We start from the raw sequence: 204,689 nt of genomic DNA, 5'->3' as shown, positions 1-204,689 counted from the left end.
GGATCGCCCACCGGTGCGAGCGGTGGTACCAGTACTGGGGCCGCATCGAGACGCCGCTCCCACCGGAAGGATCCGGTGGGGCGCCGCCGTATGGGCGTACGTGTACGAAGGCGTACGTGCGTGCGCCTTACGTCAGTGACCGGCCTCGTGGGACGCCGAGGCGGAGTCCGACGGCGTCGCCTGACCCTCGGCCTCACCCTCGCCCGAGTCCGCGGCGTCACCCTCGCCCGAGCCCTCGTGCTCACCCGCGGCCTCGCCCTCGCCGCCGTGCTGGCCCTCCGCAGGTGCGGTCGCGCTGCCGGTCGGGCTCGCCGTGGGCGTGGCCGACGGGGGCTGCGGCACGACGGACGGACCGAAGTCCTTGAAGTAGGTGTCCGCCGGCACCACGAAGGCCTGGATCTTCACGTCGCCCGTCTCGCTGAAGCGGAAGACGACCTCCTGCACATTGCCGCTCTTCCCGGCCTCGCGGCCGTTCTCGATGACGGCCGACGCGTTGCCCTTGCCGCCGATGACGACCGAGCCCAGGGACGGAATGGTGACCGGGCCGCCGCCGGTGGCCGCGCTCAGCTTCACCGTCGCGTTGGTGCCGGGCAGCGTGATGGCGTCGAGCGTCTGCGGCTCCTGGCCGTTGTTGAACAGCGTCGCCGAGACGACCGCCGGGCCCTCCGCGCCCGCTACGGGCTGCGAGATCACCGTCGCGTTCTGGATCTTGATGTCGCCGACCGAGGTGGCGGCGTTGTCCGGCTTCACGCCGAGCGTCTGCGCGTCCATGCCTGCGGAGCAGGCGGAGAGCGAGGCGATCGAGATCACGAGGGCACTGGCGGCGATGGCGCCGCGTCGAAGGCTGCGGCTCACGGCGGCGGCAACTCCTTGGACGTACGGACGGGCTGAGGTGGTACATGGCCTTGCGGGTCTTACAGCGGGCTCAGGTTACCGAGCCCGGGTCGGAGCCCCGCACCCGACCCGCCCCCGACACGGCCCGACCTCACCGGCCGACGCCCCGACGACACTCCCGACGACACCCCGGCCGGATCGGGGCGCGCCCGGCCGATGGGATTTGGTCAGCTGTTCACATAACCCGGGTGATCAATTCCGCAGGCCATCACACATTCCTTACGGAAATCCGCGCCGGATCCCTTGGTGATCAATTCCGGATTCCTTCTCGCCGACCCCTCCGAGCGGGTGACCGCGCCTCGAACGGAGTACGGGAAGTAGACTGCTGTGAACCAGGCAAATCGGGACGTTCGTCCGCATGGGTGCGGGTTGTGGTGCGTGTAACGTGCGCGTTTCTGTGCGCCCGTGCAGCCGCTCCGACCTGCGAATACCCCCTTCCGGAAGCCGTCCGCAGCACGTCCGGGTTGCTGTTGTCAAGCCCCGAGATATGCCCTGACCTGCGAAAACGCCATTCAGAAGAAGCCGTTCTCGTGTTACCCTGGATAGCCACGGAAGGGGTACCTGTCACATGACGTTCAAGGTTGGCGACACCGTGGTCTATCCCCATCACGGGGCCGCGCTGATCGAGGCCATCGAAACTCGCCAGATCAAAGGCGTGGACAAGACCTACTTGGTGCTCAAGGTCGCTCAGGGCGACTTGACGGTTCGTGTGCCGGCGGACAATGCGGATCTCGTTGGCGTGCGAGATGTGGTCGGTCAGGACGGGCTGGACCGGGTCTTCGACGTGCTGCGCGCGCCGTACGCGGAGGAGCCCACGAACTGGTCCCGTCGCTACAAGGCAAATCTCGAGAAGCTCGCCTCCGGCGATGTCATCAAGGTCGCCGAAGTGGTGCGTGACCTGTGGCGCCGCGAGCGTGAGCGCGGTCTCTCCGCAGGTGAGAAGCGCATGCTGGCCAAGGCACGCCAGATTCTGGTGAGTGAACTGGCCCTCGCGGAGAACACGAACGAGGACAAGGCCGAGGCTCTGCTCGACGAGGTCCTCGCGTCCTGACGCCAGGCGTCGGCGCCTTCACGCGCCATGCGTCCACGGTGCAGAACTGAATGCCGCGGTGCCCGCTGACCAGCTAAAGGGTTGTGTCGCCGGGCACTGCGGCATGTCCGCACGATCACATCCCCACGATCACATCCCGGCGTCGGGTCGACTCCCGGCGTCCCCGACCATCCCGACGTCCCCCGTCCCCGAGCTTCCCCGACCTCTTGGCGTGCCGGGCCCGGGCAGCTGGCGCAGCTCGCTCAACCAGGTGTCACGGAAAGAGTCCGGTCAAGGCGTCGCGCCCGGCACGCTGTGGCCATACCCAAATGAGCCGAGGACACAAACCTGGCCAAGGGCAATTCGGTCCTGGCCATGCCAAAGCGGGGCCGTCACCGACCTCCGGAGTGGAACCGATGTCAGAACAGACGCGCACCGGCCGCACCGCCGTGGTGATCCCCGCGGCAGGCCGGGGCGTACGGCTCGGCCCGGGCGCCCCCAAGGCGCTCCGCGCGCTCAACGGCACCCCCATGCTGATCCACGCGGTACGAGCCATGGCGGCCTCCCGGGCCGTCTCGCTCGTCGTCGTGGTCGCCCCGCCCGACGGCGCCCCCGAGGTCAAGAACCTGCTCGACGAGCACGCCCTGCCCGAGCGCACCGACTACCTGGTCGTCCCCGGCGGCGACACCCGCCAGGAGTCCGTGCGCCTCGGCCTCGAAGCGCTCCCCGAGACGGTCGGCACCGTCCTCGTCCACGACGCGGCCCGCCCGCTGGTCCCCGTCGACACCGTCGACGCCGTCGTCGAGGCCGTACGCAACGGAGCACCCGCCGTCGTCCCCGCCCTGCCGCTCGCCGACACCGTCAAGCAGGTCGAGCCGCGCGAGAAGGGCGAACCCGAGCTGGTCGTCGCCACCCCCGAGCGGGCCCGGCTGCGCGCCGTGCAGACCCCGCAGGGCTTCGACCGCGACACGCTCGTACGCGCCCACGAGACGGTCGCCGTGAACGGCGACGGCGCCACCGACGACGCCGGGATGGTCGAGCAGCTCGGCGCGCCCGTCGTGGTCGTACCCGGCCATGAGGAGGCGTTCAAGGTGACCCGCCCGCTGGACCTCGTCCTCGCCGAGGCCGTACTCGCCCGCAGGAGGGCCAACGATGGCTTCTGAAGCATCTGATTTCCGGCTACCGCCGGGTGGCATCCCCCTCGTCGGCATCGGCACCGACGTCCACGCCTTCGAACGGGGCCGTGAGCTGTGGTGCGCGGGCCTGCTCTGGCCCGACGAGGAGTACGGACTCGCCGGCCACTCCGACGGTGACGTCGCCGCCCACGCCGCCTGCGACGCCCTCTTCTCCGCCGCCGACGTCGGCGACCTCGGCGCCCACTTCGGCACCGGCCGCCCCGAGTGGTCCGGCGCCTCCGGAGTCACCCTCCTCGCCGAGGCCGCCAGGATCGTCCGCGCCGAGGGCTTCGAGATCGGCAACATCGCCGTGCAGGTCATCGGCGTACGGCCGAAGATCGGCAAGCGGCGCGACGAGGCCCGGAAGGCACTCAGCGCGGCGGCCGGCGCGCCCGTGTCCGTGTCCGGCACGACGACGGACGGTCTCGGGCTCACCGGCAGGGCCGAAGGGCTGGCAGCGATCGCGACGGCGCTGGTTTTCCGGCCGGGGGTCCGGGGGTTGTCCCCCAGATAGGTACAGTCGCGCGTCCTGACCCGTGCGGCCCCCTGGGTGGGGTAGATGCGGTTGTGGAGTCAACGAATTCCTGCGCACCGAGTGAACGAGTTCAGGAGGACCGCAACCGTGACCGCCCCCCTCAGCGACAAGCTCAAGGAACTGCTCGACACGCCCGTGTTCGTCAACCTCGCCACCATCCAGCCCGACGGAAGCCCCCAGGTGTCTCCCGTCTGGGTGAAGCGTGACGGCGACGACCTGCTGATCTCGACCACCGTCGGGCGGCGCAAGGAGCAGAACATCCGGCGCGACCCCCGGGTGACCGTGCTCGTCCAGCCCTTCGACGAGCCGTACACGTACGGCGAGATCCGCGGCACCGCCACCCTGACCACCGAGGGCGGCCAGGAGCTGATCGACGCGCTGTCCGTGAAGTACACCGGCAAGAGGTACGCGGAGTTCAACCCGGAGTCCGACAAGGACGACCCGCGCGTGGTCGTCCGGGTCACCCCGCGGAAGGTCGTCGGCGCGCTCGCCTGACCGCTCCCCGGCCGCCCGTGGTCACAATCCAGTCCCCGCGCCCCCAAGGGGCGCGGGGCACTGCCGCAGGGCCACTACTCTTGAGTGGTGACTATTCGGCTGTACGACACCAGCGCCCGGCAGATCCGTGACTTCGTCCCGCTCACGCCGGGCTGTGTCTCGATCTACCTGTGTGGCGCGACCGTGCAGTCCGCCCCGCACATCGGGCACATCAGGTCCGGACTCAACTTCGACATCATGCGCCGCTGGTTCGAGTACCGCGGCTACGACGTCACGTTCGTGCGCAACGTGACGGACATCGACGACAAGATCATCGCCAAGTCGGCCGTCCAGAACCGCCCCTGGTGGGAGATCGGCTACGAGAACGAGCGCGCGTTCAACGCGGGCTACGACGCGCTGGGCTGCCTGCCCCCGTCGTACGAGCCGCGCGCCACCGGCCACATCACCGAGATGGTCGAGATGATGCGCGGCCTCATCGAGCGCGGCCACGCCTACGAGGCCGACGGCAACGTCTACTTCGACGTGCGCTCCTTCCCCGGCTACCTGGAGCTGTCCAACCAGGAGCTGGACAACCTGCTCCAGCCCTCCGGCGAGGGCGAGACCGGCAAGCGCGACCCGCGCGACTTCGCCATGTGGAAGGCGGCCAAGCCGGGTGAGCCGTCGTGGGAAACCCCCTGGGGACGGGGGCGTCCGGGCTGGCACCTGGAGTGCTCGGCCATGGCGCACAAGTACCTGGGCTCCGCCTTCGACATCCACGGCGGCGGCATCGACCTGATCTTCCCGCACCACGAGAACGAGATCGCGCAGGCCAAGGCCTTCGGCGACGACTTCGCGTCGTACTGGGTGCACAACGCCTGGGTGACGATCGCCGGCGAGAAGATGGCGAAGTCGCTCGGCAACTCGGTCCTCGTCAGTGAGATGGTCAAGCAGTGGCGGCCCATCGTCCTCCGCTACTACCTGGGCACCCCGCACTACCGCTCGATGATCGAGTACAGCGAGGACGCCCTGCGCGAGGCCGAGTCGGCGTTCGCGCGCATCGAGGGCTTCGTGCAGCGGGTCACCGAAAAGGCAGGAGAGGCGGTGGCCCCCGCCGCCGACGTGCCACCGGCCTTCGCCGAGGCCATGGACGACGACCTGGGCGTCCCGCAGGCCCTCGCGATCGTCCACACCACGGTCCGGCAGGGCAACAGCGCACTGGCCGCCGACGACAAGGAAGCCGCCGTCGCGCGCCTCGCCGAGGTGCGGGCCATGCTCGGCGTCCTCGGCCTGGACCCGCTCGACCCCCACTGGGCGGGCGAGGCGGACCGCGGCGAGGACCTCCACGGCGTCGTCGACACGCTCGTACGGCTCGTGCTGCAGCAGCGCGAGGCGGCGCGGGCCCGCAAGGACTGGGCGACCGCGGACGCGATCCGCGACCAGCTCAACCAGTCCGGCCTCGCCATCGAGGACAGCCCCGACGGCCCCCGCTGGACGCTCGGACCGCGCTGACCGGCAGCGATGTGCCGCCCGGCCGCCCGGGCGGCACACTTTGTCTTAACGACACACGCGATCCGCACGCACCGGGATCGCAGAAGCAGAGGAACAGGAAGGTCATGGCCGGGAACAGCCAGCGCAGGAACCGCCGTACGTCCAACAAGAAGGGCGCGACGGTCGGCAGCGGTGGCAAGCGACGCCGCGGCCTCGAGGGGAAGGGCCCCACGCCGCCTGCCTCCGCCCGCAAGGGCCACGTGAAGAACCGTCTCGCCAATGCCAAGGCCAAGAAGGCCGCGCGGCGCCCCGTCGCCCGGCGCGGCGGCAAGGGCTCGTCCGAGATGGTCGTCGGCCGCAACCCCGTCTTCGAGGCGCTGCGCGACGGCGTGCCCGCGACGACGCTGTACATCCAGCAGTTCATCGACAACGACGAGCGGGTGCGCGAGGCGATCCAGCTCGCCACCGGCCGCGGCAACATCAACATCATGGAGGCGCCGCGCCCCGAGCTGGACCGGATGACGAACGGGCTCAACCACCAGGGGCTCGTCCTCCAGGTCCCGCCGTACGAGTACGCGCACCCGGAGGACCTCGCGGCCGCCGCCTTCGACGACGGCGAGGACCCCCTGATCGTCGCCCTCGACGGCGTCACCGACCCCCGCAACCTCGGCGCGGTCGTCCGCTCCGTCGCGGCCTTCGGCGGCCACGGCGTGGTCGTCCCCGAGCGCCGCGCCGCCGGCATGACCGCCGGCGCCTGGAAGACCTCCGCCGGCACCGCGGCCCGCACCCCGGTGGCCCGCGCCACCAACCTCACCCGCGCCCTGGAGGCCTACCAGAAGGCCGGCATCACCGTCGTCGGCCTCGCCGCCGACGGCGAGGTCGAGGTCGGTGAGCTCGACGCCCTCGACGGCCCCGTCGTCATCGTCGTCGGCAGCGAGGGCAAGGGCCTGTCCCGTCTGGTCGGCGAAACCTGCGACTTCCGCGTCCGCATCCCGATGCCCGGAGGCGCCGAGTCCCTGAACGCGGGCGTCGCGGCGGGCGTGGTCCTGTACGAGGCGGCGCGCCGCAGGGGCTGATCCCGCAGCACGGGGGGTCCCGGGCCGACGGCCCGGGACCCCCGGCGCTCAGGAGGGCGGAAGGCTCAGGACGTCAACCCCGCCAGCCTGGCGCGGGTCAGTACGGCGATGGTGAAGGCGTCGGTCACGCGGCCGTCGGCGATCATCGCGTCGGCTTCCGCCGGCGGGACCGTGCGCGAGCTGCGGATGCCCTCGCCCGTGGCGAGGCTGCCGATGCCGTCGATACGGGCCGCGAAGAGCAGCACGTGGTCGGCGACCATGCCGGTGTCCGGGTGGACCGCGCCGAGGGCGGTCAGTTCGAGGACGTTCGCCCCGATCTCCTCGCTCAGTTCCTTCGCCGCGTTGGCCTCCGCGCCGAGACCGCGCGTGCCGAAGCCGCGCGGCACCTCCCACTGCCAGGAGCGGGTCGCGTGGCGGTAGTGCTCGACGAGCACGACGCCGCCGTCCAGGAGCGGCAGCACCACACAGCCCGGCTCCGTGTTCGGGCTGACCGAGCGGATGTACGTACCCGTACGGCCGTCCGGGAAGCGCACCGGATCGCGCAGGAGCATCACGTACGGATCCGCGTACAGCACACCGCCGGCCGCCGCGACCGCCTCCGGGTCGGAGAGGATCTCGATGCCACCCGGCACGTTCAGGAACAGCTCGGGGCGCTCGGCGCGCAATCGTTCGTAGAGCTCCATCCCGAAACGACCTCCTGAGCGCCGGCTGACTGATGATCAAGCGTCGGGCGACTGCTGGTCGGCCTGCCTCCCGCGGGGCTCGGCGCCGGTTTCGGCGACCCGGCCCCCGTACACCCGCAGAATCGTTCCCCAGTCCTTCTTCAGATTGCCCAACCTGAGCGTCGGCAATGTCACGGAATGGCTGAGTCCGGACCGTCCGCCCTTTCCGCCCCGCTCCCGGAACTCCAGTCGGATCGCCACCGCCCCCGCCGCGGCCGTCGCCAGCTGGATCGAGCCGCCGAGCAGCGAGACCTCCTCACCACCGGTGATCTGGAGACTGATCCCCGCCGCCTCGAGCACCACCGCCGCCACGATCTCCCGCTGGAAACCCTGCTGCGACCTGCTCACCTTCCGCGCCGTACGGAGCATCCGCGCATGCCGCCGCGCGATGTCGGACGTCGCCGAGCCGAACTCCTCCGCCGACGGCAGCCGCCCGTCCCGGAAGCCGCCGCGCACGAACGCGTCCAGCGCGTTCACATAGCCCCGCCACTCCTCCTCCCGGCGCAGCCGAGTGATGTCCGCAAGAGACAGCGAGCCGTACGAATTCGGCCCGTCCACCGCCCGGTGCAGGGAATCCGCGAACAGATCCCGCAGCAGCAGCCCGATCGCCTCCGGATCGTCGTCCCGCGCCCGGTCCTCCAACCGCAGCTCCTCCAGCGTGGAGCGCGGCGGCGAGTCGGGCGGGGTCAGCGCGATCAGCCTGCTCGCCTTGGGGATTCCCAGGTTGTAGAGGAGGTCGATCAGCTGCTTGGCGGGGACGACGTGGTCGCCGTCCCGCAGGATGTTCTCGTACGGCTCCGTCCCCGGCCTGGTCAGGAACTCGCGGTAGACATCGCTCCGGGTGATGTTCCGGTCGACGTCCTGCTCGCCCGCCCAGACGTAGATGTCCTTGAGGATGCCCTCCCGCATCGCCCGGGCCTGCTCGACCGGTATCCCGAGGTTCTTCGCGAGCTGCGGCGCCCGCAGCCGCCGCAGCCCCGAGAGCTCGCGCGAGAAGAAGTTCCCCACCGCGTCCGCCCGCTCGCGGTTCGCCTCGTCGTCCCAGTCGAACCGTACGAACGCCGGATCCGCCTCGTCCGCGAGCAGCCGCTGCCAGTCGCGGTGCACGGCCCTGTCGTATCCCCATGTGTACTCGCCCGCCGGATCGCGCTCGGTCAGCAGATACGGCACGAGCGCACGCTCGTTCAGCAGCCGGACGAACGCCTCCCGCTCGGCCGGCTCCGCCGAGGCGCGGTAATGGGCGCTGAGCGCCTCATTGTTGAGGAAGTACGCGCGGTTCACGACCAGCGTGCCGCTGTTCACCAGCGCGCGGCGCAGCTCGGCCGAGGCGGCCGCCACGGTCTCGGCGCTCGGCCGGGACGGGGCGTCCGCACTCTGGCGCGCGGCGGCGAGACCGGCGGGAAGCCACTGGTTGTCGAGCGCCTGCGCCATCACGGGATAGTCGGTGAGGTCCCCGAAGACGAGCTGACCTGCGCTTCGGACGCCGCTCTCGCCGGTGCCGGTGCCGATACCGCCGCCGTTGCCCCTGCCGTCGGACATGAATCCGCCTTCCCCCTCGGTCAGCCTCGGTCAACTTCCGTGATTCTAGAGGCGATTGATGTGGCGTTACCGGTCGTCGGTTCACCGACTCGGAAGGCTTGGCGGATCTTGACGGGCCTCGGACATTTCGGCGCCGTCAAGGCAGTGTCCTAAACACAGGTCACTCGGTTAGATGAGTGTGGACACCAGAACGCCCCGGCCCGGGTTCGACGAGCAGAGCTTCCTGAGCATGGTCAAGGTGAACTGCGATCCCGCGCAGGTCATCGTGAACCACGCCAGCTTCCGAGTGAAGCTCGGCCCCAGCCAGACCGCGCACCCCGTGCGAGGCATGGCGGACTCCGCCAGGATCCCCGTCGCCGCGGGCGCCGGTGCGGCGGCGCGCCGTCGCGCGCCCGTCGTGTGGAGCGGGCGGTCCGCCCCGGGTGACCCCGGCGCAACCGGTCTGCTGCAGGCCGTGCGGACCACCAACACCGTCGGTACCGTCCCGAAGTACGACGGCGGCGCCACCCAGGTCCTGCCCCGCGTCGACCTGGCCCCCGGACCTTCCGGCCGGTCCGGCCCTTCCGACCCCGACACCGTGCCCACGCCGGTCATCGGACGACAGGGCGGCCCCGGCCCACTGCTGCCGCCCATGCGGCAGGCGGAGGGCGCGTACGACACCTACGACGCATACGAGCCGTACGGTCAAGAGGCCGAGGAAGAGCCGGACTTCGGGCGCGAGCCCGTCTTCGGCCACGGGACCGGCGCCGGCGAGCGCCGCCACGCCGCCGACGCGGGCGTACGGCACGCCTACTACCCCGGGCGCCGTATGAACCTCGGCGTCGTGCTGCTCCCGCTCCGCGTCTTCCTCGGCTTCATCTCCATCTACGCCGGCATGGGCAAGCTCTGCGACCCCGTCTACTTCGACGGCGGCGAACGCGGCTCCATGGTCAAGTGGCTCAACTCGCTGGACCCCTGGGTGCTCGCCGAGCCCCTGCGCGACTTCGCGCTCTCGCACCCCGTCGGCTCCGGCCTCACCGTCGCCTTCCTGCAGGTCGTCGTCGGCGTACTCACCGTCCTCGGCCTCTGGCAGCGGGTTGCGGCCGTCGTCGGCGCGATGCTCTCCGCCGCGCTGATCATGACCGTGAGCTGGCGGACCGTCGCGGTGTACGACGCGCCGGACATCGTCTACCTCGCCGCCTGGTCCCCGCTGATCATCGCGGGCGCCCCGGTCTACTCGGTCGACGGCCGCCTCGCGGGCGAGGCCTGGCGCAAGCTCGGCCCCCGCTCGGAACTGTGGGAGCTGCGGCGCCGGGTGCTGCGGCGCGGCGGGATGCTCGCCGCGGTGGTCGTCGGCCTGACCCTGCTGATCGGCTCGATCCTCGGCGGAGCCGTACGCTCCACCGAGCTCGTCACCGTGCCGGGACCGAACGTCGACCCCACCAACCACCTCCCCGGCTCCCCCCTCCCGCAGGAATCGGGCGAGCGCAGCCCCTCCCGCCAGGCGGAGCAGCGGCCCGAGCCGTCCAAGAGCGAGGCGAACAGCCCCGCTGCGGAGAAGGCCGAACCGTCCGAGACGGTCCGCGAGTCCGGCCGCGTCGGCGAGGCGAGCAGCCCCAGCCAGTCGCAGGGCGCGGGCGGCGGACAGTCCCCGACCCAGTCGCAGCCGGTCCAGCCGCCGTCCAGCGGCTCCGGCCCCTCGTCCACCGGCGGCGGAGCCTCGGGCGGCAGCACGACGGGAGGCGGCAGCACGGGCGGCGGAACCGGCGACGGCGGCTCCGGCGGCAGCAGCGGTGGCAACCGCAACCCGATCGGCGGCCTCCTGGGCTGACCCCACACAAACGGGAAGGGCGGTCACGGCGTCGTACCGACGCGGTGACCGCCCTTCCGGCTGCTCAGTGGGAGTGCGCCGAGAGTTCCCTCGCCGCCTCCGTCAGGTCCTTCGCCGTGTCGATGGCCCGCCAGTACGCCCCCTGCGGCAGCGGGAACCCCGCCAGCGAGCGCTCACGGGCCAGTCGGGGAAACGTCGTGCGCTCGTGGTCACCGCGGTCCGGCAGCAGGTCGGCGAAGGCCGCCGAGAAGACGTACACGCCCGCGTTGATGAGATACGGCGACGGTGGGGACTCGATGAAGTCGAGCACGTGCCCGAACTCGTCGGTCTCCACAGCCCCCCACGGAATACGGGGACGGGCAAGGGCGAGCGTCGCGGTGGCATCCCGCTCCGCGTGGAACTCGGCCATCTCGCGCAGCGAGAAACGCGTCCAGATGTCACCGTTGGTCGCGTACCAGGGCTCATCCGGGTGCGGGAGGCTCTTGGCGGCGTACTTGAGGCCGCCGCCCCGCCCCAGCGGCTCCTCCTCGACCACGGTCGTGACGCGCAGCGGCAGCACGGCGCTGTCCAGCCACTCCTGCAGGACATCGGCGAGATGCCCGCAGGAGACCACGACGTCGGTCACGCCCTCGTCGGCCAGCCAGGCAAGCTGATGGCCGATGATCGGGGTCCCCGTCCCGGGGATCTCGACCATCGGCTTGGGGCGATCGTCGGTGTACGGGCGCAGCCGCGAACCCTGGCCGCCGGCCAGGACCACCGCCTGCGTCGGATACGTATGCATACGGGCACGATAAGCGGTGCCGCGGCACGGGCAGCGAGGCCCGTGGGGAACGGGCCTGGGGAACGCAGCGGTCGAGCGCGGCGGTCGAGCGCGGCGGGGAAGATCGGCGGCGCCGCGGGGAGCGCGGTGCGGAACGTGCTCGGGAACGCTCCGGGGAACGCGGTGCGGAACGGCCTCAGCTGCCCTGCGCCTGCTGGTACACGCCGGCGGCGAACGAGGTGTCGCAGACGGGCCGCGAGTAGGACTGCGCGCGCGTGGGGCCGTAGTACGCCACGGCGGCGCGCCCCAGGGACTTGGCGATCGACATGCAGTGCCTGGCGAGCGACGGGCGCTCCTCGACCTCACGCTGGAGGTGGGTGAGGGCGGTGCCCGGGTCCTTCTCCTGCAGCTCGGCGAGAAGCCTGTCGCGGAGAACCTCGTGCGGCGCACTGGACTTGGCGCGAACCGATACATTCTCCGACGACGCGGTGAGCATCCGGGCCTCGGAGTTGCGCCCTGCCCACGGGACGCTGGTGACCGCGAGAGTTCCGGAGAGCACCAGGACGACGGGCAGGACGAGGGCGAGAGTGCGGCCGATACGGCGGGCTGTGTGGGTCACGCAGGCGAGCGTAGCGCCCGGTAGTGATTTGGCGACATTTAGTCACCCTTGCGAGGGATGGTTCGAGAGGGCTTTTCGAATCAGGCGTTGACGCACAGATTCGAAATGGCCAATATGCCGGGGTATTTGTCGACACGCGAAAACGGCCCTCTCGCCGGAGCGAGAGGGCCGTTCGTTGTCCACGAGCCCGACGACGTCAGTCGCTGAGGCGCTCGCCGGTGGAGGTCGAGAAGACGTGCGTCTCGCCCGGCCGCGGCACGACGTGCAGCTCGGCACCCTTCTCCGGCACGGAACGGCCGTTCACCCGGACCACCAGGTCCTTCTGCTCGCCGCCGACCCCGGCAGTGCCGTACACGTAACCGTCCGCGCCGAGCTCCTCGACGACGTTCACGGTCACGGCCAGACCGGCAGGCGCGTCCGCGCTGCCCTTCGACAGCGACTGGGCGGCCGCGCCGTTCAGCTCGACGACGTCGAAGTGCTCGGGCCGGACGCCGACCGTCACGGTCCGGTCGCCCCTGCTCGCGGCGGCGGCCAGCGCCTCGCGCGACACCGGGACGACGCTGTTGCCGAACCTCACACCACCGTCGGTGATCGGGACCTCCACCAGGTTCATGGCGGGGGAGCCGATGAAGCCCGCGACGAAGAGGTTCGCCGGACGGTCGTACATGTTCCGCGGCGAGTCGATCTGCTGCAGCAGACCGTCCTTCAGCACGGCGACCCGGTCGCCCATCGTCATGGCCTCGACCTGGTCGTGCGTGACGTACACCGTGGTGATGCCGAGACGGCGCTGCAGCGACGCGATCTGCGTACGCGTCGAGACACGGAGCTTCGCGTCGAGGTTCGACAGCGGCTCGTCCATGAGGAACACCTGCGGCTCACGCACGATGGCCCGACCCATCGCCACACGCTGCCGCTGACCACCGGAGAGCGCCTTCGGCTTGCGGTCCAGATACTCGGTCAGGTCGAGGATCTTCGCCGCCTCCTCGACCTTCTGCCGGATGGTGGCCTTGTTGACGCCGGCGATCTTGAGCGCGAAGCCCATGTTGTCGGCGACGGTCATGTGCGGGTACAGCGCGTAGTTCTGGAACACCATGGCGATGTCCCGGTCCTTCGGCGGCAGGTGGGTGACATCGCGGTCACCGATGCGGATGGATCCGCCGTTGACGTCCTCGAGGCCCGCGAGCATGCGCAGGGAGGTGGACTTTCCGCAGCCGGAGGGGCCGACGAGTACGAGGAACTCGCCGTCCTCGATCTGGATGTCGAGCCCGTCGACGGCGGGCTTCGTGGAGCCCGGGTAGATCCGGGTCGCCTTGTCGAACGTGACAGTGGCCATGGTGATGGGTCCCTTCACCGGCAGGAACGTGCCGGACGATCCGAGTAAAGGAAGGATGGGTCTAGTCCACCAGAGTGAACTTCGGGTGACGGTACCTGGCGATTCGGCATCTGTCAGTAAGGCAGAGCACCCCTCTTTTGACCTGCGCCTCGAGGAATGGATCCTGAGAAGCTTCCTGCTTCACCGCCCCCGGCCGACAGCAAGGCGGGAAACCCCCAACCAAGCCGGTCATCGGAACAGCGCGTCAGTGCTCGCAACGAACAGGTGGGCGGAAGGTCACGAATCTCGTGGTCGGTGCAGAGTGCGGCTGTGTAAAGTGAGGGGGCTTTCGCGTGCGGCTTTGAAGTGCGCGATGCCTCCTTAGCTCAGCTGGCCAGAGCAACGCACTTGTAATGCGTAGGTCGTCGGTTCGAATCCGACAGGGGGCTCCACCAAAACTGTGTCCCGGATCACTCTGATCCGGGACACTTGCGTTTTGCGGGGGTATGGCGGGGTGCTCCCAGGGGAGGGGTGCGTCGGATGGCGGGCAGCCCGTGGTGATGCCGGATCCCGCCCGGTACCAGCCGCAGGGTGGGTGGACCCTTGCCGGGCGGGCGCAGGCGCAGCGGGAGGCGCAGGCCGATCAGCGGCGGAGGGCTTCGGCGGGCTGGATCCGGCTGGCCCGCCAGGCGGGGTAGAGCCCGGCGACCAGGCCGGTCGCCAGGCCGATGGCGGGGGCCGCGGCGACCGTGCCCGGGTGGATGACGGGCGTCCATTCGCGGGCGACGGCGACCGCGACCACGGTGATGACGCCGAGGGAGGTGCCGATCAGGCCCCCGAGCCCGCCGAGGGCGCCCGATTCGGCGAGGAACTGGACGCTGATGTGCCGGCTGCGGGCGCCCAGCGCCCGGCGCAGCCCGATCTCGGAGGTGCGTTCCAGGACGGCCACCAGTGTGGTGTTGGCGATACCCACCGCACCGATGATCAGGCAGATTCCGGCCAGCAGGAGGAAGAGCTGATCGAGGTCCGAGGTGACACGGGAGCGCAGGGTCTTCGGCTCGGGCGGAGGGACCGCCTGGAGGTACTCGGGGTGGTCCGGACGGAGGGCGGTCGGTGCCAGCCTGGCGATCTGCTGGGCCGCGCCGATCTCCGTGGAGATCAGCATGGACGCGTTGGAGTCCGTGGGCGGCCCCCAGAGACGTTCCGCGGTGGTGCGCGGGACGACGACGGAGAGCAGCAGGTCTGCCTTGCGTTGGACGTCGTCGACTATGCCGGTGACGGTGAACGGCTCGTCGCCGATGAAGATCGCCGGTCGGGTTTCCAGGGTCGTGATGCCGAGGCGGGCGGCGGTGGCGGAGCTGATGACGGCTACGGGCTGGGCGGTGTCGGACAGGTAGTCGTCATAGATCCGGCCCTGGGACAGCCGGGGCACGGCCGCCTGCAGAACTCCCGGGGACGCGGCGACCACGTCGATCCTCGAGCCTTCGGCGCCGCGGCCGACGGGGGACGAGCGCACCGTGATGTCACCGTCGAGTTGGACCGTCCAGTACACCCCGGCGTGCTCGACCCCGTTGAGCTTCTCGATGCGTTCATCAGCGTCTTCCGGGAAGGCCGGGCCGGCGAACTCGTTGCGCTCCCGTGCGACGTCCCCGACGGTCACCTCCGTCGCCGACAGGACGTTGAACCGGGCGTCGATCTGGGAGGACGTGGTGGCGGTCAGGCCGAGGATGGCGACGAACGTGCCCACACCCAGGACCGTGCCCAGAGCCGTCAGTGCCGATCGGGCCGGCCGCTGGAGCATTCCGGCGAGGGATTCCGACAGCATGTCGGGCCAGGCGAAGCGCGACGGCTCGACGGGGCGCTCCCGGCGGGTCCGGCGGGTCCGGCGAAGGACTCTCGCGAGTCCCCGCACCTTGACGAGTCCGCGAGTCTTCACGTGACCACCTGTTCATGGAGCACGCCGTCTTCATGGAGCACCCCGTCCCGGATCGCCACGGTTCGCGCGCCGCGCGCCGCGGTCTGCGGATCATGGGTGATCACCACCACGGTCATCCCGTCGGCGTGCAATTCGTCGAGGAGCGCCAGGATCGTGTCGGCGTTCTGTGTATCCAGGTTTCCGGTCGGTTCGTCGCACAGCAGCAGCGAGGGCCTGGCCACCAGGGCCCGTGCAATCGCGACGCGTTGGCGCTCGCCACCCGACAGGGTCGTGGGCACGGCGTCCATGCGGTGCTCCAGGCCGACACGGACCAGTGCCTCGTGGGCGCGCTCCCGGCGTTCGGACCGGGGCACGCCGTTGTAGACCATGGCGAGGCTGACGTTCTCGAGGGAGCTGCGGTGCGGCAGGAGATGGAAGGACTGGAAGACGAAGCCGATCCGGCGGCCCCGAAGGCTCGTGCGGTCGGCGTCGCCCAGGGTCCCGGTGTCGACGTCGTCGAGCAGATACGTTCCGGTCGTCGGTACGTCCAGCAGTCCCACGATGTTCAGGAACGTGGACTTGCCGGATCCGGAAGGGCCCACCACGGTGACGAACTCACCGCGACGGATGAGGAGATCACACGGTCTCAGGGCCTCCACCGGCGGTGGCCCCGGGTACACCAGGCCCACCTGCCTCAGCTCGATCACCGGCGGGGCGGCTGCGTCCTGAACGCCGGTCGACCCGGTGGCCAGCGGCGCGGTCACCGCGCGGTCCGCAGATCGACGCCCGTCACGACGGTGTCACCCTCGCTCAGCGCGCCGGAACCCACCGGGACGATTTCCACGTAGCCGTCCCCTGTGGTCCCTGGCCGCACCTCCACCCGCCGGGTCCCGCCGCCCGCGGTGACCACGGTGACGGTGCTCTTGCCATCGGCTCCCGCCGAAATCGCGGTGATGGGCACGACGAGTGCCTTGCCGTCCGTCGATGCCGCCTCGATCGTCAAGCGGACGTCCTGGCCTGCGAGTTTCGCGTCCAAGGGTTGGTCCGGCCGGACCACGAGGGCGTAACCCGGCCGGCCGGTGGCGCTGCCCTCATCGCCGGCGTCCTGGCTGCGGGCCCGGTCGCGGCCGGTGTCCATGCTCTCGGCGACCGACTGCACCTTTGCCGTGGCGGTGACGCCACTGAGCTCCGAGAGGATCTGCACCTTCTGGCCGGCTCGTACCATGCCCTTCTGATGCTGCTGGAGCAGGCCTTCCACCACGAGGGCACCGGCGGAGACCGTCATGACGGGACCTGACACGGGTGAGCCGACGCCGCCCGAGACACTGTCCACACGCGCCGGAAAGCCCTTCAGGAACACGACTTCTCCGGCCGGCAGCATCGGGCCGTCGGCGGCCTGTGCCGCAGCGAGGGATTCCTGGGCCTCGGCCAGGTCCTCCTCCGCCCGGTCAACAGCCTTGCGGAGATCACTGCCCGTGGTCCCGGCCTTTGTCCCTTCACCGTCCGTCCCTTCACCGTCCGACCCGGCGGTGGATGACCCGGCGGTGGTTGCCCCGGCTGTGGATGACCCGGCGGTGGTTGCCCCGGCGGCGGCCGGCCCCTGGTCGTGCGCGGCGCCTTCCCGCAGCGCATCGCGGGCGTCCTCCAGTGCCCTTCGGGCTCCCGTCACGGACTCCTGCGCCGCCTTGACCGCGGCACCGCCGTCGGCCTGGGCCGGCAGGGGGTCGTAACCGATCGATGCGTAGAAGGCGTTGAGCGCCGTCTTCGTGCCGGTGCCGAAGCTTCCCGCCGGGTCGGATCCCGTGCCGTGCCCCAGCTTCCGGAGCGCCTGCTGCAGCTGGGCGACGTCGTCGCCCTCTGCCCCCGGCTTGAGGTCCCGGTACACCGGCAGCCCGCCTTCCAGTACGAACACGGGCCGTCCCGACACCTCCAGCAGGACGTTGCCCGCGGAGACCACGTCCCTGGAGCCGACGGCGAGCTTGGTCACCACAGGTGTACCGGCTCCCTCGCCGCCACTGACCGTGGGGGTGATCGCAACGGTCTGGCCGGCCGTCACCGTGCCGCGAAGGATCACGGTCTCCTGCAGCACACGGTTCTCCACCACGGCTGTCAGCACATCCGCGGGCGGTGGCCCGGCCTCGGCGGCGGCCTGCGCCGGTGACTTGATCACCATTGAGGCGGCCACGCCCGCCACCGCCGCAAGGGCCGCGCCCACGGTCATCGCGGCCACCCACCTTCGTCGCCGCGACAAACTGCTCCGGACCGCTCCGGCCTCGTCGGCCGGCCCGGAGACCGTGAGTTCAGGGGGCACGATGTACTCCTCGTCGAATGCGGTCCCTCGGACTGCCGGCGGGTTCGGCATTCGCGTCAGCTGCGGCCGAGGGCGTCCGCGGCATTGCGAAGCCGCGTTTCGTTGGTCTTCTTCGCCGCTTCGAGACCCTCCGCGTTCGCCTCCAGGGTGCGCTGCTGGTAGGCCGTTTCGACCGCCAGCCACACTCCGGCGAGATTGGTCTTGATCTTGCACTTGGCATCCGCCGTGGCGACCGCTCGCTCACGGTCCGTGGCCGTTGCGGACTTTCCCCACTCGGGATCGTTGTTCGCATCCCAGGGGCCCGCGTAGGAGTAGCCGGCTTCGTCCATGCAGTCGCTCCACTTGGCGAAGACCGCGCGGACCTGCGGATCCTTCTCGGCCCTGGCCGCGTCCTCCATGACGAGCTGTTCGATGAATTCGTCGGGTCCGGTCGCGGCCTTGTCCGCCTTCTGCTGGCCGTTGAGCTTCGCCTTCTCGGCGACGACACATGCGCCCGCGGCCTGCTGTGCGGCCTGGGAGTCGTCCTGCCCGGTCTCGTTCCCCTTGGCGCCCGTTCCGGTGGAGGCAGCCCCGTGATAGCCGGTCAGGCTGCCTTCCTCGGGGTCGAGAAGGCCGTACCGCCGGGCATTGCGAGTGCCGTCGCGCATCGGAGGGCGCTGAGGAGGGGCCCAGGTGAAGCCCTGCTTCGTCATGCAGTCGGCCACGAGGACGTCGAGTGCCTCCTCGATCTTCCGGGACTCCTGCCGGCTCAGCTGATAGGCGTCCAGGGGGAACGTCAGTTGCTCGGCGCTGGAGACGACGCTCACCTTGCCGATCGCTATCGGCTCACCGGCAGCACCCTGGCTCCCGTCTCCGCCCAGGGCCGCTGAGGTGCATCCGGTCAGGAGGACCGCGGCCGAAGCGAACATGCCCACAGGTACGGGCAACGGGAATCGGGAACTACGGCGTTCTGCGTCGGCCACGATGATGACTTCCGTTCAGGGTTTCGCTGACGAGTGGGAACCCGTTCCCGTCCTGACCGGGGGCCAGGACGGGAACGGGTGGGGATGGATCAGCTCTCAGAAGTCACACTGGGCATAGCCCTGAACACCGCCGTCGTTCCAGCAGTGGGAGCTGTACTGGTCGTTGTGGGGGACCGTGTAAGCGCGCCCGTAGACGCCGAGCGTGTACCAGTTTCCGCCGTAGTAGGAGTTGGTGAAGAAGCGCACCTTCCAGTTGGTGTCCCAACTGTCGAGCGAAGAAGCCCGGTCATTGGTGCTCTCCTCGGGGAGAGACACCGTCCACGTGTTGTTGGCGTAGTTGGGATCGGCGTACTGGTGGTCGATCCAGGGGCCGCCAAGGTTCGTATCCTTGTAGATGCAGACTTCCTTGGCCTGGCATATCGAGTCGAACTGGGCCGCGTTCGCCGGACCCGTACCGGAGAAGACCATCGCTGCGGCGGCCGCACCGATGGCCGCTGTGCGCAGAGCGCGCGAGACTGCCGTGTTCATATCCCACACCTTTCGTCGAAATCGTCTGTCGAGATGACAGCCCGATGCATGTGGGGGGATTTGATGGAACGTCAAGAAAGCGCGCACTGGCTGGAATCCGCCTGTTGGTGGCCGCCCCTTGGCTCGCCTGCCGACGAGCTGCGCCGGATACTAGGGCCGCGAACGATCTTTGGGCAAGGGATCTTCTGTGCGACTTCGACGCCGTGTGAGCTGGAGTTATCCGCGTGGCGCGGCCGCGCTGGCCCGGTGACGACGAGTGCGGCGGAGGCGGCTGGAGGCGGGTGCGTCCAGCGCTGTTTGCGGCAGCATCGAGCCGTATGGCTGGCCGAAACGGTGGGGCCGGGTTGGCGGAAGGTGTCGTTCCGCCTTTGCCTCGTCCGGCTTGGCATTCGCACAGCCGTCAGTACGGCATCGCCAGGCGCCGGCGCATGGCCGCGATCCCCGGCCGCAGGGTGCGCCGGCGCGCATGGAGGGGCCGGGCCCCGAGCATGTCGATCGGTTCAGTGGCGGCCCGAGATCTTGTCCGCGAGGGTGGCGATGCGGTCCGTTTCGGCGCTGTGGGCCGCGAGTTCGCGGCGGTCGGCGGCCCGGTAGGCGGCGTAGAGGGTGTGGACGCCGAGCCAGCGGAAGGGCTCGGGTTCCCACTTGCGGACCTTGTGGTTGACCCAGGGGAGGGTCGTGAGGTCGGTGGGGCCGGACTGGCCGGAGTCCTGCTGGATGAGGTCGCGCAGGGTGCGGGCGGCGAGGTTGGTGGTGGCGACGCCGGAGCCGACGTAGCCGCCGGCCCAGCCGAGGCCGGTGGAGCGGTCGAGGGTGACGGTGGCGCACCAGTCGCGGGGGACGCCGAGGACGCCGGACCAGGCGTGTTCGACGCCGACTCCTGCGAGCTGGGGGAAGAAGCGGGTGAGGACGGCGCGGAGGGCGTCGATGGTGGCGGGCTGGGTGCTTCCGTCGTTGTCGGTGCGGGAGCCGTAGCGGTAGGGGACGCCGCGGCCGCCGATGGCGATGCGGTTGTCGGCGGTGCGCTGGGCGTACATGTAGGCGTGGGCCATGTCGCCGAGGGTTTCGCGGCCCTCCCAGCCGATCGTGTCCCATACGTCCGCGGGGAGCGGCTCGGTGACGATCATGGAGGAGTTCATGGGGAGCCAGGTGCGGCGCTGGTGTGCGAGGGATGCGGTGAATCCCTCCGTGCAGCGGAGGATGTAGGGGGCGCGGACCGTGCCGTACGGCGTGACCGCGTGCTTGGGCTTGATCTCGGTGACGGGCGTCGACTCGTGGATCGTCACGCCGAGTGCCTCGACGGCCGCCGCGAGGCCCTTGACCAGCTTGACGGGGTGGAGGCGGGCGCCGTGCGGGGTCCAGGTGGAGCCGACGGCTCCGGCGACGCGGATGCGGTTGGCGGTGTCGCGGGCGCCGTAGAGTTCTCGGTCCTTCTCGCCGAAGGCGATTTCGACGGTGTGGAAGTTCTTGAGCCGGGTGAGCTGGGCCGGGGTGTAGGCGACTTCGAGGACGCCGCCCTGGTGGATGTCGGCGTCGATGTGTTCTTCGGCGGCGACGCGGATGACCTCGGCGACGGTGTCGTTCATGGCCTGCTGGAGGCGTACGGCGGCGTCGTGGCCGTGCAGTTGGGCGTAGCGGTCGCGGCCGGCGATGCCGTTGTAGAGCCAGCCGCCGTTGCGTCCGGAGGCGCCGTATCCGCAGAACCTGGCTTCGAGGACCGTGATGTTGAGGAAGGGGACGGCTTTCTTGAGGTAGTACGCCGTCCACAGTCCGGTGTATCCGCCGCCGACGATGCATACGTCGGCGGACGCGTCACCGGGCAGGGGCTCTCGGGGGGCCGGGATGCCGTCGTCCGCGTACCAGTAGGAGATGCCGCCGTTGATCGTGCTGGTCATGGGGGTGTTCGTACACCGGCGGTTGTCGAGCTGTCCAGGGCGGGGCCGGATCGTACGATCCGGGGATGGTCGAGATCCCGGACGAGCTGGTCGCGACCGGGACGGGCTCGACGAGGAGCATGTGGCCGTCGCCCGGAAACTGCTGGCGCGCTGAGCCGTTCTGCGTGCAGGGTGCATCCATGATTCGTACTGCCACACCTGCCGATGTCCCCGTGATCCACGCGATGATCCGCGAGCTCGCCGAGTACGAGAAGGCCCTGCATGAGGCGAACGCCACCGAGGAACAGCTGCGTGAGGCGCTGTTCGGGGAGCGGCCGGCGGCCTTCGCGCACATCGCGGAGACGGAGGACGGTGAGGTCGCCGGGTTCGCGCTGTGGTTCCTGAACTTCTCGACGTGGCGCGGGGTGCACGGGATCTATCTGGAGGATCTGTACGTACGGCCGGAGCTGCGCGGCGGCGGGTACGGCAAGGCGCTGCTGACGGAGCTGGCGCGGATCTGTGTGGAGCGCGGTTACGAGCGCCTCGAATGGTCCGTCCTGGACTGGAACACTCCCTCGATCGCCTTCTACGAGGCGCTGGGCGCGCGGCCGCAGGACGAGTGGACGGTGTACCGGCTGACCGACGGGGCGCTGGCGGCGCTGGGCGGCGGGACTGCGACGGGCGGGGCCGCGCTGGGCGGAGCCGTCTCCGGGTGCGGGGCGGGCGGGGCTGTGTGACCCTGGCCGCGGAAGCGGGGGCCGGGGGCGCTGACGAGGGAGATGGTCATGGACCAGCTCGGAGACAAGCCCGAGAGCATCCGCAGGCGGCTGGAGGAGGAGAAGCGGCACGCCCGGAAGGAGGAGCGGGAGTCCTCCGACCGGGGTGCCGAGTCGCGGGAGGCGGCGGCGTCCGGCGACGAGCTGGACGCGGATGAGGCGCTCGGCGATTTGGGTGACGTGTACCGGGACGAGCTGTACAGGGGTGGTCCGAGCAGCGCTTAGCGTCCGGGCAGCACCTGGACGACGCCGGGGCGGCAAGGGCTGCCGGGCGCTGGACGTCGGGGCACCGGGAACGCCGCGGATGCCGGGAGAGCCGGGAACGCCTGGGCGCCGGGGCTGCTAGGCCCTGTCCGGTCGATCAGGCCGGATCAGTGAGCGGGGTCTGGTGCCGTACATCGCAAGGCGGAGGTGGGGGTCCCCCCGCCGAAGGCAGGGGGAGAAATCGACGCGGAGCGTCGGTGACCGACGACAACGCAGCGAGGTGCGGTGCCAGGGCACGCGAGCCCGGCAAGATCGGCCGGACAGGACCTAGGGGATGAGGACGACCTTGCCGATCGTGCCGCGCGTCTCCAGGGCGCGGTGGGCCGCCGCGGCCTCGGCGAGCGGGAAGCGCTGGACGGCGGGGCGCAGGCGGCCGGCGGCGGCTTCGGCGAGGGAGCGGGTCTCCAGCGCGCGCAGGCCGCCGGCCTTGTCGAGCATGGCCGGGCCGAGGACGCTCTCGGAGGTGATGCCGCGAGCGGCGAGCTCCTCGTCGGTGAAGGTGAGCGGGGAGCCTTCGCGGATGCCTTGACTGGACCAGCCGAAGACGATGTGCCGTCCGCCCTTGCCGAGCAGGTCGACGGCGGCGCGGCCGGTGTCTCCGCCGACGGAGTCGAAGACGACGGTGGCGCGGCGTTCGCCGAGGTGGGCGCGGACGCGCTCGGGCCAGTCGGGGAGCGTGTAGTCGACGGCGAGGTCGGCGCCGTTCCCGGTGACGCGGGCGACCTTTTCGGGGCCGCCGGCGAGGCCGATGACGGTGGCGCCCGCGTTCTTGGCGTACTGGACGAGAAGGGTGCCGATGCCGCCGGCCGCCGCGGGGACGATCGCGACGGCGTCGGGCCCGAGGTCGGCGAACTGGAGGATGCCCAGCGCCGTGCGGCCGGTGCCGATCATGGCGACGGCCTCGGCCTCGTCGACGCCGGCCGGGATCTCGTGGAGCCTGCCGGGATCGGTGACGGCGAGCTCGGCGTAGCCTCCGGGCGCCATGCCGAGGTGGGCGACGACGCGCTTGCCGAGCCAGTTCTCGTCGGTGCCTTCGCCGATGCGGTCGACGGTGCCGGCGACTTCGCGGCCGGGGATGGTGGGCAGGTCGAGGGGGGCGGGGTACGGGCCCGTGTCGCCCTCGCGCAGGGCGGCATCGAGGAGGTGCACACCGGCGGCGGCGACGGCGATGCGGACCTGGCCGGGGCCGGGCTCGGGGTCGTCGACGGTCTCGTACGTGAGGTTCTCGGCGGGGCCGAAGGCGTGGAGGCGGACGGCGTGCATGGTGGGCTCCCCTGTGCTGTGTGCTGCCGTTGGTGAGCCCACTCTTCAACCTCGAGCAAGGTTGAGGTCAAGGCTTCCGGGCAGGGCCGGACGTGACATCGGCGCCCGGGCGCTGTCAGTGGTGTGCGTCACTATGGGGGTCATGGCGCGGAAGACCAGGAACACGCAGGTGACGGCGGCCCGGCGGCCGGAGGTGCGGCTGCCGCCGCTGCGGCCGTACGGCGACGGGCGGCTGGAGCCGGACGGGGACTACGACGGCCTGGAGCTGGCCGGGCTTGATCTGGCGGGGCAGGAGGGGGCCGGGGCGCGGTTCCTGGACTGTGCGCTGCGGGAGTGCGGGCTGGACGGGACGTCGCTGGCGGGCGCGCGGTTCATCGACTCGGTGCTGACGGCCGTGCGGGGTGTGGGGACGGATCTCGCCGGGGCGTCGCTGCGGGACGTGGAGGTCGTGGACGCGCGGATGGGCGGGGTGCAGCTGCACGGGGCGGTGCTGGAGCGGGTGGTGGTGCGGGGCGGAAAGATCGACTACCTGAATCTGCGGAACGGGAAGCTGAAGGACGTGGTGTTCGAGGGCTGCGTGCTGGCCGAGCCCGACTTCGGCGGGGCGGAGCTGGTGCGGGTGGAGTTCCGCGACTGCGCGCTGCGGCGGGCGGACTTCAGCGGTGCCCGGATGACGGACGTGGACCTGCGGGGGGCGGCGGAGCTGGACATCGCGCGGGGGGTCGAGCGGCTGGCGGGGGCGGTGATCAGCGCGGCCCAACTGCTGGATCTGGCGCCGGTGTTCGCGGCGCAGATAGGGGTGCGGGTGGAGGGCTGACACCCCCTGTGGGGTCTGGGCTGCGGGGCGCTGGGGGTTACGGGGTCCGGGGGAAGCGGGCCTGGAGGTCCCAGACGACCGGGTTGTCGGCGAGGCCGTCGTGCATGTCGGTGAGGTCGGCGATCAGATCGTGCAGGAAGTCACGGGCCTCGCGACGCAGCTCGGCGTGGCTGAAGGTGAGCGGAGGTTCGTCGCCGGGCATCCAGTCGGCCTCGACGTCCACCCAGCCGAAGCGCCGCTCGAAGAGCATGCGGTCGGCCGACTCGGTGAAGTCGAGCTCGGCGTACTGCGGCTGGGATGCCCGGCTCCCGCGCGGGTCCCGGTCGAGCTGCTCGACGATGTCGCACAGCGCCCACGCGAAGTCGAGCACCGGCACCCATCCCCAGGCTGTGGACACCTCGCGGTCCGCCTTGGTGTCCGCGAGATACACGTCCCCGCAGAAGAGGTCGTGCCGCAGGGCGTGGACGTCCGCGTGGCGGTAGTCGGTCTGCGGGGGGTCCGGGAAGCGGCGGGAGAGGGAGTAGCCGATGTCGAGCACGGGTCGATGGTGTCATGCGCGTGCACCCGGCCCGGGGGCACGGTCCTGCGGCCTGCGGAATCGTTACCGCGCGCACGTTCGAGTGAACGATCTCGTGATGCGCCTCGGCGACCAGGCCTGCGCCGGCAGCGTCGCTCTGCGCGAAGGAGGTCCCCCGTGGCACTGCCCGTTCCTCATGACGGGTTCGAGTACGACTACGAGACGGATGAGGTCAAGCCGGTTCAGCCTGTGCCGCCTGCGCCCGAGGAGCTCCAGCCGTGCGGGCCTTCGGACGAAGGGGCCGACTCCGGCTCCGGCTCCGGCTCCTGCTGAGGACTCTCAGAGGGCGAGTGCCGGCCATGGATGTGAAGGGTGCCTTCGGCGCGTTCAGTGCGGTCGCCCCACTGACCGTGCCCGGCCCGGCTCACGGCAGCAGCCGCTGCTCCTTCGCCACCGCCACCGCGCCCGCCCGTGTGTCGACGCCCAACTTGGCGTAGATCCGGCCCAGATGGGTCTTCACCGTCGCCTCGCTGATGAACAGCGCCCGAGCGATCTCCCGGTTGCCGAGTCCGCGCGCGAGCTGCCCCAGGATGTCCAGCTCGCGGTCCGTCAGGGCCGGGCGGGCCGCACCCCGCATCCGGTCCATGACGCGACTCGCGACCGGCGGGGAGAGGGTGGTGCGGCCCTGGGCGGCGGAGTGGATCGCCGCGAACAGCTCCTCCGGTCGCTCGGCCTTCAGCAGATAGCCGGTCGCGCCCGCCTCGATGGCACGGGTGATGTCGGCGTCCGTGTCGTACGTCGTCAGGACGAGCACATGCACGTCGGGAGAGGCGATCCGGCGCGTGGCCTCGACCCCGTCGATGCCGGGCCCCAGCTGGAGGTCCATCAGCACGACGTCCGGCCTCAGCTTGGCGGCCATCGCGACCGCCTCCTCGCCGCTGCCCGCCTCGCCGACGACCTCGATGCCCGGCTCGCTGCCGAGGAGGGCGAGGAGCCCCGCGCGTACGACGGCATGGTCGTCACAGAGCAGGATCCGTACGGTCATGGCGTCTCCAGCGGGATCGCGGCCGAGAGCACCGTGCCCTCGCCGGGCGCGGACTCGACCGTCAGGGTGCCGCCCAGCTGCCGGACCCGCGCCCGCATCGCGGGCAGGCCGTGGCCCCGAACGCCCCGAACGCCCCGAACGCCCCGGACGCCCTGGACGCCCGGCGGCGCCTCACCCGGTGCGAAGCCGCGGCCGTCGTCCGTGATGTCCAGCACGATCCGGTCGTCGAGGTAGGTCAGCGTCAGGGCGGCGGAAGTGGCTCCGGCATGCTCACGGACGTTGGCCAGGGCACCCTGGGCGATGCGCAGCAGCGCCGACTGCACCCGGTCGGGCAGCGGGACCGGTGTGCCGTCGACCTGGAAGCCTGCGGACTCGCGCGCGGCGAGGGCGCGCAGCGCCTGCTCCAGGCCGCCGCCCTCCGCCAGATCGGCCGGCGCCAGGTCGTGGACGAAACGGCGGGCCTCGGCGAGGCTGCGCTCCGCGATCGACTCCGCCGTACGGACATGGCGGCGCGCGGTCGCCGGATCCGCGTCCCAGATGCGGTCCGCGGCCTGCAGCAGCATCTGCTGGCTGGACAGGTTCTGCGCGAGGGTGTCGTGGATCTCCATGGACAGCCGCTGGCGCTCGGCAAGGGTGCCCTCGCGGCGCTCGGTGGCGGCAAGTTCGCGCCGGGTCCTGATCAGGTCGTCGATCAGTGCCCGCTGGCGGGCGGCGAGGCGCTCCGCCTGGATGAAGACGGCGGTCGCGATCGCCGCGACGGCGGGCGGTGCGATCACCAGGTTCGGGTCGAAGCCGCCGGACGAGAGCTTGAGCTGAGCGGCCACGACGAAGGCCGTGAGCAGCGCGACCAGGACGAGCGCGGCACGCGGCGGGAGCGTGCGCAGGCCGGTGTAGAAGAGCGGCACCGCGCACCAGGCGAAGCTGGGCGCGAGGACCACGAGCACCATCCAGACGGCGACGACCGTGCCGAGCCAGGCCGGCAGGCGGGGTGTGCCGCGGGAGCCGAGGGCCGGGCCGAGTACGTACAGGGCGGCGAGCGCGGCCGACAGGCCGATGATCCACGGGGAGCGGCCCTCCCAGGGGTGCCGCAGCAGATAGCGCACGAGCGAGGCGCCGAGGAGCAGGAAGAACGCGGCGTGCATGACGGGGGCGAGTCGGCGGGCATCGGGGTCGCGGGCGTCGTGGTCCTGCTCGTACCGCCGCTCCACCGTCCACCACTCCTCGCTGACCTGCACAGATGTCCCCATGGTGACCCGGCGGGACCACGGGCGCATCAACCGATCGGCTGACACCCCCGTCATCCATCATGCGCGCCGGAGGCATCCGCTCCGTGGACCGTACGGGACCGGTGGCGGCCCGAGGATCGACGGCAGAGCGAGTCACTGCCGAGTCCCGGCGCCTATCGAGGAGTTGTCCCATGAATCCCAGGAAGAAGATGTCGCTGCGTGCCCGTGTCCTGGCCGGCGCCGCCGTCGCCGCCGCGCTGGGAGCCGGCACCATCGGCGCGGTCTCCGCGAACGCCTCCGCCCCGGCCGCCGCCGCGCCCACCACGGTCGAGGCCGACACCGCGAACCGCAATCTGCACCGGACCAGCCACCTGACCGTCGAGGCGGCGACCAAGGCGGCCCAGGCCGCGCTGCAGGCGGCGCAGGACGAGAACCAGCGCGTGACGGTCGCCGTCGTCGACCGCAACGGCAACACCATCGTCACCCTCCGCGGCGACGGCGCGGGGCCGCAGTCGTACGAGTCGGCGCAGCGCAAGGCGTTCACCGCGGTCTCCTGGAATGCGCCGACCTCGGAGCTGGCCAAGCGGCTCCAGCAGGCCCCGAACCTGAAGGACATCCCGGGCACGCTGTTCCTCGCGGGCGGCGCCCCGGTGCAGGCGAAGGGCGCGCCCGTCGCGGGCATCGGTGTCGCGGGTGCTCCGAGCGGGGACCTCGACGAGAAGTTCGCGCAGGCGGGCGTTGCCGCGCTCGGCGAGTAGCAGGAGCGCGAGCAGGAGCCGGGCCGGCACCAGCGGCACCAGCGGCACCAGCGGCACCAGCGGTACGGGGTGCCGGTGGTGCCGAGTGCGCGTGGTGCCGGGTGCCAGGTGCCGGGTGCCGGTGATGCCGTGGTGCCGGGGGGTTCCGTCTTCCCCCGGGTACCACCGGCTGTCTCGTACATCACCTCGACCCAGCCCAGGAAGCGGACATTCCGCGCATAGGATCATTGGCGTGGACCAGCGATCCCTCCGCCGCGCCCTGGCGCCGGCCGCAGCCCTCCTGACCCTCCTCGCGGGCGCGGGCTGCACGGCCGATGCAGTCACGGGAGCCCAGGGCACCCCCGGCGCCGCCGGTCTGCGCGACCCGTACTTCCCCAAGCTCGGCAACGGCGGCTACGACGTACGGCACTACGCCCTCACGCTCGACTACGCCCCGAAGACGGGCAACCTCACCGGTACCGCCGAGATCACCGCCCGCGCCACCCAGAACCTCAGCGCCTTCAACCTCGACCTCCACGGCCTGACCGTCCACAGCGCGACCGTCGACGGCGCCCCCGCCGCCGTCAACCGCGCGGGCGACGAGCTGACCCTGCGCCCGCGCGACGACCTCGAAAAGGGCAGTACCTTCCGCACCGTCGTCCGCTACTCCGGCTCCCCGCGCACCATCACGGACGCCGACCGCTCCGAGGAGGGCTGGCTGCGGACCGCCGACGGCGCGCTCGCGCTCGGCGAGCCTGCGGGCTCGATGGCGTGGTTCCCGGGCAACCACCACCCCGGCGACAAGGCGACGTACGACATCAGCGTCACCGTCCCCAAGGGCCTCGCCGCCGTCGCCAACGGGGAGCTGCGCTCCCAGCGGCCCACCGCCGACGGCGGGCGCACGACCTTCTCGTGGCACGCCGCGCAGCCGATGGCGAGTTACGTCGCCACCGTCGCCATCGGCGCGTACCGCATCAAGACGTCCGGCCCGGCGGACGGCCGGGGCGTGCCCGTGTACACCGCCGCCGACACGACCGTCGCCGCGCGCAGCGAGAAGCTGCTGGCCCGGATCCCCGAGTTCATGGACTGGGCGAAGGACTACTTCGGCCCCTACCCCTTCACCTCCACCGGCGCGATCGTCGAGCGCGCGGGGGACGTCGGTTACGCCCTGGAGACCCAGAACCGGCCCGTCCTCCCGGAGACCTCCTTCAACGCCCCGACCCTCGTCCACGAGCTCGCCCACCAGTGGTACGGCGACTCGGTCACGCCGAAGACCTGGCAGGACATGTGGCTCAACGAGGGCTTCGCGACATACGCGGAGTGGCTGTACTTCGAGGACTTCGAGGACATCCCCGTCCAGGAGAGCTTCGAGACGGCCTTCGACACCGAGGCGAACTGGGCCTTCCCGCCCGCCGAGCAGCCGAGCGCCGAGGACATCTCCGGGCCGCCGGTGTACGACCGGGGCGCGATGGTGCTCCACAAGATCCGCCAGGCCGTCGGCGACGACACGTTCTTCGCCGTCATGGAGGGCTGGGCGCAGACGCACCGTCACGGCAACGTCTCCACCGACGACTTCATCACCTACGTCGAGGAGGAGTCGGGCGAGGATCTCACCGAGCTGTGGGACGTCTGGCTGTACGGCGAGGGCAAGCCCGCGAAGCCTTAGAGCCGGTGCCTGAAGCCTTAGAGCCGGTGCCTAGAGCGGCTTGCGCATCACGAGGCAGGGGCGCCCTGCCTGCGCGTCCCTGCGGCGGTCGATCTCCTCGTACCCGAGCGCCGTCCAGAAGGCGAGCGCCTTCGGATTGTTCTCCAGTACGGCCAGCCGCACGGCCGACCGCCCCGCGGCCCGGAACCGCTCCTCGACCAGCCCCGCCAACGTTCGTCCGTAACCGGCCCCGTGGTGCCGGCCGTGCACCATCAGCAGGCCGATCCAGGGGTCGGGGTCGGCCGGGTCCGGGTGGTGCGCCAGGGTCACCGCGATGCCGATCAGCCGCCCCTCCGAGCGGGCCAGCAGCACCTGCGCCGAAGGCTGGGCCAGCTCGTCGGCGAGCGCGGCCGCGACCTGCTCGGGCCGGATGTCGTCCGGGTCCGGGAAGTCCCCGCTGAGCTGCTGGAACGCGCGGTTCGATGCATAGAGCGCAGTGAGTTCGGTGAGCAGGGGCCCGGGCAGGGCGCCCGGCTCCTTCAGTGCCGGCGTTTCGAGGATCACGCCTCGCAGGCTAGGCCTTGTCCGGCCGAAGGGCCCGTCTTCCCCCTGCGGATACGCCGAGACCCCGGCCGGGACGGCGGCCGGGGCCCTCGGTCCGTACAGGAACGGACCTCCGTCAGACGTTCACACCGAAGTCCTGGGCGATGCCGACCAGGCCCGAGGCGTAACCCTGGCCGACGGCGCGGAACTTCCACTCCGCGCCGTTGCGGTACAGCTCGCCGAAGACCATCGCGGTCTCGGTGGCGGCGTCCTCGCTCAGGTCGTAGCGGGCGATCTCGGCGCCGCCTGCCTGGTTGACGATGCGGATGTACGCGTTGCGCACCTGGCCGAAGTTCTGGGAGCGGTTCTCGGCCTCGTAGATGGAGACCGGGAAGACGATCTTGTCGACGTCGGCCGGCAGGCCCGCCAGGTTGACGTTGATCTGCTCGTCGTCGCCGCCGCCCTCACCCGTGCGGTTGTCACCCGTGTGGACGATGGTCTGGTCCGGCGTGGACTTGTTGTTGAAGAAGACGAAGTGGCCGTCGGAGACGACCTTGCCGCCGGGGTTGACCGCGATCGCCGATGCGTCGAGGTCGAAGTCGGTGCCGGTGGTGGTACGGACGTCCCAGCCGAGGCCCACCGTGACGGCGGTCAGGCCCGGTGCCTCCTTGGTGAGCGAGACGTTGCCGCCCTTGGACAGGCTTACAGCCATGGGGAGGTCCCTTTCCTGGTCGAGTGCAGTCACCCTCCATAACGCGGACAGGGGACCATCGGGTTCCCCGGACCACCGTCGGTTCCCCGGGATCCTCCGAAAAGAGGGTGACGGGAGTCGTGCGCGGACGCGACCATGGGACACATGTCCGGGCCCTATCTCATCCGCGGCTCCGTCTCCCTCCCGGAGGCCGAGCTCATGTGGCGTTTCTCGCGCTCGTCGGGCCCAGGCGGCCAGCACGTCAACACGAGCGACTCGCAGGTGGAGCTCCGCTTCGACCTCGCGGCGACGGAGGCGCTGCCCGCGGTCTGGAAGGCCCGCGCCCTGGAGCGCCTCGCGTCCCGGCTCGTCGGGGGCGTGATCTCCGTACGGGCGTCGGAGCACCGCTCCCAGTGGCGCAACCGTGAAACGGCGGCGGTGCGCCTGACGGCACTCCTGGCGGAAGCGACGGCTCCGCCGCCTCGTCCGCGCCGCCCCACGAAGATCCCCCGGGGCATCAACGAGCGGCGTCTGCGCGAGAAGAAGCAGCGAGCGGAAACCAAACGCGGCCGCAGCGGCCGCGATTGGTGAGCTTGGGCTCTTCGCCCCCCGGGGCGGCCCTCACCGAATCGGCACCGGCGGTTGTGCCCACCCGTCCCTCCCCTGGGACTTCGCTCCGGGCCCCCAGCGGAAACGTCTGCCCACAACGGCTGGGTTGAGGGGGCTGCGTCAGCCCAGGTGGCGGTACCGGCCGCGGAAGTACATGAGCGGGCTGCCGTCCCCGCTCGGCAGTCCGACCTTCAGCACGCGGCCGACGACCAGCGTGTGGTCACCCGCCTCCATCCGCTGCTCCGTGCTGCATTCCAGGACCGCCAGCGCACCCCCCACCAGCGGCGCCCCGCACACCTCGCCGCGCGTGTAGGCGATGTCCTCGAAGAGGAGCCGGTCGCTGATCCGCCCCTTCATCGAGAACCGGCCCGCGATGTGCCGCTGACTCTCGGAGAGCACCGACACCCCCCACAGCGGCTGCTCGGCCAGCAGGTCGTCCATCCGTGAGCCGTTGCGCAGGCTCACGAGCACCAGCGGCGGGTCGAGCGACACCGACATGAAAGCCGTCGCGGTCATGCCGGCGTCGTCGCCGCGCGGGCCGTCGTCGCTCAGCTCGGGCTCGTGCGCCGTCACCAGCACCACCCCCGCCGCCAGGCGGGACATGGCGGCACGGAACTCGTCGTTGCTCACCCCCTCAGGATGGGGGATGGCCTCGGTGCGGGGAGCGGGAGTCGTCTGAAGCACAACCGGAACGCTAACCTCGTCCCCGCAACCGCCGCATCGGGCGAGAGGACCAGGCGAAGGCCCGTAGGGTCCTAGGACTCCGGACCCGCTTCGGTCCCGGCCCGGTCCGGATTTGCGTTCAAGAAGCCGACGGAACGGCCCCGAGTCACCCATCTGACCCTTCATCACCTGATGTGACTTGAGTCACAGAGCGCGGTATTTGTTGACCCTGTGTACCGAGTGGGCAGCGCGCTGTGATTCAGTGGCGTGGACAGTCCACCAAAGGGATCGATGAGAAGCCTGGAGTCACGTTAGCTGTCGAGGTCTCGGGGAGAGCGAGCAATGGAGACCGAGTCGGAGCCGTACGTCCGTCTTGCGACCCTGCGGCAGCTGCATCAGGCCGTGGCGGACCTCAACACGGCCCGTAGCCTGGCCGACACGCTGCAGGCCGTCGCCGACGGCATCGTCGCGGGTCTGGGTTACGAGCTGGCATGCGTCAATCTCGTGCGCCCGGACGGGGATCTCGTCGTCGCCGCCTTCGCCGGAAACAGCGCGGCCGAGGCCCTGATCACCGGCCGCGTCGGCTCCCGCACCTCCTGGGAGCGGAGACTGTCCATGGGCGAGGCCTGGGGCGAGCTCCGCTTCATTCCGCACACCGAGGGCTGGGTGCTGCTGGAGGACGATGTTCCGCAGTGGTACACGGAGGGCCCCGAGCCCCGCTTCGAGGACGAGTGGCACCCCCAGGACCGGCTCTACGCGCCCATGTACGCATCGGGCGGCGGACGTGAGCTCCTCGGCGTGATCTCGGTCGACAAACCCCGCAACGGCCGTCGGCCGGGCGCCTGGGGCCAGGAAGCGCTCCAGATGTATGCGTCGCAGTCCGCGATTGCGATCAGCAACGCCCGGCTCCGAGCAAACATGCAACGCGCGCTGGTGCGTCTGGAGCGCGAGCAGCAGGCTCTGCGCGCCAGTGAGGAGTCGTTCCGGCAGGCCTTCGAGTACGCGCCGAGCGGCATGGCCATCGCCGAGATGGGCGGCGATCAGCACGGCCGGCTGCTGCGCACCAACGACGCCCTGTGCCGCCTCCTCGGGCGGCCCGCCTCCGCGATGCGCCGGTACTCCTTCGCCGACCTCGTCCACCCCGAGGACATCGGCACGCTCCTGCGCACGTCCGCCGAGGGCGGCCGGGCCGAGCTGCGTCTGGGCCGCCGCGACGGGACGTACGTCTGGGTCTCGCTGCGGAACTCCGTGGTCGCGGACACCGCCGACGGCCCGCGTTTCCTGCTGACGCACGTCGAGGACATCGAGGAGCGCAAGCGCCACGAGCTGCAGCTCGCGCACCGGGCCAGCCATGACTCGCTGACCGGCCTGCCCAACAGCGCGGAGCTGCGCGCCCGCCTCAGCGCCCGGATCTGCGAGCGGCCGCAGCTGTCGGAGCGGGCGAGCGCGGTGGAGGCGCTGGACGCGGCGTATTCCGCACACCCCGCGCACTCCGTCCGCCCGGCGCACTCCGCGCACTCCGCGCATTCCGCGTACGACAACGGCGGCGCCGACGAGCAGGGCCTCAGGTCCGACCGTTTCGACTTCGACCCGCCCGTGCCCGGCGGACCCTTCGATCACCATGTGCACGCCATCGCGCCGGACGGCGAGTACGACGACGGCACCAAGGGGCTCGCGGTCCTCTTCTGCGACCTGGACGGCTTCAAGTCGATCAACGACCGGTTCGGGCACAACACCGGCGACGCCGTCCTCATCGAGGTCGCGCGCCGGCTCACGACGGGCGTGCGCGACGGGGACACCGTCGCCCGGCTCGGAGGTGACGAATTCGTCGTTCTCGCCGACGGGCTCGGTGCGGCGGACGCCGCCGACCTGGCCGTACGCCTGCGGAACGCGATCATCCCGCCGATCCGCGTGGACGGGCGGGCCGTCCGGGTCGGGGCGAGCTTCGGGATCGGCTGGGCGGTCTGCGGTATGTCCGTAGAAGAGGTACTTCAATCCGCTGACCAGCGGATGTACATCGAGAAGCGGTCCCGGTCGAAGGTTCACCGCCGGGCCGGATAGCCTCCGCCGGGGAACCGGACGGGAATCAGGGATCGTCCTTGGATTTGCTCGAACGGGGTAGGCTCGGCCGGTCGGCGACGGCTGGCGAGCATGGATAGGAGTGACCCAGGGATGACGGCCGGGAACAGCGGCGCGAGCACGCCCGAGGACGAGGATCCGTTCGGCTACCTGTACGCGGACGGGCAGCAGTCGGGCGCCACGACTCCCCGCCAGGGGGGCTACGGCTACCCCGGTCCGGCCGCGGCGCAGCCCGGTGTGCCCAGGACGTCGTACAACCAGGTCAGAACGGTCGGCGAGCGCCAGTACGGGCAGGTCCCGCAGCAGCAGGCCTACGGCCAGCAGCAGGCCCAGCAGCAGTACGCGCACCAGCCGTCCCCCCAGTACGCGGCCCCCGAGACGTACCCCGGCGGTGCTCCCACCCGCCAGGTGCCGACGGCGGGCCATGGCCACGGCGGCGGCCGTGGGCGCGGCCCCAACACCAAGGGCCTGCTCATCGGTGCCGTGGCGGTCGTCGCGGTGGTCGTGATCGGCATCGCGGCGGCGCTCGCCACCAGCGGCGACGACGACAAGGACCCCCAGGCCTCCCGGAGCACCGCTCCCGCGGACCAGGTGAAGCCGAGCGACGACCCGAGCAAGGGCAGTGGCGAGGACAAGCCCGCCGAGCTGCCGAAGCAGGACGCTGCGACGCTCCAGCTCGGGCCGCCTGCCGCACTGGCGAAGGACGTCAAGGGCGCCGAGGGCGCGGACGGCGCGTATGTGACCTTCAATGCGGTCGGCTCGTCGGTGACCTGGAAGGCCACGATCGAGGAGGCGGGCACGTACCGGCTCTACGTCCGGTACGCGATTCCCGCCACGGACGCCAACGCGACCCTGACGGTCAACGGCAAGCCGAACACCAACCCGATCGGACTGAAGAACTTCATCGGCTCCTCGGACCCGAACCTGGAGAAGAACTGGCAGACCACCTGGGCTCCGGTCAACCTCAAGCAGGGCGAGAACGAGCTCAAGCTGTCCTGCGAGCCGGGCAACCAGTGCAACGCCATCCTCGACTGGCTCGAGGTCAAGCGGGCCTGAGCCGAGGGGAGCGGATCCCCTCCAGAATTCCGTCATCGTCCCGGCCGCGCCCAGCGCGCCGGGACGCGGCGTTTCCGGGGCCGGCACGCCGCGCCGGTCACGCCGCCGGTGCGTGCTCCGTCACGTTGATCCGGGCCAGGAGGTCCTCGTACGCACCCCGGTCGAAGTCGCCCGCCGTCGGGGCCAGGACCGTCGCCGTCGCCAGGGCCACCGCGCGGGTCAGCCGGTCCGGCCAGGGGAGGGACTCCACCAGGCCCGACAGGAGGCCCGCGACGGCGGAGTCGCCCGCGCCCGTCGGGTTGCCCAGAACCTTCGCCGGTGGGGTCGCCTGCCAGGTGCCGTCGGGGGTGGCGGCGAGGATGCCGTCGGGGCCGAGGGAGGAGACCACCGTGCGGGCGCCGCGGCGGCGGGCGTCATGGGTGGCGCGCAGGGGCTCCCGGGAGCCGGTGAGCCGGGCGAGCTCGTCCGCGTTCGGCTTGACCACGTCGGGGCGGGCCGCGATGCCGCGGCGCAGCGGCTCACCGCTGGTGTCCAGCAGGGCGGGGACGCCGGCCGCCCGGGCCCGGCGCACCAGTTCGGCGTACGCGCCGACGTGGATGCCCGGCGGCAGGCTGCCGCACAGAGCCACCGCGGCGGCGTCCCGCAGGAGCCTCTCGTACGTGGTGAGGAAGGCGGCCCACTCGTCGGCGGTGACGGTCGGTCCCGGCTCGTTCAGCTGGGTGGTGTCGCCGGTCGCACCGTCGACGACGGCGAGCGTGCGGCGCGTGTTCCCGGCGACCGGAACCAGTTCGTCGCGCACCGGCAGGGGCGCCAGCAGCTCGCGCAGGACCGCGCCCGTCGGGCCGCCCGCGAAGCCGGTGACGACCGCCTCGTGGCCGAGCGCCGCGAGGACGCGGGCGACGTTGAGGCCCTTGCCGCCGGGGCGTTCGGTGACCTCGGTGACGCGGTGGGAGGCGTGCGGGACGAGCGCGGGGACCCGGTAGGTGAGGTCGAGTGCGGTGTTCAGCGTGACCGTCAGGATCACTTCTGACACCCCCGGAAATGCGCTGCTCATGGTGCTTGCCATGGACTCGCCACGGCCGGACGGGTCCTGATCATGCCAAAAAGAAGGCGGTTGGCCCAGACCCCCGTCGGCCAACCGCCCCGCGCACCGGGCTGTCCTACGGCTCGATCAGCCACGCGCCCTTGCGCATCACTCCCTTGAGCGCGAAGTCCGCGTCCAGCACCACCAGGTCCGCGTCCTTGCCCGGCTCGAGCGAGCCGACCTTGTCGTACACGCCGAGCAGCCGCGCCGGATTCGCCGAGATCGCCTGCACGATGTCCTCGACCGGCAGCCGGTCGACGGTCGCCGCCCGCCGGAACGCGGTGTCCAGCGTGAGCGTGGACCCGGCGATCGAGCCGCCCTCCACAAGCCGCGCGACCCCGTCCTTGACCTCGACCTCCAGCGGCCCGAGATGGTAGACCCCGTCGCCGAAGCCCGCCGCGTCCATCGCGTCCGTGATGAACGCGACCCGGCCCGCGCCCGCGCGGTGGAACGCCAGCTCCAGCGCCGCCGGATGCAGATGCGTACCGTCGTTGATCAGCTCGACCGTGATCCGCTCGTCCTCGAGCAGCGCGGCGATCGGCCCGGGCGCGCGGTGCCCGAGGGCCGGCATCGCGTTGAAGAGGTGGGTCGCGACGGTAGCGCCCGCGTCGATCGCCTCCACCGTCTGCTCGTACGTCGCGTCCGTGTGCCCGATCGCCGCGATCACACCGTGCTCGGCGAGCAGCCGTACGGAGTCGATGCCGCCCGGCAGTTCGGTGGCGAGGGTGACCATCTTCGCCGTGCCGCGCGCCGCGTCGAGCAGCTTGCGCACCTCCGCCGGGTCGGGGTCGCGCAGCAGCTTCTCACTGTGCGCGCCCTTGCGGCAGGGGGAGATGAAGGGGCCCTCGAAGTGGATGCCGGCGAGGTCGCCCTGCTCGACGAGCTCGGACAGGAACCCGGCCCGGTGGGTCAGGAAGTCCATGTCGCCGGTGACGGTGGAGGCGAGCATCGTGGTCGTGCCGTGCTGCTGGTGGGTCCGTACGCCCGTGAGGACATCGTCGACGGTTCCGGAGGTGAAGGACGCGCCGCCGCCGCCGTGGTTGTGCATGTCCACGAAGCCGGGGACCAGCCAGTGGCCGGAGAGGTCGGTCGAGGGCGTGTCGGCGGGGGCGTGCCCGGTGAACCGGGTCCCGTCGACGATCACCCGCCCGTTCTCGACGACGCCGGTGGGCAGCACCACGCGGGCACCCGTGAGAACCATCCGGTCGGCCATCAGGCGGTTACCTCCGTGTCGAGAGCGTCCGTTGAATGTGAAGGTGAGCCCGAGCCCGAGCCCGAACCCGAACCCGAGCCCGAACCCGAACCCGAACCCGGGCCCGAGTCGCGTGAAGCGTGTGCCGAGTCGCGTGAATCGAGCAGGTCCCAGGCGAGGAGCCCCGCGCCCAGGCAGCCGGCGGTGTCCCCGAGAGCGGCCGGGACGATCGCGGGCAGCTTCTGGAAGGTGACCCGTGCCTCCACCGCTGCCCGCAGCGGTGTGAACAAGGTTTCTCCTGCCTCGGCGAGACCGCCACCGATGATCAGGGTGCGGGGGTCCAGCAGGGTGAGCGCGGTGACCAGCCCGGCGGCGAGCGCGTCGACCGCGTCCTGCCAGACACGTGCGGCACTCGGATCGCCGGACTCGACGGCTTTGGCGCAGTCGGCGGCGTCCGCGCCCGGGTCGCCGCTCGCGGTGGCCCAGGCCCGGGACACGGCGGATGCCGATGCGAGGGTCTCCAGGCAGCCGCGTTGCCCGCAGCCGCACTCCGGCCCGCCGGGCCGGACGACGACATGGCCGATCTCGCCGGCGTATCCGTGTGCGCCGGCCTCGATGGCGCCGCCGATGCCGATGGCCCCGGCGATGCCGGTGCCGAGCGGCACGAACAGGAACCGGTCGGCGCCCTTGCCCGCGCCGATCCGCCCCTCGGCAAGGCCGCCGGTGCGGACGTCGTGGCCGAGGGCGACGGGGACGCCGCCGAGCCGCTCGCCGAGCAGGTCGCGCATCGGGACGTCACGCCAGCCGAGGTTCGCCGCATAGACGGCGATGCCGCCCTCGGCGTCGACGATGCCGGGTACGGCGACTCCGGCGGCGACGGCGCTCTCGCCGTACCGCTCCCGGCCGTACGCGCGTAGCTCGGCGGCGAAGCCGAGGATCGTCTCGACGACCGCATCGGGGCCGCGCTCCCGGCCGGTCGCGCGCCGCGCCTCGTGGAGCAGTGCCCCGTCCGCCCCCACGAGGGCGGCTTTCATCCCGGTGCCGCCCACATCGAGGGCGATGACGTGTCTCACGCGTACAGTCTCGCCCGCGGACCCAAGAAAGGTCTAGTCCACTGCTCGGAGCTTCGCGTGTTTTGCCGAAGCGTGGCCGTGTGGTGTAGACCTCTATGTCGCAGTGACGGAAAACCAGATGGTGGGGGAACGAGCGGTGCAGCGGCGCTACTTCGGTCTGACCGCGGCCGCAGCCGCACTCGGTATGACGGCCGTGCTCGCGGGGTGCGGGGACTCCGGCGGCGACGGCGACGACGGCGACGTGACACTCAAGCTGGTCGCCGCCGACTACGGGACCGGTGCGGACGACTCCTCCCAGACGTACTGGGACGACCTGGCGCGGGACTTCGAGGCGAAGAACGCGGGCATCAAGGTCGACGTCGACGTGTACTCGTGGAAGGACGTCGACCGCAAGGTCGCCGAGATGGTCGCGAACGGCGACGCCCCCGACGTCGCGCAGATCGGGGCCTACGCCGACTACGTCAAGCAGGACAAGCTCTACCGCACCGAAGAGCTGGTCTCCGTCCCCACCCAGGCGAACTTCCTGCCGCTGCTCAGCGAGGCGGGCCAGGTGGACCGCGTCCAGTACGGCATGCCCTTCGCGGCCAGCACGCGCCTGCTGTTCTTCAACAAGGAGCTCTTCACGGACGCGGGCATCGAGGCCCCGACCACCTGGAAGGAGATCCGCACGGCGGCGCGGAAGCTGAAGGCACGCGGCGTGAAGTACCCCTTCGCGCTGCCGCTCGGCTCCGAGGAGTCCCAGGCCGAGACCATGATCTGGCTGCTCAGCGGCGGTGGCGGCTACATGGCCGGCGGCAGCGGTGCGTACGACATCGACTCGGCCGCGAACGTCAGGACCTTCCGCTGGCTGAAGGACAACCTTGTCACCCCGGGACTGACGGGCCCCGTCGCCCCGGGGGAGCTGGACCGCGCCCAGGCCTTCGCGGCCTTCACACGCGGCGAGGTCGGCATGCTCAACGGCCACCCGACACTGATGCAGACCGCCGAAAAGGCGGGCATCGAGGTCGGCAAGGTCCCGCTGCCGGGCATGGACGGCGAGGCCAAGGCGTCGATGGGCGTCGCCGACTGGATGATGGCCTTCAAGGAGAACGGTCACCGCAAGGAGATCGGCCGCTTCCTCGACTTCGCGTACAACGACACGAACGTCCTCGCGTTCTCCGACCGCTACGACATTCTGCCGGTGACGGTCACCGCCAGTCAGGCGATGGCGGCGGACGACCGCCACAAGGACCTCCGGGAGTTCCTGGAGGCGCTGCCGACGTCCGAGCTCTACCCCTTCGGCAAGACGTCCTGGGCCAAGGTCAGCGTCAGCGTCAAGAAGAACATCGGCGAGGCTGTGGCCCCGGGCGGCGACCCGTCGGTGGTGCTGACCCGCATCGCGGCGGAGGCGGCGGACGCGGAGTCGGCCGAATAGCGCAGTAGGGCGGACAACGGTGGCTGCGGCGGCCCCGTGCTCCCTCCCGGGGGACAGCCCGTTACCGGCGGGTGGGGCCCGCGTGACCGCCCTCGAACGGCGGACGGGCTGAGCGTGTGCCCGGGACCCCATTATGTTGCTCATATGACCGATGGTGAGGAGCTGCCCGAGCGGGATCGGGCCGTGCTCGGGGTGGAGCGCGCCGACTGGGCCGGGCCCGGGGCCAAGGAGCGGGTGATCCGGGAGCGGCTGGGGATGTCGCCGACGCGCTACTACCAGGTGCTGAACGCGCTCCTGGACGACCCCCGTGCGCTGGCGCACGACCCCGTGACCGTCAACCGGCTGCGGCGAGTGCGGGACGCCCGGCGCGAGCGCCGATAGGGTCGGAGCATGGGCAGCCATTCGGACCATGCACTGCCGGAGCCGATCACGTCCGCCGGACGTGAAGGGCTCGCCGCGATTCTCGAGAGGCCGCAGGAGACCGTGGTCGCGCTCGACTTCGACGGGACGCTCGCGGAGATCGTGCCCGACCCCGAGCAGGCCCGCGCCCACCCCGGCGTCGTCCCCGCGCTCGCCGACCTCGCGCCGCAGGTGGCATCCGTCGCCGTCGTGACGGGGCGCCCGGCCGGGGTCGCCGTGCGGTACGGCGGATTCGCCGGCGTGCCGGGCCTGGAGCACCTCGTCGTGCTCGGGCACTACGGCGCCGAGCGCTGGGACGCGCTCAGCGGCACGGTGCACGCGCCGGCCCCGCACCCCGGCGTCGCGGCCGTACGGGCCGAGCTGCCCGGGTTCCTCGACGCCATCGGCGCCTGGCAGGGCACCTGGATCGAGGAGAAGGGGCGCGCGGTCGCCGTCCACACGCGCCGCGCCGAGGACCCTCAGGCCGCCTTCGAGGCGCTGCGCGAGCCCATCGCCGAGCTGGCCGCACGGCACGGCCTGATCGTCGAGCCGGGCCGGCTCGTCCTGGAGGTGCGCCCGCCGGGCGTCGACAAGGGCATCGCGCTCTCCGAGTTCGTACGGGACCAGCAGGCGGGCGCCGTCCTGTACGCGGGCGACGACCTCGGTGATCTCGCCGCCTACGCCACCGTCGAGAAGCTCCGCTCCGACGGGGTGCCCGGACTGCTCCTGTGCAGCGGGACCGAGGTCCCCGAACTCGCCGAGCGCGCAGACGTCCTGCTGTCAGGCCCGGCCGAGGTCGTCGAATTCCTGGCCGCCCTCGCCGAGCGCCTGAAGCGCGTGTAGCTGGTCCAGGAACCACTGCTGCGGCGTCAGCGCCGTCGCCGCCGCGGCCAGCCGCTTGCTGCGCTCGGCCCGCTCGCCGTCCGGCATGATCAGCGCCTGGTGGAGCGCGGCGGCCGTGCCGGTGACGTCGTACGGGTTCACCCCGATGGCCTCCTCGTGGAGCTCCTCGTACGCCCCCGCCTCCCGCGACAGCACCAGCGCGCAGCCCGTGTCCGTGACGACCGGGATCTCCTTGGCGACGAGGTTCATGCCGTCCCGGATCGGGTTGACCAGCGCCACGTCCGCCATCCGGTACGCGGCCAGCGACCGTGCGAAGTCGTCCTTGACGTGCAGGACGACGGGCGTCCAGCCGGGCGTTCCGTACTGCGCGTTGATCTCCTCGGCCAGCCGCGAGACCTCCGCCGTGTAGTCGCGGTAGACGGCGAGATCCTGCCGCGACGGGTAGGCGAAGGCCAGGTGCACGACCCGCTCCCGCCACTCGGGGTGCTCGTCGAGCAGCGCCCGGTACGCCAGCAGCCCGCGCACGATGTTCTTGGACAGCTCGGTCCTGTCGACCCGCACGATCGTCTTCCGCCCGGGGCCGACCTGCTCGCGCAGCGCCACCATCCGCTCGGCGACGTCCGTCTCATGCGAGCGCCGCCGCAGGAACTCGGCGTCCGCCCCGAGCCCGTGCACCCCGATCCACGTCCTGCCGCGGGCCGGGCCGGGGCCGCGGACCGTGATGCTCGGCGCCTGGTCCTTCGGCCAGGACGGCACGACGTCGTAGGGCCCCAGCACCGACGGGCAGGTGCGCATGAACGTCCGCGCCCACCGCTCGGTCAGGAACCCCAGCCGGTCCGCGCCCAGCATCCCGAGGAGCAGCTCCTCAGCGATGTCGTCGGGCAGCATCCGGAAGTACTCCGGCGGCGCCCACGGCGTGTGCGAGAAGTGCCCGATCCGCAGGTCGGGGCGGTGCTCGCGGAGCATCCCCGGCGCGAGCGCCAGGTGGTAGTCCTGGATCAGCACGACCGCGCCGGGCGCCGCCTCCGCCGCCAGCACCTCCGCGAAGGCCCGGTTGTACGTGCGGTACGCGACCCACTGCCGCCGGAACTCCGCGTCGAAGACCGGCTCGAGCGGGGTCTGGTACAGCATGTGGTTGACGAACCACAGCACCGAGTTCGCGATGCCGTTGTACGCGTCCGCGTGGATGGCCGGGTCGATGTCGAGCATTCGCACGCCCGGCTCGCCGACGCCGCGCCGCACCGCCTCCCGGTCGCCGTCGCCGAGCGCCGCGCACACCCACAGGGCGTCCGCTTCGGGGCCGATCGCCGACAGACCGGAGACCAGTCCGCCGCCGCCGCGCCTGGCGTCGAGCGTGCCGTCCTCGCGGAAGGCATACGTGATCGGCCCGCGGTTGGAGGCGACGAGTACCTGCGCCGCGTGCTCGGAGGCAGCGTGCTCGGAGACCATGTCGCGAACCTAGCCCGTCTCGTATCCGCTCAAACGTGCGTCCGGTCTCCATTGGCGAAGTCCGGCCGCAGGGTCACCCGGATCGCTCACCGGAACGCCCGCCCGCCCGGTCACTGGTTCCGGCGCCGGCCGCGGGTCGCGGCGAGCGCGATCGCCCCGGCGGCGGTCAGGGAGAGTGCGACACCGCCGAGCAGCCACAGCCGCTCGCCGTTGCCGCCGGTCGTGGCGATCTCGGGCAGGCTGCCGTGGGTGCCGGTGCCGGCGACCTCGGGGTTCCCGGCAGTCTCAGGATTCCCGGCAGTCTCGGAATTCCCGGCCGCCTCCGGGGTCCCGGCTGCCTCCGGGTTCCCGGCGGTATCGGGGGCCCGCGGCGCCTCGCCCGGGGTTCCGCCCGCCTCCGCGGATGCGGGCTCCTCCTGCTGCGTGACGTCCTCCTGCTCCGCGACCGCGACCTCGTCGCCCGTGATGCCTTCCGTCATGCCTTCCGTGATGCCGCCCGTGACGCCGGCCGAGTTGCCGCCGGAGTCGTCGGCGGCCTCATCGCTCGGGTCCGCCGTGGCCTCCGCTTCCTCCTGCGCCGTCGCCTGGACGACGACCACCGGCGTCACCACGCACCTCGCGTCGGCGCTGCCCGCCTCGCAGTTGGACCGCACCGACTCCGTCGCCACGCTGTTGCGCATGGACCCGTCCCCGGAGCCGGCCGCGCCGACGGTGACCGAATACGTCACGGTCGCCGACCGCCCGGCCGGGATGTCGCCGACGTACGAGAGCTCGGGCTCCGCGTAGCCGACCTTCCCGGCCGTCGCCTCGGCGTCGCCGTCGTACACGGCGTCGTCGAGGTTGTCGGTCAGGTCGTCGGTGAACCTGACGCCCGGCAGGTCGACGGTGCCGGCGTTCTTCACCGTGACCGTGTACGTCACCGTGTCCCCGGGCTCGACGGACGTCGTCGACGCCGTCTTGGTGATCTCCAGATCGGGCACCGGGATCGACAGGGCGAGTCCGGAAGCGACGTACGTGTCCACCGTGTCGCTGTCCGCCTCGAACGTGAACGTCGCCGACGTGGCGCCCCGCGCGATCGCCCCCTCGGGTACGTCGAACTCCCTCACGCCGGCCACGCGGCCGCCCGGCGCGACCTTTTCGCCGTTGACGAGGAAGCGGCCCCCCGTGGTGTTCCCGGCGCCCCCGTACGCCGTCACGGCCGCCCGGACCTGCCCGCCGGAGCGGTGGAAGCCGCTCACCGGGACGGTCGTCACGGGCGCGGCGGGACGCTGCACGGCGTGCCCGCCGTAGATGCGGACGTTGCGCCGTACGGGGGCGTGGGCCTTGTCCGGGCCGTCGTACGCGTACACGACGGTCAGCGACCAGCCGGCGGAGCAGCCGCGGTCGGCAGGGGCCCGGATGCCGCCGACGGCGACGGGCAGCGGGGTGCCGGAGCCGGTGACGCCCTTGAAGGCGGCGGTGACGTCGGCCTCGCCCGAGTAGTAGCCCCCGCCGGGCGCCGGCCGCGGGTCCCGGACGACGTGCGCGGCGCCGACCGCGACCGGCTCGTTTCCGCCGACCGTGAGCGAGGGGGCGGCGGAGGCGAGCGGGGCGCACGCGTTCCCGCCCCAGAACAGTCGCGCGTACGCGACCCGCGCACCCTGAGGGATCCTGACCCGGCCGGTGCCGGATCCTTGGCCGAACGTGCTGCCGGTGGTCGTGAAGTCGCCGTACAGGGAGGCGTCGTACCGCTCCTCGAAGGGGGGTGCGACGGGGTCGGCGGCTACGGCGGTCGGGGCGAGCGTTCCGGTCGAGACGGCGGCGGAGACGGCGGCGAGGACCGTCAGGGTCCAGAGGAGGCGGGGCGACCTGGAATTCTGGCGCCGAGCGCCCATAAGTCTCGTATAGCCCATAAGTCAGAAATCTAGACAATATGCCCACGGTTGACGCGCTGCGCCGCGCCGCATTACGCCACCTGGGGTGCCGTGCCCGGTGCCGTCCGGGCGACCCGGTTGTCCGCCCTCGAACGCCGGGCGGGCTTCAAAGGACCCGGGTGTCCGTCCTCACGCCGCCCAGCGCCGTGCATACTCCGCGATGTCTCGCATCGGCGGCCGCTCCTCCGTGTCCACCGCATGCGTCCGCGGGACGAAACCCTCCTCGCGCCGCTCGAACTGCGTCAGCGCCGGCCGCACCAAATGTCCCCGGGACAAGCGCAGTTGGGCCGTACGGTAGATCGCCGCCGCCATCCGGCCCAGCGCCTGGCCGTCCTGGTGCCGGTGCAGCCGTACGCCCACGTCCACCTGCGCCAGCGCGTCGAGCCCGACCGTGTGCAGCGCGTCGACGAGGAGGCCGAGCTCCACCCCGTACCCGACGGGGAACGGCAGCCGCTCCAGCAGCGAGCGCCGCGCCGCGTACTCGCCGCCCAGCGGCTGGACGAAGCCGGCCAGCTGCGGCCAGTGCAGATTCAGCAGCGGCCGGGCCACCAGCTCCGTCACCCGGCCGCCCTGCCCCGTCCTGCCGGAGGCGAGCGCATCGAGATCGGCGGTTCCCAGCGGCCGGTCGTACATCGCCTTCACGAACTGCACGTCCGGCTCGGTCAGCAGCGGGCCGACGATCCCGGACACGAAGTCGGCGGAGAACTCCCTCAGGTCCGCGTCCACGAAACAGACGATGTCGCCGGTCGTCACCAGCAGCGACCGCCACAGCACCTCGCCCTTGCCGGGCAGGGCCGGTATCCGCGGGAGTATCGCGTCCCGGTGCACGACCCGCGCGCCCGCCTCGGCCGCCACCTCGGACGTACGGTCCGTGGAGCCCGAGTCGACGACCACGAGCTCGTCCACGAGCGGCACCGCGTCCGTCATCAGCTCACGGCGGATCACGGAGACGATCTCGCCGACGGTCGCCTCCTCGTTCAGCGCAGGCAGCACCACGCTGACCGTGGTTCCGCGCTTCGCGGCGACGAGCTGGTCGAGCGGGCGGTCTGCCACGGACCAGGACCGCCGGGCCAGCCAGCGCTCCACCTCTTCCAGCACCTGATCTCCATCTCGCGGATCGGACGACCATCTCAGACGTCCGGGGGTTCGGTTACAGTCTTGAACAACGCGGACGACCCTCGCATGCCGGGGTCGTCACGCCGACAATCACATACCGCTCATCCAGAGGGGCAGAGGGAAACGGCCCGTTGAAGCCCCGGCAACCCTCCAGCCGGCCACGACGCGATCATCGCGCGCGAGGCTCCCGGCTAGGGAAGGTGCCAAATCCGTCTCATGGCGAGATGCGCCATGAGGAAGATGAGGAGAAAGGGCCTCGCCTCCATGGCTGTACAGACAGTTGCACCCTCCACCGACACCGTCGATCTGGGCCCGGCCTCCGGCCTTTCGTGCCGTGAATGCGGCGAGCGTTTCGCGCTCGGTCCGATCTTCGCCTGCGAGCTGTGTTTCGGGCCGCTCGAAGTCGCGTACGACCTGCCGAGCGGCGATCCCGAGGGCCTGCGCAAGCAGATCGAGAACGGCCCCGCCAACATCTGGCGCTATGCGCCGCTCCTGCCCGTCCCCGCCGACGTGGCGAGCAAGCCGAACCTGAACCCGGGCTGGACCCAGCTCGTCCAGGCCGACAACCTCGCCCACGAGCTGGGTGTCGAGCCGGGCAAGCTCTTCGTCAAGGACGACTCCGGCAACCCGACGCACTCCTTCAAGGACCGAGTCGTCGCCCAGGCCCTGGAGGCCGCCCGCGCCTTCGGCTTCACCACGCTCTCCTGCTCCTCCACCGGCAACCTCGCGGGCGCGGTCGGCGCCGCGGCCGCCCGCGCCGGCTTCCGCTCCTGCGTGTTCATCCCGCACGACCTGGAGCAGGGCAAGGTCGTCATGGCCGCGGTCTACGGCGGCGAGCTCGTCGGCATCGAGGGCAACTACGACGACGTCAACCGCTTCTGCTCCGAGCTCATCGGCGACCCGCTCGGCGAGGGCTGGGGCTTCGTCAACGTCAACCTGCGGCCGTACTACGGCGAGGGCTCGAAGACGCTCGCGTACGAGATCTGCGAGCAGCTCGGCTGGCAGCTCCCCGACCAGATCGTCATCCCCATCGCCTCCGGCTCCCAGCTCACGAAGATCGACAAGGGTCTGCAGGAGCTGATCAAGCTCGGCCTCGTGGAGGACAAGCCCTACAAGATCTTCGGCGCCCAGGCGGAGGGCTGCTCGCCGGTGTCCGTGGCCTTCAAGGCCGGCCACGACGTCGTACGGCCGCAGAAGCCGGACACCATCGCCAAGTCCCTGGCGATCGGCAACCCGGCCGACGGCCCGTACGTCCTGGACATCTGCCGCCGCACCGGCGGTGCCGTCGAGGACGTGACCGACGAGCAGATCGTGGACGCGATCAAGCTGCTGGCCCGCACCGAGGGCATCTTCACCGAGACCGCGGGCGGGACGACCCTCGGCGTGGCGAAGAAGCTGATCGAGACCGGCGTCATCGACCCGTCCCTCACGACGGTGGTCGTCAACACGGGTGACGGCCTGAAGACCCTGGACGCGGTGGCCCCCACGACGGGTATGTCCGCAGTCATTAGCCCCAACCTGGACTCTTTCCGAGAGGCTGGTCTCGCATGAGCGTCAACGTCCGCATCCCCACCATCCTCCGCACGTACACGGGCGGCCAGGCCGAGGTCCCGGCGGAGGGCGCGACCCTCGCCGAGGTCATCGCGGACCTGGAGAAGAAGCACACGGGCATCGCGGCCCGCGTCCTGGACGACCAGGGCAAGCTGCGCCGCTTCGTGAACGTGTACGTCAACGACGACGACGTGCGCTTCGAGCAGGGCCTGGAGACGGCGACGCCGGACGGCGCGGGCGTCTCGATCATTCCGGCCGTCGCCGGAGGCTGATCGCCACGCAGCGTCAGCAGAATTGCCCCCTCCGCAAGCTAAGCGGAGGGGGCAATTCTGCATGGTTGAGCGCGGTAGAGTTGGGGAAGTCCCCTCCGCTGCTCGTGCCAGACGCATATGAGAATGCGTCTCCGCGCGACAAGAAACAGCCAAAGTGTTCGAGCCTGATGCGTACTAAGTGCGCTTTGTCCGGCCCGACTTGCCCGGGAATGCTCGGAATTCTTCGGAACTTTCCTTTCGGTCCTGCCCGGATTTCTCGTCCGATTGACCTGTTGCAGACGGCAGTTGGACAGATACATTCAGCCGCGGTCGACGCGTTCCGGCGCACATCCACGCCTCTTCGTGGGTGAGGTCTGACCCGGGTCCGCGAAGTGCGGTCCTGTGCAAGGGCCAGTAATAGGGGAGTTAGGCATGGCTCAGGGCACCGTCAAGTGGTTCAACGCGGAGAAGGGGTACGGCTTCATCGCGGTCGACGGTGGTGCGGATGTTTTCGTCCACTACAGCGCGATCCAGATGGACGGTTACCGCACCCTGGAGGAGGGCCAGCGGGTCGAGTTCGAGATCTCGCAGGGTCAGAAGGGGCCGCAGGCGGACATGGTCCGTTTGGCCGGCTGAGGCGCCGACCAACTGCAGCAACGTGGCGGAGGGCTCGTACCCGACTGGGTACGGGCCCTCAGTCGTGCTCGGGTCCGGTCTTCGGGTCTCAGGTCTCCGGGTGTCCGGGAGCCGCTTGTGCCCGCCCGGCATTCGACCGCCACCCCTCGGGGGACGCTTCTTCGGAGCGGCTTGCGCCCGCCCGGCGTTCGACCGCCACCCCTCGGGGACGCTTCTTCGGAGCGGCTTGCACTCTCCATGCCCGAGTGCTAATCATTGGCGTTAGCACTCTCCGAGTGAGAGTGACAACAAAGGACCGGGTCGGTGAGGCCCGCAGGCCGGGTGGGGCAAGGAACCACAAGGCATGCAGGCCGTCCGTCGCGGGCGCCAGCGCGGTCCGGAGAAATCCACCCCAGTCCGGGAGGACCACTTCACATGGCCAAGATCATCGCGTTCGACGAGGAGGCACGGCGCGGTCTCGAGCGCGGGATGAACCAGCTCGCCGACGCCGTCAAGGTCACCCTTGGCCCCAAGGGCCGGAACGTCGTCCTCGAGAAGAAGTGGGGCGCCCCCACGATCACCAACGATGGTGTCTCCATCGCCAAGGAGATCGAGCTCGAGGACCCGTACGAGAAGATCGGCGCCGAGCTGGTCAAGGAAGTCGCCAAGAAGACGGACGACGTCGCCGGTGACGGTACGACCACCGCGACCGTTCTCGCCCAGGCGCTCGTCCGCGAGGGCCTGCGCAACGTGGCGGCCGGCGCCAACCCGATGGCCCTGAAGCGCGGTATCGAGAAGGCCGTCGAGGCCGTCTCCGGTGCCCTGCTCGACCAGGCCAAGGAGGTCGAGACCAAGGAGCAGATCGCCTCCACGGCCTCCATCTCCGCCGCCGACACCCAGATCGGTGAGCTCATCGCCGAGGCGATGGACAAGGTCGGCAAGGAAGGCGTCATCACCGTCGAGGAGTCCCAGACCTTCGGTCTGGAGCTGGAGCTCACCGAGGGCATGCGCTTCGACAAGGGCTACATCTCGGCGTACTTCGCCACCGACATGGAGCGTATGGAGGCCTCGCTGGAGGACCCGTACATCCTGATCGTCAACTCCAAGGTCTCCTCGGTGAAGGACCTCCTCCCGCTGCTGGAGAAGGTCATGCAGTCGGGCAAGCCGCTGCTGATCATCGCCGAGGACGTCGAGGGCGAGGCCCTGTCGACCCTGGTCGTCAACAAGATCCGTGGCACCTTCAAGTCCGTTGCCGTCAAGGCCCCGGGCTTCGGTGACCGCCGCAAGGCCATGCTCGGCGACATCGCCATCCTCACCGGTGGCACGGTCATCTCCGAGGAGGTCGGCCTCAAGCTCGAGAACGCGGGCCTGGACCTGCTGGGCCGCGCCCGCAAGGTCGTCATCACCAAGGACGAGACGACGATCGTCGACGGTGCCGGTGACAGCGACCAGGTTGCCGGTCGCGTCAACCAGATCCGTGCCGAGATCGAGAACTCCGACTCGGACTACGACCGCGAGAAGCTCCAGGAGCGCCTCGCGAAGCTGGCCGGCGGCGTGGCCGTCATCAAGGCCGGTGCCGCGACCGAGGTCGAGCTCAAGGAGCGCAAGCACCGCATCGAGGACGCCGTTCGCAACGCGAAGGCGGCCGTCGAGGAGGGCATCGTCGCCGGTGGTGGCGTGGCCCTGCTCCAGGCCTCCCAGGTCTTCGAGAAGCTCGAGCTCGAGGGCGACGAGGCCACCGGTGCCGCTGCTGTGAAGCTGGCCCTGGAGGCCCCGCTGAAGCAGATCGCCGTCAACGCCGGCCTCGAGGGCGGCGTCGTGGTGGAGAAGGTGCGCAACCTCGACACGGGCCGTGGCCTGAACGCCGCGACCGGCGAGTACGTCGACATGATCGCCGAGGGCATCATCGACCCGGCGAAGGTCACCCGCTCCGCCCTGCAGAACGCGGCCTCCATCGCCGCGCTGTTCCTCACCACCGAGGCCGTCATCGCCGACAAGCCGGAGAAGGCCTCCGCGGCCGCTCCGGGCGGCATGCCGGGCGGTGACATGGACTTCTGATCGACCTCTGGTTGATCAACCGTCCTGAGTGCCGAGGGCGGCACCCCTACTCCCAGGGGGTGCCGCCCTCGGGCGTTGCGCGGGCAGCGAGGTCCTGGGCGAGCCGCAGCTCGGCCGGTGATCGGACGGGGAGCGAGCCTGGGGTAATCCCCACCCCCAACAGGCCAGTTGGCCCGGTGGGAGCCGGGCGCCGGTTCCGCGAGGCTCTTCGCATGCGAAGCAACCGGATCAAGCGGACCACATGCATCACGCTCCTCGCGGCCGCCCTCGTCGCCGCCGCGGCGCCCATGGCCGGGGCGACGACGCCCGACGACGCTCTGCGCTGGGGGACCTGCCCCGGTGCCGCCGGCCTCGACCCCCGCCAGGAATGCGCCACCGTCTCCGTCCCGCTCGACCACGCCGACCCGAGCGGCCCGAAGATCTCCCTCGCCGTCTCCCGCGTCCGCAGCGACAAGCCGGCGGCCCGGCGCGGCACGCTCCTGCTCATCCCCGGCGGACCCGGCGGCTCCAGCATCAACAGCCCCTCCACCACGGGGAAGAAGCTGCCCCAGGCGGTGCGCGACGCGTACGACATCGTCGGGTTCGACCCGCGCGGCGTCGGCCGCAGTACGCCCGTCAGCTGCGGCCTGACCCACGACGACCTCTCCCTGCAGAACCTGCGCCCGTGGCCCGCCGCCGACGGCAGCGTCGACGCGAACATCGCCAACGGCCGCCGTCTCGCCAACGCCTGTGCCCGCAACGGCGGAGAGGTGCTGCGCACCATCAGCACCCGTAACGAGGCGCGGGACATCGACCGCATCCGCCAGGCCCTCGGCGAGCGGAAACTCTCCGCGTGGGGCGTGTCGTACGGGACGTACGCGGGCGCGGCGTACGCGCAGATGTTCCCGCACCGCACCGACCGCTGGGTCCTGGACAGCAACGACGACCCGGACCCGAAGCGGGTCGCGCGGAACTGGCTCGCCAACTACGCCACCGGTGTCGAGGACGCCTTCCCCGACTTCGCCGCCTGGGCCGCCGACCCCGCCAACCCGGACCGGCTCGCCGACAGCCCGGACGCGGTCCGCCCGATGTTCCTCGCGCTCGCCGCCCGCCTCGACCGCGAACCCCTGCCGTGGCCGGGAGCCAACCCCGAGCAGCTGAACGGCAACGTCCTGCGCCAGACCCTGATCGACAGCCTCTACTCCAAGGCCCGTTTCCCCGCCCTCGCCCGGCTGATCGCCGCCGCGCGCGACGGAGCCCCGCTGCCCGCCCCGCAGGTGATGCCCGACGAGATCATGCAGAACGTCGCCGCCGTCTCCGCCGCCACCCTCTGCAACGACGTCGACTGGCCGGAGGCCTCCCCGTCCGCGTACCAGCGGGACGTGGACAAGAGCCGCAAGAGCCACCCGCTCACCGCCGGCATGCCGGTGAACGTCATGCCGTGCGCCTTCTGGCAGGACGAGCCGCGCGAACGCCCGGTCCGCATCACCCCGCACGGCCCCTCCAACATCCTGATGATCCAGAACCGGCGCGACCCCTCCACCCCGCTCGCCGGCGCGCTGAAGATGCGCCAGGCCCTGGGCGACCGCGCCCGCCTGGTCACCGTCGACTCCGTCGGCCACGGCGTCTACCGCGTCAACGGCAACGCGTGCGGCGACCAGGCCGTGACCGACTTCCTGGTCGCGGGGGAGCGCCCGGCCCGCGACAGGTTCTGCGCCGGCTCGTGACTGGCCGGTTTTCGTGGTGGATTCGGCAAAGCGCCGTCACGAAACCGTGAAGGACCTCGGGAATCCTCGTGAACACAGCTTCTCTTCAGCGCACTCGCGCTGCTGACTCGGGGGAATACCAGATGTCGTCCAACACCACTCCTCGGCGTACCGTTCGCAGAGCCGCCATCGTCCTCGCCGCCGTGTCCGCACTGGCCCTGACGGCCTGTGGGCCCACGGAAGGCCCGACCGACCAGACCGGCGGAGGGGCCGAGGCGCCCACCGCCGGCCCGTCCAAGCCCGCGCCCCCGTCGAAGCCCGCGCCCCCGTCCAAGCCGGCGACCCCTTCGAAGCCGGCGACCCCGTCGGGCTCCTCGAGCACGGGCGGTGCGTCCGGGGGTGGTTCGTCCCCCGACGCCGACTTCGCCGTCTTTCCGTGCAGCACGTACGACGTGAAGTTCACCGCGACCCTCGCGGACGCCACGACCAGCAGCTACCTGCTCAAGATCACCAACAAGAGCGGCAAGCCCTGCAGGGTGCTGGACTACCCGATCGTGACCTTCGGCGACCTCGACGGCGCGGCGACCGAGCGCTCGGAGACGCACCCCGGCACCGACATCAGGCTCAAGGCCGGCGAGTCGGCATACGCCGGGCTCATGGGCGGAGTCAATGACGGCAAGGGCCGGACCGTCGAATCGATCGCGATGACCATGAACACCGCGTCAGACCTCGAGCAGGTGCCGCTCAAGGCGTCGACTCCCGGACTGTACGTCTCGCCCGACGCCTCCGTCACCGCATGGCTGAGCAACGCGGAGGACGCCCTCAGCCTCTAGCTGCTGTCCCCGCCCGTCGGCATCGAGTAGACACTGTCTACCCTCATCCGGTAGACAGTGTCTATGCATGAGCGTGAGCAGGACACTGGTCTGCGCACCCGTTTGGTGGAAGTCGGCGTCGACCTCGTGACCAGGGAAGGGGTGCAAGCCCTCTCCTTGCGGGAGATCGCCCGCCGGGCCGGGGTCTCGCACGGCGCTCCGCGGCGCTACTTCCCGACCCACCTGGAGCTGCTGTCCGCCATCGCGCGGCAGGGCTTCGCCGAGCTGGCCCGCAGGGCCGCCGAGGCGATCGGTGACGGTCAGCAGAGCCCCCGCGCCCAGCTCACGGCGCTGGGGCGGAGCTACCTGGACTTCGCCCGTTCCCACCGCGGCATGTACGAGCTGATGTTCCGCCACGACGTGCTGGAGAGCAATCAGCTGGGGCTGCGGGAGACGAGCCTGCCGCTCTTCGACGTCCTTGTGGAGCTCGTCGCTCAGGTACGGCCGGCGGCACCGGAGCCGCGCGTTCTCGCGGGTGCGCTATGGGCCAACCTTCACGGCATCGCGCAGCTGTGGGGATGGGGAAGCCTCCAACTGGCGGCCGGAGCCGACGACGTCGAGCCGCTGCTGCGGGCCGCGCTCGACGCGCACCTCGGGGCCGAGGCCCCGGAGACCCGATGAACGCAAGGCGCCGACAGCGCTTCACCCTCGTCGGCAGCATCACCGGGGCCGTGATCGTCGCACTCGACGGGACCGCGCTGACCATCGTGCAGCCCGTCATGCAGCGGGACCTCAACGCCTCCTTCACCCAGGTCCAGTGGACCAGCACCGGATACCTGATCGCCGTGGCGAGCCTGCTCGTCCTCGCCGGACGCCTCGGTGACCGGTACGGCCATCAGCGCGTCTTCACCATCGGGATCCTGGGCTTCGCCGCCACCTCGGCGGCCATCGGCCTAGCGGCCGGCATCGGCTGGGTCATCGGCCTGCGCGTCGCCCAGGGCGTCTTCGGCGCGCTGCTGCAACCGGCCACCCTCGGCATGCTGCGCGCCGCGTACCCGCGCGACCGGCTCGGCATGCCCATCGCCCTGCGCACCAGCGCCATCGGCCTGGCGGCCGCCGCCGGCCCGCTCATCGGCGGCGCACTCGCCGCCCACCTGGGCTGGCGCGCGGTCTTCTTCCTCAGCGTCGCCCCCGCGCTCGCGGTCGGCGTGTCGGCTCTCGTCGTACGCGTACCCGAGCCCCGGGACGCCTCCGACACGCCCGTACGACTCGACCTGCCCGGCGCCTGCCTGCTCGCGCTGGCGCTGGCGTGCCTGGTACACAGCCTCGTCGGCCTACCGGAGACCGGCTGGACGCCCGCGACCCTGCTGGGACTTGCCGCGGTAGCCGCTGCCGGTGGCGCCTTCGTCCTGCACGAACGACGCGCCCCGAGCCCCCTGGTGCCCGCGAGCGTGGCCCGATCGGCGACCGTCACATCCGGGCTCGGCGTCCTGGTGGCGGCGTCGGCAGCGATGTTCGGGGCCCTGTTCCTCGGTACGTACTTCCTCCAGGACGTCCTGGCACTGGACCCGCTCCGAAGCAGCCTCACAGCACTCCCCGGGCCGGTGATGATGGTGCTGGCCACGCCGGTCGCCGCTGTGCTGGCGCGCCGACAGGGCCCGCGCCGGACGGCGGTCGGGGGGATGGTGCTCATCGCCGTCGGCGTCCTGCTGATGTCCCGGCTCGACCAGGCATCGACCTCCGTGGCGATCGGTGGGTGCTTTCTCGTGCTCGGCGCGGGATTCGGCATGGTGATGGTCACCGCGACGGCCGTCATCGTCCACCAGTCGTCCGTGGACACGGCCGGGGTCGCCGGCGGCCTCCAGCAAACCGCGATGAACGTCGGCCCGGCGGTAGGGGTCGCCGCGGCGACGATGCTGATGACCCCCGCCGCGCCTGCCGCGCAGAGTGCTGTCACCGGCAGCCTGGCGCCGGGCGACGGACCACGTTGGACCGGCGGCGCGTTCATGGATGCGATGGGGCCTGCGCTGGTGACACTCGCGGCCGTGGCGATCGTCGGCGCGCTGCTGGGCACCAAGCTGCCGGGGCGCAGGGCGACGCCTTGAGGATGGGCGTACTCATCCGACCCTCGCAGGCGGAACGCACGATTGCCGTGCCCGGCCGAAGCCGGGCACGGCAATCATGTCTTCGCTCGGAAGGATCCGGCTCACGGGTCCAACGTGTCGCCTTCCTCCGGCGTATCGCGCTGGGCCCACGTGCCGCAGGAGTCGATGCTACCCCCCGTGCGCTCGCAGACAATGGTGTACACGAGTCCGTCCGTGGTGATCACGTCGACGACAATCTCACTGCCGTTTTCTTCGCCGACGGGGCCGATGTCGATGGACGTCCCGCAGGGATTCTCGGGTGCGTCTCCAAACTCTTCAGCGGAGAGGTCCAGCCAGTCGATCGGCCCTAGCTGACCGTCCTCTTCTCCGACGAAGGGGCGTCCGAAGCTGACCGCTGAGTAGAAGGCCCCGTCGCCGGCTGCTTCCTGGCGAACGGTGTCGATTTCGAAGCACGCGGCATCCACGGGCGGGGGCGGGGGCGGGGGCGTCGGCGGGGTCGGGGGCTTGGGCCTGCCCTTGCCCTTGTCCTTGTCCTTGTCCTTGTCCCGGTCCTTGTCCCTGTCGAGGGCGGGGTACGCCGAGGGGAGGGAACCACGGTCGGTGGACACGACGGTCGACGGGGGCTCTGCATTCAGGCCCTGCGCCGCCGCCGGTACGGCGCTCAGCGCGCTTACCAGCGAGACGGCGGCCAGCGACGTGAGGCCGCCGGTTGCCAGTCGTGTGGACCACCACGAACGTCGCACCGGCGACGATAGGGTCCTGCGTTCAGGACGCATTCAATGCTCCTTGTCGATTCGGCCCGGGAATTCTCCCGGAAGTTCCTCCATTCTTTGTGGCCGATCGGCAATTTCCAGGCGGCCCACCGTAATCCCTGTGGCCGATCATTCGATCAGCTCAATAATCACCGTCGGGTGCTTACCGAATGTTCCGGATGAATGTTCCGGCCACCCGCGTGAAGTCGACGATTCCCGACTAGGCGGGTCGGCTTGACCTCCGTCTGCAACAGCCCCGGAAGATGAACGTCGGCCCTGCCGTGGGCGTCGCCGCCGCGACGATGCTGATGTCACCGGGCGACGGCCCCCGCTGTACCGGCGCCGCCTTCACCTCCGCGACGGGCCCGGCGCTGCTCGTCCTCGCGGCCGGCGCGTTGTTGGCCACCCGGCTGCCTCAGCGGGCGTAGTCCTTGAGCTTCTCGGTGTTCAGGATGATGTCGACGGGGGTGGGGAGGGTGACGGTGTCGCCGTACTTGTAGGTCGGGTGCTGCTGGTACGTGCCGTTCTCCGGCTGGCTGAAGACGGTGAGGGTGTGGTCGTCGCGGTCGATGAGGAGGTAGACGGGGATCTCCGCCGCCGCGTAACCGGTGCGCTTCTCGCGGCGGTCGCGGCGGTCGGTGTCGGAGTCGTAGGAAAGGACCTCGACCGCCATGAGGACACCGGCGGGATCGGCCCATTCGCCATGCCCGGCGAAGTAGTCGACTGGGGCAAGGGCGCCGTCCGGCTTGGCGCGGCCCGCACGATAGGTCGGGACCAGCAAGCCCTGTTCGGGGTACAGGTTCAGCTCCGGACGCTGCTGGATGCACTGTCGCAGCAGCCACAGAATCATCTCTCCGTGGTCGCCGTCCGGCACGGGCTTGACCTTCAGCTTTCCGTCGATGAGTTCGAGTGACACTGTCTCCGGAGCTCTGCGGGCGAGCTCCTCGAAGTCCTCGACGTCGATCGGGCCGTGGCGCACGCACAGCCTTCCGCCCAGGAATTCCAGCTTGTTCCGAACGGTCTCCGGGGCCCTGCGGACCAGCTCTTCGAACTCCTCGACGGACATGTCCGGGCGATCATCGGTGCTGGGGGTCATTGCGGCACCTCCTTCACCCCATCGTGCCCCGGTTCGGGTGCGGATGAGCTGAACAGTCATGTGCGATTCCCTTCGTATGGGCGGGTCGCTGCTGCACGGACCTCGGTCATGTGGGCGTGGACCTGGGCGGCGGAGAGGGTGTTGGTACGGGGTGCCGGGTTGGGCTCGCCCCGACATGGCCCGCAGTCCCCGCCACGCAGGGACTCCGCGCGGGCCGGGGCGCCGCACTTGCCGCATTCGAGGAGGCGGAGGGGCGGGGGGCCGGTGGGGATCGGCTCGGGTGGGAGCTTGTCGGTGAGGCGCCGCCGGGCGAGGCCGGCCGGGTGGATCACGGGGGCCGGGAGGCCGGTCGTCAGGGCGCCCAGGACCTGCTTCTCGGTGGCCCCGCGCGCGAACCACTCCTCCACCAGCGGCGCGAGCTGCGCGCACTCCACGGCCGACAGCGACATGACCGGCGCCTCGCGCCCGAGCGCGACGAGCAGGATCATTGCCCGGGAGCGGGTCGGCCGCTGCCGGTCGTCGGGGACGTCGCCACGTCGGAACGCCGCCCACCAGGCATCGTCGCGCGGGGTACGGGACCACCACGTTCGGGTGACCCACTGCTGGCTGCCCGATCCGGCCAAGTGCTCGCGGCCCCGGCGCAGATGACCGGCTGCCTGAATGGCGTTGAGGGCGGTGCGGAGAGCGCACTGGCCATGGGGGAGGACCTTGGCCAGGGTCTTCACGGAGATGTCGGCGCCGTCCTTGAGCCGGTCGATGTACGCGGCGATGGAGGCTTCGCGGGGCGGCAGGTGCGCGAAGTCGGCGGCGGTGTGGGGGTGTTGGTCCGGGACGGTGCGCTTGCCGTAACCCGGATTGGCCATCGGGTGAGGCGTCGCGTGCGTGGGCGCGAAGGTAGCACTAAGCTGGCTGTCAGCCATCGGATCGAGTTCCGTTCGATCTTGGTGGTCAAGCCCCCGCAGGTGTTCCCGCACCGGGCGGGGGCTGTTCGTTATGCGGGCACGCTAAAGCGTCGCCACCCTCCGTGGCAAGTTCGTTGCGCATAGTCAACTCACAAGGGTGGGCGGGTGGGTTGGGGCCCCTTGAACCATTCCTTGTTAAGAGCGCTCGGAGCCCGAGGCTTAAGCCCCGTGCCGTCGCGCGGTCAGTTGTGCTTGAGGTTCGCGACGAAGTCGGACCAGGCGGCGGCCCGGAACTCGAGCTTCGGGCCGTCGGGGTTCTTGGAGTCGCGGACGGGGACGAGGTCGGGGTGGGCGTCGGAGACTTCGAGGCAGTCGCCGCCGCTGCCGTCACTGTAGCTCGACTTCCGCCACTCAGGGCCGGTGCTCTTCATGCGCGTAATCCTCCGCCACCGATTCGATCAAGGCCAGGGATTCTTGCGGTGACAATGCGCTCGCCGCGACCAAATCGTAGGCCAGCTCGTGGCGGGCAACCGTGGCCGGGTCGTCCTCCAACTGGCCCGCCCCGGGGCCCTGGAGGTAGGCGAGCGGAGGTGCGTCGGAGAACTCCATCAGCTTGAGGGCACCGCCCATGGACGGGTGCGCGCCCGCGTCGAACGGCAGCACCTGCACGATGATCCTGTGGCGGCGGCCCAGCGCCGCGACATGGCGCAGGCTCTCCGCCATGACCGACGCGTCGCCGACCCTCCGCCGTAACGCCGCCTCGTCCAGAACCGTCCACAACAACGGCTTTGTTGGATCACCGAGCAGCCGCGCCCGCTCCAGCCTCGCCTCGACCAGATCGTCGATGACCTCTTCCACCGCTGTCGGTTGGTACGCGCGGAACACCGCCCGCGCATACGCCTCCGTCTGCAACAGCCCAGGAATCAGCAGCGGCGCGTATTCCCTGATTTCCGTCGCGACCGCTTCCGCCTCCGCCGCCTCGGCGAAGTGGTCCGGGTACTTCGACTTGTTGGCGGCCTTGCAGTTGCGCTCGAAAAAGCCTTTCGTGCCGAGTATGTCGTCGATCCTGCGCGCGATATCGGGCTGCATCCTCCGCGTGCCCGCCTCCAACTGGCCGATGAACGACGCGCTCACGAACAGAGGCTCGCCCAGCTCGCGCTGACTGAGGCCGGCCTCCTCGCGTGCATGGCGCAGCTCGGCGCCGAGCAGGGCCCGGGGAGAGGTGGACGGGTCCAGATCCTTCGGTCCAGGCATGTCAACTCCATGTCGCACATGTGGGGTTGTTGGGCCGCCGCCCTTGTTCACGGTAGCGGCGCGTCGCCACGCTGTGTGCAGAAAGCGAATACTCAGCGTGGAGGTGCCTGGTCATGGCGGTTGTGCGATCGGCGGAGCGGCTGCGGGCCGCGGAAGAGGTGGTGGCCCAGCTGCGGGGCGAGCTCGTCGGGTCGGGGGTGACCCTGCCGTCCCTCCGCGTGGACGTCGTGTCCCTCGCGAGCGAGGCGCCGTACCCGCTCATCGATCTGGGCTGTTGCAACCTGGACACGGCGCTGCGGCTCGCCGCCGTCCTGCACGAGGGGCGCAAGCAGTGAAGGTCGGCGACTACGCGATCGACGCGCGCGACGGCCGGATCGGCCGGGTCATGGGGCGCGAGGGCCCGTACGTACAGCTCAGGCCCCCGGGCGGCGGGCGGGAGTGGGACTGCCCGCCCGAGTCGCTGAGGCCGGCGCCGCCGGGGGAGGCGCTGCGGGCGCGGGTGCGGGAGCGCAATCGGGAGAGGCGGCTGCCAGGGTAAGGTGGCGGCTCGCAGTGTCGGCTGCCAGGACCGGATCGAGGAGGTGGGACCCATTACCGCTGTTGCAGGTCGGGTGCTCGCCTCCGTACGGACCTAGGTGGTCGAGGGGAGCCCCGCTCGGTATTCCGAAAGGCTCCCGTGTCGCTTTCATCCGTGGATCTCTCCGTCATCGTCGGTCGCCTTCGCTCCGCAGGCTGTGTCTTCGCCGAGGACGAGGCGGCTCTCCTCGTCTCCACCGCCCGTACACCCGCCGAGCTCGCCGCCATGGTGGAGCGGCGGGTCGACGGGCATCCCCTTGAACACGTCCTCGGCTGGGCCGAGTTCTGCGGGCTGCGGATCGCGGTCGACCCCGGGGTGTTCGTGCCCCGGCGGCGTACCGAGTTCCTCGTCCGTCAGGCCGTCGCCGCCCGGCCCGGCGCGGGCGTCGTCGTCGATCTGTGCTGCGGTTCGGGGGCGGTGGGGGCCGCGCTGGCGGCGTCGCTGCCGGGTGTGGAGCTGTACGCCGCCGACATCGAGCCCGCCGCGGTGCGGTGTGCGTGGCGGAACGTGCCCGAGGGCGGGCGGGTGCACGAGGGGGACCTCTTCGCCGCGTTGCCCGACGCGCTTCGGGGGCGTGTCGACATCCTCGCCGCGAACGTCCCGTACGTACCGACCGAGGAGGTCGGGCTGTTGCCGGCCGAGGCGCGGGTGCATGAGCCGCTCGTCGCGCTCGACGGCGGCGCGGACGGGCTGGACGTGTTGCGGCGGGTGACCGGCGAGGCGGGGGAGTGGCTCGCGCCCGGCGGGATCCTGCTGTTCGAGACGAGCGAGCGACAGGCGGCGGACGCGGTCGAGGCGGTTGCCCGCAGTGGGCTGACGCCGCGCGTCGCGGCGTCCGACGAGCTGTACGCCACGGTCGTCATCGGGTCCAAGTTGCCCAGTTGACAGGGTTCGAATTGGACCTGGGGGGCGGGCCATCCGGACCGTAGTGTCGTGGTCATGCCGACGATTCGCGTACTGCCGCCTGCCGGTCCGCCTCGCGTCCTCGCTCTCGCGCAGCTCGTCAACTCCCTTGGCGACGGCGCCTTCTACGTCACCTCCGCGCTCTTCTTCACCCACGTCGTCGGGCTCGCCCCGGCGAGGGTCGGCCTCGGGCTCACCGTCGCCTGGGCGGTCGGGTCGGTCGTGGGTGTGCCGCTCGGGCGGCTGGCGGACCGGCGGGGGCCGCGGGGGACCGCGGTTCTGCTGGCGCTGGCGACGAGTGCGGCCGTGGGGTCGTTCCTGGTCGTGCGGTCCTTCTGGCCGTTCCTCGTCGCCGCGTGCCTGTACGCCGCCGCGCAGTCCGGGCTCGCGGCGGCGCGGCAGGCGCTGCTCGCGGGGCTCGTCGCGAAGGAGGAGAGGACCGGCGTCCTCGCCCATCTCCAGTCGACCCTCAACGCCGGTCTCGCGATCGGCGCCGGGATGGGCGGGCTCGCGCTCTACTCCGGCAGCAGGGCCGGGTATCTGACGGTCTTCACGCTGGACGCGGTGAGCTTCCTGGTCTGCGCGCTCGTGCTGCGACGGCTGCCCGCCGTCGAGCCGGTGGCCCTGGTGCCCGCGGTGTCCGCAGCGTCGGCGGCGTCCGCAGCGTCCGCGGGCCCCGCGGCGCCCGCGGGCAGCAGCGGCCCGGCCCTCGTCGTCCTGCGCGACCGTCCGTACACGCTGATCACTCTGCTCAACGCGGTGCTGCTGCTGCGGATGCCGCTGCTCAGCCTCGGGATCCCGCTGTGGATCAGCGAGCGGACGCAGGCTCCCGCCTGGCTGGTGTCGGCGCTGTTCGTGCTCAACACCCTTGCCGTGGCCGCCTTCCAGGTGCGGGCTGCCCGTGGCGTCACCTCGCTGGGGACGGCGGTGGGTGCCGTGCGCCGGTCCGGTGTGATCATGCTCGTCTCGTGCGTGGTCACCGCGGTCTCGGGCGTCGCCGGGGTGCCGGTGTGGGCGGCGGTCGCCGTACTCGTCGCGGGCGCGGTCCTGTACGTGGCCGGCGAGATGCTGCACTCCGCCGGTTCATGGCAGATCAGCTTCGACCTCGCCCCGGACGGCCGGACCGGCGAGTACCAGGGCTTCTTCGGCACGGGCGTGACGGTGGCCCGCACGGCCGGACCCCTGCTGCTCACCGCCCTGCTGGTCACCTGGGGCGTGCCGGGCTGGCTGCTCCTGGGCGGGCTCTTCGCCGCCGCGTCGTACGGGCTCGGTCCTGCGGTGCGGTGGGCGGAGCGCAACCGGCGTACGGAGCACGCCGCAACACTCATGCGGCTCTCATCCCGGCCTTAACCCACCCTCACGGCGCGCACCTAGCTTTCGCGCCATGTTCTTCACCTACCTCAGGCGCGAGCTGCGCCGCCGCAGGAAGGCGGCGCTCGTCGTCGCCTCGGGGCTCGCCCTCGGAATCGCCCTGGTCATCGTCGTCAACTCGGTCTCGGCAGGGATGACTCAGGCGCAGGGCAAAGTGCTGGAGTCGCTGTACGGGCTCGGCACCGACATGACCGTCACCAAGGCCGCCGCGCCGCCCGGGGAGGGCGAGACCGTCAAGCGGCCGAGGTTCCAGTTCGATGCGAAGGGCGGGGACGACGACGCCGAGCAGAGCCAGGACATCGTCATGGTCCAGGGCTTCGAGACGCTGGCCGCGTCGACGGTCGCGCAGGTCGGCAAGCAGGACGGGGTCGCGGACGCCGTCGGCGGGCTGAACGTGCGGGTCATGAAGGTCAACGGGCAGTTCAAACGCGGCGAGTTCAAGCAGGACGAGCAGGCACCCGGGCAGGGGAAGCGTGGCGATGGTCCGGTCACCGGTGAGGTGCAGGGTGGCGGGGCCGACTTCGACGTCAACTCGTACTCCGTGTACGGGACGGACGTCGCCCATCAGGGGCTCGGGCCGCTGACCTCGTCGAAGATCACGTCCGGCCGTACGTTCAAGGCGAGCGAGACCTCGGCCAAGGTGGCCGTCGTCGACAGCGCGTACGCGAAGGAGCAGAAGCTGTCGGTCGGCAAGACGCTGACCGTCTCCGGGACGAAGTTCAGCATCATCGGGCTCGCGACGGCGGACAGCGGGGACGCGGCGGCGAACGTCTATCTGCCGCTCGCGCAGGCGCAGACGCTGGCCGACGCCAAGGACAAGGTGACGACCGTCTATGTGAAGGCGACCGACTCGCAGCGGATCGACAGCGTCAAGTCGACCATCCAGAAGAACATCTCCGGGACGACGGTCACCACCTCCGCCGATCTCGCGGACACCGTCTCCGGGTCGCTGTCGACGGCCTCCGACCTCGCGTCGGGCGTCGGCAAGTGGCTGTCGATCGTGGTGCTGGTGGCGGCGTTCCTGGTGGCCGGGCTGCTGACGTCGTCGGCGGTGAGCCGGCGGGTGCGGGAGTTCGGCACGCTGAAGGCACTGGGGTGGAAGAGCCGCCGGGTGACCGGGCAGGTGGCGGGCGAGGCGCTCGTCAACGGGCTGATCGGCGGGGCGCTGGGGATCGGGCTCGGGCTGGCGGGCGCGTGGGCGATCACGGCGTTCAGCCCGACGCTCACCGCGCAGCTGGCCGGCGGCGCGGGCGGGGCCGGTGGCGGTGGCCAGAGGCTCGTGATGGGCGGCGGCGGTCCGGGCGGGCCCACCCAGAGCGCCTCCAAGGCCCTCGACATCGCGCTCACCGCGCCTGTCTCCCTCACCACCATCGGCCTCGCGGTGGCCCTCGCGGTGACGGGCGGGCTGATCGCGGGCGGGTTCGGCGGGTGGCGGGCGTCGCGGCTGCGGCCTGCGGACGCGCTGCGGCGCGTCGAATAGCCCGCCCCGCCCATCCGAATCCACCGACGAACGTACGTACAGCAGGAGTTGAATCACCATGTACGAGCTCACAGGCGTCACCAAGCGCTATCGGCGCGGCAAGGACACCATCCAGGCCCTCGACGGGGTCGACCTGACCATCGAGGACGGCGGGCGGCTGGTGATCCAGGGCCCCACCGGCGGCGGCAAGTCCACGCTGCTGCAGATGCTCGGCGGCCTGGACCGCCCCACGGAAGGGTCCGTCGTCCTGGACGGGGTCGACCTCGCGACCCTGCCGGAGGCGCGGCTCACGCGCGTACGGGCCGAGAAGATCGGCTTCGTCTTCCAGGGCTTCAACCTCGTTCCGACGCTCACCGCTCAGGAGAACGTCGAGACCGCCCTCGTACCGCTCGGCCTGAAGGCGGCGGAGCGGCGCGAGCGGGCGGCCGAGGCGTTGGAGTCGGTGGGTCTCGGGGAGCGCAGGGGCCATCTGCCGGGCGAGCTGTCCGGCGGGCAGCAGCAGCGGGTCGCGATCGCGCGGGCGCTGGTGAAGCGACCGGCGGTGCTGCTCGCGGACGAGCCGACCGGGAACCTGGACGAGTCGATGCGCGACGAGATCATGGAGCTGCTTGAGGGCCTGTGGGAGGAGAACGGGCTCACGTTCGTGATGGTCACTCATGACTCGGCGCTGGCGGTGCGGGCGCCGAGGGTGGCGACGATCAGGAAGGGGCGGGTGACCATCAAGGAGCGGGCGGTGGGGGCGGCGTAGTCCGCGGCGCTGGACGCACCCCTCGGCCCCGGCCGCACCCGCCCGGGGGACCGGGCAGGCCCCGGGCCCGGGCACCTGCCGTGCACGGGCCCTGGGCGGGGACCGTGCACGGCGGTGCTGTCAGGAGTGGCCGTCGCTCAGGAGTGGCCGTCGCTCAGGAGTGGGTCGCGCTCCGGCGGTGCGACCTGACTGCGTATGCGGTGCCGGCACCGGCGAGCAGCACGCTGCCCAGGCTGAGCCGGCTGTCCTGGTTCGCCATGCCTCCACCGCCGGTGTCGACCGAACCGTTCGGACGGTCGCTGTCGTCGTCGTCCTCGTCCTCGTCGTGGTCGCCCTTGTCGTGGTCGCTCTTGTCGTGGTTGCCCTTGTCGTGGTCGTCCTCGCTCTTGCCGTGGTCGTCCTTGTCCTTGTCCTTGTCCTTGTCCTCGTCCTTGCCCTTGCTCCTGCTCAGGCTGCGGTCGTCCTTGTCCTCGTCCTCGTACTCGTCGTCGTTCTCGTTGATCCGGTACGTGTCCGTGACCATGGTCGCCGGTGGGCACTTGGCGGTGACGGTGTCGCTGCCGGGCTCGGCCCCTTCCGGGATCTCGAACTCGCCTGTGAGTTCACCCTCGTCCTCGCCTCCGAAGAGGTGGAACATGCCTGCCGCATCCGACTGACCCTTGCCGTAGTCCACGTCCTCGCCGCAGCCCTTGATGGTGACGGTGACCGTGGAGCCCGGGGAGGCGACCCCGGGGTCGATGCGGATGTCCGAGTCATCGGCGGCGACGGTGCCGAAGGCGATCGGGGCTGAGAGTCCAAGGGCACCGAGAGCGAGAGCGGCGCCTACACCAACGCGTGTCTTACGCATGAGAATCCTCCAACGGAGCAGCGTCCGGCCTGTCTGCGCGGTGCGAGTGCTGTGCTCCGTCTTCGAGGGAACCGACAGCCCGTCAGGTCCGCAACCTGATGATTCATCTGATTTGTCGCCCACGCGGGCGTCGGGGCGGTGCGCGTTTGGCCGTTTGTGCAGGTCGGTGGAGTGGAGGGTGTGCCGGGGAAAGAATCAGGCGAATCGTCAGAAATGGGGGCGAACGGGTAGGGGCGCCCGGTGAGGGCGGGGGCACCCCCTAGGCGCGGAGCGCCTCGCGGAGGTGGCCGGCGGTCTGCTTGAGGCGAGCCGTGGCCGTGGGCGCGTCGAGGGTGGCGAGGAGCATGAGGATCGCCGTCTTGACCTCGCCGTCGGCCGCCGTGAGGGCCGATTCGATCTCGTCCTCCGGCGCGCCCGTGGCGAGGGCCACGATCCGGCGCGAGCGGGCGCGCAGTTTCTCGTTCGAGGCGCGGACGTCGACCATGAGGTTTCCGTAGGTCTTGCCGAGGCGGATCATCGCGATGGTCGAGATCATGTTGAGGACGAGCTTCTGCGCCGTGCCGGCCTTCAACCGGGTGGATCCGGTGAGGAGTTCGGGCCCGACGACGACCTCGATGCCGTGCTCGGCGGCCGCCGCCAGCGCGCTGTCCGGGTTGCAGGACAGGCCGACGGTCAGTGCACCGAGGGCACGGGCATGCTCGACGGCGCCGATGGCGTACGGAGTGCGGCCGGAGGCGGAGATGCCCACGACGGTGTCGTCGGCGGTGAGCCCGAGGCCGTCCAGGTCCTGCGCCGCGAGCTCCTCGGAGTCCTCCGCGCCCTCGACGGACGTCACCATCGCCGTGGGGCCGCCCGCGATCAGGCCGATGACCTGGTCCGGGCCGGTGTTGAAGGTGGGCGGGCACTCGCTGGCGTCGAGCACCCCGAGCCGGCCGGCCGTGCCCGCGCCCGCGTAGATGAGCCGGCCGCCGCGGGCCATGCGCTCCGCGGTCGCGTCGATCGCGGCGGCGATGGCGGGGAGCTGCGTGGCGACGGCGCCGGGGACGGACCGGTCCTCGCCGTTCATGATCCTGGCGATGTCGAGCGTGGGCAGCCGGTCGATGTCGGCGAGCTCGGGGCGGAACGCCTCGGTGGTGAGGGTGGCCAGCTGGGCGCGGAGCTCGGAGTGGTCGTCCTTGGAGTGGTCCTGCGCGTCGTGCGTCGAGGTCATGGAGGCGCGGCTCTTTCGGTGACTCGTGTGCTGGGTCTGCGGTCGTCGGTCGTCGGTCGCCGGTCAGCGGGTACGGGGGCTGTGTCTGTGCGCGAGCGCCTCGTACGACGCGGCCAGGGCGGGCGCAGCCGTCTCGTACGTACGCTGCGCGACGCCGATGAACAGGCAGTCGACGACGAGGAGCTGGCTCGTACGGGACGACATCGCCGCCGGGCGCAGCTCGCTCTCGCGGGCGGTGGAGGTGGTGAGGATGTGGTCCGCGTACTGGGAGACCGGCCCGTCCGGGCGGCCGGTGATCGCGACGGTCGTCGCGCCGTGGTCGAAGGCGACGCGCAGCGGCTCGATGCTGTCGCCGGTCGAGCCGGAGTGGGTGATCGCTATGGCCACGTCGCCGGAGCGCAGCTGCACGGCGTTGGTGACGGCGAGGTGCGGGTCGCTGTGGGCGTGCGCGATCAGGCCTATGCGCAGGAGCTTCTGTGCGAGATCCTGCGCGACCAGGCCCGATGCGCCCACGCCGTAGATGTCGATGCGGCGGGCGGCGGACAACGCGCCGACCGCGGCGGACAGCTGTACCGTGTCGAGATTGGCGGCCGTGTCCGCGAGGGTCTGCTGCTCGTCGTACGCGAGCTTGGCGACGACGTCCGCGATCGGGTCGTCCACCGCGATGTCGGCGGTGACGGACGGGGCGCGGCCCGACTGCTGCTGGGCGGCGAGTCCCGCGAGCGCGAGGCGCAGATCGCGGTAGCCGGGGTAGCCCAGCAGACGGGCGGTGCGCACCACGGTGGCTTCGCTGGTGCCGGTGAGCTCGGCGAGACCGGTGACCGTGAGGGCGGCGCAGCCGGCCGGGTCGGCGGCGACGGCCTCGGCGACCCGCTGCATGGAGCGGGTCATGGACGGCGCGAGGGTGCGCACCTTCGCCGCGAGGGCGGCGGGCGCGGGCGGTGCTTCCCCCGTCGGGCCGGCTTGCGTGCCGATGAAAATTTCCTTCACCTCATTGGTCACCATTGAAAGATATTTTCGGCACCTACTGCCGTCAACCCCCCGTCCGTCCCCCGCCCGTCCGCCTGTTCGTCCGTCCGTTCGGCCTCCTGTCCGGCCGCCCGTTCCATCCCTACCGACCGGGGTGACAATGACTCCATGAACGACGTCGACCCGCTGGAACAGGCGCTGCACGCCGCTCGTGCCCTCGTCCTCGCCGACCTCGCGGCCCGCGACGTGGCCCACGCCGAAGTCGTCTCGCTCGTCGAGGAAGCCGTGGCCCAGCGTCGCTGGTGGGTCGAGCAGTGGCCCGAGGGTATGGAGTACCTCGCCGGGCTGATCGCCCAGGACGTACAGGACGCGCTGCTCGAACGGTACGGTCGCTGGCCGATCTGCCCGGTCTGCTGCACCGGCGAACCCCACGCCCTCGACGTGGAGCCCGAACTGGGACCCGATCCGCACTGGGTGTGCGGCAAGGCGGGTGTGGTGGTCGCGCCCGTCGGCGGGCTGTCGTGACGGTCTACATCGACCCGCCGAACTGGCCCGGCCACGGCCGCATGTGGTCCCACCTGGTCAGCGATGTGTCGTTCGACGAGCTGCACGCATTCGCCGCGTCGATCGGCTGCCCGCCGCGCGCTTTCGAGCGCGACCACTACGACGTACCCGCGCACCGCTATGCCGACGCCGTACGGGCCGGTGCGGTGGAGATCGGCTCCAAGGAGCTCGTACGCCGGATCACGGAGGCGGGTCTGCGGCGGCGCAAGAGAACGGCGGCGCAGAAGAACGGCGGTGCAGAAGAACGGCTGAGGTGAACGCGCCTACGCGCAGGGCTGGGGCGAGGGTTCCCTGTCCGCGCTCACGGCCGAGGCCGTCACCAGGCGGGTCTCCGCAGCCGCGCCGCCGCCGCGCCGGTGCAGCCGGAGCGCGAGCCCGACCAGCGCGAGGGCGACGACCGCCATCGCCGCGCCCGCCCACGCCGTCGACGCGAAACCGAACCCCGCGTCGATGACCGTGCCGCCGAGCCAGGGCCCGCCGGTGTTGCCCAGGTTGAACGCGGCCGTCGCCGTGGCCCCGGCCAGGGTGGGCGCGGCGCCCGCGACGTTGAACATGCGGGCGTTCAGCGCCGGGGCCGTGTAGAACGACGAGACGCCGAGCAGGAACGACAGCGCCACCACGACGGCCGGCACATGGGCGAACAGCGCGACCGCCCCCAGCAGCACCGTCGACGCCGTGACGCCGCTGAGCATCACGCCGAAGAGATGCGCGTCGGCGAACCGCCCGCCGATCGCCGTACCGACCAGCGCGCCGATCCCGAACAGGCCCAGCACCGCCGGCACCCAGCCGTCGCTCAGCCCGGCGACATCGGTGAGCAGCGGGGCGAAGTACGAGAACGCGCAGAAGACACCGCCCGCGGCGAGCGCGATGATCGCGACGGACAGCCAGACCTGGCGGTCGCGGTAGACGGTCAGCTCGCGCCGCAGCCGCGGCTTCTCCTCCGGGAGCGGGATCCGCGGGATCCGGGTCGCCACTCCGGCCAGCGCGACCGCGGACGCGGCCGCGACCGCCCAGAACGCGGAGCGCCAGCCCAGGTGCTCGCCGAGGAACGCACCCGCCGGAACGCCGAGGACGTTCGCGATCGACAGCCCGCCGATCATCACGGCCATCGCACGGGCGCGGGCGTTGCGCGGCACCATCGCCATGGCCACCGCCGCGCCGACCGCCCAGAACCCGGCGCAGGCGACCGCGCTCACGACGCGGGACGCGAAGAGCACCTCGTACGTCGGCGCGACCGCACCCGCGACCTGACCGAGGCCGAAGACTGTGATCAGCGCGATCAGGGTGGCCCGGCGGGGCAGTCGCAGCGTGGTCACGGCCAGCAGCGGCGCGCCGATCACCATGCCGATCGCGAACGCGGATATCAGCAGCCCTGCCCGGGGGATCGAGACGCCCAGGTCCTCCGCGATGGGCGGCAGCAGCCCGGAGAGCATGAACTCGCTGGTGCCGAGCGCGAAGACCGAAAGGCCGAGGATGTGGACTGCCAGGGGCATACGGGGGCGGCGCGGTGCGTCCGAGGGTGCGGGCATGACAGTGGCCAACACCGGGGTTGCTCCTGTCATTCCCGTACGGGGGCGACCTGGCCGGTCACTGCCGGTCGCTGTCGGCCGCTGCCGGCCGCTGCCGGTCGTTATGGGCGGTCCAGCCCCTCCAGCTCCGTCGTCAGGTTGCGGCGGGCCGGCTCCTCCCACTCCCGCTCGCCGTGCGGTGTGCGGAACAGCCGCGGCAGGTCGAGAAGCTGCCGCAGGACCGCCGCGCGTCCCGGACGGAAGGCGTCGTCCGGGACGAATCCGTACTCCTCGCGTACGGCGGCGGCGTAGGCGGCGTACGCGTCGGGCGGCGACGCGAGGATCGCGAGGTCCGCGTCGCACAGGACCATGCCGTTGCTGTCGCCGTCCTGGGCGGCGTGCGTCTTGGTGAGGCGGACGAGGCGGGCGACCTCGTTCGTGTCCTCCAGGGTCAGCCCGGCCTCGGGGAGGGCGCGCTCGGCGAGGCGGGCGCTGCGCTCCTCGTTGGTGGAGCGCTCAGGGAGGTACACGGCGTCGTGGAACCAGGCGGCGAGGCGCACCAGGTCGGCGTTGTCCGCGTATTGCTCCAGCGTGTCGATGTGGCGGAGGACGGCGGCCAGATGGTCGACGGTGTGATAGCGCCGCTGCGGCTCCGACCAGCGGGCCAGCAGATTGTCCGCGTACCGGAACGGATCGGGGAAGCACGGGTCCTCGCGGACGGCGAGCAGGGCGCCGTACCAGCGGTTGCGGAGATCCTTGGTGTCGGCCATGCGGCCCATTGTCCCCACGCGGTCCGGGGTAGGAGGCCGGTATCCCCCGCCTGGCAAGGCCCGGAGCTCCCGAGGGCGCCCCTATGGGGCATCTCGGACGATAATGGGCGGGTCAGGCTTGTGTGCCGTTGCGTATGCGGAGGCAGACGCCATGAACTCCTTGCTGATCGTCCAGGGCGGCCCGGCCACCACCGAAGTTGTGGCTGCCTCGCCGTGGGCCGGGCTCGTTCCGTTCCTCATCGCGCTCGTCCTCGTCGTCGTGCTCGGAGGTGCCATGTGGCTGGAGGCGAGGCGGCGGGCGCAGGAGCGGGCGCCGCGGCCCGAGGACCAGCCGAAGCCGCCGGATCACCCGACGCACATCGAGGAGGTCCGGGAGCCGGACGAGGCCGACTTCCTGACGGGCGGCGCGCGGCTGCTTCCGTACAACCTGAAGACGCACAGCACGCACGGCGTGCCGATGGGGCCTGCCGGGTCGGGGGAGGGCGCGGCCCCCGCGAAGGGTGCGACGGCCGGGGAGGGTGCGGCGGCCGGTGAGGGCGCGACGGCCCAGGAGGGCGCGACGCCCGGTGAGGGTGCGGCGGCGCCTGCCGCGGAGGAGCAGGGTGGTCGGTCCGGGGCAGGCCCCGAGGGCTCCGCGGGTCCCGCCCAGCAGCCCTGAGCCTCCTGGACGGTCTAGGCTGGCCCCATTATTGGACTAGACCTATAGGGCCGAAGGGATGGGGCCATGAGCAACCGTGCAGTCCTGGAGGTGATCGCCCTCGACGAGCGGGACGCGGTCGCCGCCCAGGCCGGAGGGGCCGACCGCCTGGAGCTCGTCACCGACATGGCGGCAGACGGGCTCACCCCGTCCCGGGAGACCTTCGCGGCGATCCGCGCTGCGGTCGACATCCCGCTGCGCGTGATGCTGCGCCTCGCCGACGGATTCGCCGCGGGTGACGTCGAGGCGCTCGAGCGCGCCGCGCGGGGACTGCGGGCGGAGGGGGCGGACGAGTTCGTCCTCGGCTTCCTCGACGTGCAGGGCAACCCGGACCTCGTCACCGTCGAACGGCTCGTCGCCGAGCTGGAGGGGTGCCGGTGGACGTTCCACCGGGCCATCGACCGCGCGGCCGACCGCGACGCGCTGCGCAAGCAGCTCGCGGACCTGCCGGGCCTCGACACGTACCTGACCGCCGGGTCGGCGGCGGGCGTGGACGACGGGCTGCCGGTCCTCCTCGCGGAAGCGGCGCGCCGCGGGGAGCCGGGCTACGAGGCCCAGCTCCTCGTCGGCGGCGGCCTCCGCCTCGACCACCTCCCGCCGCTGCGCTCCGCGGGTATCGACGCCTTCCACATCGGGGGCGCGGCGCGCCCGCGGGGGTGGGCGGCGCCGGTCGACGTGTCGGCGGTCCGGGAGTGGCGCGAGGCGCTGGACGCGTAGCCCTACGGGGTTGGGGCGGTGCGGCTGCGGCCGGTGGGGGGCGGGGCGGGTCGGGGCGGGTCGGCCCGTGTGCGGGCCGGTGGGTGGTTCGTGCCCACCCGTTCTCCCCCTGGGACTTCCCCCTAGGACTTCCGCCCAGGACTTCGTCCTGGGGGACCCCCCGGCGGAACGACTGCCCACGAACAAGCTCAGGACAGTTGCGGCGGCAGCGGGGCCCCGTGGAGCACCGTCAGGCCCGAGACCGCGCGGGTCAGGGCCACGTACAGGCGGCGCAGGCCGGTGCGCTCGTCCGGCTCGCCGTCGACGACGGCCGCGGGCTCGTCCAGTACGACGTAGTCGTACTCGAGGCCCTTCGCGAGGGACGCCGGGACGAGGGTGAGCCGGGCCTCGGGGGTCGTCTCCTCGCCGGGGGAGAGGTACGGCAGGCCCGCCGCGGTCAGTGCGTCCGCGAGCGCGGGCACGCGCGCGTCGGCCGCGATCAGGCCGATGGAGCCCTCGTGCCGGAGGGACTCCAGGCACGCGGCCACCACATCGCCGTCCCCGGACGCCGCCCGGATCTCCAGGGAGCCGGGGGACTCGCGGACCGAGCGGACCTCCGCCAGGCCCGGGGACATGTGCGGCAGCAGCCGTGACGCGTACGCGATGACCTCGCGGGGCACACGGAAGCCGGCCGTCAGCTCCTCGACCGCCGCGTCCGGCTTGCCGAGGTGGGCCAGCGCCTCGGCCCAACTCCCCGTCGCCCAGGGCGTGGTGCCCTGCGCCAGGTCGCCGAGCACCGTCGCCGATCCGGTCGTGCAGCGCCGTCCCACCGCCCGGTACTGCATCGGCGACAGGTCCTGCGCCTCGTCCAGCACCACATGCCCGAGCGAGTGCGTGCGCTCGACGAGATCGCTCGCCTCGTCGATCAGGACCGCGTCGGCGGGGGACCACTTCGCGGTCCGTACCGACCGCGGCGGCTTCGTCCAGAGGATCGCCTTCTGCTCGTCGGCGCCGAGGACGCCGTCCGCGTGCTCCGCGAGGAAGTCCGCGTCGGACAGCAGTCGCAGGACCAGCTTCGCCGGGTCGACCGCCGGCCAGATCGCCTTGACCGCCGCCTTCACCGCCGCGTTGCGCGCCACCGCGTCCTGCACCCGGTCGTCCGGGGCCTCGCCGGCCTGTTCCATCCGTACGAGCACGGCATGCGCGATGCGCTGCGGCAGGGCGTCGCGGGCGGCCCCGTACCGGATGTCGCGGTCCAGCAACTCCTGGACGATCTCCTCGAGTTCGTACGCAGGCACCCGCCACCGCCGCGACCCGCGGACCACCATCAGGGCCTCCGCCGGCATCGTGACGTGCGAGCGCACCGCCCGCCGCAGCACCTGCGCCATCCGGGCGTCGCCCTTGACGATCGCGGCCTCGGGGGTGTCGTCGCCCCGTACGTCGACGTGCGCGACGAGATCGTCGACCGTCGCCTGCCGGACCTCCAACTCGCCCAGCGCCGGGAGGACCTGCTCGATGTAGTGGAGGAAGGAGCGGTTCGGGCCGATGACGAGCGTGCCGGTGCGGGCCAGCCGCTCCCGGTGCGCGTAGAGGAGGTAGGCGACGCGGTGCAGGCCGACGGCGGTCTTTCCGGTGCCGGGGCCGCCCTGGACGCAGACCGTGCCGGACAGGCCCGACCGTACGATCTCGTCCTGCTCGGGCTGGATCGTCGCCACGATGTCCCGCATGGGGCCGACGCGGGGACGCTCGATCTCCGCCTGGAGGAGCCTGCTGGTCCGCTCGGCCTCGGAGGGGTCGGTGAGGTGCTCGTCCTCGTACGCGGTGAGGTCGCCGGCCGTGTAACCGAAGCGGCGGCGCAGGGCGACGTCCTGCGGGTCCTTCTTCGACGCGCGGTAGAACGGCTGCGAGACCGGCGCACGCCAGTCGATCACCATCGGGTCGCCCTCGGCGTCGTGGACGTGCCGGCGGCCGATGTAGAAGCGGTGCCCTTCCTGGGCGGAGTGCAGATAGTCGAGCCTGCCGAAGAACAGCGGGGTGTGGGCGAGGTCCGCGAGCGCCTTGATGCGGTCCTCGATCTGGGCTTCCAGGACCGCGGCGTTGACCCAGTTCGCGGTGACGTCGCGGATGTCGAGCGACTGGACGTCCTCGCGCATGGCGCGCAGCGCGGAGCGCGACGCGGCCAGATGGGCGCGCTCGTGGCCGAGCGGATCGGGATCGGACTCGGCTACGGACGCGGGCGCGGCTACGGACGCGGACGCGGGTACGGCCTCGGGTACGGGCGCGGGCACGGGGCTGCCTCCGGAAGGTACGTGGGTGTTACGGCATGGCTGCGCGTCCGGTTGCCGACCGGACGGCGGCACTCCTCGGAGGGAGGCGGGCAAGACGGGCGATTCTAGTCAGCCGCGAGGGTGGGGGCGAATGGTTTTCCGTGGCCGGTCGGCCGGTCGGCCCGGCGGTCCGGTCGGCCCGGCGGTCCGGTCGGCCCGGGGCCCGTGGGCATCCGTCCCGTAGGGGATGCCGTATGCCCGAAGTCGTGCGGGGCCGGGATCGCGGGTCGGACCGCAGGCCGATGTGCTCCGGGCGCGGAAAGCCCACCATGGAGATATGAGTACAGCCACCTTCCACCAAGCCGCCGGGCCCGGGCACGGCGCCACCGCGAGCGGTGCCACCGACCACCACAGCCACCGTCTCGGCGACGCGCTGCGCGCGGTCAAGGTCTTCGTGAAGGCCGCCGTCGGTGTCGTGGTCCTCGGGGAGTACGGCGAAGAGGCCGGCGTCGTCCACCGTCACCGCTGACCCCGCCCTGCCCCAGCTGACCCCGCCCCGCCTCTGCTGAACCCGCCCTCTGACCCCGCCGCCAGGCACCAGGACCTGCCCGGGTTCGCTGATCCACTAGGGTCGCGGCCGTGACAAACCCGTACCGGACCGTGACCGGCCGTTCACTCACCGCGGCAGGCGGTGCCCTCGCCCTCGTCCTGTCGCTCGCCGCGCTGGCCGCTCTCTGCCTCGGTCAGCACATCCCCATGGCTGACACCCTCGTCTACCGCGCGGAGGGTACGGCCGTCGCCAACGGAACCGATCTGTACGGCTTCACCGTCACCGAGTGGCAGCTGCCCGCCACGTACCCACCCTTCGCCGCGATCCTCTTCGTACCGACGACGTGGCTGCCCGTCACCGCGCTCAAGGTCGCCTTCGTCGCCGGGAACGCGCTGCTGCTGGCCCTGCTGGTGCGGCTCTCCTGCCGTTTCGCCGGACTGCCGGTGCGGGCGCCCCAGGTGCTCGCGGCCACCGCGCTCGCGCTGTGGCTCGAACCCGTCTTCCAGACGCTCGTCTTCGGCCAGATCAACCTCGCGCTGGTCTGCCTCGTCCTGTGGGACCTGTCCCGGCCGCCCGGCTCGCTCGGCAAGGGCTTCGCCCTCGGTGTCGCGGCGGGCGTGAAGCTCACCCCGGCCGTCTTCATCGTCCTTCTGCTGATCACCGGCCGGGTACGGGCCGGGCTCACCGCCCTCGCCTCGCTCCTCGGGACCGTCCTCCTCGGCGCGCTGGTCCTCCCCGAGGCGAGCGCCGACTTCTGGACCCGCCGGATCTTCGAGACCGATCGCATCGGCCGGGCGTGGATCATCGACAACCAGTCCCTCCAGGGGCTCTTCGCGCGCGCCCTGCACACTCAGGAGCCGGGCGCGGTGTGGGCGGCCGGCGCCGCCCTGACCGCCGTCGCCGGCCTCTGGATCGCCCGCCGCGCCCCGGAGCGCTGGGGCGTTCTCACCGTCGCCTTCACCGCCCTGCTCGTCTCGCCCATCAGCTGGTCCCACCACTGGGTGTGGTGCGTCCCGCTCCTGGCCGTCCTGATCGCGGAGGGCCATCGCCGCACGGCCGCCGCCGTCACGGCCGTCTTCCTGGCCCGCACCATGTGGCTCGTACCGCACCACGGCGACCTGGACCTCCAACTCTCCTGGTGGCAGCAGCCGTTGGCCTCGCCCTATCCGCTACTGGGGCCGGTGCTCATGGCGTTCGCGGCGCTCCGGGCTCGCGCGGCCGCGGCCGCCACGGACACCCCGCCGGCAGCCTGCCGCGAGACCGCGGAGTTGAGTAGCCGAGCAGGCGCTCCCTGAGTACATGAGCAGAGCCACCGGCCGGGACAGGCTGATGCAATCGGGGCATGACGCAGACCAGCACCGCCGCGCCCCTCGACAGCACCGACGCCGTGCCCCTCGACAGCACCGGCGCGTACGAGCACGAGCAGAGCGACGTGCGCCCCCAGCGCACAACGGCCCTGATCGGCCTCGGACTTCTGCTGATCGCCTTTGTGATCACGGTCGGCGTCATCCTCACGGACGCGGTCGCGGGCGACGGCGTCGCCGGTTCGGCCGTCGACGCCGCCCTGTGGTCGCTGGGCCTCTCCGGACTGACGGGCCTGGGCGCGGCCGCGCTGCCGCGCGGCTCGCTGAGGCGCGGAGTACGGGGCAAGGCCGTCTTCGCCCAGTACCTCCTGATGATCCTCGGCCCGATCCTGGCGGCGCTCGACTGACCCGGGGGCCGGGTCCGGGCCCCGGGCGGGGGCCCTGGGGCTTACCCCTCCGCCATCAGGTCGTCCGCGTCCATGATCCGGTACGCGTAGCCCTGCTCCGCCAGGAACCGCTGGCGGTGGGCCGCGAAGTCCTGGTCGATCGTGTCGCGGGCCACGACCGAGTAGAAGTGGGCCTTGTGGCCGTCGGCCTTCGGGCGCAGGACGCGGCCGAGGCGCTGGGCCTCCTCCTGGCGGGAGCCGAAGGTGCCGGAGACCTGGATGGCGATCGTCGCCTCGGGGAGGTCGATCGAGAAGTTCGCGACCTTGGACACGACGAGGACGCTGATCTCGCCGTTCCGGAACGCGTCGAAGAGCTTCTCGCGCTGCGAGTTCGGCGTCTCACCCTTGATGACCGGTGCGTCCAGATGTTCGCCCAGCTCGTCGAGCTGGTCGATGTACTGGCCGATGACCAGGGTCTGCTGGCCCGCGTGCTTGCGGACGAGCTGCTCCGTGACCTTCCGCTTCGTGTCCGTGGTGGCGCAGTAGCGGTACTTCTCCTCCGTCTCGGCCGTCGCGTACGCCAGCCGCTCGGAATCCGTCAGATTGACCCGGACCTCGACGCAGTCGGCGGGCGCGATGTAGCCCTGCGCCTCGATCTCCTTCCACGGCGCGTCGAAGCGCTTGGGGCCGATGAGGGAGAAGACGTCCGACTCGCGGCCGTCCTCGCGGACGAGGGTCGCCGTCAGGCCGAGGCGGCGGCGGGCCTGCAGATCGGCCGTGAACTTGAAGACCGGCGCCGGCAGCAGATGCACCTCGTCGTAGACGATCAGGCCCCAGTCGCGGGAGTCGAACAGCTCCAGGTGGGGGTAGATCCCCTTCCGCTTCGTCGTCAGCACCTGGTACGTGGCGATGGTGACCGGGCGGATCTCCTTCTTCGCGCCGCTGTACTCACCGATCTCCTCCTCGGTGAGCGACGTGCGCTTGACCAGCTCGTGCTTCCACTGGCGGGCCGAGACCGTGTTCGTGACGAGGATCAGGGTCGTCGCCTTCGCCTGCGCCATCGCGCCCGCGCCGACGAGCGTCTTGCCCGCGCCGCAGGGCAGCACGACGACGCCCGAGCCGCCGTGCCAGAAGCCCTCGACGGCCTGCTTCTGGTACGGGCGCAGGCCCCAGCCCGACTCGTCGAGGTCGATGCGGTGCGCCTCGCCGTCCACGTACCCGGCATGGTCCTCGGCCGGCCAGCCCAGCTTCAGCAGCGTCTGCTTGATCTGACCGCGCTCGGAGGGGTGCACGACGACCGTGTCCGGGTCGAGCCGGGTGCCGACCAGGGGCTGGATCTTCCTGGAGCGGAGGATCTCCTCCAGGACGGGCCGGTCGGTCGTGGTGAGCACGAGCCCGTGCGCGGGGTGCTTGACCAGCGTGAGCCGCCCGTAGCGGGCCATCGTCTCGGCCACGTCGACGAGCAGCGCGTGCGGGACGGGGTAGCGGGAGAACTCGACGAGCGCGTCCACGACCTGCTCGGCGTCGTGGCCCGCGGCCCGGGCGTTCCACAGCCCGAGGGGCGTGATGCGGTACGTGTGGATGTGCTCGGGAGCGCGCTCCAGCTCCGCGAACGGGGCGATGGCGCGACGGCACGCGTCGGCCTGCTCGTGGTCCACCTCGAGCAGGAGAGTCTTGTCGCTCTGGACGATGAGCGGTCCGTTCACGCGTGTGCCCTTTCTCGTGGCGCCGGTGCGGGGCCCGGGCGATCCCGTGGGATCCCGGGGCGATCCGTCCAGCCAAACCTCCAGTCTGCCTTATCGGGCGGTGCGGCCGGGTGGCGTCGGCCACACCGCCTTCGGGACCGGGTCGTCTCGGATCAGCGGACTGTTGATCAGGGGGCCCTCGATCTGGACGTCGATGGGGACGGGGGCGGCGGACGCGAGGGTCGCGACGAGGGCGACCAACGCGGCCGTGGCGAGGGCGACGGCGATGAAGCGCATGGCCTGGCCTGGCCTTTCTGTCGGGCCTTGCGGTCGGATATGGGCGGGATCCGTCAGATGGCGATGCCGAGCGCCTCGGCGCCCGCCGTGACGCGGCCGGGTCGACCCCGATGGCGGCGGCGGGTGCGGTCAGGGCGAAAGATCACCCGGGGGAGGGTTCTTGATCACCCTGGGGGTGGGATGCGCGGGGTGCGGGCTTGTGCGCGCTGGTGGAGCGTGCCGGACACGCGGCCCGCCGGGCGGGTACCGGGCACGCCCGTCGTGAGGGCCTGCGCCGTACGACGCCGACGTGCCGGAACTGCCGGAGCCGGACGCGGAGCCGGTGACCCGCCCGGTGCGCCGCCGGCGGTTCGAATCGGTGGGGCTCCAGTCGCCTGAAGTGACGTGAGTTAGTTCCGAGTTCGGCAACTCGGAATTCACTGTTCCTTACCAGGATCCTCTTAAGTTGACGTGTCCATAGCGGATCTTGGCCGCAATTGTGGCCGGACGGGGAGGGGCCGTGAGGGGTTCTCGCGCGCGCGGACGCAGGGGGGCGGGCAGATCCATCGCCTCCGTTGCGATGGGGATGGGAATCGCCGTGACCGTCGGCCTGCTGCCGGTGGGAGCGTTTCCGGCGGCCGCGGCCGGGCAGTCGGCGACCGCGGCGGCGCGGACCGCGAGCGGGCAGCAGGCCTCCGCCGCGGAGGAGCCCGCCGCTGCCGCCACGGAGGAGGAGGCGTTCGCCCGGGCCGAGCGACTCGGCAAGAACGTCGAGATCCTGTCGCTGCGCGGCGAGAGCACCGACGTCTACGCCACGCCCGAGGGGGACCTGGAGTCCCGCGAGTATCTGCGTCCCGTGCGGACCCGGATCGACGGCGAGTGGCGGCCGATCGACACCGCACTCGCCAAGGTCGGCGAGGGCGCGGACAAGGGCATGGTCGCGCCGAAGGCGGCCTCGGTGGGACTCGCGTTCTCCGGTGGCGGCAAGGGTCCGCTGGTCCGTCTGGAACGCGTCGGCCGGACCCTCGAACTGTCCTGGCCGGGCACCGTACCGGCGCCGGTCCTGGACGGCGACACGGCCACCTATCCCGACATCCTGCCGGACGTCGATCTCCGACTCGCCGCGCGGCCCGAGGGCTTCACCCAACTCCTCGTCGTCAAGTCGGCGCAGGCGGCGCGAAGCCAGAAACTGACCCAGCTGCGGCTGCGGCTCGGGACCGAGGGGCTGGTGACGCGGGAGACCGCGGGCGGCGGCCTTGCGGCGGTCGACAAGGGTTCCGGCGGTGTCGTGTTCGAGGCGCCCCGGCCCGTGATGTGGGACTCCAGCACGGTCGCGGAGGAGCAGACGCAGGGGACGAAGGCCGGCCAGACCGGTACGGAGGCCGGCCGGGCGGGCGCACGGGGCACCAAGGCCGCGCCCGGTGCCGGCGATGCGGGCACTACGTCCGCGCCGACCATGTCCCCCGCATCCGCCCGGACCTCCGCCGACCAGGCCGCCGAGCCCACCGTCGCCGACTCCGCCCGGGTCGAGCCCATCGGCGTCGACATCCCCGCCGGCGGTGACGAACTCGTCCTCACCCCGGACAAGGGCCTGCTCACCGGGTCCGACACCGTCTACCCCGTCTTCATCGACCCGCAGTGGTACTCGCCGAAGGCAACCGCCTGGACGATGGCCTCCAAGTACTGGGCCGGCTCGCCCCAGTGGAAGTTCAACGGCGATCCGGATGCGGGCCTCGGCTACTGCGGCTGGGCCTACTGCAACCCGTACGACGTGAAGCGGCTCTTCTACCAGATCCCGACCACCAAGTTCGCCGGCCGCAGCATCCTGTCCGCCGAGTTCGTGGTCCGCGAGACGCACGCCGCCTCCTGCCAGGCCCGTGAGGTGCAGCTCTGGCGAACCAAGGGCATCAACTCCTCCACCACCTGGAACACCCAGACCGCCTCCGGCTTCTGGATCGACCACCTCGAGACCCGCAGCTTCGCCTACGGCTACGACGGCTGCTCCTCGGCCGACGCCGAGTTCAACGTGAAGGACGCCGTGGCGCTGGCGGCGGCGAACAACTGGCCGTCCCTCACCTTCGGCATGCGGGCCACGAGCGAGGACGACCGCTACACCTGGAAGCGGTTCTCGGACGACGCCTATCTGCGCGTCAAGTACAACCGGCCGCCGCCGCGGATCAGCACCTCGCAGCTCACCATGGACCCGGGCGGCACCTGCGCGACGAGCGCCAACAGGGCGTACATCCGCTCCCGGGCCACGATCCGTGCCAACAACGTCACCGACCCCGACAACGACCGCATCCAGGTGCAGTTCCGGGCGCTGTGGGACTCGGGCGACGGCTGGAAGCAGCGCTGGATCTCGGCGAAGAGCACGGACAAGGCGTCCGGCTCGGACTTCTCCATCCAGCTGCCCACCACGGTCCCGCAGAGCAAGCTCGTCGCCTGGGAGGCCCGGGCCTGGGACGGCGCTCAGTGGTCGGCCTGGAGCGGGCAGAACGCGCACACCTGTCACTTCGTCTACGACACGAGCGTCCCCGTCGGGCCGTCGATCACCTCGACGCAGTACCCGGCCTCGGACCCCGCCGACCCGAACGACCCCTGGTGGGACGGGGTCGGCCGGTACGGCACCTTCAGCATCGACACGTCCTCCGGTGACGTCACCAAGTACTGGTTCGGCGTCAACGGCTCACCCACCAGCGCCAACACACTGACCACCTCCGGCGGCGGTGCCAAGACGATGAAGTTCATGCCGACCAAGCCCGGCATCAACTTCATCACCGCCAAGGCCTTCGACGCGGCCGGCAACGCCTCCGAGACGCGCACCTACACCTTCCGGGTCCGCTCCGGGCAGCCCGACCGGCTGTCCTGGCAGCTGGACGAGGGGGCCGGGGCGACCCAGGTGGCCGGATCGGGCGGCGCCTGGCCCGCGATGATCAGTGGGGCGAAGGCCGGTGCCGAGGGCGTCACGGGCAACGGTCTGGAGCTGGACGGCCTGGACGACTATGCGGCCACCGACTCCCCGGTGCTCAACACCGGCAAGAGCTTCTCGGTGTCGGTGTGGGCGAAGCTGCCCGCGTCCCCGTCCGGCGCGACCGTGGCCGTGGCCCAGTCCGGTGCCAACACCAGCGGCTTCGAGATCTACTACTCCTCCACCCTCGGTGGCTGGGTGTTCCTGCGGCACGGCGCCGACTCCTCGGGCACCACGACGGCCCGTGCCGTCCAGCCCGCCTGCCCGACCGGGGACACCGCCTGCGCGCAGGCCCGGGTCAACCGGTGGACGCACGTGGTCGGCGTCTTCGACAACGTCGCCCAGATGATGAAGCTGTACGTGGACGGCGCGCTCGTCGGCTCCACCCCCTTCAGCAACCCCTGGGACGCGCGCGGCCGTACCTTCCTGGGCGCCGCCTCCCACTACGGGAGCACCGGCAACTTCTTCAAGGGCGGCCTCGACGAGGTCCAGCTCTTCGACTACCAGCTCACCGGCACCCAGGTGACCCGGCTGACGAACCGTCAGCCGGTGGACACCGGCCGGCCCGCGAAGCTGGTCTTCCCGCTCGACGAGACCGCCGACGCCGTCTCGCTGACGGGCCGCGCCCAGGCGGCCCCCGCCACGCTCAAGGGCGGTGCCGTCTCCGGGGCGAGCGGCGTGAACGGCAAGGCGCTCCAGTTCGACGGCGTCGACGACCACGCCACCACCGGCCGTCCGATCATGGACACCTACCAGAGCTTCACGGTGTCCACCTGGGTCAAGCTGCCCAAGGACAAGGAGGCCCGGGCGATGACGGCGGTCGCCCAGTCCAGCAGCGTCAACGCGGGCTTCGAGCTGTACCACTCCTCCGCGCTCGGTGGCTGGGTCTTCATGCGGGAGCAGAGCAACGACCCCGCCTCCACGGTGGTCCGTGCCACCCAGACCGCGTGCCCGCAGAACACCCACTGTGCCGCCCACCGGCTCGGGGAGTGGAACCACGTCGTCGGCGTCTACGACATCGACACCTCCCAGCTCCGGCTGTACGTCAACGGTGTGCTGCAGGCCACGGCCCCCTTCACCACACCCTGGCTGGCCACCGGCGAGGTGAGCCTGGGCGGCATGATCAGGTCGTCCGACGGCACGCTGGTCTCCCCGCTCAAGGGCGCCATGGACGACGTACGCCTCTACGACCGGGCGGTCTCCGCCGATGAGGTGCGCCAGCTGTTCAAGCAGCGGCCGCTGGTCAACAGCCGCTGGAAGTTCCAGACCGCGTCCACGGCCACCCCGCCGGTCACCCCGGACGCCGGCCCCGCCGCTGCCGGCCTGAGCCTGTACAACGGCGCCGGCCTCGACGGGGGCTGGGTCGACGGCGGCCTCACGCTCGACGGCGTGGACGACTACGCCGCCACCGCGAGCGGCACCGTGCCCGTCGACACCACGTCCAGCTTCACCGTCAGCGCCTTCGCGCAGACGCCGGCCAGGCCCACCGGCGAGGTCGCACTGGTGAGCGCGCCGGGTACGAACAAGGACGCCTTCTCGGTGCGGTACGTCCCGAGTCCCACGCCGGGGACAGGCGGCGGCCGCTGGCGGATCACCGCCGCCGACGCCGACAAGACCGACGCCGGGACCGCGGCGGTGGAGAACGGGCAGTTCTACGGCCCCGAGGAGTGGACCCACCTGGCGGTGGTCCACGACGGGTTCGCCCACGAGATGCGGCTGTACGTCAACGGCGAGCTGCAGGAGGTCGCCTGTGTGGACGCCGACGACGACGGCGTGCCGGACGTCAGCGGCTGCTCCGAGCAGGTGTCGTACGCCGAGAACGTGCTGACCTTCAAGGCCGTGCAGTCGCTGAGGCTCGGCCGTGACCGGGGCGGCGCCTACTTCCCCGGCTCACTCTCGGACGTCTGGACCTTCCAGGGCGCCCTCAGCGAGTCGCAGATCGCTCATCTGTCGGTCGGCATGCCGGGAGTCGCCACCGAGGTTCCCGGAACGGACTGACCCGACCTGTCGGACGACCTTTCACACGAGCTCTCACATAAGGCGTGCGCACCCCAAGGCCGCCCGGGCAGATCCCGGGCGGCCGGTGCGTGTTCGAAACCGAGGGGAACGATGAAGGACAGGGATACGGCACGATCGGGCCGGGCAGCCCGGTGGAGACGGAAAACCGCACTGGCATCCGCCGTCGTCATGATCGCCACGGTCCTCCAGGGGATCACCGCGCCCACCGACACGGGAGCCGTGGCGGACGACGGGCGGGGCCGGCCGGCACTGCCGAAGGCAGAGCGGGCCGTGGCCGGCGCCGGGGTCACGAAGGTGAAGCCCCGCACGGTGGAGCGCGGGCCGCGCACCCCGCGCACCGAGCCCAGGGCCGAGTGGCCCGAGGCGGCTTCGGGCCGGGTGACGCTCGGCGGGACACCGGCGGGCACGCAGGACGCCGCGAAGGGCGCGCGGAGCGCGAAGGGCGAGGGAGCCGAGGCGTCGGCACCGGTCAGGGCCGGGAAACTGCCGGTCTCCGTGGGACGGCCCACGGTCAAGGGGCGCAAGGCCGCCTCCGGTCCCGTCGACGTCCAGCTGGCAGGGCAGGGGCAGACCCGGCGGGCCGCGGTCGACGGGCTGCTCGTGACGCTCGCCCCCGAGCGCACGGACTTCACCGACGGCGCCGCCCGGGTCCGCGTCGACTACCGCGACATCGCACAGGCGTACGGCGGCGGCTACGGCGCCCGGCTCAAGCTGGTGGAGCTGCCCGCCTGTGTGCTGAAGACCCCGGAGTCGGCCAAGTGCCGCACCCGGACACCGGTCGAGACCGTGAACGACACCGAGGGCAGCACGCTCACCGCCCCGTCGGTGCGGCTCAGCGCCGCGCAGCCGACCGTGCTCGCCGCAGTCGCGGACGACAGCGCGGCCACCGGCGACTACAAGGCGACCCCTCTCGCCCCGTCCGCGACCTGGCAGACCAATCTCAACACCGGTGACTTCGCCTGGTCCTATCCCATGGCCGTCCCGGAGGTGCCGGGCGGACTGAAGCCGAGCGTCGGCCTCGGCTACTCCTCCGGCTCGGTCGACGGCCGGACCGGCGGGACCAACAGCCAGGCCTCTTGGGCCGGCGACGGCTTCGACCTTTGGCCGGGCTACATCGAGCGCCGCTACAAGCCGTGCGCCGATGACGGGGTCGAGAACAGCGACGGGCTGAAGCCCGGCGACCTGTGCTGGGCCTACAACAACGCCTTCATCAGCTTCAACGGCAAGGGTGGCGAACTCGTGCCCGCCGGCACCGACGAGTTCAAGCTCCGCCAGGACGACGGCACCCGCATCAAGCGACTCGCCTCCACCGCTCGCGGCAACGACGACGACAACGGCGAGTACTGGGAGCTCACCGACCCCGACGGCGTGCGCTACTACTTCGGCTACAACCGGCTGCCCGGCTGGGCCGACGGCAAGAAGACCACGCAGTCCACCTGGACCACCCCCGTCTTCGGCGACGACACGGGCGAACCGTGCCACGCCACCGCCTTCGCGGACTCCTGGTGCCGACAGGGCTGGCGGTGGAACCTCGACTACGTCGTCGACCCGCGCGGCAGCGCGATCGCGTACTTCTACACGCAGGAGAAGAACTCCTACGGCCGCAACCTGAAGGCCACCGACGACACCCGCTACACCCGCGGCGGCCACCTCGACGAGATCCAGTACGGCCTGAAGTCGTCGTCGATGTACACCGCGAAGGCGCTCGCGAAGGTCACCTTCACCAACGCCGAGCGCTGCTTGCCGGACGCCCGGACCACCTGCTCGTCCATCTCCACGGACTCGGCGTACTGGTACGACACCCCCTGGGACCTCAACTGCGACGAGGGCGCCGACTGCGACCAGGGCCGCCTCTCCCCCTCGTTCTGGACGCGCAAACGTCTCACCGGCGTGACCACACAGGTCCTCGACGCCACGGGCGCCTACCAGAACGTCGACTCATGGAAGCTGACCCACCGCTGGGGCATGGCGGACATCGACTACCAGCTGCTGCTCGACTCGATCCAGCACACCGGCCACACCGCCACGCCCGCGATCACCCTGCCGAAGACCACCCTCAGCTACACCCAGCTGGAGAACCGGCTCGACAGGACCGGTGACGGCTACGCCCCGTTCATCAAGGCCCGGCTGGCCACGATCGCCGACGAGTACGGCGGCCAGACCGACGTCAGCTACTCGGCGCCCGCATGCGACTGGGCCGCGCTGCCCACCCCGCACACCAACACCACGCGCTGCTTCCCGCAGTACATCGGCGGCAGCTCCACGGACGACGCCGACCAGCACTGGTTCAACAAGTACGTGGTCACGTCCGTCACCGCCACCGACCGCACCGGCGGCACGCCCGACCAGGTCACCGCGTACGAGTACCTGGGCGGCGCCGCCTGGCACTACGACGATGACGACGGCCTGACCAAGGAGAAGTCCAAGACCTGGTCCCAGTGGCGCGGCTACGGGCACGTGCGCGTCAAGACCGGCGGCCAGGGCGGCGACGCGGCCCTCAAGTCGCAGTCCGACACGTACTTCCTGCGCGGCATGGACGGCGACCGCGCCTCCGCGACCGGCGGCACCAAGAGCGTCAGCGTCACCCTCGGCGCGGGCGAGGGCGACCCGATCACCGACCACGAGCCGTTCGCCGGCACCGCCTACAAGACGGTCGGCTACTCCGGCAACGGTGGGAAGATCCTCACCAAGTCGGTCAACCGCCCCTGGTACCACCAGACCGCGAAGAAGACCCGCACGTGGGGAACGGTCACCGCCAACTTCACCGGCATCGACCACACCAGGTCGTGGACGTCCCTGGACGACGGGGCGGGAGCGTCCTGGCGCACCACCTCCACCGACACCACGTTCGACACCGTGGCGGGCCGCGTCACCCAGGTCGACGACTTCGGCGACGACTCCACCGCGACGGACAACCGCTGCACCCGCACCACCTATGCCACCAACACCACCGCCAACATCCTGAACCTGCCCGCACGGGTGGAGACGGTCGCGAAGGCCTGCGCCGACCCCGTCGACCGTTCGAAGGAGGTCATCTCCGACGTTCGCTCGGCCTACGACGGCGGCGCCTACGGCGCGGCCCCGACCAAGGGCGACGCCACGGCCACGGCCCTGCTGAAGAAGCACGACGGCACCACGGCCACCTACCTGGAGTCCGGAGCCACCTTCGACCCCTACGGCCGGGTGCTCACCAGCACCGACCTGACGGCGACCGTCACGGTCACGGGCACGGCCGCACCGGTGCGCACCGCGCGCACAGACGGCCGGACCACCACCACGGACCGCACCCCGGCCACCGGCTTCGTCACCAAGACGGCGACGACCACACCGCCGGCCAAGTCCGGCGACGCCACCACGGCCCTGGTCAGCTCCGCCACCCACGATCCGCTGCGCGGCGGGACGCTGACCCAGACCGACGCCAACGGCAAGATCACGACCTTCACCTACGACGCTCTCGGCCGTTCGTCCAAGGTCTGGCTGCCCGACCGCGCCACCACCCTGACGCCCAGCTACGAGTTCGACTACCTGGTCTCCGAGGGACAGCCGGTGGCCGTGGCGACGAAGGCGCTCGGCGTCAACGGCAGCCAGGTCACCGCGTACAGCATCTACGACGGGTTCCTCCGCCAGCGTCAGACGCAGAAACCGGGCCCTGACGGTGGACGGCTGCTCTCGGACGTCTTCTACGACGAACGCGGCCTGGCGGCCAAGTCGTTCGAGACCTACTACGCCACGGGCGCGCCCTCGCGAACCCTGTTCAAGCCCGCTGACGCGCTCTCGGTCGAGACGCAGACCCGTACGACGTACGACGGCATGGGCCGCCCGACCGTGACCGAGCAGGTCGCGGGCAACGGCGACGGCGGCACGGTGCTCGGCACCATCCGCACCCTCTACGGCGGCGACCGCACCACGGTCATCCCCCCGGAGGGCGGCACCGCCACCACCACCGTCACCGACGCCCGCGGGCGGACCACGGAGCTGCGCCAGCATCACACACGGTCCGCGGAAGCCCCGTACGACACCACCCGCTACGGCTACACCCCACGCGGCGAGCCGGCGAAGGTGACCGACCCGGCCGGCAACAACTGGACCTACACCTACGACCTGCTCGGCAACCTCACCTCGACCGTCGACCCGGACAAGGGCGCCAGCTCCTCCACGTACGACGACCGCGGCCAGGTCACGTCCGTCTCCGACGACGGGACCACCGACCTGTACTACGTCTACGACGGACTCGGCCGGCAGACCGAACTGCGGGAGAACAGCGCCACCGGCACCCTGCGCGCCAAGTGGGTCTACGACACCATCAGCGGCGCGAAGGGGCACCTGGCCGAGGCCACCCGCTATGCCGGCGGCAACGCGTACACCAACAAGGTCGTCGCCTACGACCGGCTGTACCGCGTCCTGCGCTCGACCGTGACGATCCCCGCGAGCGAGGGCGCGCTCGCCGGAACCTATCTGTCGGCGACCGCGTACAACGTCGACGGCACGGTGCGCTCGACCGGCTCCCCGGCCGCCGGCTCCCTGCCCGCCACCACCGTGGCGTTCACCTACGAGGACCAGACGCTCCGGCCGATCGCACTCAGCGGCAGCCAGGGAGTCGACGTCACCACCAGTTACAGTCTCACCGGCAAGCCGCTGCAGTACGAACTCTCCGACAACGGCGGCAAGAAGACCTGGGTGACCGACACCTACGAGTGGGGCACGCAGCGCCTGGCCACCTCCCGGGTGGACCGCCAGGACGTGCCGGGCGTCGACCGGCACAACACCTACGGCTACGACCAGGCGGGCAACGTCCTATCCGTCTCGGACGTCTCCCGCTCCGGCACGGACACGCAGTGCTTCACCTACGACCATCTGCGCCGCCTGACGACGGCCTGGACCCAGCCCACGAGCACGTGTGCCACGGCCCCCGGCGGACAGACCGTCGGCGGCCCCGCACCGTACTGGCACTCCTACACCTACGACAAGGTCGGCAACCGGCGCACCGAGACCCTGCACGACCTCACCGGTGACACGGCGAAGAACACCGTGCGCACCTACGCCTACCCCGACCCGGGCGCGCCGCGCCCGCACGGTGTGCTCTCCGTGACTCAGGCGGGGCCGGGCGGCACGGCGCAGGACTCCTACGGCTATGACGTGGTCGGCAACACCGACACGCGCACCCTCGCGGGCACGACCCAGAAGCTCGACTGGGACGCCGAGAACCATCTGGTCAAGGTGACCAAGCCGGTCGAGGGCAAGCCGGACGACGTCACCGAGTACGTGTACGACGCCTCCGGCAACCGGCTCATCGCCCGTACGGCGAAGGAGAACACGCTCTACCTGGGCGCCACCCGGATCACCGTGGCCAAGGGCAGCACCACCGCCAAGGCCACCCGCACCCTCGATCTCGGCGGCGGGCATCAGGCGGTCATCGACGACGACGGCTCGGTCTCGTTCACCATCGCCGACCACCAGGGATCGGGGCAGCTCGCGGTCGAGGCGGCGGACCAGCAGCTTACGCAGCGCCGTACGCTCCCGTTCGGCGGCATCCGCGGCACCCGGCCGAGCCTCTGGCCCGGAGTGCAGGGCTTCGTCGGCGGCGTGGACGACACCGGGTCCACCGGGCTGCAGCACCTCGGCGCGCGTGAGTACGACCCGGCGACCGGCCGGTTCATCTCGGTCGACCCGCTGCTCAACCCGGCCGACCCCCAGTCGCTCAACGCCTACGCCTACAGCAACAACAACCCGCTCACCTTCAGCGACCCCGACGGTCTGATGTGCCTCCACGGCGCGCCCGGCGGCGGAGCGGACGGCATCTGCGCCGGTGTCCCGGGTGACACCGACGGCGTGGTCGGCCCCGGCTCCAACAACTGCCAGGGCTCGAATCATTCCTGCAACGAGGCCGCGGGGAAGATTGCCGATGAGGCCAGGAGGAACGGCACCTACGGCAAGAAGCCGATCATCATCCAGCCCAAGGGCGACTCGATCACCATCCAGGGCGTTTACATCCCGACCCAGGCGGAACTCGCCGAGACCTTCCCCTACTACCACGAGCGACTGGACTACCAGCACAACCTCCAGAACTGGGTCAGGGCGAAGCACTGCTCCGGCCTGGACAAGGCGGGCTCTGAATTCTGCAACGCGGTGGGCGAGCTCGGCTGGTTCGGCGACCAGAACGGTCCGGGGCTCCTGGAGGTCCTGGGCATCGACGACTACGTCGGCTGCGCCAGGGGATCCGGCAGCGCTTGCAAGGCCGCCGCGATCGACGTGGGTGTATCGGTGGGCACCGGACTGCTCGGCAAGGGCGCCAAGATCGTCTTCAAGGGGTTCAAGGCGGCCTTCAAGAAGACGGACTCCGTGCCCATCCAGTGCCTTGTCGGGGGCGGCCGGCACAGCTTCACCCCGGGAACGCTCGTCCTGATGTCCGATGGGTCCACCAAGCCCATCGAGGACGTTCGGATCGGCGACGAGATCGTGGTCACCGACCCGGAGAGCGGCCGGACCACGACCCGGACCGTCGTGGCCACCATCGTCACCGAGGACGACAAGCACTTCGTCGACCTCACGGTCTCCCGGAAGGGGTCCCGTGGCACGGACTCGCTGACTTCCACGACGACGCACCCCTTCTGGTCGCCCTCCGAGGGCGCCTGGGTCGACGCCGGGTACCTGCGGCCCGGCATGACGCTGCGCACTGTCGACGGCAGCACCGTCGAGGTCGAGAAGGCCGACGAGTTCCGCAGGCTGCAGCGCACGTACGACCTCACCATCGACGACATCCACACGTACTATGTGCTGGCTGGTAATACCCCGGTTCTTGTCCACAATTCCGGTGGATCGCGGGACCCTATTGGGCTCGGATCGGGATATACGGGACGCCTGGACCAGGCCGATGTCGGTCTGGGAACGGACTTTGAGATACACGTCTACTACAAGGGAACCGAGGTAGGCCTGTACGGGAGCAATGGCTGGTTTGCCAAGCATAGGAAGGGGGCGGATGTTCAGGTCCCTCAAAATGTTGAGAACCGGCTCAAGGGTAAAGCGATCGAGTTCATGCGCGCCAGCGGACGAATCGGCCCCCTGGGCACTGAAGACATCTCGGGGGACAAGTGGAAGCGTCCGCGTCTCACGGGAGGGTGCGAATGATGAAGTTCATCAAGGCCGAGTGGAGTCCGGAATGGCGAGGATTCCGGACCGACCCCAGGGGTTACCTGGCGGAGCTTCCGAACTTCGCCGATGACCTGCCGAACGGGGCCCGCACTTTCGCTTTGGATCCCGATCATTACGACTACGGCAGCCAAAAGTGCGTCAAGGATCTCAAGCTGATCGGCGTGTCTTTGGCTGCTGGAGGCGGCAGAGACTTTGAGATCCGCTTCGGCCCCAACGAGTTCAAGCATGTGTCTGGGCTCGTGATGAGGTATGCGCAAGTGTCGGAGCTTAGTCTGGCTGTCGACGAAGCAGGGTCAAGTGTCGATGATCTGGGAACCGTTCTTCTCGACGAGATCCTCCCAGTGAGGGGCGGGTGTAGCCATGAGATTGCGCTTACAGGCGGCGTAATCTCAATTTCCTGCGCTGATCTTGACGCGGACTGGCAATAGGGTGAATTTCCTGGGGAATGCACCGGTTATTCGCTGAGTTCGCGAGGCATCCAGATGCCCGGAACCGCTGACCGGGCGCCCCCGGATGGGCCCGCCCATCGCCCTTGACGGCAACGCTGACGGCAACGCAGCCGGACGCCGGAGCCCCCACGAGGACCTCGTGGGGGCTCCGGCGTCTGTGACGCGGTAGGTCACCCGAAGGCCCGCAGAGCCCTCACGAACGTGTCCCTCGGGACCACGTACGCGTACCGTCAACGGCCCCCGCGTGATTGATCCGCGGCGCTCTCGTCGGCGAGTTCGGCGACGCCGGTGATGCGGTGCAGGGGGTACGTGCGGACCTCGTCGGCCGTGTGGTCGTACGCCGTGACGAAGCCGCCCTCGACGCGCACGGGGGCGATGACGCGCTGGCTGGCGGCGCCGTCGGCGTTGACGTAGCCGATCCACAGGGCGGAGCCGGTGAGGGCGGCGGCCTGGACGGTTGCGAGGGTCTCGGCCGGCGTGGTGCGGGGTAGCTCGCCGTCCGCGGTGTGCGGCGTGGGCCTGCGTACGGCCGTGGCGGCCATGTCGCCCGCCCGGATCGCCTTCACCGCCGCGCCGAGGAGGGTGTCGTCCGGCACGGGCGGCCCCTCGGGCACGGGGGCGGGCGGGGTGCGGTGCGGGGTGCGGCGGGCGTCGGCGCGGGTGATCAGGACGTCGCCCTCCGCGGACTCGGCCGCGGGTGCGTACCCCATGGCCCGCAGCCCTTCGAGCAGCGCCGCCGGGTCGGCCTGGGCCGCGAGCACGGTGGGGGCGAGGCGGCGCATCCGCAGCGCCTGCGAGCGGCGGTCCGCGAGGATCTCGTCGAGCAGGGCGTCGTCGTCGCAGCGTACGTACGCGGAGGCGGCGCCGATCCGGAGGTGGCCGTGCCTGCGGGCCACGTCGTCGATGAGATAGCTGAGCGGCTGCGGCACGGGCGTACGGCCGTGCTTGGCCAGGAAGGCGTGCAGGTCGGCCGCGGCCTGTCCGGCGTCGAGCGCGCGCCGTACAGATGCGGGCGTGAACCGGTACACGGTCGCCCCGCCCTTCGACTCCACGTCCGCCAGCACGCCGAGCGCGTCGGCGAGCGGCCGCTCCAGCGGTCCTGGCGCCACGGCGGTGAGGTCGGCCTGGAGGAGGACGTGGTCGAGCGGCGCGGGCAGCAGCGGCGCGATGGCCTGCGCGGCGAGCACCGCGCGTTGCGGGTCCGTGGTGTCCAGGAGGGCGCGGGCCGCAGTGGACAGCGCGCCGCGGCCGGTGAGGCCGAGGAGTTCGGCCTCGGTGAGGGTCCACCCGGCGAGGCGGGAGCGGAGGTCCGTGGGCTCCGCGTGGCCGATAGCGGTGGTGCCGGTGCCGGTGCCGGTGCCGGTGGCCGCGGCGCGGGCCGCGCTCGCGTCGCGGGAGGGCGTGGGGCTCGGCGCCGGGACCGGTGCCGGACGGACCGGGCGTTCCCAGCGGAGGCGGGCCAGCAGCGTGTCCGGGGCCGGCGCGGCGCCCTGGGGGAGAGTGGCCAGCAGGGTCAGGACGCGGTGCCGGACCTCGGGGGCCGCGCTGCGGTCCAGGTCGGGGCCGAGGGCGGCCAGCGTGCGGCCCTTCGTGTCCTGGCCGCCGATCAGCCCTGCCGTACGGGTCGCCGTGAGCCATGTCGTCGCGAGCGTCGTCCAGCGCTCGGCCGCCGGGAGATCGAGCCAGTCGTCGTACGCGGGTGTCGGTGCGAAGCGTTCGTCCGCCTCGCCGTCCGAGGCCAGCAGCCCTGCCGTGTAGGCGAGTTCGATCCAGAACGCGGCGATCTGCTCGGAGACGTCCAGTGCCGCCGCCGTGCGCTTGAGGTCGCGCACGCTCAGCCCACCCGCACGGAGCACCGCGGGCGGGGCCGTCTGCCACTCCTTCAGGAGCTCCTCGACGGTCGCGAGCGCCGTGTACGCCTGCCCGGCCGCCGTGTTGTCCACAACCTGTGGACGGTGTTCTGCCGCGACACGGACCTCCGGAGCCACCGGCTCCGGCTCCCGGTGCGCGCGCCCCCCACGCAGATGCAGCGCCGCCTCGCGCGGCAGCACCACCGTGCGCGGCGAGATGGGCAGCAGCAGCCCGCGGTCCCGCAGCCAGCGCACCGGCGGCGTGGGCTCGGCCGTGACCTCCCCGTACGGCGGCCCCCACACCAGCCGGTCCAGCACCGCCAGCGCCTCCGGCGGAGCCGTGTCGAGCAGTGCCGCCATCCGCTCGCGGTCCGTGAACAGCCCGGTCAGCGCGGCGACGGCCGACACGGGGTCATGGGTCGTCGGCAGTCCCGCCGCGGCGAGGATCTCCTGCACGCGGCCCGGTGACATGCCGGCCGTCGCCTCGGCGACCGTCGGGCCGAGGCCGGTCGGCGACGGATGCGAGGGCGACGGGGCGAGCAGTTCGCGGGCGGTGCGCACCAGCCGCAGCCGGTCGTCGTCGCCCCACACCAGCGCCTGCTCGCGCAGCACACCGAGCGTGCGCGGCAGCGCCGCCGCGACCGCCGGGTCGCCCTCGTCGCCCGCGAGCAGGCCGAGGACGGTGTCGTACGACGTCGGCTCCGCGGCCACCGCCAGCGCCTGGGCCGTCTGGAGCGCGAACCGGTCCAGCCGCTCCAGGGCGCGGACGACCGAGGCGCGCGTGCCGGCGCGGGTGGCGAGCTGGGTGAGGTCGTTCGGGACCGGGGTCAGCAGGTCGGGGCGGGCGCGCAGCAGTGCGGCCAGGCCCTCGTCGCCGCGGACGCGCAGCGCTTCGGCCAAGGTGCGCGGTGCCGTGCCCGTACCTGTTGTCGCACTTGCGGGCGTTCCTGTGGGCACGTGCGCCTCCCGATCGAGCTCACCGGTCCCCATCCGCCCCACGTTAGCCCCTGCCCGCGCGCTAACGTCGGGTCAGGGCGCCCGCGGGTACCCCGCAGGTACAGGGCGCGCTGTGGAGGGGCGACCGTGGGCATCGAGAGCGACCAGCTTGTCTTCGACTACCTGAGCCGGGTCGGCGACCTGGCCCAGCAGCACCAGCTGCCCTCCGGTACCAGGATGCGGCTCGTGTCGTCGCTGCGGAACGAGATCGACCGCCGGCGCGCGAAGTACGACCCGGACAGCCCGGCCGCGGTGCGCCGCATTCTGGGGCGGCTCGGCACGCCGGACGAGGTGGTGGCCGCGGCGGCGACGGGCTCGGGGCCGGGGGGCGCGTCCGTGCCCCGTCGTCCCGCCGTGCCCGATGAGCCGCGCACCGCGGTGCCGGAGCAGCGCTCCCGCTCGGCCCGGCGCTTCATCACGCGGCGGGGCAGGGCGGAGAAGGCCGAACCCGACCTCGGGGCCGCGCGGGCCGCGTCGCCCCCGCATCTGGCGGGGATGGACGAACTCGGCCCGTCCGGCGGCGAACCCGACTGGTGGCGGGTCGGGCCGGGGGAGAGCGACATCGGTGGCTTCGTGGGCGGGGTGGAGATCGCCGAGATACTGAAGCCGCCGCGACGCAAGGGCGAGGGGCCCGACGAGGACGCCGAGGACTCCTCCTCGGACTCTTCGTCGGACTCCGCCGAGGACTCCGACGAGGCGGAGCCTGCCGCCGAACGCCGCCGCCGGCGCCTGAGGCTCCTGCGCCCCGGCCGGCAGGGGCTCGGCAACCCCCTCCTCCTGACCGCCGCCGCGCTCCTGGTCATCGGCACGGTCCTCGGCTCCTTGCTCGCCCTCGGCCTCGGCTGGCTCCTCGCGTACGCGTCACGCTCGCTCTCCCGTACGGAGGCGAAGTGGGCGGTCCTCGGGCTTCCGGGCGCGGTCGCCGCGACCGCGGCGGTCTGGCTCTGGGGCCGCGTCAACGGCCACTGGGGCGACCCCATCCCGCCGGGCGGCGACGCGATGGCCGACGCCCTCGCGACGGCGTGGCCGTGGGTGGTGCGGGGGGCGGCGGTCGCGACGGCGCTCTACCTGGTGTGGCGCGCCCGCAGGAAGTAACAGGGCTGCCGGGGCCCCGCCCCCGGCTCGGTCGGGGGCTCTGCGCCCGAACCCCCTCCCCCTGCGCCCCGGTGGGCGTGGGGACCCCCACCTCGATCGCCGGAGGGGCTCAACCTGAGCCCGTCCAGCGATCGAGGACGGACACGGTGAGGCCCTGCAGCACCGTGCTCGCCGGCGCGAGCGCCGCGCCGACCATCAGGCCGATGAGCGTGCGCGGCAGCCGGAGCTGCCGTACGACCTGGGCGGCGTCGCTGGTAAGGCTTGGCCAAGCGCGCCCCAGTCCATGCAGCCGGGCCGGCGCCTCCCGCACGGGCACAATGGCCCGCATGGCCCGCGAACCTCTGCCCCGTCCCCGGACCCCCCTGACCGTCGGTTTCGACCTCGACATGACGTTGATCGACTCCCGCCCCGGCATCCACGCCGCCTACCTCGCGCTCTCCGCCGAGACGGGCGTCCACATCGACGCCGATCTCGCGGTCACCCGGCTCGGGCCGCCTCTGGAGCAGGAACTCGCGCACTGGTTCCCCGACGACCGCGTCCAGGAGATGGGCAACCGCTACCGGGAGCTCTACCCCGCGTACGCCATCGCCCCGACCCTGGCGATGCCCGGCGCCCGCGAGGCCGTCACCGCCGTCCAGGCGCTCGGCGGCCGCGCGATCGTCGTCACGGCCAAGCACGAGCCCAACGCCCAGCTGCACCTCGACCACCTCGGCATACAGCCCGACGCGGTGATCGGCTGGCTGTGGGCGGAGGCCAAGGCGGAGGCTCTGCGCGAGCACGCGGCACGGGTGTACGTCGGCGACCACACCGGGGACGTACGCGGGGCCCGTACGGCAGGGGCGCTCTCCGTCGCCGTACCGACCGGGCCGTGCGCGGAGGACGAGCTGAGGGAGGCGGGGGCGGACGTGGTCCTGCCGGACCTCACCGCGTTCCCCGGCTGGCTGGCCGCCTACGCGGAGGAACGCGCCTGACGGCGCTGCGCCGCGATCGACCGCAGCACCCCCGCACCCGCGATCAGGAACCCGACGCCCATCAGCATGCAGACGGCGTACGCGAACGGCGGGAACGGTTCCGTACCGAGGAACAGCGGGGCCACCGTGACCAGAGTGGCCACAGCGCCGACGATGAAAACGATCGCGCCGACGCGGACGAGCCCGTCGCCGGGTCCGGCCGAATTCGCTTGGGTTTCGTGAGTCACCCGACCAGGGTAGTTCCCAGCGCACAGGAACCACCGGGGACGTCTTGTCAGTGGGCCCTGGACCATTAGCCTTGGGTGGTGGCGGGTCGGGCGACCCGCTGCAGTGCTGTACAGACCGGTTTTCTTTCGCAATTCCCGACGAGTACGAGGACGAGGACAGACGTGCCTACCGGCAAGGTCAAGTGGTTCAACAGCGAGAAGGGCTTCGGCTTTCTCTCCCGGGACGACGGCGGCGACGTCTTCGTCCACTCGTCGGTGCTTCCTGACGGAGTCGACAGCCTCAAGCCCGGGCAGCGGGTCGAATTCGGTGTCGTCGCGGGTCAGCGCGGCGACCAGGCGCTCTCGGTGACGGTGCTGGACCCGACCCCGTCCGTCGCCGCGGCGCAGCGCCGCAAGCCCGACGAACTGGCGTCGATCGTGCAGGACCTGACGACGCTCCTGGAGAACATCACGCCGTCGCTGGAGCGCGGCCGCTACCCCGACAAGGCCCACGGCAAGAAGATCGCGGGCCTGCTGCGCGCGGTCGCCGACCAGCTCGACGTCTAGGCGCCTAGACGCCTGGACGCCTAGACGCCTGGACGCCTAGACGAACGCCAGCGCATCCCGGCCGAGGGGCGGCACCAGCCCCTCGGCCGCCGCACGCGTGAGCAGTCCGCGGACCGCGGCATAGCCGGCCTCGCCGAGGCCGGCCGTGAACTCGTTGACGTACAGCCCGATGTGCTGGTCGGCGACCGCCGGGTCCATCTCCTGCGCGTGTTCGAGTACGTACGGGCGTGAGGCCTTCGGGTCGTCCCAGGCCATACGGACGGATGTGCGGGCGGACTCGGCCACCAGCTTCAGGGTCTCCGCGCCCAGTGAGCGCTTGGCGATGATCGCGCCCAGCGGGATCGGCAGCCCGGTCGTGGACTCCCAGTGCTCGCCCATGTCGGCGAGGCAGTGCAGCCCGTAGTCCTGATAGGTGAAGCGCGCCTCGTGGATGACGAGACCCGCGTCGACCTTTCCGTCCCGCACCGCCGGCATGATCTCGTGGAACGGCAGGACGACGATCTGCCCCACTCCCTCCGGGACGACCTCCGCCGCCCAGAGCCGGAAGAGCAGATACGCGGTCGACTTCTCGCTCGGTACGGCAACGGTCCTGCCCGCCAGCTCCATGCCCGGCTCGCGGGTCAGCACGAGCGGGCCGCAGCCGCGGCCGAGCGCGCCGCCGCAGGGCAGCAGGGCGTACTCGTCGAGTACGTAGGGGAGCACGGCGTACGACACCTTCAGGACGTCGAACTCGCCGCGCTCGGCCATGCCGTTGGTGATGTCGATGTCGGCGAACGTCACGTCGAGGCGGGGCGCGCCCGGGACCCGGCCGTGCGCCCAGGCGTCGAAGACGAACGTGTCGTTCGGGCAGGGCGAGTAGGCGATCTTGAGGGTGGTCATCGGGCCTCCTCCTCGAACACGGGACCGAGCAGCTCGAACGCGTGCCGCAGCGCGGCGAGGGCCTCGCCGATCCGCCAGGCGTCCCGGTCGCGCGGGCCGACGGCGTTCGACACGGCCCGGATCTCGACGACGGGCACGCCGTGGGCCGTGGCGGCCTCGGCCACCCCGAACCCCTCCATCGCCTCGGCGGCGGCCCGGGGGTGACGTGCGATCAGCTCCGCGGCACGCGCGGCGGTCCCGGTCACCGTGGACACGGTGAGCACGGGCCCGCGCACCGCGTCCAGGGCCTTGGCGATCCGCGCCGAGAGCGGGGACGGGAGGTGCACGGAGCGGCCGAAGCCGAGCTCCTCGACGGCGAGATGGCCGTCGGGCGTGTCGGCCCCGAGGTCCGCGCCGACGATGGCGTCCGCGACGACGACCGAGCCGAGGGGAGCGGCCGGCTGGAACCCGCCTCCGATGCCGGCGGACACGACGAGGTCGTACCCGGACGTGGGCCCGGGCGAGGGCTCGTACGCCGCGGCGGTCAGCGCCGTCGCTGTACCCGCCGCCGCGGCCGCGGGGCCCACCCCCGCGGCCAGGATGTCCACGGTCACGCCGTCGCCCGCGGTTGCGCCCGCGCCCGCACAGCGGCGCAGGGTGTAACCGCCCGGGAGGGCGTGCGTGGTGACCACCCGGCCCGCGGTGACGGAGTCCGCCTCCGCGGGCACCGCGGTCACGACGAGTACGCGCATGGGTGAGCGGTGGGTCCGGACCGGGTCAGGACTTCTTGAGCGTGAAGTGCCAGATGCCGGTCAGCTTCTTGCCGGTGGTCTCGACGATGCTGACCTGCGCGGTGTTGGTCGCCTCACTGGTCTGGGTGGCGAAGAACGCGCTGGCCGGGATCGACCGGTACGTCTTGTGGTAGGGCTCCGGCTCGGCCTGCTGTCCGCCGATGAACAGCGTCCAGCCGTTCTCGGCGACCTCGGGCTCGACGCCGAAGCGGACCCGGTCGTCCACCGAGACCTCGACGGTCTTGGCGGCCTTCTTGTTGAGGCAGCCCTGGATCAGCGACTCCCTGATGGCGTCGCCGTCGTTGTAGCAGGCCGCCTCGGTGGTGACCGAGTTCGTCCCGACCGTCACGGTCGCGAGCGGCGTCGGCTTGTCGCAGGCAGAGAGTACGAGGAGGCCGGCGGACACGGCACCGAGGGCGGCGGCGGCCCGGCGGTGCTTGCCGGTGAAGAACGCAACGGTCATGGTCCGAAGGCTATCGGGCCCCCGGTGTCGCGCAGCGCGGGGGTGCGGCGTGGCGTCCCGATGGCCCAGGGGGTGTCTTGTGGATCTTGCCGGGCCGATCCACAGGACACCCCTGGGGCCGGGCCGGCCCCGTCCGCCCCCTGACCGTCCCCGGCTCGTCACCGCACCCGCGGCGCGGTGCTCACCGGGCCCGTGGGGGACGGCGGTGTGCTGCGCCGCGACGCCACCAGCAGGCCGCGCATGGCCAGCAGCGCGCCCGTCGCCAGGATCCCCGCGGCCACCGCCATGCCCAGCACACCGTTCAGCGGCAGGGAGATGCCGATCGCACCGCCCACCACCCACGCCATCTGCAGCAACGTCTCCGAACGGGCGAACGCCGAGGTCCGCACCGACTCCGGAACGTCCCGCTGGATCATCGCGTCCAGCGACAGCTTCGACAGCGCCTGCGAGAGACCCGCCACCCCGGCCAGCACCGCCACCATGAACGGGCTGAAGAACACGGCCGCCAGGATCGCCGCCGACAGCGCGAGCGACAGGCCCGTGGCGACGATCACCTCCGGCGGGCGGTTCCTCACCCACGCCCCGATGGCCGTACCGCAGGCGTTCCCGACACCCGCCGCCACGCCCACCATGACCAGCGACACCGCCGCGCTCTGCCCCGCCATCGGATGCACCCGCAGCAGGAACGCCAGGAAGAAGATCAGGAACCCGGAGAGCATGCGGTGAGCCACGTTCGCCTGCAGCCCGTGCAGCACCGACGGGCCGACCGTGCGCAGGCTCGGCTTGCGCTCCCCGTGCGTCAGCATGTGCGCTTTGCGCTCGCCCTTCGCCGAGTCGACCTTGTGGGGGAGGCTGAACGCCAGGAACGTGCCGGCGACGAAGATGGCGCACGCCCCGTACAGCGGCCACTCGGGGCCGATCTGCTGCAGCCCCGCCCCGATGGGCGCGGCGATCCCCGTCGCGACCAGGCCCGCGAGGGTCACCCGCGAGTTGGCCTTCACCAGGGCGAAGCGCGGTGGCAGCAGCCTCGGGACGACCGCGCTGCGGACGACGCCGTACGCCTTCGACGCCACGAGCACGCCGAGCGCGGCCGGATACAGCTCGATGCCCCCCGTCGCGACCGCGCCCGACATGGTCAGCGCCAGCACCGCGCGGGTCATCATCGCCCCGGCCATCGCGGCGCGGCGGCCGTGCGGGATGTGGTCCAGCAGCGGCCCGATGACGGGGGCGAGAAGAGTGAACGGCGCCATCGTGATCGCGAGATAGAGCGCGACGCGTCCGCGCGCCTCGTCCGTGGGGACCGAGAAGAACACCGTCGAGGCGAGCGCGACGGTGATCATGACGTCGCCCGCGCCGTTGACGGCGTGGAGTTCGATGAGTTTGCCGAGCCCGGATTCGCCCGCGCCATGGGCGTGGGTCGCCCGGCGAATGCCTCTCGCCGTACCGGTGAACGGGAGGTGCAGGGCACGGCCGACCGCCCGGCCCGCCCTGCTCAGCGGCCCGGCGACAGGGGACGACCTCGCGGCTGTCACCTCGTCATAGTGCCCCACGCGCCTTCGACCCGAACCGGGATTCGGACGGGCAGGTGGGCGGCGCGCCACGGAGGGGGTAGCGTGCGTAGCGCGCCACGGCGGTAGTTCTCGGCCGCGCGCCTCTTCGTCATCCCGCAGAATGGGTGACAGTAGGCGTGCACGGGATTGATTGCCCGGGCGCGGACGTCGATGCGGCCCACCGGTCCGCTCCGCCCGCCGCCCGTACATCGCGAATCGGCCGGCGCACCCGTGAGACGGCGTAGGAGAGAAGCGAGACCTGTGAGTGCTGCGACGACGCGAAGCCGTACCCCCGACCGTCTGTGCGCCGAGGCGGTAGACCTCGCGCGCGCCGCCGCCGAGGAGGCGGCCGCGCCGGGGGTGGTGGGCGAGCACGTCGCCCTCGTGTCCGAGGGCGACCGGGTCGTCACCCACCTCTTCGAGTGCAAGGAACCGGGGTACCGGGGATGGCGCTGGGCGGTGACCGTGGCGCGGGCCTCCCGCGCGAAGGTCGTCACCCTCGACGAAACCGTCCTGCTGCCGGGCCCCGACGCGCTGCTGGCACCCGAGTGGGTGCCCTGGAGCGAGCGGCTGCGCCCGGGCGACATGGGGCCGGGCGACCTGCTGCCCACCGAGGCCGACGACCTGCGGCTCGAGCCGGGGTACTCCGGCGAGGACGCGCCCCCGCCGAACTCGCCCGTCTCCGAGGAGATGGCCGAGCGCGTCGACGCCGAGGACGCGGAGATCGTGACGCGGGCGCCGTCCCGTGGCGCGATCACCTCCGTGGCGGAGGAACTGGGGATGCGCCGGGCACGCGTCCTGTCGCGGTACGGGCTGCACGTCGCCGCCGACCGGTGGGAAGAGGCGTACGGCGCGAAGACACCGATGGCGCAGGCAGCGCCCGCGACGTGTGTGTCCTGCGCGTTCCTGATGCCGCTCGGCGGGTCGCTGAAGCAGGCGTTCGGGGTGTGCGCGAACGAGTTCTCGCCGGCGGACGGGCGGGTCGTGTCCCTGTCGTACGGGTGCGGAGGTCACTCCGAAGCGGCCGTCATGCCGAAGCCGCCGAGGCCGGCGCCGCCGGTGCTCGACACGATGCGCCCGGACGAATTCCCGCTGCGCCCGGCCCCGGACAGCGGCTCGGTCCCGGACCACGTGGATGCGGCGTCCCCGGACGACCTGGGCCACAGCTAGGGGGTCCGGCGGATCTTGCTGGGCTCGCGGCGTCATGCGACTCCGTCTCCTGCGCTGTCGGCGGTCACCGACTCCCCCGTAGCCCTTCGGGCCGACCCCCACCTCCGCCTGGATCCGAAGCCGCATCAGTGACATCAGCCGCCACGCGGCGGGCGCTCGCTGATCCAGCCTGATCCACCGGACACCCCCTGGCCCTCCCCCGGGCGGGGGACCCGTGCCGGGTGTGCGGGGTGCCTCCGGCGCGGCGGTTCGGGGTGCGGTGTGTCCCGGTTCCGGGCACGCACCGGACGGGCCGGGTTTTCGGGGGTCACCCCGTGCCGGGTCGGTGCCGTCCGGGTCCGCTCCGGGGCTGGTGTCCTGGACTGCGCTGCATCCGATATGCGGCTGCGCCGCGTGGTCACTGCGCTTCGCGCGAGTTGCGGGCGCTTGTACGTCCGGAACACGACCCCTGCGCGTCCCGGGTGTGGTTGCCGGTGGGGGCTGCCGCCGATGGGAAATGGTGCCGTGGTTTGTGGGCAGTCGTTCGGCAGGGCGAGCGAAGCGAGACGGGGGTCCCTCAGGCGAAGCTCTGGGGGAGGGTGGGCACAAACCCCGCAGACGAAAACGCGCCAGGCCGCGGCCCACGGGTGGGGGGCTGCGCCCCCGGTTCGGGCCGTACGCGATACCTTCGGGCCGCGGTTGAGGTACACCGGTAACAGGACAGAGCGGAGACAGGCGTGAGCGTCAGGACGACCGAGGGGGCCGACCCGTTCGGGACGGCGCGGCTGCGGCGTGGGGTGCTCGACGCGTGGGGCGCGAGCCCCGCACGGTTCCGGGAGGATGCCAACGCCGAGGAGGACCTCGCGCTCGGCGGCTACCGCGACCGCCTCGTCGTCGAGCTCGCCCAGAACGCCGCGGACGCCGCCGCCCGCGGCGGAGTCCCGGGCCGCCTCCGGCTCACCCTCGACCAGGGCACCCTCGTCGCGGCGAACACCGGCGCCCCGCTGGACGCGGCGGGTGTCGAGTCGCTCAGCACCCTGCGGGCCTCGGCCAAGCGCGAGAACGACCGGGCCGCCGTCGGCCGCTTCGGCGTCGGTTTCGCCGCGGTGCTCGCCGTGAGCGACGAGCCCGCCGTCGTCGGCAGGCACGGCGGAGTGCGGTGGTCGCTCGCCGAGGCCCGCGGTCTCGCCCAGCAGGCCGCCCAGGCCAGCCCCGGCCTCGGTGACGAGTTGCGCCGCCGCGACGGCCACGTACCGCTGCTGAGGCTCCCGCTGCCCGCCGAGGGCAGCGCCCCCGACGGCTACGACACGGTCGTGATCCTGCCGCTGCGCGACGGCACCGCCGAGGACCTCGTCGCGCGCCTCCTCACCGGGATCGACGACGCGCTGCTGCTCACGCTCCCCGGCCTGGAAGAGGTCGTCGTGGAGACCCCGGACGGGGCAAGGACCCTGCGCCGTTCCGAGCAGGGCCCGTACGTCCACATCGAGGACAGCGCGCGCGGCGTCAACCGCTGGCGCGTCGTCACCCACCACGGAGACATCGACGCCCCGCTCCTTGCCGACCGCCCCGTCGAGGAGCGGCTGCGGCCGCACTGGACCGTCACCTGGGCCGTGCCCGTGGACGGCGACGGCGCGCCCGTGTACCCCGCCACCGCACCCGTCGTGCACGCGCCGACCCCCACGGACGAGCCCCTCGGTGTCCCCGCGCTGCTCATCGCGACGCTCCCGCTGGACACCACTCGCCGGCACCCCGCGCCGGGCCCGCTCACCGACTTCCTGGTCCAGCGTGCGGCCGAGGCGTACGCCGAGCTCATCGGCGACTGGCAGCCCGTCTCCACGGGCACCATCGACCTGGTCCCGGGCCCGCTCGGCAAGGGCGCGCTCGACGGCGCCCTGCGCGCGGCGATCCTGGAGCGGCTGCCCCGCGTCTCGTTCCTCGCCCCGGCCGCGCCGGCTGCTCTGTCGTCGGAAGACTTCGTCGCGCTGCGGCCGCTGGAGGCCGAGGTCGTCGAGGGCGCGGGCGCCGAGACCGTACGCGTACTGGCCGATGTGCTGCCGACGCTGCTGCCCGCCGGTCTCGAGCGCCGCGTGGAGCTGCGGACGCTCGGCGTCGCGCGCGTGCCGCTGACGGAGGCGATCGACCGGCTCGCCGGGATCGAACGCGACCCGTCGTGGTGGCGGAGCCTGTACGACAGCCTCGCCGGCGTGGACCCCGAGCGGCTGACCGGCCTTCCCGTGCCGCTGACCGGGGCCACCCGCACCACCATCGGCCCGCGCCAGGTCCTCCTCCCGACCCCCGAGACACCCGCCGGTCTCGGCCGGTTCGGGCTGAAGGTGGCCCACCCGGACGCCGCACACCCCCTCCTCGAAAAGCTCGGCGCGCTGCCCGCCACGCCCCGCGCGGTGCTGACCACGCCCCAGGTGCGGGCCGCTGTAGCCGCGTCCCTCGACGACGGGGGCGACCTGTGGGAGGAGGACGCCCCTGACAGCGAGGAGCTCGCGGAGATCGTGCTCGCACTGGTCCGGGACGCGGGACTGGACCCCGGCGACGAGCCCTGGCTGGGCGCGCTGGCCCTGCCCGACGAGGACGGCGAACTCGCTCCGGCCGGTGAACTCGTGCTGCCCGGCAGCCCGTTCGCCTCCGTGATGCGCGAGGGTGAACTCGCCCTGTGCGATGCCGAGTTGGCCGACCGTTGGGGCGAGCAGCCGCTCGCCGCCTGCGGGGTGCTGGCGAACTTCGCGCTCGTACGTGCCACGGACGTCGTCGTCGACCCCGACGAACTGGAGCCCCGCGAAGGGGACTTCGCCGAGCCCGACGACGCGGGGCTGCTCGACGCGGTCGACGTGTGGTGCGAGGACGTACTGGACCGGCTGCCGGAAGCGCCGGTGCCGCCGGTCGCCACGGAGATCGTGGCCGTACGGGACCTCGACCTGGTCGACGACGACCGCTGGCCGCAGGCGCTCGCCCTGCTCGCCCAGCCGCCGCTGCGGGACGCGCTCACCCAGCCGGTGCGGGTGCTGCTGCCGGACGGCACGACCGAGACCGTACGTCCGTACACGGCCTGGTGGCTGCGCGACCACCCGGTGCTCGGCGGGCGCCGCCCGGCGGGTCTGCGGGCGTCCGGCGGCGACCCGCTGCTGGTCGGTCTCTACGACTCCGCGGACGCGACCGGCTTCGAGGACGAGCAGGTGCTGCACGCCCTGGGCGTACGGACCTCCGTCGCCGCGCTCCTCGACGAGCCGGGCGGCGCCGCCGAGCTGCTGGGGCGGCTCGCCGACCCGGACCGCCCGGTCAGCGCGGCCCAGCTGCACGCCCTGTACACGGCGCTGGCCGACCTCGACCCGGAGCAGGTGACGCTCCCGGACGAGCTGCGCGCGGTCGTCGACGGCGAGGTGCGCGTGGTGGACGCCTCGGAGGCCCTGGTCGCCGACGCGCCTGATCTGCTGCCGCTGGCCAAGGACCGCCCGCTGCTGCCGGTCGCCCCGGACCGGGCGGCGGACCTGGCGGAGCTGTTCCAGGTGGGCCGGCTCGGTGACGTGGTCGAGGCCGAGGTGACGACGGTGGGCGAGGAGCACGACGTCCCCCCGTCGGTGCACGCGCTGCTCGGCCCCGGGACCCCCGACACGTACGTCGAACACGAGGAGCTCCGTGCGGGCGGCGTCGAACTCGACTGGCGCCGCACCCCCGACGGCGTCATCCACGCCGCCACCCTGGAGGGCGTCGCGGCGGGCCTCGCCTGGGCGGCCGGCCAGTGGCCCCGCCGCTTCGAGGTCGCGGCGCTGCTGGAGGACCCGTCACGCACGGAGGAACTGGCCCGGGACCGCTGGTTCGACTAGGGCTCGCCCCTGGCCCTCTACGCCGTGCGGTGGGGGTGGGTGCGCCCGGTACCGCCGGGCGGGCCGGTGTGTCCGTCCTCAAGCGCCGGACGGGCTGGGTGTGCCGGTACCGCGGGACTGGGAGAAGGGCCGCAGGCGCCCCCTCCCTACGCCGGGAACCGGCGGTCCACCCACCGCCACGCGATTTCCAGCAGCACCGCCCCCACCGCCGCGACCGCCACCGCCGCCCACGGCATGGTCGTGCCCACGAGCTTCAGCGCGAAGAAGTCCTGCAGCCAAGGCACGACCAGGACGACGAGGAAGCCCAGCCCCATCGCCAGCACCAGGCCGAGCCGCCACCAGGTGTAGGGGCGGGCGATGATCGCCAGGACCCACAGCGCGACCAGGAAGAGGGTCAGCGTCGCCGCGCTGGTCTCGGCCGCCAGGGCGCCGGGACCGGCGTAGTGGTAGCGGGCGAGGAGGTACGTCGTGAAGGTCGCCGCCGCCGCGATGATGCCGCCCGGGATCGCGTACCGCATGACCCGGCGGACGAAGTGCGGTTTCGCGCGCTCCTTGTTGGGGGCCAGGGCCAGGAAGAAGGCCGGGACGCCGATCGTCAGCGTCGACAGCAGGGTCAGGTGGCGGGGCAGGAAGGGGTACTCCACCTGTGCGCAGACCACCAGGATCGCGAGCAGCACGGAGTAGACGGTCTTCGTCAGGAAGAGCGTGGCGACGCGCGTGATGTTGCCGATGACCCGGCGGCCCTCGGCGACGACGGACGGCAGCGTCGCGAAGCTGTTGTCGAGGAGCACGATCTGGGCGACCGCCTTGGTCGCCTCGGAGCCCGATCCCATCGAGACGCCGATGTCGGCGTCCTTGAGGGCGAGGACGTCGTTGACGCCGTCGCCCGTCATCGCGACCGTGTGTCCGCGGAACTGGAGCGCGCCGACCATGTCCCGCTTCTGCTGCGGGGTGACGCGGCCGAACACCGCGTTCGCGTCGAGCTCGGCGGCCATTGCGCCCGGCTCGGCGGGCAGCCGGCGGGCGTCCATCGTGCGGGCCGCGCCCGGCAGGCCGAGCTTTCCGGCGACCGCGCCCACGGACACCGCGTTGTCGCCGGAGATGACCTTGGCGCGGACGTCCTGCTCCTCGAAGTAGTGCAGGGTGTCCGCGGCGTCGGGCCGTAGCCGCTGCTCCAGGACGACCAGGGCGGTGGGCAGGGCGTTCGCCGCGATGTCGGGGGCGTCCAGCTCCCCGGCGGCGCGCGCGAGGAGCAGCACGCGCAGCCCCCGCTCGTTGAGCCGGTCGATGTCGGCGAGAGCGGGGTCCTCGTCCGGCAGCAGGACGTCGGGCGCGCCGAGCAGCCAGGTGGAGCTCTGGCCGTCGCCCTCGCTGAACGCGGCGCCGCTGTACTTGCGTGCGGAGGAGAAGGGCAGCGACCGGGTGCAGCGCCATTCGTCGCTGTCCGGATACGCGTCGATGATCGCCTGCAGGGACGCGTTGGGGTGCGGGTCGGACTCGCCCAGCGCGCCGAGCACTTTCCGTACGTACGTCTCGTCGAAGCCGTTGAGCGGCCGCAGCTCGGCGACGTCCATACCGCCCTCGGTGAGGGTGCCCGTCTTGTCGAGGCAGACGACGTCGACCCGCGCGAGCCCCTCGATCGCGGGCAGCTCCTGGACGAGGCACTGCTTGCGGCCGAGCCGGATGACGCCGATCGCGAAGGCGACAGAGGTGAGCAGGACGAGCCCCTCGGGGATCATCGGGACGATGCCGCCGACGGCCCGGGCGACCGAGTCCTTGAAGTTGTCCCCCTTCACCACCAGCTGGCTGATGATCAGTCCGAGCGCGGTCGGGACCATCATCCACGTCACGTACTTGAGGATCGTGGAGATGCCGGAGCGCAGCTCGGAGTGGACGAGCGTGAAGCGGGACGCCTCCTCGGCGAGCTGCGCGGCGTACGCCGCACGGCCGACCTTGGTGGCGGTGAAGGCGCCGCCGCCCGCGACCACGAAGCTGCCCGACATGACGGGGTCGCCGGCGCGTTTGAGGACGGGGTCGGCCTCGCCGGTCAGGAGGGACTCGTCGATCTCCAGGTTGTCGGCCTCGGCGATCTCGCCGTCGACGACGGCCTTGTCGCCCGGTCCGAGTTCGATGAGGTCCCCGAGGACGATGTCGGACGTGGACACCTCGGCGGCGATCCCGTCGCGCCGCACGAGGGGTTTCGCCTCGCCGATGACGGCGAGCCCGTCGAGGGTCTTCTTGGCGCGGAGCTCCTGGATGATGCCGATGCCGGTGTTGGCGAGGATGACGAAACCGAACAGGGTGTCCTGGAACGGCGCGACGAAGAACATGATCACCCAGAGCACGCCGATGATCGCGTTGAAGCGGGTGAAGACATTGCCGCGGACGATGTCGACGGTGGAGCGACTGCTCCGTACGGGTACGTCGTTGACCTCCCCGCGCGCGACCCGCTCGGCCACCTCGGCGGCGCTGAGCCCGCCGGGCCGGTGGAGCACGGGCGGTTTCACGGGGTGCACGGGGTCGAGCTCCGCGCCCGCGTCGATGACCACCCGCCCGCTCGGGTCGGATCCGTCTCCGCCGGTCTCAGCCCGCTGAGTCATGTTCTCGACGTTACGGCGACGGGGCGGCGTTCACCCCCTGGGGAGGCGGGCACCTACGTACCCGGTACCGGCGGGCGCGGTCGGGCGTCCGGTATCGGCCGGGCCGCCCGGGGCCCGGGCGCGGCGGCGCCCCCGCTACTGCTCCGCGTGCTTCGTCTCGCTGCGCGCCGCCTGCGCGCGCTTGATCGCCGCGTCGCGCTTGCGGACGTACCAGATGCCGATGAGGCCGAGCCCGCCGCCGGCCAGGCAGGTCCAGATCCACCAGGTCAGATCGCGGTCGTCGTACCAGCCGTAGAAGGGGACCTGGACCAGGAAGAGGACGAACCAGAGGATCGTGCCGCCGGTGATGGTGGCGACGACGGGCCCCTCCAGGGGCTCGGGTGCCTCGTGCTTGGGGGTCCACTTCGCCATGCGGTCAGTGTAGGCGGGCCGGTTCGAGGTCCCCCGGGGCCCCTGAGGCCCCAGCAGTCACAGGCTTCTACGCGCGGAGATACCGATCTTCGGCATATGCGTTCATACTGAAGCGGTTTGTGTCCGACCGGTTTTGTTCGTATGAACATCCAAGAAACCGGCCAAGAACCAGAAACACCGACGAGGTCTCGCATGCCCCCCACGGCCACCGCTCCTGCGGACGTCCAGCAGCCGCAGCGGCCGGATTCCGGTCACGGCGGTCCCGGCGCCCTCGGTCGCCTCGACCGCTTCTTCAAGATCTCCGAGCGTGGCTCCACGATCCCCCGTGAGATCCGCGGCGGCTTCGCCACCTTCTTCGCGATGGCCTACATCATCGTGCTGAACCCGATCATCCTCGGCAGCGCGAAGGACATGTACGGCCACCAGCTCGACGGCGGCCAGCTGGTCACCGCCACCGTGCTCACCGCCGCCTTCTCCACCCTGCTCATGGGTGTCATCGGCAACGTCCCGATCGCGCTGGCCGCGGGCCTCGGCGTGAACACCGTCGTCGCCCTCCAGCTCGCCCCCCGGATGAGCTGGCCGGACGCGATGGGCATGGTCGTCCTCGCCGGTCTGGTGGTGATGCTGCTCGTCGCGACGGGTCTGCGCGAACGCGTCATGAACGCCGTACCGCTCGGCCTGCGCAAGGGCATCGCGATCGGTATCGGCCTCTTCATCATGCTGATCGGCCTCGTCGACTCGGGCTTCGTCTCCCGCATCCCCGACGCCGCCCACACCACCGTCCCGCTCCAGCTGGGTCTCACCGGCCACCTGAGCGGCTGGCCGGTCCTCGTCTTCGTGCTCGGTGCGCTGCTCACGCTCGCGCTGATCATCCGCAAGGTGCCCGGCGCGATCCTGATCTCGATCGTCGTGATGACGGTCGTCGCGCTCGTCATCCAGCTGATCGCGAAGCTGCCGGGCCAGGCATGGGGCCTGACCGTCCCGGAGTGGCCGGGCAACCCGCTCGCGACGCCCGACTTCGGTCTGGTCGGCCAGGTCAGCCTGTTCGGCGGCTTCGGGAAGGTCGGCTTCCTCACCGGCGCGCTGTTCGTGTTCACCGTGCTGCTGTCCTGCTTCTTCGACGCGATGGGCACGATCCTGGGCGTCGGTGACGAGGCGAAGCTGATGGACAAGAAGGGCAACTTCCCGGGCATCAACAAGGTGCTGATCGTCGACGGCATCGCGGTCGCCGCGGGCGGCGCCACATCGTCGTCCGCCAACACCTGCTTCGTGGAGTCCACGGCCGGCGTCGGCGAGGGAGCCCGTACCGGCCTCGCGTCCGTCGTCACCGGCGCGCTGTTCTCGGTGGCGCTGTTCCTGACGCCGCTCGCGACGATGGTGCCGTCCCAGGCGGCGACGCCCGCGCTGCTGGCCGTCGGCTTCCTGATCCTGGCCGGGTCGGTCAAGGACATCGACTGGAGCGACTTCACGATCGCCGTTCCGGCGTTCCTGGCGATGGTGATGATGCCGTTCACGTACTCGATCACGAACGGCATCGGGATCGGCTTCATCGCCTTCAGCGTGCTGCGGCTCGCGGTCGGGCGCGGCCGCGAGGTGCCGGTGGCGATGTACGTCGTGTCGGCGGTGTTCGTCTTCTACTACGCCATGCCGGCACTGGGCCTCACGTAGCGGGCCCCATGTGAGGGTTCGGGCTCACGTCAGCCCGTAGAACTTCTCCGTCTCGTCGACGGCCGCCTTGAAGCGTTCGTCGAAGTCGTCGCGAATGAGCGTCCGGACCACATAGTCCTGGACGCTCATTCCGCGTTTGGCGGCGTGCTGACGGAGCCGGTCGAGCAGCTCTCCGTCTATCCGCAGGCTGAGCACTGTCGATGACATGTCAGCCAGATTCGCTGGCGGGAACCGGCCAGTGCGTCACTTTCCGGATCCGTCTCACTCATATGGGTGATACATCGAGCCGGGCCGAAACCCGCTGGTCTTTAGGTAGAGTAATGAGTTATTCTAAGGAACATGCCTGACCTGACCCACGGCGACGACGCCGCCGCCGTGAACTCACTCCGCTCGGCCGTCATGCGGCTGGGCCGCCGCCTGAAGCATCAGCGCGTCGACGAATCGCTGAGCCCCACCGAGATGTCGGTGCTCGGCACCCTCGCCCGCTGCGGCTCGGCCACACCCGGTGAGCTGGCCCGCAAGGAGCATGTCCAGCCGCCGTCGATGACCCGCATCGTGGCGCTGCTGGAGGCCAAGGGGCTGGTCCGGCTGGAGCCGCACCCCGACGACCGCCGGCAGAAGGTGGTCAGCCAGACCGAGCGGGCCGAGGCCATGCTCGAGGAGAGCCGCCGCAAGCGGAACGCCTGGCTGGCATCCCTCGCCGAGGGCCTGGACGAGGACGAGTGGGCGAAGCTGCGCGCTGCCGCCCCCGTGCTGGAGAAGCTCGCACACCTTTAGAGCCACGGACCTGAGGAGGCGAACCCTTTTGAGTACGGGACCCGGAGCAGACTCCGCACCCGCACCGAACCCCACCCACGACACCCACGACACCCGCGACACCGACCGCAGCACCTTCAGCTCGCTGAAGACACGCAACTACCGGCTGTTCTTCACCGGAGCGATCGTCTCCAACACGGGCACCTGGATGGCCCGTATCACCCAGGACTGGCTGGTCCTCAGCCTCACCGGTTCCGCCGCCGCCGTCGGTATCACGACAGCCCTGCAGTTCCTGCCGATGCTGCTCTTCGGTCTGTACGGGGGCGTCATCGCCGACCGCTGCCCCAAGCGCCGCATCCTGCTCTTCAGCCAGGGCGCGCTCGGCCTGTGCGGGCTCGCCCTCGCCGTACTGACCCTGTCCGGCCATGTCCAGGTCTGGCACGTCTATCTCATCGCGTTCCTGCTCGGCATGGTCACGGTCGTCGACAATCCGGCACGGCAGTCCTTCGTCTCCGAGATGGTCGGCCCGCAGCAGCTGCGGAACGCCGTCAGCCTCAACTCCGCGAACTTCCAGTCCGCGCGGCTCGTCGGCCCGGCCGTCGCCGGTGTGCTGATCACCGCCGTCGGCAGCGGCTGGGCGTTCCTGCTCAACGGCCTGTCCTTCCTCGCGCCGATCACCGGACTGCTGCTGATGCGCACGAGCGAGCTCCACAAGGTGGAGCGGGCGCCTCGGGGCAAGGGGCAGCTGAGGGAGGGGCTGAAGTACGTCGCCGGGCGGCCCGAGCTGATCTGGCCGATCGTGCTGGTCGGCTTCATCGGTACGTTCGCCTTCAACTTCCCGATCTGGCTGACCGCGTTCGCGGACAAGGTCTTCCACGCGGGCGCCGGTACGTACGGCCTGCTCAACACCCTGATGGCGGCCGGCTCCCTGGCGGGCGCCCTGCTCTCCGCCCGCCGTGGCTCGTCCCGGCTGCGGATGCTGGTCGGGGCGGCGGCGCTGTTCGGCGTCCTGGAGATCGCCGCGGCCCTCTCGCCGTCCTTCTGGCTCTTCGCGCTGCTGCTCGTCCCGATCGGGATGATGGGCCTGACGGTCAACGTCACCGCCAATTCGTCGGTCCAGATGGCCACGGACCCGGTGATGCGGGGCCGTGTGATGAGCCTCTACATGATGGTCTTCGTCGGCGGTACGCCCGTGGGCGCGCCCATCGTCGGCTGGATCACCGACACGTACGGCGTCCGCGTCGGCTTCGCGACGGGCGGCGCGGTCGCGGTCGCCGCCGCCGCGGCGATCGGCCTGATCCTGGCGCGGGTCGGCGGCCTGCGCGTACGGATCGACCTGCGGTCCGGCCGCCCGCATGTGCGCTTCGTACCGCGCGAGGAGCCCCGCGTGCCCGTCGCGACGGCGGCGTGAACCGTCCTGGAGGCACCGGTGCGGCCGGTCGGATTGCAGCAGACTGGCCGTATGAGACTCTTCGCCGCCGTCGTGCCGCCCGAGGAAGCCCTACAGGAGCTCGGGGCCGCCGTCGACCGGCTGCACACGCTCCCTGACGCGGACGCGCTGCGCTGGACCGGGCGGCCCGGCTGGCACTTCACGCTCGCCTTCATGGGGGAGGTGGACGAAGCGCTCCTGCCCGAGCTGCGCGAGCGGCTCGGGCGGGCCGCCCACCGCAGTGAGGCGTTCCGGCTGCGGTTGCACGAGGGCGGGCATTTCGGCCGACGGGCGCTGTGGATCGGGGCCGCGGGCGGCCTCGACGCGATGCGGATGCTCGCCGAGCGCACGGACGCGGCGGCGCGGCGGACGGGAGTGTCGATGGACGAGCACCGCGCCTACCACGCGCATCTGACGATCGCCCGTACCCGTGAGAACACGAATCTGCACCCGTACGTCGACGCGCTGGCCGGCTTCGAGGGCCGGCCCTGGACCGTGTCCGAGTTGGTGCTCTTCCGCAGCAATCTGCCGAGGGGCGGCATCACGGGCGAGCGGCAGCCGCGTTACGAGACGATCGAGGCCTGGCCGCTCGGCGGCTGACGCGTGGGGCGGCCAGGCCTGGCACCGCGATATAGATCATCTTCTCGATGCGGTTACGCTCGACGGGTGGACCCGAAGACCAGGAACCGGATCATGGCCGGTGTGCTCGTGCTGATGTTCGCGATCGTCGGAGTGGCGGCCGTGCTCGGTCGGTGAGCACGACCGCCGGGGGCGACTACCAGGCAAAGGCCTCCGGAGAGGGCCCCGGGCCCGGGAAGATCCCGTCCAGCTCCGCCAGCAGCTCCTCGCTCAGCTCCAGCTCGACCGCCCGCAGCGCCGACGCCAGCTGATCCGCGGTGCGCGGGCCGACGATCGGTCCGGTCACCCCGGGCCGGGTGAGCAGCCAGGCGAGCGCCACTTCGCCGGGCTCCAGACCGTGCTTGTCGAGCAGGTCCTCGTACGCCTGCACCTGCGCGCGTACGGAGCTGTTGGCAAGCGAGTCCGCCGACCGGCCGGAGGCCCGGCGGCCGCCCTCGACCTCCTTCTTGATCACCCCGCCGAGCAGGCCACCGTGCAGCGGCGACCAGGGGATGACCCCGAGGCCGTACTCCTGCGCGGCCGGGATGACCTCCATCTCGGCGCGGCGCTCGGCCAGGTTGTACAGGCACTGCTCGCTGACCAGCCCGTACGAGCCCAGTCGGCGCGCGGTCTCGTTGGTCTGGGCGATCTTCCAGCCGGGGAAGTTCGACGACCCCGCGTAGAGGATCTTGCCCTGCTGGATCAGTACGTCGATGGCCTGCCAGATCTCCTCGACCGGGGTGTCCCGGTCGATGTGGTGGAACTGGTAGAGGTCGATGTGGTCGGTCTGCAGCCGCCTGAGGCTCGCCTCGACGGCGCGGCGGATGTTCAGCGCGGAGAGCTTGTCGTGGTTGGGCCAGGCCTCGTCCTCCGTGCCCATGTTGGCGTACACCTTGGTGGCCAGGACCACCTTGTCGCGGCGGTCGCCGCCCTTGGCGAACCAGTTGCCGATGATCGTCTCGGTGCGGCCCTTGTTCTCGCCCCACCCGTAGACATTGGCCGTGTCGAAGAGGTTGATGCCCGCATCGAGCGCGGCGTCCATGATCGTGTGGCTGTCGGCCTCGTCGGTCTGCGGTCCGAAGTTCATCGTGCCGAGGACGAGTCGGCCGACCTTGAGTCCCGTGCGTCCGAGCTGCGTGTACTTCATGGTCCACAAGCCAACGCGTTGGAGCGCACTCCAGGCAAGAGGTGCGGCCGTTGTCGGCCGTTCGTGTCGGCGATCCCGTGCCCGCCGTGGTCACGCGCCGCTGTCGCTACGCGCCGCCGAACCAGCCCGCCGCGTCGAGCCGGAACGCATCGGCGGGGACGACGGTACGCAGCCCGTCCTCCAGTGCGCTCAGCTCCTCCTCGCCCAGGGCGCGGGCCCACTCCGCCCGGAGCTCGTCGAAGACGGCGGCCGAGCGGGCGAGGGCGTCCAGGCCGTGCGGGGTGAGGCGGACGGTCTTGCGGCGGGCGTCGGCCGGGTCGTCGACGCGTTCCGCGTAGCCGAACGCGACGAGCCGGTCGACGGTCTTGCCGGCCGCCTGCTTGGAGACCCCGAGCCGCCGCCCGATCTCGCTCGCCGTCGCGCCGTCGATCCCGATCGCCTGCATCGCGAAGCCGTGCGCGGGCCGCACGTCCGGGTGGCCCTGGCGGGCCAGCTCGGCGTGGAGGCGGTCGATGAGGGTGCGGAAGCCCGCGAAGAGGAGCAGCGGAAGCTCGTATCCCTTGCCCGACTCGACAACTTGGTTTACCTTTTTTTCGTCAACCACGTTGTCCATTCTAGGAGGCGTACGTGTTCACCGACCACACCCTGGAGACCGCCCCGCCCGCATCCCGCACGGCCATGGAGTCGGTCGTACGGAACCTCGGCCGGCTGCCGGAGGCCGTGGCCCGCATCGCCGAATCGCCCCAGCTGCTGGGCGGCTTCCTGTGGCTCAGCGCGGCGTTCGAGAGCAGCAGCCTGGAGCCGATGGCCCGCGAGACCGTCATCATGACCGTCGCCGTCCGCAACGACTGCCATGTGTGCGTCGAGATGCACACGGCCAAGCTGCGCGCGCTGGGCGCGCCCGAGGAACTGGTCGACGCCCTGCGTGAAGCGCGCCCGCTGCCCGACGGACACGAACACCTCGAAGCCGTACGGAAGTTCACGCTCGATGTGCTCGCGACGAAGGGCGCCGTCGGCGACGACGCCCTCCGTGATTTCTTCTCGTACGGCCACACTGCGCGGGGCGCCCTCGACGTCGTCCTCGGCATCGGCACCTACACGATGTCGACGTTCGCGAACCGCCTCACGCGCGCCGCGGGCTAGGGGGTGCCCAGCAAGATCCGCCGGACACTCCCTAGGCCCTGTCCGGTCGATCAGGCCGGACAGGACCTAGCCCGAGACGCTCGCCGCCCCCGTCTCGATGTGCCCGGTGAACCGCTGGGACCAGGCCGCGTCGGAGCTCACGGTCACCGTCAGGTCGTACCAGCCCTGCTGGTACGCCACCGCGTTGAAGTAGTCGTCCACGCTCCCGCCCGCGGGCACCGAGTACGTCCAGGGCCCGTCGGAGCGGTAGTTGTTCGCCGTGATGGTGAAGGTGACGGCCGAGGACGAGGCGTTCCTCATCGAGAACCAGACCGCCGTCTTGCCGGTGCCGCTCTGCACGGCGTAATAGCTCCGTACGGAGACGTCCTTGCCCGCTGTCGTGGCGTTGCCCTTGAAGCGCCGCATGAAGCGGTTCGGGCCGTACATGCTGATGTCGTACGCGCCGTCGCCGTAGCCGGAGCCGACGTTGAAGTAGTCCTCCTGCTTGCCGCCGGCGTCGACCGTGTACTGCCAGGGGGTGCGGGAGCGGTAGGCGTTGGGGTGGATGGAGAAGTGCGCGGCGCTCCTCGCCGTCGTGCCCTCGTTGGCCATCGCGAACCAGGTCAGGACCTTCCCGCTCGCGCCGAACTCGAGTCTGTCGAGGTAGCCGTTGGGCTGGTACGGCAGCGCCTTCGCCGGCCTGGTGCCCGACTCCTGCGCGGGAAGGGTGTTGTTCGGCGGTGCGGGGTTGGGCACGCCGTCGCAGGCCGAGCCGATGACGGAGGTCGCGGGCAGCGAAGGGAGCCCGTAGACCGGTGAGGCGAAGTCGAACAGGCCGGTCAGGTCGCCGCACACCTTCCGGCGCCACCCGCTGATGTTGGGGCACTGGGCGGGCCTGCCGATCGCCGTGCTCCACCGCTCCAGGAAGCGGATGACCGACGTGTGGTCGAAGACCTCGGAGCTGACCCAGCCGCCCCGCGTCCACGGTGAGATCACGATCATGGGCACGCGGAAGCCGAGTCCGACCGGCTTCCCGCCGATGACGAGCTCGTCCGGGGTGCCGCTGGGCGGGACGGGCGGCGCTACGTGGTCGAAGTAGCCGTCGTTCTCGTCGTAGTTGAGGAACAGGGCGGTGGAGTTGAAGACGTCCGGATCCGCGTTGAGGGCCTGGAGCACCATGCTGACGAAGTGGTGGCCGTCTCCCGGCGGGCCGCCGGAGGGGTGCTCGGAGAATTCGGCGTCGGCGACGATCCACGACACCTGAGGCAGCGTCCCCGCCGTGACGTCGGCGCGGATCGCGTCCGCTATCGCCTCGTGGGTGGGCTTGGTGCCGGGTACGGAGGCCATTCCGCGGTCGTACAGCGGATTGCCGGGAGCCGCGTTCGCGAACTGGTCGAAGTACGCAAGCGCGTTGTCGCCGAAGTTGTCACTGGCCCGCTGGTAGACCTTCCAGGACACGCCGGCGTCCTGGAGGTTCTCGGCGTACGTCTTCCATGTGCAGCCGTGCAGTTCGCCGCCGTCGTAGTGGGTGCTGTCTGTCTTTCCGCTCCACAGGAACGCGCGGTTCGCGCCCGTGCCGCTGAGGGCGGAGCAGAAGTACGCGTCGCAGACGGTGTAGGCGTCGGCCAGCGCGTAGTGGAAGGGGATGTCCGCGCGGTCCAGGTACCCCATGGTCCGTACGCCCCCGACGGATGCGGACCAGTTGTCCAGCAGGCCCTGGTTCCAGGCGCCGTGCTGCGTGCTCCAGGTGTGGCCGAGTCCGTCGCTGCACTGGGCGAGGAGACGGGGGTTGCCGCCCGTGGTCGCGCCGAGCGACCACGGGTACTGACGGCCCGTTCCGTTCTTCTGTTCGAAGATCGTGCGGCCGCCGTCGAGGAGCAGGGCGCTGCGGTCGGAGAAGCCCCTGACGCCCTTGAGGCGCCCGAAGTAGTGGTCGAAGCTGCGGTTCTCCTGCATGAGGACGACGACGTGCTTGACGTCCGCGAGCGTGCCGGTGGCTGCGGCGGCAGTCGCGGCGGCGGGGATGCCCGCCGGAGTGGCCCCGGCCTGCGGGGCCGTTCCGAGTTCGAGTGCGGGGAGGCCGGCGGCCCCGGCCGCTGCGGCGGCCACTCCCAGGAACTTACGACGATCCACCTGCGGACCCTTCGAGGTGACGGTCAGAGGACGGGGGAAGCCTCGGGCCGGGAGCTGTGAGGGTCAATGACCGTGCAGGAGTGTTCAGCGCGACGACACCGAATGTTGCGTCCGGGCCGGGGGTCGGGGGCCGGGGGCCGGGCGCGGGACGGGCCGGGCGGGTGTAGCGGGCGGAGGACGGGCGCGCGGCGAGCGACTCGCTCCGTGTGGCCCTCCAACGGGTGATTATCGGCCTTATCGCCACCCGAAAAGCCCAGGGGGTAGCTCGAATGCAGGGTTCTCGGGTGGTGAGCCCCCGGATTCCGGCTGACGGTGTACGAAGTCGCTGCTGCGATCCGATGAGCCGACGACGTGTCAGCCGTCGCAGTCGCGGCGAAAGGAATGTGCTCCCATGCGCTCTGCCCGCACCCTGTGGATCTCAGCCGCAATCACCGCGGTTCTCTCCGTTACTGCTCCCGCCGCCTACGCGATCGCCGTCGCCGACGACCGTGCTGCCGCCGGATCCGCCGCCAGTCGAGACGACGAGTCCGACAAGGACGACTACGACAAGGGCGACCACGACAAGGGCGACAAGGACGACTACGACAAGGGCGACCACGACAAGGGCGACAAGGACGACCACGACAAGGGCTGGAAGAAGCACCACGACCACGACGACCACGACAAGGGCGACCACGACGACGACGACCACGACGACGACGACGATGACGACGACGACGATGACGACGAGGACAAGCCGAACGGTGGCACGGACACCGGCGGTGGCGCCCTGGCTCGCGTGATCGTCGACGACGGTTCCGACAAGAGCGACAAGGACGACTCCGACAAGGCGGAGAAGAGCAGCAAGGACGACTCCGACAAGGCGGAGAAGAGCGGCAAGGACGACTCCGACAAGGCGGAGAAGAGCGGCAAGGACGACTACGACAAGGCGGAGAAGAGCGGCAAGGACGACTACGACAAGGGGGAGAAGAGCGACAAGGACGACTCCGACAAGGCGGAGAAGAGCGGCAAGGACGACTACGACAAGGGCGACAAGGACGACCACGACAAGGGGGACAAGGACGACCACGACAAGGGCGACAAGGACGACCACGGCAAGGGTGGTTGGAAGAAGCACCACCACAAGGACGACCACGACAAGGGCGACCACGACGACGACGACCACGACGACGACGATGACGACGACGATGACGACGAGGACAAGCCCAACGGTGGTGTCGACGCCGGTGGCGGTTTCCTGGCCCGTGTGATCTCCGAGGACTCCGACAAGGACGACCACGACAAGGGCGACAAGGACGACCACGACAAGGGCGACAAGGACGACCACGACAAGGGCGACAAGGACGACCACGACAAGGGTGGTTGGAAGAAGCACCACGACCACGACGACCACGACAAGGGCGACCACGACGACGACGACGATGACGACGACGATGACGACGACGATGACGACGAGGACAAGCCCAACGGTGGTACGCACACCGGCGGCGGTGGCCTCGCCACGAACAGCAGCAGCCTGGCCGCCGGCTCGGCCCTGATGCTCGGTGGCATCGGCGCCGGCATCTACAAGCTGCGTCGTCGCAACGCCACTGGCGGCGCGCAGATCTGATGCGGCCGCCCCTGCAGTAGCCCATCGCTGAGTTGTCGCGGCCACCGTCGTCCAAGGACGGTGGCCGCGGCGGTGGCGTTCCTCGGCACCCGCATCCGCACCCGCATCCGTGCCCGCACCCGCATCCGTGCCCGCACCCGCATCCGTGCCCGCACCCTCACACCGCTTTACCCAGCACCGAAAGGCACGCTCACATGATCTTCCGGCAGCCGCCCGGCCGATCCCCGCAACGGTCCGTACGTTCCTTCGGGTCCATCCGGAAGGCCTTGCTGTGGCCTGCCGCATCGGTGGGGGTGGGCGCTCTCCTGGTCTACGGTTCGCTCGACCCCAACGCGGTGGGCAACGGGTCCGCCCCTTCGGTGACGGTCACCCCCAGAGCCGCTGGTCCCTCCGCCGGTGAGTCCGGCCCGTCGACCGCCCCCGCCGGCCCGGCGCTGCCCCGCTCGGTCCCCAAGCGGCTCAGGATCCCCATCATCTCCGTCGACGCGCCCTTCATCCCGCTGACGCTCAACGCGACCGGACAGCTCAACCCCCCACCGCCCAACAACAACAACCTCGTCGGCTGGTACCAGCGCGGTCCCACCCCCGGCGAACGCGGCACCTCGATCGTCGCGGGCCACTTCGACACCCTGACCGGTCCCGCGGTGTTCGTGGGCCTCAGCGAGGTCAAGCCGGGTAACAAGATCGAGATCACCCGTGAGGACAACACCGTCGCCACCTTCAAGGTCGACTCCGTCGAGTCCTTCAGCAAGGCGAAGTTCCCGAACGAGCGGGTCTACAACGACACGCCGTCCGCACAGCTGCGCCTGATCACCTGCGCCGGCGAATACGACAGGACGGCCAAGGACTACACGGAGAACCTGGTGGTCTTCGCCCACCTCGAGTCCAGCCGCCGCGTCCCGGCACCGGCGGTACCGAAAACACCGGCAGTACCAAAAAAGCCGGCCGTACCGAAAGCGCCGGCAACCTCGGCCGCGCCGGTGGCACCGGCAGTACCGAAGTCACCGGCCGCGCCGGTGGTACCGAAGTCACCGGCCGCGCCGGTGGTACCGAAGTCACCGGCCGCGCCGGTGGCACCGGCAGTACCGAAGTCACCGGCCGCGCCGGTGGTACCGAAATCACCAGCCGCGCCGGCCGCACCGGCAGTCCCGAAGTCACCGGCCGCGCCGGCCGCGCCGGTGGTACCGAAATCACCAGCCGCACCGGCCGCACCGGCAGTCCCGAAGTCACCGGCCGCGCCGGCCGCACCGGCAGCGAGGTGAACAGCGCTCCGCACGCCGCGGGGCGGGGCGACCGGCCCCGCCCCGCGGCGTGCGGTGGCATCCTCCGGGGGCGCGTCAGGCGTTCGCGTACACCCGGGTCGCGAACTCCGCGATCTGCGCGTCCGTGAGGTTCCTCGCGAGGTTGGCCTCCGTGATCATGCCGACCAGCTGGTGCCCCTGCTGGACGTCGATCACCGGGAGCCGTTTGATCTGGTGCTGTTCCATCGTTGCGAGGGCTTCGTCGGCGCCCGCGGTCGCGTCGATCCAGTGCAGCTCGCCGGCCAGCGAGCCGGCCTGGACCGTCGCGGGGTCGATGCCTTCGGCGCAGCACTGCACGACGATGTCGCGGTCGGTGATCAGGCCCGTGAGTCGATTGTTGTCGCCGCAGATGGGCAGACAGCCGACATTCAGGTCGCGCATCATCTTCGCTGCTTCCTGCAGCGACTGGTGCGCGCCGATGCACTGGACGCCGCCGGTCATGATGTCGCGGGCGGTGAGCTGGGTGTTCCCGGTCATTGCTTCCCTACCTTCGCCACTGAAGGGGCGTGCGGTGATGGTCAGGGCTGCGGGGGCCGGTCCTGGCCCTGGCCGCCCTGGTCGCCGCCGAACTGTTCCTTGAGCTTGTCCTGGGCCGTGTCGGTCTGGCGGCTGTACTTGCCCTGGGTCCTCTCGTCGAACGTGTCGCCGGCCTTGTCGACGCCCTGCGAGGCCGTGTCCTCGTGACCCTTGAACATCTGTTTGATCTTGTCCATCATCGACATGGACATCCTCCTTGAGGTTGCCCCCCGCCTCTCCAGGGTCACCTCCCTCCGCACCGTTCGCATCCTCGCGGGAGGAGGCCGGAAAGACTCCGGAGATTCGGTCCCCCGGGACCTGTCACATTCCCTTCGCGCGATCCGTCAGAGCAGTGACCGACGAGAACCCCGGAGGGCAGAAACCATGCAGGCTCGGATGAACAACCCCGCCACCGTCATCCCCTCGGCCTTGCCGGCCATCCTCGATCTGCTGAAGGCCACGAGGAAGGGCGGCGTGCCGGAGACGACCCTGGAGCTGGTCCACCTGCGCGCGAGCCAGATCAACGGATGCAGCTACTGCGTCGTGGGCGGCGCGAGCAGCGCGCGGAAGGCGGGCGTGACCGAGGACCAGCTGGCGGCGGTGGCGGCGTGGCGCGAGGCACCGTACTTCTCGGACGCCGAGCGGGCCGCGCTGGCGCTCACCGAGGCGGCGACCCGGCTCAGCGACCGGTCCGACCCGGTGCCGGACGCGGTCTGGGACGACGCCGCCGACCATTACGACGAGGAGCAGCTCGCGGCGATCATCCTGATGATCGGCACGACGAACCTCTTCAACCGCCTGAACGCGACGACCAGGCAGGTCGCGGGCGCGACCTGGTAATCCGGGCGCTCCGCCCCCGCGGCCCCGGTACCGTCCGGTGCGCCCGGGGGCGCGTTCCGACAGCGCCGGGTGGGCCCGGGTGTCCGTTCTCGAGCGCCGGACAGGCTTGAATTGGGCCAGGGTGCCCGTCCTCGAACGCCGGACGGGCTTGACGTGAGCGTCGGCGGGCTGGGGATCAGCCCGCCGGCTCGTACGGAGCGCCCAGGTCCCACGCCTGGTGCATCGCCTCGGCGAAGGCCGCCGCCAGCTTGTGTTCGCCGGACGGGCCGGGGTGGGTGCCGTCGTACGTGTCGGAGTGGATGTCGTACGACGCCGGCGTCGACGCCAGGAGCAGCGGCGAGACGGGGGAGTCGAGGTCGGCGACGGCCTTGGCGAGAAGCTCGTTGAAGCGGTCGCACTCCGCCGCGAACGGCGCGTCGGAGGTGGCGCGGACGTTGGGGATGACGGGCAGGAGCACCGCCCGGACATGGGGGTTCGCGGCGCGGGCCTCGGCGATGAACAGGCGGGCGTTCACGGCTGTCTGACTGCTGTTCGTGTAGAAGCCGAGGTCGATCAGGCCCAGCGAGACGAGCAGCACGTCCGCCTTCGTCGTGGTCACCGTCTCCCGGATCAGCGGCGCCATGTGCAGCCAGCCCTCGCCCCAGCCGGCGAGGTGCTTGCGGGCGCGCTCGGGGAAGGCCGGGTCGGCGTAGGCCGTCGAGACGGGGGCGGCGGCGACGGTGTCGTACAGCTCGGTGCGCGGGCCGACGATCCGGTACGGGCCGCCGAAGGAGCGGTTGAGGTGCTGCCACATCCGATAGCGCCAGGTGTAGTCGCCGGCGCGTCCGATGGTCATGGAGTCACCGACGAACATGAAACGCATGGGGGTAATGATGGCCGACCTCTGCCGGGTGCCGCCCCGGCCGGTGACGTGACGATGGACACTTGGGGGCATGTGTTCGTTGCGTACGACGTGGGCGGCCGTGGCTGCCGCCGTGATGGTCCTGGTTTCCGCCGTGCCCGCCGCTGCCGCGGACGAGGACGGCGGCTTCACGATCCGGGATCCGCGGATCACCGAGTCCAGCGGCCTCGCGGCCAGCCGCGCCCACCCAGGGGTCTACTGGACGCACAACGACCAGGACGAGCCACGCGTCTTCGCCGTCGACTCGAGGACGGGGAAGACCGTCGCGACCGTCACCCTGCGGGGAGTCGGCAGGCCCCGCGACATGGAGGCCATCTCGATCGGGCCCGACGGCTATGTGTACGTCGGCGACATCGGGGACAACGCCGACTCGTGGGACCACGTGTGGATCTACCGCTTTCCCGAGCCGCGTTCGCTGAAGGACATCACGGTGCGCGCGACGCAGTACGACGTGACGTACGAGGACGGGCCGCGCAACGCCGAGGCGATGATGGTCCATCCGAAGACCGGACGGGTCTACATCGCCAGCAAGAACGAGGACGGGGGAGGGCTGTACGAAGGGCCTTCCCGGCTGGTGACGGGCGGGAACAACGTCTTCCGGCGGATCGGCGAGGTCCCGTGGGTGACGGACGGGGCGTTCTCGCCGGACGGCAAGGAGCTGGTGCTGCGCTCCTATTTCAGCGCCCGTGGCTACGTGTGGAGCGGCGGCCGCATCGGCGCCGACCATCACGTCAGCGCCCCGCTGCAGGGACAGTCCGAGTCGGTGACGTACACGCCGGACGGCAAGGCCCTCATGTTCGGGACGGAGGGCGAGCAGAGCGAAGTCGTGCGCAAGGACGTCGACAAGAGCGACGGTGAGGGCGCGGGCGGCGACTCGCCCTCCGGGTCCGCGAGCGGCGGCGGGGGCGCGTCGGCGTCGGACGGCGGTGGCGGGGACGGCAAGGGTCTCGCGGTGCCCGCGGGCGCGGTCGTCGCGGCGCTGGTGGTGGTGCTGGCGGTACGGTCCCGGCGGCGCGGGCGCGGGCAGAGGGCCTGATCCGCGGTCAGGTGGTCCGATCGCCGGGGCTGCCCGGCAGGCGCAGTTCGTAGTGCAGCGTCGAGTCGTGCTTCATCCTGTGCGCCAGCGGTACGAGCATCCGTTGCGTGATCGGGTACTTGCGGTCGAGGAGCTTCGCTGCGTGCCTGCTCTCTTCGCTGTCCTGGTCGAGCAGGCGCATCCGCGCCCTGGTCTCGGGGCCGGTCGGCCTGCCGCGGGGGTCGGCGGGGGCGATCTCCACTTCCTGGTCGCGGCGCAGCCGTTTGGCCTTGCCGGACGTGGCGTACGTACGGACGTAGGCGTGGTCCCCCTCGACGGCGATGTTGACGGGCGTGCCGACGCCGGTGCCGTCCCGTTTGTGGGTGGTGAGCAGGACGGCCCACTGTTTGCTCAGCGCGGTGAGGGGTGTGGATGTCGGAGTCGTCATGACTCCATGAAGACACGGAACGCGCCCGACGTCATCCCGGACGGCGACGCGGGACCCTGACGCGGGACCCCGGGCACCCGAACCCCGCGCCGTGGCCTGCGCGGGGTCCGGGGCCGGCCGGCTCATGCCCGGATCAGGTCTCCGGGCACTCCTTCCACGCGAGCCGGTAGACCGTGTTGATCTCGCCGTCCGTCGAGTCCATCGTCATGAAGCTGGTCTTCGACGGGTTGGACGTGCCGGCCTTCACACGCAGCTCGGTGTTGATGTTGAAGTTCCGCTTCACCCCGCAGGGCGCCCAGACCAGCTGGCCCCACTCGGTCTCGTCGGTGGCCTGCCAGTTGTTGTCGTACGGGCCGCTGAAGGGATGGTTCCTGGCGGCCGTGTCGGGCGAGCCCTGGAAGTAGTACGACGCCTTCTGGACGGCGGTGGCGCCGCGCTCCAGGCTGGCGTAGCCGCGGTAGTCCGCGCTTGCGACGGCGTAGGTGAAGCCCTGCGGGACATGGACGATCAGATTGAGCTGACAGTTCTTGCGGAAGTCGGTGGGCGCCGAGCCGCCGCCCACCTGTGCCAGGTATTCGCTGTAGGTGACGGTGAACGCGGTGTTGTCCGCGGAGACCGCTACGGCCGCGGTCCCCTGCTTGCACCCCGATCCGTTGACCGTGGCGATCTCGATGGCGATCTTGTCGGGCGGGGAGACGATGCCCGCCGAGGCGGTGCCGGGGGTACCGGCGACGAGCATGGAGGCGAGGGCCGCCGTGGTGGCGGCACCCGCGCGTAATGCACCGGGCGTGGGCATGATGCGTACTCCGATCGATGGTGGTGGACGGTGGCCTTGCGTGTGAACCGTGGGGGGTCCAGCCGATCCCATGTCCGGCCAGCTGTTGAGGCGTGAACATGCCAAGCACATCGGATCGCTGCCGATCGTAGGGACGGAGCGGGGCGCCGGATAGGGCGGTTATCGGCCGTCCGTACACACCGGCTCCACAACAGCTCCATGCCGTCTCCACGTGACCGGCACGCCGTACGCACGACGAGGGCCCGGCGGCGCAGTGCCACCGGGCCCTCGTGTCGTACTCGCTGCAGCAGCCCGTGCTGCCGTGCGAGCTGTGACTACAGCTTCTCGATCACGTAGTCGATGCAGGCCGTCAGCGCCTGCACGTCCGCCGGGTCGATCGCCGGGAACATCGCGATGCGCAGCTGGTTGCGGCCCAGCTTGCGGTACGGCTCCGTGTCGACGATCCCGTTCGCGCGCAGGACCTTGGCGACCGCCGCCGCGTCGATGTCGTCCGAGAAGTCGATCGTGCCGATGACCTGCGAACGCTTCGCCGGGTCCGCGACGAACGGCGTCGCGTACTTCGACTCCTCGGCCCAGCCGTACAGGTTCCGCGCGGAGGTGGCGGTGCGGCCCGTCGACCAGTCGAGACCGCCCTGGCCGTTGATCCACTTCAGCTGCTCGTTGAGCAGGAAGAGGGTCGACAGCGCCGGGGTGTTGTACGTCTGGTTCTTGAGCGAGTTGTCGATCGCCGTCGGGAGGCTGAAGAACTCCGGGACATGACGGCCGGACGCGTGGACGCGCGCGGCGCGCTCCAGGGCGGCGGGCGAGAAGACGCCGATCCACAGGCCGCCCTCGGAGGCGAAGGACTTCTGCGGCGCGAAGTAGTAGACGTCCGACTCGGTGATGTCGACGGGCAGTCCGCCCGCGCCGGACGTCGCGTCCACCAGCGCCAGCGCGCCCTCGTCGGCGCCCTCGACCCGCTTGACCGGGGCGGCGACACCGGTGGAGGTCTCGTTGTGGGTGAAGGCGTAGACATCGACGCCCGCCTCGGCCCGCGGCTCCGGGTGCGTGCCCGGGTCGGACGCGATCACGGTCGGCTCGGCCAGCCACGGGGCGAGCTTCGCCGCCTTCGCGAACTTCGACGAGAACTCGCCGAAGGAAAGGTGCTGCGACTTGTTCTCGATGAGACCGTGCGTCGCGATGTCCCAGAAGGCGGTGGAGCCGCCGTTGCCCAGGATCACCTCGTAACCGTCGGGAAGCGAGAAGAGCTCGCGCACACCCTCGCGCACCGCGCCGACCAGGTTCTTGACCGGGGCCTGGCGGTGGGACGTACCGAGCAGAGACGTACCGGTGGCGGCCAGGGCGTCCAGCGCCTCCGTACGCACCTTGGAGGGGCCCGCGCCGAAACGGCCGTCGGCGGGCTTGATGTCAGCGGGAATCTGGATATCGGCCACGAGCCGGAGCCTAGTCGGTTCCGCCAGGTCACCGAGGGCGTTGTCCGGCGGATGAGACAACCGATCACTGGTCGGGACGGGGGACGGACGCGTCGGGGCGTCACCCGATCGAGGGTGGGGCACGCTGAGCGCATGGCTGATCGTGCTGATCGTGAGGAGCTCGCACGCGCCCTCCGGGCGGACGTCCGCGGCGACGTGGACTTCGGGCCCGGCGCCCGCGCGCTCATGACGATGGACGCGTCCAACTACCGTCGCGTCCCGGACGGCGTCGTCGCACCGCGCGACGCGGAGGACGTCGCGGCAGCGCTCGCGGTCTGCCGGAGTCACGGGGTCCCGGTGGTGCCGCGGGGCGCGGGGACGTCGATCGCCGGGCAGGCGACGGGGGCCGGCGTGGTGCTGGACTTCACGCGCCACATGCGGACGGTGGTCTCGGTGGACCCGGAGGCGCGCACGGCGGTCGTCCAGCCGGGCGCCGTGCTGGACCGGCTGCGGGACGCGGCCGGGGCGTACGGGCTTACGTTCGGCCCCGATCCGTCCACGCACAGCCGTTGCACGCTCGGCGGGATGATCGGCAACAACGCGTGCGGGTCGCACTCGGTGGCGTGGGGGACGACGGCGGACAACGTCCACGAGCTGTCGGTCGTGACGTACGGGGGCGACGAACTCCGCATCGGCCAGGGGTGGGGGACCGCGGCCCCGGCCGGGCTGCGCGAGCTGGTCGAGGCGAACCTGGCACTGCTGCGCACCGGCTTCCCCGGCGGGCTGCCGCGCCGCATCTCCGGGTACGCGCTCGACGCGCTGCTGCCCGAGAACGGCACCGGCCTCGCCCGCGCCTTCTGCGGCAGCGAGGGCACCCTGGCGGTGCTCACCGAGGCGACTGTACGGCTCGTGGAGTCGCCGCCCGCACGTGCCCTCGCGGTCCTCGGGTACGCCGACGAGAGCGCGGCTGCCGAAGCCGCCGCCGGGCTGCTGCCGTACCGGCCGCTCACGGTCGAGGGCATGGCGCAGGACCTGGTCCCGGACGCCTTGGGGCGCGGGCTGCCGCAGGGCGGGGCGTGGCTGTTCGTCGAGACGGGCGGGGCGACCGGGGCCGAGGCCCGGGCCCGCGCCGATGAGATCGTGCGGGGCGCCGACGCGCTCGACGGGACAGTCGTCACCGACCCGGCAGGGCAGCGCGCGCTGTGGCGGGTGCGGGAGGACGCGGCGGGCACCGCGACCCGGATGCCCGACGGCAGCGAGGCCTGGCCGGGCTGGGAGGACTGCGCGGTGCCTCCGGCGCGCCTCGGCACCTATCTGCGGGACTTCCGGGCGCTGCTGGCGGAGTACGGGCTGCGGGGGACGCCGTACGGGCACTTCGGGGACGGGTGCATCCATGTCCGCATCGACTTCGATCTGCTGAGCCGGGACGGCGTGCGGCGCTTCCGCTCCTTCTCCGAGGACGTGGCCGGGCTGGTCGTGGCGCACGGGGGTTCGCTGTCGGGCGAGCACGGGGACGGGCAGGCGCGGGCGGAGCTGCTGCCGAAGATGTACGGGGACGAACTCGTCGCGCTGTTCGGCCGGTTCAAGGACGTGTGGGACCCGGCGGGGGGCCTGAACCCGGGCGTGCTCGCGCGCCCGGCACCGCTGGACGCGAACCTGCGCTTCGCCGTGCTGCCGCGCGAGCCGGTCGACGTCGCCTTCGGCTACCCGCACGACGGCGGGGACTTCACGGCCGCGGTGCGGCGCTGCGTCGGCGTCGCCAAGTGCCGGGTCGACGGGCCGAGTTCGGGGCCGGGCGTGATGTGCCCCTCGTACCGCGCGACGCGCGAGGAGCAGCACTCCACGCGCGGGCGCGCCCGGCTGCTGCACGAGATGCTCGCGGGCGAGGTCGTGACGGACGGCTGGCGGTCGGCGGAGGTACGGGACGCGCTCGACCTGTGTCTGTCGTGCAAGGGGTGCCGGAGCGACTGCCCGGTGGGCGTCGACATGGCCACGTACAAGGCGGAGTTCCTGCACCATCACTATGCGGGCCGGGTGCGCCCGGCGGCCCACTACGCGATGGGGCGGCTGCCGGAGTGGCTGCGCCTGGCCGCGCCTGTCGCGGGGGTGGTGAACGCGGCGGCGCGCGTGCGCCCCCTCGCGGCGCTCGCGAAGCGTCTGACGGGCATCGCCCCGGAGCGCGACATCCCGCCGCTGGCCCGCCGGACCTTCACCGCCTGGTGGCGCCGCAACGGCTCCCCCGGCTCCCCTCTCGTCCTGTGGCCGGACACCTTCACGGACCACCTGTCCCCGTCCGTCGGCCGCGCGGCGGTCGCGGTCCTCGCAGCGGCGGGCCTGGGTGTCACCCTCCCCCCGGGCAGGGTCTGCTGCGGCCTCACCTACGTCTCCACCGGCCAGCTGGACCGCGCCCGTACGGTCATGCGCCGCACCCTCGACGTCATGGAGCCCGTCCTCGAGCGCGGCGCCCCCGTCGTCGTCCTCGAACCGAGCTGCGCGGCGGCGCTGCGGACCGACCTCCCGGAACTGCTGGGCGACGACCCCCGGGCCCACGTCCTGGCCGGCTCGGTGCGGACGTTCGCGGGCGCCCTGGAGGAGTACGCCCCCGACTGGGCCCCACCGAGGATCGACCGCCCGGTCGCCGGCCAGACCCACTGCCATCAGCACGCGGTCCTGGGCGACGCGGCGGAGCGCCGCCTGCGCGAACGCGCGGGACTGACGGGTGACCTGAGCGGTGGCTGCTGCGGTCTCGCCGGCAACTTCGGCTTCGAGCACGGGCATTACGAGGTGTCGGTGGCGTGCGCCGAGGACCAGCTGCTGCCGTCCGTGCGCGCGGCGGGCGAGGACGCGGTCCTGCTGGCGGACGGCTTCTCGTGCCGCACGCAGCTGGAGCAGCTGGCGGGGCGGCGAGGGCGGCATCTGGCGGAGGTGCTGGCGGACGGGCTGGGGGAGGGGTAGGCATCGGGCGGTGGTCTCGGCGCTTGTCACGGGCGTGTCGTCATCGTCGTACGTATCGTTGTACTGCGCGGCTGCAGGCGACCACGCGGCAGCCGGGGAGGAACGCCACGATGACCGTCGTAGAGACCGACAGGATCGACATGGCCGAGAGCGACAACGAGCGCACCCTGGACGAAATGTTCGAGGCGCTCGAACGGATGCCCGCCCCCGAGGGATACAAGGTCGAGATCGTCGAGGGGGCCGTCTACATGTCGCCGCAGCGGGACACGCACTGGGAGATCATCGCGGACATCTACGACCAGCTCCGGTCCGTGTATCCACGGAAGCGGATCAAGTCCGATGTCCGGATCGACTACCCCGGTCACCTCAACGGCTTCGCCACCGACGTGACGCTGGTCGCCGAGGGCGCCGAGAAGAACGTCAAGGGCCTCTGGCGCTACGAGGACGTCGTGTTCGTCGCGGAAGTCATTTCCAAGGGCACCGGTGCCAACGACTACGGCCCCAAGAAGACCGCCTACGCCACTGCCGAGGTCCCGGTCTACCTCATCGCCGACCCCTACGTCGGTAAGTGCCACGTCTACACCCAGCCCAAGGACGGGGACTACGTCATCGAGACGACCGTTGCCTTCGGTACCGAGATCGACCTCACCAACACCCCCCTCGGCCTCACCCTCGCCACCGCCGACTTCCCCCGCGACTGAGTCGCCTGTGCGATCTCGGCGTGTGCCATGGCCATCGGGAGCGCCCCGTAGGCGTTCGCGGTCCCTGTCGGCCGGGACAGAAGCGGGGTGACCGGACAGGGCCCGCTTGTCCTGGGTGGTCGCGGCAGCCGATCATTCGGCGCATGAGACCCGAAGTACAGGCCTTCGTCGCGGACGGCCCGCTGCCCGACTGGGATGCGAGCGAAGAAGAGATCGAGAGGCGGGACGGCCGGCTCGCGGCGATTGCCCGGCCCGTCACGCCCGAAGAGGCCGAGGCATTGGCCACCTGCTTCGGTCCCGACGACTGCAGTCGCCTGGACGCTGGTGCACCTCATCGAGACGGCGCCCGGCCCGGTGCCGCAGCTGACGCGGCCCGGTCCCGGCGCAGGCGACTGGCAACAAACCCTGTGGGTGCGATGGGGCAGCGGAGAACCGCATGACGACGACGTGACGCCTTGACGGCATGAAGCGTCTTCCCGGCGCCCGGCGCCCGGAGCAACTGTCAGTGCCCGCTGCAAAGATCGGCGGCATGACTGACTCCTCAACATCGATCAGCGCCTACTGGGATGCTGCTGCGGCCACTTTCGACGAGGAGCCGGACCACGGGCTGCGCGCGGACGGGACGCGTGCTGCGTGGGCTCGGCTCTTGCGTTCCTGGATGCCGGTCGATCCGGCTGACGTTCTCGACCTGGGGTGTGGAACGGGATCGCTGTCCTTGCTGCTCGCCCTGGCCGGGCACCGGATCACCGGCGTCGATCTGGCGCCGCGCATGGTCGAGCGGGCAGGCGGCAAGCTGAGGGACGCCGGTTGTCCGGGGCGTTTCCTCGTCGGTGACGCGGCGATGCCACCGACCGGGGAGCAGCTTTTCGATGTTGTGCTGGTGCGGCACCTGGTCTGGACGCTGCCCGACCCCGAGGCCGCGTTGCGCGAGTGGGTCACCCGTCTGCGGCCGGGCGGTCGGCTGGTGCTGGTCGAGGGGCGTTGGCGCGAGGCAGGGCAGAGCGTTGTGCCGTACGCGCCTGGCGCCGGGTCGCTGCCGTGGAGCGGTGGAGTCAGCGGGGAGGACCTGGCTGCGGTCGTGCGTCCGCTCGTCGCCGACCTGCGGATCGAACCGCTCAGTGGCGACCAGGACTTGTGGGGCGGCCCGGTGACCGATGAGCGGTACGCCCTGATCGCCGACGTGTGACGTTCGACGGGGCCGAGGTCTGTTGAGCCGGACTCGTCAGCCCCGCGCCCCCCGGGGGCGTCCACCGGGAGGGGCCCCCGACGGCTGTCGAGTCCGCCCTTCTCCCTCGCCGAACGGCTCTGGCGGCGCGATCTCGCCGTCACCGGCGGTCAGGTCGGGCGCCGCGTCGGCGCCTTCGTCGTCGCCGCGGCCGGCTCCTGACCGCCGGGGTCAGGTCGCGCACTCCGCACCGCGGCGCCGACGCGGCGCCCTGGAGGCTCCGGACGATCCGGTCGTCGGCGCCCCGGCCGCCCCAGACGGTGGCGCGGCCGCCGCCCAGCTCCTGGGCGGGCGAGGGACGCGGGTGCTGTCAAGGGCGTCGCCCGTCAGGCCCGGTGACGTGACGGGAAGAGTGCTGCCACCGCGCTGACAAGCAGGGCGAGGACGCCGATGCCCGCCACGCCGAGAGCGCCGAGGTGCACGAGGGTCAGCCAGGTGTCGGGCTTGCCGTACGCCCGGTCGCCGAGGGCCTTCGCCTCGCCGGCGAACGTCAGGTCGCCGTCCCCGGAGCGCTTGATGTCGTCCCCGTAGGCGTACAGCGTGCCGGTGCGGGCCTGGCCGTCGGCCGTCCACTTCGCGCCCTCGCACTTGCCTGTGCTCTTGCCGTCGCCGATCGTCTCGATACGGCACGAGCTGGGCAGTTGGACGGAGACGGGCTTTCCGAAGGCGTACGCGGCCCCCCAGCCGCTCGGCGACTGCGAGGCGCTGCCGACGAAGAAGAAGGCACCGATCCCCACCGCGATGACGAACAGGCTGATGCCGCCTCTTTGCTTCAGTTTCTCCCAGCGTCCCTGCATGGCAACCCCCCACATGGTTGTGTGCACGTCAATTCAAGGGATGTTCGGGCACAGGAGTGGCCGAATCTCATCCCTGCGTGTCGCGCGTTTGTACCGCAGACGCGCGTGCCCGACAAGCGGTTCCGGGGCGTCGTTCCGGCGTAAGGGCCTTACGTTCCCACAGGGCTGACGCCCCGTCGCCATCGGCCTGAGGGGGATGACTTCGGCCACCGCCCACGCCCGCTGCATAGGCTGCCGCCATGACACCACCCCCTGTCGAGCTGGTGATCTTCGACTGCGACGGCGTGCTCGTCGACAGCGAGCGGATATGCGTCAAGGTGGACGCCGTGATCATGGCCGACCTCGGGTGCGCGTTCACCGAGGCGGAGATCATCGAGCGCTTCGTGGGCTCGTCCACCGAGGTCTACACGGCCGCGGTGGAGGAACGCCTCGGGCGGCGCCTGGAGAAGAACTGGCAGCAGCGGTACGAGCACCTCTACCAGGAGGCCTTCGCAGCCGAACTCACGGCCGTCGACGGCATTGCAGAGGCCCTGGACAGTCTGACCGCACCCTTCTGCGTGGCCTCGAACGGCGACCACGCAGGCATCCTGCACAGCCTGGCGCTCACCGCGCTGAGCGAGCGCTTCGATGGCCGCATCTTCAGCGCCACGGACGTCCCCAGAGGCAAGCCCGCCCCCGACCTCTTCCTGCACGCCGCCCGTTCCATGGGCGTGGATCCGGACCGGTGCGCGGTCGTCGAGGACAGCGCCTACGGCATCCAGGCCGCCCGCGCCGCGGGGATGCGCGCGTTCGGCTACTGCGGTGGCCTGACTCCGGCTGCGCGACTGGAAGGGCCGGGCACCGTCGTGTTCGACGACATGCGGGCTCTGCCTTCGCTGCTGAAGCGCGTCGACGGGTGAGCGCGTAGCTGTGCGGCGCTCCGCCGGCAGACTCAGGCTTCGTCGTTCTGGGGCTGCTCCAGCCGGGCGCGACGCCGGAAGTAGGGCGTCGAGCGGGTCACACCACTGGATGTCGCTGTGTCAGGTGACCGTAGCCGCCGGCCTGCCAGACGATCTCGCGGAACTCCCGCAGACTGAGCGCACGTCTGGGCTGACCCGGTGTGTCGGGGAACTGCACCGTGCCGCAGCGTCCGCAGTACCAAGCCCGGGACCACAGCTCCTCAGCGGCCGGTCGGCCGGCCAGGATCCGCCGGTATGCCGCGCGCCGTCTGGCCGACACGACGAAAAGGGCTGCCGCGGCGAGGAGCGCGATCGCGGATATCCACCCGAGGAAGGCGAAGTCATTCGGCGGGTCGGGTACCGGCTCCTGCGGGAAGATCAAGCCGCTGTTGTACGCGTCCGCGGGCGCGCCCGGCTCGTCCTCGAACCAATGACCCGCCTGGATCCCGCCGATGAACGTCCCGATGGACACCAGGGTGGCGAAGACGCCCAGGCAGCCGTAGCCGTGAGGCATCGGTGGCGGCGCGGGCGCCAGTGCCTTGGTCAGCCCCGTGCTTGCCTGGCGCACGGTGCGGGTCCCGTCTTCGTCGCGCAGTGCCGACACCTCGGTCATGCTGTCCCGGCCGGCTTGGTAGACGGCCGGAACACCCGAAACCCGGTCCGTGAGACGGCAGCTCGGACAGGGGTGAAGGCGTCGGTGTTCCGTGTCGTCGTTGTCTCTCATGGCTTTCCCCCGGTGTGATCGTCTCGATCGAGCGCCTGCATACCGTAGCCACGTCCAGGGAGTTGTCGAGAGGCCTTTGCCAGGTTGCCGTTGTCATCGAGGCGGGCGATGGCGCGGGCTTCGGCGCACCGGCGGCCGGTGCGGCCCTCGTCACGGATTCCGGGAGGGCGACCGGGCGACTGGTGTCGGACTCCGACACGATCTTCTCTCGCTTGGCACAGAAGAAGGGCTTCCTCCTCTTGAGTTGCCGGAAAGCGAAGAACATTAAGCTTGGGGGATGGGGTTGCTGAGAAACTCGGACCCGTTGGAATCGATGCAGTCATGGATTTCCGGTGAGCGCTCCAAGTGGGAATCCACGGCCATTACGTCGGAGGTTGAAGTAGCTCCGTCGGACCGGGGAACTCGCTCGGTCAGCTGGATCCTTGAGAGTGCGGACTTCATCGGCCAAGTCGTCGTCTGGGGAGACGGCCAATCCGAGATGGACCTGGCTGACGTGGCGACCGGGGAGGTACGTTCGCAGCACAGGAGAATCGACGATCACGACGGGCTCTGTTCGGTACTGAAGTCCGTCAGAGATTGGGTGGTTCTCAAGGGTTCACACGGTTAGCCGCGATCTTTCGCGCCACGGCGGCGGGCGGCCTCAGGAGCGGCCGAAGAGTCGTTCGAGGACCTCGGCCACGCCGTCCTCCTCGTTGGACGCCGTTCGCCGTCGTACGGAGGAGAGCACTGCCGGGTGGGCGTTGCCCATCGCGTAACCGGCACCCGCCCAGTTCAGGATGCTCAGGTCGTTGGGCATGTCGCCGAAGGCGACGACCTCGGCGGCGTCGATGCCCCGTTCGTCGCACAGCGCCGCCAGAGTGCCCGCCTTGGACACACCGTGCGCGCTGATCTCCAGCAGCCCGCGACCGCCGGAGTGCGTGAACTGGGCCGCCCCGCCTGCGGAATCCTCGGCCATCGCCAGCAGTCTGTCGGCGTCGAACCGGGCCGAGCAGGCCAGCAGTTGCACGATGGGGACGTCCGCCAGCCACAGGTCGGCCAGGGACGACACGGCGAGCTCGGCTTCGGGGGCGCCGGAGAAGCGCATCCCGTACGCGGGTTCGTACAGGAACCGGTGCCCCGTCTCCACGGCGAAGCCCAGCCCGGGGGCTGCTGCCGACAGTGCGGTGGCCACCTCGCGGGCGACCGGGAGGGGCAGGGTCCGGGAGCTGGTGACGGTACGCGTCCCGACGTCGTACACGAGTGCGCCGTTGCTGCACACCGCTGTGGCGACCAGGCCGGTCGCGGTGGCGAGCGCGTCGACGTACCGGGGCGGCCGGGCCGTGACGAAGACGACCTCCGAACCGGCGTCCGCGGCGGTCCGCAGGGCGCGCTGAGTGCGTTCCGAGACGCTGCCGTCCTTGCGCAGGAGCGTGCCGTCCAGGTCGGTGGCGATCAGTCGGGGCGGCAGCATCGCGACAGCTTAACGAGCCGCCACGGGGTGCGGATTCATATCCCGTCGGCCCTTGGCGCGCGCAGCACTGCCAGGAGAGTCCTGACCCTGAGCTCTGAGCTCTGAGCTCTGAGCTCTGAGTCCTGAGCCGGATCAGGAGCTTCCGTACGCTGCCGGGAGCCCCGCAGCCCGGCACCCTGAAAGTGGACCAGAATCCTCCGGTGCAGTATTTTGGACCAAAAGTTTAGCTGGATGGACGAAGGTGGAATCGGTGAGCGGGTCCCCGAGCGCGAGCGTGAGCGCCAGCGCCGCCCCCGGCGCGAGCGCGAGCGCAGATCAGGCGGCCGCCTCCGCCGTCGTGCTGCCCGAAGCGGCCGGTGCCCTGGAGAGCGGCGGAGGGCGCGGGCGCGCGCTCGGGCCGGTCGCGCTCGTCGTCGCGGGCGGGCTCTCGGTGCAGTTCGGTGCCGCCGTCGCCGTGCTGCTGATGCCCCGCGCGGGTGCGCTCGGCGTCGTCACGCTGCGACTCGTGCTCGCCGCGGTCGTCCTGATGCTGGTCTGCCGGCCGCGGCTGCGCGGGCACTCCCGCGCCGACTGGGGCACGGTCGTCGCCTTCGGCATCGCCATGGCGGCCATGAACATGCTGTTCTACCAAGCCGCGGACCGGATTCCGCTGGGCGCCGCCGTCACCCTGGAGGTGCTCGGACCGCTCGCGCTCTCGGTCGTCGTGTCGCGGCGGCTGATCAATCTGCTGTGGGCGGGCCTCGCGCTCGGCGGCGTCGTCCTGCTCAGCGGCGGTGGCTTCGACCGCCTCGACCCGGTCGGTGCGGCCTTCGCCATCGGGGCGGGCGCGATGTGGGCCGCGTACATCGTCTTCAGCGCTCGCACCGGACGCCGCTTCCCGCAGGCCGACGGGCTCGCCCTCGCCATGGCGGTCGGCGCGGTGCTCAGCCTGCCGTTCGGCTTCGCCGAGGCGGGGAGCAAACTGTTGGTGCCGTCCACGATCGGGCTCGGGCTCGCGGTCGCGCTGATGTCGTCCGTGCTGCCGTACACGCTCGAGCTCCTGGCCCTGCGCCGGCTGCCCGCGTCGACCTTCGCCGTACTGATGAGCCTGGAGCCCGCGATCGCGGCGACCGCCGGATTCCTGGTGCTGCACCAGGCCCTTTCCGCCGCCGATGCGGTGGCGATCGCCCTGGTGATCGCTGCGAGCATGGGGGCGGTACGGACACAGGTGCAGCGCGCCACCCGGTAGCCCGCCCGGTGACCCGTACGGGAGGCGGACACGATGATCCACCCCGACCTCGACCCCGACCCCGCCCCCGAAGGCAGCCCTGAAGACCTGGTCAGGGCCGCCCGTGCCGCCGGTGTGCGGGACGATCGCCTGCTGCAGGCCATCCGCGTCACCCCGCGCTCGGCATTCGTCCCCGTCTCCCACCGCGCATCGGCGTACGCGGACGTGCCGATCCCCATCAGCCACGGTCAGGTGACGACGCAACCCTCCCTCGTGGCCATGATGGTTGCCGCGCTGGGTCTCACCGGGAGCGAGCGCGTCCTGGAGATCGGCACCGGCTACGGCTTCCAGACCGCACTGCTGGCCCGCCTCGCCGCGTACGTCGTGAGTGTCGAGCGCTGGCCGGACATGGCGGAGCAGGCCAGGGCCAACCTCGCCGGCGAAGGAGTCAAGACCGTCAAGACCGTCAAGACCGTCGAGGCCGTCGAGACCGCCAAGATCGCCGAGACCGTCGAGACCGTCGAGACCGCCGAGACCGCCGAGACCTTCGAGAACGTCGAGATCGTTGTCGGCGACGGCACCCTCGGCATGCCCGCCCGCGCCCCCTATGACGCCGTCATCGTCTGCGCCGCCTTCCCGGAAGTCCCGCCGCCGCTGGTCCGGCAGCTGCGGATCGGCGGCCGTCTGGTCCAGCCGATCGGCCCGGGTGGCCAGGAGGAGGTCGAGCTGTACGAGCGGACGGCCCGGGGTCTCGTACGCCGCGGGAGGATCGTGGCGGCCCACTTCGTCCGCCTGTACGGGGACCACGGATATCCCGCGACCGCCCCGTTCGGGGATGCTGGGTGACATGGTGGCGGTCCTCGGCGTCGACGCGTGTGCGGACGGGTGGGTGGCGGTCGAGCTCCGTGATGCCCGATTCGCGGGGGCTCGCCTGAGCGCCGACCTGCGCTCCCTGCTGCGCGATGCGGGGCAGCCCGGGAGCGGCGCCGGCGCCGACGCCGGTGCCGACACGAACGCCGACGCCGACGCCGACGCCGACGCCGGCGTCGAGGTCGTGGCCGAGGACATGCCGCTGGGGCTCCTGGACGAGGGATGGCGGCACGCGGACGCGTACGCGGCGGCCCTGCTGGGCCGGCTGCGGAGCAGTGTCTTCCGGGTACCGCCGCACGCTGTGTGGCAGGAGGAGCAGTACGAGACCGCGAACCGCCGGTGCCGGGAGCTCACCGGTGCCGGGCTCAGCCGCCAGAGCTGGGCGCTGGCCGCCAAACTCCGCGAGGCGAACGGCTGCTTGGCGGACGCCGGGGGCGATCGCCTCTTCGAAGTGCACCCCGAGGTGTCGTTCTGGGCGCTGGCCGGGGAGACGCCGCTCCCGCACCGCAAGAGGAGCTGGGCGGGGCAGATGGCCCGGCGCTCGCTCCTCGAGGCCGCCGGCGTCGTCATCCCCGACGAGCTCGGGGAGGCGGGACGTGCCCGGCCGGACGACGTGCTGGACGCGGCGGCCGCGGCGTGGAGCGCACACCGGATCGCCCTGGGCCGCGCGCGCTCGCTCCCGGACCCGCCCCAACACGACGGCCGCGGCCGTCCGATCGCGATCTGGTACTGACGGTGACTGGGGGCCGCCGACGGGCTCGTGCGGACGCCGAAAAAGTAAAGCAAGCACGCTTGCTTGTTTCTGCTCGCGCTGCCATGCTCCGGACACCACGCCGTGTCCCGGAGGGAGCGCACCGTGTCCGACACCGCAGTCGTCCTCGACGACCTGCGCGCAGAGAGCGAGGAACTCGACCGGCTCGTCGCCGAGTTGAGCGAGGAGCGATGGGCCGCCGCGACCCCCGCCGCGGGCTGGACCGTCGCCCACCAGATCGCCCACCTCGCCTGGACCGACGAGGTGGCCCTGCTCGCCGTCACGGACGCCGAAGCCTTCGGCGCCGAGGTGAAGAAGGCCCTCGCCGCGCCCGACGCCTTCGTCGACCAGGCCGCGGAGGCGGGGGCCGGGCAGCCGCCGGCCGAGCTGCTGGGGCGGTGGCGCGCCGGCCGCGAGCGGCTCCGCCAGGCCCTGCGCGGTGCGCCCCCCGGGGCCCGTTTCCCCTGGTACGGGCCGCCTATGAGTGCCATGTCGATGGCGACCGCCCGGCTCATGGAGACCTGGGCGCACGGCCAGGACGTCGCCGACGCGCTCGGCGTCGTACGCGAACCGACCGCGCGGCTGCGGCATGTCGCGCACATCGGCGTACGCGCCCGGGACTACGCCTACTTCGTGCGCGGGATCGAGGCGCCGAAGGAGGCGTTCCGGATCGAGCTGACCGCTCCGGACGGGGCGCTGTGGACGTACGGGCCCGAGGACGCCACCCAGCGCGTGACCGGCCCCGCGCTGGACTTCTGCCTGCTGGTCACGCAGCGCGCCCACCGCGACGACCTCGCCGTACGGGCCGAGGGCCCCGACGCCGACCGGTGGCTGGACATCGCCCAGGCCTTCGCGGGCCCGGCGGGTGCGGGCCGCGCGCCCAAGGGGGCGTGACATGGACACCTTGAGGATCGGCAACGCCTCCGGGTTCTACGGCGACCGCTTCGACGCCGTGCGCGAGATGCTGACGGGCGGCGAACTCGACGTACTGACCGGCGACTACCTCGCCGAGCTGACCATGCTCATCCTCGGCCGCGACCGGGCGAAGGACTCGCGCCTCGGCTACGCCAAGACGTTTCTGCGGCAACTGGAGGAGGGCCTCGGGCTCGCCCACGAGCGCGGGGTGCGGATCGTCACCAACGCCGGCGGGCTCAACCCGGCGTGCCTCGCGGACGCGGTGCGCGCGCTCGCGGACCGGGTGGGCGTGCCCGTGCGGGTCGCCCACGTCGAGGGCGACGACCTGACCGCCCGCTTCCCGGACGCGCTCGCGGCGAACGCGTACCTCGGCGGGGGCGGGATCGCCGCGTGCCTCGCCGCCGGGGCCGACGTCGTCGTCACCGGGCGGGTCACGGACGCGGCGCTGGTCACAGGGCCCGCGCAGTGGCGGTTCGGCTGGGGCCCCGAGGCGTACGACCAACTGGCGGGCGCGGTGGTCGCCGGGCATGTGCTGGAGTGCGGCACGCAGGCGACCGGCGGCAACTACTCCTTCTTCACCGGCCATGACGTGCGGCGGCCCGGCTTCCCCGTAGCGGAGCTGCACGCCGACGGCAGCTGCGTCATCACCAAACACCCCGGCACCGGCGGGCTCGTGGACGTCGGTACGGTCACGGCCCAGCTCCTGTACGAGACGGGCGGCGCCCGGTATGCCGGTCCCGACGTCACCGCCCGCCTCGACTCCGTACGGCTCACCCAGGACGGGCCCGACCGGGTCCGTGTCACGGGCGTGCGCGGCGAGGCCCCGCCCCCCACCCTCAAGACCGGGCTGTGCAGGGTCGGCGGCTGGCGCAACGAAGTCGTCTTCGTCCTGACAGGACTGGACGTGGAGGCGAAGGCGGAGCTGGTGCGGGGGCAGCTCGAGGACGCCTTCGCGCGGGCCAAGTCCCGGCCGGAGGAGGTCCGCTGGGAACTGGCCCGCACCGACCGCCCCGATGCGGACACGGAGGAGACGGCGAGCGCGCTGCTCCGGCTGGTGGTACGGGACCGGGACGCGGAGGCCGTGGGCCGGGTCGTCAGCGGCGCGGCGATCGAGCTGGCGCTCGGCAGCTACCCCGGCTTCCATGTGACGGCCCCGCCGGGGAAGGGCGCACCGTACGGGGTGTTCGAGGCGGTGTACGTGGACGCGGCGTCGGTGGAGCACGTCGCCGTGCTGCCGGACGGGGAGCGGATGCCGGTGCCTGTGCCTGCGGCGGGGCGTACGCGGCCGCTGGAGCCCGTCGCCGCACCGCCCCTGCCCGAGCCGCTCCCGGCCGGCGGTCCGGTGCGCCGCGTACCGCTCGGCGCCGTCGCGGGCGCCCGCAGCGGCGACAAGGGCGGGGACGCGAACGTCGGGGTGTGGGTCCGGACGGACGAGGCGTGGCGGTGGCTGGCCCACGAGCTCACGGTGGACCGCTTCCGTGATCTCCTGCCGGAGGCCGCGGGCTCGACCGTCGCACGGCACGTCCTGCCGAACCTGCGCGCGCTGAACTTCGTCGTCCACGGGCTGCTCGGCGAGGGCGTCGCCGCGCAGGCCCGCTTCGACCCCCAGGCGAAGGCGGTGGGCGAGTGGCTTCGGGCGCGACACGTCGACGTGCCGGAGGTGCTGCTGTGACGCCGACGTGCGCGCCCGGTACCGGCCGGGCGGCCCGGGTGTCCGCCCTCGAACGCCGGACGGGCTCCGAGGGAGCCCCACCCGCACCCGCCCCCCACCCCCACCGGAGGTGACCCCATGACCATCCTCGCCAGCACGCTGGACACGACGTCACCCGAATACGCCGCCCACCGCGCCGCCATGCTCACCAAGCTCGACGCGCTCGACGCCGAGCACACGAAGGCCCTGGCAGGCGGCGGCGAGAAATACGTCGCCCGGCACCGGAAGCGTGGCAAGCTGCTCGCCCGCGAGCGGATCGAGCTCCTCCTCGACCCGGACACACCGTTCCTGGAGCTGTCGCCGCTCGCCGCGTGGGGGAGCGACTACCCCGTCGGCGCCTCCATCGTCACCGGCATCGGGACGGTCGAGGGCGTCGAGTGCCTGATCACCGCCAACGACCCGACCGTACGCGGCGGAGCCAGCAACCCCTGGACGCTGAAGAAGGCCCTCCGCGCCAACGAGATCGCGTTCGCCAACCGCCTCCCCGTCATCAGCCTCGTCGAGTCGGGCGGCGCCGATCTCCCTTCCCAGAAGGAGATCTTCATCCCCGGCGGGGCCCTCTTCCGCGACCTCACCCGGCTCTCCGCCGCCGGTATCCCGACCATCGCCGTCGTCTTCGGCAACTCCACCGCCGGCGGGGCGTACGTACCCGGAATGTCCGACCACACCGTCATGATCAAGGAGCAGTCGAAGGTCTTCCTCGGCGGCCCGCCGCTCGTCAAGATGGCCACCGGCGAGGAGAGCGACGACGAGTCCCTCGGCGGCGCCGAGATGCACGCCCGCACCTCCGGTCTCGCCGACCACTACGCGCACGACGAGCACGACGCCGTCCGCCATGCCCGCCGGATCGTCGCCCGCCTCAACCACCGCAAGGCGCACCCCGATCCGGCCGTTCCCGCCGCGGAGCCGAAGTACGACGAGGACGAGCTGCTCGGCATCGTCCCCGAGGACCTCAAGACCCCCTTCGACCCGCGCGAGGTCATCGCCCGGATCGTCGACGGCTCCGACTTCGACGAGTTCAAGCCGCTGTACGGGACGAGCCTGGTCACCGGCTGGGCACGGCTGCACGGCTACCCCGTCGGCGTCCTGGCCAATGCGCAGGGCGTGCTGTTCAGCGCCGAGTCGCAGAAGGCCGCCCAGTTCATCCAGCTCGCCAACCAGCGCGACATCCCGCTCCTCTTCCTCCACAACACCACCGGCTACATGGTCGGCAAGGAGTACGAGCAGGGCGGCATCATCAAGCACGGCGCGATGATGATCAACGCGGTGTCGAACTCGAAGGTCCCGCACCTGTCCGTGCTGATGGGCGCGAGCTACGGCGCCGGGCACTACGGCATGTGCGGCAGGGCCTACGACCCGCGCTTCCTCTTCGCCTGGCCCAGCGCCAAGTCCGCCGTGATGGGCCCGCAGCAGCTCGCCGGAGTCCTGTCGATCGTCGCCCGTGCGTCCGCCGCCGCGAAGGGGCAGCCGTACGACGACGAGGCGGACGTCGGCCTGCGGGCGATGGTGGAGCAGCAGATCGAGACGGAATCGCTGCCGATGTTCCTGTCCGGGCGGCTGTACGACGACGGCGTCATCGACCCGCGCGACACCCGGACGGTCCTCGGCATGTGCCTGTCCGCCATCCACACGGCCCCGGTCGAAGGCGCGCGCGGCGGCTTCGGCGTCTTCAGGATGTGAGACCCGATGATCCACACTGTTCTTGTCGCCAACCGGGGCGAGATCGCCTGCCGGGTCTTCCGCACCTGCCGTGAGCTGGGCATCGCGACCGTCGCGGTGTACTCGGACGCGGATGCCGGCGCGCTGCACGTACGGGAGGCGGACGCGGCCGTACGCCTCCCGGGCGCCACCCCCGCCGAGACCTATCTGCGCGGTGACCTGATCGTGAAGGCGGCGCTCGCGGCGGGCGCGGACGCGGTGCACCCCGGGTACGGGTTCCTGTCCGAGAACGCCGGCTTCGCACGCGCCGTCATCGACGCGGGGCTGGTGTGGATCGGCCCGCCGCCGGACGCCATCGAGGCGATGGCGTCCAAGACGCGCGCCAAGGAGCTGATGGGCATCGCGCCCCTCGCCGAGGCCGATGTCACCGAGGACGACCTGCCGGTGCTGGTCAAGGCTGCCGCGGGCGGCGGCGGACGCGGGATGCGGATCGTACGCGAACTCTCGTTGCTCAAGGACGAGTTGGAGGCGGCGCGGGCCGAGGCGCTCAGCGCCTTCGGGGACGGCGAGGTCTTCGTCGAGCCGTTCGTCGAGAACGGCCGCCATGTCGAGGTGCAGATCCTCGCCGACGCGCACGGTACGGTCTGGGCGCTCGGCACCCGCGACTGCTCCCTGCAGCGCCGCCACCAGAAGGTGATCGAGGAGGCCCCGGCGCCCGGGCTGTCCCCGGAACTCACCGCCACCCTGCACGAGTCGGCGGTGCGCGCGGCCCGTGCGACGGACTACCGGGGCGCCGGCACGGTGGAGTTCCTGGTCGCCGACGGCAAGGCGCACTTCCTGGAGATGAACACCCGCCTCCAGGTCGAACACCCGGTGACGGAGGCGGTGTTCGGCCTCGATCTCGTCGCCCTGCAGATCCGGGTCGCGGAGGGCGACCCCCTCGGCACCGAACCGCCGCCCGTCCACGGCCACGCCGTCGAGGCCCGCCTCTACGCGGAGGACCCGTCCCGCGAGTGGGCCCCGCAGACCGGCACGCTGCACGCGCTGTCCTTCCCCACCCACCCGCCCTTGAACGTGGGGGACGGGGCCCCCCACACTCCCTGGCCGCCCTCGGCGCCGCACGCCGGGGCGGGCCGGGCGACGGCGGCGGGGATTTTCCGGGCGTCCTTGCGGCCCGCGACGACCGCGACGACCGTGGGGAGCCCGGCGCTCCGCGCGGGCGGATTGGACGACCGCCCGGCGGCCGGTACCGGCGGTGTTCCGGCGGCTCCGGCAGCCGGCGCGGGCGGGGGGCACGCCGGGGCCGGCCTGACGCCCGGGGCCGGCGATACGCACGGTGGCGCCGCGGTCGGGGAGGGCGGGGTTCCGGCCGCCCCGGTGCTCGGCGCCGGCAGTGGGAGGGCGCCCTGGGCCCGGGTCGATACGGGGTACGGGCCCGGGGACCGTATCGGGGTGCACTACGACCCGATGCTGGCCAAGGTCGTCGCCTGGGCGCCCACCCGGGCGGAGGCCGTGCGGAAGCTGGCCGGGGTGTTGGAGCGGGCCCGGGTGCACGGGCCGGTCACCAATCGCGAGCTGCTCGTACGGTCCCTGCGGCACCCCGAGTTCGCCTCCGGCGGGATGGACACCGGCTTCTACGACCGGCATCTGCCGGAGCTGACCGCCACCGAGGACGGCGAGGAGATCGCCGCGCTCGCGGCCGCCCTCGCGGACGCGGCCGCGCGGCAGGCGGCCGGGGGCGCGACCGCCCGCCTCGGCGGCTGGCGCAACCTCCCGTCGCAGCCGCAGGTCAAGCGCTATCAGGGCCGCCACGGCGAGCACGAAGTGCGCTACCGCCACACCCGTCGCGGCACGGAAGCCGAAGGCCTCCCCGGTGTACGGGTCCTCGACACGGCCCCGCACGCCGTACGGCTGGAAGTCGACGGCGTACAGCGGGAGTACCGGGTCGCCCGCTACGACGGCCGCATCCACGTCGACACGGCCGCACGCGCCTACACGCTCACCGCGGCGCCCCGCTTCCCCGACCCCACCGACCGGCACGAGCCCGGCTCGCTGCTCGCGCCCATGCCCGGAATCGTCGTCCGGGTCGCCGATGGCCTGGCCCCCGGGGCGACGGTCACTGCCGGGCAGCCCCTCGTCTGGCTGGAGGCGATGAAGATGGAGCACAGGATCTCCGCTCCCGCCTCCGGCACGCTCACCGCGCTCCACGCCGCCCCCGGCCGCCAGGTCGAGGTCGGTGCCCTTCTCGCCGTCGTACAAGCAGCCGTACCGGAGGAGCCCGCATCATGACCACGAACATCGAGAGCGAAGAGCACACCGCACTGCGCGCCGCCGTGTCCGCGCTCGGACACCGGCACGGCCGCGGCCACGACCGCGAGGCGCTGTGGGCCGAGGCCGCCAAGCTCGGCTATCTCGGCGTGAACCTGCCCGAGGAGCACGGCGGCGGAGGCGGCGGCATGGCCGAGCTGTCCATCGTCCTGGAGGAGCTGGGCGCGGCGGGCTGCCCGCTGCTGATGATGGTGGTCTCGCCCGCCATCTGCGGCACCGTCATCGCCCGCTTCGGCACCGAGGAGCAGAAGCGCGCCTGGCTCCCCGGGCTCGCCGACGGCACCCGCACCATGGCCTTCGGCATCACCGAGCCCGACGCCGGATCGAACTCCCACCGCATCACCACCACGGCCCGCAGGACCGAGGACGGCGGCTGGCGGCTGACCGGCCGCAAGGTCTTCATCTCCGGCGTCGACATCGCCGACGCCACGCTCGTCGTCGGACGGACGGAGGACGCGCGAACCGGCCGCCTCAAGCCGTGCCTGTTCATCGTCCCGCGCGACGCCCCCGGCTTCACCCGCTCGCAGATCGACATGGAACTGCACGCCCACGAGAAGCAGTTCGAGCTCGTCCTCGACGACGTGGCCCTGCCCGCCGACGCCCTCGTCGGCGACGAGGACGCGGGCCTGCTCCAGCTCTTCGCCGGGCTCAACCCCGAGCGGATCATGACCGCCGCGTTCGCCATCGGCATGGGGCGGTACGCCCTCGCGCAGGCCGTCGACTACGCGAGGACCCGGCAGGTCTGGAAGGACCCCATCGGCGCCCACCAGGCCATCGCCCACCCTCTCGCCCAGGCCCACATAGAGCTGGAGCTCGCCCGCCTGATGATGCAGAAGGCCGCCGCCCTGTACGACGCGGGCGACGACGCCGGCGCGGGCGAGGCGGCGAACATGGCCAAGTACGCGGCCGCCGAGGCCTGTGTGAGGGCCGTCGACCAGTCCGTGCACACCCTCGGCGGCAACGGCCTCACCCGCGAGTACGGCCTCGCCTCGCTGATCACGGCCTCCCGCGTCGCCCGGATCGCCCCCGTCAGCCGGGAGATGATCCTCAACTACGTATCCCATCAGTCCCTGGGTCTCCCCAAGTCCTACTGAAAGACGCGATTCTGGCGAGCACCACTCCATCGCCGAAGGGGCCCCAGCTGCCATGGTGATCAACAGCGAGTACGCGGACGTTCCGGCCGTCTCCCTCCCCATCCACGACGCCGTCCTGGGCCGCGCGGCCGAGTACGGCGACACCGTCGCGCTGATCGACGGGGCGGGCGACATGACGATCACGTACACACAGCTCGACACGTTCCACCGCCGGATCGCCGCCGCACTCGCCGACGCCGGCGTGCGCAAGGGCGACGTCCTCGCTCTGCACAGCCCCAACACGGTGGCCTACCCGACGGTCTTCTACGCCGCGACTCGCGCCGGGGCGTCCGTCACCACCGTCCACCCGCTGGCCACGGCGGAGGAGTTCGCGAAGCAGCTGCGCGACTCCTCCGCCCGCTGGATCGTCACCGTGTCCCCGCTCCTCGAAGCCGCCCGCCGCGCCGCCGAACTCGTCGGCGGCATCGAGGAGATCTTCGTCTGCGACCAGGCGGAAGGACACCGCTCGATCCTCGGCATGCTCGGCTCCGGCGCGCCCGAGCCCGACGTCGCCATCGACCCGGCCGAGGACATCGCCGCTCTCCCGTACTCCTCCGGCACCACCGGCGTCCCCAAGGGCGTCATGCTCACCCACCGGTCCATCGCCACCAACCTGGCCCAGCTGGAACCGCTCATACCGATGAAGCCCGGCGACCGGATCCTCGCCGTGCTGCCGTTCTTCCACATCTACGGCCTCACCGCCCTGATGAACGCCCCGCTGCGCAAGGGCGCCACCGTCGTCGTCCTGCCCCGCTTCGACCTCGAACAGTTCCTGGCCGCGATAGAGAAGCACCGCATCAACGGGCTGTACGTCGCCCCGCCGATCGTCCTCGCCCTCGCCAAACACCCGGCGGTCGCCAAGTACGACCTGACGTCGCTGGAGTACATCGTCAGCGCCGCCGCCCCGCTCGACGCCCAGCTCGCGCAGGCATGCTCGGCACGGCTGAAGCTGCCGCCGGTGCGGCAGGCTTACGGCATGACCGAGCTGTCGCCCGGCACCCATGTCGTGCCGCTGTCCGCCGCGATCCCGCCGCCCGGCACCGTCGGGAAGCTCCTGCCGAACACCGAGATGCGGATCCTCGCGCTCGACGACCACGGCCGGGACGCGGCCGCCGGCGAGGAGGGCGAGATCGCAATCCGCGGCCCGCAGGTGATGAAGGGCTACCTCGGCCGCCCCGAAGCCACCGCCGACATGATCGACGCCGACGGATGGGTGCACACCGGAGACATCGGGCGCGTCGACGAGGACGGCTGGCTGTTCGTCGTCGACCGCGTCAAGGAACTCATCAAGTACAAGGGCTTCCAGGTCGCCCCGGCCGAGCTGGAAGCCCTGCTCCTCACCCATGAGGGCATCGCCGACGCGGCGGTGATCGGCGTGTACGACGCCGACGGCAACGAGGTCCCGAAGGCGTACGTCGTGCGGCAGCCGACCGCGACCGGCCTCACGGCGGACGACGTCATGGCCTACGTCGCCGAGCGCGTCGCCCCGTACAAGAAGATCCGCCGCCTCGAATTCATCGCCGGAGTGCCGCGGGCCGCGTCGGGGAAGATCCTCCGCCGCGAACTGCGGGACCGGGAGAAGGAGAACACGTGACATTCATCAGCACGGCGTCGGATCGGGGCATCACGACACTGACGCTCGACTCGCCGGCGAACCGCAACGCCCTGTCGGCGCGGCTCGTCGGCGAGCTCGCCGACGCACTGACCGCCTGCGGGAAGGACCCGGCCGTACGGGCGGTCGTCCTCACCCACACCGGGGGCACCTTCAGCGCCGGCGCCGATCTGAAGGAGCCGCCGAACCCGTACACCTTCGTCGCCCTGCTTCGGCAGATCGTCGAACTGCCGAAGCCGGTGGTGGCGCGGGTGGCGGGCCATGTACGGGCCGGGGGGCTCGGCCTCGTCGGTGCCTGCGACGTCGCGGCCGCGACGTCGGGCTCGGACTTCGCGTTCACCGAGGTACGCATCGGGGTCGCCCCCGCGGTCATCTCACTGCCGCTGCTGCCACGCCTGGAGCCGCGCGCAGCCGCCCGCTACTACCTGAGCGGTGAACGCTTCGACGCCGCCGAGGCGGCCCGTACCGGACTGGTGACGGCCGTCGGCGAGGACGTGGACGAGGTCCTCGCGCCCGTGCTCGACGGCTTCCGCAAGGCCTCACCACAGGCCCTGGACGCGACGAAGCAGCTGCTCACGGCTAGGGTGCGGGAGACCTTCGACCGCGACGCGGAGGATCTCGTGCAGCGCTCGGCGTCGCTCTTCGCCTCGGCGGAGGCGCGCGAGGGGATGACCGCCTTCCTCGAACGACGGGACCCCGCATGGGTGTGGTGACCACTCCGAAGCAGGACCGCAGCCGGGTGACCCGGCAGCGCCTGCTGGAGGCGGCCGTCGCCTGCCTGGCCGAACACGGCTGGGCAGGCTCGACCGTCTCCGTGGTCGCCGAACGCGCCGGCGTCTCGCGGGGCGCGGCACAGCACCACTTCCCGACCCGGGAGGACCTCTTCACGGCCGCGGTCGAGTACGTCGCGGAGGAGCGGTCGTCGGCCCTGCGGGCGCTCCCGGTGCAGAACCGGGCGGCCGTGGTCGAGGCCCTCGTCGACCTCTACACCGGCCCGCTGTTCCGCGCCGCCCTGCACCTGTGGGTGGCGGCGTCCAACGAGGAGCAGCTGCGCGGCCGCGTCACCGAACTGGAGGCGCGGGTCGGCCGCGAAACCCACCGGATAGCCGTCGAGCTGCTGGGTGCCGACGAGTCGGTGCCGGGAGTGCGGGAAACGGTCCAGGGGCTGCTGGACATGGCGCGCGGACTGGGCCTCGCGAACCTGCTGACGGACGACGCGGCAAGGCGGCGCAGGGTGGTCGCGCAGTGGGGGCGGCTGGTGGAGGAGGCGCTGGGCTGACGGCCCGGCCCCACCCGGTGTGACCCGGGTCATCCCCGGTCGGCGCGCCCCCGGCGTACCCTTTTCGCATGCTTCCGCTCGTACGCCGCCGCCACGTGGACTTCCTCCGCGTCACGAGCATGGCCTGTCCGGCTCACGTCTGACACAGGCCCCACTCCACCCCACCCGGCCCACCGGCCCCGCCCCACCGAGGCGGCCACCGGCGGTACGCGTTCCCGGTCATCGCCGGGACCGGCGGCCGGGACCAGACACAGCGGACGCAACCCATGTCTTTCTCGTCTTACCCGCAGGACTACTCGCAGCTCCCGGTCATCGACCTCTCCGCGGCCGACCGCGGCCCCACCGCCCGCGCCGAGCTGCACGCCCGGCTCCACAACGCCGCCCATGACGTCGGCTTCTTCCAGCTGACCGGCCACGGAGTGACCGGCGCCGAGGTGGACGCCCTGATGAGCGCCATGCGGGCCTTCTTCGCGCTGCCCGAGGCGGAGCGGCACGCCATCGACAACGTCAACTCACCGCACTTCCGCGGCTACACGCGCATCGGCGACGAACGCACCGGCGGCAGCCAGGACTGGCGCGACCAGCTCGACATCGGCGCCGAACGGCCCGCCCACATACCGGGGCCGGGCGAGCCCGCGTACTGGTGGCTGGAGGGCCCCAACCAGTGGCCGGCCGCGCTCCCCGGGCTGCGCACCGCCGCGCTCGCCTGGATCGACCGGCTCAGCGGGGTCGCCGGGAAGCTCCTGCACGAGCTGCTCGCGGCGATCGGCGCGCCCCCGGACTTCTACGACGACATCTTCGGCGACCGTGCTCACCTGCACCTGAAGCTGGTGCGGTACCCGGGAAGCGCCCCCGGCGCCCCCGGCGGCCCCGGGGACGCGGCGGGCCAGGGCGTCGGCGCCCACAAGGACTACGGCTTCCTCACCCTGCTGCACCAGGACACCGTCGGCGGACTCCAGGTGCAGCGCGCGGACGGCGCCTTCCACGACGTACCGCCGCTGCCCGGCGCGTTCGTCGTCAATCTCGGCGAGCTGCTCGAAGTCGCCACCAACGGCTATCTGCTCGCCACCAACCACCGCGTGGTCAGCCCGCCCGGCGCCACCGAGCGCTACTCCGTGCCGTTCTTCTACAACCCGCGCCTGGACGCCCGGATCGCACCGCTGCCGTTCCCGTACGCGGCGGACGCGCCCGGAATCACCGCGGATCCGGCCAACCCGCTGTTCGCGGAGTACGGGCGCAACGAGCTCAAGGGCAAACTGCGGGCGCACCCGCTGGTCGCCGCCCGCCACCACGCGGGGCTGGTGGAACGGGCGGCGTAACCGGAGCGATCTGCCTCACAGGCCTCGGTCGGCGATGTCGGCGTAACCCTCGATGTCGCGCGGGTCGCGCGAGCCCGGACCGACGTACCGGGCGGACGGACGCACCAGCCGTCCGGTGCGCTTCTGCTCCAGGATGTGCGCCGACCAGCCGGCCGTACGGGCACACGTGAACATCGACGTGAACATGTGCGCCGGGACCTCCGCGAAGTCCAGCATGATCGCCGCCCAGAACTCCACGTTCGTCGCCAGGACCCGGTCCGGGCGGCGTGCGTGCAGCTCCTCCAGCGCGGCCCTCTCCAGCGCCTCCGCGATCTCGTAACGCGGCGCACCCAGCTCCTTCGCCGTACGCCGCAGCACGCGGGCGCGCGGGTCCTCGGCCCGGTACACGCGGTGACCGAAGCCCATCAGCCGCTCACCCTTGTCGAGGGCCTTCTTCACGTACGCCGTCGCGTCGCCGGTCCGCTCGATCTCCTCGATCATGCCGAGGACGCGGGACGGCGCACCACCGTGCAGCGGGCCGGACATGGCGCCGACCGCGCCGGACAGGGCGGCCGCCACATCGGCGCCGGTCGAGGCGATGACGCGGGCGGTGAAGGTCGAGGCGTTCATGCCGTGCTCGGCGGCCGACGTCCAGTACGCGTCGACGGCCTTGACGTGCTTCGGGTCCGGCTCGCCGCGCCAGCGGATCATGAACCGCTCGACGACCGACTGCGCCTTGTCGATCTCGCGCTGCGGCACCATCGGCAGACCCTGCCCGCGGGCACTCTGTGCCACGTACGACAGCGCCATCACGGCGGCCCGCGCGAGGTCGTCGCGCGCCTGCGCCTCGTCGATGTCGAGGAGCGGTTTGAGGCCCCACACGGGCGCGAGCATCGCGAGCGCCGACTGGACGTCGACGCGGATGTCACCGGAGTGCACCGGGATCGGGAACGGCTCGGCGGCCGGCAGACCGGGGTTGAACGCGCCGTCGACCAGCAGGCCCCACACGTTCCCGAACGAGACGTGACCGACGAGATCCTCGATGTCGACGCCGCGGTACCGGAGCGCGCCGCCTTCCTTATCCGGTTCGGCGATCTCCGTCTCGAACGCGACGACTCCTTCGAGTCCGGGTACGAAGTCGGACATGAGGCGGCTCCTCGTAGTTCGGTTCGGGTCGCACCGGTGGTCGAACCGGCCGGTCACCCCGGTGATGCCCCGTGCGGGGGGTGGTCACCCTATCCGCGTCGTAGGGAGGCCACAGTGGCCCAGCGCATGATTTTGGCGGGTCCCACTGATGCGCGGAAGCGTGACATCCGGCACAGTCCGCCGATCCGGTTCAGGAGGATTAACGGCACTCAGTGCCGGGCAAACTCTGCCTCCGCTTCGGGGGAACGTGGCGCGCTTCGTACCGGGCTCCGAAGCAGCCAGGCAGTGGCGGACGGCGCCGGCGTGCGTTCTCGATACCACTGCCTGCGCTTGCATGTTCGAGGTTTCCGCCCAGATCACACATGCGTGCGCTAAATCCGCCCATAGCCGCACGACCCGATACGGCGGTGACTAGCGTCGCAAAGCGTTACCGGACGAGCGAGGCCACTTGCTCCCACTGTGAGTGGCCAGCCCCAGTCATCACGATCGCGAGATCACGCGGAGGTGTTGCTCGATGGCTACGTTTCCTGCGGGCGAGAAGACCCACCAGGCTGTGCTTCCTCAGCAGCCCGCTCTGGAATCCGTGGGAGCAGACACCCCTGGGAGCAGGGACGAAACGGCTCACGGACACCCCGCCACCGCGCGGGGCACCGGCAGGGAACATGGGCGAGGGGAGACCGGCGGGAACAGCACCACGCCCCGTCGGCGTCACGCCGTAAAGGCAGAGACCGGGGATGGTGACGTCCCCGCACAGGGCAATACCTACGAGGGCGGAACGGGCGCAAGCAGGGTCTTCGTACTCGACAAGCACGGACGTCCGCTCATGCCATGCCACCCCGCGCGCGCACGCGAACTCCTCACCAAAGGCCGTGCCGTCGTCGCGCGCCACGCGCCATTCACCATCCGCATCAAGGACCGCACGCGCGCCGCATCAGAAGTCGAAGGCGTCCAGTTACGAATCGACCCGGGCTCCAAGGGCACGGGCATCGCCGTCACCGATACGAAGATCGCATTCCATGACGGCGCGACCGTGACCGTGCGGCGTGGATTGATCTCACTCGAACTCCAGCACCGAGGCGACCAGATCCACCGAGCGATGGGACAGCGCGCCGGCTACCGCCGCAGGCGGAGATCGGCCAACTGCCGCCACCGCGCACCAAGGGCCGCCAATCGCACACGCCCGAAGGGGTGGCTGCCCCCGTCACTCCGACATCGGGTCGACACCACACTGTCGACCGCCCGCCGCCTCTGCCGGTACGCACCGATCACCGAGATCCACATCGAACGAGCCGCCTTCGATACGCATGCTATGAGCGCAGGCAAAGGCCTCACCGCGGCCGAATATCAGAACGGCACGCTGGCCGGGACGGAGATCCGCGAGTACCTGCTCGCGAAGTGGGGGCGAGCCTGCGCGTACTGCGGGGCCACCGGCGTACCGCTCAACACCGAGCACATCCAGCCGCGCAGCCACGGCGGATCCAACCGCATTTCCAACCTCACTCTGGCCTGCGTCCCCTGCAACGAAGCCAAGGGCTCGACTCCTGTCGAGGAATTTCTGGCCCATAACCCGGAGCGCCTCGCGGCGATCCGGCGACAGGTCAAGATGCCCCTCCACGACGCCGCGGCCATGAACGCGACCCGCCAGCAGCTCACGGACGCCCTCAAGACGCTCGGGAAACCCGTATACGCCTGGTCCGGTGGCCGGACGAAGTGGAACCGCACCGCCATGGGGCTGAACAAGACACATACCTTGGACGCCCTCGCCGTGGGCGAGCTGGACCATGAGAACGGGGACGCCATCGTCCGTGTCCCCCAACAGGTCTGCGTCGTCAAAGCAACCGGACGCGGGGCCTACGCACGCACCACCCCCGATCGGTACGGCTTCCCTCGCCTTCAGCGCCCGCGTCGCAAGCAGCACTATGGCTTCGCCACTGGCGACCTCGTCCGCGCCGTCGTGCCCACCGGCAAGTGGACGGGCACCTGGACCGGGCGCGTGGCTGTCCGCGCCACAGGACGCCACAGCGTCACCATCCCGACTGGGCGCATCGACATCTCCTACAAGTACCTGACGCTGCTCCAGCGGGCCGACGGTTACTCGCACGCCCATCGTCAAGAAGACACAAAAATGGGTTGAGGTGCTCTCCGGGGGTTCCTAGTGTGGGGTCCACACTGAAAGGAGGTGATCCGGAAGTGATTTCTTTTCGGACTCGTGAGGTGACTGCGGGCTAGCGGCCCGTCGTCGCACATCGTGCACCTCGGCAGCCTCTGCCGAAATCCAAGCAGTCACCGACCCGCGGGCTCGCCGGTACGTCCGGCCGGCTTCCTCTTCGGAGGAGACCAGAGCCCGCGGGTTTCTGCGTTCCCAGGCGCCGGTACGACGCATCAGGCCAGGCTCAGGCTGCCCGTGCGCTGGGACCGCGCCTCGCCCGTGCGCAGGACGATCGCGGCCGCCGCCAGGAGCAGAGCGCTCAGGGCGGCGAGGCCGGTGAGAGTGGGGGCCAGGTCGACGAGCGTGCGGCCCTCCAGCAACGCGCCGAGGACCGCGATCAGGCTGCCCGTGAGGGGGAAGACCGCGCCCACGATCTGGACGAGGGCCGGGAGGGCGAAGTTCGGGAGGCGGACGGCGCTGACGAACCAGAGGGGTTCGTCGAGGATCGTGTAGAGGAACGAGAACACCAGCAGGCTGTTGAGGAAGGCTCCCCAGGCGACCGCGGGCACGAGCAGGGCCAGGACGACGACTCCGTACATCCACCAGGCGGACACGGGGAGGGTCCCGAAGCCCGTCAGCGCGGCGACGGTGAAGCAGGTGAGCAGCCGGGCGTTCTGGAGGAGGGCCCCGGCGCCGTTGGCGATCATCAGGGTGAGTCGGCCGGCGGGGGTGAGGAAGAGGAGTTCCAGGGTGCCGGTGGCGCGTTCGAAGGAGAAGGCCAGGCGGACTGGACGAGGGAGAAGAAGAAGGCGTCGTACGCGTGGGTGCCGGTGGCCAGGAAGGCGAGCAGGCGGTCGGGGTCGGCGGCCAGCGGCCAGTTCGCCGCGGCGGGGGACGCGGTCGCGACCGGCGCAGGGTGTAGTCGGACATGGACGCGCGGCTGGCCGCGGCGCTGCGGCTGCCGACGTTCCGGGCCGGGCAGTCACTGCGGCTGAAGCGGGCGGTGCTGGTGGTGGACCGGGAGCGTACGGTCCGGCACGTGCAGTTCCCGGTCACGGACATCCCGGCGGCCGTGGAGACGGCTCTGGAACGGGGGCGCGAGGTGGCTGCCGCCTCGGGGTGACGGGGTGAGGGGCCGGCGTGGTGACCGAGTGAGGGGGCGACGGGCCGGCGTGGTGACGGCCGTCAGGGTGACAGGCGCTCCACCCGCCAGCCCGCGGGCTCCTCGGCCGTCCGTACGTACCGCAGCCGGTCGTGCAGCCGGTTCTCGTGCCCCTGCCAGAACTCGACCGTCTCCGGCGTGACCCGGTAGCCGCCCCACTCCGGCGGCACCGGGACCTGCTCCCCCGCCGGGTAGCGGGCCCCGAGCTCCTCGTAGCGCCGCAGCAACTCGTCCCGGGAGGAGATCACCGAGGACTGGGCGCTGGCCCAGGCGCCCAGCTGGGAGCCGTGCGGGCGGGTGCGGAAATACGCGGCGGTCTCGTCGCGGCCGACGCGGGCCGCCGTGCCGGTGACGATGACCTGGCGGGCGAGCGGGTGCCAGGGGAAGAGCAGCGAGACGTACGGGTTGGCGTCGAGCTCGCGGCCCTTGCGGGAGCCGTAGTTGGTGTAGAAGACGAAGCCGCGGTCGTCGAAGTGCTTGAGCAGCACGGTGCGCGAGGAGGGCCGGCCGTCGGGGGTGGCCGTGGAGACGACCATGGCGTTCGGCTCGTGGAGGTGGCCGGCCGCGGCGTCCTTGAACCAGTGGACGAACTGCTCCATCGGCTCGGCGGGCAGATCCGCCTCGTGGAGCGGAGTCGAGCGGTACTGCTCGCGCATGGCGGCGGGGTCGAGAGCGTCGGTCACGGGATCATCCTGCCCTAGGGCTGTCCGGCGGATCCTTTCCCCTGCCCACCGCCCCCTGCCCACCGCCCTTCCACCTCTTCCTGTCCACCTCTTCCTGTCCACCTCGTCCCGCGGTGTGGATCTCGGCGGTGACGCGGAAGCGGCGGGTTTTCCGAGGAACAACGATTTCCGGGAAATTCGTGTGTCCTGTGTCACGTTCCAGTTGAATGGCCGAGTGCGTCTGCACGTGAGTACACGTCCTGCAGGGGGTGCCGGGATGAGTGCGTCCAGGAGTGAGACGGCCCATGCTCTCGGGCCTGACGAGCCGGAGCGGGAGTCGGAGCGGGTGGAGCCCGGGTCGGATCTGCTTGCCGCGTTGCTGGACGGGATGGACGCGGCGCTGTGTGCGTTCGACGCCGACGGGGTGATCACGCACTGGAACCGGGAGGCCGAGCGGATCCTCGGCTGGTCGCCGGAGGAGGCCGTGGGGCGGCGCGGGTTCGCGGGGTGGGCGGTGCGGTCCGCGGACGCGGACGAGGTGCAGGGGCGGCTGATGGGCGCGATGCACGCGCCGGGGCGGCAGGTGCACGAGTTCGCGCTGCTCCGCAAGGACGGCGGGCGGGTACTCGTACGGACGCAGTCGGCCGGGGTGCGCGGGGCGGACGGGAAGCCCGCGGGGGTGTACTGCGCGTTCAGCGAGGTGCATGCGCAGATCGATCTGGAGCGGTCGATCGCGCTGAGCGAGGCGCTGTTCGAGGACGCCTCGTGGGGCGTCGTCCTGGTGGACGTGGATCTCAGGCCGACCGTCGTCAACGGGCACGCGGCCCGGATGCTCGGCTCCGGCGCGCGTACGACGCTGCTGGGGCGGCCGCTCGGCGAGCTTGTCGTGCAGGGCGTGGAGGAGTTGGAGGGCGCGCTGCACCATGTGCTCGCGGAGGGCGCGCCGGGGTCGCTCGCTGAGCTGTGGGTGACGGTGCGGACGGACGAGGGGGAGCGGAGGCGGTGCTGGCGCAGCGGGTTCCTGCGGCTGGCGTCGCCGTTGGCGGAGGAACCGGTGCCGCTGGGGGTCGGCTGGCTGTTCCAGGACGTGACGGAGGCGAAGCTCGCGGAGCAGGACGCGGACCGGCTGCGGTTCCGGTTCAGTCAGCTGCACCGGGCGGCGCGGGCGGCCGCGGAGTGCGAGGACCCGATGGAGGCGGCGACGGCGCAGGTGGATTTCGCGCTGGCCGGCTTCGCGGATCACGCGCTCGTGGACGTGGTGGCGCCCGGCGGCGGGGGTGAACGGCTCGTACGGGCCGCGGCGACGCCCTCGGGTGCGCCGGGGCCGGTCGCGCGCGTGGCCGGGGCGGGGATCCCGGTGCGCTATGCGCAGGGGCATCCGGCGCTGCAGGCGATGGACCGGATCGGTTCGGTGCGGGCGAGCGCGGGAGGCGGCAAGGGCGGCAAAGGCGGTCCGGAGGCGTGGGCGGCGGAGCGCCAGTGGCCCCGCGACGCGGTGCACGCCCTGTGCACGGTGCTGCGCAGCCGCGGCCGCACGCTGGGCGTACTGACGTTCCTGCGGGCGCCGAACCGGCCCGCCTTCGAGCGCTCGGACGCCGTGTACGCGGAGAGCGTGGCGACGCGGGTGGCTGCGGCGCTGGACCTGTCCGCGTCGCAGGGGGAGTGAAGGCGCGGCGCGGGGCCTTTCCCCGCAGGCGTGGGCCCGCCCCATCGCGGCCGGACAATCCAGCCCCGTCCGGCGATTCGGGCGACGCGGTGCTGCTGGACCATCCGGTCCAGAACCTCGCCGCGACCGTGTCAGTGCCGGAAGAAGATCCGGTCCGCGTACTCGGTCATCACGCGCCTGTTCCACTCATGACCACCGTCGACGTTGCCGGAGCGCAGCAGCGGCGGCTCGATGCCGCGCGCGACGAGCTCGCCCGCCGCGGCAGCCATCGTCGCCTGCATCAGCGCGCTGGTGACGACGGTGGAGGCCGGGGCGAAGGGGGCTTCGATGCCCTCGGCGGTCAGCTCCGCGTCACCCACCGCGATCTTGGAGTCGAGGACGATGTCGCAGTGGTCCTTGAGGTACGTCCCGGAGGCGTGCAGGGAGGGGGTGCCTCCCGTGCCCGAAGGGCTACGGGGGAGGGTCTCCGTCGCGTACGCCACCGACGTCACACCGATCACCGTGAGGCCGAGGGCCTGCGCGTTCATGGCCATTTCGACCGGCAGGGCGTTGCGGCCGGAGAGCGAGACGATGATCAGCAGATCGCCGGAGCGGGCGGGGCTGGAGTCGAGGACCGCGCCCGCGAGGCCGTCCACGCGCTCGAGCGCGGAGCCCAGCGTGGCGGGCATGACGTCGACGCCGACGACGCCCGGGACGGCGAGCAGGTTCATCAGGGCAAGGCCGCCCGCACGGTAGACGACGTCCTGGGCGGCCAGCGAGGAGTGGCCCGCGCCGAACGCGAAGAGCCGGCCGCCCGCCGCGACGGTGTCCGCGATGGCGGTGCCGGCGGCCGCGATACTGGCCGCCTCCTCGTCCCGTACGCGCTCGAGCAGGCCGATCGCGGCGTCGAAGAACTGACCCGCCAGTTTGTTCTCGCCCATTGCGGTCGCCCCTTTTCGTCGTGTCGCGGATCACGTTGCGGTCTGGACCATTGCTCTGTCAATACGGGCTTCCCGCAGTGGGCCCCGTTGTCAGTGCGATGCGTCAGAATTGAGCCAGGGCCATCGCACGATTCTTTTGTCACAGCATCGAGGGGCACGTATGTCCGGACTGATCGACACAACGGAGATGTACCTCCGCACCATCCTCGAGCTCGAAGAGGAAGGCGTGGTCCCCATGCGCGCCCGGATCGCGGAGCGGCTCGACCAGAGTGGCCCGACGGTCAGCCAGACCGTGGCGCGGATGGAGCGCGACGGCCTGGTCACGGTCGCGGGCGACCGGCACCTGGAGCTCACCGACGAGGGCCGGCGGCTGGCGACGCGCGTGATGCGCAAGCACCGGCTCGCCGAGTGCCTCCTGGTCGATGTGATCGGCCTGGAGTGGGAGCAGGTGCACGCCGAGGCGTGTCGCTGGGAGCACGTGATGAGCGAGGCCGTGGAGCGGCGCGTGCTGGAGCTGCTGCGCCACCCGACGGAGTCTCCGTACGGCAACCCGATCCCGGGTCTGGAGGAGCTGGGCGAGAAGGCCGAGGCCGATCCGTTCCTGGACGACTCCATGGTGAGCCTGGCCGAGCTGGACGCGGGCGCGGAGGGCAAGACGGTCGTGGTCCGGCGGATCGGCGAGCCGATCCAGACGGACGCCCAGCTGATGTACACGCTGCGGCGGGCGGGGGTGCAGCCCGGGTCCGTGGTGAGCGTGACGGAGTCGGCCGGCGGGGTGCTCGTGGGCAGCGGCGGGGAGGCGGCGGAGCTGGAGGCGGACGTGGCGTCGCACGTGTTCGTGGCGAAGCGCTGACGTCGCAGGCTCCCCCGAGCCCGAGCGAGCCCGAGCCCCAGCCCGAGCCCCAGCCCGGTGCCGGGGGCTCTTTCCGGCGTTCCTTGCGCGCCCGTACCGCACTCGCGGTGCGGGCGCGTCTTTGCGCGCGCCTGTGCGCCGTGTGCCGCGCCGGAACCCGGCGGCTCCCGGAACGCGCTTTCAGGCCGGAATGGCAGCGCCCGGGCGATTCGCGTGCCACGCTGAACCGAGGCATATGACTGGGGGTGGCGCATGCCGTACCGCATGCCGTACGTACACATGGAGGGCCCCGGCGCCCAACGGCGCCGGGGCCTGTCCTCCCCTGTGCGACCCGGAGCCCCGAGCTCCCAGGGTCGCTCCCCTCGGACCGGTATCCCCGAGCGGTCCGCCTCCCGCAGAAGATCTCCCCTCGGCGAAGCGGATCAATCCTTGAGCATGGTCACTCGAACGAGGGGTGTTCGGCGCGGGATCCCGGTTTTCGAATGGAAGTTCGATAGTCTGGCGTGACTCGATCGCTTGTCGATCACTTCTTCATCGCTACGGAGATCCGCGGGGGACAGAAGGGGGTGCCAGGACCATGGTGCGGCGCATCGACGTGACGGGAGCGGACGGCGTACGCCTCGCTGCCTGGGAGTTCGCCGATCCGCCCAAGGGCCGCGCCGAGACGGACCGCGCCCAGGGCGTGTTATTGCTCCACGGGCTGATGGGCCGCGCCTCGCACTGGGCCTCCACGGCCCGCTGGCTCGCCGAGCGGCATCGCGCGGTGGCGCTCGACCAGCGGGGTCACGGGCGCAGCGAGAAGCCGGCGGACGGCTCGTTCACACGCGAGGCGTACGTGTCGGACGCCGCGGCCGCGGTCGAGCAGCTGAGCCTCGCCCCGGTCACGCTCATCGGCCACTCCATGGGCGCCCTCACCGCCTGGCAGCTGGCCGCCCAGCGCCCGGACCTCGTCCAGGCCCTGGTCATCTGCGATATGCGCGCCTCCGCGCTGGGCTCGGCCTCCCAGCGGGAATGGGAGGACTGGTTCCGCAGCTGGCCCGTCCCCTTCGCGACCCTCGCGGACGTCCGCAAGTGGTTCGGCGAGGACGACCCCTGGGTGGAGCGCCCGAGCCCCGCGCGAGGTGAGTTCTTCGCCGAGGTGATGGCCGAGCGGGCGGACGGCTGGCGGCCGGTCTTCTCCCGCCGCCAGATGCTCACCTCCCGCGAGACCTGGGTCCATGACGCCCACTGGGACTCCCTCGCCCACGTCCGGTGCCCCACCCTCGTCGTCCGCGGGCTCGACGGCCGGCTGGGCCGCGCCGAGGCCCAGGAGATGGTCCGGGTCCTGCCCCGCGGTCAGTACGCCGAGGTCCCCGACGCCGGCCACCTCGTCCACTACGACCAGCCGGCCGCCTGGCGCAGCGCGATCGAGCCGTTCCTGGACGGCGTCCTGACGCCGTGACGTCTCCGTTCGCCGGCTGACGTCGAAGAAGGCTCCGCGCTGATGCCGGATGTCCGGCCGGAGCGCGGCGGACCGGGCCCACCGTCATCGACCCGGTCCGCCGCGGCGGGGAGGTGGCTCGGAAAGAGCTCGGGAAGAGCTCGGAAAGAGCTCAGGAGGGGCTCAGGAGGGGCTCAGAAGGCGAAGACCGCGGCCTGGGTCAGGCTCGCCCGCATCTCGCACGAGTTGCCGTAGGTGGCCGACCAGCTGACCCGCTTGCCCTGCCAGACGCCGTCCGCGGTGATCGTGATCGGGTCCCACTGGCGGGTGCACGGGCCGCCGACGGCCTTGGACAGCAGTCCGAACTCGCCGTCCACCGCGGTCAGCTCCTTGCACGCCGCCGTGGCCGACGGGTGGCTGCCGCCCGGCCTCGGCGCACAGCTCAGAGTCACCGCGCGCTCGACGGTGGCCGTCGCGGCCTCTTCGCCCGAGCCGATGGCGAGCACCAGCGCCGACGGCGCGTAGAGACTGGCCGGCTGGGCGGGCGGCGCCGCCTGTGCGGCGCTGCCCACGGTCAGGAGGAGGGCGGCCGCGGAGGCCGTCGCGCCGAGTGTGTTGAAGATGTAACGCATAAGTGAATCCCCTTTGCCGGTGAGTGCGATTGCGCTCGGGAGTCTTGCTGATGCGTACAGTGATCGCACATCCATCGCATGTTTCCGGCCGCATACGTTCCGAAAGGGTGACCGAACGGTCGTTCGGGCAGTTCGGACGGGGTGTACAGGGCGGACGCCAGGCTGTCCAGCATATGGACATTGCTCGGTGGTGTAATCGGAAACAATCCCTTGACCTGCTTGTTCCTGGAATTGGTTCCATCTTGGAGTAGTGCCCCGTACGCCCCTTCGACCGGAAAGCGTCGGCATCCGCCTCAGCCGATCGGCTCACTGATTTCCACGCGGACCTTCAGCGTGTTCGCGGCCGCGGCGTCCAGGTCGATCGGTTCAGGGTTCTGTGTCGCGTGTTCCGGGGGTGTTGTCGCCGGCGGAGCCATTCGTGTTGTCCTCCGCCGCCGCACACATAGGGAACGAGTCCTTCACACCCCCGGCCTTTTCGGACAGGTCATCGGCGAGCTCGTACTCACCCCTTGCTGACCGCCGTCAGGATCTCCGGCAGCCGCCGCGCCGTCTGCGGCGCCGCCACCCGCAGCCCGCCCCACGTCACGACCCCGCCGTACACGATCCCCAGCGGCAGCAGACTCCACAGCACCGACTCCGCGTTGGCGGCATTCAGCCAGATCGTGAGCGCGATCACCGGGGCGCACAGCAGGGCCGAGGCGATCATTCCGCCGAAGATGGAGATCCAGGCCAGCCCGCCCTGCCCGGGCGCGACGTTCTTGTACGCGCTGTCCTGCGGGATGGAGTACGGGAAGCGCGCCGACGCCACCGCTCCCGTCGCCAGCATCGCGCCCAGCAGCGCGAGTGCGAGCCCGAGCGCCTCGGGAAGCGCCTTCCAGTTGCCCAGGATCGCCGCGGTGACGACGGTGACCAGGACCGTGTACGGGAGCGTGATCAGCAGCAACGCCAGCGCGCGGGCGCGCAGTTCGAGGTAGGCGTCACGGGGCGTCGAGATCGTCTGGGCCACCATCCAGAACGCGGAGGTGTCCTGCCCGAACTGGTTGTACATCTGGATGCCGAGCATTCCCGAGGCGAAGCACGAGAAGTAGATCGAACCGGTGCCCTGCAGGGCGTTGAACACCGGCACGATCAAGCCGATGACCAGCGCCGTCACCCACGCCGTCTTCGTCTTCGGGTCGCGCCAGACGTACCGCAGGCTGCGCTGCATGACCGTGCCCGTACGCCCGCCGGGCAGCAGCCGGTGCAGCCCGGTGGACGAGGCCTTGCGGCTCGGCTCCGACGCGGCCGCGAGCGTCGACCCGTCCGGGGTGGTCATCAGCCGCGTGAGGCTGTGCTGCCACGCGTACAGCAGCACACCCAGCGCGGTCACGGACAGCCCGAGCTGCGCGAGCGCCGTACCGTACGAGCCCGAAGCCGCCGAGTCGATCGCGCCGATCGCCGACGCCGGCGGGATCCAGCGCACGATCGCCGCCACCGGCTCGAGCGACGAGAGGCCTCCCGCCGCGCCGATCCGCTGCGCGCCGAAGTTCACGAACTGGATGCCCACCGCGATCACCAGACCGCTCAGCACCGCCAGGTCGCGGCCCTTGCGCGAGGTCAGCAGCCGGATGTTGGCCGCCGCGACCGCCCGCGCCAGCGCCACGCACACCAGCAGCGTCAGGGGTACGGCCACGACCGCGACCAGCACCGCCCCCGTGCCGTGCGCCAGCGCCAGCGCGCCGCCCACGGCCAGGAAGAGCGTGAACAGCGGGCCGATCCCCACCAGCGAGGCCACCAGCAGCGCGGAGACCAGCGGACGCGGGCGCAGCGGCAGCATCACCAGCCGGGTCGGGTCGAGCGTCTCGTCGCCGCTCGGGAAGAACAGCGGCATGAACGCCCAGCCCACCGCGAGCACTCCGACCAGCAGCACCACCACCGTGGCCGCGCTCTCCTCGCCGCGGAGCAGGATCAGCCCGATGAGCTGCCCGGCCGCGATGAGCAGGGCCACGACCGCCGACGCGACGAAGGCGGCCGTCCGGCCGGAGGACTGGCGCAGTCCGTTGGCGAGCAGCGACAGCTTGAGCCGTACGAAAACGGGGGTGATCGAAGCAGTCACGGGAGTCGTCGGATTCGTGGCCGTCGTCATCGCGAACCGCCGCCGCCCAGCCAGTCCAGCGAGTCCCCGGCGTCGCGGCCGCTCGCCCCGACCAGCTCCAGGAACGCGTTCTGCAGCGACGACGCCGAACCCCGTACCTCCTCCAGCGTGCCCTGCGCCCTGATCCGGCCCGCCGCCATCACCGCGACCCAGTCGCACAGCGACTCCACCAGCTCCATCACATGGCTGGAGAAGACGACGGTCGCCCCGGAGGCGGTGTAGCGCTCGAGCACTCCACGGATCGTCTGGGCCGAGACCGGGTCGACGCCCTCGAACGGTTCGTCCAGGAACAGCACCCGGGGGTTGTGCAGCAGGGCGGCGGCGAGGCCGATCTTCTTGCGCATACCGGTCGAGTAGTCGACGACCAGCTTGTGCTGCGCCCCCGCGAGATCCAGTACGTCGAGGAGCTGCGCCGCCCGCTTGTCGACCTCGTCACCGGGCAGCCCGCGCAACCGGCCGGTGTAGGCGAGGAGTTCCCGTCCCGACAGCCGCTCGAAGAGCCGCAGCCCCTCGGGGAGTACGCCGATCCTGGCCTTGACCTCGACCGGGTCCTTCCACACGTCGTGGCCGACGACCTCGACGCGCCCCTGGTCGGGGCGGAGCAGCCCGGTCACCATCGACAGCGTCGTCGTCTTGCCGGCGCCGTTCGGTCCGACGAGACCGATGAACTTGCCTGCGGGCAGGGTCAGATCGATGCCGGCGACGGCGACCTGCTCGCCGAACCGCTTCCACAGCCCCTCGACACGAACGGCGGGCGGCGCCGTTTCCGGCGTACCGCCCGCCGCCTGGAGCTCTGTCCGGCCGCCTTGCCGGCCGGCTTGCTGGCTCGTTTTCTGGTCCGGCATGGTCGCTGCCTTCCGTTGTCCCCGTTTGTACGGGAACAACATTACGATCAGCGCGTCCGCTCGGCGGCCGCCTCTCGTCCACACGCGTATGCCAGGGGGCTGATGAGCTCCTCCGCGTCCGGCAGCCAGCGGTTCGCCAGTGTGGGGCGGCGGGCCCATTGCACCGCGCCCTGGCCGCCGATGCGGGTCGGCGGTGCCGCCACATAGTGGCCCTCGCCGCGCGCCACCAGGTCGATCGAGCTGGGCGCCCAGCCCAACTTCCGCACCAGATCAGGGGCCTTCACGGCGCCGCCGGGCAGCACGAAGAACATCATCCGCCGGTCCGGGGTGCGGGTCACCGGACCGAGCGTCAGATCCATCCGCTCCATCCGTGCCAGTGCGAGGAAACCGGCGGACTCCGGGACGTCGAGCGCGTCGAACGTCCGTCCCGTCGGCAGCAGGATCGACGCCTTCGGCTGCTTCCCCCACAGCCGGCGCGCGGCGACGGCACTGCCGGTCGCCTGGTTCGCCCAGTCCGGGCGGGTGGCGTGCGCCCCCGGCGCCTCGCACGCGGGCGCGCCGCAGGAGCACCGCTCCGCGCCGTCGGCGGCCTCGAGCCAGGTGCCCGGGAACACGTCCCAGTGGCGCTCCTCCGCATACCGCACGGCGCTGTCCAGCAGTTGTTCGCCCCGCTGCCTGGGGATCTGTGCGGCTTCCGTGCCGATGGTCTCTTCCACGATAAACACAACTCCCCCTGTCGGTGCGGGTTACGGGCGCGCACGGGCGGGACACGGCGCATCGTTCCTGCATTTGGGGCGCACGGGTGCATGGGTGGGGGCGCGCGTGCGGCCGTTGCCCGGCGGGAGGGTAACCCCTTGCGGGGTAGCGGCATTCACCCGTAATCGTCCGAGCTCATTGGCATTCTCCGGATAACCGCCGGGAAGTGATCAATTGAAGATCATGGGCTCGATCGAAGATCCCGGTTGAAGGTCTCGATTGAAGATCACGAACTGAGCGGTCCGATACAGGGGGTAGTCATGGCAGCGAGGCCACTCGTCGCCCGCCAGCCGAACGAACGGCTGCAGGCGCTCATCCAGGAAGCCGCGTGTTCCAACGCCGGGCTGGCCCGCCGGGTCAACCTGGTGGGTGCGGAGCGCGGACTCGATCTGCGGTACGACAAGACGTCCGTGGCGCGCTGGCTGCGCGGACAGCAACCGCGCGGGCGGGCCCCGGGGATCATCGCGGAGGCGCTGGGCCGCAAGCTGGGGCGTACGGTCACGATCGACGAGATCGGTATGGCGAACGGGAAGAACCTGGCGTCGGGCGTCGGGCTGCAGTTCGCGCCGACCGTGCTCGGGGCGATCGAGCAGGTCTGCGAGCTGTGGCGCAGCGATGTGGGCCGCCGTGACTTCCTGTCCGGGTCGACGGTCGCCGCGTCGGCGCTCGTCGAGCCCAGCCGCGACTGGCTGATCACGGGCGCGGACGCGCAGGTGGCGCGCACGGCGGGCGCGCGGGTGGGGGTGTCGGACGTCGAGGCCGTACAGGCGATGACGGAGGCGCTCAAGGTGCTGGACCACCGCTTCGGGTCCGGGCATGTGCGGCCGGTCGTCGTCCACTACCTCAACAGCGTGGTGTCGGGGCTGCTTTCGGGCTCGTACCGGGAGCCGGTGGGCCGGCAGCTCTTCGCGGCCGTCGCCCGGCTCACCGAACTCGCCGGATACATGGCGGTGGACACCGGCCAGCCCGGGCTCGCGCAGCGCTACTACATCCAGGCGCTGCGGCTGGCGCAGGCGGCGGGCGACCGCGCGTACGGGGGGTACGTCCTGGCCGCGTCGATGAGCCACCTCGCGGCGCAGCTCGGGAACCCGCGGGAGATCGCCCAGCTCGCGCGGGCGGCGCAGGAGGGTGCGCGGGGGCAGGTGACACCGCGCGCGGAGGCGATGTTCTACGCGGCCGAGGCGCGGGGCCACGCGCTGCTCGGCGACGCCCGCACCTGCCACGAGGTCGCGGGCAGGGCGCTGGCGGCGCTGGACCGGGCCGACCCGGAGTCGGGGGACGACCCGGCCTGGATCGCCCACTTCGACCACGCGTATCTGGCCGACGAGCTGGCCCACTGCCACCGCGACCTGGGCGAGGCGGACGTGGCCGCCCGCCACGCCGCGGACTCCCTGGCGGGCCACCCCGAGTCCCGGGCCCGCCGCCGCGCGATCGGGCTGGTTCTGCTGGCGTCGGCCCAGGTCCAGCAGCGCGAGGTGGAGGCGGCGTGCCGGACGGGCACACAGGCGGTGGAGCTGCTCGGGACGCTGAGGTCGAGCCGGGGCGCGGAGTACCTGGAGGACCTTCAGCACCGGTTGGAGCCGTACGGGAACGAGCCGGTGGTGCGGGAGTTCGGGGCGAGGGTGGAGCTGCAGGCGGCGTAGAGGGGCGCAGAGGGGCGTGGAGGGGCGTAGTGGAGTGGTGGCGGGGGCACACGAACGGCGCGGAAGGCGGGGGTCAACAGCGTCTTGGGCCGCGATCTTGTTACGGGCGCCACACGTGTGTGCGGAGGGGCTGCGTCACCCGGTAGCGTGAACCGACGATTCCGTAGGTTTACGTGTAGGAGTCCCGGTGACGCGAAGCGGACAGGGTGACGAGGCGCAGCTTCCCGCAGCGCGGCCCGCGCACGAGGGTGTCGTGCTGCCCGCGGACGGCAGCGGGCCCTGGATACCCGGCGTCAGCGGGGAGCAGGCCGCTCCGGCGGGCGGGGCGCCCTGGGGCGGGCCGTGGGGCCCCGAGCAGGGGCAGTCGCAGCAGGGTCCGGGACAGCCCGCGCCGTACGCCCAGCCGCTGCCGCCCCAGCAGCATCCGCAGCAGGCTCAGCCGCTGCCGCCGTACGACGGCGGTGCCATGGGCCAGCTGCCGGGTCAGTACGGGCAGACGGGCAGCGCGGACGCCACGCAGTACATCGCCCCCGTTCAGCCGGCCGCCGGTGCGCTCCCGCACGAGAACCCCGCCGAGTCGACGCAGTTCCTCGGCATGCGGCCCGCCGCCGCGGGGGGCGACGCGGACGCCACCCAGTACCTGCCGCCCGTACCTCACGACGGCCCGTACGGGATCCGCCCCGGCGAGCCCGGCGACCGTCAGCCTCCGGCGGAGTTCGACAGCCTCTTCCGCAGCGAGGGCGCGGCGCCCGGTGGTGGGGCGGAGGCCACGCAGTACCTGCCGCCCGTGGCGCCGCAGCCGCAGCAGTCGTATGCGCCCACGCCGCAGTACCAGCCCGCCTACGAGCCGTCGTACGAACCCGAGCCGCCGCAGCGCCGCCCCTCGCGTGTGCCTGTCGTCGCCGCGGTCGTCGTCGGCTGTGCCGTACTCGGTCTCGGCGTGAGTGCGCTGATGTTCGGCGGCGGTGACGACGACAAGGGCCGGCCCGACGACAAGACCGTCGCCGCGGCGACGTCGCCCGCGCCCGGCTCGACGACCCAGGGCGCGGCCGATCCCGCGAAGGCGCAGGCCGAGGCGCTCGACAAGCTCCTCGCGGACAGCAACAACAGCCGCGCAGCGGTGATCCGCTCCGTCGACTCGATCAAGAAGTGCCAGAACCTCGACCAGGCGGCCGAGGACCTGCGCGGCGCGGCCGAACAGCGCCGCGGCCTCGTGACCCGCCTCGAGGGCCTCTCCGTGGACAAGCTCCCGGACCACGCGGCGCTCACGGGGGCCCTGACCCAGGCCTGGAACGCCTCCGCGAAGGCCGACGACCACTATGCGGAGTGGGCGGGCCAGGTCGGCGGGAAGAAGGGCTGCCGCGACGGCCGGGCGCGCCAGACGAGCCAGTATGCCCAGGCCAACAAGGCGAGCGGCGACGCCACCACGGCGAAGAGGGAGGCCGCGGGCCTCTGGAACTCCATCGCCACCACGTACGACCTCGCGAAGCGCGAGGCCTCCGACCTCTGACGCGTCGGGCGGTGGGCCCGTGTGTCCGTCCTCGAACGCCGGACCGGCTCAGACCTCGAACGCCGGACGGGCTCGGAATGAGCCCCGCCGCAGGCGCCCCGGCCACCTACGCCGTCGGCGCGTCCCGCATCGTCGTGCTGACGTCGACGAAGCCCTGCTTCTGGGCGACCAGGCGGCCGTCGCGCACGACCTGGAAGGTCACGCTGCGGTTGACGACGCGGGGGAAGCCGGGCGTGCCCAGCATGTCCTGGAAGCGCCAGCGCAGGGACGGGGTGAGGCCGCCGGTGTCGACACGGACGCCGCTGTCGAGGGCGTGGGCCACCGCGCCGGGGCTGATCTCGTCGCGATCGAGGGACTCGATGACCTTCTTCAGGACGGTGTACGCGATCCACGTGGTCTGCACACCCGCGTCCGCCGCATCGATCCGGTTGTCACCGAACGCGTGCTCCCGGATCACGTCGCGCATCGTCCCCCACCGGGCGTCGCCCGAGTCCGGGTACCACCCGGTCATGTACGCGCCCTCGAAGGGCCCGTTCGCGCCGCCCGTGCGGTCGATCAGCGGCTGGTCGACCGAGCTGAGGACCGAGGAGATCCGGACGTCCTCCCCCTCGCTCTCGCGCAGCCGCCGGAAGGAGTCGAAGAACGTCTCCGTGCGCTCGCCGAGCACGGCGGTGACGCAGCCGTCGTCGTCGCCCGCCTCGTCGAGCGCCTCCTCGGCCTTCTCCGTGTACTCGGTGGAGTCCTCCGCCGCCTTGACGTCGATGGACTTCTTCCCGTCGCCCTGGGCCAGGCCGGCGTTCAGCAGCACGGGCAGATCGTCGCCCGTGACGGTGTCGGGCCGCACCAGCGAGACCTTCTGGCAGCTGACCGCCAGCTGTCGGCCGTTGCCGGCGAGCAGCGCGGCCTGGCCGCCGTTGACGGGGTAGGAGAGGTAGCTGGTGAACTCCTCCTCGGAGATTCCGTAGCCGCCGATGTACGGAATGCCCGCCGCCTCCAGCGGTGCCATGAACGCCCGGCCGTGCTGGCTGTACGAGCCGACGACGGCGACCGCCTCTTCCTTCGCCGCGCGTCGGGCGCACGCGGCGGCGCCCGCCGTCGTGTTGTGCTCGTTGCAGGTGATGACGCGCAGCTCGTGGCCGTCGATGCCGCCGCGCGAGTTCACGTACCGGGCGTAGGCCTGCGCCATGGCAGGCATTCCCGGCATGTTGGTCGCCTTGGTCTCGTCGGGGGCGAAGGTCATCACGGTGATTGGCTCCCTGGAGTCCCCCGTGACACCAGGGAGCACGCCGCATCCGGACAGTGATATTCCGACCGCCGCCATACACACGGCAACGACTGTCGCGGTCCTGTGGGGGCGGGGGGAGGAGGAAAGTCGCCATCCGGTCATGGCCATGCACATTTCCGTCTCGCGGGTAACGCTGGAGTGTGGTCACTTCAACGTGAAGTGACGAGAGGGTGAATTACAGGGGCTGGAGATCGCCCAGTTGTGGGGAACGTACGATCGATGCGTGCAAGCTTCGGTGCAGTGCCCCCAGCGGCGCCCTCACGTGCACGAACCCCTCGTGGCGGAGCTCGCAAGGACCGAGCTCACGAGGTGAACGTCAATGAACTCTTCCCGTCGCGGCCGTCGCTCGTCCACCATGGGCGACATGCCGCTCAATGACATGCCCTGGTGGCGCTGGCGCAGCAATGTGCGCTCGGCGCTGCACATGCTTTCCGACCCCGGCTTCCACCAGGAGACCTGGCTGGCGGGCCGCGAGGGGTACGGCGATGTCACCGACGCCGTGTACCGGCTGGTCGAGGACACCTGGCTGGACAGCTGGTCCGCCGAGAAGTACGTCGGGACGATCTTCCGGGACTCGGGGGAGGCGGCCCTGGTCGACGTGGCCGTGCTGCGGGTGCTGAGGATCATGCACCAGGTGGGTCCGGACGCGCCGGTGTCGGCGTACATGGAGCACCACGGCTGGCCGGAGGCGGTACGGGCCGCGCGCGAGGCGCACGTACGGCTGGCGACGAACGACGGGGAAGACCCGGACGCGCCGCCGCGCACGCTGGAAGTGCTGCGGATCATGACCCGGTCGGCGTGAGGCGCCGGGTGCGTTCTGCCCCGTGTTCCGCCTGACGGACTCGGGGCCCTCGGTGCCAGTGGTGTGTGGCACTCTACGAGGATGACCGACCAGTACGTCCTCACGCTTTCCTGCCCGGACAAACAGGGCATCGTGCACGCCGTCTCCAGCTATCTCTTCATCACCGGCTGCAACATCGAGGACAGCCAGCAGTTCGGGGACCGGGACACGGGTCTGTTCTTCATGCGGGTCCACTTCTCGGCCGAGGCGCCGGTGACGGTGGACAAGCTGAGGGCCAGCTTCGCCGCTGTCGGGGACTCGTTCCAGATGGACTGGCAGATCCACCACGCCGAGGAGCGCATGCGGATCGTGCTGATGGTCAGCAAATTCGGCCACTGCCTGAACGATCTGCTCTTCCGTACCCGGATCGGCGCGCTGCCGGTGGACATCGCGGCAGTCGTCTCCAACCACACCGAATTCGCCGAGCTCGTCGCGTCGTACGACGTCCCCTTCCACCACATCCCGGTCACCAGGGACACGAAGGCGGACGCGGAGGCGCAGCTGCTGGAGCTGGTGCGTGCGGAGAACGTGGAGCTGGTCGTGCTGGCCCGCTATATGCAGGTGCTGTCCGACGACCTGTGCAAGGAGCTGAGCGGCCGGATCATCAACATCCACCACTCCTTCCTCCCCAGCTTCAAGGGCGCGAAGCCCTACCACCAGGCACACGCGCGCGGCGTCAAGCTGATCGGCGCGACCGCCCACTATGTGACGGCCGACCTCGACGAGGGCCCGATCATCGAGCAGGAGGTCGAGCGCGTCGGCCATGAGGTGACGCCCGAACAGCTGGTGGCGATCGGCCGCGACGTGGAGTGCCAGGCGCTGGCGCGCGCGGTGAAGTGGCACGCGGAGCACCGCATCCTCCTGAACGGCCGCCGCACGGTGGTCTTCGCCTAGGCCCTGTCCAGAAGTCCGCTCGGGCAGACGGCAGCCCGCTCAGAGCCGCGACAGGGACGCCGCCGCGAAGAGGACGTCGCGGATCGCCTCGCGGTCGCCGTCCTGGCCCGCCGCGGCCTCGGCGGGAGAGATGTGCCCGGCGACGAGCTGGCAGAACTCGACGGCGTCGAGGGCGACCTGGGCCACCGCGCGGGAGGGGTCGCCGAGGGCGGCAGGGGAGTCCAGGGCGATGTACCAGTGGCCGCCGCCCGCGCCTTCGACCTCCAGGTGGAGCGAGCGGCCGGGGGAGCCCGCCGCGACCAGGTCGCGGGCGGGTCCCGCGAGTCCGGCGCGGCGGCGGGCGGCCAGGGCCGCGGGGAGCAGCCGGGCCGCCAGGTCGATCATGTGGTGGAGATGCGCGGCGCTCGGCGGATCGTACGGGTAGTCCACGGCGTTCGCGATGTCGTCCGCGTGCACCCAGCACTCGAAGGCGCGGTCGAGCAGCGAGTCCCGCAGCGGCAGCGCGAAGTCGCCGTACGACACGGACAGCTCGGCGACCCCGCGGCCCGCGAACGACACCGTCCGCACCAGCGTGTGGCTCTGCTCGCGCCACGGCACCCGGACCCTCCGCGTCGGCGGGAAGTGCGCGGAGCGCCAGTACTGCTCGGTGCGGTCGGACGGCGAGCGTGGCGCGGCGTCGCCCGCAGGGTCCTCCAGGCCGAGCGCGGACGCGACCAGCCCGTCCACGGACATCAGATGGCCGATGACACCCGCGACCGTCGTCTTGCGGCTGACCGCCTCCTTGCCGTCGAACCATTTCAGCCGCAGCGGCGTGTGCCACTCCGAGTCGCCGATGTCCCGCAGCAGCGCATCGAGACGCGCCGTCTCCGCGTCGTACGGGGTCGCCCACGCGGGCACCGGGATACGGGCGGGCCGACGGCCCAGGCAGTTCTCCAGCACCCGGGACCGCAGCAGCGGGTCCAGGTCCAGATCGCGGTCCGCGTGCAGCAGCCCGACCGCGTCGCGCAGCCGCAGCGCCTCGTCCGCGCACGGGGCGCACTCGGTGAGGTGCTCCTCGACCGCCGTGGTCTCCTCGGCGGAGCACGCGGACAGGGCCCACGCGCCCAGCAGCGACTTCAGCACGCCGTGCGGCAGCCGGCCGGTGGCTCCGGGCTCCTCCGGCGGCATCGGCTCGGGCAGGACCGGCGGCGGCGTCAGATCGTCACCCGCCGCCCGCGGTCCCGGTATGCGCGGCGCCGCGCCGGGCCCGTCATCGGGCTCGCCGGGGCCGCGGCCCCCGTCGAGTGGGCCGGTCACAGGGCGCGTCCGTATCCGGGCGGTGAGGAGCCCTCCATGAGCGGGCGCGTGTTCGCCGTGGACAGCAGTTGCAGGCCGAGCCGGAGCCGCCGTCTGGCCTCGTCCTCCGTGACCCCGAGGTCGGCCGCCGTCTGCCGGTAGTCCCTGCGCTGCACGTACGCCAGCTCCAGCGCGGCCCGCAGCGGCGCCGGCATCGACGTCACGATGTAGTCGGCGCGGGCGGCGACCGATGCGCGCCGGATCTTCTGCTCCAGCTCCTCCGCGGTGCCCCTGCCGCTCTCCGCGTGGGCCGCAGCCTCCTGCTCGCGCAGGCGGTGCACGGCCTGGCGGTGGGTGAGCCGGGCCACCCAGGACCGCATGTTGCCCTGCTTGGGGTCGTACGCGTCGGGGTTCTCCCACACGTAGCCGAAGACCTCACGGGTCACCTGGTCCGCCGCCGCGTCGTCGTCCAGCACCCGGTGGGCCAGGCTGTGCACGAGCGAGGCGAACCGGTCGTACAGCTCTCCGAGCGCTGCGGCCTCGCCCCGCGCCAGTCGCTGCTGCATCCTGCGGTCCCAGCGGGGTGGTGTGTCCTTGGCCATCCGGCGCCCCCAAACCCTCCGCACGTTCGCTGCCCGTCGTCGTCTCGAATGTAGTGGGCCGTCCCGGTCGGGTACCCGTCTTTGCGGCAAGTACGCCTTCAGGGGTTTGACCCCGGGGCGGCTGGGCAGCGGCGCCTGGAAGACAAGCTTCCGCATCTCGACGACGAGGAGGGCCGGACGCGTGATGCTCAAGGTGGACCGGGCCGAGCAGGGCGCGTGGACCGTGCTGCACATTCGGGGCGAGCTCGATCTGGTCAGCTCGCCCCTCGTCCGTCGGCGCATTCACGACGCGGTCGCCCTGGGCCGCCGCGATCTGGTTCTCGACCTGTCGGGGGTGCGGTTCTGCGACTCCAGCGGCGTCGGTGTGCTCATCGCCGCCCGCCGCCTGATGCGCTCCTGCCGGGGCCGGCTGCGGCTGATCCTCCCGGCGCGGGGTGCCGTCGACGGCTCGCACGTGAACCGGGTGCTGGCCGCGCTGGGCGTCCGCCGGCTCTTCGACGTGTACGAGGACGTCGCGAGCGCCGTCGACGAAGAGGCCGAGCCGGTCTCGGCGTAAGAGGAACGTGATCCGGGTAAGGGGAGCGCGATCCTGCCCCGGCGTCGTACCCTCCTCCGCATGGACAGCGCAGAGTACGAGCGCAAGATCGCCCACCGGTTCGCCGAGTTCGACCAGGACGGCAACGGCTACATCGACCGTGAGGACTTCAGCGGAGCGGCCAAGGCGCTGCTCGCCGAGTTCGGGACGACCGCGCGCTCAGACAAGGGGCAGGCGCTCTATTCGGGCGCCGAGGCGTTCTGGCAGGGCATGGCGGGGATCGCCGACGTGGACGGCGACCAGCGGGTCACGCGCCAGGAGTTCGTGACCGGCGCGGTCAAGCGACTGCGCGACAACCCCCACCGCTTCGCCGAGATCGCCCGCCCGTTCCTCCACGCCGTGGTCGCCATCGCCGACGAGGACGGCGCCGGGGTCACCCCGGCGAACGCGGCGCGCGTGCTGCGCGTGCTGGGCGTCGAGCCGGAGCGCTGCGAGGCGGTGGCGGCGGCGCTGGACGCGGACGGCGACGGCCGCATCGGCGAGGACCAGATCCTGGCGGCGTTCGCCGCGTACTACGTCACGCCGGAGCCGTAGGCGGCCGGCAGGCCCGGTCCCCAGGCCCACCCGGTACCGCCGGGTGGGCCCGCGTGTCCGTCCTCGATCGCCGGACGGGCTCGAAACGAGCCCGCCGCTCAGGCGTCGGCCGCTCCCGACGGGGCGAAGCGTTCCCGAAGCTTGTACTTCAGGACCTTCCGCAGCGTCTCGTTGCGCGGAAGCGCCTCCACCACCTCCACCTGCTCCGGCAGCTTGTGCGTGGCGAGGCCCTCGCCGCGCAGGTACGCCGTGACCTCCGGCAGCGTCAGCGGCGCCGCAGGCGCCGGCTGTTCGATCACCGCGCAGACGCGCTCGCCGCGGTCGGGGTCCGGGAGGCCGATGACCGCCACGTCTTCCACCCCCGGATGCCGGTGCAGCAGGTCCTCGATCTCCTTGGCCGAAATGTTCTCGCCCTTCCGGATGATGACGTCCTTGAGGCGGCCGGTGAGGACGAGGTGGCCCGACGGGGTGAGGTGCCCGAGGTCCCCGGTGATGAGGAAGCCGTCCGCGTCGAAGACGGCCGCGGTCTGCTCCGGGTCCAGGTACCCCTGGCAGACCGCCTCCCCGCGCAGCCGGACCTCGCCGTCGACGATGCGTATCTCCATGCCCTCGGGGGGCCGGCCCTCCGTCGTGGCGAGGTTCTCCGTCGAGTCGTCCGGTGCACCCATGGTGATCATCGGCACCTCGGTCATGCCGTATCCGTGCGTGAGCCGGACGCCCATCTCGCGGACGACGGCGTGGTACAGCTCGGGCGGCTTCGCCGCGCCCCCGCCCGCCAGCAGCCGCAGGGTGGGGATGATCGGCTCCCCGGGCTGTTTGCGCTGCTCGGCCAGGAACATCGAGTAGAAGGCCGTGGAGCCGCCGGCCGTCGTGACCCCGTGCTTGCGGTACGTCTCCAGGGCGTCCGGCAGCGCGAACTTCTCGAACAGCACCGCGGGGAAGCCGTACAGCAGCAGCATCACCAGATAGTCCGCGCCGCCGATGTGCGCGAAGGGGAAGGCGATGGAGCCGACGTCGTCCGGGGTGAGGCGCAGGGCGTGGGCCAGGCAGGAGCCGCCCGCGATCAGTGAACGGTCGGTGTGCAGGACGCCCTTGGGGTCGGAGGTGGTGCCGGAGGTCCAGTAGATCCAGCGGACGGAGGTGCCCTCGGCCGGGGGCGGGGGCAGGACGGAGGGGTCCCCGTCGGGCAGCGACCCGGGCTCGTACGCCTCGAAGACGCCGCGCGCACCGAGCCGCCGCGCCATCTCCGTGTGGTCGAAGCCGCGCCACTCGCCGGGTACGGCGAAGAACTCCGCCTTCGACTCGCGCAGCGCGAAGCCGACTTCCCGGTCCCGGTAGAAGGGGATGACCGGGGACTGGACGGCCCCGAGCCGGGCCAGTGCGCCGGCCAGCAGGACCGTCTCGATGCGGGTGGGCAGCTGCCAGGCGACGACGGTGCCGGCCCGGACGCCGTTGCCGTACAGCCCGGCCGCCACCCGCTCGCAGCCGTCCCGCAGCCCGCCGAAGGTCAGTCGGCGATCGTCCTGGATCAGCACCGGGCGGTCCGGGGTGAGCGCGGCGCGGCGGTCGATGAGCTCCCAGAGGGTGCGGGAGGCGCTCAGGGCGTGTGCGGTCTCGTTCATGTCCCCTCCGATGGAGCTGACGGACAGTCAGATCGTGCGGAGAGCGTAGGGCCGGTCGCCTTGTCGGTCCAGGGGTGCGGGGCTAGCCTGCTATCTGACGACCCGTCAGAACTGCTGTTCAGGACCGCCAGAGCGGAGGGGACCCGATGGAACGGGAACTGCCTCGGATCATCAGCGTCGACGACCATGTGATCGAACCCGCACATCTCTTCGAGACATGGCTGCCGGCGAGGTACCGGGACCGCGGGCCCCAGCCGCTCACCGCCGGGATCGGCGAGCTCGCCTACGTCGGCGGCAAGTACCAGATCACCATGGACCCCGACGGCCCGCCGACCGACTGGTGGATCTACGAGGACCTCAAGTTCCCGTACAAGCGCAACATCGCCGCCGTCGGCTTCGACCGCGACGACATGACGCTGGAGGGCATCACCCGGGCCGAGATGCGGCGCGGCTGCTGGGACCCCAAGGCCAGGCTGGAGGACATGGACCTCAACCATGTCGAGGCCTCGCTCTGTTTCCCCACCTTCCCCCGCTTCTGCGGCCAGACCTTCGCCGAGGCCAAGGACAAGGAGGTCGCGCTCGCCTGCGTGCGCGCCTACAACGACTGGATGGTCGAGGAGTGGTGCGGCGACAGCGGCGGCCGGCTGATCCCGCTCTGCATCATTCCGCTCTGGGACATCGACCTGGCGGTCGCGGAGATCCGGCGGAACGCGGCGCGGGGCGTGCGGGCCGTGACCTTCTCCGAGATCCCGACGTATCTGGGTCTGCCGTCGATCCACTCGGGCTACTGGGACCCGTTCTTCGCGGTGTGCCAGGAGACCGGGACGGTCGTCAACATGCACATCGGGTCGTCCTCGCAGATGCCCGCCGCCTCGCCGGACGCGCCGCCCGCCGTCCAGGCGTCGCTGTCCTTCAACAATGCGATGGCGTCGATGATGGACTTCCTCTTCAGCGGGGTGCTGGTGAAGTTCCCGACGCTCAAGCTCGCGTACAGCGAGGGCCAGATGGGCTGGATCCCCTACGCCCTGGAGCGGGCGGACGACGTGTGGGAGGAGCACCGGGCCTGGGGCGGGGTGCGGGACCTGATCCCGGAGCCGCCGTCCACGTACTACTACCGGCAGATGTTCTGCTGCTTCTTCCGCGACAAGCACGGGGTCGCGTCGCTGGACGTCGTGGGGCGGGACAACGCCACGTTCGAGACCGACTATCCGCACGTCGACTCGACCTTCCCGCACACGAAGGAGGTCGCGCTCGACCATGTGAAGGACCTCGACGACGAGACCGTCCACAAACTGATGCGCGGCAACGCGATCCGGATGCTGGGCCTGGACCTGGACTGATGGACCTCGCGTACACGGAAGAGGAAGAGGCCTTCAGGGCGGGGCTGCGTGAGTGGCTCGCGGTGGCGCTCCCGAAGCTGCCGCCGAAGCCCTCGCCCGACGACTGGCCGGGGCGGCGGGCGTACGACGCCGGCTGGCAGCGGGCGCTGTACGACGCCGGGTACGCGGATCTCCACCGGGACGCCTCCCCGACCCACCGGCTGATCTTCCTGGAGGAGACGGAGAAGGCCGGCGCACCGTATGTGGGGGCCAACTTCGTCGGCCTGCTGCACGCGGGGCCGACCATCGCCGCGGAGGGGAGCGCCGAGCAGCGCGAGCGCTGGCTGCCGCCGATCCTGCGCGGCGACGAGATCTGGTGCCAGGGCTTCAGCGAGCCGGGTGCGGGATCGGACCTGGCGTCGCTGCGCACCCGCGCGGTCCGCGACGGCGACGCGTACGTGGTGACCGGCTCCAAGATCTGGACCTCGCACGCGGAGGTCGCGGACTGGTGCGAACTGCTGGTCCGCACCGATCCGGACGCCGCCAAGCACCGCGGGATCACCTGGCTCGCCATGCCGATGGACGCGCCCGGCATCACCGTACGGCCGCTGCGGACGCTCGCCGGATCGACGGAGTTCGCCGAGGTCTTCCTGGACGAGGTGCGGGTGCCGGTCGCGAACCGGGTCGGGGCGGAGAACGACGGCTGGCGCGTCACGATGGTCACCCTCTCCTTCGAACGCGGCACCGCCTTCGTCGGCGAGGTCGTCGCCTGCCGTCGCACGCTCGGCGAGCTCGCCCGCGCCGCCCGGCGCAGCGGCCGCTGGGACGACAGCGCGCTGCGCCGGCGGCTGGGGCGCCTCAACGCCGAGTTCGGCGCCCTGTGGCGGCTCACCCAGTGGAACGTCAGCGAGTCGGCGCGCACGGGCGGCGTGCCCGGCGTCGGCGGCTCGGTCTTCAAGCTCCGCTACTCCCACGCGCGTCAGGAGCTGTACGACACGGCGGCGGAGGTCCTGGGCCCGGACGCCCTCGACCTGTCCCGGGACTGGACCCTGGACCGCCTGTCCTCGCTGTCGTACACGATCGCCGCCGGCACTTCCCAGATCCAGCAGAACATCGTCGCCGAGCGCATACTCGGCCTGCCGAAGGAGCGGTGACCGGGCGTGCACTTCCAACTGACCGATGACCAGCGCGCCTTGCGGGCGGGCGTACGCGAGCTGCTGGAGGCCCGGTTCGGCCGTGAGGCGCTGCGCCGCGCCGTGGACGCTGACGGACCCGTACTGGACCGGGCGCTGTGGCGGGAGCTCGGGGAGGCCGGGTTCTTCGCGCTGCGGCTGCCCGAGACGGAGGGCGGGGTCGGGCTGGGGCTGCCCGATGCGGTGCTCGCGTTCGAGGAGGCCGGGCGGGTGCTGCTGCCCGGACCGCTGGTGGCGACGCAACTGGCGGCGGGGGCCGTGCCCGGGGCGGCGACCGGGGAGACGGTGGTCACGACGGCGGACGGCGGCCTCGTCACCTGGCTGGAGGAGGCCGACGAGGTGCTCGGGGACGTGGCGGGCGCCGTGGCCGTACGGTCCGTCGATCCGCTCACGCCGCTGCACCGGCTCCCCGCCGGCGGCGACGACCGGGCCCCGAACCTCGACGCCGTGCTGCTCACCGCCGCCGAGCAGGTCGGGTCCGCCGCCCGGACCACCGAACTGGCGGTGCGGTATGCGAAGGAGCGCGAGCAGTTCGGGCGGCCCATCGGCGGGTTCCAGGCCGTCAAGCACCTCTGCGCGCAGATGCTGGTGCGCGCCGAGCTGGCCCGAACCGCCGTCTACGCCGCCGCCGTCACCGCCGACCACGTCGAGATCGCGGGCGCCAAGCTCCTCGCCGACGAGGCGGGGGTCCGGTGCGCCCGCGACTGCCTCCAGGTCTACGGCGGCATGGGCTTCACCTGGGAGGCCGATGTGCATCTGCATCTCAAACGGGCCTGGGTGCGCGCCCAGCTCTGGCAGAGCACGTCCGACGCCGAGGAAGCCTTGGCCTTGGCACTCTGAGGAGTCACCGTGCGTGGCATCGCGTCGATATCGGGTTGTGTCCTTCGCGGGACTCGTCACGGCCCGGAGTCGGGTCCCCCCTCCGGTACGCTCCGTCGGGTGCGAGATGCGTGCTGCTGCGGGGTACGAACCCCGAACCTCCGGCCGGACACCGACGTGGTCCCCGGAGAAGAATGCGCCGCTCGCACAGGGTGTTCGACTACCCGCAGCGTGCGTCGCACAGTATGCACCACGCATACTCCTTCGCGCTGGAATATGCCCGAAGCGCTTGTTGCGGTGACTGTACGTCAACCATGCTGTCTCGCAAGGAAATCACGTTCCGTGATGGCGATGGCTGTGAGGCGCGAGGCGATGTGTCCGCCGGTTCGGATGGTGTGAACGGTGCAGGTGCTTCAGGTTCAGTTGGAGGTCGGGCCGGATCCCGCGGAGGTGGGACGGGCCAGGAGGTGGGCCCGTTCGCGGCTCGCAGGATCCGGGATAGGGGACGACGAGCCGCTGGCGGAGACGCTGGTGCTGCTCATCTCGGAGCTGGTCACCAACGCGGTGGTGCACACGGGCTGCCCCGCCGTGCTCCGCATGCTCTTCGGCGCGGATGCGGGTGCGGCGGCCGCGGGGACGGTACGGGTGGAGGTCGCCGACACGAGCGCCTGCCCGCCGCAGCCGCGGCACGCGGACGGGGATGACACCAACGGGCGCGGTCTGGAGCTGGTCGACGGGCTCGCCGACCGCTGGGGCTGGCAGCCCGAAGGGGCCGGCAAGAGCATCTGGTGCGAGGTCGACCGGTGCGCGGCGCCTCAGTCGCAGCCCCGGTCACGGCCGTCGGCGCCGCACACGGTGGCCCCGGCCGTTGCGGTGGGCCTGACGCCCGGGACGTACACCGCCTGACACGGGGCGCCCGGCTGAACGGCTCCCCGGGTACGGGGGGCTCCGGGCGCCCGGGCGCCCCCTACCCGGGCGCCGGTGGCGCTAGAGCACGGCCACCGGCGCGACCGGAGTCCCGGTGCCGCCGACGAACGGCTCGGGCGTCGCCGACAGGAGGAAGGCGTACCGCCCCTCATCGGCGCAGGCCGTGGACAGCTCCTCCAGATTCCAGTTCTGGCCCTGCAGCATGCCCATTTCCACCAGATCCAGCGCATGCACCGCCAGCCACAGGTTCTCGATCTCCGGCGGGAAGATCTCGAAGGTGAGCGTGTCGTTCGCGACGGCCGCCACATCGCGGGCATGGAACCACTCGGGCGTACGGACCGAGAGCCCGGGCGACGGGAAGGCGTACCCGTGCTTGTCCCCGCCGAGATACGCCTGGATCTGCCCGGTCCGTACGAGCACGACGTCCCCGGGGCGTACGCTCACGCCGCCGAACTCCTCGGCCTCCGCCAGGTCTTCGGGCGTCACGGCATGGTCGCCCGGCAGCCGGTCGACCCCCTTCGCGCGCGCCACGTCCAGCAGCACCCCGCGCGAGACGAGCGTGCGGACCTTGTCGATGCCGCTGAAGGCAGCGCCTGTGTGGGCGGTGATGGTGTCCGCGGGGCGGCCGTTGTAGATCCTCCCCGAGTGGGAGACATGGGTGAGCGCGTCCCAGTGGGTCGCCGCCTGCAGCCCCATGGTCACGGCGTCGTCGCTGGTCGCGACCGTACCCGGCCCGAACAGCTCCTGATTGATCTGCACCATCGTGTGCAGCGGGTTCACCCGCCCCGGGATCATTCCGGTCTGGACGCCGTCCTGCTGGAGGGGGAGTGCGAGCGGTACGCGGCGGCCGGTACGGATCTCCGCGGCGGCGCCCCGCACCACCTCGTCCGTGACGAGGTTCAGTGTCCCGATCTCGTCGTCGGCGCCCCAACGCCCCCAGTTGTTGATGCGTTTGGCGATGTCGTGGAACTCCGGTGGCAGCGTCGGCCGGATCGGCTGGGACATCGGTCCTCCTGGGGGCTTGTGCTGAGGTGTCTGGCGGCCCATAAAATCTAACGGTCCGTCAGAAACCGCGGGAAGGGGCCGGACGTGGGGAACTTCTTGACAGGCAAGGCCGTCGCCGTCACGGGCGCCGGGCGCGGCATCGGACGCGCCGTGGCGCTCGCCTGCGCCGCCGAGGGAGCGAAGGTCGTCGTCAATGACTACGGCGTCTCGATCGAGGGCGGCGAGCCCACGTCCGAGGTCGCCGAGGCCGTCGTCAAGGAGATCGAGGCGGCCGGCGGCCAGGCCGTGGCCGTCGCGGACGACATCTCGACGATGGCGGGCGGACAGCGGATCGTCGACACGGCGCTCGCGCAGTACGGGCGGATCGACGGAGTCGTCTGCGTCGCCGGCATCCTGCGCGAACGCATGCTCTTCAACATGACCGAGGAGGAGTGGGACCCGGTCGTCGCCACCCATCTGAAGGGCACCTTCACCGTCTTCCGGGCGGCGTCCGCGGTGATGCGCAAACAGGGCGGCGGCACGCTCATCGGCTTCACCAGCGGCAACCACCAGGGGTCGGTCGCCCAGGCCAACTACTCCGCCGCGAAGGGGGGCATCATCTCGCTGGTGCGCAGCGCGGCGCTCGGGCTGCACAAGTACGGGGTGACGGCCAACGCGGTCGCGCCCGTGGCCCGTACGCGCATGTCCGCGAACGTACCGATGGAGCTGAAGGAGATCGGCGAGCCGGAGGACGTCGCCGCGCTCGTCGTCTATCTGCTCTCCGACCGGGCGCGCTCCGAGAACATCACCGGGCAGGTCTACACGATCGCGGGCCCCAAGATCGCGGTGTGGGCGCAGCCGCGGGAGCTGCGGGCGGGATACGCGGAGGGGGCGTGGACCCCGGAGCGGATCGCGGACTTCCTGCCGGGGACGGTGGGGACGGACCCGATGCCGATGCTGGCGCAGCTGGAGGCGATGGCGAAGGCGGCGGCGTCCAAGGAGCGCCCGAACGCGTAGGCGGGCGGTGCGCTACCGGTGCCGGGTCCGCGTGGTGGGCGCCAACGGTTGGGCCCTGCGTGGTGAGCGCCCAGCGAACAGGCGCCCGGCACCGGTGCGGTCTGCGCGGTGGGTGCCCAGCGAACAGGCACCCGGCACCGGTGCGGTCCGCGTGGTGGGTGCCCAGCGAACAGGCACCCGGCACCGGTGCGGTCCGCGCGGTGGGTGCCCAGCGAACCGGCGCCCGGCACTGGGGGTTGTGCCCCACCGTTCCTCCCCCCAGGACTCCGTCCTGGGGGGACCCCCAGCGGAACGACTGCCCACAACAGGTGGGGACGTCCGCCCTCAACGGGTTGGAACGACTGCCCACAACCGGGTTGGCGGCCGCGGCGCGAAGCTGCCGCGAAGGCCGGGGGCCGGGGGCCGGGGGCGCAGCCCCCGGGACTTGCTCAACCCCCACCCGCCCCCGGCAGGGTTTCGGGAAGGGGTGGGGTGGGGGAAATCCCACCCCCCACGACAGGAGGCGTACATGGACTTCGAGTTCGGGCCGGAGGACCGGGCCTTCCGGCGGGAGGCGCGCGCCTGGCTGGAGGCCCACCTCACCGGGGAGTTCGCGGACGCCGTCGGCCGCGGCGGGCCCGGCAGCGAGCACGAGCGCCCCGGCATCCGCCTCGCCTGGGAGCAGGAGCTCGGCCGCGACGGCTGGATCGGCCTCGGCTGGGACGCGGACCACGGCAACCGCCGGGCCACCCCCACCCAGCAGGTCGTCTGGGCCGAGGAGTACGCCCGCGCCCGCGCCCCCGGCCGGGTCGGCCACATCGGCGAGAACCTGCTCGCGCCCACCCTGATCGCGTACGGCAGCAAGGAGCAGCAGGCCCGCCATCTCCCGGCCGTCGCCCGCGGCGAGGAGCTGTGGTGCCAGGGCTACAGCGAGCCCGGTGCCGGCTCGGACCTCGCGTCGGTCCGCACCACCGCCGTGAAGGACGGCGACGGCTACCGCGTGACCGGCCAGAAGATCTGGACCTCGCTCGCCCGCGAGGCCCACTGGTGCTTCGTCCTCGCCCGCACCGAGCCCGGTTCGCGCCGCCACCACGGGCTGTCGTTCCTGCTGGTGCCCATGGACCAGCCGGGCCGTGTCGACGTACGGCCGATCCGGCAGATGTCCGGGACCAGCGAGTTCAACGAGGTCTTCTTCGACGGCGCCGAGGCCGTGGACACCGTCGGCGGCGAGGGCAACGGCTGGCAGGTCGCGATGGGCCTGCTCGCCCTGGAGCGCGGCGTGTCGACGCTCGTCCAGCAGATCGGCTTCGAGGAGGAGCTCCGCCGCGTCGTCGCCGAGGCCGTGGCGAACGGCGCCGCCGCCGACCCGGTGCTGCGCGACCGGCTCGTACGCCAGTGGGCCGAGCTGCGCACGATGCGCTGGAATGCCCTGCGCACGCTGGGGAGGCAGGACGACCCCGGTGCCCCGAGCGTCGCGAAGCTGCTGTGGGGCGGCTGGCACCAGCGGCTCGGCGAGCTCGCGATGCAGATACGGGGAGGGGCCGCCGCGGCGGGCCCTGGCACCTGGTCGGCGACCGAGCCGTACGAACTCGACGAACAGCAGAGGCTGTTCCTCTTCACCCGCGCCGACACGATCTACGGCGGCTCGGACGAGATCCAGCGCAACATCATCGCCGAGCGCGTGCTCGGCCTACCCAAGGAGCTGCGGTGAGAGGTGTCGTCTTCGACGGTGAGCGGGTCGAGGTGGCCGACGACCTGGAGATACGCGACCCGGGGCCCGGCGAGGTGCTGGTCGCCGTCGCCGCCGCAGGGCTCTGCCACAGCGATCTGTCGGTGATCGACGGCACGATCCCCTTCCCCGCGCCCGTCGTCCTCGGGCACGAGGGCGCGGGCGTCGTCGAGGCGGTCGGCGCCGGCGTCGGCCATGTCGCGCCCGGCGACCATGTGTCGCTGTCCACGCTCGCCAACTGCGGGGCGTGCGCCGCCTGCGACCGGGGGCGGCCGACGATGTGCCGCAAGGCGATCGGGATGCCGGGGCAGCCGTTCTCGCGGGCCGGGCGGCCGCTGTACCAGTTCGCGTCCAACTCGGCCTTCGCGGAACGGACCGTCGTCAAGGCCGTCCAGGCCGTGAGGATCCCCGACGGCATTCCGCTCACCTCCGCCGCGCTGATCGGCTGCGGAGTCCTCACCGGTGTCGGGGCCGTGCTCAACCGGGCGAAGGTGGGGCTCGGCGACACGGTCGTCGTCATCGGGACCGGCGGCATCGGCCTCAACGTCCTGCAGGGCGCCCGGCTCGCGGGCGCGCTGACGATCGTCGCGGTCGACACGAACCCGGCGAAGGAGGAGACGGCCAGGCTCTTCGGCGCCACGCACTTCCTCACCTCCGTGGACGGGGTGCGGGAGATCCTCCCGGACGGCGCACAGCACGTCTTCGAGTGCGTCGGCCACACGGGCCTCGTACGGCAGGCGATCGACCTCCTCGACCGGCATGGCCAGGCGGTGCTGCTCGGCATGCCCGCCCCGACGGCCGAGGCGACCTTCCTGCCTGCGTCGATGTTCCTCGACAAGTCCGTCCTGGGCTGCCGCTACGGCTCCTCGCGGCCGCAGCACGACATCGCGCTGTACGCCCGGCTGTACCAGGAAGGACGGCTGATGCTCGACGAGCTGGTGACGGAGACGTACCCCGTGGAGGACTTCGCGAAGGCGGCGGACGACGCGGAGCACGGGCGGGTGGCGCGGGGCGTCCTCACGTTCTAGGTACGTTCCAGCGTTCTCGGTACGTTCCCAGGCCGACTCGCACCGGCGGCTCACGGGCGCCGCAAAAAGGGGTGGAGCCCCGGGCGGGGGTGCCGGATAACGTCGGGCCCATGTCCTACCGCGAGCTCATCGGCCGGCCCGTCCTGACCTGGGGGGCGGTGGTCGTCGGCACGCGGATGCCGGTGGCGGCGGCGCCGCTCGCGCTGGTGTTCCTCGTACGCGAGCGGCCCGGCGGCTACACGCTGGGCGCCGTCCTCGCCGCCGTGTACGTCGTCGGGGAGATCGTCGGGGCGCCGCTGCTCGGGATGCGCATGCGGCCCGAGCGGGCGCGGCCGGAGCTGGCCGCCGGACTCGCGGTCGGGGCTTCGGGGTTCGCCGCGCTGGGCCTGCTGCACGAGGCGCATCCCGTGCTCCTCGGAGTCTTCGCCTTCCTCGCGGGCGCCGGGCCCGCCGCCGCGCCCGGTGGGTTGCGGGCGCTGCTCACCAGCCTGGTTCCCGAGCGGGCCGTGGCCCGGGCGATGAGCCTGGAGTCGGTGCTGACGTTCGGCATCTGGGCGGCCGCGCCCGCGCTGACGGCCGCGCTGGCGCTGGGCGCCGCCCCCGGTGCGCCGCTCCTGCTGGCCGCCGTGCTCATGGCCGCGTCCGTCGGAGGACTGTGGGCACTGCCCGCCGGGTGGGCCTCGGACGACACCGACCGCGACGGCGAACCCATGCTGCGCGTCGTGTCCCGGGCCTGGCCGGTCTACGTCACCGGCGCGGCCTCGCTGACCCTGCTGGCGCTGGCCGAACTGATCCTGCCCGCACTGCTGGAGCAGCGGGGGATCGCCATCGGCTGGGCGGGTCCGCTGCTCGCCGGGTTCTCGATCGGCTCTGCGGCCGGCGCCTTCGTCTACGGGCTGCGGAACTGGCCGGGCAGGCTGCCGACCCAGAGTCTGGTTCTGCTGCTCGGCGTCTCGGCGTGCGTGGCCCTCGTCGCGGTGCTGCCCGGCGTCGCGTGGATGGGCACGGGGCTGGTCATCGCGGGCGTCATGCAGGCCGGGGCGATGCTCACCCGCAATCTGACCCTCCGCGAGGTCCTGCCCCCGAGCGCGCTCGCCGCCGGCTACTCGGTGATGTACGCGGCCGTGGGCGCCGGTTACGCGGCGAGCGGCACCCTCGCGGGCGGCCTGCTGCGGTTCGTCGCCCCGTCGACGGCGATCCTGGCGGGCGTCGGGCTCACCTTGCTGCTGGCGGTGGTGGGTGCGGTGGGGGAGCGTGGACTGTCACGTACGGCCGCCCGTCAAGCCCGTCCGGCCTTTGAGGACGGACACGCGGACTCACCGTCAAGCCCGTCCGGCATTTGAGGAGGGGCACGCCGCGGTGCGCACCGGGGCCGCGGGGCGCGGGCAACCCGGCGGGGTCAGCGAGGTGTCGTCGCCCGGAACGTACGGCGGTACGCCGTCGGCGGCACCCCCAGCGCGCTCTGCAGATGCTGCCGCATCGACTGCGCCGTACCGAATCCCGCGTCCCGCGCCACCTGGTCCATGGACAGGTCCGTGGACTCCAGCAGCTGCCGGGCCCGCTGCACGCGCTGCTGGGTGAGCCACTGCCCCGGGCTGACCCCGACCTCCTCACGGAAGCGGCGCGTGAAGGTCCGTACGGACATGGACTCCTGCTCGGCCAGATCGCGCAGCTGGATCGGCCGATGGAGATGCGCCAGCGCCCAGGCGCGCGCCTCCGACGTCGTCGCGAGCTGCGGCTCGGGGACGGGGCGCTGGACGTACTGCGCCTGGCCGCCGTCGCGGTGCGGCGGCACGACCGTACGGCGCGCGACGTCGTTGGCGACCGCCGTGCCGTGGTCGCGGCGCACGATGTGCAGGCACAGGTCGATACCCGCGGCCACCCCGGCGGACGTGAGGACGTCACCGTCGTCGATGAAGAGGACGTCCGCGTCGACCTTGACGGCAGGGAAGGTGCGCTGGAAGTGCTCCGCCGAGGACCAGTGCGTGGTGGCGGGCCGGCCGTCGAGGAAACCGGCGGCGGCGAGGACGTAACCCCCGGTGCAGATGGAGACCATCCGGGTGCCGGGCCGCAGCCCGGCGAAGGCCGCGGTCAGCTCGGGCGTGAGCCGGCCCTCCTGGTGGACGGGGCCGAGTTCGTACGACGCGGGCACGATCACCGTGTCGGCCGTGGCCAGCGCCTCGGGGCCGTTCTCGACGAGTACGGCGAAGTCGGCGTCGGTACGGACCGGACCGGGCGGCCGGACGGAGCAGGTGACGACCTCGTACAGCTTCCGGCCCCATATGTCGGCGGCGCGGCCGAAGATGCGCTGCGGGATGCCCAGCTCGAAGGGGAGGCAGCCGTCGAGGGCGAGCACGACGACGCGGTGCGGCTTGCGGGATGCGGCGGCCATGGCCCGATCGTATCGAATGCTGTCCTTCGGGCCACTCGTCGGCGGTGACCGTCGTCCGGATGCTGGGTGACGTGACCCAGACAAGCGATCTCCCCGCAGTGCCTGCAGGCTCCGGAGCCCCCGGAGCCTCCACAGCCTCCGGAGCCTCCACAGCCCCCGGAGCTCCCGCGCAGGAAGCCGCCCGTCGCCCGCCCCGCCCGCGGCGGAGCCGCATGATGTCACCGCACAGGGCGTGGTTCGTCGCCGCCGTCGCGTTCGTGACGATCATCGGCGCGGCCGCCTTCCGCTCCCTGCCGGGTCTGCTCATCGACCCGCTGCACCAGGAGTTCGGCTGGTCGCGCGGCACGATCGGGCTCGCGGTCTCCATCAACCTCGCGCTGTACGGGCTCACCGCGCCGTTCGCGGCCGCGCTGATGGACAAGTACGGCATCAGGAAGGTCGTCGCGGTCGCGCTGACGATCATCGCGGCCGGCTCCGGGCTGACGGTGTGGATGACGGCCGCGTGGCAGCTGCTGCTGTGCTGGGGGCTGCTTGTCGGGCTCGGCACGGGCTCGATGGCGCTGGCGTTCGCGGCGACGGTGACGAACCGCTGGTTCACCGAGCGGCGGGGTCTGGTCACCGGCATCCTGACGGCGGCCGCGGCGTCCGGGCAGCTGATCTTCCTCCCCCTGCTGTCCTGGATCGTTCAGGAGCACCACTGGCGCCCGGCCGCCGTCACGGTCGCCCTCGCCGCGCTCGCGGTCGTCCCCTTCGTCTGGCTGCTGCTGCGCGACCACCCGGCGGACGTGGGGCTCGCCCCGTACGGCGCCGAGAAGTTCGTCCCCAAGCCGCCGCCGGTGCCGGGCGCCGCCCGCCGGACCCTGGGCGTGCTCTTCTCCGCCGCCCGCACCGGCCCCTTCTGGCTGCTCGCCGGCACCTTCGCGATCTGCGGCGCCTCGACGAACGGCCTCGTCCAGACCCACTTCGTCCCCGCCGCGCACGACCACGGCATGCCCATCACGGCGGCCGCCTCGCTCCTCGCGGTCATCGGCGTCTTCGACGTCGTCGGCACGATCGCCTCCGGCTGGTTCACCGACCGCTTCGACGCCCGCCGCCTGCTCGCCGTCTACTACGCGCTGCGCGGCATCTCGCTGCTCTTCCTGCCGATGCTGCTGGCCCCGTCCGTCCAGCCGCCGATGGTCTTCTTCATCGTCTTCTACGGCCTCGACTGGGTGGCCACGGTCCCGCCGACGATCGCCCTGTGCCGCGAGCACTACGGGGACGACTCGGCGATCGTCTTCGGCTGGGTCCTGGCGTCCCACCAGGTCGGCGCGGCCGCCGTCGCCTTCGCGGGCGGCGTGGCGCGGGACGTCTTCGGCTCGTACGACGTCGTCTGGTTCGCATCGGGGGCGCTGTGCGCGGCGGCGGCACTGATGGCGCTGGTGATCAGGCGGCGGCCGTCCGTCCTGGCGGTTCCGGCGGCGCTTCGGTGACCGGGTGACCGCCTCAACTCGCCCGGTCGAGCGGCTCGAACCCCACGTTGAGCCGCATCCCGAGCGCCGTGGCGAACCGCTCGAGCAGTGGCAGAGTCGGCATCGTCCCACCGGCCTCGAAGCGGGCAACGGCGGGCTGCTGAAGACCGGCTGCCTGGGCAAGCTGCGCCTGGGTCATTCCGAGAGCTTCTCTGCGCTCCCGTACTGTTCGGCCGAGCTCGAAGCGAATGCGTGCAGCGTCGTACGCTTCCCGGGCCTCCGGGTCGGCGAGGGCTTCTTCCCTCAGCTCGGCCCACGTCTTCCGGCCGCCCATCCCGTCACTCCCCATCCGCTGTGTGCTCCTCCGCGATGCAGGCGCGCATTGCCCGCATGGCTCGCTCGACCTCGTCGGTCTCACGCATGCGCTGCTTACGGAACACGGTGAGCAGGATGATCCGTCGACCGCTCGTGATCCAGTAGGTGACGCGCATGGCCGTGCCGTCCAGGTGGAAGCGAAGCTCCCTGACGCTAGCGCCTGGTGCCCGGAGGTGCCTCGCGTTCACCCGATCGGGAAGCGTCGGACCCTACCCGCTGAACCGCCCGAACCGCCCCCGGTGGAACAGCAGGGGATCCCCCTCCTGCTCCGCACCCAGCGCCTCCACCCGGCCCACCACGATGAGGTGGTCGCCGCCCGTGTGCACGGCCTGGATCGTGCAGTCGATCCACGCCGGTACGGAGTCCAGGCGCGGCGACCCCGTCACGGGAGCGGGTACGTGGCCGACCCCCGCGAACTTGTCCGCGCCGCTCACCGCGAAGGCCCGGCACAGCTCGCCCTGGTCCGCGCCCAGGACGTTGACGCAGAAGACCCCGGCCCGGGCGATGCGCGGCCAGGTCGTCGACGTACGGGCCACCATGAAGGCGACCAGGGGCGGGTCGAGCGAGAGGGACGCGAAGGACTGGCAGGCGAATCCGGTGGGGCCGCCGCTCTCGTCGTCGTGGGCCGTGACGACGGTGACGCCGCTCGCGAAGTGGCCGAGGACGCGGCGGAATTCGCCGGGATCGACCGGAAGCCGCTCGTCGGCGCCGACGGCCCGCAGAGCGGGACGCGGGAGTGCGTCGAAGGGCTCCACGGACGTGGCGGCGCCGACCGACCTGAGGTAACGGACGGCGGTGGCCGCCATCCCTGCGTGTCCCATCACCCCTCCATTGAAACTGACGGATCGTCAGATGGGAACCCCCGGCGCGTGGCCCGAGCGGCCGGGAGCGTGCACCCGGCTGTTCGGCGGCGCCGGTCAGAAAGCGCTTGTATGCAGGAGTGATCCCCGTGACGAACTGTCAGTGGCCGCTGTTACTCTCGCGCCAACTTGTACGACTCGTACGAGGGGGAGGATTTCCGTTTTGCGCAAGAAGAGCAGAATCATTACGGCTGCACTGATACCGACGCTGACGCTGGGGGGCGTCGGCGTGGGGACGACCGCCGTCACCGTCCTCGCGACGGCGCCGGTCGCGGCCGCGGCCGAGATCGGGCCGTGGAGCGCGCCGACCGCGCTCACGCTCGACCACCAGCTCGTCAATGTCGCCGACGTCCAGTCCACCGTCCACGGTGACGCGGTCGCGCTGTGGTACTGGACGCCCGACGACGACCACACGGTGACCGAGGTGTGGGCCGCGGTGCGCCCGGCCAAGAGCACGGTGTGGGGGACCCCGCAGCGGCTGTCGGCCAATGCGGAGCGGACCGCGCAGGTGGCGCCGTCCAACGACGGTTCGGTGACCGCGTCCTGGGTCGAGAAGCCGGCGTCCGGCGGCTCGGCCCTCCGGGTTTCGGTGCTGGCGTCCGGGGCGACCCAGTGGGGTACGCCGGTGAGCCTCGCCTCGGCCTCCACCGGCATCCTGGACCCGAAGCTGTTCGTGAACCAGAGCGGGCGTGCCGCGATCGTATGGCGGCAGAGCGCAGGTCCGGACCGGTCCGCGATCCACGTCGTCGAGAAGGCCGACGTGGGTGCCGACTGGATCAGCTGGACCCAGCCGGCGTTGGTGGCCGTCACCGAGACGGGCAGCCATGCCGTGGCTCCGCAGGTCGCGGCCTCGAGCACCGGTTCGGTCGTCGTCGCCTGGACGGAGAACCGGGCCGACGGCCGGACGGCCAAGAGCAGTGTGAAGAAGGCCGGTGCGACGGAGTGGAGCGCGCCGGCTTCTATCGGCGACCCGGCCCTGTGGTCCGGATCGCCGAGGCTGTCGGTCCGCAACGACGGCATGTTCGTCGTGGTCTGGCAGCAGTCGCCGACCGAGTCGAGCGACGACACCGTGCTCGTCTCCGCGCGGCGCAAGGCCGACGAGGAGCAGCCCGGCTGGTTCATGGCGGAGGCCGTGTCGACCGGCGACTACGGCTTCCAGACGCTGGACCCGCTGATCGGGCCGAACGGCGACGTCACTCTCGTCTGGCTCGACTTCGCGGAGGGGTCCGGTTTCGGGGTCCGTACGTCGACCCGTGCCTACGCCACCGACACCTGGTCCGAGCCGAAGACGCTCTCGACCGGTTACGTCCCCGAGCAGTTCGACGCGAACATCGGCTACGACGGCACCGTCCAGGCGGGCTGGGCGCAGAACTCCGGTGCTGACGACCAGCGCGTCTTCGTCACCGCCGCCCGGGTCGACGGCGTCTGGGGCAGCCCCACGACGCTCAGCAAGGCCCCCTCCACCTACGCCGAGGGCGGTGTCGCGGTCGGCCCCGACGGCAACGCCACCGCCGTGTGGGCACAGGAGTGGCAGCTGTGGACCGCGGGCACCGGGCTGACCGTCCCGCAGCCTGCGCCGAAGCTCGTGCGCCGCGACCACGTCGGGAACGACGGCTACGTCGACCTGTTCAGCCGGACCACGACCGGCGGACTCGTCGTCCACCAGGGCAACGCGGAGCACACCCTCGCGACGAAGGTCAGCGGCGGCACCTGGCCCACCACCTCCACCATCGTCCCGATCGGCGACCTGAACGGGGACGGCGGCAACGACGTCCTGGTGCGGAACGGCGCGGGTGAGCTGTACCGGTACAGCCCCGAGCGCGGCAGCGTGGTCACCCCGCAGACGCCGTCGGTGAAGATCGGCCACGGCTGGAGCGGCTTCAACACGTTCGTCTCCTCCGGCGACATGACCGGCGACGGGCTGTCCGACCTGGTCGCCCGCACCACCACCGGCGACCTGTACCTGTACGCGGCGAACGGCACCGGCGGCCTCAAGCTGGTCCGGAAGATCGGTACGGGCTGGAAGACGGTGACGCCCATCGGCGCCGGCGACCTGAACGCCGACGGCCGCGGCGACATCCTGGGCAAGGACGCCTCCGGCAACCTGTGGCGCTACTACGGCAACGGCAAGGACGCCATCGGCTCGGGCGTCAAGATCGGCTCCGGCTGGGGCAGCCACAACGCCACGGTCGGCATCGGCGACCTCACCAAGGACGGCATCGACGACCTGGTCTCCCGCACGACCGCCGGTGACCTGTACCGGTACGAGTTCAACGGCAAGGGCGGCTTCAAGCCCGGCTCGGTGAAGCTCAGCACCGGCTGGGGCACGTACAGCGGCCTGTCCTGACCGACCCCGTGACGTCCGCGCGCCGGGCTGTTCCGGCGCGCGGACGGAAACGGACCCCGCTCAGCGCCCCTCGTACCGCGGGGTCCGTCGCTCCACGAAGCTCGCCACGCCCTCGTTCGCGTCCCGCGTCGCCATGTTGATCTCCTGTGCCGCCGCTTCGGCCGCGAACGCCGTCGCCCGGTCGCTGTCGAGCGAGGCGTTGACCAGCTGCTTGGTCAGTGCGATGGCACGCGTCGGCCCCTGGGCCAGGCGCTCGGCCCACTCACGGGCCGTCTTCTCCAGCTCCTGCGCCGGTACGACCCGGTTGACCAGCCCCATCCGCTCGGCCTCCCCGGCCGACAGCGCGTCCCCGAAGAACATCAGCTCCTTCGCGCGCTGCGGCCCGACCAGGCGCGGCAGCAGATACGCCCCGCCCCCGTCCGGGACGAGTCCGCGGCGTACGAACACCTCGATGAAGCGCGCGGATTCGGCTGCCAGGACCAGATCACAGGCGAGGGCGAGGTGCGCGCCGATGCCGGCCGCGGTGCCGTTCACCGCCGCGATCACCGGCTTCTCGCAGTCGAGTACGGCCGCGACGAAGCGCTGCGCGCCACGCCGGATCGTACGGGCCACATCACCCGCGACGCGCTCCCCGCCGCCCGACGGGGCCCCGCGCAGATCGGCCCCGGCGCAGAACCCCTTGCCCGTGGCGGTGATCACGACGGCCCGTACGCAAGGGTCGGCGGAGGCGTCCGCGAGCAGCGCGACGATCTTCTCGCGCTGGTCCCAGGTGACGGCGTTCATGGCCTCGGGCCGGTTGAGGGTGATCCAGGAGACGCCGTTCTCGGTGCGGTGCAGCACGTGGTCCCCGCCGCTCATCGGCACACCGCCAGCGCGTCCAGCGCCACCGCGCCCTGCCCGCGCGGCAGCACCATCAGCGGGTTGATGTCCAGCTCGGAGAGGTCGGCGCCGAGCTCGAGCGCCATCCGCTGCACCCGCAGGACGACCTCGACGAGCGCGTCCACGTCCACCGGCGGCCCGCCCCTGACCCCGTCCAGCAGGGCCCGCCCGCGCAGTTCGGCGAGCATGGAACGGGCCTGGTCCTCGCCGAAGGGCGGCACGCGGACCGCCGCGTCCTGGAGCACCTCCACCAGCACACCGCCCAGGCCCACGGTCACGGTCGGGCCGAAGAGGGCGTCCTGGGTGACGCCGACGACCATCTCGACGCCGCGCTCGACCATCTGGCAGACGAGGATGCCGTCGAGCTCGATGCTCTCGTAGCGGGCGATGTCGGTCAGTTCGCGATAGGCGTCGCGGACCTGGCTGGCCGAGGTCAGCCCGATCTTCACCAGGCCCAGCTCGGTCTTGTGCGCGAGCCGGGGCGCGGACGCCTTCATCACCACCGGGTAGCCCACCAGCCCCGCCGCCCGTACCGCGGCCGCCGCGCTGGTCACCAGCTGCTCGCGCGGCACGCGGATCCCGTACGCCCGCAGCAGCTGCTTCGCCGCGTGCTCACTGAGCCGGTGGCCGGGGCGCAGCAGGGCCTGTGCCTTGCGGAAGGAGGGGGAGAGGGTGCGGGGCGCCTCGTCGAAGGGCGAGCGGTAGCCGGTGGTGAAGCGGTGGTGGTCGAGATACGCCTTGACCGCGGTGATGCAGTTGCCGAACGTACGGAAGGTGGCGACCCGGGACGAGCCGAGCAGCGTCGTGCGGTACGCCTCCTCCGTACCGACGGGCGAGCCCCACACCACGCACACCAGCTTGTCCGTCGTCTCCGCAGCGTCCACGAGGTCCTGGGCGAGCTTGTCGCTCATGGGCGGGAAGGGGCCGGTGATCGGGCAGATCAGCACACCGATCCCGGGGTCGTCGAGGATCGCGTCGACGATCTTGCGGCCGCGCCAGTCGCCCACGGGGTGGCCGCCGTTGTCGACGGGGTTGGCGACGTTCAGGTACTGCGGGATCCACTGGTGCAGCTCCGCCTGCTTGGCCTCGGACAGCGCCGGCAGCCGCAGGCCTGCCGCGGTCGCCAGGTCCGAGAAGTGCGCGCCCGTGCCGCCCGAGATCGAATAGACGACGACGCCGTCGGCCCGCGGCTTCCGCGCCCGGGCCAGCAGCGCCGCCGTGTCCTGGAGTTCGTCGAGCCCGTCGACGCGGATCACGCCGTACTGCCGCATCGCCGCGTCCACCACCTGGTCGGCGCCGGTCAGCTTGCCGGTGTGGGAGGCGGCCGTCCGAGCCCCGGTCTCGGTGCGTCCGACCTTGACCGCCACGACCGGGACGCCGCTGCGCGCGGCCCGGTCGGCGGCGAGGAGGAAGGAACGTCCGTCCTTGAGCCCCTCCACGTAGCAGGCGATGGCCCCGACCTCGGGTCGCCCGGCGAAGTACGAGATGAAGTCGGCGGTCTCCAGGTCGGCCTCGTTGCCGGTGGGCGCCCAGTGGGAGAGCCGGACGCCCAGCTCCTGCATCGTGAACACGGGCCGGCCCTGGTGGCCGGACTGGGTGATCAGCGCGATGGCGGGGCCCTCGAGGTCGTCGCGGAACTTCTCGAAGGCGTTGAGGTTGGTGTTCGGCCCGAGCAGCCGCAGCCCCGACCGCTCCACGGCCGCGGCCAGCCGCCGCTGCGCGGCCGCACCCTCCTCGCCGGTCTCCGCGAACCCGGACGCGAAGGCCACGGCGAACTTCACCTTGGCCTGGGCGAGTTCCTCGATGACCGGCAGCGGGTCGCCGACGAGCAGCACGGCCAGGTCGACCTGTTCCGGCAGGTCCGCCACGGAGGGGACACAGGGCAGCCCGAACACGGCACTCCGGCTCGGGTGCACGGGATGCAGCCGCGCCCCGACCCGCTCGGCCCAGGCGATCAGCTGCCGCGTGATGCCGGTGTTGGGCCGGCCGTCGGCGTCGGACGCCCCGACGACCGCGACCGATCCGGGCCGGAAGAACCGGTCCAGATCGGGAACGGGCGCGTACAGCGGGCGGCCGCTGACATCCAGATCACCTGCGGTGGCGGTGATCGCCGCGGTGTCGTGGACGGCGTTACGGGGCTGCTCTCCGCAGGCCACCACCCGGGCGCGGAGATCGGTGGTCAGGGTGCCATGGGTCGATCCAAGCATCGCTTCGCCCGCTCCTTGCTCGTCGGCCAACTCAACTGACGCACTGTCAGATTAGCGAACTGACGACCAGTCAGGAACTGCCGTGCAGGGAAGTGCACCGGTCCCGCCCCGGCCGGTGCCGGTATCGCGCCTGTTCCGTACCCGTCCCGCGTCGGCCTGCGCGGGTCCCGTGCCCGCCCGCGCCGGTCCCGCGCCGGTCCTGCTCCGGGCCCCGCGCCGGTCCCACGCCGGTCCCACGTCGGCCTGCGCCTGCCCCGCGCCGATCCAGTGCAACTTTCCCCGGCCCTCGTGAGTCTCCCCATCGCACCGTCGTCCCTCCCCCAGGAACAGAGGAAACATGAGAAAGCCTTCCGTCGGCCGCGCCGCGCGCATCGGCGCGTGCGCCACAGCAGCGGGACTCGTCACGGTCGGCATGGCCACCCCCGCCCTCGCCGACAGCGACCAGCTGTGGATCCGGTCGCCGTACGAGGTCGTGCTGCCCAAGGCCGCCGGCAGCGGTGAGCAGGCCCGGGCCGTCACCCTCGACCTGGGGCTGTCCCACGACAACAGCAACTACACGGTGACCGACGGCCGGCTCACCGTCGACGTCTCGGGCCTGGCCGGCGTCGCCGAGGTCACCTGGCCCGAGAACTGCGCACCGGCCGGCACGACCGCGGTGTGCACCCTCCCCGAGGTCCCGGCGACGGGTCCCGGCGACTCGGTGCTGCTGCAGGTCCGGGCGGCGTCCGGGGCGGACGTCGGCGCCGCCGGCCGCATCACCTACCAGGCGAAGGCCACGACGACGATGGAGGGCGGCGAACTCACGGCGCCCGAGGGCTTCGAGACCACGGTCAGGGTCGCCTCGGGGGCCGACCTCGTCCTGGACCGGCCGGCATCGGTGGAGGGTGTTGCACCGGGCAGCACCGTGCCCGTGCCGTTCTCCGTCGTCAACAACGGCAACGAGCAGGCGAACGGCATCCAGGTCACCCTGTACGTCTCGCGCGGCCTCGACGTGGGCGCCGTCGCCCCCGAGTGCACCAGCACACCGCTCGGCGAGGGCACGATCAAGCCCATCACCAAGGTGGACTGCCTCTTCGACGACGTCGTCGAGCCGGACGGAACCTTCACCCTGCCGGCGCCGCTGACGGCCACCGTTGCCCCCTACGCCCTCGACGAGCGCCTCGACATGATGGTCGCGGCGGGCGACGGCGCCGAGGACCTGGCACCGGAGAACAACGGCTGGGGCGTCGGCATCAAGGCCGCCAACACCGCCGACTTCGCGGTCCGCGGCACGAAGGTCACCGGCGCCGCCGGCGAGACCGTGAAGGCCGACCTGACCTTCCGCAACAAGGGCCCGGCGTGGGTGGCGAACCTGGGCTCGGGCGACCCCGTCGCCCTGGTCGACCTGATCGTCCCCAAGGGCGCCACCGTCACCGGCGTTCCGGAGAACTGCCAGCCCCGCGCCCTGGACGGCGACGCGTGGTACGAGGAGCGCACCGGCGCCCCGCGCTACCGGTGCGACCTGCCGCTGTGGGTGGCCGAGAAGCAGACCGTGACCTTCCCGTTCGAGCTGCGGATCGACACCGTCGTCCCCGGCGCCGTCGGCAAGATCACGCTCATGCACCCGTACGGCACCACCCAGCCGCTGCCGTTCGACCCGAACGTCGACAACAACAAGGCGAGGCTCGTCCTCAACCCGGTCGTCTGACGGCCGCGCTCCGGGGCGGCCGTGCGGGATCGGCGGCCGCCCCGGAGCTCCGGCGCCCCGGAGCCCCTGGCCTCGGCGCGCCTGGGTCGGCGCCTCAGCGCGCCGCAGCCCTGGCGATCTTCTGCGCGTCCAGGGCCATCTCACGGAACATCCCGCTGATCGGGTTGGTGAAACCCGTGAAGTACAAGCCCGGTGCCTCGCGCGGAGTACTGCCGCCGTGCACCATGGGGCGGCCGCGCTCGTCCAGGACGCCCAGGTGGCCCACCAGGGGCTCCAGACCGCGGGTGTAGCCGGTGGCCGCGATCACGGCGTCCGGGGCGAGACGTGAGCCGTCCGCCAGGACCGCCTTGCCGTCGTCGAAGGACTCGACCGCGGCGACCGGTTCGACGCGGCCGGTGCGGATCGCGTCGATCAGGCCCACGTCCTGGACCGGGATCGCACCCCCCCGGACCCGGGAGTAGAGGCCCGTGTCGGGGCGGGGCAGCCCATGGGCCGACAGATCGGGGACGGAGATCCGGCACATCAGGTCGCCCGCCTTGTCCACCAGCCGGACCGGGAGCCGGCGGACCAGGATGCCCGTGCGCTGCGCCGGCCAGCCCGCCGTCGAGCGGCGCACGATGTGGGGCACGGTACGGACGGCCAGGCGTACCCGGGATGCGCCGCCCTCGACCAGGTCGACGGCTATCTCGGCGCCCGTGTTGCCGACGCCGACGACCAGGACGTCCTTTCCGGCGTACGGGGCGGCGCTGCGGTACGCGGAGGCGTGCAGCAGCTCGCCCGGGTACGTGTCGCGGCCCGGCCAGTCCGGCAGGCGCGGGGTGTGGTTGTAGCCGGTGGCCACGACGACCGCGCGGCCGGTGAGGCGACGGCCGCCGGAGGCGTGCAGGACCCAGTCGGAGCCGTCCTGCTCGATCCGGGAGACCTCGACGCCCGTCACCAGCTCCAGTTCGTGGAACTCCGCGTACTTCTCCAGGTAGCGGATCACGTTGTCGCGCGACACCCACCGTCCGAACTTGCGCGGTATGGCCAGGCCGGGAAGCCCGGACAGGCGCCGGGTCGTGTGCAGGTGCAGCCGGTCGTAGTGGCCGCGCCAGGACGCGCCGACGGACTCGGACTTCTCCAGGACGACGGCCCGCAGGCCCCGCTCCCGCAGCGCGGCCGCGACGGCGAGGCCGCCGGGACCCGCTCCGATGACGTAGACGGGGCGGTCGTTCGTGAGATCCATGGCTCTGTGATCGGGCATGAGCGCTCAGCGTAATGGCACACCGTTGCGAATCGGTCACGGCGGACGACCTCTTGCGCTTCGAAGGCCCCATCCGGTGAACTGACGTACCGTCAGATCTCGGAGGGGAGGCCCCGGAATGCAGACCGTCTGGCTCACCGGCGCCGAATGGCTCGCCGTCCTTCGCATCGGCCTCGGCCTGTGGTGGCTGGAGAGCTGGCGGCACAAGGACAAGAAGGGCTGGTTCGAGCGCGGCACCGGCATCGCCTGGGCCGCCGACGTCGCGGCCAAGCACCGGTGGGAGCTGGTGCGATCCGGCTTCGACACGGTCGTCGCGCCCCGGCCCAGGGTGATGGCGTACGTCGTCGTCTACGCCGAGCTGGCCCTCGCCCTCGGCCTGATCGCCGGCTTCCTCACCCCGGTCGCCCTGGCCGGCGGGCTGCTCCTCAACGTCCTCTATCTCGTCCTGATGATCCACGACTGGGCCGAGCAGGGGCAGAACGCGATGATGGCGCTCATCTCGCTCGTCGCCCTCTTCGCGATGTCCTGGCAGACCTGGTCCCTCGACAGCGCGATCGGACTCTTCCTGTGACCGCGGCAACGCCCGACATCGACGACTTCACCCGGCCCTACTGGGACGCGGCGGCCGATGGCCGGCTGCTCGTCCGCCGCTGCGGCGCGTGCGGGCGGGCCCACCACTATCCGCGCGAGTTCTGCCCGTACTGCTGGAGCGACGACGTCGAGTGGGAGCGGGCGAGCGGGCGCGCCACCCTCTACACCTGGTCCGTCGTCCACCGCAACGACCTCCCGCCCTTCGCCGGCCGTACGCCCTACACGGCGGCCGTCGTCGACCTCGCCGAAGGCCCGCGCATGATGACCGAGATCGTGGACTGCGCGGAGGCGGACCTGCGGATCGGGATGGAGCTGGAGGTGGGCTTCCGGGCCGAGGCCGAGGAGGGAGCCGAGGAAAGAGTCGGGGGCGGGATCGCGGTGCCGGTGTTCCGGCCGTCCGCGAAGCGCTGATGGCGATACCGGCTTCGGGAGGACCCGATGCCGGTATCGCCCGGTGCGGAACCGGCCGGTCAGCGGTCATGGTCAGGTGAGCCGCCGACTCGGCGGTGCGCACACTCGTAGTTGACGCTGCGTCAGGCAGCCCCTGCCCCCGAAGCTCGCTCGGCGATGAGTGCGGCGAGGCCGTCCAGGATGCGTTCCAGGCCGAACTCCAGGGCCTGGTCCTGGCCGCCGGGCTCGGCCGCCGACGACGCCATCGCGGACAGCAGGGCCGGGTAACGCTCGCCGTGGTCGCGCAGCACCGTGGCCAGGGCGGCGTGGAACTGGGCCTCCGGGTTGTCCGACGGGCCTGCCGCGCGGGCCTGTTGGGCGATGCCGCGTACGTGGCTGGAGAGCAGGACCACCGCGTCCAACCGCTCGCCGCCCGTGAGGCCGGTGCCGTCCAGGGCGGCCAGGGCCTGCTCCATCCAGGCCAGTTCCTTCGGGCCCATGAGCCGCGGGCCGACCGTGGCGTCCAGCAGCCAGGGGTGGCGCCGGAAGACGGTGACGAGGCGGCGGGACCATTCGGCGAGGGCCTCCCGCCAGCCGGCCGCCTCCGACGCCTCTCCCGGCACATCGTCGACCGCCGTCTCCACCATCAGGGCGACCAGCTCCGCCTTGCCGGGCACGTACCGGTACAGCGACATCTTCGTGAAGCCGAGCAGCTCGGCGAGCCGCTGCATCGACAGGGCTGCGAGCCCCTCCGCGTCGGCGATCCCGATGCCCGCCCGCGCGATGCGGTCGAGGCTCAACGCCGGCTTCGGGCCTCGCCTGGGCTGCGGATGGGGGCCCCAGAGGAGCCGTATTAGCTCGTCCGGATTCTCGGTCATCACTGCATCTCCCTTGCCAAGCCCGAAAACTGTGTCTACCGTACACAGCAAGAAACAGTTTCCGATGGACACAGTTCTAGGGGGAGTGGAAACCATGGGCAGGAAGGTCCTCATCTCGGGCGCGAGCATCGCCGGTCCCGCGCTCGCGTACTGGCTCGGCCGCTACGGCTTCGAGGTCACCGTCGTCGAGCTCGCCCCCGCCCTGCGCGAGGGCGGGCAGGCCGTCGACTTCCGCGGCGACACCCACCTCACGGTGCTGGAACGGATGGGCGTGATCGACGAGTTGCGCCGGATCCGGACCGGCGGCAGCCCGATGCTCTTCGTCGACGAACGCGGAAAGCGGCAGCTGTACCTGCCCGCCGACTTCGCGGGCGGCGACATCGAGGTCCTCCGCGGTGACCTCTCGCGCGTTCTCTACGAACACAGCCTCCCGCACGCCGAGTACGTATTCGGGGACACCATCACCCGGCTCGACCAGACCGAGGACGCCGTGCGCGTCGCCTTCCGGCACGGCGCACCCCGCGAGTTCGACCTCGTCATCGGCGCCGACGGGCTGCACTCCAACGTCCGCCGGCTCGCCTTCGGGCCCGAGGAGAAGTACGTCCGCCACCTCGGCCACTACGCGGCCACCTGGAGCCTGCCCAACCACCTGGGCGCCGGCTCCGGCGAGGGCACCATCGGCTGCAACGTCCCCGGCCGCCTCGCCTCCGTCGGCGCCGACCGGCGCAACCCGGACCGGGCCGGCGCGTTCTTCGTCTTCGCCGCCGACGAGCTGACGTACGACCGCCACGACCCGGAGCAGCAGAAGGCCCTGATCGCGGACGCCTTCGCCGGGCTCGGCTGGGAGGTGCCGAGGCTCCTCGCCTCACTGAAGGACGCCACGGACCTCTACTTCGACTCGATCAGCCGCGCCGACGTGGAGACCTGGTCCACGGGCCGCATCGCCCTGGTCGGCGATGCCGCCTGCGGCGCCACCATCGGCGGCATGGGCACGGGGACGGGCATCGTGGCCGCGTACGTGCTCGCCGGAGAGCTCGCCCGCGCATACGACGGCGACGGCGACGGGGACGGCGGCGACGGCGACCACACGGCGGCGTTCGCCCGCTACGAGAACCTCGTGCGCGGCTACGCCGAGGGCTGCCAGAAGGGCGGCGACCGCACGGGCCCGTTCCTCGCCCCCGGCAGCAGGACCGCTCTGCGGCTGCGCAACTGGATGCTGAGCAGGCCCTTCTTCCTCAACTGGATGCTCAGGGAAGGGCAGAAGGTCAGCAGCACCATCGATCTGCCGGACTACACGGCCGAGCCGAGCATCCGCTGAGGCGGGCCTCGTGGACGTACGACATGCGACGTGGGGCTTCCGTCGACGGAAGCCCCACGTCGTCACCCCGGGCAGGGGCGGATCAACCCGGTCGGAGCCGGATCAGAAGCGTCCGTGCATGCCCGGGATCCCCGGAGGCGAGGGAACCGGAAGCCTGAGGGCTCCCTGCTCCTGCCCCGCCGAGGTCCGGCAGGTCAGGTCCTTCGCCGGGAGCTTGCCCGTGGTCAGATAGGCCGTGGCCGTCTTGTCGGCGCAGGACTTGGAACCGTAGATGCCGTGGCCCTCGCCCCCGAGGACCGTGACCATCCGCGAGCCCTTCAGGGCCCGGTGCAGGCCCTGACCGCTGGTCAGAGGCGTCTGGGAGTCCCACTCGTTCTGGAGGATGAGCACGCCGGCCTTGTGGTTCATCTTGGTGGCGGGCTCACTGCCCTGCTTCCAGAACGCGCACGGCATGATGTTGGACGTGAAGTCGCCGTAGAGCGGATACCTGGCCTTGTCGCGGATGGCGTCCCGGCGGTACTGCTCGGGGTCCCGCGGCCAGGCCCGGCTGTCGGCGCACACCACGGCCCAGAAGCTCGCGTCGCTGTTGTCGGTGGGAACGGCACGGCCGAACGCCGGCGGGGCGGGGGGAGGGGTCGACCTGGGCGCCCGCGTGGGGGCGGGCTTCGTGGCCGCGGCGGCCTTCTTCAGCGCGGCGACCTGCTCGGCGGCAGCTCGGACGCTGAAGAACATCGCTCGCCCGGCACGGATGTCGTCGCCGGTGAGGGGCGTCCCTTCGAAGTCGATGGGCTTGCGGTCGGCCTGGGCGACCAGATCCCAGAAGGTCTTGCGGACCTCGGCCGGGGTGTCACCCAGCTTGTACGTCGCGGAGCGCCGGGCGGTCCACTCGCTCCACCTCGTGAAAGCGGGCTCGGCCCCCTCCGCCCACACCTGGATCATGCCCCGCCAGATCCGCTGGGGGTCGACGGCGCTGTCCAGGACGAACCGGTCGGCGCGCTTGGGGAACATCTGCGTGTAGACGGCGCCGAGATAGGTGCCGTAGGAGTACCCCAGGTAGGAGATCTTCTTCTCGCCGAGCACGCTCCGGATCACGTCCATGTCGCGGGCGGTGTTGCGGGTGGTGAGGTGCCGCAGCTTGTCGCCCGCCTTGGCCTCGCACTTCGCGGCGACCGTACGGGCCCACTTCACGTCCTTCGCGAACGTCGCGGGCTTGTACGGGCGCTGCCAGTTCCGCTCGTCCTCGGTCAGGCCGCAGCTGAGGGGGGAGCTCTGTCCGACGCCCCGTGGATCGAATCCGACGAGGTCGTACTGTCTCTTCACGGCCGTGGGCAGCTCGGACGCCAGGAACAGGGGCATGCCGAGGCCTTCACCGCCGGGCCCTCCGGGGTTGAGCAGCAGGACGCCGCGGCGTTCCCGGGAGCTGCTCGCCTTCATCCGCGATATGGCGATCTCGATCTTCTTGCCGCCGGGGTGGCTGTAGTCGAGCGGCACCTTGACGGTCGCGCACTGGTACGCGGCGGGGTTCTCGGCGTCGCAGCGCTGCCACCGGGGCTTCTGCTCCAGGTACTGCTTGAGGGGGTTCGTGGCCGCGGAGGTACCGGAGGCCGCAGAGGCGGCGGAGGCCGTGGCGGGCGCGAGCGCGGGCACGAGGGTGGCGAGGGCGCTGACGGCGAGAAGAGGTGCTATTCGTCTGCTTCGCACAATGAGTCGGTCCTTGTGAGGGGGGTGGTCCTGTCCCATCCACCCTCTCGTGCAAGGAAGTTCGGACGAATCCATCGACGAGGCGGTGTTCCTCCGACCGCAGGCGTACGGACCGGCACCGCAAATGGTCCCCCGGGAGTAGGCCACAAGGTGCCGGTTTTCCGTCCGCAGTCCGCCGCCGTCGCGCTACGGCCAGAGCAACTCCCGTACCCAGCACGCTCCTTCGCGCCGGTAGCGCAGCCGTACGTGCCTTCGGCGCGCGTCGCCCTGGAAGAACTCCACCTCGGCCGGTTCGAGTACGTAGACCGTCCAGGTGCCGGCCGTCGCATCCGGCTCGGCCGCCGCGCGCTCCCAGGCGGCTTCGCTCGCCCGGACCAAGTCCCCGTAGTCGGCGAGCACTTCGCTCTGCCGGCCCACCAGCGCCGCCGCCAGCGCGCCCGTCGAGCGCGCGTGGAGATCCTTGTACGCCTCCTCGGGCGTGCCCGGCACCACCCGTCCCCGTACCCGGATCTGACGGCCCTGCGCGGGCCAGTAGAAGCCGAGCGCGGCCTCCGGGCGGGCGGCGAGCTGACGGCCCTTCGCGCTGGTGGCGTGGGAGGCGAAGTGCCAGCCGCGCTCGTCCGCGTCGTGCAGCATCAGGGTCCGGATGTCCGGGCGGCCGTCCTCGTCGACGGTCGCCAGCGACATCGTGTGCGGCTCGGGCTGACCGGCCGCCGCGGCCTCGACGAACCACCGCCGGAAGAGCGGCAGGGGTTCGCCCGGAGCGGTGTCCGGTGCGAAGGCGGGCAGTTCGGTGTCCCAGACCGGCAGGGATCTGAGCACCTCGTGGAAGGCGTCGGCGTCGTGGGGCTCGTGCTGGTGTGTCATGCGCCGATCTTCACAGGTTCACAGACTGCCCAGGTCCGCCGAGAGCCACCGCTCGGGCCGCATGTGGATCACCACCTGCTCGCCGTGGTTCTTCTCGGCGAAGTCGACGTAGCCGTCGACCTTCTCCGCCGGGAGGTAGCGGGCCGAGATCTCCCGGAGCAGCTCGTGGGTCCCGGGGGCCGTGCGCGTCATCGGGCCCTCGACGGAGACGTACCGGATGGTGGGTTCGATCTGGTCGACCAGCAGCGAGAACCGCCCCGCCGCGCTGATGAGCTCGTACTTGCGGGAATCCGCACCGGTCATGATCCAGACCTCGCCGCCCGGCTCGTACTGGTACCAGATCGGCACGGTGAGCGGTCCCCGCTCCGCACCGGCCGCCACCGCCAGCGCGGCGTAATGCGGCTGTGCCAGGAACTGCTCGCACTCTTCACGGGTCAGGGCCATCGGAGTCTCCTTCGCGCGGTCCCACGGGTTCGCGGGGCCTCGGATCCCCGGGCACGCGCAGGCGCGCTACGCCCGGGTGCGCCGGTAGTCGTCGGTCCTCACTGTGCCGTAGGGCGGGCCGCGGGAGCCGTGGACGCGCGCGGCGCTCCGCCTACGCGGTGAGGCTCGTCCGCTCGGCGGCGTCAGGCCGCCCGGTCGATCTCCTTGTCGCCGTGACTGCCAGGCATCACAAGCTCACGGTTCTCCATCAGGACGGCGGCTTCGAAACCGTCGCCCGTCTCACGGGGCAGCCAGTCCGTCGCATCGACTGAGCTGCCCATGGTGCTGGGCCGCTCAGCGGCCCAGCACCACCGTCCCCGACGAGCAGAACCAGCCCCCCGTGCCCGATGCCACCGCCAGCTCCGGAACGCTCCCGTCCGCCCGCCGTACCTGGTGCCCGCCCGCCTCGCCGCGCAGCTGCCGCACTGCCTCGACCAGTAGGAAAAGCCCGCGCATCCCCGGATGGCAGGCGGAGAGCCCCCCGCCGTCGGTGTTCACGGGCAGCTCCCCGTCCAGCCGCAGCCGGCCCTTCTCGACGAACGCCCCGCCCTCGCCCTTCGCGCAGAAACCGAGGTCCTCCAGCGTCACGAGCGTCATGTACGTGAAGGCGTCGTAGATCTCGGCGATGTCGATGTCCTGCGGGCCCACCCCCGCCCGCTCGAAGGCCAGCCGCCCGCTGACCGCCGCCGGGGAGACCGTGAAGTCCTCCCACTCCGACATCGTGGTGTGCGAGACGTGCTCGCCCGTGCCGAGGATCCACACCGGGGCCTTCGCCGTGTCCGGTACGTACTCCTCGGCCGCCAGCAGCACCGCGCAGCCGCCGTCGCTGCGGATGCAGCAGTGCAGCTTGGTGAACGGGTCGGCGATCACCGGGCCGCCCAGGACCTCGTCCACGGTGATCGGCTCGCGGAACATCGCCTCGAAGTTGTGCGACGCGTTCGCCCGCGCCTGGACGGCGACCTCGGCGAGCTGCTCCAGGGTGGTGCCGTACTCGTGCATATGGCGGCGGGCGGCCATGGCGTACTTGGCGATCAGCGTGTGCCCGTACGGCACCTCGAACTGCAGCGGCCCCCGCCCGCCGAAGGAGAGGTTCGAGGTGCGGCGCCCGGCGCGGATGTCGGCGCGGGCGGTGGATCCGTAGACGAGCAGGACGGCGTTGGCGTGGCCCGCGGCGATGGCATCCGCGGCGTGCGCGGCCATCACCTCCCAGGTGGCGCCGCCGACGGCGGTGGAGTCCACCCAGCGGGGCCGCAGGCCGAGGTACTCGGCCACCTCCACCGGGGCGAGCGTGCCGAGACCGGCCGATGCGAGGCCGTCGACGACCCCGCGGTCGAGCCCGGAGTCGGCGAGGGCGCGGCGGGCGGCCTGGGCGTGCAGGGCGTAGGGGGTGGGGCCGTCGACGCGGCCGCAGTCCGAGAGCGATATGCCGACGACGGCGACCTTGCGGGGTCTGCGAGCGGTGCGCTGGGTGGCAGGCATGAATCTGACGGTACATCAGATTCGGGTGGCCGGGGACGGTGCCCGCGTGCGGCGGCCAGGGCCTGTGCCCGCGTGCGGCGGCCGGAGTCTGCGGCGCTCCAGGAGCGCTGCCCCGGCGGTACGCTCGCAGCATGCCCCGATCCACTGCGGAAGACGTCGGCGGCTACCTCGCGGAGGTGGTGGAGCCCGACCGGCTGACGGTCCTCGTCCGCATCCGCGAGCTGTGCCGCACCGAGCTCGACGGCTACGAGGAGGTGATGGCGTACGGCATGCCCGCCTACCGTCGCCCGGGCGGCGAGCCCGAGATCGCCTTCGCCAACCAGAAGCAGTACATCTCCTTCTATCTGATGCGCCCGGACGTGCGGGAAGGCTTCGAGGGTCGGCTCGCCGACCAGGACATGGGCAGGGGCTGCCTGCGCTTCCGGCGCACCGAGCAGGTCGACTTCGATCTCGTACGGGATCTGCTGAAGGCGACCGCGGCCGGGCCCGGCGAAGTCTGCTGAGCGGGGCTCTGTGTTTCTGGGGCCCCCGCGCCTAACATGACGCCCCGTCAGTTACGGAGGGGAGCCCATGGACGCCGCCTTCACCCCTGAACAGTCCGCCATCCGCCGCACCCTGCGCGCCGCGCTGTCCCGGGGAGCGCCTCCGGGACCCGCCCCCGGCGACCCCGGGCCCGGGTACGACCCCGTGCTGTGGGCGCGGCTCGCCGACGAGCTCGGACTGCCCGGGCTCGCGCTGCCCGAGACGTACGGAGGCGTCGGCGGCGGCACCGTGGAGCTCGCGCTCGCCTTCGAGGAGGCCGGGCGGGCGCTGGTGCCGTCGCCGCTGTTCGCCACCGCCGGGCTGGCCGCGCCGCTGATCACCGCGCTCGGCAGCGAGGA

186 protein-coding genes, 1 tRNA gene, 2 pseudogenes and 1 riboswitch (1 of these 190 cut by a window edge) are annotated in these 204,689 nt (G+C 71.6%); of the genes and pseudogenes, 103 read left to right on the top strand and 86 right to left on the bottom strand.

The window, feature by feature from the left end; translation table 11 throughout:
• Positions 1-132: 132 nt before the first annotated feature.
• Positions 133-855 carry a DUF461 domain-containing protein gene (locus ACWCXB_RS04130; protein ID WP_450718764.1) on the bottom strand — a complete coding sequence of 241 codons (723 nt, stop codon included), beginning with the start codon at positions 853-855 and terminating at the stop codon, positions 133-135.
• A 607-nt stretch (positions 856-1,462) separates the two neighbouring features.
• Here ACWCXB_RS04130 and ACWCXB_RS04125 point away from each other — a divergent pair.
• From ACWCXB_RS04125 to rlmB, 6 genes are all read left to right on the top strand, one after another.
• Positions 1,463-1,945: a CarD family transcriptional regulator gene (locus ACWCXB_RS04125; protein ID WP_017945956.1), complete on the top strand. Its 483-nt coding sequence runs from the start codon at positions 1,463-1,465 to the stop codon at positions 1,943-1,945.
• 395 nt (positions 1,946-2,340) lie between these two features.
• Entirely contained in the window at positions 2,341-3,087 is a 747-nt protein-coding gene (gene ispD / locus ACWCXB_RS04120; RefSeq protein ID WP_450718762.1) for a 2-C-methyl-D-erythritol 4-phosphate cytidylyltransferase, read from the top strand.
• Positions 3,077-3,613 carry a 2-C-methyl-D-erythritol 2,4-cyclodiphosphate synthase gene (gene ispF / locus ACWCXB_RS04115; RefSeq protein ID WP_450718760.1) on the top strand — a complete coding sequence of 179 codons (537 nt, stop codon included), beginning with the start codon at positions 3,077-3,079 and terminating at the stop codon, positions 3,611-3,613. The genes ispD and ispF overlap by 11 nt, the downstream gene beginning before the upstream one ends.
• Before the next feature lie 108 nt (positions 3,614-3,721).
• Positions 3,722-4,129, top strand: a complete 408-nt coding sequence (locus tag ACWCXB_RS04110; protein ID WP_450718758.1) for a PPOX class F420-dependent oxidoreductase — start codon at positions 3,722-3,724, stop codon at positions 4,127-4,129.
• Between the two features lie 87 nt (positions 4,130-4,216).
• Positions 4,217-5,617: a cysteine--tRNA ligase gene (gene cysS / locus ACWCXB_RS04105; RefSeq protein WP_450718756.1), complete on the top strand. Its 1,401-nt coding sequence runs from the start codon at positions 4,217-4,219 to the stop codon at positions 5,615-5,617.
• 104 nt (positions 5,618-5,721) lie between these two features.
• Positions 5,722-6,672 carry a 23S rRNA (guanosine(2251)-2'-O)-methyltransferase RlmB gene (gene rlmB / locus ACWCXB_RS04100; RefSeq protein WP_450718753.1) on the top strand — a complete coding sequence of 317 codons (951 nt, stop codon included), beginning with the start codon at positions 5,722-5,724 and terminating at the stop codon, positions 6,670-6,672.
• A gap of 65 nt (positions 6,673-6,737) precedes the next feature.
• On the opposite strand, the gene ACWCXB_RS04095 is transcribed toward rlmB, so the two are convergent.
• Both ACWCXB_RS04095 and ACWCXB_RS04090 read right to left on the bottom strand, forming a co-directional pair.
• Entirely contained in the window at positions 6,738-7,355 is a 618-nt protein-coding gene (locus tag ACWCXB_RS04095; RefSeq protein WP_450718751.1) for an NUDIX hydrolase, read from the bottom strand.
• 36 nt (positions 7,356-7,391) lie between these two features.
• Entirely contained in the window at positions 7,392-8,933 is a 1,542-nt protein-coding gene (locus ACWCXB_RS04090) for a hypothetical protein (protein ID WP_450718749.1), read from the bottom strand.
• 172 nt (positions 8,934-9,105) lie between these two features.
• On the opposite strand from ACWCXB_RS04090, the gene ACWCXB_RS04085 reads away from it, so the two are divergent.
• A complete protein-coding gene (locus tag ACWCXB_RS04085; RefSeq protein WP_450718747.1) occupies positions 9,106-10,743 on the top strand; it encodes a DoxX family membrane protein in 1,638 nt (545 codons plus the stop codon).
• Positions 10,744-10,807: 64 nt separating this feature from the next.
• Here the strand turns inward: ACWCXB_RS04085 and ACWCXB_RS04080 are convergent, their stop codons facing one another.
• From ACWCXB_RS04080 to ACWCXB_RS04070, 3 genes are all read right to left on the bottom strand, one after another.
• A complete protein-coding gene (locus ACWCXB_RS04080) occupies positions 10,808-11,524 on the bottom strand; it encodes a nucleotidyltransferase family protein (RefSeq protein ID WP_450718745.1) in 717 nt (238 codons plus the stop codon).
• A gap of 175 nt (positions 11,525-11,699) precedes the next feature.
• On the bottom strand, positions 11,700-12,122 hold the full coding sequence (locus tag ACWCXB_RS04075; protein WP_450718743.1) for a hypothetical protein: 423 nt from the start codon (positions 12,120-12,122) through the stop codon (positions 11,700-11,702).
• A 196-nt stretch (positions 12,123-12,318) separates the two neighbouring features.
• Positions 12,319-13,455 carry an ABC transporter ATP-binding protein gene (locus tag ACWCXB_RS04070; protein WP_450718741.1) on the bottom strand — a complete coding sequence of 379 codons (1,137 nt, stop codon included), beginning with the start codon at positions 13,453-13,455 and terminating at the stop codon, positions 12,319-12,321.
• Between the two features lie 354 nt (positions 13,456-13,809).
• On the opposite strand from ACWCXB_RS04070, the gene ACWCXB_RS04065 reads away from it, so the two are divergent.
• Positions 13,810-13,886: transfer RNA gene (locus ACWCXB_RS04065), tRNA-Thr, on the top strand.
• Positions 13,887-14,077: 191 nt separating this feature from the next.
• Here ACWCXB_RS04065 and ACWCXB_RS04060 read toward each other — a convergent pair.
• The 6 genes from ACWCXB_RS04060 to ACWCXB_RS04035 form a co-directional block, all read right to left on the bottom strand.
• Positions 14,078-15,259, bottom strand: coding sequence for an ABC transporter permease (locus ACWCXB_RS04060; protein ID WP_450718959.1), 1,182 nt, complete (start codon positions 15,257-15,259; stop codon positions 14,078-14,080).
• 107 nt (positions 15,260-15,366) lie between these two features.
• Entirely contained in the window at positions 15,367-16,113 is a 747-nt protein-coding gene (locus ACWCXB_RS04055) for an ABC transporter ATP-binding protein (RefSeq protein WP_450718739.1), read from the bottom strand.
• On the bottom strand, positions 16,110-17,660 hold the full coding sequence (locus tag ACWCXB_RS04050) for a peptidoglycan-binding protein (protein WP_450718737.1): 1,551 nt from the start codon (positions 17,658-17,660) through the stop codon (positions 16,110-16,112). The genes ACWCXB_RS04055 and ACWCXB_RS04050 overlap by 4 nt, the downstream gene beginning before the upstream one ends.
• A gap of 56 nt (positions 17,661-17,716) precedes the next feature.
• Positions 17,717-18,568, bottom strand: coding sequence for a hypothetical protein (locus tag ACWCXB_RS04045; protein WP_450718735.1), 852 nt, complete (start codon positions 18,566-18,568; stop codon positions 17,717-17,719).
• A gap of 150 nt (positions 18,569-18,718) precedes the next feature.
• Positions 18,719-19,150 (bottom strand): peptidase inhibitor family I36 protein, encoded by a 432-nt coding sequence (locus tag ACWCXB_RS04040; RefSeq protein ID WP_450718733.1) that lies wholly within the window; start codon positions 19,148-19,150, stop codon positions 18,719-18,721.
• Between the two features lie 500 nt (positions 19,151-19,650).
• Complete coding sequence (locus ACWCXB_RS04035) at positions 19,651-21,045, bottom strand: NAD(P)/FAD-dependent oxidoreductase (RefSeq protein WP_450718731.1); 1,395 nt, start codon at positions 21,043-21,045, stop codon at positions 19,651-19,653.
• A 179-nt stretch (positions 21,046-21,224) separates the two neighbouring features.
• On the opposite strand from ACWCXB_RS04035, the gene ACWCXB_RS04030 reads away from it, so the two are divergent.
• Both ACWCXB_RS04030 and ACWCXB_RS04025 read left to right on the top strand, forming a co-directional pair.
• A complete protein-coding gene (locus tag ACWCXB_RS04030; protein WP_450718729.1) occupies positions 21,225-21,761 on the top strand; it encodes an N-acetyltransferase family protein in 537 nt (178 codons plus the stop codon).
• 48 nt (positions 21,762-21,809) lie between these two features.
• Positions 21,810-22,025, top strand: a complete 216-nt coding sequence (locus ACWCXB_RS04025; RefSeq protein ID WP_450718727.1) for a hypothetical protein — start codon at positions 21,810-21,812, stop codon at positions 22,023-22,025.
• 306 nt (positions 22,026-22,331) lie between these two features.
• On the opposite strand, the gene ACWCXB_RS04020 is transcribed toward ACWCXB_RS04025, so the two are convergent.
• The gene (locus ACWCXB_RS04020; protein ID WP_450718725.1) at positions 22,332-23,327 is read right to left on the bottom strand and encodes a zinc-binding dehydrogenase; all 996 of its coding nucleotides are present in this window, start codon (positions 23,325-23,327) and stop codon (positions 22,332-22,334) included.
• Between the two features lie 142 nt (positions 23,328-23,469).
• Here ACWCXB_RS04020 and ACWCXB_RS04015 point away from each other — a divergent pair, with 142 nt between their 5' ends.
• Positions 23,470-24,144 carry a pentapeptide repeat-containing protein gene (locus ACWCXB_RS04015; RefSeq protein ID WP_450718723.1) on the top strand — a complete coding sequence of 225 codons (675 nt, stop codon included), beginning with the start codon at positions 23,470-23,472 and terminating at the stop codon, positions 24,142-24,144.
• A 37-nt stretch (positions 24,145-24,181) separates the two neighbouring features.
• On the opposite strand, the gene ACWCXB_RS04010 is transcribed toward ACWCXB_RS04015, so the two are convergent.
• On the bottom strand, positions 24,182-24,682 hold the full coding sequence (locus ACWCXB_RS04010; RefSeq protein WP_450718721.1) for a hypothetical protein: 501 nt from the start codon (positions 24,680-24,682) through the stop codon (positions 24,182-24,184).
• A 156-nt stretch (positions 24,683-24,838) separates the two neighbouring features.
• On the opposite strand from ACWCXB_RS04010, the gene ACWCXB_RS04005 reads away from it, so the two are divergent.
• On the top strand, positions 24,839-24,994 hold the full coding sequence (locus tag ACWCXB_RS04005; protein ID WP_450718719.1) for a hypothetical protein: 156 nt from the start codon (positions 24,839-24,841) through the stop codon (positions 24,992-24,994).
• A 91-nt stretch (positions 24,995-25,085) separates the two neighbouring features.
• On the opposite strand, the gene ACWCXB_RS04000 is transcribed toward ACWCXB_RS04005, so the two are convergent.
• Positions 25,086-25,706 carry a response regulator gene (locus ACWCXB_RS04000; RefSeq protein ID WP_450718717.1) on the bottom strand — a complete coding sequence of 207 codons (621 nt, stop codon included), beginning with the start codon at positions 25,704-25,706 and terminating at the stop codon, positions 25,086-25,088.
• A complete protein-coding gene (locus tag ACWCXB_RS03995) occupies positions 25,703-26,848 on the bottom strand; it encodes a sensor histidine kinase (RefSeq protein ID WP_450718957.1) in 1,146 nt (381 codons plus the stop codon). The genes ACWCXB_RS04000 and ACWCXB_RS03995 overlap by 4 nt, the downstream gene beginning before the upstream one ends.
• Before the next feature lie 275 nt (positions 26,849-27,123).
• On the opposite strand from ACWCXB_RS03995, the gene ACWCXB_RS03990 reads away from it, so the two are divergent.
• Both ACWCXB_RS03990 and ACWCXB_RS03985 read left to right on the top strand, forming a co-directional pair.
• Positions 27,124-27,690, top strand: a complete 567-nt coding sequence (locus ACWCXB_RS03990) for a GlcG/HbpS family heme-binding protein (protein WP_450718715.1) — start codon at positions 27,124-27,126, stop codon at positions 27,688-27,690.
• Positions 27,691-27,922: 232 nt separating this feature from the next.
• A complete protein-coding gene (locus tag ACWCXB_RS03985; protein WP_450718713.1) occupies positions 27,923-29,335 on the top strand; it encodes a M1 family metallopeptidase in 1,413 nt (470 codons plus the stop codon).
• A 30-nt stretch (positions 29,336-29,365) separates the two neighbouring features.
• Here the strand turns inward: ACWCXB_RS03985 and ACWCXB_RS03980 are convergent, their stop codons facing one another.
• Together ACWCXB_RS03980 and ACWCXB_RS03975 are read right to left on the bottom strand one after the other, a co-directional pair.
• Positions 29,366-29,878, bottom strand: coding sequence for a GNAT family N-acetyltransferase (locus ACWCXB_RS03980; protein WP_450718711.1), 513 nt, complete (start codon positions 29,876-29,878; stop codon positions 29,366-29,368).
• A gap of 115 nt (positions 29,879-29,993) precedes the next feature.
• A complete protein-coding gene (locus tag ACWCXB_RS03975; protein ID WP_385414535.1) occupies positions 29,994-30,569 on the bottom strand; it encodes a TerD family protein in 576 nt (191 codons plus the stop codon).
• 135 nt (positions 30,570-30,704) lie between these two features.
• Here ACWCXB_RS03975 and arfB point away from each other — a divergent pair, with 135 nt between their 5' ends.
• Positions 30,705-31,139 (top strand): alternative ribosome rescue aminoacyl-tRNA hydrolase ArfB, encoded by a 435-nt coding sequence (gene arfB, locus ACWCXB_RS03970; RefSeq protein WP_450718709.1) that lies wholly within the window; start codon positions 30,705-30,707, stop codon positions 31,137-31,139.
• A gap of 138 nt (positions 31,140-31,277) precedes the next feature.
• On the opposite strand, the gene ACWCXB_RS03965 is transcribed toward arfB, so the two are convergent.
• Positions 31,278-31,841, bottom strand: a complete 564-nt coding sequence (locus ACWCXB_RS03965; RefSeq protein WP_450718707.1) for a flavin reductase family protein — start codon at positions 31,839-31,841, stop codon at positions 31,278-31,280.
• A 321-nt stretch (positions 31,842-32,162) separates the two neighbouring features.
• Between ACWCXB_RS03965 and cdgB the strand changes: the two genes are divergently transcribed.
• Positions 32,163-33,881 carry a diguanylate cyclase CdgB gene (gene cdgB, locus ACWCXB_RS03960; RefSeq protein WP_450718705.1) on the top strand — a complete coding sequence of 573 codons (1,719 nt, stop codon included), beginning with the start codon at positions 32,163-32,165 and terminating at the stop codon, positions 33,879-33,881.
• Positions 33,882-33,992: 111 nt separating this feature from the next.
• Complete coding sequence (locus ACWCXB_RS03955; RefSeq protein ID WP_450718703.1) at positions 33,993-34,955, top strand: carbohydrate-binding protein; 963 nt, start codon at positions 33,993-33,995, stop codon at positions 34,953-34,955.
• 97 nt (positions 34,956-35,052) lie between these two features.
• Here ACWCXB_RS03955 and ACWCXB_RS03950 read toward each other — a convergent pair whose 3' ends face one another.
• From ACWCXB_RS03950 to ACWCXB_RS03940, 3 genes are all read right to left on the bottom strand, one after another.
• Positions 35,053-35,979: a 1-phosphofructokinase family hexose kinase gene (locus tag ACWCXB_RS03950; RefSeq protein WP_450718955.1), complete on the bottom strand. Its 927-nt coding sequence runs from the start codon at positions 35,977-35,979 to the stop codon at positions 35,053-35,055.
• Between the two features lie 136 nt (positions 35,980-36,115).
• Complete coding sequence (nagA, locus tag ACWCXB_RS03945; protein ID WP_450718701.1) at positions 36,116-37,252, bottom strand: N-acetylglucosamine-6-phosphate deacetylase; 1,137 nt, start codon at positions 37,250-37,252, stop codon at positions 36,116-36,118.
• Complete coding sequence (locus ACWCXB_RS03940) at positions 37,252-38,304, bottom strand: ROK family protein (RefSeq protein WP_450718699.1); 1,053 nt, start codon at positions 38,302-38,304, stop codon at positions 37,252-37,254. Before ACWCXB_RS03940 ends, nagA begins: the two co-directional genes overlap by 1 nt.
• A gap of 118 nt (positions 38,305-38,422) precedes the next feature.
• Here ACWCXB_RS03940 and ACWCXB_RS03935 point away from each other — a divergent pair, with 118 nt between their 5' ends.
• From ACWCXB_RS03935 to otsB, 3 genes are all read left to right on the top strand, one after another.
• Entirely contained in the window at positions 38,423-39,718 is a 1,296-nt protein-coding gene (locus ACWCXB_RS03935; protein WP_450718697.1) for an extracellular solute-binding protein, read from the top strand.
• Positions 39,719-39,862: 144 nt separating this feature from the next.
• Positions 39,863-40,099 (top strand): DUF3263 domain-containing protein, encoded by a 237-nt coding sequence (locus ACWCXB_RS03930; RefSeq protein WP_450718695.1) that lies wholly within the window; start codon positions 39,863-39,865, stop codon positions 40,097-40,099.
• Between the two features lie 9 nt (positions 40,100-40,108).
• Positions 40,109-40,960, top strand: a complete 852-nt coding sequence (gene otsB / locus ACWCXB_RS03925; protein WP_450718693.1) for a trehalose-phosphatase — start codon at positions 40,109-40,111, stop codon at positions 40,958-40,960.
• Here otsB and ACWCXB_RS03920 read toward each other — a convergent pair.
• The 3 genes from ACWCXB_RS03920 to ACWCXB_RS03910 all read right to left on the bottom strand — a co-directional run bounded on the left by ACWCXB_RS03920 (position 40,898) and on the right by ACWCXB_RS03910 (position 45,420).
• Positions 40,898-42,409: an alpha,alpha-trehalose-phosphate synthase (UDP-forming) gene (locus tag ACWCXB_RS03920; RefSeq protein WP_450718691.1), complete on the bottom strand. Its 1,512-nt coding sequence runs from the start codon at positions 42,407-42,409 to the stop codon at positions 40,898-40,900. The two genes, otsB and ACWCXB_RS03920, sit on opposite strands and share 63 nt — an antisense overlap.
• Positions 42,410-42,519: 110 nt before the next feature.
• Positions 42,520-44,283, bottom strand: a complete 1,764-nt coding sequence (locus tag ACWCXB_RS03915; protein ID WP_450718689.1) for a DUF7927 domain-containing protein — start codon at positions 44,281-44,283, stop codon at positions 42,520-42,522.
• Between the two features lie 168 nt (positions 44,284-44,451).
• Complete coding sequence (locus tag ACWCXB_RS03910; protein WP_450718687.1) at positions 44,452-45,420, bottom strand: glucosyl-3-phosphoglycerate synthase; 969 nt, start codon at positions 45,418-45,420, stop codon at positions 44,452-44,454.
• A gap of 116 nt (positions 45,421-45,536) precedes the next feature.
• Positions 45,537-45,685, top strand: a riboswitch (SAM riboswitch).
• On the opposite strand from ACWCXB_RS03910, the gene thrC reads away from it, so the two are divergent.
• The 8 genes from thrC to ACWCXB_RS03870 all read left to right on the top strand — a co-directional run bounded on the left by thrC (position 45,679) and on the right by ACWCXB_RS03870 (position 54,515).
• Complete coding sequence (gene thrC, locus ACWCXB_RS03905) at positions 45,679-46,989, top strand: threonine synthase (RefSeq protein WP_450718685.1); 1,311 nt, start codon at positions 45,679-45,681, stop codon at positions 46,987-46,989. Its footprint overlaps the riboswitch before it by 7 nt.
• Positions 46,986-47,261 carry a MoaD/ThiS family protein gene (locus ACWCXB_RS03900; RefSeq protein WP_450718683.1) on the top strand — a complete coding sequence of 92 codons (276 nt, stop codon included), beginning with the start codon at positions 46,986-46,988 and terminating at the stop codon, positions 47,259-47,261. Before thrC ends, ACWCXB_RS03900 begins: the two co-directional genes overlap by 4 nt.
• Positions 47,262-47,672: 411 nt before the next feature.
• Positions 47,673-47,876, top strand: a complete 204-nt coding sequence (locus ACWCXB_RS03895; protein ID WP_009339379.1) for a cold-shock protein — start codon at positions 47,673-47,675, stop codon at positions 47,874-47,876.
• 414 nt (positions 47,877-48,290) lie between these two features.
• Entirely contained in the window at positions 48,291-49,913 is a 1,623-nt protein-coding gene (gene groL, locus ACWCXB_RS03890; RefSeq protein ID WP_450718681.1) for a chaperonin GroEL, read from the top strand.
• Between the two features lie 212 nt (positions 49,914-50,125).
• Positions 50,126-51,619 (top strand): alpha/beta hydrolase, encoded by a 1,494-nt coding sequence (locus tag ACWCXB_RS03885; protein ID WP_450718679.1) that lies wholly within the window; start codon positions 50,126-50,128, stop codon positions 51,617-51,619.
• 122 nt (positions 51,620-51,741) lie between these two features.
• The gene (locus ACWCXB_RS03880; protein ID WP_450718677.1) at positions 51,742-52,431 is read left to right on the top strand and encodes a DUF4232 domain-containing protein; all 690 of its coding nucleotides are present in this window, start codon (positions 51,742-51,744) and stop codon (positions 52,429-52,431) included.
• Positions 52,432-52,494: 63 nt separating this feature from the next.
• Positions 52,495-53,091, top strand: coding sequence for a TetR/AcrR family transcriptional regulator (locus ACWCXB_RS03875; protein ID WP_450718675.1), 597 nt, complete (start codon positions 52,495-52,497; stop codon positions 53,089-53,091).
• Positions 53,088-54,515 carry an MFS transporter gene (locus tag ACWCXB_RS03870; protein WP_450718673.1) on the top strand — a complete coding sequence of 476 codons (1,428 nt, stop codon included), beginning with the start codon at positions 53,088-53,090 and terminating at the stop codon, positions 54,513-54,515. Before ACWCXB_RS03875 ends, ACWCXB_RS03870 begins: the two co-directional genes overlap by 4 nt.
• Positions 54,516-54,616: 101 nt before the next feature.
• Here the strand turns inward: ACWCXB_RS03870 and ACWCXB_RS03865 are convergent, their stop codons facing one another.
• Positions 54,617-55,258: a hypothetical protein gene (locus ACWCXB_RS03865; protein WP_450718671.1), complete on the bottom strand. Its 642-nt coding sequence runs from the start codon at positions 55,256-55,258 to the stop codon at positions 54,617-54,619.
• A gap of 272 nt (positions 55,259-55,530) precedes the next feature.
• On the opposite strand from ACWCXB_RS03865, the gene ACWCXB_RS03860 reads away from it, so the two are divergent.
• Positions 55,531-55,695, top strand: a complete 165-nt coding sequence (locus ACWCXB_RS03860; RefSeq protein WP_450718669.1) for a hypothetical protein — start codon at positions 55,531-55,533, stop codon at positions 55,693-55,695.
• Here the strand turns inward: ACWCXB_RS03860 and ACWCXB_RS03855 are convergent.
• The 4 genes from ACWCXB_RS03855 to ACWCXB_RS03840 all read right to left on the bottom strand — a co-directional run bounded on the left by ACWCXB_RS03855 (position 55,683) and on the right by ACWCXB_RS03840 (position 58,519).
• The gene (locus tag ACWCXB_RS03855) at positions 55,683-56,363 is read right to left on the bottom strand and encodes a Uma2 family endonuclease (protein WP_450718667.1); all 681 of its coding nucleotides are present in this window, start codon (positions 56,361-56,363) and stop codon (positions 55,683-55,685) included. The two genes, ACWCXB_RS03860 and ACWCXB_RS03855, sit on opposite strands and share 13 nt — an antisense overlap.
• 56 nt (positions 56,364-56,419) lie before the next feature.
• Positions 56,420-57,226 (bottom strand): hypothetical protein, encoded by an 807-nt coding sequence (locus ACWCXB_RS03850; RefSeq protein WP_450718665.1) that lies wholly within the window; start codon positions 57,224-57,226, stop codon positions 56,420-56,422.
• A gap of 281 nt (positions 57,227-57,507) precedes the next feature.
• Positions 57,508-57,696, bottom strand: a complete 189-nt coding sequence (locus ACWCXB_RS03845; protein WP_450718663.1) for a DUF397 domain-containing protein — start codon at positions 57,694-57,696, stop codon at positions 57,508-57,510.
• On the bottom strand, positions 57,677-58,519 hold the full coding sequence (locus ACWCXB_RS03840) for a helix-turn-helix domain-containing protein (protein WP_450718661.1): 843 nt from the start codon (positions 58,517-58,519) through the stop codon (positions 57,677-57,679). The genes ACWCXB_RS03845 and ACWCXB_RS03840 overlap by 20 nt, the downstream gene beginning before the upstream one ends.
• A 113-nt stretch (positions 58,520-58,632) precedes the next feature.
• On the opposite strand from ACWCXB_RS03840, the gene ACWCXB_RS03835 reads away from it, so the two are divergent.
• From ACWCXB_RS03835 to ACWCXB_RS03810, 6 genes are all read left to right on the top strand, one after another.
• On the top strand, positions 58,633-58,854 hold the full coding sequence (locus tag ACWCXB_RS03835; RefSeq protein ID WP_450718659.1) for a hypothetical protein: 222 nt from the start codon (positions 58,633-58,635) through the stop codon (positions 58,852-58,854).
• Positions 58,851-59,057, top strand: coding sequence for a hypothetical protein (locus ACWCXB_RS03830; protein ID WP_450718969.1), 207 nt, complete (start codon positions 58,851-58,853; stop codon positions 59,055-59,057). Before ACWCXB_RS03835 ends, ACWCXB_RS03830 begins: the two co-directional genes overlap by 4 nt.
• Before the next feature lie 153 nt (positions 59,058-59,210).
• On the top strand, positions 59,211-59,981 hold the full coding sequence (locus ACWCXB_RS03825; RefSeq protein ID WP_450718657.1) for a putative protein N(5)-glutamine methyltransferase: 771 nt from the start codon (positions 59,211-59,213) through the stop codon (positions 59,979-59,981).
• A 54-nt stretch (positions 59,982-60,035) separates the two neighbouring features.
• Positions 60,036-61,349: an MFS transporter gene (locus ACWCXB_RS03820; protein ID WP_450718655.1), complete on the top strand. Its 1,314-nt coding sequence runs from the start codon at positions 60,036-60,038 to the stop codon at positions 61,347-61,349.
• 34 nt (positions 61,350-61,383) lie between these two features.
• Positions 61,384-62,850: an ABC transporter permease gene (locus ACWCXB_RS03815; protein WP_450718653.1), complete on the top strand. Its 1,467-nt coding sequence runs from the start codon at positions 61,384-61,386 to the stop codon at positions 62,848-62,850.
• A gap of 58 nt (positions 62,851-62,908) precedes the next feature.
• Entirely contained in the window at positions 62,909-63,598 is a 690-nt protein-coding gene (locus ACWCXB_RS03810) for an ABC transporter ATP-binding protein (RefSeq protein ID WP_450718651.1), read from the top strand.
• A 154-nt stretch (positions 63,599-63,752) separates the two neighbouring features.
• Here the strand turns inward: ACWCXB_RS03810 and ACWCXB_RS03805 are convergent, their stop codons facing one another.
• The 3 genes from ACWCXB_RS03805 to ACWCXB_RS03795 all read right to left on the bottom strand — a co-directional run bounded on the left by ACWCXB_RS03805 (position 63,753) and on the right by ACWCXB_RS03795 (position 66,660).
• Entirely contained in the window at positions 63,753-64,445 is a 693-nt protein-coding gene (locus ACWCXB_RS03805; RefSeq protein WP_450718649.1) for a hypothetical protein, read from the bottom strand.
• A gap of 259 nt (positions 64,446-64,704) precedes the next feature.
• The gene (murQ, locus tag ACWCXB_RS03800; RefSeq protein ID WP_450718647.1) at positions 64,705-65,655 is read right to left on the bottom strand and encodes an N-acetylmuramic acid 6-phosphate etherase; all 951 of its coding nucleotides are present in this window, start codon (positions 65,653-65,655) and stop codon (positions 64,705-64,707) included.
• A gap of 63 nt (positions 65,656-65,718) precedes the next feature.
• On the bottom strand, positions 65,719-66,660 hold the full coding sequence (locus tag ACWCXB_RS03795) for a MurR/RpiR family transcriptional regulator (protein ID WP_450718645.1): 942 nt from the start codon (positions 66,658-66,660) through the stop codon (positions 65,719-65,721).
• A gap of 132 nt (positions 66,661-66,792) precedes the next feature.
• On the opposite strand from ACWCXB_RS03795, the gene ACWCXB_RS03790 reads away from it, so the two are divergent.
• Positions 66,793-67,149, top strand: coding sequence for a hypothetical protein (locus ACWCXB_RS03790; protein ID WP_450718643.1), 357 nt, complete (start codon positions 66,793-66,795; stop codon positions 67,147-67,149).
• The gene (locus ACWCXB_RS03785) at positions 67,146-67,445 is read left to right on the top strand and encodes a DUF4031 domain-containing protein (RefSeq protein ID WP_450718641.1); all 300 of its coding nucleotides are present in this window, start codon (positions 67,146-67,148) and stop codon (positions 67,443-67,445) included. Before ACWCXB_RS03790 ends, ACWCXB_RS03785 begins: the two co-directional genes overlap by 4 nt.
• Positions 67,446-67,451: 6 nt before the next feature.
• Here ACWCXB_RS03785 and ACWCXB_RS03780 read toward each other — a convergent pair whose 3' ends face one another.
• Together ACWCXB_RS03780 and ACWCXB_RS03775 are read right to left on the bottom strand one after the other, a co-directional pair.
• Entirely contained in the window at positions 67,452-68,681 is a 1,230-nt protein-coding gene (locus tag ACWCXB_RS03780; protein ID WP_450718953.1) for a Cmx/CmrA family chloramphenicol efflux MFS transporter, read from the bottom strand.
• Positions 68,682-68,818: 137 nt separating this feature from the next.
• Positions 68,819-69,466 carry an HD domain-containing protein gene (locus tag ACWCXB_RS03775; protein WP_450718639.1) on the bottom strand — a complete coding sequence of 216 codons (648 nt, stop codon included), beginning with the start codon at positions 69,464-69,466 and terminating at the stop codon, positions 68,819-68,821.
• 151 nt (positions 69,467-69,617) lie between these two features.
• Between ACWCXB_RS03775 and ACWCXB_RS03770 the strand changes: the two genes are divergently transcribed.
• Positions 69,618-70,124: a DUF6479 family protein gene (locus ACWCXB_RS03770; RefSeq protein WP_450718637.1), complete on the top strand. Its 507-nt coding sequence runs from the start codon at positions 69,618-69,620 to the stop codon at positions 70,122-70,124.
• Between the two features lie 66 nt (positions 70,125-70,190).
• Positions 70,191-70,880, top strand: a complete 690-nt coding sequence (locus ACWCXB_RS03765) for a copper homeostasis protein CutC (RefSeq protein ID WP_450718635.1) — start codon at positions 70,191-70,193, stop codon at positions 70,878-70,880.
• A gap of 188 nt (positions 70,881-71,068) precedes the next feature.
• Here the strand turns inward: ACWCXB_RS03765 and ACWCXB_RS03760 are convergent, their stop codons facing one another.
• Complete coding sequence (locus ACWCXB_RS03760) at positions 71,069-73,012, bottom strand: HelD family protein (protein ID WP_450718951.1); 1,944 nt, start codon at positions 73,010-73,012, stop codon at positions 71,069-71,071.
• Between the two features lie 451 nt (positions 73,013-73,463).
• On the opposite strand from ACWCXB_RS03760, the gene ACWCXB_RS03755 reads away from it, so the two are divergent.
• The 3 genes from ACWCXB_RS03755 (at position 73,464) to ACWCXB_RS03745 (ending at position 75,387) form a co-directional block, all read left to right on the top strand.
• Positions 73,464-73,655, top strand: coding sequence for a hypothetical protein (locus ACWCXB_RS03755; protein WP_450718633.1), 192 nt, complete (start codon positions 73,464-73,466; stop codon positions 73,653-73,655).
• A gap of 227 nt (positions 73,656-73,882) precedes the next feature.
• A complete protein-coding gene (locus ACWCXB_RS03750; RefSeq protein ID WP_450718949.1) occupies positions 73,883-74,971 on the top strand; it encodes a glycosyltransferase 87 family protein in 1,089 nt (362 codons plus the stop codon).
• A gap of 47 nt (positions 74,972-75,018) precedes the next feature.
• On the top strand, positions 75,019-75,387 hold the full coding sequence (locus tag ACWCXB_RS03745; RefSeq protein WP_450718631.1) for a hypothetical protein: 369 nt from the start codon (positions 75,019-75,021) through the stop codon (positions 75,385-75,387).
• Between the two features lie 41 nt (positions 75,388-75,428).
• On the opposite strand, the gene ACWCXB_RS03740 is transcribed toward ACWCXB_RS03745, so the two are convergent.
• Both ACWCXB_RS03740 and ACWCXB_RS03735 read right to left on the bottom strand, forming a co-directional pair.
• Positions 75,429-77,072: a DNA repair helicase XPB gene (locus tag ACWCXB_RS03740; RefSeq protein ID WP_450718629.1), complete on the bottom strand. Its 1,644-nt coding sequence runs from the start codon at positions 77,070-77,072 to the stop codon at positions 75,429-75,431.
• Between the two features lie 90 nt (positions 77,073-77,162).
• Positions 77,163-77,348: a hypothetical protein gene (locus tag ACWCXB_RS03735; RefSeq protein ID WP_450718628.1), complete on the bottom strand. Its 186-nt coding sequence runs from the start codon at positions 77,346-77,348 to the stop codon at positions 77,163-77,165.
• A gap of 559 nt (positions 77,349-77,907) precedes the next feature.
• Here ACWCXB_RS03735 and ACWCXB_RS03730 point away from each other — a divergent pair.
• From ACWCXB_RS03730 to ACWCXB_RS03720, 3 genes are all read left to right on the top strand, one after another.
• Positions 77,908-82,293 (top strand): LamG domain-containing protein, encoded by a 4,386-nt coding sequence (locus ACWCXB_RS03730; RefSeq protein ID WP_450718626.1) that lies wholly within the window; start codon positions 77,908-77,910, stop codon positions 82,291-82,293.
• A gap of 189 nt (positions 82,294-82,482) precedes the next feature.
• Positions 82,483-89,439: a polymorphic toxin-type HINT domain-containing protein gene (locus ACWCXB_RS03725; protein ID WP_450718624.1), complete on the top strand. Its 6,957-nt coding sequence runs from the start codon at positions 82,483-82,485 to the stop codon at positions 89,437-89,439.
• On the top strand, positions 89,436-89,891 hold the full coding sequence (locus tag ACWCXB_RS03720) for a hypothetical protein (protein WP_450718622.1): 456 nt from the start codon (positions 89,436-89,438) through the stop codon (positions 89,889-89,891). Before ACWCXB_RS03725 ends, ACWCXB_RS03720 begins: the two co-directional genes overlap by 4 nt.
• A gap of 251 nt (positions 89,892-90,142) precedes the next feature.
• Here ACWCXB_RS03720 and ACWCXB_RS03715 read toward each other — a convergent pair whose 3' ends face one another.
• Positions 90,143-92,752 (bottom strand): helicase-associated domain-containing protein, encoded by a 2,610-nt coding sequence (locus tag ACWCXB_RS03715; RefSeq protein WP_450718620.1) that lies wholly within the window; start codon positions 92,750-92,752, stop codon positions 90,143-90,145.
• A 93-nt stretch (positions 92,753-92,845) separates the two neighbouring features.
• Between ACWCXB_RS03715 and ACWCXB_RS03710 the strand changes: the two genes are divergently transcribed.
• Positions 92,846-93,853: a hypothetical protein gene (locus ACWCXB_RS03710; protein WP_450718618.1), complete on the top strand. Its 1,008-nt coding sequence runs from the start codon at positions 92,846-92,848 to the stop codon at positions 93,851-93,853.
• Positions 93,854-93,998: 145 nt separating this feature from the next.
• Here ACWCXB_RS03710 and ACWCXB_RS03705 read toward each other — a convergent pair.
• Positions 93,999-94,178 (bottom strand): annotated as a pseudogene (locus tag ACWCXB_RS03705) (iron chelate uptake ABC transporter family permease subunit); the annotation flags it as partial.
• Position 94,179: 1 nt separating this feature from the next.
• Between ACWCXB_RS03705 and ACWCXB_RS03700 the strand changes: the two are divergent.
• Positions 94,180-94,824, top strand: a complete 645-nt coding sequence (locus ACWCXB_RS03700) for an HAD family hydrolase (RefSeq protein ID WP_450718616.1) — start codon at positions 94,180-94,182, stop codon at positions 94,822-94,824.
• Here ACWCXB_RS03700 and ACWCXB_RS03695 read toward each other — a convergent pair.
• Positions 94,803-95,051, bottom strand: coding sequence for a hypothetical protein (locus ACWCXB_RS03695; protein WP_450718614.1), 249 nt, complete (start codon positions 95,049-95,051; stop codon positions 94,803-94,805). The genes ACWCXB_RS03700 and ACWCXB_RS03695 overlap by 22 nt on opposite strands.
• 162 nt (positions 95,052-95,213) lie before the next feature.
• On the opposite strand from ACWCXB_RS03695, the gene ACWCXB_RS03690 reads away from it, so the two are divergent.
• Positions 95,214-95,597 carry a cold-shock protein gene (locus ACWCXB_RS03690; RefSeq protein ID WP_385414414.1) on the top strand — a complete coding sequence of 128 codons (384 nt, stop codon included), beginning with the start codon at positions 95,214-95,216 and terminating at the stop codon, positions 95,595-95,597.
• Between the two features lie 36 nt (positions 95,598-95,633).
• Here the strand turns inward: ACWCXB_RS03690 and ACWCXB_RS03685 are convergent, their stop codons facing one another.
• From ACWCXB_RS03685 to ACWCXB_RS03670, 4 genes are all read right to left on the bottom strand, one after another.
• On the bottom strand, positions 95,634-96,476 hold the full coding sequence (locus ACWCXB_RS03685) for a 1,4-dihydroxy-6-naphthoate synthase (RefSeq protein WP_450718612.1): 843 nt from the start codon (positions 96,474-96,476) through the stop codon (positions 95,634-95,636).
• A complete protein-coding gene (locus tag ACWCXB_RS03680; RefSeq protein WP_450718610.1) occupies positions 96,473-97,207 on the bottom strand; it encodes a futalosine hydrolase in 735 nt (244 codons plus the stop codon). Before ACWCXB_RS03680 ends, ACWCXB_RS03685 begins: the two co-directional genes overlap by 4 nt.
• Before the next feature lie 25 nt (positions 97,208-97,232).
• Positions 97,233-97,709: a DUF2771 domain-containing protein gene (locus ACWCXB_RS03675; protein ID WP_450718608.1), complete on the bottom strand. Its 477-nt coding sequence runs from the start codon at positions 97,707-97,709 to the stop codon at positions 97,233-97,235.
• A gap of 158 nt (positions 97,710-97,867) precedes the next feature.
• Entirely contained in the window at positions 97,868-99,241 is a 1,374-nt protein-coding gene (locus tag ACWCXB_RS03670; RefSeq protein ID WP_450718606.1) for an MFS transporter, read from the bottom strand.
• 279 nt (positions 99,242-99,520) lie between these two features.
• Between ACWCXB_RS03670 and ACWCXB_RS03665 the strand changes: the two genes are divergently transcribed.
• Both ACWCXB_RS03665 and ACWCXB_RS03660 read left to right on the top strand, forming a co-directional pair.
• Positions 99,521-100,429: a DUF3027 domain-containing protein gene (locus ACWCXB_RS03665; protein WP_450718604.1), complete on the top strand. Its 909-nt coding sequence runs from the start codon at positions 99,521-99,523 to the stop codon at positions 100,427-100,429.
• 716 nt (positions 100,430-101,145) lie between these two features.
• Positions 101,146-104,244, top strand: a complete 3,099-nt coding sequence (locus tag ACWCXB_RS03660) for a sacsin N-terminal ATP-binding-like domain-containing protein (RefSeq protein WP_450718602.1) — start codon at positions 101,146-101,148, stop codon at positions 104,242-104,244.
• Between the two features lie 146 nt (positions 104,245-104,390).
• Here ACWCXB_RS03660 and ACWCXB_RS03655 read toward each other — a convergent pair whose 3' ends face one another.
• Both ACWCXB_RS03655 and ACWCXB_RS03650 read right to left on the bottom strand, forming a co-directional pair.
• A complete protein-coding gene (locus ACWCXB_RS03655; RefSeq protein WP_450718600.1) occupies positions 104,391-106,844 on the bottom strand; it encodes an HAD-IC family P-type ATPase in 2,454 nt (817 codons plus the stop codon).
• Between the two features lie 135 nt (positions 106,845-106,979).
• Positions 106,980-107,255 carry a DUF2530 domain-containing protein gene (locus ACWCXB_RS03650; RefSeq protein WP_450718598.1) on the bottom strand — a complete coding sequence of 92 codons (276 nt, stop codon included), beginning with the start codon at positions 107,253-107,255 and terminating at the stop codon, positions 106,980-106,982.
• A gap of 192 nt (positions 107,256-107,447) precedes the next feature.
• Between ACWCXB_RS03650 and ACWCXB_RS03645 the strand changes: the two genes are divergently transcribed.
• On the top strand, positions 107,448-108,923 hold the full coding sequence (locus tag ACWCXB_RS03645) for an NCS2 family permease (RefSeq protein ID WP_450718596.1): 1,476 nt from the start codon (positions 107,448-107,450) through the stop codon (positions 108,921-108,923).
• Positions 108,924-108,947: 24 nt separating this feature from the next.
• Here ACWCXB_RS03645 and ACWCXB_RS03640 read toward each other — a convergent pair whose 3' ends face one another.
• Positions 108,948-109,130: a ribbon-helix-helix protein, CopG family gene (locus ACWCXB_RS03640; protein WP_450718594.1), complete on the bottom strand. Its 183-nt coding sequence runs from the start codon at positions 109,128-109,130 to the stop codon at positions 108,948-108,950.
• Positions 109,131-109,262: 132 nt separating this feature from the next.
• Between ACWCXB_RS03640 and ACWCXB_RS03635 the strand changes: the two genes are divergently transcribed.
• Genes ACWCXB_RS03635 through thpR form a run of 3 tightly spaced genes read left to right on the top strand, consistent with a single transcriptional unit; the run spans position 109,263 to position 111,708 of the window.
• Positions 109,263-109,700, top strand: a complete 438-nt coding sequence (locus ACWCXB_RS03635) for a MarR family winged helix-turn-helix transcriptional regulator (RefSeq protein ID WP_450718592.1) — start codon at positions 109,263-109,265, stop codon at positions 109,698-109,700.
• Positions 109,701-109,728: 28 nt separating this feature from the next.
• Positions 109,729-111,090 carry an MFS transporter gene (locus tag ACWCXB_RS03630; RefSeq protein ID WP_450718590.1) on the top strand — a complete coding sequence of 454 codons (1,362 nt, stop codon included), beginning with the start codon at positions 109,729-109,731 and terminating at the stop codon, positions 111,088-111,090.
• A gap of 51 nt (positions 111,091-111,141) precedes the next feature.
• Positions 111,142-111,708, top strand: coding sequence for an RNA 2',3'-cyclic phosphodiesterase (gene thpR, locus ACWCXB_RS03625; RefSeq protein WP_450718588.1), 567 nt, complete (start codon positions 111,142-111,144; stop codon positions 111,706-111,708).
• 175 nt (positions 111,709-111,883) lie between these two features.
• Here the strand turns inward: thpR and ACWCXB_RS03620 are convergent, their stop codons facing one another.
• Positions 111,884-112,873: an aldo/keto reductase gene (locus tag ACWCXB_RS03620; RefSeq protein ID WP_450718586.1), complete on the bottom strand. Its 990-nt coding sequence runs from the start codon at positions 112,871-112,873 to the stop codon at positions 111,884-111,886.
• 106 nt (positions 112,874-112,979) lie between these two features.
• The gene (locus ACWCXB_RS03615) at positions 112,980-113,486 is read right to left on the bottom strand and encodes a MarR family winged helix-turn-helix transcriptional regulator (RefSeq protein ID WP_450718584.1); all 507 of its coding nucleotides are present in this window, start codon (positions 113,484-113,486) and stop codon (positions 112,980-112,982) included.
• Positions 113,487-113,500: 14 nt separating this feature from the next.
• Here ACWCXB_RS03615 and ACWCXB_RS03610 point away from each other — a divergent pair, with 14 nt between their 5' ends.
• The gene (locus tag ACWCXB_RS03610) at positions 113,501-114,016 is read left to right on the top strand and encodes a carboxymuconolactone decarboxylase family protein (protein ID WP_450718582.1); all 516 of its coding nucleotides are present in this window, start codon (positions 113,501-113,503) and stop codon (positions 114,014-114,016) included.
• Positions 114,017-114,082: 66 nt separating this feature from the next.
• Here ACWCXB_RS03610 and ACWCXB_RS03605 read toward each other — a convergent pair whose 3' ends face one another.
• Positions 114,083-116,128 carry a phosphocholine-specific phospholipase C gene (locus ACWCXB_RS03605; protein ID WP_450718580.1) on the bottom strand — a complete coding sequence of 682 codons (2,046 nt, stop codon included), beginning with the start codon at positions 116,126-116,128 and terminating at the stop codon, positions 114,083-114,085.
• A gap of 391 nt (positions 116,129-116,519) precedes the next feature.
• Here ACWCXB_RS03605 and ACWCXB_RS03600 point away from each other — a divergent pair, with 391 nt between their 5' ends.
• The gene (locus ACWCXB_RS03600; RefSeq protein ID WP_450718578.1) at positions 116,520-117,737 is read left to right on the top strand and encodes a hypothetical protein; all 1,218 of its coding nucleotides are present in this window, start codon (positions 116,520-116,522) and stop codon (positions 117,735-117,737) included.
• A gap of 266 nt (positions 117,738-118,003) precedes the next feature.
• Positions 118,004-118,999, top strand: coding sequence for a class F sortase (locus ACWCXB_RS03595; RefSeq protein ID WP_450718576.1), 996 nt, complete (start codon positions 118,004-118,006; stop codon positions 118,997-118,999).
• A 75-nt stretch (positions 119,000-119,074) separates the two neighbouring features.
• On the opposite strand, the gene ACWCXB_RS03590 is transcribed toward ACWCXB_RS03595, so the two are convergent.
• Positions 119,075-119,515, bottom strand: coding sequence for a CBS domain-containing protein (locus ACWCXB_RS03590; protein ID WP_450718574.1), 441 nt, complete (start codon positions 119,513-119,515; stop codon positions 119,075-119,077).
• 41 nt (positions 119,516-119,556) lie between these two features.
• On the bottom strand, positions 119,557-119,760 hold the full coding sequence (locus ACWCXB_RS03585) for an antitoxin (RefSeq protein WP_450718572.1): 204 nt from the start codon (positions 119,758-119,760) through the stop codon (positions 119,557-119,559).
• Between the two features lie 178 nt (positions 119,761-119,938).
• On the opposite strand from ACWCXB_RS03585, the gene ACWCXB_RS03580 reads away from it, so the two are divergent.
• Positions 119,939-120,394, top strand: a complete 456-nt coding sequence (locus ACWCXB_RS03580; RefSeq protein ID WP_450718570.1) for a carboxymuconolactone decarboxylase family protein — start codon at positions 119,939-119,941, stop codon at positions 120,392-120,394.
• A gap of 175 nt (positions 120,395-120,569) precedes the next feature.
• Here the strand turns inward: ACWCXB_RS03580 and ACWCXB_RS03575 are convergent, their stop codons facing one another.
• Positions 120,570-121,256, bottom strand: a complete 687-nt coding sequence (locus ACWCXB_RS03575) for a GDSL-type esterase/lipase family protein (protein WP_450718568.1) — start codon at positions 121,254-121,256, stop codon at positions 120,570-120,572.
• Between the two features lie 70 nt (positions 121,257-121,326).
• Between ACWCXB_RS03575 and ACWCXB_RS03570 the strand changes: the two genes are divergently transcribed.
• Complete coding sequence (locus tag ACWCXB_RS03570) at positions 121,327-122,331, top strand: WD40 repeat domain-containing protein (protein ID WP_450718566.1); 1,005 nt, start codon at positions 121,327-121,329, stop codon at positions 122,329-122,331.
• A 7-nt stretch (positions 122,332-122,338) separates the two neighbouring features.
• On the opposite strand, the gene ACWCXB_RS03565 is transcribed toward ACWCXB_RS03570, so the two are convergent.
• The 3 genes from ACWCXB_RS03565 to serC all read right to left on the bottom strand — a co-directional run bounded on the left by ACWCXB_RS03565 (position 122,339) and on the right by serC (position 124,987).
• Complete coding sequence (locus ACWCXB_RS03565; RefSeq protein WP_450718564.1) at positions 122,339-122,758, bottom strand: PPOX class F420-dependent oxidoreductase; 420 nt, start codon at positions 122,756-122,758, stop codon at positions 122,339-122,341.
• Between the two features lie 133 nt (positions 122,759-122,891).
• The gene (locus ACWCXB_RS03560) at positions 122,892-123,554 is read right to left on the bottom strand and encodes a DUF4360 domain-containing protein (RefSeq protein WP_450718562.1); all 663 of its coding nucleotides are present in this window, start codon (positions 123,552-123,554) and stop codon (positions 122,892-122,894) included.
• A 314-nt stretch (positions 123,555-123,868) separates the two neighbouring features.
• Positions 123,869-124,987, bottom strand: a complete 1,119-nt coding sequence (gene serC / locus ACWCXB_RS03555) for a phosphoserine transaminase (RefSeq protein ID WP_450718560.1) — start codon at positions 124,985-124,987, stop codon at positions 123,869-123,871.
• Positions 124,988-125,119: 132 nt separating this feature from the next.
• Here serC and ACWCXB_RS03550 point away from each other — a divergent pair, with 132 nt between their 5' ends.
• From ACWCXB_RS03550 to ACWCXB_RS03540, 3 genes are all read left to right on the top strand, one after another.
• A complete protein-coding gene (locus ACWCXB_RS03550) occupies positions 125,120-127,921 on the top strand; it encodes an FAD-binding and (Fe-S)-binding domain-containing protein (protein ID WP_450718558.1) in 2,802 nt (933 codons plus the stop codon).
• A gap of 110 nt (positions 127,922-128,031) precedes the next feature.
• Positions 128,032-128,622 (top strand): Uma2 family endonuclease, encoded by a 591-nt coding sequence (locus ACWCXB_RS03545; protein ID WP_450718556.1) that lies wholly within the window; start codon positions 128,032-128,034, stop codon positions 128,620-128,622.
• A gap of 529 nt (positions 128,623-129,151) precedes the next feature.
• Positions 129,152-129,808 carry a class I SAM-dependent methyltransferase gene (locus ACWCXB_RS03540; RefSeq protein WP_450718947.1) on the top strand — a complete coding sequence of 219 codons (657 nt, stop codon included), beginning with the start codon at positions 129,152-129,154 and terminating at the stop codon, positions 129,806-129,808.
• Between the two features lie 365 nt (positions 129,809-130,173).
• Here the strand turns inward: ACWCXB_RS03540 and ACWCXB_RS03535 are convergent, their stop codons facing one another.
• Positions 130,174-130,644: a hypothetical protein gene (locus ACWCXB_RS03535; protein WP_450718554.1), complete on the bottom strand. Its 471-nt coding sequence runs from the start codon at positions 130,642-130,644 to the stop codon at positions 130,174-130,176.
• Between the two features lie 239 nt (positions 130,645-130,883).
• Here ACWCXB_RS03535 and ACWCXB_RS03530 point away from each other — a divergent pair, with 239 nt between their 5' ends.
• Positions 130,884-131,543, top strand: coding sequence for an HAD family hydrolase (locus ACWCXB_RS03530; protein WP_450718552.1), 660 nt, complete (start codon positions 130,884-130,886; stop codon positions 131,541-131,543).
• 97 nt (positions 131,544-131,640) lie between these two features.
• Here the strand turns inward: ACWCXB_RS03530 and ACWCXB_RS03525 are convergent, their stop codons facing one another.
• Positions 131,641-132,195, bottom strand: a complete 555-nt coding sequence (locus ACWCXB_RS03525; protein ID WP_450718550.1) for a hypothetical protein — start codon at positions 132,193-132,195, stop codon at positions 131,641-131,643.
• Positions 132,196-132,583: 388 nt separating this feature from the next.
• On the opposite strand from ACWCXB_RS03525, the gene ACWCXB_RS03520 reads away from it, so the two are divergent.
• On the top strand, positions 132,584-132,913 hold the full coding sequence (locus ACWCXB_RS03520; protein ID WP_450718548.1) for an immunity protein TriTu family protein: 330 nt from the start codon (positions 132,584-132,586) through the stop codon (positions 132,911-132,913).
• A 33-nt stretch (positions 132,914-132,946) separates the two neighbouring features.
• On the opposite strand, the gene ACWCXB_RS03515 is transcribed toward ACWCXB_RS03520, so the two are convergent.
• The gene (locus ACWCXB_RS03515) at positions 132,947-133,756 is read right to left on the bottom strand and encodes an HAD family hydrolase (protein ID WP_450718546.1); all 810 of its coding nucleotides are present in this window, start codon (positions 133,754-133,756) and stop codon (positions 132,947-132,949) included.
• Positions 133,757-134,096: 340 nt separating this feature from the next.
• On the opposite strand from ACWCXB_RS03515, the gene ACWCXB_RS03510 reads away from it, so the two are divergent.
• The 12 genes from ACWCXB_RS03510 to ACWCXB_RS03455 all read left to right on the top strand — a co-directional run bounded on the left by ACWCXB_RS03510 (position 134,097) and on the right by ACWCXB_RS03455 (position 148,540).
• A complete protein-coding gene (locus ACWCXB_RS03510; RefSeq protein WP_450718945.1) occupies positions 134,097-134,984 on the top strand; it encodes an EamA family transporter in 888 nt (295 codons plus the stop codon).
• Between the two features lie 33 nt (positions 134,985-135,017).
• A complete protein-coding gene (locus tag ACWCXB_RS03505) occupies positions 135,018-135,809 on the top strand; it encodes a protein-L-isoaspartate O-methyltransferase family protein (RefSeq protein WP_450718544.1) in 792 nt (263 codons plus the stop codon).
• A gap of 1 nt (position 135,810) precedes the next feature.
• On the top strand, positions 135,811-136,566 hold the full coding sequence (locus tag ACWCXB_RS03500) for a DUF429 domain-containing protein (protein ID WP_450718542.1): 756 nt from the start codon (positions 135,811-135,813) through the stop codon (positions 136,564-136,566).
• A 123-nt stretch (positions 136,567-136,689) separates the two neighbouring features.
• On the top strand, positions 136,690-137,478 hold the full coding sequence (locus tag ACWCXB_RS03495; RefSeq protein ID WP_450718540.1) for a TIGR03084 family metal-binding protein: 789 nt from the start codon (positions 136,690-136,692) through the stop codon (positions 137,476-137,478).
• A 1-nt stretch (position 137,479) separates the two neighbouring features.
• Positions 137,480-139,171 (top strand): acyclic terpene utilization AtuA family protein, encoded by a 1,692-nt coding sequence (locus ACWCXB_RS03490; RefSeq protein WP_450718538.1) that lies wholly within the window; start codon positions 137,480-137,482, stop codon positions 139,169-139,171.
• A gap of 117 nt (positions 139,172-139,288) precedes the next feature.
• Entirely contained in the window at positions 139,289-140,890 is a 1,602-nt protein-coding gene (locus tag ACWCXB_RS03485) for an acyl-CoA carboxylase subunit beta (RefSeq protein WP_450718536.1), read from the top strand.
• 6 nt (positions 140,891-140,896) lie between these two features.
• Positions 140,897-143,158: an ATP-binding protein gene (locus tag ACWCXB_RS03480; protein ID WP_450718534.1), complete on the top strand. Its 2,262-nt coding sequence runs from the start codon at positions 140,897-140,899 to the stop codon at positions 143,156-143,158.
• Positions 143,155-144,291: an acyl-CoA dehydrogenase family protein gene (locus tag ACWCXB_RS03475; protein WP_450718532.1), complete on the top strand. Its 1,137-nt coding sequence runs from the start codon at positions 143,155-143,157 to the stop codon at positions 144,289-144,291. The genes ACWCXB_RS03480 and ACWCXB_RS03475 overlap by 4 nt, the downstream gene beginning before the upstream one ends.
• Before the next feature lie 52 nt (positions 144,292-144,343).
• Positions 144,344-145,924: a 4-coumarate--CoA ligase family protein gene (locus ACWCXB_RS03470; RefSeq protein ID WP_450718530.1), complete on the top strand. Its 1,581-nt coding sequence runs from the start codon at positions 144,344-144,346 to the stop codon at positions 145,922-145,924.
• The gene (locus tag ACWCXB_RS03465) at positions 145,921-146,655 is read left to right on the top strand and encodes an enoyl-CoA hydratase family protein (protein WP_450718528.1); all 735 of its coding nucleotides are present in this window, start codon (positions 145,921-145,923) and stop codon (positions 146,653-146,655) included. Before ACWCXB_RS03470 ends, ACWCXB_RS03465 begins: the two co-directional genes overlap by 4 nt.
• Positions 146,643-147,221, top strand: a complete 579-nt coding sequence (locus ACWCXB_RS03460; RefSeq protein ID WP_450718526.1) for a TetR/AcrR family transcriptional regulator — start codon at positions 146,643-146,645, stop codon at positions 147,219-147,221. Before ACWCXB_RS03465 ends, ACWCXB_RS03460 begins: the two co-directional genes overlap by 13 nt.
• Before the next feature lie 266 nt (positions 147,222-147,487).
• The gene (locus ACWCXB_RS03455; protein ID WP_450718524.1) at positions 147,488-148,540 is read left to right on the top strand and encodes an isopenicillin N synthase family dioxygenase; all 1,053 of its coding nucleotides are present in this window, start codon (positions 147,488-147,490) and stop codon (positions 148,538-148,540) included.
• 15 nt (positions 148,541-148,555) lie between these two features.
• On the opposite strand, the gene ACWCXB_RS03450 is transcribed toward ACWCXB_RS03455, so the two are convergent.
• Positions 148,556-149,665, bottom strand: a complete 1,110-nt coding sequence (locus ACWCXB_RS03450; RefSeq protein ID WP_450718522.1) for a citrate synthase 2 — start codon at positions 149,663-149,665, stop codon at positions 148,556-148,558.
• 514 nt (positions 149,666-150,179) lie between these two features.
• Here ACWCXB_RS03450 and iscB point away from each other — a divergent pair.
• On the top strand, positions 150,180-151,799 hold the full coding sequence (gene iscB, locus ACWCXB_RS03445; protein ID WP_450718943.1) for an RNA-guided endonuclease IscB: 1,620 nt from the start codon (positions 150,180-150,182) through the stop codon (positions 151,797-151,799).
• Between the two features lie 248 nt (positions 151,800-152,047).
• Here the strand turns inward: iscB and ACWCXB_RS03440 are convergent, their stop codons facing one another.
• Positions 152,048-152,521, bottom strand: a complete 474-nt coding sequence (locus ACWCXB_RS03440; protein WP_450718520.1) for a hypothetical protein — start codon at positions 152,519-152,521, stop codon at positions 152,048-152,050.
• 215 nt (positions 152,522-152,736) lie between these two features.
• On the opposite strand from ACWCXB_RS03440, the pseudogene ACWCXB_RS03435 reads away from it, so the two are divergent.
• Positions 152,737-152,937 (top strand): annotated as a pseudogene (locus tag ACWCXB_RS03435) (winged helix-turn-helix transcriptional regulator); the annotation flags it as partial.
• 62 nt (positions 152,938-152,999) lie between these two features.
• Here ACWCXB_RS03435 and pdxH read toward each other — a convergent pair.
• Positions 153,000-153,659 carry a pyridoxamine 5'-phosphate oxidase gene (pdxH, locus tag ACWCXB_RS03430; RefSeq protein WP_450718518.1) on the bottom strand — a complete coding sequence of 220 codons (660 nt, stop codon included), beginning with the start codon at positions 153,657-153,659 and terminating at the stop codon, positions 153,000-153,002.
• Positions 153,660-153,915: 256 nt separating this feature from the next.
• On the opposite strand from pdxH, the gene ACWCXB_RS03425 reads away from it, so the two are divergent.
• Entirely contained in the window at positions 153,916-155,304 is a 1,389-nt protein-coding gene (locus ACWCXB_RS03425; RefSeq protein ID WP_450718516.1) for a PAS domain-containing protein, read from the top strand.
• A gap of 131 nt (positions 155,305-155,435) precedes the next feature.
• Here ACWCXB_RS03425 and ACWCXB_RS03420 read toward each other — a convergent pair whose 3' ends face one another.
• Complete coding sequence (locus tag ACWCXB_RS03420; protein ID WP_450718514.1) at positions 155,436-156,224, bottom strand: SIS domain-containing protein; 789 nt, start codon at positions 156,222-156,224, stop codon at positions 155,436-155,438.
• A 160-nt stretch (positions 156,225-156,384) separates the two neighbouring features.
• On the opposite strand from ACWCXB_RS03420, the gene ACWCXB_RS03415 reads away from it, so the two are divergent.
• On the top strand, positions 156,385-157,077 hold the full coding sequence (locus ACWCXB_RS03415; RefSeq protein WP_450718512.1) for a metal-dependent transcriptional regulator: 693 nt from the start codon (positions 156,385-156,387) through the stop codon (positions 157,075-157,077).
• Positions 157,078-157,654: 577 nt separating this feature from the next.
• Positions 157,655-158,518, top strand: a complete 864-nt coding sequence (locus tag ACWCXB_RS03410; RefSeq protein WP_450718510.1) for an alpha/beta fold hydrolase — start codon at positions 157,655-157,657, stop codon at positions 158,516-158,518.
• 173 nt (positions 158,519-158,691) lie between these two features.
• Here ACWCXB_RS03410 and ACWCXB_RS03405 read toward each other — a convergent pair whose 3' ends face one another.
• The 4 genes from ACWCXB_RS03405 to ACWCXB_RS03390 all read right to left on the bottom strand — a co-directional run bounded on the left by ACWCXB_RS03405 (position 158,692) and on the right by ACWCXB_RS03390 (position 162,833).
• Entirely contained in the window at positions 158,692-159,129 is a 438-nt protein-coding gene (locus ACWCXB_RS03405) for a subtilase-type protease inhibitor (RefSeq protein ID WP_450718508.1), read from the bottom strand.
• Positions 159,130-159,631: 502 nt separating this feature from the next.
• Complete coding sequence (locus tag ACWCXB_RS03400) at positions 159,632-161,254, bottom strand: transporter (protein WP_450718506.1); 1,623 nt, start codon at positions 161,252-161,254, stop codon at positions 159,632-159,634.
• On the bottom strand, positions 161,251-162,108 hold the full coding sequence (locus ACWCXB_RS03395; RefSeq protein WP_450718504.1) for an ABC transporter ATP-binding protein: 858 nt from the start codon (positions 162,106-162,108) through the stop codon (positions 161,251-161,253). Before ACWCXB_RS03395 ends, ACWCXB_RS03400 begins: the two co-directional genes overlap by 4 nt.
• 47 nt (positions 162,109-162,155) lie before the next feature.
• The gene (locus ACWCXB_RS03390; RefSeq protein ID WP_450718502.1) at positions 162,156-162,833 is read right to left on the bottom strand and encodes a bifunctional DNA primase/polymerase; all 678 of its coding nucleotides are present in this window, start codon (positions 162,831-162,833) and stop codon (positions 162,156-162,158) included.
• 291 nt (positions 162,834-163,124) lie between these two features.
• Between ACWCXB_RS03390 and ACWCXB_RS03385 the strand changes: the two genes are divergently transcribed.
• Entirely contained in the window at positions 163,125-164,507 is a 1,383-nt protein-coding gene (locus ACWCXB_RS03385) for a transcriptional regulator (protein ID WP_450718500.1), read from the top strand.
• Between the two features lie 187 nt (positions 164,508-164,694).
• The gene (locus ACWCXB_RS03380) at positions 164,695-166,017 is read left to right on the top strand and encodes a hypothetical protein (RefSeq protein WP_450718498.1); all 1,323 of its coding nucleotides are present in this window, start codon (positions 164,695-164,697) and stop codon (positions 166,015-166,017) included.
• Between the two features lie 106 nt (positions 166,018-166,123).
• Here ACWCXB_RS03380 and ACWCXB_RS03375 read toward each other — a convergent pair whose 3' ends face one another.
• Positions 166,124-167,404 (bottom strand): ABC transporter substrate-binding protein, encoded by a 1,281-nt coding sequence (locus ACWCXB_RS03375; protein ID WP_450718941.1) that lies wholly within the window; start codon positions 167,402-167,404, stop codon positions 166,124-166,126.
• Positions 167,405-167,657: 253 nt separating this feature from the next.
• Here ACWCXB_RS03375 and ACWCXB_RS03370 point away from each other — a divergent pair, with 253 nt between their 5' ends.
• Complete coding sequence (locus ACWCXB_RS03370) at positions 167,658-168,104, top strand: SCO4402 family protein (RefSeq protein ID WP_450718939.1); 447 nt, start codon at positions 167,658-167,660, stop codon at positions 168,102-168,104.
• Positions 168,105-168,185: 81 nt separating this feature from the next.
• On the top strand, positions 168,186-169,037 hold the full coding sequence (gene purU / locus ACWCXB_RS03365; RefSeq protein WP_450718496.1) for a formyltetrahydrofolate deformylase: 852 nt from the start codon (positions 168,186-168,188) through the stop codon (positions 169,035-169,037).
• Positions 169,038-169,076: 39 nt separating this feature from the next.
• Here the strand turns inward: purU and ACWCXB_RS03360 are convergent, their stop codons facing one another.
• A complete protein-coding gene (locus tag ACWCXB_RS03360) occupies positions 169,077-170,333 on the bottom strand; it encodes a zf-HC2 domain-containing protein (RefSeq protein ID WP_450718494.1) in 1,257 nt (418 codons plus the stop codon).
• Positions 170,330-170,914 carry a sigma-70 family RNA polymerase sigma factor gene (locus ACWCXB_RS03355; RefSeq protein WP_450718492.1) on the bottom strand — a complete coding sequence of 195 codons (585 nt, stop codon included), beginning with the start codon at positions 170,912-170,914 and terminating at the stop codon, positions 170,330-170,332. Before ACWCXB_RS03355 ends, ACWCXB_RS03360 begins: the two co-directional genes overlap by 4 nt.
• A 181-nt stretch (positions 170,915-171,095) precedes the next feature.
• On the opposite strand from ACWCXB_RS03355, the gene ACWCXB_RS03350 reads away from it, so the two are divergent.
• Together ACWCXB_RS03350 and ACWCXB_RS03345 are read left to right on the top strand one after the other, a co-directional pair.
• On the top strand, positions 171,096-171,470 hold the full coding sequence (locus tag ACWCXB_RS03350) for an STAS domain-containing protein (protein ID WP_450718490.1): 375 nt from the start codon (positions 171,096-171,098) through the stop codon (positions 171,468-171,470).
• Positions 171,471-171,530: 60 nt separating this feature from the next.
• Complete coding sequence (locus ACWCXB_RS03345) at positions 171,531-172,043, top strand: EF-hand domain-containing protein (RefSeq protein ID WP_450718488.1); 513 nt, start codon at positions 171,531-171,533, stop codon at positions 172,041-172,043.
• Positions 172,044-172,141: 98 nt separating this feature from the next.
• Here ACWCXB_RS03345 and ACWCXB_RS03340 read toward each other — a convergent pair whose 3' ends face one another.
• Positions 172,142-173,665, bottom strand: a complete 1,524-nt coding sequence (locus tag ACWCXB_RS03340; RefSeq protein ID WP_450718486.1) for a class I adenylate-forming enzyme family protein — start codon at positions 173,663-173,665, stop codon at positions 172,142-172,144.
• A gap of 146 nt (positions 173,666-173,811) precedes the next feature.
• Between ACWCXB_RS03340 and ACWCXB_RS03335 the strand changes: the two genes are divergently transcribed.
• From ACWCXB_RS03335 to ACWCXB_RS03320, 4 genes are all read left to right on the top strand, one after another.
• The gene (locus tag ACWCXB_RS03335; RefSeq protein WP_450718484.1) at positions 173,812-175,005 is read left to right on the top strand and encodes an amidohydrolase family protein; all 1,194 of its coding nucleotides are present in this window, start codon (positions 173,812-173,814) and stop codon (positions 175,003-175,005) included.
• Positions 175,005-176,138, top strand: a complete 1,134-nt coding sequence (locus ACWCXB_RS03330) for an acyl-CoA dehydrogenase family protein (RefSeq protein ID WP_450718482.1) — start codon at positions 175,005-175,007, stop codon at positions 176,136-176,138. The genes ACWCXB_RS03335 and ACWCXB_RS03330 overlap by 1 nt, the downstream gene beginning before the upstream one ends.
• Before the next feature lie 6 nt (positions 176,139-176,144).
• The gene (locus tag ACWCXB_RS03325) at positions 176,145-177,017 is read left to right on the top strand and encodes an acyl-CoA dehydrogenase family protein (RefSeq protein ID WP_450718480.1); all 873 of its coding nucleotides are present in this window, start codon (positions 176,145-176,147) and stop codon (positions 177,015-177,017) included.
• Positions 177,018-177,398: 381 nt separating this feature from the next.
• On the top strand, positions 177,399-177,902 hold the full coding sequence (locus ACWCXB_RS03320) for an ATP-binding protein (protein WP_450718478.1): 504 nt from the start codon (positions 177,399-177,401) through the stop codon (positions 177,900-177,902).
• 81 nt (positions 177,903-177,983) lie between these two features.
• Here ACWCXB_RS03320 and ACWCXB_RS03315 read toward each other — a convergent pair whose 3' ends face one another.
• A complete protein-coding gene (locus ACWCXB_RS03315; RefSeq protein ID WP_450718476.1) occupies positions 177,984-178,928 on the bottom strand; it encodes a cyclase family protein in 945 nt (314 codons plus the stop codon).
• A gap of 84 nt (positions 178,929-179,012) precedes the next feature.
• On the opposite strand from ACWCXB_RS03315, the gene ACWCXB_RS03310 reads away from it, so the two are divergent.
• The 4 genes from ACWCXB_RS03310 (at position 179,013) to ACWCXB_RS03295 (ending at position 184,003) form a co-directional block, all read left to right on the top strand.
• The gene (locus ACWCXB_RS03310; protein ID WP_450718474.1) at positions 179,013-179,924 is read left to right on the top strand and encodes an SDR family oxidoreductase; all 912 of its coding nucleotides are present in this window, start codon (positions 179,013-179,015) and stop codon (positions 179,922-179,924) included.
• A 508-nt stretch (positions 179,925-180,432) separates the two neighbouring features.
• Entirely contained in the window at positions 180,433-181,614 is a 1,182-nt protein-coding gene (locus ACWCXB_RS03305; RefSeq protein WP_450718472.1) for an acyl-CoA dehydrogenase family protein, read from the top strand.
• On the top strand, positions 181,611-182,660 hold the full coding sequence (locus ACWCXB_RS03300) for a Zn-dependent alcohol dehydrogenase (RefSeq protein WP_450718470.1): 1,050 nt from the start codon (positions 181,611-181,613) through the stop codon (positions 182,658-182,660). Before ACWCXB_RS03305 ends, ACWCXB_RS03300 begins: the two co-directional genes overlap by 4 nt.
• A 110-nt stretch (positions 182,661-182,770) precedes the next feature.
• A complete protein-coding gene (locus tag ACWCXB_RS03295) occupies positions 182,771-184,003 on the top strand; it encodes an MFS transporter (protein WP_450718468.1) in 1,233 nt (410 codons plus the stop codon).
• A gap of 56 nt (positions 184,004-184,059) precedes the next feature.
• On the opposite strand, the gene ACWCXB_RS03290 is transcribed toward ACWCXB_RS03295, so the two are convergent.
• Positions 184,060-185,052: a GlxA family transcriptional regulator gene (locus ACWCXB_RS03290; protein WP_450718466.1), complete on the bottom strand. Its 993-nt coding sequence runs from the start codon at positions 185,050-185,052 to the stop codon at positions 184,060-184,062.
• 212 nt (positions 185,053-185,264) lie between these two features.
• On the opposite strand from ACWCXB_RS03290, the gene ACWCXB_RS03285 reads away from it, so the two are divergent.
• Complete coding sequence (locus ACWCXB_RS03285) at positions 185,265-186,524, top strand: MFS transporter (RefSeq protein WP_450718464.1); 1,260 nt, start codon at positions 185,265-185,267, stop codon at positions 186,522-186,524.
• Between the two features lie 13 nt (positions 186,525-186,537).
• Here the strand turns inward: ACWCXB_RS03285 and ACWCXB_RS03280 are convergent, their stop codons facing one another.
• Genes ACWCXB_RS03280 through ACWCXB_RS03270 form a run of 3 tightly spaced genes read right to left on the bottom strand, consistent with a single transcriptional unit; the run spans position 186,538 to position 187,684 of the window.
• Positions 186,538-186,852, bottom strand: coding sequence for a helix-turn-helix domain-containing protein (locus ACWCXB_RS03280; RefSeq protein WP_450718462.1), 315 nt, complete (start codon positions 186,850-186,852; stop codon positions 186,538-186,540).
• A complete protein-coding gene (locus ACWCXB_RS03275; RefSeq protein WP_450718460.1) occupies positions 186,842-187,066 on the bottom strand; it encodes a type II toxin-antitoxin system RelE/ParE family toxin in 225 nt (74 codons plus the stop codon). Before ACWCXB_RS03275 ends, ACWCXB_RS03280 begins: the two co-directional genes overlap by 11 nt.
• Before the next feature lie 21 nt (positions 187,067-187,087).
• Entirely contained in the window at positions 187,088-187,684 is a 597-nt protein-coding gene (locus tag ACWCXB_RS03270; protein ID WP_450718937.1) for a flavin reductase family protein, read from the bottom strand.
• Between the two features lie 283 nt (positions 187,685-187,967).
• Between ACWCXB_RS03270 and ACWCXB_RS03265 the strand changes: the two genes are divergently transcribed.
• The gene (locus ACWCXB_RS03265) at positions 187,968-190,085 is read left to right on the top strand and encodes an FG-GAP repeat domain-containing protein (protein WP_450718458.1); all 2,118 of its coding nucleotides are present in this window, start codon (positions 187,968-187,970) and stop codon (positions 190,083-190,085) included.
• Between the two features lie 60 nt (positions 190,086-190,145).
• Here ACWCXB_RS03265 and ACWCXB_RS03260 read toward each other — a convergent pair whose 3' ends face one another.
• Together ACWCXB_RS03260 and ACWCXB_RS03255 are read right to left on the bottom strand one after the other, a co-directional pair.
• Positions 190,146-190,943 carry an enoyl-CoA hydratase/isomerase family protein gene (locus ACWCXB_RS03260; RefSeq protein WP_450718456.1) on the bottom strand — a complete coding sequence of 266 codons (798 nt, stop codon included), beginning with the start codon at positions 190,941-190,943 and terminating at the stop codon, positions 190,146-190,148.
• Positions 190,940-193,171 carry an acetate--CoA ligase family protein gene (locus ACWCXB_RS03255; protein WP_450718454.1) on the bottom strand — a complete coding sequence of 744 codons (2,232 nt, stop codon included), beginning with the start codon at positions 193,169-193,171 and terminating at the stop codon, positions 190,940-190,942. The genes ACWCXB_RS03260 and ACWCXB_RS03255 overlap by 4 nt, the downstream gene beginning before the upstream one ends.
• 337 nt (positions 193,172-193,508) lie before the next feature.
• Here ACWCXB_RS03255 and ACWCXB_RS03250 point away from each other — a divergent pair, with 337 nt between their 5' ends.
• Positions 193,509-194,858, top strand: a complete 1,350-nt coding sequence (locus ACWCXB_RS03250) for a hypothetical protein (RefSeq protein ID WP_450718452.1) — start codon at positions 193,509-193,511, stop codon at positions 194,856-194,858.
• 94 nt (positions 194,859-194,952) lie between these two features.
• Here ACWCXB_RS03250 and ACWCXB_RS03245 read toward each other — a convergent pair whose 3' ends face one another.
• Entirely contained in the window at positions 194,953-196,101 is a 1,149-nt protein-coding gene (locus ACWCXB_RS03245) for a flavin-containing monooxygenase (RefSeq protein ID WP_450718450.1), read from the bottom strand.
• Positions 196,102-196,219: 118 nt separating this feature from the next.
• On the opposite strand from ACWCXB_RS03245, the gene ACWCXB_RS03240 reads away from it, so the two are divergent.
• Positions 196,220-196,672 carry a DoxX family protein gene (locus tag ACWCXB_RS03240; protein WP_450718448.1) on the top strand — a complete coding sequence of 151 codons (453 nt, stop codon included), beginning with the start codon at positions 196,220-196,222 and terminating at the stop codon, positions 196,670-196,672.
• On the top strand, positions 196,669-197,103 hold the full coding sequence (locus ACWCXB_RS03235) for a Zn-ribbon domain-containing OB-fold protein (protein ID WP_450718446.1): 435 nt from the start codon (positions 196,669-196,671) through the stop codon (positions 197,101-197,103). Before ACWCXB_RS03240 ends, ACWCXB_RS03235 begins: the two co-directional genes overlap by 4 nt.
• 122 nt (positions 197,104-197,225) lie before the next feature.
• Here ACWCXB_RS03235 and ACWCXB_RS03230 read toward each other — a convergent pair whose 3' ends face one another.
• Positions 197,226-197,960, bottom strand: coding sequence for a TetR/AcrR family transcriptional regulator (locus ACWCXB_RS03230; protein WP_450718444.1), 735 nt, complete (start codon positions 197,958-197,960; stop codon positions 197,226-197,228).
• 94 nt (positions 197,961-198,054) lie between these two features.
• Here ACWCXB_RS03230 and ACWCXB_RS03225 point away from each other — a divergent pair, with 94 nt between their 5' ends.
• A complete protein-coding gene (locus tag ACWCXB_RS03225) occupies positions 198,055-199,278 on the top strand; it encodes an FAD-dependent monooxygenase (protein WP_450718442.1) in 1,224 nt (407 codons plus the stop codon).
• 102 nt (positions 199,279-199,380) lie between these two features.
• Here ACWCXB_RS03225 and ACWCXB_RS03220 read toward each other — a convergent pair whose 3' ends face one another.
• The 5 genes from ACWCXB_RS03220 to ACWCXB_RS03200 form a co-directional block, all read right to left on the bottom strand.
• The gene (locus ACWCXB_RS03220; RefSeq protein ID WP_450718440.1) at positions 199,381-200,979 is read right to left on the bottom strand and encodes an alpha/beta hydrolase; all 1,599 of its coding nucleotides are present in this window, start codon (positions 200,977-200,979) and stop codon (positions 199,381-199,383) included.
• Positions 200,980-201,165: 186 nt separating this feature from the next.
• Positions 201,166-201,846, bottom strand: coding sequence for a pyridoxine/pyridoxamine 5'-phosphate oxidase (locus tag ACWCXB_RS03215; RefSeq protein WP_450718438.1), 681 nt, complete (start codon positions 201,844-201,846; stop codon positions 201,166-201,168).
• 18 nt (positions 201,847-201,864) lie between these two features.
• Complete coding sequence (locus ACWCXB_RS03210; protein ID WP_450718436.1) at positions 201,865-202,290, bottom strand: pyridoxamine 5'-phosphate oxidase family protein; 426 nt, start codon at positions 202,288-202,290, stop codon at positions 201,865-201,867.
• Between the two features lie 182 nt (positions 202,291-202,472).
• Complete coding sequence (locus tag ACWCXB_RS03205; protein WP_450718434.1) at positions 202,473-202,610, bottom strand: hypothetical protein; 138 nt, start codon at positions 202,608-202,610, stop codon at positions 202,473-202,475.
• A gap of 13 nt (positions 202,611-202,623) precedes the next feature.
• A complete protein-coding gene (locus ACWCXB_RS03200) occupies positions 202,624-203,808 on the bottom strand; it encodes a thiolase C-terminal domain-containing protein (protein ID WP_450718432.1) in 1,185 nt (394 codons plus the stop codon).
• Positions 203,809-203,939: 131 nt separating this feature from the next.
• On the opposite strand from ACWCXB_RS03200, the gene ACWCXB_RS03195 reads away from it, so the two are divergent.
• Positions 203,940-204,311, top strand: coding sequence for an iron chaperone (locus tag ACWCXB_RS03195; protein ID WP_450718430.1), 372 nt, complete (start codon positions 203,940-203,942; stop codon positions 204,309-204,311).
• 67 nt (positions 204,312-204,378) lie between these two features.
• Positions 204,379-204,689, top strand: the 5' end (the start) of a protein-coding gene (locus ACWCXB_RS03190) for an acyl-CoA dehydrogenase family protein (protein ID WP_450718428.1). It continues 895 nt past the right edge of the window; the window shows 311 of its 1,206 coding nt (coding positions 1-311); it begins with the start codon at positions 204,379-204,381; its stop codon lies off the right edge, out of view.

The sequence above is a fragment of the Streptomyces sp. NPDC001514 genome (genome assembly GCF_053597075.1).
The sequence above is the reverse complement of the archived record's forward strand: the minus strand, read 5'-3'. Positions and strand labels throughout refer to the sequence as shown.

What these genes read in the sequence shown, in the direction of transcription:
- ACWCXB_RS04125 (WP_017945956.1), top strand. Translation starts at nt 1,463, where the DNA reads ATGACGTTCAAGGTTGGCGACACCGTGGTCTATCCCCATCACGGGGCC.
- ispD (WP_450718762.1), top strand. Translation starts at nt 2,341, where the DNA reads ATGTCAGAACAGACGCGCACCGGCCGCACCGCCGTGGTGATCCCCGCG.
- ispF (WP_450718760.1), top strand. Translation starts at nt 3,077, where the DNA reads ATGGCTTCTGAAGCATCTGATTTCCGGCTACCGCCGGGTGGCATCCCC.
- rlmB (WP_450718753.1), top strand. Translation starts at nt 5,722, where the DNA reads ATGGCCGGGAACAGCCAGCGCAGGAACCGCCGTACGTCCAACAAGAAG.
- ACWCXB_RS04095 (WP_450718751.1), bottom strand. Translation starts at nt 7,355, where the DNA reads ATGGAGCTCTACGAACGATTGCGCGCCGAGCGCCCCGAGCTGTTCCTG.
- ACWCXB_RS04090 (WP_450718749.1), bottom strand. Translation starts at nt 8,933, where the DNA reads ATGTCCGACGGCAGGGGCAACGGCGGCGGTATCGGCACCGGCACCGGC.
- ACWCXB_RS04085 (WP_450718747.1), top strand. Translation starts at nt 9,106, where the DNA reads ATGAGTGTGGACACCAGAACGCCCCGGCCCGGGTTCGACGAGCAGAGC.
- ACWCXB_RS04080 (WP_450718745.1), bottom strand. Translation starts at nt 11,524, where the DNA reads ATGCATACGTATCCGACGCAGGCGGTGGTCCTGGCCGGCGGCCAGGGT.
- ACWCXB_RS04070 (WP_450718741.1), bottom strand. Translation starts at nt 13,455, where the DNA reads ATGGCCACTGTCACGTTCGACAAGGCGACCCGGATCTACCCGGGCTCC.
- ACWCXB_RS04060 (WP_450718959.1), bottom strand. Translation starts at nt 15,259, where the DNA reads ATGCTGTCGGAATCCCTCGCCGGAATGCTCCAGCGGCCGGCCCGATCG.
- ACWCXB_RS04045 (WP_450718735.1), bottom strand. Translation starts at nt 18,568, where the DNA reads ATGTTCGCTTCGGCCGCGGTCCTCCTGACCGGATGCACCTCAGCGGCC.
- ACWCXB_RS04040 (WP_450718733.1), bottom strand. Translation starts at nt 19,150, where the DNA reads ATGAACACGGCAGTCTCGCGCGCTCTGCGCACAGCGGCCATCGGTGCG.
- ACWCXB_RS04035 (WP_450718731.1), bottom strand. Translation starts at nt 21,045, where the DNA reads ATGACCAGCACGATCAACGGCGGCATCTCCTACTGGTACGCGGACGAC.
- ACWCXB_RS04030 (WP_450718729.1), top strand. Translation starts at nt 21,225, where the DNA reads ATGATTCGTACTGCCACACCTGCCGATGTCCCCGTGATCCACGCGATG.
- ACWCXB_RS04025 (WP_450718727.1), top strand. Translation starts at nt 21,810, where the DNA reads ATGGACCAGCTCGGAGACAAGCCCGAGAGCATCCGCAGGCGGCTGGAG.
- ACWCXB_RS04020 (WP_450718725.1), bottom strand. Translation starts at nt 23,327, where the DNA reads ATGCACGCCGTCCGCCTCCACGCCTTCGGCCCCGCCGAGAACCTCACG.
- ACWCXB_RS04015 (WP_450718723.1), top strand. Translation starts at nt 23,470, where the DNA reads ATGGCGCGGAAGACCAGGAACACGCAGGTGACGGCGGCCCGGCGGCCG.
- ACWCXB_RS04000 (WP_450718717.1), bottom strand. Translation starts at nt 25,706, where the DNA reads ATGACCGTACGGATCCTGCTCTGTGACGACCATGCCGTCGTACGCGCG.
- ACWCXB_RS03995 (WP_450718957.1), bottom strand. Translation starts at nt 26,848, where the DNA reads ATGCACGCCGCGTTCTTCCTGCTCCTCGGCGCCTCGCTCGTGCGCTAT.
- ACWCXB_RS03990 (WP_450718715.1), top strand. Translation starts at nt 27,124, where the DNA reads ATGAATCCCAGGAAGAAGATGTCGCTGCGTGCCCGTGTCCTGGCCGGC.
- ACWCXB_RS03975 (WP_385414535.1), bottom strand. Translation starts at nt 30,569, where the DNA reads ATGGCTGTAAGCCTGTCCAAGGGCGGCAACGTCTCGCTCACCAAGGAG.
- arfB (WP_450718709.1), top strand. Translation starts at nt 30,705, where the DNA reads ATGGGACACATGTCCGGGCCCTATCTCATCCGCGGCTCCGTCTCCCTC.
- cdgB (WP_450718705.1), top strand. Translation starts at nt 32,163, where the DNA reads ATGGAGACCGAGTCGGAGCCGTACGTCCGTCTTGCGACCCTGCGGCAG.
- ACWCXB_RS03955 (WP_450718703.1), top strand. Translation starts at nt 33,993, where the DNA reads ATGACGGCCGGGAACAGCGGCGCGAGCACGCCCGAGGACGAGGATCCG.
- nagA (WP_450718701.1), bottom strand. Translation starts at nt 37,252, where the DNA reads ATGGCCGACCGGATGGTTCTCACGGGTGCCCGCGTGGTGCTGCCCACC.
- ACWCXB_RS03935 (WP_450718697.1), top strand. Translation starts at nt 38,423, where the DNA reads ATGGTGGGGGAACGAGCGGTGCAGCGGCGCTACTTCGGTCTGACCGCG.
- ACWCXB_RS03930 (WP_450718695.1), top strand. Translation starts at nt 39,863, where the DNA reads ATGACCGATGGTGAGGAGCTGCCCGAGCGGGATCGGGCCGTGCTCGGG.
- otsB (WP_450718693.1), top strand. Translation starts at nt 40,109, where the DNA reads ATGGGCAGCCATTCGGACCATGCACTGCCGGAGCCGATCACGTCCGCC.
- ACWCXB_RS03920 (WP_450718691.1), bottom strand. Translation starts at nt 42,409, where the DNA reads ATGGTCTCCGAGCACGCTGCCTCCGAGCACGCGGCGCAGGTACTCGTC.
- ACWCXB_RS03915 (WP_450718689.1), bottom strand. Translation starts at nt 44,283, where the DNA reads ATGGGCGCTCGGCGCCAGAATTCCAGGTCGCCCCGCCTCCTCTGGACC.
- thrC (WP_450718685.1), top strand. Translation starts at nt 45,679, where the DNA reads ATGAGGAGAAAGGGCCTCGCCTCCATGGCTGTACAGACAGTTGCACCC.
- ACWCXB_RS03900 (WP_450718683.1), top strand. Translation starts at nt 46,986, where the DNA reads ATGAGCGTCAACGTCCGCATCCCCACCATCCTCCGCACGTACACGGGC.
- ACWCXB_RS03895 (WP_009339379.1), top strand. Translation starts at nt 47,673, where the DNA reads ATGGCTCAGGGCACCGTCAAGTGGTTCAACGCGGAGAAGGGGTACGGC.
- groL (WP_450718681.1), top strand. Translation starts at nt 48,291, where the DNA reads ATGGCCAAGATCATCGCGTTCGACGAGGAGGCACGGCGCGGTCTCGAG.
- ACWCXB_RS03885 (WP_450718679.1), top strand. Translation starts at nt 50,126, where the DNA reads ATGCGAAGCAACCGGATCAAGCGGACCACATGCATCACGCTCCTCGCG.
- ACWCXB_RS03880 (WP_450718677.1), top strand. Translation starts at nt 51,742, where the DNA reads ATGTCGTCCAACACCACTCCTCGGCGTACCGTTCGCAGAGCCGCCATC.
- ACWCXB_RS03875 (WP_450718675.1), top strand. Translation starts at nt 52,495, where the DNA reads ATGCATGAGCGTGAGCAGGACACTGGTCTGCGCACCCGTTTGGTGGAA.
- ACWCXB_RS03870 (WP_450718673.1), top strand. Translation starts at nt 53,088, where the DNA reads ATGAACGCAAGGCGCCGACAGCGCTTCACCCTCGTCGGCAGCATCACC.
- ACWCXB_RS03860 (WP_450718669.1), top strand. Translation starts at nt 55,531, where the DNA reads ATGAACGTCGGCCCTGCCGTGGGCGTCGCCGCCGCGACGATGCTGATG.
- ACWCXB_RS03855 (WP_450718667.1), bottom strand. Translation starts at nt 56,363, where the DNA reads ATGACCCCCAGCACCGATGATCGCCCGGACATGTCCGTCGAGGAGTTC.
- ACWCXB_RS03850 (WP_450718665.1), bottom strand. Translation starts at nt 57,226, where the DNA reads ATGGCCAATCCGGGTTACGGCAAGCGCACCGTCCCGGACCAACACCCC.
- ACWCXB_RS03845 (WP_450718663.1), bottom strand. Translation starts at nt 57,696, where the DNA reads ATGAAGAGCACCGGCCCTGAGTGGCGGAAGTCGAGCTACAGTGACGGC.
- ACWCXB_RS03840 (WP_450718661.1), bottom strand. Translation starts at nt 58,519, where the DNA reads ATGCCTGGACCGAAGGATCTGGACCCGTCCACCTCTCCCCGGGCCCTG.
- ACWCXB_RS03835 (WP_450718659.1), top strand. Translation starts at nt 58,633, where the DNA reads ATGGCGGTTGTGCGATCGGCGGAGCGGCTGCGGGCCGCGGAAGAGGTG.
- ACWCXB_RS03820 (WP_450718655.1), top strand. Translation starts at nt 60,036, where the DNA reads ATGCCGACGATTCGCGTACTGCCGCCTGCCGGTCCGCCTCGCGTCCTC.
- ACWCXB_RS03815 (WP_450718653.1), top strand. Translation starts at nt 61,384, where the DNA reads ATGTTCTTCACCTACCTCAGGCGCGAGCTGCGCCGCCGCAGGAAGGCG.
- ACWCXB_RS03810 (WP_450718651.1), top strand. Translation starts at nt 62,909, where the DNA reads ATGTACGAGCTCACAGGCGTCACCAAGCGCTATCGGCGCGGCAAGGAC.
- ACWCXB_RS03805 (WP_450718649.1), bottom strand. Translation starts at nt 64,445, where the DNA reads ATGCGTAAGACACGCGTTGGTGTAGGCGCCGCTCTCGCTCTCGGTGCC.
- murQ (WP_450718647.1), bottom strand. Translation starts at nt 65,655, where the DNA reads ATGACCTCGACGCACGACGCGCAGGACCACTCCAAGGACGACCACTCC.
- ACWCXB_RS03795 (WP_450718645.1), bottom strand. Translation starts at nt 66,660, where the DNA reads ATGGTGACCAATGAGGTGAAGGAAATTTTCATCGGCACGCAAGCCGGC.
- ACWCXB_RS03790 (WP_450718643.1), top strand. Translation starts at nt 66,793, where the DNA reads ATGAACGACGTCGACCCGCTGGAACAGGCGCTGCACGCCGCTCGTGCC.
- ACWCXB_RS03780 (WP_450718953.1), bottom strand. Translation starts at nt 68,681, where the DNA reads ATGCCCCTGGCAGTCCACATCCTCGGCCTTTCGGTCTTCGCGCTCGGC.
- ACWCXB_RS03775 (WP_450718639.1), bottom strand. Translation starts at nt 69,466, where the DNA reads ATGGCCGACACCAAGGATCTCCGCAACCGCTGGTACGGCGCCCTGCTC.
- ACWCXB_RS03770 (WP_450718637.1), top strand. Translation starts at nt 69,618, where the DNA reads ATGAACTCCTTGCTGATCGTCCAGGGCGGCCCGGCCACCACCGAAGTT.
- ACWCXB_RS03765 (WP_450718635.1), top strand. Translation starts at nt 70,191, where the DNA reads ATGAGCAACCGTGCAGTCCTGGAGGTGATCGCCCTCGACGAGCGGGAC.
- ACWCXB_RS03760 (WP_450718951.1), bottom strand. Translation starts at nt 73,012, where the DNA reads ATGCGCGAGGACGTCCAGTCGCTCGACATCCGCGACGTCACCGCGAAC.
- ACWCXB_RS03755 (WP_450718633.1), top strand. Translation starts at nt 73,464, where the DNA reads ATGAGTACAGCCACCTTCCACCAAGCCGCCGGGCCCGGGCACGGCGCC.
- ACWCXB_RS03750 (WP_450718949.1), top strand. Translation starts at nt 73,883, where the DNA reads ATGGCTGACACCCTCGTCTACCGCGCGGAGGGTACGGCCGTCGCCAAC.
- ACWCXB_RS03745 (WP_450718631.1), top strand. Translation starts at nt 75,019, where the DNA reads ATGACGCAGACCAGCACCGCCGCGCCCCTCGACAGCACCGACGCCGTG.
- ACWCXB_RS03735 (WP_450718628.1), bottom strand. Translation starts at nt 77,348, where the DNA reads ATGCGCTTCATCGCCGTCGCCCTCGCCACGGCCGCGTTGGTCGCCCTC.
- ACWCXB_RS03730 (WP_450718626.1), top strand. Translation starts at nt 77,908, where the DNA reads ATGGGGATGGGAATCGCCGTGACCGTCGGCCTGCTGCCGGTGGGAGCG.
- ACWCXB_RS03725 (WP_450718624.1), top strand. Translation starts at nt 82,483, where the DNA reads ATGATCGCCACGGTCCTCCAGGGGATCACCGCGCCCACCGACACGGGA.
- ACWCXB_RS03720 (WP_450718622.1), top strand. Translation starts at nt 89,436, where the DNA reads ATGATGAAGTTCATCAAGGCCGAGTGGAGTCCGGAATGGCGAGGATTC.
- ACWCXB_RS03715 (WP_450718620.1), bottom strand. Translation starts at nt 92,752, where the DNA reads ATGGGGACCGGTGAGCTCGATCGGGAGGCGCACGTGCCCACAGGAACG.
- ACWCXB_RS03700 (WP_450718616.1), top strand. Translation starts at nt 94,180, where the DNA reads ATGGCCCGCGAACCTCTGCCCCGTCCCCGGACCCCCCTGACCGTCGGT.
- ACWCXB_RS03685 (WP_450718612.1), bottom strand. Translation starts at nt 96,476, where the DNA reads ATGACCACCCTCAAGATCGCCTACTCGCCCTGCCCGAACGACACGTTC.
- ACWCXB_RS03680 (WP_450718610.1), bottom strand. Translation starts at nt 97,207, where the DNA reads ATGCGCGTACTCGTCGTGACCGCGGTGCCCGCGGAGGCGGACTCCGTC.
- ACWCXB_RS03675 (WP_450718608.1), bottom strand. Translation starts at nt 97,709, where the DNA reads ATGACCGTTGCGTTCTTCACCGGCAAGCACCGCCGGGCCGCCGCCGCC.
- ACWCXB_RS03655 (WP_450718600.1), bottom strand. Translation starts at nt 106,844, where the DNA reads ATGACTCAGCGGGCTGAGACCGGCGGAGACGGATCCGACCCGAGCGGG.
- ACWCXB_RS03650 (WP_450718598.1), bottom strand. Translation starts at nt 107,255, where the DNA reads ATGGCGAAGTGGACCCCCAAGCACGAGGCACCCGAGCCCCTGGAGGGG.
- ACWCXB_RS03645 (WP_450718596.1), top strand. Translation starts at nt 107,448, where the DNA reads ATGCCCCCCACGGCCACCGCTCCTGCGGACGTCCAGCAGCCGCAGCGG.
- ACWCXB_RS03640 (WP_450718594.1), bottom strand. Translation starts at nt 109,130, where the DNA reads ATGTCATCGACAGTGCTCAGCCTGCGGATAGACGGAGAGCTGCTCGAC.
- ACWCXB_RS03635 (WP_450718592.1), top strand. Translation starts at nt 109,263, where the DNA reads ATGCCTGACCTGACCCACGGCGACGACGCCGCCGCCGTGAACTCACTC.
- thpR (WP_450718588.1), top strand. Translation starts at nt 111,142, where the DNA reads ATGAGACTCTTCGCCGCCGTCGTGCCGCCCGAGGAAGCCCTACAGGAG.
- ACWCXB_RS03620 (WP_450718586.1), bottom strand. Translation starts at nt 112,873, where the DNA reads ATGAAGTACACGCAGCTCGGACGCACGGGACTCAAGGTCGGCCGACTC.
- ACWCXB_RS03615 (WP_450718584.1), bottom strand. Translation starts at nt 113,486, where the DNA reads ATGGACAACGTGGTTGACGAAAAAAAGGTAAACCAAGTTGTCGAGTCG.
- ACWCXB_RS03600 (WP_450718578.1), top strand. Translation starts at nt 116,520, where the DNA reads ATGCGCTCTGCCCGCACCCTGTGGATCTCAGCCGCAATCACCGCGGTT.
- ACWCXB_RS03590 (WP_450718574.1), bottom strand. Translation starts at nt 119,515, where the DNA reads ATGACCGGGAACACCCAGCTCACCGCCCGCGACATCATGACCGGCGGC.
- ACWCXB_RS03585 (WP_450718572.1), bottom strand. Translation starts at nt 119,760, where the DNA reads ATGTCGATGATGGACAAGATCAAACAGATGTTCAAGGGTCACGAGGAC.
- ACWCXB_RS03580 (WP_450718570.1), top strand. Translation starts at nt 119,939, where the DNA reads ATGCAGGCTCGGATGAACAACCCCGCCACCGTCATCCCCTCGGCCTTG.
- ACWCXB_RS03575 (WP_450718568.1), bottom strand. Translation starts at nt 121,256, where the DNA reads ATGCGTTTCATGTTCGTCGGTGACTCCATGACCATCGGACGCGCCGGC.
- ACWCXB_RS03570 (WP_450718566.1), top strand. Translation starts at nt 121,327, where the DNA reads ATGTGTTCGTTGCGTACGACGTGGGCGGCCGTGGCTGCCGCCGTGATG.
- ACWCXB_RS03565 (WP_450718564.1), bottom strand. Translation starts at nt 122,758, where the DNA reads ATGACGACTCCGACATCCACACCCCTCACCGCGCTGAGCAAACAGTGG.
- ACWCXB_RS03560 (WP_450718562.1), bottom strand. Translation starts at nt 123,554, where the DNA reads ATGCCCACGCCCGGTGCATTACGCGCGGGTGCCGCCACCACGGCGGCC.
- ACWCXB_RS03550 (WP_450718558.1), top strand. Translation starts at nt 125,120, where the DNA reads ATGGCTGATCGTGCTGATCGTGAGGAGCTCGCACGCGCCCTCCGGGCG.
- ACWCXB_RS03545 (WP_450718556.1), top strand. Translation starts at nt 128,032, where the DNA reads ATGACCGTCGTAGAGACCGACAGGATCGACATGGCCGAGAGCGACAAC.
- ACWCXB_RS03540 (WP_450718947.1), top strand. Translation starts at nt 129,152, where the DNA reads ATGACTGACTCCTCAACATCGATCAGCGCCTACTGGGATGCTGCTGCG.
- ACWCXB_RS03535 (WP_450718554.1), bottom strand. Translation starts at nt 130,644, where the DNA reads ATGCAGGGACGCTGGGAGAAACTGAAGCAAAGAGGCGGCATCAGCCTG.
- ACWCXB_RS03530 (WP_450718552.1), top strand. Translation starts at nt 130,884, where the DNA reads ATGACACCACCCCCTGTCGAGCTGGTGATCTTCGACTGCGACGGCGTG.
- ACWCXB_RS03525 (WP_450718550.1), bottom strand. Translation starts at nt 132,195, where the DNA reads ATGACCGAGGTGTCGGCACTGCGCGACGAAGACGGGACCCGCACCGTG.
- ACWCXB_RS03520 (WP_450718548.1), top strand. Translation starts at nt 132,584, where the DNA reads ATGGGGTTGCTGAGAAACTCGGACCCGTTGGAATCGATGCAGTCATGG.
- ACWCXB_RS03515 (WP_450718546.1), bottom strand. Translation starts at nt 133,756, where the DNA reads ATGCTGCCGCCCCGACTGATCGCCACCGACCTGGACGGCACGCTCCTG.
- ACWCXB_RS03505 (WP_450718544.1), top strand. Translation starts at nt 135,018, where the DNA reads ATGATCCACCCCGACCTCGACCCCGACCCCGCCCCCGAAGGCAGCCCT.
- ACWCXB_RS03500 (WP_450718542.1), top strand. Translation starts at nt 135,811, where the DNA reads ATGGTGGCGGTCCTCGGCGTCGACGCGTGTGCGGACGGGTGGGTGGCG.
- ACWCXB_RS03490 (WP_450718538.1), top strand. Translation starts at nt 137,480, where the DNA reads ATGGACACCTTGAGGATCGGCAACGCCTCCGGGTTCTACGGCGACCGC.
- ACWCXB_RS03485 (WP_450718536.1), top strand. Translation starts at nt 139,289, where the DNA reads ATGACCATCCTCGCCAGCACGCTGGACACGACGTCACCCGAATACGCC.
- ACWCXB_RS03480 (WP_450718534.1), top strand. Translation starts at nt 140,897, where the DNA reads ATGATCCACACTGTTCTTGTCGCCAACCGGGGCGAGATCGCCTGCCGG.
- ACWCXB_RS03475 (WP_450718532.1), top strand. Translation starts at nt 143,155, where the DNA reads ATGACCACGAACATCGAGAGCGAAGAGCACACCGCACTGCGCGCCGCC.
- ACWCXB_RS03470 (WP_450718530.1), top strand. Translation starts at nt 144,344, where the DNA reads ATGGTGATCAACAGCGAGTACGCGGACGTTCCGGCCGTCTCCCTCCCC.
- ACWCXB_RS03460 (WP_450718526.1), top strand. Translation starts at nt 146,643, where the DNA reads ATGGGTGTGGTGACCACTCCGAAGCAGGACCGCAGCCGGGTGACCCGG.
- ACWCXB_RS03455 (WP_450718524.1), top strand. Translation starts at nt 147,488, where the DNA reads ATGTCTTTCTCGTCTTACCCGCAGGACTACTCGCAGCTCCCGGTCATC.
- ACWCXB_RS03450 (WP_450718522.1), bottom strand. Translation starts at nt 149,665, where the DNA reads ATGTCCGACTTCGTACCCGGACTCGAAGGAGTCGTCGCGTTCGAGACG.
- iscB (WP_450718943.1), top strand. Translation starts at nt 150,180, where the DNA reads ATGGCTACGTTTCCTGCGGGCGAGAAGACCCACCAGGCTGTGCTTCCT.
- ACWCXB_RS03440 (WP_450718520.1), bottom strand. Translation starts at nt 152,521, where the DNA reads ATGATCGCCAACGGCGCCGGGGCCCTCCTCCAGAACGCCCGGCTGCTC.
- ACWCXB_RS03425 (WP_450718516.1), top strand. Translation starts at nt 153,916, where the DNA reads ATGAGTGCGTCCAGGAGTGAGACGGCCCATGCTCTCGGGCCTGACGAG.
- ACWCXB_RS03420 (WP_450718514.1), bottom strand. Translation starts at nt 156,224, where the DNA reads ATGGGCGAGAACAAACTGGCGGGTCAGTTCTTCGACGCCGCGATCGGC.
- ACWCXB_RS03415 (WP_450718512.1), top strand. Translation starts at nt 156,385, where the DNA reads ATGTCCGGACTGATCGACACAACGGAGATGTACCTCCGCACCATCCTC.
- ACWCXB_RS03410 (WP_450718510.1), top strand. Translation starts at nt 157,655, where the DNA reads ATGGTGCGGCGCATCGACGTGACGGGAGCGGACGGCGTACGCCTCGCT.
- ACWCXB_RS03405 (WP_450718508.1), bottom strand. Translation starts at nt 159,129, where the DNA reads ATGCGTTACATCTTCAACACACTCGGCGCGACGGCCTCCGCGGCCGCC.
- ACWCXB_RS03400 (WP_450718506.1), bottom strand. Translation starts at nt 161,254, where the DNA reads ATGACGACGGCCACGAATCCGACGACTCCCGTGACTGCTTCGATCACC.
- ACWCXB_RS03395 (WP_450718504.1), bottom strand. Translation starts at nt 162,108, where the DNA reads ATGCCGGACCAGAAAACGAGCCAGCAAGCCGGCCGGCAAGGCGGCCGG.
- ACWCXB_RS03385 (WP_450718500.1), top strand. Translation starts at nt 163,125, where the DNA reads ATGGCAGCGAGGCCACTCGTCGCCCGCCAGCCGAACGAACGGCTGCAG.
- ACWCXB_RS03375 (WP_450718941.1), bottom strand. Translation starts at nt 167,404, where the DNA reads ATGACCGGATGGCGACTTTCCTCCTCCCCCCGCCCCCACAGGACCGCG.
- ACWCXB_RS03370 (WP_450718939.1), top strand. Translation starts at nt 167,658, where the DNA reads ATGGGCGACATGCCGCTCAATGACATGCCCTGGTGGCGCTGGCGCAGC.
- purU (WP_450718496.1), top strand. Translation starts at nt 168,186, where the DNA reads ATGACCGACCAGTACGTCCTCACGCTTTCCTGCCCGGACAAACAGGGC.
- ACWCXB_RS03355 (WP_450718492.1), bottom strand. Translation starts at nt 170,914, where the DNA reads ATGGCCAAGGACACACCACCCCGCTGGGACCGCAGGATGCAGCAGCGA.
- ACWCXB_RS03345 (WP_450718488.1), top strand. Translation starts at nt 171,531, where the DNA reads ATGGACAGCGCAGAGTACGAGCGCAAGATCGCCCACCGGTTCGCCGAG.
- ACWCXB_RS03340 (WP_450718486.1), bottom strand. Translation starts at nt 173,665, where the DNA reads ATGAACGAGACCGCACACGCCCTGAGCGCCTCCCGCACCCTCTGGGAG.
- ACWCXB_RS03335 (WP_450718484.1), top strand. Translation starts at nt 173,812, where the DNA reads ATGGAACGGGAACTGCCTCGGATCATCAGCGTCGACGACCATGTGATC.
- ACWCXB_RS03330 (WP_450718482.1), top strand. Translation starts at nt 175,005, where the DNA reads ATGGACCTCGCGTACACGGAAGAGGAAGAGGCCTTCAGGGCGGGGCTG.
- ACWCXB_RS03315 (WP_450718476.1), bottom strand. Translation starts at nt 178,928, where the DNA reads ATGTCCCAGCCGATCCGGCCGACGCTGCCACCGGAGTTCCACGACATC.
- ACWCXB_RS03305 (WP_450718472.1), top strand. Translation starts at nt 180,433, where the DNA reads ATGGACTTCGAGTTCGGGCCGGAGGACCGGGCCTTCCGGCGGGAGGCG.
- ACWCXB_RS03295 (WP_450718468.1), top strand. Translation starts at nt 182,771, where the DNA reads ATGTCCTACCGCGAGCTCATCGGCCGGCCCGTCCTGACCTGGGGGGCG.
- ACWCXB_RS03290 (WP_450718466.1), bottom strand. Translation starts at nt 185,052, where the DNA reads ATGGCCGCCGCATCCCGCAAGCCGCACCGCGTCGTCGTGCTCGCCCTC.
- ACWCXB_RS03285 (WP_450718464.1), top strand. Translation starts at nt 185,265, where the DNA reads ATGATGTCACCGCACAGGGCGTGGTTCGTCGCCGCCGTCGCGTTCGTG.
- ACWCXB_RS03280 (WP_450718462.1), bottom strand. Translation starts at nt 186,852, where the DNA reads ATGGGGAGTGACGGGATGGGCGGCCGGAAGACGTGGGCCGAGCTGAGG.
- ACWCXB_RS03270 (WP_450718937.1), bottom strand. Translation starts at nt 187,684, where the DNA reads ATGGCGGCCACCGCCGTCCGTTACCTCAGGTCGGTCGGCGCCGCCACG.
- ACWCXB_RS03260 (WP_450718456.1), bottom strand. Translation starts at nt 190,943, where the DNA reads ATGAGCGGCGGGGACCACGTGCTGCACCGCACCGAGAACGGCGTCTCC.
- ACWCXB_RS03255 (WP_450718454.1), bottom strand. Translation starts at nt 193,171, where the DNA reads ATGCTTGGATCGACCCATGGCACCCTGACCACCGATCTCCGCGCCCGG.
- ACWCXB_RS03250 (WP_450718452.1), top strand. Translation starts at nt 193,509, where the DNA reads ATGAGAAAGCCTTCCGTCGGCCGCGCCGCGCGCATCGGCGCGTGCGCC.
- ACWCXB_RS03245 (WP_450718450.1), bottom strand. Translation starts at nt 196,101, where the DNA reads ATGCCCGATCACAGAGCCATGGATCTCACGAACGACCGCCCCGTCTAC.
- ACWCXB_RS03240 (WP_450718448.1), top strand. Translation starts at nt 196,220, where the DNA reads ATGCAGACCGTCTGGCTCACCGGCGCCGAATGGCTCGCCGTCCTTCGC.
- ACWCXB_RS03230 (WP_450718444.1), bottom strand. Translation starts at nt 197,960, where the DNA reads ATGACCGAGAATCCGGACGAGCTAATACGGCTCCTCTGGGGCCCCCAT.
- ACWCXB_RS03225 (WP_450718442.1), top strand. Translation starts at nt 198,055, where the DNA reads ATGGGCAGGAAGGTCCTCATCTCGGGCGCGAGCATCGCCGGTCCCGCG.
- ACWCXB_RS03215 (WP_450718438.1), bottom strand. Translation starts at nt 201,846, where the DNA reads ATGACACACCAGCACGAGCCCCACGACGCCGACGCCTTCCACGAGGTG.
- ACWCXB_RS03210 (WP_450718436.1), bottom strand. Translation starts at nt 202,290, where the DNA reads ATGGCCCTGACCCGTGAAGAGTGCGAGCAGTTCCTGGCACAGCCGCAT.
- ACWCXB_RS03205 (WP_450718434.1), bottom strand. Translation starts at nt 202,610, where the DNA reads ATGGGCAGCTCAGTCGATGCGACGGACTGGCTGCCCCGTGAGACGGGC.
- ACWCXB_RS03200 (WP_450718432.1), bottom strand. Translation starts at nt 203,808, where the DNA reads ATGCCTGCCACCCAGCGCACCGCTCGCAGACCCCGCAAGGTCGCCGTC.
- ACWCXB_RS03195 (WP_450718430.1), top strand. Translation starts at nt 203,940, where the DNA reads ATGCCCCGATCCACTGCGGAAGACGTCGGCGGCTACCTCGCGGAGGTG.